This is a genomic window from Streptomyces sp. NPDC102514, from assembly GCF_055584525.1.
Window position 1 is genome coordinate 459,562 of sequence record NZ_JBVJLW010000004.1, and the last position, 228,470, is coordinate 688,031.

Annotated in this window: 205 protein-coding genes, 2 tRNA genes and 3 pseudogenes (1 of these 210 running past the window's edge); 105 read left to right on the forward strand and 105 right to left on the reverse strand. The window is 70.1% G+C overall.

Going from position 1 to position 228,470, the window contains the following annotated elements; genetic code table 11:
• On the forward strand, positions 1-1,622 hold the 3' portion of the coding sequence (locus ACZ60E_RS13385) for a hypothetical protein (protein ID WP_469440146.1). Its footprint begins 1,129 nt before the window's first position; only the last 1,622 of its 2,751 coding nucleotides appear in the window; the start codon falls outside the window, past its left edge; the stop codon is at positions 1,620-1,622.
• A gap of 73 nt (positions 1,623-1,695) precedes the next feature.
• On the opposite strand, the gene ACZ60E_RS13390 is transcribed toward ACZ60E_RS13385, so the two are convergent.
• Positions 1,696-2,457 (reverse strand): polysaccharide deacetylase family protein, encoded by a 762-nt coding sequence (locus tag ACZ60E_RS13390; protein WP_469440149.1) that lies wholly within the window; start codon positions 2,455-2,457, stop codon positions 1,696-1,698.
• A 411-nt stretch (positions 2,458-2,868) separates the two neighbouring features.
• On the opposite strand from ACZ60E_RS13390, the gene ACZ60E_RS13395 reads away from it, so the two are divergent.
• The gene (locus ACZ60E_RS13395; RefSeq protein ID WP_469440150.1) at positions 2,869-3,285 is read left to right on the forward strand and encodes a hypothetical protein; all 417 of its coding nucleotides are present in this window, start codon (positions 2,869-2,871) and stop codon (positions 3,283-3,285) included.
• A gap of 84 nt (positions 3,286-3,369) precedes the next feature.
• Here the strand turns inward: ACZ60E_RS13395 and ACZ60E_RS13400 are convergent, their stop codons facing one another.
• Entirely contained in the window at positions 3,370-4,461 is a 1,092-nt protein-coding gene (locus ACZ60E_RS13400; protein ID WP_469440152.1) for a DUF6215 domain-containing protein, read from the reverse strand.
• Between the two features lie 212 nt (positions 4,462-4,673).
• On the opposite strand from ACZ60E_RS13400, the gene ACZ60E_RS13405 reads away from it, so the two are divergent.
• The 3 genes from ACZ60E_RS13405 (at position 4,674) to ACZ60E_RS13415 (ending at position 7,789) form a co-directional block, all read left to right on the forward strand.
• Positions 4,674-6,728 carry a fibronectin type III domain-containing protein gene (locus ACZ60E_RS13405; RefSeq protein ID WP_469440154.1) on the forward strand — a complete coding sequence of 685 codons (2,055 nt, stop codon included), beginning with the start codon at positions 4,674-4,676 and terminating at the stop codon, positions 6,726-6,728.
• A 50-nt stretch (positions 6,729-6,778) separates the two neighbouring features.
• On the forward strand, positions 6,779-7,306 hold the full coding sequence (locus tag ACZ60E_RS13410) for a hypothetical protein (protein WP_469440156.1): 528 nt from the start codon (positions 6,779-6,781) through the stop codon (positions 7,304-7,306).
• A gap of 90 nt (positions 7,307-7,396) precedes the next feature.
• Complete coding sequence (locus ACZ60E_RS13415; protein ID WP_469440158.1) at positions 7,397-7,789, forward strand: hypothetical protein; 393 nt, start codon at positions 7,397-7,399, stop codon at positions 7,787-7,789.
• A gap of 180 nt (positions 7,790-7,969) precedes the next feature.
• On the opposite strand, the gene ACZ60E_RS13420 is transcribed toward ACZ60E_RS13415, so the two are convergent.
• Positions 7,970-8,043: transfer RNA gene (locus ACZ60E_RS13420), tRNA-Gly, on the reverse strand.
• A gap of 602 nt (positions 8,044-8,645) precedes the next feature.
• On the opposite strand from ACZ60E_RS13420, the gene dcd reads away from it, so the two are divergent.
• Together dcd and ACZ60E_RS13430 are read left to right on the forward strand one after the other, a co-directional pair.
• Positions 8,646-9,221: a dCTP deaminase gene (gene dcd / locus ACZ60E_RS13425; protein WP_328495443.1), complete on the forward strand. Its 576-nt coding sequence runs from the start codon at positions 8,646-8,648 to the stop codon at positions 9,219-9,221.
• Between the two features lie 32 nt (positions 9,222-9,253).
• Positions 9,254-9,751, forward strand: a complete 498-nt coding sequence (locus ACZ60E_RS13430) for a phosphoribosyltransferase (protein ID WP_469440160.1) — start codon at positions 9,254-9,256, stop codon at positions 9,749-9,751.
• Positions 9,752-9,833: 82 nt separating this feature from the next.
• On the opposite strand, the gene ACZ60E_RS13435 is transcribed toward ACZ60E_RS13430, so the two are convergent.
• Positions 9,834-10,706 carry an AraC family transcriptional regulator gene (locus ACZ60E_RS13435; protein WP_469440162.1) on the reverse strand — a complete coding sequence of 291 codons (873 nt, stop codon included), beginning with the start codon at positions 10,704-10,706 and terminating at the stop codon, positions 9,834-9,836.
• A 199-nt stretch (positions 10,707-10,905) separates the two neighbouring features.
• On the opposite strand from ACZ60E_RS13435, the gene ACZ60E_RS13440 reads away from it, so the two are divergent.
• Positions 10,906-11,850 carry a DMT family protein gene (locus tag ACZ60E_RS13440; protein WP_469440165.1) on the forward strand — a complete coding sequence of 315 codons (945 nt, stop codon included), beginning with the start codon at positions 10,906-10,908 and terminating at the stop codon, positions 11,848-11,850.
• A 25-nt stretch (positions 11,851-11,875) separates the two neighbouring features.
• Positions 11,876-12,514, forward strand: coding sequence for a hypothetical protein (locus ACZ60E_RS13445; RefSeq protein WP_384805986.1), 639 nt, complete (start codon positions 11,876-11,878; stop codon positions 12,512-12,514).
• Positions 12,515-12,547: 33 nt separating this feature from the next.
• Here the strand turns inward: ACZ60E_RS13445 and ACZ60E_RS13450 are convergent, their stop codons facing one another.
• The 4 genes from ACZ60E_RS13450 to ACZ60E_RS13465 all read right to left on the reverse strand — a co-directional run bounded on the left by ACZ60E_RS13450 (position 12,548) and on the right by ACZ60E_RS13465 (position 17,027).
• A complete protein-coding gene (locus tag ACZ60E_RS13450; protein ID WP_469440473.1) occupies positions 12,548-13,699 on the reverse strand; it encodes a sulfite oxidase in 1,152 nt (383 codons plus the stop codon).
• Between the two features lie 159 nt (positions 13,700-13,858).
• Positions 13,859-14,914: a Yip1 family protein gene (locus ACZ60E_RS13455; RefSeq protein WP_469440167.1), complete on the reverse strand. Its 1,056-nt coding sequence runs from the start codon at positions 14,912-14,914 to the stop codon at positions 13,859-13,861.
• Between the two features lie 38 nt (positions 14,915-14,952).
• A complete protein-coding gene (locus tag ACZ60E_RS13460) occupies positions 14,953-16,419 on the reverse strand; it encodes an FG-GAP-like repeat-containing protein (protein WP_469440169.1) in 1,467 nt (488 codons plus the stop codon).
• Between the two features lie 209 nt (positions 16,420-16,628).
• A complete protein-coding gene (locus tag ACZ60E_RS13465) occupies positions 16,629-17,027 on the reverse strand; it encodes an ATP-binding protein (protein WP_469440171.1) in 399 nt (132 codons plus the stop codon).
• Positions 17,028-17,219: 192 nt separating this feature from the next.
• Between ACZ60E_RS13465 and ACZ60E_RS13470 the strand changes: the two genes are divergently transcribed.
• Entirely contained in the window at positions 17,220-18,065 is an 846-nt protein-coding gene (locus tag ACZ60E_RS13470) for a helix-turn-helix domain-containing protein (protein ID WP_469440173.1), read from the forward strand.
• A gap of 11 nt (positions 18,066-18,076) precedes the next feature.
• Positions 18,077-18,271 carry a DUF397 domain-containing protein gene (locus tag ACZ60E_RS13475; protein ID WP_469440174.1) on the forward strand — a complete coding sequence of 65 codons (195 nt, stop codon included), beginning with the start codon at positions 18,077-18,079 and terminating at the stop codon, positions 18,269-18,271.
• Here the strand turns inward: ACZ60E_RS13475 and ACZ60E_RS13480 are convergent.
• From ACZ60E_RS13480 to ACZ60E_RS13535, 12 genes are all read right to left on the reverse strand, one after another.
• On the reverse strand, positions 18,261-18,470 hold the full coding sequence (locus ACZ60E_RS13480) for a hypothetical protein (RefSeq protein ID WP_453792954.1): 210 nt from the start codon (positions 18,468-18,470) through the stop codon (positions 18,261-18,263). The genes ACZ60E_RS13475 and ACZ60E_RS13480 overlap by 11 nt on opposite strands.
• Positions 18,471-18,566: 96 nt before the next feature.
• Complete coding sequence (locus ACZ60E_RS13485; protein ID WP_469440176.1) at positions 18,567-19,073, reverse strand: hypothetical protein; 507 nt, start codon at positions 19,071-19,073, stop codon at positions 18,567-18,569.
• Positions 19,074-19,204: 131 nt separating this feature from the next.
• Positions 19,205-20,662 carry an FG-GAP and VCBS repeat-containing protein gene (locus ACZ60E_RS13490; RefSeq protein WP_469440177.1) on the reverse strand — a complete coding sequence of 486 codons (1,458 nt, stop codon included), beginning with the start codon at positions 20,660-20,662 and terminating at the stop codon, positions 19,205-19,207.
• Entirely contained in the window at positions 20,662-21,966 is a 1,305-nt protein-coding gene (locus tag ACZ60E_RS13495; protein ID WP_469440179.1) for an FG-GAP repeat domain-containing protein, read from the reverse strand. The genes ACZ60E_RS13490 and ACZ60E_RS13495 overlap by 1 nt, the downstream gene beginning before the upstream one ends.
• Positions 21,967-22,082: 116 nt before the next feature.
• Positions 22,083-23,633 (reverse strand): NADase-type glycan-binding domain-containing protein, encoded by a 1,551-nt coding sequence (locus ACZ60E_RS13500; protein WP_469440181.1) that lies wholly within the window; start codon positions 23,631-23,633, stop codon positions 22,083-22,085.
• Positions 23,630-24,187 carry a phage tail protein gene (locus ACZ60E_RS13505; protein WP_384805966.1) on the reverse strand — a complete coding sequence of 186 codons (558 nt, stop codon included), beginning with the start codon at positions 24,185-24,187 and terminating at the stop codon, positions 23,630-23,632. The genes ACZ60E_RS13500 and ACZ60E_RS13505 overlap by 4 nt, the downstream gene beginning before the upstream one ends.
• A 67-nt stretch (positions 24,188-24,254) precedes the next feature.
• On the reverse strand, positions 24,255-26,213 hold the full coding sequence (locus tag ACZ60E_RS13510; RefSeq protein WP_384805964.1) for a putative baseplate assembly protein: 1,959 nt from the start codon (positions 26,211-26,213) through the stop codon (positions 24,255-24,257).
• Positions 26,213-26,659, reverse strand: coding sequence for a GPW/gp25 family protein (locus ACZ60E_RS13515; protein ID WP_384805962.1), 447 nt, complete (start codon positions 26,657-26,659; stop codon positions 26,213-26,215). The genes ACZ60E_RS13510 and ACZ60E_RS13515 overlap by 1 nt, the downstream gene beginning before the upstream one ends.
• Positions 26,660-26,750: 91 nt before the next feature.
• Positions 26,751-28,652: a VgrG-related protein gene (locus tag ACZ60E_RS13520; RefSeq protein ID WP_384805960.1), complete on the reverse strand. Its 1,902-nt coding sequence runs from the start codon at positions 28,650-28,652 to the stop codon at positions 26,751-26,753.
• Positions 28,652-29,374 (reverse strand): CIS tube protein, encoded by a 723-nt coding sequence (locus ACZ60E_RS13525; protein WP_384805958.1) that lies wholly within the window; start codon positions 29,372-29,374, stop codon positions 28,652-28,654. Before ACZ60E_RS13525 ends, ACZ60E_RS13520 begins: the two co-directional genes overlap by 1 nt.
• A 16-nt stretch (positions 29,375-29,390) precedes the next feature.
• Positions 29,391-29,813, reverse strand: a complete 423-nt coding sequence (locus ACZ60E_RS13530; RefSeq protein ID WP_107018038.1) for a phage tail protein — start codon at positions 29,811-29,813, stop codon at positions 29,391-29,393.
• An 86-nt stretch (positions 29,814-29,899) separates the two neighbouring features.
• Positions 29,900-30,592, reverse strand: coding sequence for an extensin (locus ACZ60E_RS13535; protein WP_469440186.1), 693 nt, complete (start codon positions 30,590-30,592; stop codon positions 29,900-29,902).
• A gap of 541 nt (positions 30,593-31,133) precedes the next feature.
• Here ACZ60E_RS13535 and ACZ60E_RS13540 point away from each other — a divergent pair.
• Complete coding sequence (locus ACZ60E_RS13540) at positions 31,134-33,149, forward strand: hypothetical protein (RefSeq protein WP_469440187.1); 2,016 nt, start codon at positions 31,134-31,136, stop codon at positions 33,147-33,149.
• A gap of 545 nt (positions 33,150-33,694) precedes the next feature.
• Here the strand turns inward: ACZ60E_RS13540 and ACZ60E_RS13545 are convergent.
• From ACZ60E_RS13545 to ACZ60E_RS13560, 4 genes are all read right to left on the reverse strand, one after another.
• Positions 33,695-33,853 carry a DUF6760 family protein gene (locus ACZ60E_RS13545; RefSeq protein ID WP_384805951.1) on the reverse strand — a complete coding sequence of 53 codons (159 nt, stop codon included), beginning with the start codon at positions 33,851-33,853 and terminating at the stop codon, positions 33,695-33,697.
• Entirely contained in the window at positions 33,850-34,359 is a 510-nt protein-coding gene (locus tag ACZ60E_RS13550; RefSeq protein ID WP_469440188.1) for a hypothetical protein, read from the reverse strand. The genes ACZ60E_RS13545 and ACZ60E_RS13550 overlap by 4 nt, the downstream gene beginning before the upstream one ends.
• Positions 34,359-34,802 (reverse strand): phage tail protein, encoded by a 444-nt coding sequence (locus ACZ60E_RS13555; protein ID WP_143640089.1) that lies wholly within the window; start codon positions 34,800-34,802, stop codon positions 34,359-34,361. Before ACZ60E_RS13555 ends, ACZ60E_RS13550 begins: the two co-directional genes overlap by 1 nt.
• Positions 34,803-34,916: 114 nt before the next feature.
• Positions 34,917-36,515 (reverse strand): phage tail sheath subtilisin-like domain-containing protein, encoded by a 1,599-nt coding sequence (locus ACZ60E_RS13560; protein WP_384805946.1) that lies wholly within the window; start codon positions 36,513-36,515, stop codon positions 34,917-34,919.
• Positions 36,516-36,735: 220 nt separating this feature from the next.
• Here ACZ60E_RS13560 and ACZ60E_RS13565 point away from each other — a divergent pair, with 220 nt between their 5' ends.
• The 3 genes from ACZ60E_RS13565 (at position 36,736) to ACZ60E_RS13575 (ending at position 41,418) form a co-directional block, all read left to right on the forward strand.
• The gene (locus ACZ60E_RS13565; RefSeq protein ID WP_469440190.1) at positions 36,736-38,373 is read left to right on the forward strand and encodes an eCIS core domain-containing protein; all 1,638 of its coding nucleotides are present in this window, start codon (positions 36,736-36,738) and stop codon (positions 38,371-38,373) included.
• Positions 38,374-38,457: 84 nt separating this feature from the next.
• Positions 38,458-39,888 carry an RICIN domain-containing protein gene (locus ACZ60E_RS13570; protein ID WP_469440192.1) on the forward strand — a complete coding sequence of 477 codons (1,431 nt, stop codon included), beginning with the start codon at positions 38,458-38,460 and terminating at the stop codon, positions 39,886-39,888.
• A 90-nt stretch (positions 39,889-39,978) separates the two neighbouring features.
• A complete protein-coding gene (locus ACZ60E_RS13575; protein ID WP_469440193.1) occupies positions 39,979-41,418 on the forward strand; it encodes a hydrolase in 1,440 nt (479 codons plus the stop codon).
• 147 nt (positions 41,419-41,565) lie between these two features.
• Here ACZ60E_RS13575 and ACZ60E_RS13580 read toward each other — a convergent pair whose 3' ends face one another.
• From ACZ60E_RS13580 to ACZ60E_RS13595, 4 genes are all read right to left on the reverse strand, one after another.
• Positions 41,566-46,977, reverse strand: a complete 5,412-nt coding sequence (locus ACZ60E_RS13580) for a hypothetical protein (RefSeq protein ID WP_469440194.1) — start codon at positions 46,975-46,977, stop codon at positions 41,566-41,568.
• Between the two features lie 185 nt (positions 46,978-47,162).
• The gene (locus ACZ60E_RS13585) at positions 47,163-49,187 is read right to left on the reverse strand and encodes an ATP-binding protein (protein WP_469440196.1); all 2,025 of its coding nucleotides are present in this window, start codon (positions 49,185-49,187) and stop codon (positions 47,163-47,165) included.
• Entirely contained in the window at positions 49,184-49,897 is a 714-nt protein-coding gene (locus ACZ60E_RS13590; protein ID WP_453792967.1) for a Pvc16 family protein, read from the reverse strand. The genes ACZ60E_RS13585 and ACZ60E_RS13590 overlap by 4 nt, the downstream gene beginning before the upstream one ends.
• A 244-nt stretch (positions 49,898-50,141) precedes the next feature.
• On the reverse strand, positions 50,142-50,810 hold the full coding sequence (locus ACZ60E_RS13595; RefSeq protein ID WP_107018048.1) for a helix-turn-helix transcriptional regulator: 669 nt from the start codon (positions 50,808-50,810) through the stop codon (positions 50,142-50,144).
• A gap of 242 nt (positions 50,811-51,052) precedes the next feature.
• Here ACZ60E_RS13595 and ACZ60E_RS13600 point away from each other — a divergent pair, with 242 nt between their 5' ends.
• Both ACZ60E_RS13600 and ACZ60E_RS13605 read left to right on the forward strand, forming a co-directional pair.
• Positions 51,053-54,208 (forward strand): helix-turn-helix transcriptional regulator, encoded by a 3,156-nt coding sequence (locus tag ACZ60E_RS13600; protein WP_469440198.1) that lies wholly within the window; start codon positions 51,053-51,055, stop codon positions 54,206-54,208.
• A 68-nt stretch (positions 54,209-54,276) separates the two neighbouring features.
• Positions 54,277-54,801 carry a GNAT family N-acetyltransferase gene (locus tag ACZ60E_RS13605; protein WP_453792969.1) on the forward strand — a complete coding sequence of 175 codons (525 nt, stop codon included), beginning with the start codon at positions 54,277-54,279 and terminating at the stop codon, positions 54,799-54,801.
• Between the two features lie 291 nt (positions 54,802-55,092).
• Here ACZ60E_RS13605 and ACZ60E_RS13610 read toward each other — a convergent pair whose 3' ends face one another.
• The gene (locus ACZ60E_RS13610; protein WP_469440199.1) at positions 55,093-57,381 is read right to left on the reverse strand and encodes a (Fe-S)-binding protein; all 2,289 of its coding nucleotides are present in this window, start codon (positions 57,379-57,381) and stop codon (positions 55,093-55,095) included.
• A 561-nt stretch (positions 57,382-57,942) separates the two neighbouring features.
• Between ACZ60E_RS13610 and dnaK the strand changes: the two genes are divergently transcribed.
• The 5 genes from dnaK (at position 57,943) to ACZ60E_RS13635 (ending at position 63,025) form a co-directional block, all read left to right on the forward strand.
• Entirely contained in the window at positions 57,943-59,808 is a 1,866-nt protein-coding gene (dnaK, locus tag ACZ60E_RS13615) for a molecular chaperone DnaK (protein WP_384805924.1), read from the forward strand.
• A complete protein-coding gene (gene grpE / locus ACZ60E_RS13620) occupies positions 59,805-60,488 on the forward strand; it encodes a nucleotide exchange factor GrpE (protein ID WP_384805922.1) in 684 nt (227 codons plus the stop codon). The genes dnaK and grpE overlap by 4 nt, the downstream gene beginning before the upstream one ends.
• Positions 60,489-60,575: 87 nt before the next feature.
• Positions 60,576-61,778: a molecular chaperone DnaJ gene (gene dnaJ, locus ACZ60E_RS13625; protein ID WP_107018053.1), complete on the forward strand. Its 1,203-nt coding sequence runs from the start codon at positions 60,576-60,578 to the stop codon at positions 61,776-61,778.
• 7 nt (positions 61,779-61,785) lie between these two features.
• The gene (locus ACZ60E_RS13630) at positions 61,786-62,259 is read left to right on the forward strand and encodes a heat shock protein transcriptional repressor HspR (protein ID WP_107018054.1); all 474 of its coding nucleotides are present in this window, start codon (positions 61,786-61,788) and stop codon (positions 62,257-62,259) included.
• A 178-nt stretch (positions 62,260-62,437) separates the two neighbouring features.
• Positions 62,438-63,025, forward strand: a complete 588-nt coding sequence (locus ACZ60E_RS13635; RefSeq protein WP_469440202.1) for a hypothetical protein — start codon at positions 62,438-62,440, stop codon at positions 63,023-63,025.
• Positions 63,026-63,055: 30 nt separating this feature from the next.
• On the opposite strand, the gene ACZ60E_RS13640 is transcribed toward ACZ60E_RS13635, so the two are convergent.
• Positions 63,056-63,829, reverse strand: a complete 774-nt coding sequence (locus ACZ60E_RS13640; protein ID WP_469440204.1) for a class I SAM-dependent methyltransferase — start codon at positions 63,827-63,829, stop codon at positions 63,056-63,058.
• A 267-nt stretch (positions 63,830-64,096) separates the two neighbouring features.
• Between ACZ60E_RS13640 and ACZ60E_RS13645 the strand changes: the two genes are divergently transcribed.
• Complete coding sequence (locus ACZ60E_RS13645) at positions 64,097-64,312, forward strand: DUF6243 family protein (RefSeq protein WP_384805915.1); 216 nt, start codon at positions 64,097-64,099, stop codon at positions 64,310-64,312.
• Positions 64,313-64,494: 182 nt separating this feature from the next.
• Positions 64,495-65,127 carry a Uma2 family endonuclease gene (locus tag ACZ60E_RS13650; protein ID WP_469440207.1) on the forward strand — a complete coding sequence of 211 codons (633 nt, stop codon included), beginning with the start codon at positions 64,495-64,497 and terminating at the stop codon, positions 65,125-65,127.
• Positions 65,128-65,223: 96 nt separating this feature from the next.
• Here ACZ60E_RS13650 and ACZ60E_RS13655 read toward each other — a convergent pair.
• Positions 65,224-65,715, reverse strand: a pseudogene (locus ACZ60E_RS13655) (bestrophin-like domain); the annotation flags it as partial.
• Positions 65,716-65,782: 67 nt separating this feature from the next.
• Positions 65,783-66,469 carry a DUF2848 domain-containing protein gene (locus ACZ60E_RS13660; RefSeq protein WP_469440209.1) on the reverse strand — a complete coding sequence of 229 codons (687 nt, stop codon included), beginning with the start codon at positions 66,467-66,469 and terminating at the stop codon, positions 65,783-65,785.
• A gap of 122 nt (positions 66,470-66,591) precedes the next feature.
• Between ACZ60E_RS13660 and ACZ60E_RS13665 the strand changes: the two genes are divergently transcribed.
• Genes ACZ60E_RS13665 through ACZ60E_RS13675 form a run of 3 tightly spaced genes read left to right on the forward strand, consistent with a single transcriptional unit; the run spans position 66,592 to position 69,143 of the window.
• Positions 66,592-67,950 (forward strand): MFS transporter, encoded by a 1,359-nt coding sequence (locus ACZ60E_RS13665; protein WP_469440211.1) that lies wholly within the window; start codon positions 66,592-66,594, stop codon positions 67,948-67,950.
• A gap of 27 nt (positions 67,951-67,977) precedes the next feature.
• Positions 67,978-68,781: a carbon-nitrogen hydrolase family protein gene (locus tag ACZ60E_RS13670; RefSeq protein WP_469440213.1), complete on the forward strand. Its 804-nt coding sequence runs from the start codon at positions 67,978-67,980 to the stop codon at positions 68,779-68,781.
• A complete protein-coding gene (locus tag ACZ60E_RS13675) occupies positions 68,778-69,143 on the forward strand; it encodes a cupin domain-containing protein (RefSeq protein ID WP_469440216.1) in 366 nt (121 codons plus the stop codon). The genes ACZ60E_RS13670 and ACZ60E_RS13675 overlap by 4 nt, the downstream gene beginning before the upstream one ends.
• Here the strand turns inward: ACZ60E_RS13675 and ACZ60E_RS13680 are convergent.
• The 9 genes from ACZ60E_RS13680 to ACZ60E_RS13720 form a co-directional block, all read right to left on the reverse strand.
• Entirely contained in the window at positions 69,140-69,766 is a 627-nt protein-coding gene (locus ACZ60E_RS13680) for a GntR family transcriptional regulator (RefSeq protein WP_469440475.1), read from the reverse strand. The genes ACZ60E_RS13675 and ACZ60E_RS13680 overlap by 4 nt on opposite strands.
• A 58-nt stretch (positions 69,767-69,824) precedes the next feature.
• Complete coding sequence (locus tag ACZ60E_RS13685) at positions 69,825-70,079, reverse strand: hypothetical protein (protein WP_469440218.1); 255 nt, start codon at positions 70,077-70,079, stop codon at positions 69,825-69,827.
• 70 nt (positions 70,080-70,149) lie between these two features.
• The gene (locus tag ACZ60E_RS13690; RefSeq protein WP_469440219.1) at positions 70,150-71,001 is read right to left on the reverse strand and encodes a peptidoglycan-binding protein; all 852 of its coding nucleotides are present in this window, start codon (positions 70,999-71,001) and stop codon (positions 70,150-70,152) included.
• Between the two features lie 8 nt (positions 71,002-71,009).
• On the reverse strand, positions 71,010-71,651 hold the full coding sequence (locus tag ACZ60E_RS13695) for a hypothetical protein (protein WP_469440222.1): 642 nt from the start codon (positions 71,649-71,651) through the stop codon (positions 71,010-71,012).
• 41 nt (positions 71,652-71,692) lie between these two features.
• Complete coding sequence (locus ACZ60E_RS13700) at positions 71,693-71,848, reverse strand: hypothetical protein (RefSeq protein WP_469440224.1); 156 nt, start codon at positions 71,846-71,848, stop codon at positions 71,693-71,695.
• The gene (locus tag ACZ60E_RS13705) at positions 71,845-74,226 is read right to left on the reverse strand and encodes a hypothetical protein (RefSeq protein ID WP_469440226.1); all 2,382 of its coding nucleotides are present in this window, start codon (positions 74,224-74,226) and stop codon (positions 71,845-71,847) included. The genes ACZ60E_RS13700 and ACZ60E_RS13705 overlap by 4 nt, the downstream gene beginning before the upstream one ends.
• Before the next feature lie 3 nt (positions 74,227-74,229).
• A complete protein-coding gene (locus ACZ60E_RS13710) occupies positions 74,230-75,060 on the reverse strand; it encodes a hypothetical protein (RefSeq protein WP_469440228.1) in 831 nt (276 codons plus the stop codon).
• A gap of 9 nt (positions 75,061-75,069) precedes the next feature.
• Positions 75,070-76,128 carry a hypothetical protein gene (locus ACZ60E_RS13715; RefSeq protein ID WP_469440230.1) on the reverse strand — a complete coding sequence of 353 codons (1,059 nt, stop codon included), beginning with the start codon at positions 76,126-76,128 and terminating at the stop codon, positions 75,070-75,072.
• 14 nt (positions 76,129-76,142) lie between these two features.
• Positions 76,143-76,622, reverse strand: coding sequence for a hypothetical protein (locus tag ACZ60E_RS13720; protein WP_469440232.1), 480 nt, complete (start codon positions 76,620-76,622; stop codon positions 76,143-76,145).
• 204 nt (positions 76,623-76,826) lie between these two features.
• Between ACZ60E_RS13720 and ACZ60E_RS13725 the strand changes: the two genes are divergently transcribed.
• Entirely contained in the window at positions 76,827-77,117 is a 291-nt protein-coding gene (locus tag ACZ60E_RS13725) for a hypothetical protein (protein ID WP_469440236.1), read from the forward strand.
• A gap of 24 nt (positions 77,118-77,141) precedes the next feature.
• On the opposite strand, the gene ACZ60E_RS13730 is transcribed toward ACZ60E_RS13725, so the two are convergent.
• The 7 genes from ACZ60E_RS13730 to ACZ60E_RS13760 all read right to left on the reverse strand — a co-directional run bounded on the left by ACZ60E_RS13730 (position 77,142) and on the right by ACZ60E_RS13760 (position 80,283).
• Positions 77,142-77,483, reverse strand: coding sequence for a hypothetical protein (locus ACZ60E_RS13730; protein ID WP_469440477.1), 342 nt, complete (start codon positions 77,481-77,483; stop codon positions 77,142-77,144).
• Positions 77,484-77,530: 47 nt separating this feature from the next.
• On the reverse strand, positions 77,531-77,821 hold the full coding sequence (locus ACZ60E_RS13735; RefSeq protein WP_469440238.1) for a hypothetical protein: 291 nt from the start codon (positions 77,819-77,821) through the stop codon (positions 77,531-77,533).
• A gap of 170 nt (positions 77,822-77,991) precedes the next feature.
• Positions 77,992-78,588, reverse strand: coding sequence for a phage tail tube protein (locus ACZ60E_RS13740; protein ID WP_469440241.1), 597 nt, complete (start codon positions 78,586-78,588; stop codon positions 77,992-77,994).
• Between the two features lie 63 nt (positions 78,589-78,651).
• Positions 78,652-79,053, reverse strand: coding sequence for a hypothetical protein (locus tag ACZ60E_RS13745; protein ID WP_469440243.1), 402 nt, complete (start codon positions 79,051-79,053; stop codon positions 78,652-78,654).
• Positions 79,054-79,283: 230 nt separating this feature from the next.
• Positions 79,284-79,523 carry a MerR family DNA-binding transcriptional regulator gene (locus ACZ60E_RS13750; RefSeq protein ID WP_469440246.1) on the reverse strand — a complete coding sequence of 80 codons (240 nt, stop codon included), beginning with the start codon at positions 79,521-79,523 and terminating at the stop codon, positions 79,284-79,286.
• The gene (locus ACZ60E_RS13755; protein ID WP_469440248.1) at positions 79,520-80,032 is read right to left on the reverse strand and encodes a hypothetical protein; all 513 of its coding nucleotides are present in this window, start codon (positions 80,030-80,032) and stop codon (positions 79,520-79,522) included. The genes ACZ60E_RS13750 and ACZ60E_RS13755 overlap by 4 nt, the downstream gene beginning before the upstream one ends.
• Complete coding sequence (locus tag ACZ60E_RS13760; protein ID WP_469440250.1) at positions 80,029-80,283, reverse strand: WhiB family transcriptional regulator; 255 nt, start codon at positions 80,281-80,283, stop codon at positions 80,029-80,031. Before ACZ60E_RS13760 ends, ACZ60E_RS13755 begins: the two co-directional genes overlap by 4 nt.
• A gap of 251 nt (positions 80,284-80,534) precedes the next feature.
• Between ACZ60E_RS13760 and ACZ60E_RS13765 the strand changes: the two genes are divergently transcribed.
• The gene (locus ACZ60E_RS13765; protein ID WP_469440252.1) at positions 80,535-80,984 is read left to right on the forward strand and encodes a helix-turn-helix domain-containing protein; all 450 of its coding nucleotides are present in this window, start codon (positions 80,535-80,537) and stop codon (positions 80,982-80,984) included.
• A gap of 23 nt (positions 80,985-81,007) precedes the next feature.
• The gene (locus ACZ60E_RS13770) at positions 81,008-81,352 is read left to right on the forward strand and encodes a hypothetical protein (RefSeq protein WP_469440254.1); all 345 of its coding nucleotides are present in this window, start codon (positions 81,008-81,010) and stop codon (positions 81,350-81,352) included.
• A gap of 47 nt (positions 81,353-81,399) precedes the next feature.
• Here ACZ60E_RS13770 and ACZ60E_RS13775 read toward each other — a convergent pair whose 3' ends face one another.
• From ACZ60E_RS13775 to ACZ60E_RS13785, 3 genes are all read right to left on the reverse strand, one after another.
• Positions 81,400-81,984, reverse strand: coding sequence for a dihydrofolate reductase family protein (locus tag ACZ60E_RS13775; RefSeq protein WP_469440255.1), 585 nt, complete (start codon positions 81,982-81,984; stop codon positions 81,400-81,402).
• A gap of 122 nt (positions 81,985-82,106) precedes the next feature.
• A complete protein-coding gene (locus ACZ60E_RS13780; RefSeq protein ID WP_469440257.1) occupies positions 82,107-83,657 on the reverse strand; it encodes an MFS transporter in 1,551 nt (516 codons plus the stop codon).
• Between the two features lie 370 nt (positions 83,658-84,027).
• The gene (locus ACZ60E_RS13785) at positions 84,028-84,459 is read right to left on the reverse strand and encodes a hypothetical protein (RefSeq protein ID WP_469440259.1); all 432 of its coding nucleotides are present in this window, start codon (positions 84,457-84,459) and stop codon (positions 84,028-84,030) included.
• A 386-nt stretch (positions 84,460-84,845) separates the two neighbouring features.
• Between ACZ60E_RS13785 and ACZ60E_RS13790 the strand changes: the two genes are divergently transcribed.
• Positions 84,846-85,943: a substrate-binding domain-containing protein gene (locus ACZ60E_RS13790; protein WP_469440261.1), complete on the forward strand. Its 1,098-nt coding sequence runs from the start codon at positions 84,846-84,848 to the stop codon at positions 85,941-85,943.
• A 460-nt stretch (positions 85,944-86,403) separates the two neighbouring features.
• On the forward strand, positions 86,404-87,441 hold the full coding sequence (locus tag ACZ60E_RS13795) for a helix-turn-helix transcriptional regulator (RefSeq protein WP_384805895.1): 1,038 nt from the start codon (positions 86,404-86,406) through the stop codon (positions 87,439-87,441).
• Here ACZ60E_RS13795 and ACZ60E_RS13800 read toward each other — a convergent pair.
• Both ACZ60E_RS13800 and ACZ60E_RS13805 read right to left on the reverse strand, forming a co-directional pair.
• A complete protein-coding gene (locus tag ACZ60E_RS13800) occupies positions 87,401-88,387 on the reverse strand; it encodes a helix-turn-helix transcriptional regulator (protein ID WP_469440263.1) in 987 nt (328 codons plus the stop codon). The two genes, ACZ60E_RS13795 and ACZ60E_RS13800, sit on opposite strands and share 41 nt — an antisense overlap.
• Complete coding sequence (locus tag ACZ60E_RS13805) at positions 88,384-89,370, reverse strand: helix-turn-helix transcriptional regulator (protein WP_469440266.1); 987 nt, start codon at positions 89,368-89,370, stop codon at positions 88,384-88,386. Before ACZ60E_RS13805 ends, ACZ60E_RS13800 begins: the two co-directional genes overlap by 4 nt.
• A 337-nt stretch (positions 89,371-89,707) precedes the next feature.
• Between ACZ60E_RS13805 and ACZ60E_RS13810 the strand changes: the two genes are divergently transcribed.
• Positions 89,708-90,043: a Rieske (2Fe-2S) protein gene (locus tag ACZ60E_RS13810; RefSeq protein ID WP_189773067.1), complete on the forward strand. Its 336-nt coding sequence runs from the start codon at positions 89,708-89,710 to the stop codon at positions 90,041-90,043.
• Positions 90,044-90,261: 218 nt separating this feature from the next.
• On the opposite strand, the gene ACZ60E_RS13815 is transcribed toward ACZ60E_RS13810, so the two are convergent.
• Positions 90,262-90,675, reverse strand: a complete 414-nt coding sequence (locus ACZ60E_RS13815; protein WP_469440268.1) for a pyridoxamine 5'-phosphate oxidase family protein — start codon at positions 90,673-90,675, stop codon at positions 90,262-90,264.
• 156 nt (positions 90,676-90,831) lie between these two features.
• Here ACZ60E_RS13815 and clpB point away from each other — a divergent pair.
• A pseudogene (clpB, locus tag ACZ60E_RS13820) lies at positions 90,832-93,417 on the forward strand (ATP-dependent chaperone ClpB); the annotation flags it as partial.
• A 174-nt stretch (positions 93,418-93,591) separates the two neighbouring features.
• Entirely contained in the window at positions 93,592-94,119 is a 528-nt protein-coding gene (locus ACZ60E_RS13825; protein WP_328495500.1) for a YbjN domain-containing protein, read from the forward strand.
• A gap of 23 nt (positions 94,120-94,142) precedes the next feature.
• Here ACZ60E_RS13825 and ACZ60E_RS13830 read toward each other — a convergent pair whose 3' ends face one another.
• Positions 94,143-95,339 (reverse strand): hypothetical protein, encoded by a 1,197-nt coding sequence (locus ACZ60E_RS13830; RefSeq protein WP_469440269.1) that lies wholly within the window; start codon positions 95,337-95,339, stop codon positions 94,143-94,145.
• A gap of 478 nt (positions 95,340-95,817) precedes the next feature.
• Between ACZ60E_RS13830 and ACZ60E_RS13835 the strand changes: the two genes are divergently transcribed.
• On the forward strand, positions 95,818-96,711 hold the full coding sequence (locus ACZ60E_RS13835) for a hypothetical protein (RefSeq protein ID WP_469440270.1): 894 nt from the start codon (positions 95,818-95,820) through the stop codon (positions 96,709-96,711).
• A gap of 23 nt (positions 96,712-96,734) precedes the next feature.
• Here the strand turns inward: ACZ60E_RS13835 and ACZ60E_RS13840 are convergent, their stop codons facing one another.
• A complete protein-coding gene (locus ACZ60E_RS13840) occupies positions 96,735-97,955 on the reverse strand; it encodes a pyridoxal phosphate-dependent aminotransferase (RefSeq protein ID WP_469440273.1) in 1,221 nt (406 codons plus the stop codon).
• 392 nt (positions 97,956-98,347) lie between these two features.
• Between ACZ60E_RS13840 and ACZ60E_RS13845 the strand changes: the two genes are divergently transcribed.
• Positions 98,348-99,205: an SMODS domain-containing nucleotidyltransferase gene (locus ACZ60E_RS13845; protein ID WP_469440274.1), complete on the forward strand. Its 858-nt coding sequence runs from the start codon at positions 98,348-98,350 to the stop codon at positions 99,203-99,205.
• A 12-nt stretch (positions 99,206-99,217) separates the two neighbouring features.
• Entirely contained in the window at positions 99,218-100,132 is a 915-nt protein-coding gene (locus ACZ60E_RS13850; protein ID WP_469440277.1) for an S-4TM family putative pore-forming effector, read from the forward strand.
• A gap of 247 nt (positions 100,133-100,379) precedes the next feature.
• On the opposite strand, the gene ACZ60E_RS13855 is transcribed toward ACZ60E_RS13850, so the two are convergent.
• Positions 100,380-101,072 carry a P-loop nucleotide/nucleoside kinase family protein gene (locus tag ACZ60E_RS13855; RefSeq protein WP_469440280.1) on the reverse strand — a complete coding sequence of 231 codons (693 nt, stop codon included), beginning with the start codon at positions 101,070-101,072 and terminating at the stop codon, positions 100,380-100,382.
• Positions 101,069-101,827, reverse strand: a complete 759-nt coding sequence (locus tag ACZ60E_RS13860) for a GntR family transcriptional regulator (RefSeq protein ID WP_469440283.1) — start codon at positions 101,825-101,827, stop codon at positions 101,069-101,071. Before ACZ60E_RS13860 ends, ACZ60E_RS13855 begins: the two co-directional genes overlap by 4 nt.
• A 398-nt stretch (positions 101,828-102,225) precedes the next feature.
• Between ACZ60E_RS13860 and ACZ60E_RS13865 the strand changes: the two genes are divergently transcribed.
• The 8 genes from ACZ60E_RS13865 (at position 102,226) to ACZ60E_RS13900 (ending at position 107,642) form a co-directional block, all read left to right on the forward strand.
• Positions 102,226-102,492, forward strand: coding sequence for a DUF6284 family protein (locus ACZ60E_RS13865; RefSeq protein WP_469440286.1), 267 nt, complete (start codon positions 102,226-102,228; stop codon positions 102,490-102,492).
• Positions 102,489-102,932 carry a Pycsar system effector family protein gene (locus ACZ60E_RS13870; RefSeq protein WP_469440288.1) on the forward strand — a complete coding sequence of 148 codons (444 nt, stop codon included), beginning with the start codon at positions 102,489-102,491 and terminating at the stop codon, positions 102,930-102,932. Before ACZ60E_RS13865 ends, ACZ60E_RS13870 begins: the two co-directional genes overlap by 4 nt.
• Positions 102,929-103,825: a DUF2637 domain-containing protein gene (locus tag ACZ60E_RS13875; RefSeq protein WP_469440289.1), complete on the forward strand. Its 897-nt coding sequence runs from the start codon at positions 102,929-102,931 to the stop codon at positions 103,823-103,825. Before ACZ60E_RS13870 ends, ACZ60E_RS13875 begins: the two co-directional genes overlap by 4 nt.
• A complete protein-coding gene (locus tag ACZ60E_RS13880) occupies positions 103,822-104,205 on the forward strand; it encodes an RRQRL motif-containing zinc-binding protein (RefSeq protein ID WP_469440291.1) in 384 nt (127 codons plus the stop codon). Before ACZ60E_RS13875 ends, ACZ60E_RS13880 begins: the two co-directional genes overlap by 4 nt.
• A 10-nt stretch (positions 104,206-104,215) precedes the next feature.
• Positions 104,216-104,536 (forward strand): hypothetical protein, encoded by a 321-nt coding sequence (locus ACZ60E_RS13885; protein WP_469440293.1) that lies wholly within the window; start codon positions 104,216-104,218, stop codon positions 104,534-104,536.
• 2 nt (positions 104,537-104,538) lie between these two features.
• The gene (locus tag ACZ60E_RS13890) at positions 104,539-104,706 is read left to right on the forward strand and encodes a pRL2-8 (protein ID WP_469440479.1); all 168 of its coding nucleotides are present in this window, start codon (positions 104,539-104,541) and stop codon (positions 104,704-104,706) included.
• Positions 104,707-104,855: 149 nt separating this feature from the next.
• Complete coding sequence (locus ACZ60E_RS13895) at positions 104,856-106,973, forward strand: P-loop NTPase family protein (RefSeq protein ID WP_469440296.1); 2,118 nt, start codon at positions 104,856-104,858, stop codon at positions 106,971-106,973.
• Positions 106,974-107,177: 204 nt separating this feature from the next.
• Positions 107,178-107,642, forward strand: a complete 465-nt coding sequence (locus ACZ60E_RS13900; protein ID WP_469440298.1) for a hypothetical protein — start codon at positions 107,178-107,180, stop codon at positions 107,640-107,642.
• A 3-nt stretch (positions 107,643-107,645) separates the two neighbouring features.
• Here the strand turns inward: ACZ60E_RS13900 and ACZ60E_RS13905 are convergent, their stop codons facing one another.
• Positions 107,646-107,894: a hypothetical protein gene (locus ACZ60E_RS13905; protein ID WP_469440299.1), complete on the reverse strand. Its 249-nt coding sequence runs from the start codon at positions 107,892-107,894 to the stop codon at positions 107,646-107,648.
• A gap of 32 nt (positions 107,895-107,926) precedes the next feature.
• Between ACZ60E_RS13905 and ACZ60E_RS13910 the strand changes: the two genes are divergently transcribed.
• The 16 genes from ACZ60E_RS13910 (at position 107,927) to kynU (ending at position 124,175) form a co-directional block, all read left to right on the forward strand.
• Positions 107,927-108,289: a hypothetical protein gene (locus ACZ60E_RS13910; protein WP_469440301.1), complete on the forward strand. Its 363-nt coding sequence runs from the start codon at positions 107,927-107,929 to the stop codon at positions 108,287-108,289.
• Positions 108,290-108,378: 89 nt separating this feature from the next.
• A complete protein-coding gene (locus ACZ60E_RS13915) occupies positions 108,379-109,233 on the forward strand; it encodes a bifunctional DNA primase/polymerase (RefSeq protein WP_469440303.1) in 855 nt (284 codons plus the stop codon).
• 2 nt (positions 109,234-109,235) lie between these two features.
• Positions 109,236-110,708 carry an ATP-binding protein gene (locus ACZ60E_RS13920; protein WP_469440305.1) on the forward strand — a complete coding sequence of 491 codons (1,473 nt, stop codon included), beginning with the start codon at positions 109,236-109,238 and terminating at the stop codon, positions 110,706-110,708.
• Between the two features lie 447 nt (positions 110,709-111,155).
• Positions 111,156-111,398 carry a helix-turn-helix domain-containing protein gene (locus ACZ60E_RS13925; RefSeq protein ID WP_469440307.1) on the forward strand — a complete coding sequence of 81 codons (243 nt, stop codon included), beginning with the start codon at positions 111,156-111,158 and terminating at the stop codon, positions 111,396-111,398.
• Between the two features lie 79 nt (positions 111,399-111,477).
• Positions 111,478-112,740, forward strand: a complete 1,263-nt coding sequence (locus tag ACZ60E_RS13930) for a tyrosine-type recombinase/integrase (RefSeq protein ID WP_469440309.1) — start codon at positions 111,478-111,480, stop codon at positions 112,738-112,740.
• Between the two features lie 282 nt (positions 112,741-113,022).
• Positions 113,023-113,310: a hypothetical protein gene (locus ACZ60E_RS13935; protein WP_384805854.1), complete on the forward strand. Its 288-nt coding sequence runs from the start codon at positions 113,023-113,025 to the stop codon at positions 113,308-113,310.
• A 382-nt stretch (positions 113,311-113,692) separates the two neighbouring features.
• Positions 113,693-114,211: a DUF2617 family protein gene (locus ACZ60E_RS13940; protein ID WP_384805852.1), complete on the forward strand. Its 519-nt coding sequence runs from the start codon at positions 113,693-113,695 to the stop codon at positions 114,209-114,211.
• Positions 114,212-114,353: 142 nt separating this feature from the next.
• A complete protein-coding gene (locus tag ACZ60E_RS13945; protein ID WP_469440311.1) occupies positions 114,354-115,967 on the forward strand; it encodes a polyamine aminopropyltransferase in 1,614 nt (537 codons plus the stop codon).
• An 89-nt stretch (positions 115,968-116,056) separates the two neighbouring features.
• Entirely contained in the window at positions 116,057-116,824 is a 768-nt protein-coding gene (locus tag ACZ60E_RS13950; RefSeq protein WP_469440313.1) for an SRPBCC domain-containing protein, read from the forward strand.
• A gap of 180 nt (positions 116,825-117,004) precedes the next feature.
• The gene (locus ACZ60E_RS13955) at positions 117,005-117,796 is read left to right on the forward strand and encodes an aldose epimerase family protein (protein ID WP_384805846.1); all 792 of its coding nucleotides are present in this window, start codon (positions 117,005-117,007) and stop codon (positions 117,794-117,796) included.
• Positions 117,797-117,806: 10 nt separating this feature from the next.
• Positions 117,807-118,358: an orotate phosphoribosyltransferase gene (pyrE, locus tag ACZ60E_RS13960; RefSeq protein WP_385835345.1), complete on the forward strand. Its 552-nt coding sequence runs from the start codon at positions 117,807-117,809 to the stop codon at positions 118,356-118,358.
• A gap of 143 nt (positions 118,359-118,501) precedes the next feature.
• Entirely contained in the window at positions 118,502-119,524 is a 1,023-nt protein-coding gene (gene fbaA / locus ACZ60E_RS13965; RefSeq protein WP_384805842.1) for a class II fructose-bisphosphate aldolase, read from the forward strand.
• A gap of 160 nt (positions 119,525-119,684) precedes the next feature.
• Positions 119,685-121,142 (forward strand): MFS transporter, encoded by a 1,458-nt coding sequence (locus tag ACZ60E_RS13970; protein WP_469440481.1) that lies wholly within the window; start codon positions 119,685-119,687, stop codon positions 121,140-121,142.
• Between the two features lie 354 nt (positions 121,143-121,496).
• The gene (locus tag ACZ60E_RS13975; protein WP_107018089.1) at positions 121,497-121,910 is read left to right on the forward strand and encodes a DUF3151 domain-containing protein; all 414 of its coding nucleotides are present in this window, start codon (positions 121,497-121,499) and stop codon (positions 121,908-121,910) included.
• Between the two features lie 167 nt (positions 121,911-122,077).
• Positions 122,078-122,926: a tryptophan 2,3-dioxygenase family protein gene (locus tag ACZ60E_RS13980; RefSeq protein ID WP_384805839.1), complete on the forward strand. Its 849-nt coding sequence runs from the start codon at positions 122,078-122,080 to the stop codon at positions 122,924-122,926.
• Positions 122,919-124,175 (forward strand): kynureninase, encoded by a 1,257-nt coding sequence (kynU, locus tag ACZ60E_RS13985; RefSeq protein ID WP_469440316.1) that lies wholly within the window; start codon positions 122,919-122,921, stop codon positions 124,173-124,175. The genes ACZ60E_RS13980 and kynU overlap by 8 nt, the downstream gene beginning before the upstream one ends.
• A 186-nt stretch (positions 124,176-124,361) precedes the next feature.
• On the opposite strand, the gene ACZ60E_RS13990 is transcribed toward kynU, so the two are convergent.
• Complete coding sequence (locus tag ACZ60E_RS13990; RefSeq protein WP_469440317.1) at positions 124,362-125,015, reverse strand: TetR/AcrR family transcriptional regulator; 654 nt, start codon at positions 125,013-125,015, stop codon at positions 124,362-124,364.
• A 226-nt stretch (positions 125,016-125,241) separates the two neighbouring features.
• On the opposite strand from ACZ60E_RS13990, the gene ACZ60E_RS13995 reads away from it, so the two are divergent.
• From ACZ60E_RS13995 to ACZ60E_RS14010, 4 genes are all read left to right on the forward strand, one after another.
• A complete protein-coding gene (locus ACZ60E_RS13995; RefSeq protein WP_384805833.1) occupies positions 125,242-126,108 on the forward strand; it encodes an alpha/beta hydrolase in 867 nt (288 codons plus the stop codon).
• 136 nt (positions 126,109-126,244) lie between these two features.
• Positions 126,245-127,594 (forward strand): sensor histidine kinase, encoded by a 1,350-nt coding sequence (locus ACZ60E_RS14000; protein ID WP_469440321.1) that lies wholly within the window; start codon positions 126,245-126,247, stop codon positions 127,592-127,594.
• Positions 127,591-128,256, forward strand: a complete 666-nt coding sequence (locus tag ACZ60E_RS14005) for a response regulator (RefSeq protein WP_384805829.1) — start codon at positions 127,591-127,593, stop codon at positions 128,254-128,256. The genes ACZ60E_RS14000 and ACZ60E_RS14005 overlap by 4 nt, the downstream gene beginning before the upstream one ends.
• A gap of 184 nt (positions 128,257-128,440) precedes the next feature.
• Positions 128,441-129,661, forward strand: coding sequence for a cytochrome P450 (locus tag ACZ60E_RS14010; protein WP_469440323.1), 1,221 nt, complete (start codon positions 128,441-128,443; stop codon positions 129,659-129,661).
• 236 nt (positions 129,662-129,897) lie between these two features.
• Here ACZ60E_RS14010 and ACZ60E_RS14015 read toward each other — a convergent pair whose 3' ends face one another.
• Positions 129,898-131,520, reverse strand: coding sequence for an ABC transporter permease (locus ACZ60E_RS14015; RefSeq protein ID WP_469440324.1), 1,623 nt, complete (start codon positions 131,518-131,520; stop codon positions 129,898-129,900).
• Complete coding sequence (locus ACZ60E_RS14020) at positions 131,517-132,425, reverse strand: ABC transporter ATP-binding protein (protein WP_453795808.1); 909 nt, start codon at positions 132,423-132,425, stop codon at positions 131,517-131,519. Before ACZ60E_RS14020 ends, ACZ60E_RS14015 begins: the two co-directional genes overlap by 4 nt.
• A gap of 118 nt (positions 132,426-132,543) precedes the next feature.
• Here ACZ60E_RS14020 and ACZ60E_RS14025 point away from each other — a divergent pair, with 118 nt between their 5' ends.
• Positions 132,544-133,041: a GbsR/MarR family transcriptional regulator gene (locus ACZ60E_RS14025; protein WP_469440325.1), complete on the forward strand. Its 498-nt coding sequence runs from the start codon at positions 132,544-132,546 to the stop codon at positions 133,039-133,041.
• A 174-nt stretch (positions 133,042-133,215) separates the two neighbouring features.
• Here the strand turns inward: ACZ60E_RS14025 and ACZ60E_RS14030 are convergent, their stop codons facing one another.
• The gene (locus tag ACZ60E_RS14030) at positions 133,216-134,073 is read right to left on the reverse strand and encodes a diacylglycerol kinase family protein (protein WP_469440327.1); all 858 of its coding nucleotides are present in this window, start codon (positions 134,071-134,073) and stop codon (positions 133,216-133,218) included.
• 190 nt (positions 134,074-134,263) lie between these two features.
• Here ACZ60E_RS14030 and ACZ60E_RS14035 point away from each other — a divergent pair, with 190 nt between their 5' ends.
• Positions 134,264-135,550 (forward strand): adenylosuccinate synthase, encoded by a 1,287-nt coding sequence (locus ACZ60E_RS14035; protein WP_328495527.1) that lies wholly within the window; start codon positions 134,264-134,266, stop codon positions 135,548-135,550.
• A gap of 195 nt (positions 135,551-135,745) precedes the next feature.
• Complete coding sequence (locus tag ACZ60E_RS14040) at positions 135,746-136,036, forward strand: hypothetical protein (protein ID WP_384805817.1); 291 nt, start codon at positions 135,746-135,748, stop codon at positions 136,034-136,036.
• Positions 136,037-136,088: 52 nt separating this feature from the next.
• On the opposite strand, the gene ACZ60E_RS14045 is transcribed toward ACZ60E_RS14040, so the two are convergent.
• The 3 genes from ACZ60E_RS14045 to ACZ60E_RS14055 form a co-directional block, all read right to left on the reverse strand.
• Positions 136,089-136,739: a hypothetical protein gene (locus ACZ60E_RS14045; protein ID WP_384805815.1), complete on the reverse strand. Its 651-nt coding sequence runs from the start codon at positions 136,737-136,739 to the stop codon at positions 136,089-136,091.
• Between the two features lie 118 nt (positions 136,740-136,857).
• Complete coding sequence (locus ACZ60E_RS14050) at positions 136,858-137,595, reverse strand: GntR family transcriptional regulator (RefSeq protein WP_384805813.1); 738 nt, start codon at positions 137,593-137,595, stop codon at positions 136,858-136,860.
• A gap of 157 nt (positions 137,596-137,752) precedes the next feature.
• On the reverse strand, positions 137,753-139,111 hold the full coding sequence (locus tag ACZ60E_RS14055) for an aspartate aminotransferase family protein (RefSeq protein ID WP_384805811.1): 1,359 nt from the start codon (positions 139,109-139,111) through the stop codon (positions 137,753-137,755).
• A gap of 193 nt (positions 139,112-139,304) precedes the next feature.
• Between ACZ60E_RS14055 and ACZ60E_RS14060 the strand changes: the two genes are divergently transcribed.
• From ACZ60E_RS14060 to ACZ60E_RS14080, 5 genes are all read left to right on the forward strand, one after another.
• Positions 139,305-139,931 (forward strand): type 1 glutamine amidotransferase family protein, encoded by a 627-nt coding sequence (locus ACZ60E_RS14060; RefSeq protein ID WP_469440330.1) that lies wholly within the window; start codon positions 139,305-139,307, stop codon positions 139,929-139,931.
• Positions 139,928-140,482: a MarR family winged helix-turn-helix transcriptional regulator gene (locus ACZ60E_RS14065; protein ID WP_469440332.1), complete on the forward strand. Its 555-nt coding sequence runs from the start codon at positions 139,928-139,930 to the stop codon at positions 140,480-140,482. Before ACZ60E_RS14060 ends, ACZ60E_RS14065 begins: the two co-directional genes overlap by 4 nt.
• 78 nt (positions 140,483-140,560) lie before the next feature.
• Complete coding sequence (locus tag ACZ60E_RS14070) at positions 140,561-142,618, forward strand: serine/threonine-protein kinase (protein WP_469440334.1); 2,058 nt, start codon at positions 140,561-140,563, stop codon at positions 142,616-142,618.
• Between the two features lie 108 nt (positions 142,619-142,726).
• Positions 142,727-144,259 (forward strand): substrate-binding domain-containing protein, encoded by a 1,533-nt coding sequence (locus ACZ60E_RS14075; RefSeq protein WP_469440336.1) that lies wholly within the window; start codon positions 142,727-142,729, stop codon positions 144,257-144,259.
• Positions 144,260-144,326: 67 nt separating this feature from the next.
• A complete protein-coding gene (locus tag ACZ60E_RS14080) occupies positions 144,327-145,757 on the forward strand; it encodes a M20/M25/M40 family metallo-hydrolase (RefSeq protein ID WP_469440338.1) in 1,431 nt (476 codons plus the stop codon).
• A 171-nt stretch (positions 145,758-145,928) separates the two neighbouring features.
• Here the strand turns inward: ACZ60E_RS14080 and ACZ60E_RS14085 are convergent, their stop codons facing one another.
• Positions 145,929-146,660 carry an SLATT domain-containing protein gene (locus ACZ60E_RS14085; protein WP_384815309.1) on the reverse strand — a complete coding sequence of 244 codons (732 nt, stop codon included), beginning with the start codon at positions 146,658-146,660 and terminating at the stop codon, positions 145,929-145,931.
• A 316-nt stretch (positions 146,661-146,976) separates the two neighbouring features.
• Here ACZ60E_RS14085 and ACZ60E_RS14090 point away from each other — a divergent pair, with 316 nt between their 5' ends.
• The 7 genes from ACZ60E_RS14090 to ACZ60E_RS14120 all read left to right on the forward strand — a co-directional run bounded on the left by ACZ60E_RS14090 (position 146,977) and on the right by ACZ60E_RS14120 (position 153,979).
• Complete coding sequence (locus ACZ60E_RS14090) at positions 146,977-147,321, forward strand: YbaB/EbfC family nucleoid-associated protein (RefSeq protein ID WP_107018119.1); 345 nt, start codon at positions 146,977-146,979, stop codon at positions 147,319-147,321.
• 110 nt (positions 147,322-147,431) lie between these two features.
• Positions 147,432-148,031 (forward strand): recombination mediator RecR, encoded by a 600-nt coding sequence (gene recR, locus ACZ60E_RS14095; protein WP_107018120.1) that lies wholly within the window; start codon positions 147,432-147,434, stop codon positions 148,029-148,031.
• Positions 148,032-148,078: 47 nt separating this feature from the next.
• Positions 148,079-148,738 carry a DUF5063 domain-containing protein gene (locus ACZ60E_RS14100; RefSeq protein WP_384815305.1) on the forward strand — a complete coding sequence of 220 codons (660 nt, stop codon included), beginning with the start codon at positions 148,079-148,081 and terminating at the stop codon, positions 148,736-148,738.
• A 355-nt stretch (positions 148,739-149,093) separates the two neighbouring features.
• Positions 149,094-150,368, forward strand: a complete 1,275-nt coding sequence (locus tag ACZ60E_RS14105; protein ID WP_384815302.1) for an aspartate kinase — start codon at positions 149,094-149,096, stop codon at positions 150,366-150,368.
• A 28-nt stretch (positions 150,369-150,396) separates the two neighbouring features.
• Positions 150,397-151,446 carry an aspartate-semialdehyde dehydrogenase gene (locus ACZ60E_RS14110; protein ID WP_384815298.1) on the forward strand — a complete coding sequence of 350 codons (1,050 nt, stop codon included), beginning with the start codon at positions 150,397-150,399 and terminating at the stop codon, positions 151,444-151,446.
• 359 nt (positions 151,447-151,805) lie between these two features.
• Positions 151,806-152,474: a SigE family RNA polymerase sigma factor gene (locus ACZ60E_RS14115; RefSeq protein WP_469440343.1), complete on the forward strand. Its 669-nt coding sequence runs from the start codon at positions 151,806-151,808 to the stop codon at positions 152,472-152,474.
• Positions 152,471-153,979, forward strand: coding sequence for a hypothetical protein (locus tag ACZ60E_RS14120; protein ID WP_469440345.1), 1,509 nt, complete (start codon positions 152,471-152,473; stop codon positions 153,977-153,979). Before ACZ60E_RS14115 ends, ACZ60E_RS14120 begins: the two co-directional genes overlap by 4 nt.
• A 73-nt stretch (positions 153,980-154,052) precedes the next feature.
• Here the strand turns inward: ACZ60E_RS14120 and ACZ60E_RS14125 are convergent, their stop codons facing one another.
• The 3 genes from ACZ60E_RS14125 to ACZ60E_RS14135 form a co-directional block, all read right to left on the reverse strand.
• Positions 154,053-154,877, reverse strand: coding sequence for an SURF1 family protein (locus ACZ60E_RS14125; protein ID WP_469440347.1), 825 nt, complete (start codon positions 154,875-154,877; stop codon positions 154,053-154,055).
• Positions 154,878-154,963: 86 nt separating this feature from the next.
• Positions 154,964-156,862, reverse strand: a complete 1,899-nt coding sequence (locus ACZ60E_RS14130) for a S9 family peptidase (protein WP_469440349.1) — start codon at positions 156,860-156,862, stop codon at positions 154,964-154,966.
• A 381-nt stretch (positions 156,863-157,243) separates the two neighbouring features.
• On the reverse strand, positions 157,244-159,295 hold the full coding sequence (locus tag ACZ60E_RS14135) for a potassium channel family protein (RefSeq protein ID WP_469440352.1): 2,052 nt from the start codon (positions 159,293-159,295) through the stop codon (positions 157,244-157,246).
• Positions 159,296-159,714: 419 nt separating this feature from the next.
• On the opposite strand from ACZ60E_RS14135, the gene ACZ60E_RS14140 reads away from it, so the two are divergent.
• From ACZ60E_RS14140 to ACZ60E_RS14155, 4 genes are all read left to right on the forward strand, one after another.
• Complete coding sequence (locus tag ACZ60E_RS14140; RefSeq protein WP_384815312.1) at positions 159,715-160,713, forward strand: permease; 999 nt, start codon at positions 159,715-159,717, stop codon at positions 160,711-160,713.
• Positions 160,710-161,492 (forward strand): TIGR03943 family putative permease subunit, encoded by a 783-nt coding sequence (locus ACZ60E_RS14145; protein WP_469440354.1) that lies wholly within the window; start codon positions 160,710-160,712, stop codon positions 161,490-161,492. Before ACZ60E_RS14140 ends, ACZ60E_RS14145 begins: the two co-directional genes overlap by 4 nt.
• A gap of 184 nt (positions 161,493-161,676) precedes the next feature.
• The gene (locus ACZ60E_RS14150) at positions 161,677-162,666 is read left to right on the forward strand and encodes an SMP-30/gluconolactonase/LRE family protein (RefSeq protein WP_469440357.1); all 990 of its coding nucleotides are present in this window, start codon (positions 161,677-161,679) and stop codon (positions 162,664-162,666) included.
• Positions 162,667-162,918: 252 nt separating this feature from the next.
• Positions 162,919-164,133 (forward strand): serine hydrolase domain-containing protein, encoded by a 1,215-nt coding sequence (locus tag ACZ60E_RS14155; RefSeq protein ID WP_469440358.1) that lies wholly within the window; start codon positions 162,919-162,921, stop codon positions 164,131-164,133.
• Between the two features lie 308 nt (positions 164,134-164,441).
• On the opposite strand, the gene ACZ60E_RS14160 is transcribed toward ACZ60E_RS14155, so the two are convergent.
• On the reverse strand, positions 164,442-166,370 hold the full coding sequence (locus tag ACZ60E_RS14160) for an ATP-dependent nuclease (RefSeq protein WP_469440360.1): 1,929 nt from the start codon (positions 166,368-166,370) through the stop codon (positions 164,442-164,444).
• Between the two features lie 244 nt (positions 166,371-166,614).
• Positions 166,615-169,818, reverse strand: a complete 3,204-nt coding sequence (locus ACZ60E_RS14165) for a type ISP restriction/modification enzyme (RefSeq protein ID WP_469440363.1) — start codon at positions 169,816-169,818, stop codon at positions 166,615-166,617.
• A 497-nt stretch (positions 169,819-170,315) separates the two neighbouring features.
• Between ACZ60E_RS14165 and ACZ60E_RS14170 the strand changes: the two genes are divergently transcribed.
• The gene (locus ACZ60E_RS14170; RefSeq protein WP_469440483.1) at positions 170,316-170,957 is read left to right on the forward strand and encodes a restriction endonuclease; all 642 of its coding nucleotides are present in this window, start codon (positions 170,316-170,318) and stop codon (positions 170,955-170,957) included.
• 208 nt (positions 170,958-171,165) lie between these two features.
• Here the strand turns inward: ACZ60E_RS14170 and ACZ60E_RS14175 are convergent, their stop codons facing one another.
• The 10 genes from ACZ60E_RS14175 to ACZ60E_RS14220 all read right to left on the reverse strand — a co-directional run bounded on the left by ACZ60E_RS14175 (position 171,166) and on the right by ACZ60E_RS14220 (position 180,333).
• A complete protein-coding gene (locus tag ACZ60E_RS14175; protein WP_469440364.1) occupies positions 171,166-171,939 on the reverse strand; it encodes a hypothetical protein in 774 nt (257 codons plus the stop codon).
• Positions 171,940-172,085: 146 nt separating this feature from the next.
• A complete protein-coding gene (locus ACZ60E_RS14180) occupies positions 172,086-172,787 on the reverse strand; it encodes a radical SAM protein (RefSeq protein ID WP_469440485.1) in 702 nt (233 codons plus the stop codon).
• Positions 172,682-172,942, reverse strand: a complete 261-nt coding sequence (locus ACZ60E_RS14185; RefSeq protein WP_469440365.1) for a hypothetical protein — start codon at positions 172,940-172,942, stop codon at positions 172,682-172,684. Before ACZ60E_RS14185 ends, ACZ60E_RS14180 begins: the two co-directional genes overlap by 106 nt.
• A 60-nt stretch (positions 172,943-173,002) precedes the next feature.
• A complete protein-coding gene (locus ACZ60E_RS14190) occupies positions 173,003-174,067 on the reverse strand; it encodes a hypothetical protein (protein WP_469440367.1) in 1,065 nt (354 codons plus the stop codon).
• Entirely contained in the window at positions 174,060-175,442 is a 1,383-nt protein-coding gene (locus ACZ60E_RS14195; RefSeq protein ID WP_469440369.1) for a glutamine synthetase family protein, read from the reverse strand. The genes ACZ60E_RS14190 and ACZ60E_RS14195 overlap by 8 nt, the downstream gene beginning before the upstream one ends.
• Positions 175,442-176,956, reverse strand: a complete 1,515-nt coding sequence (locus ACZ60E_RS14200; protein WP_469440371.1) for an amino acid permease — start codon at positions 176,954-176,956, stop codon at positions 175,442-175,444. Before ACZ60E_RS14200 ends, ACZ60E_RS14195 begins: the two co-directional genes overlap by 1 nt.
• Positions 176,957-177,097: 141 nt before the next feature.
• Positions 177,098-178,078 (reverse strand): hypothetical protein, encoded by a 981-nt coding sequence (locus ACZ60E_RS14205; protein ID WP_469440375.1) that lies wholly within the window; start codon positions 178,076-178,078, stop codon positions 177,098-177,100.
• A 427-nt stretch (positions 178,079-178,505) separates the two neighbouring features.
• Positions 178,506-179,342, reverse strand: a complete 837-nt coding sequence (locus tag ACZ60E_RS14210) for a protein kinase domain-containing protein (protein WP_469440377.1) — start codon at positions 179,340-179,342, stop codon at positions 178,506-178,508.
• 69 nt (positions 179,343-179,411) lie between these two features.
• Entirely contained in the window at positions 179,412-179,855 is a 444-nt protein-coding gene (locus tag ACZ60E_RS14215) for a glycine-rich domain-containing protein (protein WP_469440378.1), read from the reverse strand.
• Positions 179,856-180,102: 247 nt separating this feature from the next.
• Complete coding sequence (locus ACZ60E_RS14220; protein ID WP_469440380.1) at positions 180,103-180,333, reverse strand: hypothetical protein; 231 nt, start codon at positions 180,331-180,333, stop codon at positions 180,103-180,105.
• Positions 180,334-180,452: 119 nt separating this feature from the next.
• Between ACZ60E_RS14220 and ACZ60E_RS14225 the strand changes: the two genes are divergently transcribed.
• From ACZ60E_RS14225 to ACZ60E_RS14250, 6 genes are all read left to right on the forward strand, one after another.
• Positions 180,453-181,196 (forward strand): helix-turn-helix domain-containing protein, encoded by a 744-nt coding sequence (locus tag ACZ60E_RS14225; RefSeq protein ID WP_469440382.1) that lies wholly within the window; start codon positions 180,453-180,455, stop codon positions 181,194-181,196.
• Positions 181,197-181,198: 2 nt separating this feature from the next.
• Complete coding sequence (locus ACZ60E_RS14230) at positions 181,199-181,669, forward strand: NUDIX domain-containing protein (RefSeq protein ID WP_469440384.1); 471 nt, start codon at positions 181,199-181,201, stop codon at positions 181,667-181,669.
• Between the two features lie 237 nt (positions 181,670-181,906).
• Positions 181,907-185,470 (forward strand): DEAD/DEAH box helicase family protein, encoded by a 3,564-nt coding sequence (locus tag ACZ60E_RS14235; RefSeq protein ID WP_469440385.1) that lies wholly within the window; start codon positions 181,907-181,909, stop codon positions 185,468-185,470.
• A 269-nt stretch (positions 185,471-185,739) separates the two neighbouring features.
• Positions 185,740-186,885: a restriction endonuclease subunit S gene (locus ACZ60E_RS14240; protein ID WP_469440386.1), complete on the forward strand. Its 1,146-nt coding sequence runs from the start codon at positions 185,740-185,742 to the stop codon at positions 186,883-186,885.
• Positions 186,882-188,441: a type I restriction-modification system subunit M gene (locus ACZ60E_RS14245; protein ID WP_469440387.1), complete on the forward strand. Its 1,560-nt coding sequence runs from the start codon at positions 186,882-186,884 to the stop codon at positions 188,439-188,441. Before ACZ60E_RS14240 ends, ACZ60E_RS14245 begins: the two co-directional genes overlap by 4 nt.
• Before the next feature lie 73 nt (positions 188,442-188,514).
• Positions 188,515-189,165 carry a hypothetical protein gene (locus ACZ60E_RS14250; RefSeq protein WP_469440388.1) on the forward strand — a complete coding sequence of 217 codons (651 nt, stop codon included), beginning with the start codon at positions 188,515-188,517 and terminating at the stop codon, positions 189,163-189,165.
• A 356-nt stretch (positions 189,166-189,521) separates the two neighbouring features.
• Here the strand turns inward: ACZ60E_RS14250 and ACZ60E_RS14255 are convergent, their stop codons facing one another.
• From ACZ60E_RS14255 to ACZ60E_RS14275, 5 genes are all read right to left on the reverse strand, one after another.
• A complete protein-coding gene (locus ACZ60E_RS14255; protein ID WP_469440389.1) occupies positions 189,522-191,240 on the reverse strand; it encodes a relaxase/mobilization nuclease domain-containing protein in 1,719 nt (572 codons plus the stop codon).
• Positions 191,237-191,548 carry a mobilization protein gene (locus tag ACZ60E_RS14260; protein WP_469440390.1) on the reverse strand — a complete coding sequence of 104 codons (312 nt, stop codon included), beginning with the start codon at positions 191,546-191,548 and terminating at the stop codon, positions 191,237-191,239. The genes ACZ60E_RS14255 and ACZ60E_RS14260 overlap by 4 nt, the downstream gene beginning before the upstream one ends.
• Before the next feature lie 437 nt (positions 191,549-191,985).
• Positions 191,986-192,939: a DUF2637 domain-containing protein gene (locus ACZ60E_RS14265; protein WP_469440391.1), complete on the reverse strand. Its 954-nt coding sequence runs from the start codon at positions 192,937-192,939 to the stop codon at positions 191,986-191,988.
• Positions 192,936-193,070: a hypothetical protein gene (locus ACZ60E_RS14270; protein ID WP_469440392.1), complete on the reverse strand. Its 135-nt coding sequence runs from the start codon at positions 193,068-193,070 to the stop codon at positions 192,936-192,938. Before ACZ60E_RS14270 ends, ACZ60E_RS14265 begins: the two co-directional genes overlap by 4 nt.
• 250 nt (positions 193,071-193,320) lie before the next feature.
• Positions 193,321-194,844 (reverse strand): DnaB-like helicase N-terminal domain-containing protein, encoded by a 1,524-nt coding sequence (locus ACZ60E_RS14275; RefSeq protein WP_469440393.1) that lies wholly within the window; start codon positions 194,842-194,844, stop codon positions 193,321-193,323.
• Positions 194,845-195,107: 263 nt separating this feature from the next.
• Between ACZ60E_RS14275 and ACZ60E_RS14280 the strand changes: the two genes are divergently transcribed.
• The 3 genes from ACZ60E_RS14280 to ACZ60E_RS14290 all read left to right on the forward strand — a co-directional run bounded on the left by ACZ60E_RS14280 (position 195,108) and on the right by ACZ60E_RS14290 (position 197,719).
• Positions 195,108-195,662, forward strand: a complete 555-nt coding sequence (locus tag ACZ60E_RS14280; RefSeq protein WP_398567855.1) for a helix-turn-helix domain-containing protein — start codon at positions 195,108-195,110, stop codon at positions 195,660-195,662.
• 127 nt (positions 195,663-195,789) lie between these two features.
• Positions 195,790-196,161 (forward strand): helix-turn-helix domain-containing protein, encoded by a 372-nt coding sequence (locus ACZ60E_RS14285; RefSeq protein ID WP_469440394.1) that lies wholly within the window; start codon positions 195,790-195,792, stop codon positions 196,159-196,161.
• A gap of 25 nt (positions 196,162-196,186) precedes the next feature.
• Positions 196,187-197,719: a LacI family DNA-binding transcriptional regulator gene (locus tag ACZ60E_RS14290; RefSeq protein ID WP_469440395.1), complete on the forward strand. Its 1,533-nt coding sequence runs from the start codon at positions 196,187-196,189 to the stop codon at positions 197,717-197,719.
• Positions 197,720-197,801: 82 nt separating this feature from the next.
• Here ACZ60E_RS14290 and ACZ60E_RS14295 read toward each other — a convergent pair whose 3' ends face one another.
• The 3 genes from ACZ60E_RS14295 to ACZ60E_RS14305 form a co-directional block, all read right to left on the reverse strand.
• Complete coding sequence (locus ACZ60E_RS14295; protein ID WP_469440396.1) at positions 197,802-198,266, reverse strand: hypothetical protein; 465 nt, start codon at positions 198,264-198,266, stop codon at positions 197,802-197,804.
• Between the two features lies 1 nt (position 198,267).
• Positions 198,268-199,176: a TIR domain-containing protein gene (locus tag ACZ60E_RS14300; RefSeq protein ID WP_469440397.1), complete on the reverse strand. Its 909-nt coding sequence runs from the start codon at positions 199,174-199,176 to the stop codon at positions 198,268-198,270.
• Between the two features lie 111 nt (positions 199,177-199,287).
• Complete coding sequence (locus ACZ60E_RS14305; protein WP_469440398.1) at positions 199,288-199,773, reverse strand: hypothetical protein; 486 nt, start codon at positions 199,771-199,773, stop codon at positions 199,288-199,290.
• 131 nt (positions 199,774-199,904) lie between these two features.
• Here ACZ60E_RS14305 and ACZ60E_RS14310 point away from each other — a divergent pair, with 131 nt between their 5' ends.
• Positions 199,905-200,747, forward strand: coding sequence for a PE-PGRS family protein (locus tag ACZ60E_RS14310; protein WP_469440399.1), 843 nt, complete (start codon positions 199,905-199,907; stop codon positions 200,745-200,747).
• On the opposite strand, the gene ACZ60E_RS14315 is transcribed toward ACZ60E_RS14310, so the two are convergent.
• The 4 genes from ACZ60E_RS14315 to ACZ60E_RS14330 all read right to left on the reverse strand — a co-directional run bounded on the left by ACZ60E_RS14315 (position 200,677) and on the right by ACZ60E_RS14330 (position 204,627).
• Positions 200,677-201,972 carry a hypothetical protein gene (locus tag ACZ60E_RS14315; RefSeq protein ID WP_469440400.1) on the reverse strand — a complete coding sequence of 432 codons (1,296 nt, stop codon included), beginning with the start codon at positions 201,970-201,972 and terminating at the stop codon, positions 200,677-200,679. The genes ACZ60E_RS14310 and ACZ60E_RS14315 overlap by 71 nt on opposite strands.
• Positions 201,973-202,553: 581 nt before the next feature.
• Positions 202,554-202,627 (reverse strand) — tRNA-Pro (locus tag ACZ60E_RS14320).
• 50 nt (positions 202,628-202,677) lie between these two features.
• The gene (locus ACZ60E_RS14325) at positions 202,678-203,484 is read right to left on the reverse strand and encodes a Pr6Pr family membrane protein (protein ID WP_453792462.1); all 807 of its coding nucleotides are present in this window, start codon (positions 203,482-203,484) and stop codon (positions 202,678-202,680) included.
• A gap of 204 nt (positions 203,485-203,688) precedes the next feature.
• Complete coding sequence (locus ACZ60E_RS14330; RefSeq protein ID WP_384801459.1) at positions 203,689-204,627, reverse strand: metallophosphoesterase; 939 nt, start codon at positions 204,625-204,627, stop codon at positions 203,689-203,691.
• 187 nt (positions 204,628-204,814) lie between these two features.
• Here ACZ60E_RS14330 and ACZ60E_RS14335 point away from each other — a divergent pair, with 187 nt between their 5' ends.
• Complete coding sequence (locus ACZ60E_RS14335) at positions 204,815-205,279, forward strand: GatB/YqeY domain-containing protein (protein ID WP_384801462.1); 465 nt, start codon at positions 204,815-204,817, stop codon at positions 205,277-205,279.
• 206 nt (positions 205,280-205,485) lie between these two features.
• Here the strand turns inward: ACZ60E_RS14335 and ACZ60E_RS14340 are convergent, their stop codons facing one another.
• A complete protein-coding gene (locus tag ACZ60E_RS14340; RefSeq protein ID WP_469440402.1) occupies positions 205,486-207,792 on the reverse strand; it encodes a transglycosylase domain-containing protein in 2,307 nt (768 codons plus the stop codon).
• Between the two features lie 408 nt (positions 207,793-208,200).
• Between ACZ60E_RS14340 and wblA the strand changes: the two genes are divergently transcribed.
• A complete protein-coding gene (gene wblA / locus ACZ60E_RS14345; protein ID WP_055515737.1) occupies positions 208,201-208,539 on the forward strand; it encodes a transcriptional regulator WblA in 339 nt (112 codons plus the stop codon).
• A gap of 297 nt (positions 208,540-208,836) precedes the next feature.
• Here wblA and bagB read toward each other — a convergent pair whose 3' ends face one another.
• Together bagB and bagA are read right to left on the reverse strand one after the other, a co-directional pair.
• On the reverse strand, positions 208,837-210,342 hold the full coding sequence (gene bagB, locus ACZ60E_RS14350; protein WP_469440403.1) for an ATPase BagB: 1,506 nt from the start codon (positions 210,340-210,342) through the stop codon (positions 208,837-208,839).
• Positions 210,339-211,316 carry an ATPase BagA gene (bagA, locus tag ACZ60E_RS14355; protein WP_384801471.1) on the reverse strand — a complete coding sequence of 326 codons (978 nt, stop codon included), beginning with the start codon at positions 211,314-211,316 and terminating at the stop codon, positions 210,339-210,341. The genes bagB and bagA overlap by 4 nt, the downstream gene beginning before the upstream one ends.
• 197 nt (positions 211,317-211,513) lie before the next feature.
• On the opposite strand from bagA, the gene ACZ60E_RS14360 reads away from it, so the two are divergent.
• The 4 genes from ACZ60E_RS14360 (at position 211,514) to ACZ60E_RS14375 (ending at position 214,011) form a co-directional block, all read left to right on the forward strand.
• A complete protein-coding gene (locus ACZ60E_RS14360) occupies positions 211,514-211,675 on the forward strand; it encodes a DUF4177 domain-containing protein (protein WP_107018142.1) in 162 nt (53 codons plus the stop codon).
• Positions 211,672-212,139 (forward strand): RidA family protein, encoded by a 468-nt coding sequence (locus tag ACZ60E_RS14365; protein WP_384801474.1) that lies wholly within the window; start codon positions 211,672-211,674, stop codon positions 212,137-212,139. Before ACZ60E_RS14360 ends, ACZ60E_RS14365 begins: the two co-directional genes overlap by 4 nt.
• Positions 212,140-212,203: 64 nt before the next feature.
• Positions 212,204-213,175 (forward strand): NUDIX hydrolase, encoded by a 972-nt coding sequence (locus tag ACZ60E_RS14370; protein ID WP_469440406.1) that lies wholly within the window; start codon positions 212,204-212,206, stop codon positions 213,173-213,175.
• Positions 213,172-214,011 (forward strand): MBL fold metallo-hydrolase, encoded by an 840-nt coding sequence (locus ACZ60E_RS14375; protein ID WP_469440408.1) that lies wholly within the window; start codon positions 213,172-213,174, stop codon positions 214,009-214,011. Before ACZ60E_RS14370 ends, ACZ60E_RS14375 begins: the two co-directional genes overlap by 4 nt.
• Before the next feature lie 78 nt (positions 214,012-214,089).
• On the opposite strand, the gene ACZ60E_RS14380 is transcribed toward ACZ60E_RS14375, so the two are convergent.
• Positions 214,090-214,935, reverse strand: a complete 846-nt coding sequence (locus ACZ60E_RS14380) for a nucleotidyltransferase domain-containing protein (RefSeq protein ID WP_469440410.1) — start codon at positions 214,933-214,935, stop codon at positions 214,090-214,092.
• Positions 214,936-215,220: 285 nt separating this feature from the next.
• Positions 215,221-215,895, reverse strand: a complete 675-nt coding sequence (locus tag ACZ60E_RS14385; RefSeq protein WP_016642758.1) for a Crp/Fnr family transcriptional regulator — start codon at positions 215,893-215,895, stop codon at positions 215,221-215,223.
• Between the two features lie 781 nt (positions 215,896-216,676).
• On the opposite strand from ACZ60E_RS14385, the gene nth reads away from it, so the two are divergent.
• The 3 genes from nth to ACZ60E_RS14400 all read left to right on the forward strand — a co-directional run bounded on the left by nth (position 216,677) and on the right by ACZ60E_RS14400 (position 219,950).
• Entirely contained in the window at positions 216,677-217,834 is a 1,158-nt protein-coding gene (gene nth / locus ACZ60E_RS14390) for an endonuclease III (protein ID WP_469440488.1), read from the forward strand.
• A gap of 52 nt (positions 217,835-217,886) precedes the next feature.
• Complete coding sequence (locus tag ACZ60E_RS14395; protein WP_469440412.1) at positions 217,887-218,624, forward strand: NUDIX hydrolase; 738 nt, start codon at positions 217,887-217,889, stop codon at positions 218,622-218,624.
• A 126-nt stretch (positions 218,625-218,750) separates the two neighbouring features.
• On the forward strand, positions 218,751-219,950 hold the full coding sequence (locus ACZ60E_RS14400) for a MarP family serine protease (RefSeq protein ID WP_469440490.1): 1,200 nt from the start codon (positions 218,751-218,753) through the stop codon (positions 219,948-219,950).
• Between the two features lie 80 nt (positions 219,951-220,030).
• Here ACZ60E_RS14400 and ACZ60E_RS14405 read toward each other — a convergent pair whose 3' ends face one another.
• From ACZ60E_RS14405 to ACZ60E_RS14430, 6 genes and pseudogenes are all read right to left on the reverse strand, one after another.
• Positions 220,031-220,210 (reverse strand): hypothetical protein, encoded by a 180-nt coding sequence (locus ACZ60E_RS14405; protein WP_107018148.1) that lies wholly within the window; start codon positions 220,208-220,210, stop codon positions 220,031-220,033.
• Between the two features lie 155 nt (positions 220,211-220,365).
• Positions 220,366-221,331 (reverse strand): alpha/beta fold hydrolase, encoded by a 966-nt coding sequence (locus tag ACZ60E_RS14410; protein WP_384801489.1) that lies wholly within the window; start codon positions 221,329-221,331, stop codon positions 220,366-220,368.
• Complete coding sequence (locus tag ACZ60E_RS14415; protein ID WP_210881761.1) at positions 221,328-221,816, reverse strand: phage holin family protein; 489 nt, start codon at positions 221,814-221,816, stop codon at positions 221,328-221,330. The genes ACZ60E_RS14410 and ACZ60E_RS14415 overlap by 4 nt, the downstream gene beginning before the upstream one ends.
• Before the next feature lie 118 nt (positions 221,817-221,934).
• Complete coding sequence (gene nhaA / locus ACZ60E_RS14420) at positions 221,935-223,365, reverse strand: Na+/H+ antiporter NhaA (protein ID WP_384801493.1); 1,431 nt, start codon at positions 223,363-223,365, stop codon at positions 221,935-221,937.
• A 230-nt stretch (positions 223,366-223,595) separates the two neighbouring features.
• A pseudogene (gene acs / locus ACZ60E_RS14425) lies at positions 223,596-225,643 on the reverse strand (acetate--CoA ligase).
• A gap of 184 nt (positions 225,644-225,827) precedes the next feature.
• Positions 225,828-228,224, reverse strand: coding sequence for a bifunctional SulP family inorganic anion transporter/carbonic anhydrase (locus tag ACZ60E_RS14430; RefSeq protein WP_469440416.1), 2,397 nt, complete (start codon positions 228,222-228,224; stop codon positions 225,828-225,830).
• Positions 228,225-228,470: the final 246 nt, after the last annotated feature.

Here is a 228,470-nt window from a genome sequence, read left to right on the forward strand (position 1 = left end):
TGGCGAAGACCGTCACGAAGGTGGCCGCCCCGGGCACGCGGACGACCGCCTCCCTGCAGAGCGTGCCGTCCTTCGGTGAGTGGACGGGCGTCTACATCGGCTCCGCGGTGCCCGTCGCCGGTTCCGTCACCGAGTACGCCACCGCCGGAATCACCTACGGCCGCCTGCTGTCGTACGGCACGGGCGAGTCGACCCTGAGCCTCCCGGACCGCAGGCTGTCCGCGGGAACCGCCGCGGGCGAGACCCTGGGCGCGACGCCCGCCCAGCCGCTCCGCCGTGAAGGAGGCGGCTCGCAGCGCAACTTCGACAAGATCTGGCTGTACGAGCCGAACACCTTCAGCGACGCGGCCGGCCACCCGGGAACCGACGGCCGCGCGACGTACTCGTACAAACTCAGGTCCTCGGACGGTGTCGTCCACGCCCAGGCCGACGGCCTCGACGCCTACGACACGCTCTCGACCCGGAATCTGGAGTCGCTGCAGGGGACGTACACCCTCGACCAGCGCGTCCACCGCCGTGTCCCGTACGCCCGGCTGTCCACGGACGTGCGCAACGAGTGGACGTTCCGCTCGCAGTACGCGGAGGGCCGCGAACTCCCGCTCATCGACACCCGGTTGACCGTCCCGGCGCTGAACGGCTACGGCCGCGCGACCGCCGCCGGTCCCGTACGGGTCGAGGCGAGCGCGACGACCCGCGGCACGGACGCCTCGCAGGCGAACACCCGCGTCACCGGGCTCGCCTTCTCCACGGACGACGGCGCGACCTGGACGGACGCGGCGCTCGCGGCGGACGGCTCGGCGACGGTCGACGTCCCCGCGACGGCCTCCTTCGTCTCGCTGCGCGTCACCGCCGCCGACGACCAGGGCGGCGTCCTGCGGCGCACCCTCACCCGGGCGTTCGCGGGCCCGGCCCCGCAGGGCGACGAGACGGTGGGCGCGACCCGCATCTCGAACGTCGTGGTGAACGGGGGCAAGGCGGTCGAACTGACCGACCAGCCGCTGCAGGAGTTCACGGCGAAGTTCACCGCCACCGACCCGTCGGGGATCGCCGGCGGAGACATGTACCTGTACAAGGGCTCGTACGACACCCCCGACGCCGTCCTCCACGGCTCCTGGGCCGCGACCTGCACGAAGGTCGGCACGACCACTTCCACCTGCGAGGCGCAGTTCGCCTACATCCAGCCGCGCCGGACACTCGGGCGCAACGCACTCGCCGGTACGTGGAAGCTGGCGGCGTGGGCGGAGTCGGCGGACGGCAAGGGCCACGCCGACGCACACGCGGCGAAGACGGTCGCCCTGCTGCGTGACGCGAAGCTGACGGCCAACGCGGCTCCCGAGCCGGTGGCCAAGGGCAAGACTCTGACCGTCACGGGCAAGCTGTCCCGGGTGGACTGGGAGACGAGCGGCGGCTACCACGGCTACTCGGCCCAGAAGGTGACACTGCAGTTCCGCAAGAAGGGGACGTCCGCGTACACGACCGTGAAGACGGTCACCACGGACAGCTCCGGAAACCTGAGGACCACGGTGAAGGCGGCCACGGACGGCTACTGGCGCTACGGCTTCACCGCCACGTCGACGACGGCCGCGGCCAACGCGACGGGCGACTACGTGGACGTGCGCTGACGCCACTCCCCTTGACGGGCCACGGCCCGTCAAGGGGAGATCGGTCAGCGCACGGGTGCTCAGTGCACGGTGCTCAGTGCACAGGGAACCCGAAGGTGTGACCCTCCGCCTTGAGCTGGGGGAGGATCTGGCGCAGGGCCTCGACGGTCTGGGAGCGGTCGCCGCCCGCGTCGTGGAAGAGGATCGTCGGCCCGTCGGGGAGTTCCTGCTCGACGGTGGCGACCATGGTGGCCGCGCTCGGACCCTCGAAGTCCTTGGTGTCCACGTTCCAGCCCAGCGGACGCATCCCGTGGGAGGCGGCGAGCTTGCGGCTGTACGGGGTGAACGCACCGCCCGGCGCCCGGTAGTACATCGGCCGTACACCCCCGGACGCCTTGGTGATCATTCGCTCGGCGTCGAGGATCTGCTGCTTCTGGTAGGCCGGGGACTGCTTGTCCATGGTGGTGTCGTGCGACACCGAGTGGTCGCAGAGCCGGTGACCGGCCGCGACGACCTTCTTCACGAGATCGGGGTGCGCCTCGGCCTGCGTACCCACCATGCAGAACGTGGCCTTCACGCCGTTCTCCCGCAGCACGTCGAGCATCTGCGGGGTCCAGACGGGGTCGGGGCCGTCGTCGATGGTGATGTTGACTCCGCGCGCGCCCTTGTCGGAGGCGTGCACGATGGTCTCCGCGACCGGCTTGACGGCGGTCTCCGAAGCGGCCGGCTTCGACGAACCGCCCACGACCCCGGCCTGCGCGGTCCAGATCGAGGCACCGGTGGCGGCGATCGCCACCCCGAGCGCCGCGCCGAGCACCTTGCTGTACCAGCCGCGTCCGCCACTGTGCCGCGCCATATCCGCCCCGCTCCCCCGAAGTTACCCACCAACTCCCCGGTCACCCGGCGACATTCAGAACAGTACGAGGAACAAAGCCGTCCGGACGCCCCCGTTACGGATCAAGGACAATCCCGAAGAGGTACGCGGACAACTGGCCGTCCGACAGCCGGAATTACTTCATCGGGGGCCCCATCCGTCCCGGTGGTGACACGCGTACTGTGCTTGTTGATCCCGCGACGCGGCGGTTCCGCGATGCGGCGGTGCGGGACGCGGCGGTGCGGGACGCGGCGGTGCGGGATGCCGCGGTGCGGGATGCCGCGGTGCTGGATGGTGCGGGAGAGATCGAGGGGCCCGAGCGTGAGTACAGAGGGCGGCGGTTCAGGGCCTGGGAGTCGGACGCCGGGCCGGGCGGCAGCACAACTTGCGGCGATGCATCTGAGCGGGGCGCTGCTGCTGCTCACCTTCGTCGTGCCACCGGCCTGGGCGCTGGACGCGTACGGCGCCGCCCCGGCTAGCGATCCCTCGGCGGACGTGCCGCCGTTCATGATCCACCTGGCGGTCCTGCTCAGCTGTGTGGGCTTCCATGTGACGGTGCAGATCCCCGCGGGCCTGCTGGGCACATGGCTCGGCCGACACCGCACGGCGGCCGTGGGCTACGCACTCGTCCTGGCGACGACGGCCGCCCTCACGACCGCCCTCCTGTGGGCAGCCTGGGGAACGTCCCCCACCACCCAACTCCTCTGGCTGTGGGCAGACTTCATGGCGCGAGCCTCGTTGGCCATGGGGGCATACGTGTGGCTGGGCCGCCGCGGCTTCGGCAGCCGCCGCGTGGGGGCCGTGACGTAGCCGATGAGCTGGCGGACAGCGGCCACGGTGGCCGTATCGGTGCCGGTGCCAGTGCCAGCGCCGGTGCCGTTGCCAGGGCCGTCGTCAGGACCGTTCGGGGATCTTCGGAAGGACCCTTTCGGCGATGCCGAGGAGGACGCTGTCGGTCGGGAGGGTTCCGGACGTGCTCCATATCGTGATGTCGCAGTAGCCGCCCCGGTCGTCGTGGTCCAGCGCCACGGTCACCGACCTGGCCAGGGGGCCTTCCTCGACCGGCCCGCCGGACGCGCTGCCTCCGAGATCGATCTCGAACTTCATGGTGTGCGCCGAGGAGAGGACCGCGGGCCGACCGAGCACCGTGAGCGCCCTGACGTCCGTCTCGTCCCCGAACTTCATCAGCTTCACGTACTGGTCGATCGACAGCTTGTTGTAGGTCGCCGAGAAATTCACGGTGTACGTGTCGAACGTGACCGCCGCCTCCGGCGCGGCGACCTTCTCGTCCGTCAGGGGAGCGGTGTTGTCGGTGCTGGAGACGGAGGTCACGGTCTCTCCCGGCGTGCCGAGGAGTTCGGCCAGGTCGGGCCGGTTGAGCGCCTCGCACAGCTCTGCACTGGTCACCGGCCGGGGTGTTCCCTTGTAGGCCTTGGGAAGCTCCTCGTGGGACGACCCGTCCGAACAGGAAGGCGGCGGCGGGGTGTTGTCGGTGGACGGTATGTAGCGCGGCAGCGCCCACAGCCCGACCGCGATCGCCCCGAACACGGCCACGGCCGCGGCGGCCTGCCCCCAGGCGTTGGGCTCCTTCTCGGGAGTGGCCGGCCCTGGATGCGACCCGGTTGCGGCGTGGAGTTGAGCCTGGGACTGGGCCGGGGCCGGGGCCGCGGGCTGGACCTGGACCTGGGCTTGCGGCTGGGCCTGGGCCTGCGGCTGGACCGCAGCACCGACCGCCGCCCCGTCCGTGTCGGGGGTCCCGCCCGCGGAGGCTGCCGCACTCGGATTCCGGCGCGCCCGCAGAGCCCGGACCACCCTGTGGACACTGACCGCTGTGATCACGAGAAACGCCGTGCCGATACCCGCCGCGGCCCAGTCGTGGTCGTGGACGGCGAGATACATGATCCGTACGCCGAACACGGAACCGAGCACGATGAGCAGGGGCTCACGGACCCAGAACGGCAGGAGACGGATGAGGAAACCGAGCATCCGGTGATCTCACCAGGACAAGATCCCATCCGCTGTGACGGAAGCCACAATTCCGGGCATGCGCAGGGCATGTACAGGGCAAGTGCTGGGCAAGTCGAGGCGGGGGCCGCGAAAGGGCAGCAGGTGAGGGCAACCTTGCCCCCACCTCGAAGGTCACACAGGCGTCACTCACCACTGTGCTTTCCCAAGGTCCGGAAAGGGCCCCACTCTCCGTGCTGACTCGTACCCGGCCGACCGCGGTGGCCGCGACGGCCGCCCTCGTCGCCGTCGGCGGCCTGCTCACCGCCACCCCCGCCTCCGCAGCCGTCACCTGCGCCTCTCCCCTCTGGAAGGCGCAGTACTTCGGCAACTCCGCCTTCAGCGGCACCCCGAAGCTGACCGCCTGCGACTCCGTCATCGCCGAGAACTACGGACACGGCGACCCGCCCGGCGTCACGCTGCCCAAGGACAACTTCTCCGTCCGCTGGTCCCTCACCCGGGACTTCGGCTCCGGCGGTCCCTTCCGGCTCTCCGCCGCCACACAGGACGGCATGCGCGTCTACGTCGACGGCGTACGGAAGATCAACCTGTGGAAGAACGTCTCCACCACCGCCCGCAAGACCGTCGACCTGACCATCCCGGCCGGCAAGCACACGCTCCGCGTGGACTACGTCGCCTGGACCGGCGCCGCCCAGGCCGCGTTCACGTACGCCCCGCGCACGCAGGCCGCCGTCGACACGGTCAAACCGCTCGCCCCGGCCGGATTCAAGGGCACGTACGACCAAGACACCACCAAGACGACCCTGCGCTGGACCGCGAACAAGGAGATGGACCTCGCCGGTTACCGCGTGTACCGGCGGCTGGGCACCGCCCCGTGGGCGAAGGTCAGCGGCACGGCGCCGGTCACCTCCCTGTCCTTCGTGGACGCGACACCGGCCACGGGCCAGACCTTCCTGTACGAGGTCCGCGCCGTCGACAAGGCGGGCCGCGAGTCGGCCGGCAGCTCCGACGCCACCGTGACGACCGTGGACCGTACGGGCCCCGCGGCGCCGACCGCTCTCACGGTCACCGGTGACGCGTGGTGGTCGAACCTGGCCTGGCAGGGATCGGCCGACGCCGCGACGTACGAGATACACGCGGCCTCCACGGCCACCGGCCCGTTCGAGCTGCTGGGCACGACGACCACGACGACGTACCGCGCCAACGCGCCCGTGAACACCACCCGTTACTACCGGGTCCGCGCCCTCGACGCGCTCGGCAACCCGTCGCCGTACGCCACCGTCACCGGTGACGGCGTCGACCGCACCCCGCCGAAGTCCCCGGTCTCCCTCGACTCCATCGCGCGCGTCGGCCACACCGAGGTGTACTGGAAGCAGCCCGACGGCTTCGATGAGGACTTCTCCAACGGCGGGACGTACCGCGTCTACCGCTCGCCCGGCAGGACCCTCGACCCGGCCGCGCTCACCCGCGTGACCTGCGCCGAGGAGAGCGACGAGACCAGCACCGGCGGCGTCTGCGAGGACGTGGACATGCCCGCGGGCACGTACGTGACGTACGCGGTCGCGGCGGTCGACCCGGCCGGCAACGAGTCGGCCCTGTCCGCCCCGCTCGTCGTCCGCACCGGCGACCGCGTCGCGCCCGGCCCGGTCACCGGCGTGCGAACCACCCCGCGCGCCGACGGCATCCTGCTGAACTGGACGGCCTCACCCGAGGACGACGTCGAACGCTACGTGGGCTGGACAGGCACCCGGCAGGCCGACGGCACGATCAAGTGGCTCGGTACCGCCGACTGCCGGGAGGGCACGAGCGACCCGCTCGCGGTCCTCTGCGGCGACCTGCCGGACGGCGAGACGTACGTGTACGCGATCGTCGCCAGGGACCGCTGGGGCAACGCCCTGCACCCGAGCGACCCGAAGGTCACCCCCGTCGAGGCCACCGAACTGGACGTCAGGCCGTCCGTGACGGTCACCCGTAACTGGGAACTCGGCCCCACAGCCAACGGAACCGTGATCGGCGGCCCCACCGAGGACGGCCCGTCCGTCGGCTGGAACTGCACCAGGGCAACCGAATGCGACACGGTGGCGGGCTACCGCATCACCCGCTGGAACCCCACGACGAAGACGTACGAGCCCCTGCACAAGGGCCTCCTGCCACCGGACACCCGCAGATACACGGACACCAGCGCCGAGCGGGGCACCACGCACTTCTACACCCTGCAGGCGATACGCCCCGACGGCACGGTCGCGGGCACCCACGTATGGAACTGCGTCTTCCAGGACCGGGTGTAGCGGCACGTATATCTCGGCAGGCAGTGTGATCGTTCTGACAGGATGCCGTCGTGGGGAACACTTGTGCGTGGCCCGTGCTGCGGACCACAGATCTGGCCGAGGCATTGGCGCTCGCGCAGAAGCTGCTCGCGACGGCGTTCTGGTACAGGCCCGACGGCTGCTATCTGGACGCCTGGGCACGCGACGACGACGTGCTCCGGCGTCTGACAGAGGCTCGCCCTGGGGCGCAGGTCAGCTTTTACGGGGACGGTCACACCGCACCGACCGCGAACGTCATGCTTGGTGTGTCGGACTTTGTGCAGGCGAGCGAGGCTCTGAGCACCTGGGCACACATCACCAGGTGCTACGTCCTGTGGCACGACCTGAAGTGGCCGGCTGTCCCGGAGCTTGGGCTGAGCGAGGAGTACAAGTACGCCGAGCTGCAGGTCGCGTGCAACAGCCACTCGATCGACTGTGACGAGTGGGCAGCGGAGCACACCGTCTTCATTCACGCACGACCCGGCCACGACGCACGAGCGGCGTGGCTGGCGGCGCAGGTCGGAACCCGAGTCGTCGGGCCGCCCGCGGAAGGGTGGTGACCGACTGGACGATCTTCGGGATCATGCGGCGTGAGGCAAGAACCGTTGGATCAAGAGGATTTATTGCTTGAGGGGGGCGGAATGACTTGGATGGCCCAGGATTCCGACGCTGTGCTGGCGCCGCTCAGGCACCACGTGAGCGACCCGTCGTACCAGTTCGACGTAGGAACCGGCTGGCGGCAGTTGGTCCTTGAGTGCCACCAAGCGGTTGTCGCGGAATTCCCGGAGTACGAGATCCTGGCCGTGAAGCAGAAATGGGCGGTCTTGTCCTTCCAGGCCCGCCCACGAACGCGGCGACGCGGCGGCAACTGGACGGATGCCGAGGACGAGCGCCTCCAGACTCTCATCGATGCCTTCGCCGACCGCAGCAAGGCCATCTGCGAACGGTGCGGTGCGCATGGCTCGCTGCGTGAGAGCCGACGCATCGACCTGGTGCTGTGCGATCAGTGCGAGCAGCTCGTCCCGGAACACGGCCGTCTCTGACGGGTACTGGTTCGCTGCCCACCGAGCGAACCAAAGGAAGAGTTCTACGAGACGGAGCCCGGCAAGATGAACCGTGCCGGCCTTCTCGCACTTGGCACAGCGAATGGAGACGCCCCGCCCCTTCCGGGGGTTCTGCCCGGACAACAAGAAACCCCCGGGCTGCTGGCCTGGGGGTTTGCGTGGAGCGGGTGACGAGAATCGAACTCGCACTCTCAGCTTGGGAAGCTGATGTTCTACCACTAAACTACACCCGCGTAAGACGCCGGATTTGTGTCGTTCTTGCCGGTGTCGGAAACGCGGATTCACCATACCTCATGCCAGGCCCCCGGCGCTGAAGCCGTGGGGCCCAGCGGTGTTTCGGGGGGTGGACGGGGCTGCGAGGCGCGGGAGTTGAGGCGTACGGTGGAGGAGCTGGAGAGGGGTCAGGCGGGATCGGAGTGCCGCCTGGAAGGCCGTCCCTTTCATCCCGTAATGTGGCTTCCTCTTCAGTCAGACGCGGCTCTTGGGGAAGGGACTCTGAGGACTTGATGGAACGCAGCACCGTCGTCCGTTGTGCCGAGGGGCACGTATTCAGCACCGCATCACTTCCGATGCAGCAGGCCGATCGGCTCGGTCCTGGCCGGCTGATCCGTTGTCCCCGTTGCACCCGGCTCCGCAACGTCGTACCCGTGGAGTTCGAGAAGCGCTGACCGCAACGACGCGGTCAGGCAGCCAGTGGGTCAGTAGGTCCAGTAGGTCCGATAAGCCAGTAGGTCAGTAAGTCAGCAGGTCGAGTTACGCAGTGGTTCAGGAGCCCGTGGGGCCGCCACGATCACCGGATTGTGGTGGGCCCGCGGGCTCTGCGTATCCTCGGGGCGTGCTTCTCTCTGACAAGGACATCCGGGCCGAGATCGACGCCGGGCGAGTGCGGATCGACCCCTACGACGAATCCATGGTGCAGCCCTCAAGCATCGATGTGCGGCTCGACCGCTACTTCCGGGTGTTCGAGAACCACCGCTACCCCCATATCGATCCCTCCGTCGAGCAGGCGGACCTGACGCGGCTCGTCGAGCCCGAGGGGGACGAGCCGTTCATCCTGCACCCCGGGGAGTTCGTGCTGGCGAGTACGTACGAGGTCATCAGCCTGCCCGACGACCTCGCCTCGCGGCTTGAGGGCAAGAGCTCGCTCGGGCGCCTCGGGCTCGTCACGCACTCCACCGCCGGGTTCATCGACCCCGGGTTCTCCGGGCACGTGACCCTTGAGCTGTCCAACCTCGCGACCCTGCCCATCAAGCTCTGGCCGGGGATGAAGATCGGGCAGCTGTGCATGTTCCAGCTCAGCTCGCCGGCCGAGTTCCCGTACGGCAGCGACCGCTACGGGTCCCGCTACCAGGGGCAGCGCGGCCCGACCGCCTCCCGCTCCTTCCTCAACTTCCATCGGACCCAGGTGTGAGCGGGAGCGAGGGGAACGGGAGCGAGGGGAACGTGAGCGGCGTGCGGGAGAACCTGACGTACGAGCGCTTCGGGGTCGCCGTTCGTGAGCTTGCCCAGACCATCGCCGACGACGGGTACGAGCCCGACATCGTGCTCAGCATCGCCCGCGGCGGCGTCTTCGTGGCCGGCGGGCTCGCCTACGCCCTCGACTGCAAGAACATCCACCTCGTGAATGTGGAGTTCTATACGGGGGTCGGGACCACTCTCGACATGCCGGTCATGCTCGCCCCCGTCCCCAACGCCATCGACTTCTCCGACAAGAAGGTGCTGATCACGGACGACGTGGCCGACACCGGCAAGACGTTGAAGCTCGTGCACGACTTCTGCGTCGACGCCGTCGCCGAGGTGCGCTCCGCGGTCATCTACGAGAAGTCGCAGTCCCTGGTGAAGTGCGAGTACGTGTGGAAGCGCACCGATGAGTGGATCAACTTCCCGTGGAGCGTCGAAGAACCCGTCGTGAAGCGGGCGGGACAGGTGCTCGACGCCTGACGTCCAGGGGTCGAGCACCTGCCCCGTCAGGCCGTCAGGCCGTGACGCAGTCAGGCCGTAATGCCGTCGAGCCGTCGAGCCGTCAGGCCGTCGTTCGCTCCACCGGGATCCACAGTTCCGCTTCCGCCTCCGTGCCGTCCGCGGACAGGTGGGTGCGGAGGATCTCCGGGCCCGGCCTGCTCCGGTACGGGTTGGACGGGAACCACTGGGTGAACACGTCCCGCCACATGTGCTGGAGTGCCAGCGGGAACGGGCCCGTGCTCTCGAAGACCGCCCACGTGCCCGGCGGGACCGTGAGGGAGTCCAGGTCCTCCGGGACGGTCGTCCCGGTGCCGGTCACCACCGCGTGGTAGTAGTCCAGTTCCGTTCCCTCCGCCCTGCTCGGGTCCAGGTTGTCGCTCACCCCCACGATCCCCCGCGGCTCCTCACCGGACAGCGCGGTGATCCGTTGCAGCGTCTCCGGGGCGAGGCCCCGGATGAACCCCGCGATCTCCGGGTTCATCCCCTCGTGGACGAGCGGCACCCTGATCCTCTTCCCCATCACCTGGAACGCCTCTCTCCGTACGACCCTGTAGCGCATGCTGCTGCTCCCCTCGACGACCAGACGGAAGGACAGCCGGGGCTGGGAGGTCAGGGTGGCGCCGGTGTTCCGGGCCTCGCCCGGGCCCACGCCGTGCACCGCGCGGAACGCCCGCGCGAACGCCTCGCCCGAGCCGTAGCCGTACCGCACCGCGATCTCCAGCAGCGTCCGCTCCCCGGCCAGCACCTCGGCGCCCGCCACGGTGAGCCGCCTGCGCCGGATGTACTCGGACAGCGGGAGCCCCGCCAGCGCGGAGAACAGCCGTCGGAAGTGGTACTCCGACGTCATCGCGATCCGTGCCAGTTCGGTCACCTCGACCTGCTGGTCGAGACGCGACTCGATGTGCTCCAGAGCCTCGTTCAGTCGCTCCAGCAACTCGGCCTCCTTCCTTTGCGTCCTCCACGTTAGGAACGTCGTACCTTGCCGGACCCGACAGTCCGTGCCCGCTTCGGTCGGGTGGCACACCCTCTAAAGAAACGCTTGCGTTTCGCTTCCGGCTTCCGTAGTTTGTGTGTACGAAACCGTTTCGTATCGATCGACTCGGGAATTGACCTGGAGACGAAGGAGGGGCACCGTGGCAGTACTGCTGGCCGTCGGCCTCTCCCTCGTCTCCGCCGTCTGTTACGCCACCGCCGCCGTGGTCCAGGAACGGACCGCCGCCGGAACCGCGAGTCTGCGGTCCACGCTGACCCGCCCGGCCTGGTGGGGATCCGTCGCCCTGAACGGCGGCGGGGCGCTGCTGCACGTGGTGGCCCTGCGGTACGGGCCGCTGACCCTCGTACAGCCGCTCGGCGCGCTGAGCCTGGTGGTGGCGGTGCCCCTCGGGTCGCTGGTCACCCGCCGTCGGACCTCCGGCAGGCAGTGGCGCGGGATGGTCTTCACCCTTGTCGGGCTCGTCGCGCTGCTCGCCGCCACCGCGTCCGGCGGCGCGCCCGTCGACACGCTGGGGACGGGGGAAGTGCTCCTTGTCTCGCTCGCCGCCGCCGGTGCGGTCGTGGCGCTCGTCCGTCTCGGCGGCTCGGGTCGCGGCGCAGGCCGGGCCGCCACCCCGGGCGGCGGTCTCGCCTTCGCGGCGGCCTCGGGTATCGCCTCCGGGGTGGGCTCGACGCTCGCGCAGAAGCTCGCCGTCGGGTCCGCGCCGGGCTGGAGCCTCGCGGCGGTGGCCGTCCTGACCGTGGGGTTCGCCATTGCCGGGGTGCTGCTCTCGCAGAGGGCGTACCGCAGCGGTCTCGGCGGGCCGCTCGCCGTGCTCACCCTGGTCAACCCCGTCGCCGCGTCCGCGATCGGCGTCACCCTGCTCGGCGAGGGCGTGCAGTACGGAGGATTCGGCGGGTTCGGAGGGCTGCTGGCCCTGGTCGGGGCCGCAGCCGCCGCCCGCGGAGTCGTCCTGCTCAGCCTGCCGCGGACCGGAGTGGAGCAGAAGGCCCACATCCAGGATGTCCAGGCGGCAGGGGCCGAAGGTGTCGGCAAACTGACCGGCATTGTCAATCTCACCGGCATGAGCCGGGCCGCTCTCTGAAAGGTAGTGAACGTAGAAAATGACCATGACCACTCTTGAGATCCCCGTACGGGCCGCCGTGCGCGCCGCCGGACTCGTCGACGTACCCGCCGTGGCGCGGTTGATCACGCAGAGCTCCGCCGGGTACTCGGAGCAGGCTCAGCGCGCCATGCGGCTCGTGCTGGCCCATCACGCCCTGGAGAAGGGGCAGGTGTGGGTGGCCGAGCGGGACGACGACGGCACGCTGCTGGCCGCCGCGATCTGGCTGCCGCCCGGAACCGGCACCGATCCTCCCGGCCCGCACCTCAGGAGCGTGCTCTCCCGTGAACTCCCCACCGGCCGTTCCGCCGCCGAGCCCGCCTTCTGCCTGCCGCAGCACCCGTTCCTGTCGACCGTGCTGACGGCGGCCGGGCCCGACCGGTCCACGCCGTACTGGACGCTGATCGCCGTCTGCGCTCCGGACGAGACGGAGGCCTGGGACCGTACGGTGGTCGACGGGCTGCTGGCTCCGGGGCTGCGGGCCGTCGACGCGCAGGACGCCACCGCCGTCGCGGTCACCATGTCCGCCCGGCACGGGGACCAGCTGCGGCACCTCGGGTTCCGCGGGCCGCGGCAGGCGCGCGTCGCGTCGGACGCGAGCGTGTGGCTCACCACCCGGCACGCCCTGGTGGAAGCCGCCGCCTGAGCCGCGGTGACGGCTGCGCCTCCGGCTGTCCGGCTACTGGCAGACCACCGGGATCCGCTGGACCTCGTTGTTGGCGAAGCCGCCCCGGTTCCACGGCGGGGTGAGCGGCTGGGCCGTGCCCTCGGCGTCCGTGGCGCGGGCCGTCAGGACGTGGCGGCCGGGGGTCGCCGTCCAGGGCGTGTGCCAGTGCCGCCAGGACCATGGACCACCGTCCGCCGCGGCGAGTTCGGCGGCCTGCCAGGACGCGCCGTCGTCCGCGCTGACCTCGACCTTCGTGACCGGTGCGCGGCCCGACCAGGCCCGCCCCTCCAACCGCACGGGACCGGGGCGTACGACCCGGGTGCGGGACATGAAGTCGGGGAAGCCGGGCGGGATCATCAGCGCGCGCGGGGCGATACGGGTCACCGGGTCGCCGGGCTCGCCGGCGGACTGGCGGAAGCGGTACGCCACCGCCTGCTGGAAGCCCGTGAAGGGGACGTCGGTCAGCTCGATGTCGGTCAGCCACTTCACATGCGCCATGCCGTACCAGCCGGGGACGATCAGCCGCACCGGGTAGCCGTGCTGCGGTGGCAGCGGGGCGCCGTTCATCTCGTACGCCACCAGCACCTCGGGGTCGGCGGCGGTGGCGTCCTGGACCGTCAGACTGCGGCCGTAGTCCTGCTCGACGCCGCGTTCCACGCCGTGGTCGGCGCCCGTGAAGACCGCCTCGACGGCGTCCGGCCGCACGCCCACCTCGGCGAGCAGCGTCCGCAGGGGTACGCCCGTCCAGTCCGCCGTGCCGACCGCCTCGACCAGCCAGGGCTGGCTCACGGGGCGGGGGGCGAGCCGGGCCCTGCCGTTGCCCGCGCACTCCATCGTCACGCGGTGGGTGACCGGCGGGAGGGCGCGCAGGGCGGCCAGGTCCAGGGTCAGGGGCGTACGGACGCGGCCGTGGATCCTGAGGGTCCAGGTGTCGGCGTCGGCGGCCGGTATGTCGTAGTGGACGAGGATGTAGTGCAGTCCGGGCGGGGTCACGTCGTAGCGCAGGGCCTCCAGGGGGAGGCCGTGGTTGCGGGCCGCGAGGGCGAGTTCCTCGTGGCTGATGCCCTCGTCGGGGGCGGCCACGCGGCCGGGTGCGCTGACCTCCTGAGCGGCTTCGCGCGCGGCCGTGGTGTCCGCGGTGTCCGCGGTGTCCGTGGCGGGCATGGCGTGCATGGCTTTCGTAGCGTCCATGGCTTCCATGGTGCTCCCGCCGGACGGGCCGGGCACCCGTTCGTGCCGTTCGGGGCCGGACATGCCGGGAGGCCGGACCGCGAGCGGCCGGCCTCCCTCACGCAGGGCGTGCGCAGAGCGTGTGCGGGGCTGCTAGAACGTGCCCAGCTTGATGATCGACAGCAGGGCGATCAGCTGGATCGCCGACGCTCCCAGGGCCTTCGGCCACGGCAGGTCGTGCGACTTGCCGACCATCAGCGTGAACAGCGCGCCCGCCGCCACCCAGGTCGCCCAGCCCAGGATGCGCACGAAGGGCGCGTCGCCGCTCGCGAACATCGCGACGACCAGCCGCGGCGCGTCCGTGAGCGACATGATCAGCATCGAGAGGCCGACCGTGGGCTGCCAGGCGCCGTCGCCGCCGAGCTGGCGGGCCAGGGTGTGGGTGACCACGCCCAGGATGAACGCGCTGAGCACGATCGCGACCGCCGTCACCAGGACGATGGGGACCGCGTTCGACAGGGTGGCGTTTATGGCGTCCGCGCGGGCGCCGTCGAAGCCGAAGACGGCCAGCAGGCCGTAGAGGAACGTGACGATGAGGGCGGGGCCCCACATCGTGTAGTCGCGCATGTGCAGGAAGGTCTGGTTCGGGCGCATGACGACGCCGCTCAGCAGTTCCTTCCAGTGCAGGGGCGGGCCGACGGGCGGCGCGGACGTGCTGCCCGCACGGTAGGTGTCGCCCTGGTTGTACGGGTCCTCGCCGACGGAGAACGCCGTCGTGTGCCCCGGCTGGTTGGCCGCGTACGGGTCGTGGCCCTGCGGCTGGTGACCGCGGGGCTGGTGGCCCTGGGGGTGACGGCCCTGCGGGGGGTGGCCCGGGTCGCCGAAGTACTCCGGCTCACCGTGTCCGTTCCCCTGGGGGTGTCCGCCGCCCTGCGGCCACTGCTGCGGGCCGTTGCCGCCGCCACCGCCGTACTGGGGCTGCTGAGGGTTGGTCCCGGGCGCGGGGGGATAGCCGTACGACGGGCCGCCCTGGGGGGCCTGCTGTCCGTACGGCTGCTGCCGCTGTTGTTGCGGAGGCGCCTGCTGCGTGCGGTTGTCCCGGCCGCGTCCGATCCTGAATCCAGCCACGTAATCGAACGTACCTGGTCCCGCAGAGTCACGTGCCGGGCCCGGGGCATCGGACCCGGCTTTGCGGCCGACCTGTGACATCCCCTAGGGGTGCCCTAGGGGATGTGCCAGATGTTTTGTCAGAGGCTGCTCAGGGTTTTGCCGTAGGTGAGCGCGCTCGTCGGGGCGGGCAGGCCCAGCCGGGCGGGGGTCAGGGCGTAGGAGCCGTCGGCACTCGCGTGCGGGAACGCCCACAGGCCACCGGAGTTGACGTTCTCGCCCGGGGAACCGACAGCCAGGTCCTTCCTGCCGTCGTGATCGTAGTCGCCGGTCGCGACGGCCGCGCCGAAGGCGTCCCCGGCCTCCGCCGCGCCCGGCACACGCGGGGTGCCCTGGTTGTACGCGACCGCGGTCCCCTCACCGAACTCGTCGACCAGACCGTTCTTCATGCCGAACAGCACGGTGACGGCGCCCGCGTCCGCCCGGGTGCCGATCGCCTCGCCGGGAGCGCCCGCGACGAGGTCGTCGCGGCCGTCGCCGTTCAGGTCGGCGACGGCGAGAGCCGCGCCGAAGCGGTCGCCGGACTCGGCGCGGCCCCGTACGCCGACCGTGTCCTGGTTCAGGGTCTGCCTGCGGGAGCCGAACGAGCCGGCGGAGGCGGCGCCGTAGTGGATGTGGACGCCGCCGCCCAGCGCGTACTCCTCGGGGCCGCACGGGTCGTCGATGTTCTCGTCGGCGATCTCGCGGCACTCGCCGAGGACCAGGTCGTCGTGGCCGTCGCCGTCGAAGTCGCCGGAGGCCAGGGCGGAGACGCCGGCGTTGTCGGTGTTCCACACGTTGGCCAGGGCCTCCTCGGCCCTCTCCCAGGCCCAGATCCGTACGTGGGACTGGGTGAACGGGTCGTTCGTCCAGTAGCCCACCGCCAGGTCCGCGGCGCCGTCACCGGTGAAGTCGCCGGTGGTCAGGACCGGGGCACGGCCGCCCATGGGGGCGCTGACCACGGTCGCGGCGAGGCCGTCGGCGGTGCGCAGGACCACCTTGTCCCTGCCGCCGACCACGATGTCCCTGCTGCCGTCGCCGGTCAGGTCGGCCGCGGCGACCGACTGTCCGTACGCGGCGGAGGCGGCGGGGCCGGTGGTGACGTTGGCGCCGGGGCCGGGGCCGCCCTTCGCGCCGCCCACCACGACGACCACGCCGGCGTCCGTGCCGCGCCCGGTGATGTCCTCGCCGGGGGCGCCGGCGAGGAGTTCCGCGATGCCGTCGCCGTTGAGGTCCTCCAGGAGCACGGAGGCGCCGAAGCGGTCGCCGGCCTCGGGGGTGCCGGGTACTTCGGGGGTGGCCTGGGTGATGCGGATGCCGCCGTGGGCGCCGATGCCCTTCCTGCCGCCCCACAGGATGTTGACGTACCCGGCTCTCGCCTTGCCGGCGACGGCACCGTCCGGCACGCCGACGGCCAGGTCGGCGTAGCCGTCGCCGTTGAAGTCGCTGGTGGAGGGGGAGGGTTGGGGCACGGCAGCGGTTGCCGCTGCCGCGGGGGTGAGGGTGAGGGCCGAGGTGGCCGCTGCGGCGACGGTGACGGCGAGGGTGGCGTACGTCCGTATGCGCACGGGGGCCTCCAGGGGGTGGGGTGGCTGGCCGTAAAGGGGTGGCCGGGTGGCCGAATCAGGTGGATCCGATGAGTTCACCTGTGTGACACCTGGAGTAGGGGTGGGGTTGTGCGGGCGTGACGGTGATCTGCGGGCCGGTGGGGGCGGGCCGCGCAGTTCCCCGCGCCCCTAAGGGCAAAGGCGAAAGGCTGAGCCGTTCCCCGCGCCCCTCAATGGGCGCCCAGTTCGCACCAGACGTATTTGCCCGCCGTGCCGTTGACCTGGAACCAGCCCCAGTCGTCGGCGTACGCGTCCACGAGGTGCAGGCCCCTGCCCTCGCCCGACTCGTCGTCCTGCGGCTTGGTGCCGGGCGGGGTCGGGTCCGTGTCCCAGGCGCCGAGACGGAGGGTGGGCCCCGACCGTCTGAGCTTGAGGGCGGCGGGGCCCTTGGTGTGCCGGATGGCGTTCCCGAGCAGCTCGGAGGCGAGCAGCTCCGCGGGCTCGACGAGGGCGGGGAGGTGATGGCTGGTCAGGATGTCACGCAGGGCCCGACGGCAGATGCCCACGGCTCGGGGGTCGTGGGGGATGTAGAGGGTGTACTCCCAGGGCGCGGGCACGGGTGTGGGCATGGGGGCTCCCGGTACGGGGTGGGGGTGGGGGCGGAGTGGTGGCCGGCAGTGCGTCCGCCGCTGGCACGACGATGCGCCGCACTTCCACTCCAGTGAGTGTTCGTGTCGTCACTGAAGGTAGGGGAGTAGCTTGACCCGGGTCAAGCTACTCCCGCACTATCGTGACCTCAACTCATGGGGAAAGAGGGGCGCATGGTCGCCAGGACCGTCATTACGGTGAGGCAGGAGCGCTTGGGCGCGGAGTTGCGCAAGCTTCGGGAGCGGTCAGGGCTGGGACTTCGGGAAGCCGCCCGTGCGACGGGGATCAACGAGGGCAAGCTCTCGAACGTGGAGTCCGCGCGCGTCGGCGTGAGCGCGGAGCGCGTTCGGTTTCTGGCCAGCCACTACGGAGTTGGGGACAGCCCACTCGTCGACGCGCTGGCGGTCATGGCGACCGAGCGGGTGCGGGGGTGGTGGGAGGAGTATCGCGGTCGTCTCCCGCGGGCCTTTGTCGATCTGGCTGAACTGGAGTACCACGCGAGCTACTTGAGATCGTTCGAGATGGTCAGCATCCCCGGCTTGTTGCAGACCGAAGAGCACGTACAGGCGCTCTACGGCGAGACGTTCTGGGGGATGGCGGAAGAGCAGCGCGCGGCCAGGACGCTGTTCCGGTTGCGGCGCCAGGAGGTCCTTGACCAGGACGACTTCGTTTACGAGGTGGTGATTCACGAAGCCGCTCTTCGCATCAGGAGGGCCGGCCGTGGTGTGGCCCGACGGCAGTTGCGTCACATCCTGGAGCAGGCCGAGCGCCCTCAAATCGACCTGCGCGTCGTGCCGTTCGATGTGGACGGCTTCAAGGTCCTCTACGCCACGCTGCTTCTGGGCGGTCCTGTTCCAGCGCTGGACACGGTCCTTTTGGACGCCGCGCACGCAGGCACCTTCTTGGACGCGGAGGCCCAGCTCGACCGGTATCGGCGGTCCTTCGTGGAGGTGCAGAAGTCGGCATTGGGCGTCGTAGAGTCGAGGGACTTCATCCACCGACTGACCAAGGACCAATGAGAAAACCTGACATGGCACAGGCCGGCGACTGGCAGAAGTCCTCGTTCTCCGGCGATCAGGAGGGCCCCAACTGCCTGGAGATAGGCGCCGGTCGGAGCACCCTCCTCCTCCGCGAGAGCGAAGACCCCGGCACCGTACTGGAAACCACCGGTGCCGGGCTCGCCGGGCTCATACGTCATCTCCGGCGGACGGCGCTCAGCCGGTGAGGCCCGCGCCGAACGCGCCGTACGTGTACGGCAGGTCGAAGGCGCCCGGACCGAAACCGCGGTCGCCGGTCGGGGAGACGTCCGTGCCGTCGGACAGCATCGCCGTGACCGCGCCGACCCCCTCACCCTCGAAGATCGCTGAGACCGTGTAGTCGGCGTTGACGTCCGTGAGGAGGACGTCGGAGCCGAAGTAGTCCATCGGCTCGGCGGTGCCGGGGACACCGGAGGAGGCCTGCGAGAGGGTGCGCCCGCCGGGTCATGGCACCCCCCGCGCAACCGCGGTCAGCAACCCTGTTCATGCCCATGGCGGCGGGAGAAGTTCTTCCGGGTGTGCGCATTGGGTCCATGCCCGGTCGGTGAAGACGGGGCGGCTGAGATTGTGGTCGCCGTTCGATGTGGACCGCAGCACCAGTCCGAGAGAGGGGAAGTAGGGCTCCCCGTGGATACTCGTGCGGCACTCTCGCACCTCTGAGATCTGCTCGATCCACAGGTTCAGCTCGGACGGGGCCCGCCCGGTGAAAGCGGTGCCGTCGTAGTGGACCTGGGGCCCGCGGAGGCTGTCGATGACGATTGCCATCAGACCTCTGTCTTCGTGCCGGTCGTAGTAGGTCCGGACGCCCAAGCCGTAGAAGTGCGCCCAGCGGTGCTCTTGATCCTCATCGGTTGAGACGCGGGCGGTGCCGAGAGCAGTGATCACGTCCTCGTGGCTCGCCCCGAACCGAAGTGGCCCCACACCCTCCAGCGGCGTCCACGTCCACTGCAGCCGGTCGGTGTCCGCAAGGACCTCTTGTTCCCACCACATGAAGCACCCATTCGTGCGCCGACGCCTGTGCAATCAACATGATCACGGACCGGATCGGCGCCGGGCGCAGAGAACGGCGCTGCGTGGAATCGGCGGCTCATCTGGACAACCGCCCTGCTGGGTAGGGCCGGTCACTTCAATCGCAGCGGTACGCCCACCTCGTCCGGTGTGAAGAGCTGGACCTTCTTCGGGTCGAAGCCGGCGTCCGTGCCCCGTAGGACCAGGAACGCGCCCCCGCGTTTCTCGTAGAGCGGGCCGAAGACCACCGCGTCGGCGTGGGCGTCGCCGTTCACGTCGAGCAGTGGGGGCTGGTGGTCGAAGGCGTTCCAGTAGTGGGGGTTCGGGGTGCCGGGGAGGCCGTCCGTCCCGGCGTCGACGGTCTGTTCGCCGGCCGCCGACGGGACGCCCCCGGGGCCGCCGGGCAGCAGCGTGACCTTGCCGTCGTGGCGCCGGAAGTCCGGGGTGTTGACCACGATGTCCGGCCTGCCGTCACCGTTCACGTCCCCGGCGGCCGGTGAACTGCCGTAGTCGATACGCCGTTTCGCGCCGCCCTCGCCCTCGATCACCGACTTCTCGCGTCCGCCGCCCAGGCCCGACCTGGCCCCGTACAGGATGGTGAGCGCGCCGCCCTCGGCCGGCATGTCCGCCGGGGCCACTTTCAGTTGGGTGGGCAGCAGCAGGTCGTCGATGCCGTCGCCGTCCGCGTCGCCGGTGGCCGGGGTGCGGGGGCCGTCGAAGGTCTCCACGGCTTCGGTGATGGCCGACTCGCGCGCCGGGTCGCGGACCAGGCCGGCTTCGTCGCCCTCGTAGTAGCCCACCGTGTGCAGATCGTCGGGCGCGCTCTCGTCCTCCTCCGCGTCGAAGGCGTACGTGAACACCGCCTCCGCCTTCCCGTCGGCGTCGAAGTCGCCGGTGGTGGCCGTGGCGGGGGTCGCGTACCCGTGCTGGCCGAGGTCGAGCGCGGCTCGGCGCTTCGGGGTGCCCTTGCGGTCGAAGGGGCCGTGCAGGAGCAGCCCGTCGGAGCCCGGCCCGGTCGCGGAGGGGTCGCCCGTGCCGCGCTGGCCGCCGTCGAGCAGGTCGGTCGAGCCGTCGCCGTCGAAGTCGGCCGCGGCGAGCGGCCGGAAGTCCTCCGGCAGGGCGGTGAGTTCGGTGGCGGGGCCCAGGCCGCGGGCGCCGCCGAAGAGGGCGAGGGTCGTCAGGCGGGAGTCGGCCCGGCCGCGGCCGACGACCAGGTCGGTGTAGCCGTCGCCGTCGAGGTCGGTGCGCAGGAGGGGGGTGAAGTACACGAACTTTTTGCCGGGTGAGGTGCGGCTCGCGGTGGCCGGGGCCAGGCCGTCGCGGGAGCCGTAGACCACCACCAGGTTCTCCTCGGACCGGGACTTGTCCTTCGACCGGGAGGTGAGGACCGTCGCGAAGTCGTCGTAACCGTCGCCGTTGAAGTCGCTGGGGCGGGGGTCGTTGGAGGGTTTTCCGGCGGCCGGCTTCGTGGGGGTGGGGGTGGCGGGGGAGCCCTCACCGCAGCCCGTGAGCAGGCCGCAGCCGAAGGCCAGCAGTGCGACGGCGGCCGGCAGAGGGCCTGTGCGGCGCATCAGCCCTCCGCGCCGAGGAACTCCGATGTGGAGAAGGTGAGCGCGGGCTTGCGTGCGAGCAGGGTCTTCTTCGCGCCCGGGTACACGGCGATCGTGTCCTCGGTGTCGCCGCGGTAGGTGCGTACCACCAGGTCCGCGCGCTTGTCGCCGTCGAAGTCGGCCACCGTCAGGACCCGCGTGGTGCCCCCGGCGGGCGGCTGCACGGTCACCATGCCGGACGTGGACAGGCCGCCGGAGCGGCCCTTGAGGATTCTCAGCTGCGAGCCGCTGGAGACCAGTTCGCTCACCCCGTCGCCGTCGAAGTCCCCGGCGTCCAGGACCGTACCGGCGACGGCGAGTTCGGCGCGCAGGGTGCCCGGGACCTCGTACCGCAGGGCCGTGGCGCGCAGCGTGCCGATCGCCGCGTCGAGTCCCTTGCCCCTGCCGAACTGGCCGAAGGCGACGTCGACGCCCTTCGGGAGGGCGACCGCGGTGCCGGCGGGGCCCGTCGGTCCGCCCATGACGAGCGAGGAGGCGGAGGTGCCGGACCCCTCGGCCGTACGCACCAGCAGGTCGTCGTAGCCGTCGCCGTCGACGTCCACGGCGGGCGGCGCCGGGGCGTTGCCGGGCGAGTCGAGCGGCGCGCCGGCCGCCTTCGGGGCGCCCTTGCGGGTGAAGGGGCCGCGCAGATAGCTGAGGCGGCCGTCGGAGGCGTGCACGACGAGGTCGGCCGCCCCGTCGCCGTTGAAGTCGCCGCACACCGGCTGGTCGGGCCAGTCGTTGCCGAACCGTGCCTGCGCCGGGATCGCCAGTTTCACCGCCTTGCCGGACAGGCCCCGGGCCGAGCCGAAGACGATCTGCAGCGGCACCGGCGGCTGTCCCTGACCGTCGTACGGCGGGTCGGTCGACACGACGAGGTCGGTGAAGCCGTCCTTGTCCAGGTCGCAGCTCGCCTCCGCGTCGAAGACGGCGGGCAACTGCCCCTTGGTGGTGGCCGCGTGCTGCGTGGGACTCAGCAACTGCCGCGCCCCGGGGGCGAGTCCGTCGGCCGAGCCGTACACGATCCCGATGCCGGCGTCGTCCCCGTGGGTGTCGCGCTTCACGAGATCGTTGAGTACGAGGTCGCGGTGGCCGTCGCCGTTGAAGTCGCTGTCGACCTTGCTGCCCCGGCCCAGCGGTACGGGGATCCGGGCGGGGGCCTTGGCGACCGTCAGGGGCTCGCGGTCGGCGGCGCCGGCTCTGCCGCCGTCCGGACCGCCGCAGCCCGCGAGCAGCAGGGCGCAGCCCGCCACGGCGCCCGCCGCCCGTATTCCGTTCTTCCCCATGGCCACGTCAACCCCGACCGCATCGTGAGACAACAACTTGCACATGATGCGGTCGGGGCGGGTCATAAGTCATCAGGGATGGCCGTTTTCAGCCCTTGTCGGCACCGTGGCGCTCGTCACGACCTGCTGGTGGTCGAGCGGCCGAAGAACTCGATCTCGGCGATGGACACCTGCTTCTTCGCGTCGGCTGCGTACGCCGAGCGCAGGATGAACCGCACCACGCGGACCTCGCCCACCCGGAACTTGCGGGCCTGGCCGCCCGCGATCCGGTCGAGGGTGATGAACCGGCTGGTCTTCTTCCCGTCGGCGGTCGTGATCTGCGCCTCGATGCGCTTCGGGAGGGCCGACTCCTGGAGGTGCTCCTGCTTGGCCGAGACGCCCGAGGTGATCACCACGTCCAGCAGCCGGGTCGGGGTGTCGAAGCGGGCCTCGATCCACTCGCCCTCACCGGCCTGCGAGACCCCCGGGCCCCACCAGGTGTTGCTGAGGCCGTCGAAGGCGAGCTTCTGGCTGTGTCCGGGGTACGAGCGGGACGCCCTGAAGCTGTCCGGGCCGACCGGGGCGCGCTTGGCGAAGTGGTCGCGGGTCGCGTCGATGCCGTCGCCGATGTTGACGATCAGCGCGATGACCAGGCCGATCACGGCGGCGCCGACGACCCAGTTCATGATGCGGCCGAAGCCGCGGCGCAGACGGGGGCGTTCGCCCGCCCACGGGATGTCCCCGTTGCCGAAGTTCAGCAGGCGGCGCCACCAGGTCTGCCGCTCCGGCGGACGCGGGCCGCCCTCCATGGGCATGGCGCAGCGGGCGCAGAAGTGCCGGTCGGGCCGGTTGGGGGTGGAGCACCACGGGCACGGCGGGCCGTCCTGCGGGCCGGACTCGGGGCCCGGGGTGCGGACCTGGGGTCGGCCCGCCAGCGGGACGCCCGGCAGCACGGGGGCGACGGCGGGGGTGACGGGAGCCCGGGGTTCGGGGTCGTTCACGGGGATGAGGAGGGACCTGGCCCGCTCGCCCGCGGTGTCGGCGGCGGAGGGAGCGGGGGCCGCGGGCGGGGCGCCGTGACCGAGGCCCACGCGCGGCTCGGTGTCCGTGTCGTCCGCGCGGCCGCCGGTGGCCGCGCCGGGGGTGAGGGCGGAGAAGATGTCGGGGGCGGCCGGGTCGGTCGGCGCGGCCGGGGACGCGGGGGCCGGCGCCGCGGTCCGCTGCTCGGGGATGGCGGTGCCCGCACCGGCCGGAGCCGAGGTGTTCGGCGGGGTGGCCGCGGGCGGGGCGGACCCGGCACCGGAGCCGGTGGCGCGCTGGTGGGTCTCGTCACCGGCGGTGCGGCCCGCGGCCGGGGTGTCGTGGGCCGTGCGGGCCGCCCCCGCACCGGCACCGGACACGGCGAACGCGTCCCGTCCCGGCTCGCTGCCCTGTGCGCCGCCCGAAGCACTGCCCGGACCGGTGCCCGGCGTGCCGCCCGGATCGCCGTCGGACCCGCGGCCGGTCGCGGAGTCCCGCGCGGGGGCGGCGGCCGTCGCGGGCACCGGGGCCGCGGCGTTGCGGCCGGTGCCCCAGCCGAGCACCGCGCCGCAGGAATCGCAGAAGGACTGGCCGGGCTCCGCGCGGGTGCCGCACTCGGCACAGCTGCGCGCCGGCTCCTGTCCCGTGCCGGAGTTCTGGCTGGTCATCTCTCGGGAGTCCTTTCGGCGGCGGTCACCTGGACCGTGTAGGGCATGTGGGCGGGACGGGCGGCTGCCACCAGGCTGTCGAGGCGGTGTTCGTCCGCGCGGGTCGGGTCGGGCAGCCGTAGAGCGACGTGCAGGCGCGGGCGGCGGTCGCCGGGGACCGGGCCGAGCGGCCGGGCGTCCCAGGAGGCGCCGCCGCTCTCGGTGATCTCCGGGGCCACGCCGAACACCAGGCGCACCGCCTCGGACAGGCCGCGGCTGGTGCCCCGTACCCGGTGCAGGAACGCGGCGGCGGCGACGGCGGCGCGCAGCCGGTCCTCGGGCTCGCTGCCGTCGGTCTCGGCGCCGACCCAGCCGGCCAGCCAGCGGGTGAAGTCCACCGGCGCCAGGGCCGGCGTGAAGTAGGAGTCCAGGTTGTCGAGGACGGCGTGGATCGGCGCGAGCACGTCGTCGAGCCCGCCGACGAACCGCTGTGCCAGATCGTCGTCGGCGAACACGGCGGGCAGTGTCATGCCGATGGGCGCGGAGGAACCCAGCCCGTCGATGGAACCCCTCACGGCCGGACTCCCTTCGCGCGCGCGCAGGCGGGCGGGAGCGGGCCCCGGGTCCTCGGGCGGTGGAGGGTCATACGCGGTCTCCGATCACTCGGACGCGGTGGTCGAAGGAGAAGACCAGGGACGGGGCGTCGAGGTCGATGCGGTCCGTCGGGTCGCCGCGCTTGCCGGTCAGCGGGTCGGCCGGGTGGAGCTGGACCTCGTCGACCAGTTCGACACCGGGGACCCGCTGGAGGACGGCGAAGACCTCCCCGGACTGCACGGGACGGCCGAAGCGCCAGCCCCGCCCGTCGGCGCCGCCGGTCAGCGGGTCGAGGTGCCGGTACAGGGCGTCGTGCGCCTGACGGCGTACCCGGTCCGTGTCGGTGCCGCGGAAGGCGTGCACCGTGGCGACCACCGTGATGCCCTGGTAGAAGGGCGGGCCCACCGCCAGGCGCGTGCCGATCAGGCGCCGTTCGTCGAGGTGCCGGGTGATGCGGTGCAACAGCGCGTCACCGGGGACCAGTTGCTCGAAACGCAGCCGGCCACCGGGGTCCGGTACGGCCTGGGGGACCACCAGCACCCGTACCGCGTACGCCCCGTGCTCGCCCTCGTCGCCCTCCAGGCAGGTGATGCGGGCCGTCTCGGGCGCGGCCCGGCGGGCCAGCTCCTCGTAGTCGCGCAGGGTCACCGCCCGCTCCTGGGCGCGCAGGGTGATGGGGGCGCGGGTCTTCGCCTCCTCCACCGTCTCGCCGTCGACGCCGCCGCGCGCCGCCTCCCGGTTGACGACCTCGGAGACGTACGGGACGGAGGTGCGCAGCACCTGGACGGCGCCGCGCGCCACGTTCCCGGCCCGGCCGCCGCCCGTGCGGTAGCGCCGGGCGCGGATGACAGAGCCCTTGGGGGCCACCGCCCCGTACTGGCGCAGGGAGCCGTCGGGTTCCCGTACCGCCGGGCCGAAGGCGATGTCGCCGGTCGCCGCGTCCAGGGTGATGTGCCGGTCCTGCGGGGTGGACGCCGAGAACGACGGGACGACCTCCCAGTCGGTCCAGCCCTCGTGCTCGGCGGTCTGCAGCAGCACCGGGGGCGTGTCGCCCACCACGGGGAAGTGGGCCAGCCGCAGCCGCTGACCGGGCAGGCCGGTGGACTCGCCGAGCGCCTCGTCGGTCACGGTCTCGGCGTGCACGGTCGTGGTGGTGCCGCCCAGCGTGAACGCGTCCACGGAACGCACCGTCGGCGAGGTCGTGTAGAAGGGCTGGTCGGGCAGCGGCTCGGTGACGCGGCAGCGCAGCCAGCCGGCCTCCTGGCCGCCGGTGCGCGACAGGGTGTGCGCGCCCGGGATGTGCAGGACGACCTCGCCGGGCCGGTTGAGACCACCGGTGCCGTCCCGGTCGATCTCACAGACGACCCAGCCGTCCTCGGTCCACGCCTCCCACACCAGCGGGGGCTGCCGCGGGTCCACGCCGACACCGTCGACGCGGCTGTCCAGCTCCATCGCGACCGCGCAGTGCGGGACGGCGGTGTCGAGCCCGATCAGCATGCAGTCACCGGGCCGCGGGGACTCGGTGAAGCACATCAGGTCCTTGCCCTCGGCGAGGTCGGCGGTCCTGTCGGTGACGGGCTCGCCGTCGCGCTGGACCACGAGGTACCGCAACGTGCAGGGCACGATGGTCAGTTCGTCCTCGGTGGCGAAGACCGCGGCCTCCTGGCTCTCGGTGCGCGTGGTGGCGACCTCGGTGCCCACCGGCAGGAGTACCGGCTCGTCCTGCGGCGCGGACAGCCAGAACGTGACGTCCGTGCGCGCGGCGGAGGGCGGGAAGAGGGTGATGCCCACCAGGTCCAGGAACGCCAGGTGGTTCTTCTCCGGCACCCGGTTGAGCCGGTAGACGATCTGGTCGGCCATGTGGGCGACCGTTTCCACGAGGGTGACGCCCGGGTCGGAGACGTTGTGATCGGTCCACTCCGGGGCGCGCTGCTGGATGTAGCGCTTGGCGTCGTCGACGAACTGCTGGAAGCGGCGGTCGTCGAGGTTCGGGGAGGGCAGTGCCATCAGCGTTCGCTTTCAGGGGAGTCGCCCGGGCCGGGGAGGTCGGGTTCCTCGTGGTAGGGGATGACGTAGAACGGGAAGACGAGGCTGCGCGGGTTGTTGGTGCCGCGGATCGAGTAGCGGACGTCGATGAAGAGCACGCCCTGCTCGGTGTCGGAGCCGGCCGTCACGTCGACGTCGCTCACCTCGATGCGCGGCTCCCAGCGGTCGAGGCTCGTGTACACCTCGTGCTGGATCCGGCCGGCGGTCGCCTCGTTGACCGGGGCGAACACCAGGTCGTGGATGGCGCAGCCGAACTCGGGGCGCATCGGCCGCTCGCCCGGCGCGGTCGACAGGACGAGCCGGATGGACTCCTCGATCTCGCGCTCCCCGCTCACCATGGCGATGCCCCCGGTGGGGCCGATGCGCAGCGGGAACGCCCAGCCGGATCCGACGAACTGCTCGGCCATCAGTGACCCACCCGCCTTCTCGTCCTCTTCGTCATGGTTCTCAGGTCTGTCAGGTCGGTCAGGGGCGTCGGGGTCGTCACGGTCCCGGCCGTCACCCGAACGGGTACTTGATCTTATTGACCGTCAGCAGGCCCATGAGGTCCAGGTTGATGGCCCGGATGCCGACCTGGCCGACGCTGTTGATCTGCACCGTGCCGGCCGCGTTGAGCGTCGCCGCGCCGGCTGCCTTGAGGCTGAGCGCGCCCACCGCGTCCACGGTCACCGCGCCGCCGAGGGACTTGAGGTTGACGATCCCGCGGCCCTGGAGGGTGAGCGGCCCGCCGCTCTTGATGCTGATGCTGCGCCGGGCGCTCAGTGACAGGTCGGTGCCCGCGTCGATGGACACCGAGGTGCCGCCCGTGATGCTGACGGCGCCCTTGCTGTCCACGGTGATCTCGGTCTTGGTGCGGTCCAGGTTGATGATCAGCTTGTCGTTGCCGCTGGCCAGCCGGACGCCCTGCTTGCGCAGGCCCGTCTGCTGGCTGAGCAGGTCCATCCGGTTGCCGTCCCGGTCGGACACGGTGTGCCGGATCGCCTTCTTCTTGACCGGGTCGTGCAGCCACACGTCCTTCACGACGGTCGGCTTGTCGACGCCGTTGTAGAGGCCGCCGATGACGAAGGGGTGGTCGAGCGCGCCCCGGTCGAAGCCGACCAGCACCTCGTCCCCGACGTCCATCGGGAAGATCCCGCCGCCCGCCTTGCCGCCCAGCTGCACGGTCCGCGTCCAGTCGCTGACGTACGCGTCGTCCAGCCACGGGAACTGCAGCTTCACCCGGCCCTGCTTCAGCGGATCCTGTACGTCCGTGACGAGCGCGTTGGCCACACTCGGCAGCCGGGGCGCCGACGCGCCGCCGCCGGACGTCAGCCCGAACAGGGAGCGCCACTGCCGGCCGCTCACGGTCACCAGCGTCTCGTAGTGACTGCCCGCGCCGAAGGTGTGCCGCACCGAGGTGACCGTGTACTTGCCCTCGAAGGGGACGCCCACGTCGGTGAGCGCGATGGCCACCCCGGGGCGCAGCACGGGGTTGCCGTGCACCGTGACCTCCAGCTCGGCGAACGACGAGGTGAGGTCGTCCGCGAGGGAGGCGGCGGCGAACTTGACCTCCGGCCGACGGTCGTACGGGGTGTCGGTCTCGACCAGCTTGGCGGCCTTGAAGGCGTTGGCCGCCTTCTGCGGGGTCGTCCCGATGGCGAAACCGGAGTAGGTGCCCGCCTTGGTGAGTTCGACGATCTTCTTCTTGGTCGGGATGTCCCAGCCGCGCGCCTCGACCTTGTCGACCTGGTCGGCGGCGGTGACGGCGGCCCGGCAGCGCAGTACGTCGACGCGGCCCCGCAGCACCCGGGGGTTCGGGTCCTCGGGGGAGGTCGACAGGGGCGCCTTGGAGGCCGGGTCCGGTTCGGCGAACTCGAACTTCCCCTTGGCGTCCAGGGACATCACCATCTCGTTCTCGTCGGCGAGCCGCGCGAGAAAGTCCCAGTCCGTCACATTGGACTGGGAGATGAACTCGTAGACCGTCTTGGTCGTCTGGATCTTCCCGATCGCGACGCCGTTCATCGCGGCCAGCTTGCGCGCGATGTCGGAGGCGGTCTGGTTGCGGTACGCGGCCACCCGGCGCACCCGCATCAGCCGGTGGCCCGGGTCGTAGCCGCGGACGACGCTGAACGTGCCGGTGCCGTCGTAGTCGGTCTCCATACCGGTGACCTCACCGGTGATCAGCGGGTTTCCCGCGCCCTGGCCGTCGGCGACGGGCGCGAGGACCACCTTGGAGCCGAACCTGATGTTCAGCTTGCCGAGCACTTCCCGGTCCGGGTCGCGGAAGGTGAGCCGGAACTCGCCGGGCACGCCCGCGCCGAGGTCGGCCCAGCCGGCGACGAGCAGGTTGATGTAGTCGGGCGGGATCTTCCTGCCGTCGATGGTGACGTGGATGATGTTGGAGAAGGACGTTTTCGCCATCAGTGACGCACCTCCTCGGCGGCGGGCAGGACCAGCTCGACACCGGTGGGCAGGTGCGCGGGGTTGTCGATCCCGTTGGCCTCGGCGATCGCGCGCCAGGCGGACGCGTTGCCGTACTCGCGCCAGGCCAGCGACTGCAGGGAGTCGCCCGCGACGACCCGGTGCACCCGCTGTGCGGTGAGCGCGCCCGAGGTCGGGTTCTGGCCCTTGATCGTGCTGGGGATCTCGTGCAGCGCCACCTGGCAGGTGGCCCGGATCGGCACCCCGGTCGTGCTGAACAGCGAGTAGGTGACGTCCACGGAATTCACGTACGAGGTGAAGCGCGCGGTGGAGAACGAGCCCCACTGGAAGACCACCCAGGGCGGCGACGGCTGCTTCGCGGCGATGCTCTTGGCCGTCACCTCGCAGCAGTCCAGCAGCGACTCCACGTTCTTCAGCACGACGTTGCTGGTCGGCTTCGTGGACGAGTCCAGGAAGATCTCGACCGTCATCTCGCGCGGCTCGGGACCCATGAACTCCGGGACCGTGCCGTCGCGCACGGCGGCGGCCGGTGTGGACTTCCACTGGGAGCGCCGGCTCAGCTGCAGCTGCGAGGGGTTGAAGTCGAAGTTGAACGTCTTGATCAGACCGCCCGGAGTGGTGCTCGATCCGACGGGCGGCTCGTGGATGGCGATCGTGGCGCGTACGAGGCTCTTGCCCGCGCCCTTGCTTCCCTTGGCCATGGTGGTGTCCCGCCCCTCAGTCCGTGAACCCGTGGTGAGTGATCTCCAGGACCTCGGTGGCCACACTCGGGTTGGCCGGGTCCAGGGAGGGGCCCTGCCAGCTCACCGGCAGCACGTCGATCAGCCCCCAGTGCGCGACCTCGGAACCGTCCGCGCGCAGCGCGGCGATCTGCGCGGTCGGCCGCTTGATGCCCGTGGCCACGGACGAGATCCAGGCCGCGACCTTGGTGGTGTCGGGGGTCAGCGGCCGGGTCAGCCGGATGTTGGAGAAGGTGACCCGGGACGGGAGCTGCCAGACGAACCCGTTGTTGCCGCCCTCCTGGCGTTGCTCGATCTCCACCGAGGACGAGAGTCCCTCGCACCCGTTGAAGTAACCGAGGCTCTCGCCGTCGATGGTCAGGGTGAAGAAGATGGTGGAGCCCGGGTCTTCGCGGGGCATCGGGGGCGGCCTTTCTGCGGACGTCGGTCATGCGGGGTGGTGCCGGGTGGCGCGGGGTGCTGCGGGGCTCGGCCGGTCGGGGCCGCTCAGCGACGTGGGTCGCGGAGCTTGCCGATCCGCTCCCGGTCGAGCCGCAGTTCGGTGCGGATCAGCCGGGTGATCCGGCTGATCAGACGGTGCGTGAGCTCGTCGAGCTGGAAGTCGGTCAGGGAGCGGGGGTCGAACTGCCCCTTGGCGACCGCGGTGTACGCGGGCGGGGGGCCGCTCTGCTCGTACGGTGGTGGATCGTCGTCGGAGCCCGAACCGGACGAGCCGCGCGACGAAATCCCACGCGCCGTCACCGCGGACACGGCGGTGGTGGTCCTCGCGGACGTCGGCAGCAGGGCCCGCTGAATGGAGGCGGGCACGGGAGTGGGGGGCGGCGGAGCGGGAGCCGCCGGAGCGGGTGCCGCGGCCGTGCGGGGGGCGGCCACCGCCTGCCGCTGGACGGCCGTCGGTGCCGGGTACGCCTTCGGCACCGTCAGCGGCTGCGCAGGCGGAGCCGTCCTGACGGGCGACCCGGCGGGAGCGGACTTCGTGGCCGCGAGGAGCGGCACGGCACGGCCCGCGGGAGCACCGGGCGCGACGGCCCGCTGCACGACCGCCGGTCCGGACGGGCCGGGCGCGGACGCCGGGCGGCGCAGTGGCACGGGGGCCGGGGGCACGGGGCGCTGGTGTGCGGTGGGTGCCGCGGGCGTGAGGGCCGGCGCGAGGGCACGGGCGGGGGTGAGGGCACGCATGGGAGCGGGCGTCGGTGCCGCTACCGGTGCCGGTGCCGGTGCCGGTGCGGGTGTCGGTGCTTGTCCGCTGCGCACGGCTTTGGTGACCACGGTGGAAGGCACCACCGCGGAGGGGGCGGCCGTGGCGCGCTGTACGGAGAGGCCGTTGGCGCGCGGGGCGGACAGGGGTACGGCCGGGCGGCGGAGGGGTTGGGTCGACGGGGCGGGCGCGGGTGCAGGTGCGGGTGCCGGGGCGGGTGCCTGTGCGGGGGCACGCTGCACGGGAGGAGGTCCGGCCGGGGCCGAACTGGCCGCGGACGCGGGCCCCGTGAGCGGCTTCACCTCCGCGGGAGGGGCGGAGAGGGGAGCACCGAGCAGGGGCCGCTGCCGGGCGGCGGGCGCGGTGGCCGCTGTGGGCGCGGCGGCGCGCTGGACCGGGGCGGGCGCGGGAGTGACTGGGGCCGAGGTTGGGGCCGGTGCCGGGGTCGGGGTCGGGAGTGCCGGGGGTACGGCCGCCGTGTGCTGCCGGTCGGCGGGGCCGGTCGGCAGGGTCGTGGGCGGGGTGGCCGAGGCGACGGGGAGCGGGGCGGCCGGGCCGGGGCGCGTGTCCGGGGTGCGGGTGACGGACGGGTTCCCCGTCATCGGCGCACCGAGACCCATGCGCCGTACGCCGGTGGAAGCACTCCGCTGCACCGGGTACGGGCCCGATCCGGCCGGGGCGGTCCGACTCTGCCCGGAGACGGGCGGGTTCGCGGCGGTGGGTCCGGATGCCGACGGGGTCCTGTGCTCGGTGGGCCCGGCCGCCGCCCGCTGGACGACGGGCGCCGTGCCCGAAGGGGCATGGGCCGCCGCGCTGTTGGCGGGGGCCGTCGTACCGCTCGGCCCGACCGGCGCCCCGGCGGACGCACTCGCGGTACGGCTGGGGGTTGCTGCCGCCCTCTGGACGCGGACGGGTGAGTCGCCGGTACCGGCGGGGGCGGAAGCGGGACCCTGGGAAGCGGTCGGCGACTGTCGGGTCCCTACCGCCTGGGTGGGTCCGGCCGTTGCCCTCTGGACCGCAGCGGGGGTGACCGCCGTTGCGGGGCCGACGGCGGCGGAGGGCGTGTTCGCGGCGGGTGCGGGTGCCGATGCGGGTGCCGGTGCGGGCGCCGCGCTGCTCGAATCTGCCTTCGCCCGCTGGACGTTGAGCGCGGGTCCGCTGGTACGGGTCACCGCGCTGCCGGGGCCGGCCGGAGCCGGATTGCCGGGAGCGGCCGGAGCCGGGCTGTCCGCGCGGGCCGGAGTTCCGGGCGAACCGGCCCTCGCCCGCTGGACGTTGAGCGCGGGCCCATGGGTACGGGTGACCGGGACGGCGGGACCGGCCTGCGTACCGGGACCGGTCGTGGACGCGGATGCGGATGCGGAGGCAACTGCGGATGTGGGCCGTACGGGTCCGGTCGGGGCCGGGCTTGTCCCGGGGGCGCGCTGGACGTTGACGGCCGGTCCGCCGGAACGGGTCACCGGATTACCGGGACTGCCCTGCGTGCCACCGGCCGTAGCGCTGTCCGACGTGGGCGCGGAAGCGGACGCGGGCTGTACGGGTCCGGCCGGAGCCGGGTTGCCCGTGCGGGCCGGTGTGTCGGTCGGGCCGGTCGCGGAGGCGCGCTGGACGTCGACCGCCGGTCCGTCGCTACGGGTCACCGGGTTACCGGGATTGGCCCCGGTGTCACCGGTCCCGGCGGCCCGGCTGCCGGAGCCGGTGGCCGTGGCGTCACCGGATGCCGGTGCGGACGCGGGCCGCACGGGTGCGGTCGGGGTCGAGCCGGTCGCGGGGGCGCGCTGGACGGTGGCCGCGGGTCCGCTGGTACGGGTCACCGGGATACCGGGACCGCCCTGCGTGCCGCCGGTTGCCCCGGCGGCCTGGCTGCTGGAGCCGGTAGCCGCAGCGCTGCCCGACACGGGCGCGGGCTGTACGGGTCCGGCCGGAGCCGAGTTGCTGGAACGGGGCGGGGTCGGGCTGCCCGTACGGGCCGGTGTTCCGACCGGGCCGGCCGCGGGGGCCCGCTGGACATCGACCGCCGCACTGGTGGAGGGCGTCCCCGGGCCGGCGGCGCCCGACGCCGTGGAGCCCGACCTCGGAGCCCCCGCCGTCGGAGCACCCGACGACACGGGACCCGACGAGACGGGACCCCGCGAAGCGGGCGTCGACGGGACGGGACCCGGCGAGGCGGGCGTCGACGGGACGGGACCCGGCGAGGCGGGCCCGGACGAGGCACGAGCCGACGAAGCGGGCCGCGACGGAGCGGGACCCGACCGGACGGGACCGGCCGAAGCGGGACCCGACGGGACGGAATCCTGCGGGGCGGGGCCGGATGAAACGGGTCCGGCCGAACTGGGCCCGGACGAAGCGGGCCCGGACGAAGCGGCGCCCGGCCCCCCGGTCGTGGCCGGAGCCGGAGCCGGAGCCGGAGTTGGCGCCGGGGCCGGAACCGGAGCGGGCGTCGGCGTCGGCGTCGAAACCGCGCGCCGGGCCACCGGCAGAGCCCGCCGCTGTACTGCGGGCGTGGCGGGCGCCCTGGTCAGCTGGCTCTGCCGGTAGGGCCTGGGAGGTACCGCGGTCACCCGGGGGCCCGTCGGGCGGGACGCCGTGACGGGCAGGGACGCGCGCTGTACCGGTGGTGCGTCGCCGACCGCAGGGGCCGGAGCGGCCTCGGGCACGTCGGGCCCCGCCACCGGCAGGACGCGCGACGGCGGTTCGAGTCCGGAGACGGGCCCGGCCGACGTGGTGAGCGCGTTCCTGATCAGCCCGCCCGGCGCCCCGTCGAGGACGGCGTGGGACAGGGTCCCGGTGAGGGAGGGGTTCTGCCAGGTGCTCAGCCGGCCGCCGAACCCGGAGTCGGCGACCCCGGTACGGCCCAGGGCGGCCCGCTGGATCGGCGGCAGTGCGGACCAGCCGACCACCGCGACCGGCCCGGCCCCCGCGGACGTGCCCGCGGCAGCCGTGCCCGGGTCGGACGTGCCCGTAACGGCCGCAGCGGGTACGGCACCAGCACCCGTACCCGTATCCGCATGCGCTCCCGTGGGAGCGGAACGTGCGGCGGATGCCGCCGCGCCGCCCCTCAGTCGGTCGAGGAACCCCACCGATCAGCCCTCCGCCCCGCCCCGGGTCACCAGGGACGCGATCTGTTCCGTGTAGCGGCGACGATCCTGGTGTTCGAGATCCAGGATCGTCTCCTGGCTCCAGTGGAAGTGGTAGGCGACGTACGCGATCTCCTCGTGCAGCCGGTCGGTCGCGTACGTCACGATTCCCCCAGGCGGCTCCCGCCGAGTTCGACCTCGAAGGGCTCCGAGCAGTGGGGGCACTCCACGGAGGCGCGGGTGTGGCCCTCGGCGTTGACCTGCCGGTAGAAGTCCTGCAGGAACGCGAGGTCCGAGGCGAACATGTTCTCCACGATGCCGTCGTGGACCATCGCCAGTGTGCCGAGGCGGGTGATGACCCGGCCCAGCAGGACCACCGACAGATAGGCGGGGTTCTCCTGGACACGGACGTCCCGCAGCGGGATCAACTCGTCCCGGGCGGTGGCCAGACGCATCACGCCGTCCCGGTGCACCGTGCCCGCGTCGTCGACGTAGCCGCGCGGAAGCTCGAAGGGGAACTCCGTGCGCAGCGGTTGTGCCACCGGCGCGGGCGCCGGAGCCGGAGCGGCGGCGGGCGCCGGAGCAAGGGTCTGCTCCGGCGCCGCCACCGGCTCCGGCACCGGTGCGTCCACGACCGGGCCCGCGCCCGCCCTGGCAGCAGTACGGCGCATTACTCGATGACCAGTTCTTCGAAGACGATGGTCACGGTCTCGGTGAGCGCGGAGGCCTCGCCGGCCTTGAGCGCACTGGCGTCGATCTTGGAACACCAGGCGTTGCGCATGTTGTACCGCTTCACCGGGTTGTTCTGGTAATCCATCATGATGATGGAGGCGTTCTTGCGGGCCGTGCTCATCTGACCGGCGATCGAGTCGTTGATCCACGTCGTGAACGCCGGGGACTGGGTCATACCGCGCACGACCGTGCACTGCCCGTCCTTCTGCACGCCGGGCATGAGGCTGACCTCGGGCCTGCCCTGCGCCGAGTTCGACAGGTGCTTGATGACGTCCTGTTCGATGCTGAGGCCGTTGACCTCGGCGAGGTACTCGACCATGACGCCGTCGATCTGGAGACCGAAATTATGTGAAGTGAGAGCGTCACCCGGGCTGAGACTCATCTGTTCTCTGTCCTTCTGAGGGTTCTTGTCGTTGTCGTACGGGTCGGTGCCGTACGAGGAGGAGCAGGGGGCCGCGTGCCGGGAGGCACGCGGCCGCTAAGGAGTGGGCGGTGCCTACTCCTCCAGCTCACCGCTGCCGCTGGAGAACTGGGCCAGGCGGAAGATCACGAACTCGGCGGGCTTGACGGGCGCGATGCCGATCTCGCAGATCACGCGGCCCAGGTCGACCGACTCCGGGGTGTTGGTCTCCTCGTCGCACTTGACGTAGAACGCCTCTTCCGGCCGCTGGCCGAAGAGGGCGCCGCTGCGCCACTCGTTGACGAGGAACGCCGAGACGTTGCGCCGGATCCGGGCCCACAGGTTGTGGTCGTTCGGCTCGAACACCACCCACTGGGTGCCGAGCAGGATCGACTCCTCCAGGTAGTTGAAGTACCGGCGGACGTTCAGGTAGCGCCAGGCCGGGTCCGAGGACATGGTGCGGGCGCCCCAGACGCGGATGCCGCGGCCCGGGAAGGCGCGGATGCAGTTGACGCCGATGGGGTTGAGCAGGTCCTGCTCGCCGCGGGTGATCTGCAGCTCCAGGTCCACCGCGCCGCGGACGACCTCGTTGGCGGGCGCCTTGTGCACACCGCGCTCGAAGTCGTTGCGGGCCCAGATGCCGGCGACGTGACCGCTCGGCGGGGTCAGCCGGGACTGGCCGCTCGCTGGGTCGAAGACCTTCACCCAGGGGTAGTACAGGGCCGCGTACTTGGAGTCGTAACCGGCGGTCTCCTGACGCCAGACACGGATCTCACGGGCGTTCAGGCTGGGCGGCGGGTCGATGACCGCGACGCGGTCGCCCATCAGCTCGCAGTGCGCGATGAGACCGAGCTGGACGGCCTTCACGGCCTCCAGGTCGATCGCGCCGCGCTGGTAGGCGGCCATCAGGTCGGGGACGGCGACCATGGAGATCTCGTCCACGGCCTCCAGGCCGCCGAAGCCGGTGCGGTCGGCGGAGTCGCCGAGGTACTGGGCCGGGCCCGGGTGCGAGTCCTCCGACCCGGCCGGAACGGCGGGGGAGGTGGACGCGGCCGACGGGGCGGCCAGGGCCACGGTCTGGTTGTCGGGGCGCGCCAGCTGCGCGGTGGGCGCCGCCTCCTGCACGGTGATGAGCTTGGAGCGCTCCTTCACCTGCGTGACGACGTAGTTGCGGCCGCCCTTCTTGGCGGTCACGTCGAAGGACTCGACGGGCTTGTCGCCGTCCTTGACGATCAGCTTGAAGCGCTCGGCGGGGCCTTCGCCCTCGGGGTCCGCGACCTCGACGCTGAGCGAGCCGCCCGCGACCGCGGTCACGCTGAAGGTGCCCAGCTGCTTCGGCTCGCCGGCGGTGAGCGCGGCGGGGGCGGCGGAGCCGGAGACGGCCGCCGGGGCGCCGTTCGCGGACGCGCCGTTCGCGGCGGTGCCGTCGGCCGCGCCACCGACGCGTACGACGTACGCGGCGCTGCCGCCGTTGTTGAAGAACCCGTACACGGAGTGCGCGAGGTAGTAGCCGTCGGTGAAGGCACCGAAGGCCGCGACGTACTGCGACCAGTTGGTCACCAGCGTCGGCTCGTTCAACGGGCCGTGCGGGGCGAGCCCCACGAAGGCCGCCACCGACGTGCCCACTCCCTCGATGGGACGCGAGCCGCTGGCCACCTCCTCGACGTAAACGCCGGGCGACAGGTAGGACGGCATGCTCTGCTCTCCTCGGGGTACGAGACAGGTCTACCCCCGACTCTCACGCGCGCGGGCGTTCGTTGAAACGTCCTGCAGTACCTGATCGGGGGCAAACTCCCTGCCCGCAAGGGCACCATGAGGCCTCCGGGTGCCCTCCGATCCTGCCGCCCTGCCCCCACGGGTGCCCGTACCGCTCTCCCCGCGCGGGGCCCGTTCGGGTACTGCTGGAGGAGCAGCCGTGGAGGGGAACGTCATGCGCGCGCAGGAAGCCGGGGCCGAGAAGGCCGGTGGTGATCAGGCCAAGGTCCGCCCGACGACGGAGCGGGGCACCACCGCGGACCGGATCCAGGCGCTGCAGAGCGCGGCGGGCAACGCGGCGGTGACCCGGGCCGTGCAGCGCAGGCAGCACCAGCACAGCGCGGGCTGCGGGCACACCCCGGACGAACAGCGCGAGCTGGTGGACCAGGTCGTGAAGTCCCCGGGCAGCCGGATGAACGGCTCGCTGCTCAAGGAGACGGCGAGCTGGTTCCAGGGCGAGGACTTCAGCTCCGTGAAGCTCCACACGGACACGGTCGCCCTGCAGTCCGCCAAGGCGATCGGTGCCCGCGCGTACACCGCCGGCGAGAACGTCGTCTGGGACGGCAAGGACAAGCCGACCCTCATCCACGAGCTTCAGCACGTCAAGGACCAGCGCCGGGGCGCGGTCCCGGGCGCCGACAACGGCTCGGGCCTGAAGGTCTCCAGCCAGGGCGACTGGGGCGAGAAGCGCGCGGAGGCGATCGAGGCACAGGCGAGAAGCGGCCCGCCGCCGGTGCAGCGCGCGGCCTCTGCCGAGAACGCCACCGAGGAGTCCGGCGCGAGGCACGCCTCCGGCGGGCACGCGGTCCAGCGCGCGATCTGGACGTTCAACGGCAGCACCCGGACGCACCACGCCCTGGGGCAGGACTCGGGCACGTGGTTCGACAGCAACGGCCAGACCAGGACCACCGCCGACCTGCAGGTCGACTCCACCTCCCTGCGGCACGGCGACAAGTACGACGACGTCACCCGGCAACTCCACAGCAGCGGGGCCGTCGGCATCACCAAGCGCGGGACCATCGCCGACCACAAGTACCCGCAGCGCGAGAACAGGACCCGCAAGGCGGTGGTCGAGGCGCAGGAGAAGATGGCCGCCGCCCAGGCCCTGCTCAGCTCGGCGGGCGGCGCGCCGAGCGGCCTGCTGCTGCAGGCGCTGAAGTCCGCGTTCCCTCTCTTCCAGACGGCGACCCCGCAGCAGATCGGCGAGCTCGTGCCGCGTATCTCCGAGGTGCTGCGACGCGTGCAGGTGGGCCTGAACTCCCAGGGTGCGCAGATCGCGCTGGTCGGGCAGCCGTCGATGTTCGACACGACTGCCAAGGGGGCCGCCGCGTCCGGCGCGGCCGGGTGGGTCGCCCCGAGCACCAAGGACTACATGTCCCGGATGAATCCGGACCACATGAAGAGCGAAGAACTGCCGTCCATGGACGCGGGGCGCACCGGCCCGATCAACCTCCGCGAGGAGGGCGAGGTGGCCTGGTACGTCATCCACGAGGCCACGCACCGCTTCGCCGGAACCCTGGACTACCAGTACAGCTCGTACGACCACGAGTTGTCGGAGGACGCCGCGCAGGCGGGCCTGGCGACGGTCCTCGACCCGGCCACCGCCGCCACGCACGACGCCGCGATGCTCGGCAAGCGGGTCGCCCGCGACCCGGCCACCTACACGGGTGACAACGAGACACAGCGTCCGCAGAGGCAGCAGAACTGGTACGCCATGGGCCGGCGCGCACTGATGAACGCCGATTCCTACGCGCACTTCGTGATGACGGCGACCGGTTCGCCGATCCCCAGGAGCTGACGGCCCCGGCTGTGGGCCTTTCGGGCAACAGGGCGTGCACCTGGGTCCGCTGCCCGCGGCCCGTCCGATGGCTAGCGTCCTTGTGTGAGCCTTTGGACTTCTCTGGAACCCGCCTCCGCGACCGTGGACCCGGGTGGCAGTACGACGGTGCGGCTGCGTCTGCGTAACACCGGTGACGTGGTGGACGAGTACCGCTTCGAGGCGGTCGGTCCGCTGGCGCCGTGGGCGAGGGTGGAGCCGCAGGTGCTGCGGCTCTATCCGGGGACGACGGGTTCGGTGGACATCGCGTTCGCGCCGCCGCGGACGCCCGATGCGACGGCAGGACCTAATCCGTACGCGGTCCGGATCACGCCGACGGAGCATCCGGAGGCGACGACGGTTCCCGAGGGGAATCTGACGATCACTCCGTTCACGGAGGTGCGGGCGGAGTTGGTGCCGCCGACCGTGAAGGGCCGTTTCCGGGGGCGTCCGAAGCTGGCCGTGGACAACCTGGGCAACACGAAGCTCACCGCGTCCGTCAGCGGCACCGACAACGGCGATCACCTGTCGTACGACATCTACCCCTCGAACGTGCAGATCGAGCCGGGCCGTGCGGCGTTCGTGAAGACGACCCTGAAGCCGAGGCAGATCATCTGGTTCGGGTCGAAGGAGTCCCGGCCCTACACGTTGGCCGTGCAACGGTCCGGGGTGGACCCGCTGGACGTCGAAGGCACGTACGTCCAGAAAGGCTTCCTGCCGCGCTGGCTCGCGACCTTCCTCGGCATCTTCATGGCGCTCGCCATCACCTTCGTGATGCTGTGGATCGCCTACAAGCCCAGCGTCCGCAGCTCCGCCACGGAGAAGCTGCAGGAAGCCGGCATCAGCACGCTGGCACCCTCCCCCTCGCTGACCCCCGAGGCGCCCAAGGCCCCGTCGGTCGAACCGGTGGCCTCCGAGCCCGCCGCTCCGACGGCGTCAGGTGACAGCGGTGGCGGCGGTGGCGGCGGTGGCGGGGGAAACCCGTCCCCGAAGCCGAAGCCGAAGAGCGTCGTCCCCGCGACCGAGATCCTCCTGCGGAACCCGACCACCAAGATGTGCGCCGACCTCCCGGGCCGCGAGAAGGGCAAGGCGACCGGCCGCGTGCAGCAGGCCCCCTGCACCGAGAACACGGACGAGGACAACCAGCTCTGGAACCTGGAGGTGCGCCAGCCGAAGGGGGGACCCGGCGGTTCCGCCCTCTTCGTGATCCGCAACGTCAAGGACCAGCTCTGCATGGACCTGCCGAACGCCGGGGCCCAGCCCGTGCAGGTGGGGATATACGAGTCCCCGTGCGACGGCACGACGGCCGACAACGACCTGTGGTGGATCGACAAGCAGGAGAGCGGCGCCTACTGGATCCGCAACTTCGCCAGCAACAACAAGTGCCTGGACGTGGCCGGGTTCAGCACCGGCACCGTCGACACGAACCTGACGCTGTATCACTGCTCCAACGCCGATGACCAGGAGTGGCTGGTCATTCATCCCAACAGAGGCTGAGAACCGGGGCAGTTGGTGCAGCCTGTTCGGGCACGCATCCTGCCCCGCTGCTTCCTGACTCGGCACGGGATCGGCGTTTAAGTTCCCAGAGTGAGCCTTTGGACTTCCTTGGAGCCCGCCTCCGCGACCGTGGACCCGGGTGGCAGTACGACGGTGCGGCTGCGTCTGCGTAACACCGGTGACGTGGTGGACGAGTACCGCTTCGAGGCGGTCGGTCCGCTGGCGCCGTGGGCGAGGGTGGAGCCGCAGGTATTGCGGCTCTATCCGGGGACGACGGGTTCGGTGGACATCGCGTTCGCGCCGCCGCGGACGCCGGACGCGACGGCGGGACCCAATGCGTACGCGGTCCGGATCACGCCGACGGAGCATCCGGAGGCGACGACGGTTCCCGAGGGGAATCTGACGATCACTCCGTTCACGGAGGTGCGGGCGGAGTTGGTGCCGCCGACCGTGAAGGGCCGCTTCCGCGGGCGTCCGAAGCTGGCCGTGGACAACCTGGGCAACACGAAGCTCACCGCGTCGGTGAGCGGCACCGACAACGGCGATCACCTGTCGTACGACATCCATCCGTCGAACGTGCAGATCGAGCCGGGGCGTGCGGCGTTCGTGAAGACGACGCTCAAGCCCCGCCAGATCATCTGGTTCGGATCCAAGGAGGACCGGCCCTACACCCTCGCCGTCCAACGGTCCGGGGTGGACCCGCTGGACGTGCAGGGCACGTACGTCCAGAAAGGCTTCCTGCCGCGCTGGCTCGCCACCTTCCTCGGTGTCTTCATGGCGCTCGCGATCACCTTCGTGATGCTGTGGATCGCCTACAAGCCGCAGGTGCGCAGTACGGCCACGGAGAAGCTGCAGGAAGCCGGCATCAGCACACTGCCGCCCAGCAGCCCCACCGCGTCTCCGCCCATCCCGACCACACCCACCGTCGCCCCCACGACGCCGCCGGCCGCCGCGCCGACACAGGCCGCGGGCGGGGCGGCGGCCGGAGCCGGAGGCGGTGGTTCCGACGAGGACAAGGAGACCAAGGCCCCGGAGCGGACCGCGGCGACCGCCGTCCAGGAACTGGCCGCGGAGGAACCCGACAAGAAGCACATCTGCTACCGGGCCTTCGTGAAGGACGAAGGCTGGACGGAAGCGGTCTGCGACGGCGAGACGGCGGGCACCGTCGGGGAGAACACGCCGCTGAAGAGCCTCAACATCGCCGTGTCGGGGATCAAGGGGACGGCCAGCGCGGCATTCGTCAACGACCCCGCGACGACGAACGGGCAGGGGCACTACATCGCGCCCTGGTCGGGTGCGGCCGACGGGATCGACAACTACATCGGCAGTACGAAGAAGGACGCGCCGAATCTGCTGGGGTTCACCATCAACGTCGACAACGGGGGTGGGGCCGTGTGCCAGAACGCGCACGTGCATGACGGGGGTTGGCTGGGGCTCGGCTGCGACAAGCCGGGCGAGGGTGAAGGGTTCATCTTCGGCGGCTCCCTGGAGAACGACCGCTGGCTGGAAGCGGTCAAGTTCACGGTGTAGTCGGCTGCCTGCGCCCCGGTGGGGGGCTGGCCTCAAGGATTGCGCAGTTCCCCGCGCCCCTGAAGGGGCGCGGGGAACTGCCCAATCTTTTGTCTTTGAGGGGCGCGGGGAACTGCGCGAACGGCCCCCACCGGGGCGCGGATCCGATCAAGCCGTTGCTGCCGTGTTCGCCTTTTTTTCTGTCAAGTGGGACTGTGGATCCGCCAGTTTGGACGCGTTGGCCGGGTCCCGGAGCATGCGGCGGACCGCCGGCGCCGGCATCCGGACCACCACCGGCCGCGGGAGCGTGAACTCCCGTACGCCGACCGACCGCCGCCCACCCGGCCCGCGTTCCGAGACCCGCGCCACCACCCGCACGTCGAGCGTGAACTGCACCAGCACCGACTCGAACTTCGGCTTGTGCAACGGCATCGACCCGGCCGCGTTCGCATGCGCGTCGGCCGCGCTGCCGGCCCCGTCGACGTTGCCGAGCAGCTGGTTCATCCGGAACTCCGTGGCGTTCAGCACCCCCGCCCCGACGATCCCCCGCGCAGACTTCGCATGCTCGGCCGACTGCTGGCTGTCCACCCCGGTGGGCCGCGGCGCGTCCAGTCCGCTCTGCGCCACCGTCTCGAACGTCATCTTGTCGCCGACCCCCAGCACCCGCCCGCCGCGCAGCCGCGCGTGCAGCGAGGTACGCAGGTCCTGGCCCCGCAGACCGCTCGCGTGCACGGGCGGCAGGTCCACCCCCGCGGAGGTCAGCAGCGGCAGCGCCGAGATGAGCCATTCCGTGGACACCGCCTCGCGCTGGACGTGGGCGGCGGCGTCGCCCTGCTTGCCGTACCGCTTGCTGCCGCCCGCCTCCCGTACCGTGTCGTCGATCAGTTTCCGGATGTCCGGCGCGCCCTGGAAGCCGTTGACCTGCGCCTCCATCGGCAGGGCCACCCCGCCGTCGTGCCAGGGCCCCGTCCGGTCGGCACGGGCGTCCTCACGGCCGGGCGGAACCGGCCGCCCCGCACCCTGCTGCCCTTGCTGCTGATCCTGCTGATCCTGCTGATCCTGCCGGACCGGCTGCAGCCGGTTCAGGGCCGTGAGGTCGTTCTGCAGGATGCGGTGGGTCAGCTGCTGGCCGCTCAGCTGCGCCAGCCCCAGTCGGCCCTTGGACGAGTGCAGTTCGAGCGACGCCGTGATCGGGACGTTCATGCGCACCGAGCGCGCCGAGGCCTCGGCGACGGTCTTGATCCCCAGCTGGGCACGGCCGACGGACGCGGTCTTCTTCGCGTCGCTGTAGCCGAGGCCGAGCCCGGCCGCGCCGCCGACGTTCTTCAGCTGGCCGCCGCCGTTCTCGGGCTTCGCGGCCCCGGCGAAGACGGCCTCGACCCCGCGCGCGTCCGCCTTCTCCCGGCCGTTCGCCCGCTGCGCCGAGGCCGAGGTGATGTACTCCATGTCCCCGGGGCCCTGGTCCAGCGTCTCGGCCTGGGTGCCAGGCCCGTTGCGGCTGACCTTGAACACCGCCCGGTACGGCGTCCTGCGCCCGTCCAGCAGTTCCACGGTGACGCCGCCGTCCATGGCGCCGGAGAGCAGCCCGGCGGCCCCGTCCTTGTCGAGGATCCGCAGCAACCGCTGCACGTTGTCGTTGCGGTCCTTGAGCTGCTGCCTGGGCAGCAGGCTCTCGGCCAGGCTCTTGTCCCGGCGGCCGAGGCTGCCGCGGAGCTGTTCCAGGAGGGGGACGAAGTCGGGCAGGTTCTCGATCGCGCCGAAGCCGAGGGGGAGGTCCCGGGACAGCTGGGGCTGCGGGGCCGGGGCGCCGCTCTCCCGGCCGCCCTGCTCGTCCCGCCCGTCGCCGGCAGCCACCTTCCCCGCGGCCTTCCCGGCGGCCTTGTCCGCCCCCTTCTCCTGCGCCTTACCCTGAGTCTTCGGCTTCGCCTTCGCCGCCGATTTCTCCGGTGCCTCCTCCGCAGTCCTCTCGCCCGGTACGCGCAGCTTCGACGCCCTCAGCTGGTCCGCGGTGAGCCACACGGCCGCCGCTCCCGGCAGACTCCGCTCGGACTTCGACACGTACGGGCCGCCGCCGGTGACCCCGACCTCGGCGACCATCCGGACCACCAGATCGCAGTGGACCAGATAGAGGGGCTGGGTGCGTGAGGTGTGGGCGTTGCGCTCGACCGTGCCGGCCAGCGTCGACGCCGTGGACGAGCCCTCACTGAGGGTGCGGCCCGCCGAGACGCCCTCACCGGCCCGCCATTCGGCGCCGTTCTGCATGCCCACGGCTCCGGCCTGCACCGATGTGCTCGTACTCTCGGACTCCTGCCCGGTGGCCTGGTGGCCGCCGAGGACGAAGCTCTCCGTGCCGGGCCCCGTGGCCCGGTGCACGACCTTCGGGTTGGCCAGCGCGAACCGCGTACCCACCGCGCCGGTGAGCCCGGCGGTCCGGCGCGGGTAACGCAGGTTCTTCACGACCCAGCCGGAGGACACGGCCTGCCGCAGTGCCGCGGTGACGGCCTGCGGACTGAACCGCTCCTCGATGGCGAGCCGCGGCGCCAGGCCCTCGGTGGCCAGGGCCTTGTCCTCGCGCAGTGTCCTGTTGCGGGCGGCGGCCCCGGCCAGCAGCTCGAACGCGAGGTCCCGGATGGGCTGCCCGTCGCCGAGGGTCTCCACCAGCGTCCAGTCCCGTACCCGCCGCGAGGCCATCGCCCGCGGTTCCATGCCCGCGAGGTCGCCGATGCCCTCGGCGGCGAAGGTCCGCCGCGGCGGCCCGTGCCCGGCCGTCCGGGCCGCGACGGAGGCGTCCAGCTTCTGCTTCTCGTCGGTGTCCATGGTGAACCCGGCCGGGGTGAGCAGGCGTACGTCCTGGTCCTCCAGCTCCACCGAGCCGATGTGCTTCGCCTCGGGCACGTCCCGGCCCGGCAGGCCCGGTGTCAGGGTGCGCTTGGCCTTGCGTTCGCGGGTCGTCATGGTGACGTCCACGTCGAGGTGCAGGGAGCCGTCGAAGGCGGCGGCGTCCTCGGAGCCGTTGGTCAGGATGTCCGAGCGGGTCGTCGGGCCGCCCTGGCCGCGCCGCGCGCCGGTCTTCGTCCGGTCGGCCCGCACGGAGGCGTTCAGCGCGGAGGGGATGATCCGGAACTGGCCGAGCACCATGCCGCCCACCGACCGCGAACTGGCGCGCCCGCTCTGGACGTTGCTGGTGACACCGGCGTGGCTGCGGACGAGCCAGTCCTTGACGTCACCGGCGTACGTGGTGTTGTCGAGCCTGCCGGTGACCTTGATCTGCACGTCGTGCGCGTGCATCCGGGACTTGCGCCGCATCCGTACGCGGATACCGCTGGAGAGCAACTGGTCCTTGTTGACGGCCAGGTTGGTGTCCGACAGGACGGTCAGCAGCTCGCGGTAGTTGCCCCGCTGCGCCTCGGCCTCCTCCGGGCTCGTCTTCCCGGGCTCCCGTCCGGCGCCGAAGGCCGGGAGATACCCGGCCAGTTGCGGGTCGGTGGCGAACAGCCGCCGGACGCCCGAGAGCAGCGGGCCGGTGTCCAGCCGGCTGATCGCGACGCTCGATCCCATGGCCCCGAAGGGCAGATGGCGCTCGATGTCCGGTGCGGCCTCCTCGGACTCGGAGGTCACGTCGGAGGCCCGCGCCTTGCCCTTGCCCTGGCCGGGGTCGGACTCGGAGCCCGTCCCCTGGGCGGGGGTGGCCTTCGGTTTCCTGACCATCTCGTCCGCGACGACGCCCGAGGGCAGCGGCAGACCGAGCTCCTGGGCCTCGTCGGCCCGCAGGCTCAGCCACACGTTCATCGAGTGGGTCGCCGTCCGGTCGCCCATCCGGGCCTTCATGGCGGGCGAGAGCGGTCCGGTGCCCTCGACGGTGAGCACCACCGTGCCCTGGTAGAGCACCTTGTCGCCGCGGACCTCGGCGCCCTGGCGGCTGGAGACCGTCTGCTCGGACACGGTGAAGCGGGCGCTCTTCGCCCCGAAGGTCGGCATGGCCGTGGCGCGGACCGCCGCGGCGTTCGCCAGCACCCCGACCCCGATGGCGGGGCCCACACCGAACGTACCGCCGCGTCCCTTGCCGGCGGTGTCCGTCACCGAGTGCTGCGCCTGCTGATGCGTACGCAGCTGGGTCTTGCCGATCTTCCAGGCGGGCGTCATCGAACCGATCGCGGCCCGCATCCGGTACGTACCCACCGCGCTGCCGTCCTTGGCGGTCAGATCCTCGCCGACGACCTCCTGGCGCAGCAGCCGGGGCATGTCCTCCAGGACGGTGGTGGGGGAGGTGGCGTCGTACAGCCGGGCGCGGCCGGGGGCGCCCGGCGAGGTCAGCGAGGGGTGCAGCACGGAACGGACCTTGTCGAACAGGCCGTTGCCGCCCTCGTGCGGGGCCGCGGTGTCGGTGACCGCGACCGGGGCCAGGCTGTCGGCCCGCGCGACCTTCCGTGCGGTGCGCGCGGACAGCCGCGCCGCCCGCGGTGGCGTACCGCCGGACGCGCCCGCGGCCGTGGAGGCGGGGACCAGGTGCTCGGTGGGGACGCGCAGGGTGAGCGTGCCCGTGCCGCTGAACGACTTCACCTCGGCGGCGTCCTGCTTCTTGATCCGTACGCCGTACCGGACCTGGCGGAGCAGTTCGACGGAGCCCTTGTCGCTGCGCAGGACGCGCGGTTCGGCCACGCTCTTCTGGGTGCGGGACTCCCGCGCGGACTGGAACGGCTGGGCGTTCGCCATGACCGCGCCGCCGAGCCAGACGCCGGGCACGACCGGCGCGAGGCCGAAGGCCGTCAGACCGGCGCCGCGGCTCGCGGAGTTGCCCGCGGTGTGGCCCACCGTGGCCTGGGTGTTGTGCTGGACGTCCACCTTGGTGGCCGCGCCCTCGGCCTCCCGGGCCATCGCGGCCCGCGCCGCCGCCCGGTCACCGGCCCGGCCGGCCGTCTTCGCGCGCGCCTTGAGGACCTCCGCGGAGACGAAGGTCTCGGGCCGGTCCTCGGGGGCGGGGGAGATGGTGACGGTGACGTCGTACCAGTCCTTGCCGTTCGGGCCCGCCACGGAGAAGGCGCGGCCCTGCCCGTAGAAGGTCTCCGGGCGGCCGGCCAGTTCCTCCTTGATCTCGGCGACGGTCCCGTCGGAGTGCCCGAGGGCGGTGGCCAGCGCGGTGCCCACGATCTCGTGGCCGGTCGGCTGCCGGGCGGTGGACAGCCCGGCCGCGGTCAGGTCCCGCAGATACGGCGGCAGGCCGAGCGGCTCCGGTTCGGGGGCGCTCTCCTCGCCTTCCGCGATGCTGGGCAGCACGGACCGCAGCCGGGTGGCGGGGGCGTGTTCGGGCAGTTCCTCGATGGACGACAGCCCGGCGGATCCGGGTGCCTGCGCGGTGCGTGAGGGGCCCGCGACCGTCCGCCCGGCCTCACCGGGCGGGGTGCCGAGCAGCCGGGCCCGGTGCGGGTTCCTGCCGTGCAGTGCCCTGGACGCCGCCGCGTTCCCCGCGCTCTGCTGCAGCGCGAGCAGCGCGCGCGGTTCCGGGCCGCCGGGTACGGAGGACTTCGGCACCGTCCCGGGCGCCTTGTCCTGGTCGTTCGACGCCTGCCGCTGTCGGCGCACAGTGAGCCGTCCCCACCACGGGGACACCCCCGCACGTCTGCCGTTCCGGATCCGTCCGAGAGGCAGCGTAACCACTGTGATGGGTGAGAAAGGGCAGGTCACATGGGGTGTCAGCTGATCGAGGTCCGCGGCTCACCGAGGGGTCGGCCGTAGTTCACCCGGGCGTCACACGAGCCCCTGTGCGACTACCAGTTGCCCTCTCCGGGGACCAGCCGGCCCGCCTTGCGGTACTCGCGCTCGGCGCCCTCGCGCAGGTCCGCCGTCGTGACCGGGGCGCCGCGTCCGGCGGCGGCGTAGGCGGCGGTGACGACCGCGCTGCGGATCGAGCCGCCCGCCAGCTCGAAGGCCTCAGCGACCGCGGAGGGGTCGGTGCCCTCCTCGCACGGCACCGCGGCGAGGCTGTGCCGCCACAGGGCGAGGCGCTGCCCGGGGTCGGGGAACGGGAAGTCGATCACCAGGTCGAGGCGGCGGGTGAACGCCTCGTCGATGTTGGCACGCAGGTTGGTGGTGAGCAGGGCGATGCCGTCGAAGGACTCCAGGCGCTGGAGCAGGTAGGCGCTCTCCATGTTGGCGTACTTGTCGTGGGAGTCCTTGACCTCGGAGCGCTTGCCGAAGACCGCGTCCGCCTCGTCGAAGAGCAGCACCGCGTCCGTGCGGTCGGCCTCGGTGAAGATCCGCTCCAGGTTCTTCTCGGTCTCGCCGACGAACTTGTCGACGATCGAGGAGAGCTGCACCACGTACAGGTCCAGGCCCAGTTCGGCGGCGACGACCTCGGCCGACAGGGTCTTGCCGGTGCCGGAGTCGCCCGCGAAGAGGCCGAGGACACCGCGGCCCCGGCCGCCGCCGGCGCTGAGCCGCCAGTCGCCGAGGACCTGGTCGCGGTGGCGGGCGCGCAGGGCCAGTTCGTGCAGCTGCACGAGGGGCTTGTCGGGCAGTACGAGGTCCTCCCAGCCCACGTCGGGCCTGATCCGCCGGGCATGCTGCTCGAGCCCGGAGGCGGACTGCTGCCGTGCGGCGAGCCGCAGATGCGCGGCGGTGACCGGGGTGCCGTCGAAGACGGCGAGGGTCTGGGCGGCCTGCGCGGCCCGCAGGATGCGGTCGCCGCCGAGCCGGTAGGGGGCCACTGTGGCGGCGAGGTCGAAGCCGGGCTCGTGCCGCAGGGCGGCCGACCAGACATCCACCGCGCCGGCCCGCTGCCGGGGCGCGTCGAGGACCAGCGGGTCGTGCTCGCTCCACTGCGGGTCGTACGGCCGCGACCCGGTGAGCAGCACGGGCACCCCGGAGTGCGCCAGCGCCCGCACCAGCGAGCCGGGTTTCTCCGGCAGGGCGGACGCGACGACGGCGGCGTCGCGCAGCCGCGCCTCACGCAGGAGTTCGGGTACGCGGTCCTCGGGGCCCGTGAAGTGCAGGGCCTCGTACCCGGCGGTCCGCAGGGCCGCGGCGGCGCCGGCGAGCCCGTCGCCCTCGCGGTGTTCGCGCAGATAGACGGTCAGGGGCGCGGTGCTCAGCCGGGCGGCCAGTTTGGCGGTGAACCCGTCGTCCTGCGAGGGCGCCGCGGTCGCCAGCGGGTGGACGTGGCCGACGAGCGCCGGGTCGAGGGTGTCGTCGCCGAGCAGATGCGCGATGAGCCGGTCGGGTACGCGCAACGCCCGGCTGAGGAAGGGGCGTTCGGGGTCCTCGACGCTCAGCAGGCCGAGCGCGGTCAGGGGCGCCGAGGGATGGAAACGCGCTCGTGCCCAGGCGAAGTACACGGGCAGCCCGCACAGGTCGAGGGCGAGCCCGGTGGTGGCCCGGCGCCTGCTGACGTCGTCGTTGAGGTACCCGTACAGCGACTCGAAGGAGCGCTCCAGGTCGGGGGCGAGGGCGATCAGCAGGATCCGCAGGTCCAGCTCGGTGAGCCCGAGCCGCACCGCGAGCTGTTCCAGCCGGTCGGCCCCGCCGCCCTCGTACGCCGGCCCGTCCCCGTCCCCGTCCCCGTCTGCGTCCGCGTCCCGGTCGCCCGGCTCGTCCTCGAAGGCGGAGGGGTACGAGGGCGTCGTGGGCCCCAGCAGGTGCCGTACGGCCTCGTCGGAGAGGTACAGGCCGCGCAGCGGATCGCCCGCCGTGGGGTCCTGGGCGGTGCGCTCGTCGACCAACTCGCCGACGCGGTCGCGCAGTCGGGCCAGCCGGAACAGGAGCGTGTCGGACGTGAGCGGGGCGTGTGCGGTCACTTCTTCGGTTCTCCGGTGGTGTCGTGCCGGCCGGAGCCGTCGTGCTGCCCTGTGTCCGCGCGTGTCCCGGTGCCCAGGGGCGAGGACTTGAGGTGCCGTGGCCGGTGCCGGCGCTCCTCCGAACCCTCCAGCGAGCCGTCGATGCCGCGTATGCGCACGCCCGCGCCCTCCGTGACCGGGGGACCGGCGTCGTACTCGGGGTAGGCCGGGAAGGGCGCGGTGACGACGAGGTCCAGGGACGGCTTCAGCTCGCCGCCCATCGCGGACCAGATCTCGGCCAGCGACCGGGACTCGGTGTGCAGCCCGGCCACCGTGAGCGGGATCGACATGCCCAGCGCGCCGAGCGGGCCCGGCAGTTCGCTCGCGGGCATCAGCTCGTGCGGCAGCAGGGTCGCCAACGCCGCCGAGAGCAGCCGGTGTTCGTCCAGCGGCTGCTTCGTCCACGCGGTGACCAGGTACGACAGCCGGAACCAGCGGGGCGGCTGACGGCGGCGGACGACGATGTCGCGGTCGTCGCGCACGGCGGTGTGGCCGCGCTGGCGCCGGGAGACGTCCTCGCGGATGTCGTACAAGTACGTGTTGATGGTCGGCGCGTTGCGCCGGGCCGCCCAGTCGCGGGTCGGGGCCTCGAAGGAGACGTCGATGCCGGACCCGGCCAGCGCACCGCCCCCGAGCAGCCGCTTGAGGACCTCGTCCACCTCGTGGATCACCGTCGCGCTCCCGCCCTGCCGTGCCGTGCCCTGCCGTACCGCCACCGATGCCGGCGCGGCTGTTCCGCGGCGACACCGCAACCGCTGTCGTGGACCGCTGTTGTCACCGATTGACCGCTGTCGTGACCGACGACCGCTGTCGTAACCGATCGTGCCTCCGAAGGCCCCGTCTCCGCAGGCACGCCGGGGACGACAGGCGGGCACAGAGTGCTGCCCCCGCGTCCGTCCACGACTGCCCGTTCGATCAGATGTAGCCTTCGCGGAGGGCATGTGCCACCGCATGCGCCCGGTTGCGCAGATGCAGCCGGGTGGTGAGCCCGTGCATCACGTTCTTGACGGTCCGTTCGGAGTAGGACAGCTTGCTGGCGATCTCCCCGGTGTCCAGCCCCTCGGCGACGAGCCTCAGCACGTCCACCTCACGCGGTGCGAGTCCCGAGGAAGGGGCCCCGGGATGGCTGCTCGCCGTGCGGTGCAGCGAGCCCACCTGGCTGATCAGCCGGCCGAGCAGATCGGCGGGCAGATCGCCGTCGCCCCGGGAGGCCGCGACGACCGCCTGCACCAGCCGGTGCGCGGTGGCCTCGTGGCGCCACACGATGGCGCCGACCCCGCACTCGATGACATCGAGCAGCTCGGTCTCGCGGATCATGCTCACCACGAGGACGGCACGGGCACCCTCGCTGCGCACCAGTCTGCGCAGCCGGGACAGCGCGGCCTCGTCCAGCGTCTCGCTGATCAACAGGGCGACGGTGTCGGGGCCGGTCTCGGTCTCCTCGCGGAGGTCGATCACCGGGTGCTGCCGCAGTTGGCTGAGCGCTCCCTCCCGGGTGATCGGGTCCGAGGCGTGTACCGCCACCGGTATTCGGGACTCGGGCTCTGCCGTGCCCGGAGCCGCGGTCCCAAATGAGCTGCGCAACGGACTCCCCTATGTTCACGAGCCCGTCACCTCTGTGGCGTCCGTGACGGGCGTGCGGTCATCACACTTCTGGGGGCCGTGTGTCCTGCGCAATCGTGGAGCACCACGAGACACACCACGAGATCGGAAACCGGATCGGAAACGACGTTGCACAAATGACAGTGGGTCATCTCACGCAACGGGAACCGCCCGTTCCGCCGTCCCACTCAGTGGGCCGCACCACGGCCGCGAGGGAGGCAGGGATGTACGTACCACTGCTTGAGCGTCGTCAAACCCTGGAACTGGTGGCCGCCGAGGCCGCGCGCGCCCGCGCCGGGACCGGCCGTCTGGTGCTGCTGCGGGGTGCCACCGGTACGGGCCGTTCCGCGCTCCTCGAAGCCGCCGCCGAGCAGGCGGAGTCGGCCGGGATGCGGGTGCTGCGGGCCCGCTGCTCACCCGACGACACGGCTCTGCCCTTCTCGGCGGTACGTCAACTGCTGGGCCCGGATGCGGAGTTCGCCGAGTCCCGTGAGGTGCCGGACGAACGGGCCCGGGGGGCCTGGCTGTGGCGGCTGCTGCGGTCGTTCACGACCGGGCCGCCGCTCCTGGTGGCCGTGGACGACGTCCACCTCGCGGACGACGCCTCGCGGCGCTGGCTCGTCGACGCGGCCCGACGGGTCGACCGTTTACCGGTGTTGCTCGTGGCGACCGAGCGCAGCCAGTACGACATCGACGCACCGTCGGCGGGCCTCGCCCACACGCTCTCCCCCGCCCTGGTGCGCACGCTCACTCTGTCTCCGCTCGGGGTCGACTCCACGACACAGCTGGTCCGTTCGGACTTCGGCACGGTCCCGCGGTCGTGGGTGGAGGACTGCGTACGGGCGGGCGCGGGCAGCCCGCTGCTGCTGCGCGCCCTGCTGGACGACCTGCGCGGCACTCTTCCGGCCACGGTGCCGAAGGCGAGCGCCGCGCTGTACCCGGGCGCGTACCAGGCCGCGGTCTCCTGGTGGCTGGACAGCGCGGGCCCCGCCACGACGGAGGTGGCCCGAACCCTGGCCACACTGGACACCGCGTTGCCGGGCCGCCCCCCTCGGACACGGTTCGACACACCGAACGGCGGGACGGCCGACGCCGGTTCCCCGGACGGGGCACGGGGGCACGGGGCCGATGCCCCGGCTGGTGTTTCTGTTCCCGCCGACGCGGATTCCGGTGCCGGAGGCGCAGGGGCAGGCACGCCCGCCGCGAGCCGGCCCGGCGGCGGTACGGGCTTCCCGGAGGCGGGCGACTCCGCCCACGGAGACCCGCCGGAGGATGGCAGGGCCCGGCCTTCGGAGGCGGCCCGCCCCTCCGTCAACGGCTCCGTCATCAACGGCTCTTCCCACGAGGGGCCTCCCGCTGACGGCTCGTCAAGCGCCGTCCCCTCGGAGAGCGGCGAAGCCCCGGACGCCACGGCTCCCGGCGACCCGCCCCCGGACGACGCCGCCACGCACGAGCTCGCCGAGCTGCTCGGGGAAGTCACCGATGCCGACCCCGCCCGGGTCGTGGGGTGGCTGACCGCCATGACGCGACTGGGGGTGCTGCGGGTCGGGGACGACGGGCGGCCCCGCTATGCCCATCCCCTGTTGCGGGACGCGGTGTTGAGCGGCTGGCCCGTGGCCCGGCGCCGCGCCGCGCACCGCAGGGCCGCCGAGGTCATGCTGCGGCGCGGCGAGCGCGCCGAGATCGTGGCGGGCCAGTTGCTGCGGGCCGACGCCGTCGGCGAGCCCTGGGTCACCGGCGTCCTGCTGGACGCCTCCGCCGTCGCCGTCCACGACGGCCGCACCGCCGACGCCCTCCCCTACCTGCGCCGCGCCCTGGACGAACCCCTCCCCGACGACCACCGGCAGCGGCTCCTCACCGAACTCGGCTCCCTGGAGTACGCCACCGTCCGCTCCTCGGCCGGCATACCCCGCCTCGCCGAAGCGGTACGCCTGCCCGGCGTCCCGCAGGACCGGGTGCGCGCGGCCGTCGCCCTGGGCACGGCACTGGCCGGCCGGGGCGAGGCCCGCGCCGCCGTCGACGTCCTGCGGTCACTGGACTCCCAGCTCACGGGCCACCCCGACCTGGCCCGCACCGTGCAGATCGCCTCCGCGCTGCTCTCCGACCAGGACCACGAGATCAGGCAGGAGGTCTACCGCTGGCTGCGGGAGAGCGCGGGCCGCTCACCGCGCCTGGTCGGCACCGCGGGCCAGGCCCTGCTCGTCCGGTACGAGGCCACGGCGGGCCTGCTCCCGGCGGACGCCGCCATGAAACGCGTACGAGCCCTCCTCGCGGAGCCCGTCGAACCGCTCGCGGAGCCCTTCCTGCTGGGTACGGCCGCCGCCGTCGCCCAGTGGGCCGACGAACTCGAAGAGGCCGAGCGGCTCGTCGGACGCGGCCTCGCCCGGCAGCGCCCGTCCCTGCTGCACCCGATGCACCGCGCCCTGCTGAACGTCCGCGCCGACATCGCCGCCGCCCGCGGCGACTACGCGCGCCTGCTCTCCGGCCCCGAGGCCCGCCCGTCGCCCGGCTCCCGGCTGGGCCCCGGCAACGGCCAGGCCCACGCCGTGGTCGCGCTCGTCGAGACCGGCCGAGTGGTGGAGGCCCGCCGCCTCGCGGGCGGCTTCGACCTGCGGGAGGCGAAGGACTCCTGGGAGGTGAACCGGTTCCTGTACGCCCGGGGAGTGCTGCGGGCCGCCGGCGGAGACCCGGCGGGCGCCCTCGACGACTTCCTCGAATGCGGACGCCGCCAGTCGGCGCGTGACGTGGTGAGCCCGGTCGTCACCCCCTGGCGGACCGCCTCGGCGGAGTGCCGGCTGGAGCTCGGCCGCCCCCGGGAGGCGCTGGAACTGGCCGAGGAGGAACTGCGCCTGGCCCAGGTGTGGAACACCCCGCGACCGGTGGGCCGCGCCCTGCGGGTCCTCGGCATGGCCACCGGCGGCCGGCGCGGCCTGGAACTCGCCGACCAGTCCGTACGCGTACTGCGGGACGCCTCCGCGGACGTCCCGCTCGACACGGAACTGATCCCCGCACTGATCGCGCAGGGCCGCCAACTCACCGCCGCCGGGGACCGGGCCCGCGCCCGCGACTGCCTGCGGGAGGCGGCCGAACGCGCCGAACGGCTGGGCGCCGTACGGCTGCGGGCCACGGCCGAGCAGGCCCTGCGCGAGGGCGGCGCCCGCCGCACCGCGACGGCGCTCACCGGCTCGGGCGCCCTCACCGGCAGCGAACGCCGGATAGCCGAGCTGGCCGCCGACGGCCGGACGAACACGGAGATCGCGGAACTGCTGCACCTCGCGCGCCGCACCGTGGAGACCCATCTGACCAGCACCTACCGCAAGCTGGGCATCCGCCGCCGGGGCGAACTGACGACCGCGCTCGGCGGCCGGCGTGGCGGCTGACGGCACGGGCGCCCGCGCGGCCGGATATCTCTTTGCGGTGCCCCGCCCCCGCCTCCCACACTGACCCGGTGCTGACACGACGTGAGACCCCCGCCGACGTATCCGCCGCACGTGCCGTGATCGCGGCGGCCTTCGCCGGGCCGGACACCCCGGACCCGGTGGAGGCGACCCTGCTCGACGCACTGCGCACCTGCGAGGGCTGGCTGCCCGAGCTGTCGTACGTGGCGATCGACAACGGGGGCGAGCGGGACGAGGTCGTCGGACACGTCGTCTGCACGCGCGGACACATCGACGGCGTACCCGCCCTCGGACTCGGCCCGATCGGCGTGCGCCCCGACGCGCAGGGCCTCGGCACCGGCCTCGCCCTGATGCACGCGGTGCTCGGCGCGGCGGACGCCCTCGGCGAACCGCTCGTCGCCCTGCTCGGCAGCCCCGCCTACTACGGCCGCTTCGGCTTCCGCCCCGGCACCGACCTCGGCATCCTGCCGCCCGACCCGGCCTGGGGCACGTACTTCCAGATCCGCACCCTGACGACGTACGCCCCGAACCTGCGAGGCACCTTCAAATACGCGAAGCCGTTCGACAACGTCTGACCGACGGCCCACCGCTCTGACCGGCAGGCAACACGCTTTCAGGCCCACGAAACCGTCCGACGACGTCTGACCGGCAGCGCGCCGCTTTCAGACCCGCGAAACCGTCCGACGACATCTGACCGGCGGCGCGCCGCTTTCAGGGGCGCGAAACCGTCCGACGACATCTGACCGGCGGCGCGCCGCTTTTAGGGGCGCGGGGAACTGCGCGAACGGCCCCCACCGGCGGTCGGCCGAAAACGAAACGAGCGGCCCCCCGCCGCTTCCCGGCAGGGCACCGCTCGCTTCGAACCGCTACTTGACCGGTTCCGGCTGCGGCTCGCTCTCCGCCTCGGCCGCACCCGCCGGAGGCTCCTCCGGCAGGGTCCTGACCGAGTCGAGCAGCAGCTGAGCCACGTCCACGACCTGCACGGACTCCTTGGCCTTGCCGTCGTTCTTCTTGCCGTTGACCGAGTCGGTCAGCATGACGAGGCAGAACGGGCAGGCGGTCGAGACGATGTCCGGGTCGAGGGACAGCGCCTCATCCACACGCTCGTTGTTGATGCGCTTGCCGATCCGCTCCTCCATCCACATCCGCGCACCACCCGCACCGCAGCAGAAGCCGCGCTCCTTGTGGCGGTGCATCTCCTGCTGGCGCAGGCCGGGGACGGCGGACATGATCTCGCGCGGGGGCGTGTAGATCTTGTTGTGCCGGCCCAGGTAGCAGGGGTCGTGGTAGGTGATGAGGCCGTCGACCGGGGTCACCGGGACCAGCTTGCCCTCGTCGATGAGGTGCTGGAGCAGCTGGGTGTGGTGGATGACCTCGTAGTCGCCGCCGAGCTGCGGGTACTCGTTGCCGAGGGTGTTGAGGCAGTGCGGGCAGGTCGCGACGATCTTCTTCGCGGACTTCGGCTTCTTCGACTCCGCGGTGACCTTGCCGTCGTCGTCCATCTCCTCGCCGAAGGCGGCGTTGAGGGACATGACGTTCTCCATGCCGAGTTCCTGGAACAGGGGCTCGTTGCCGAGGCGGCGGGCGGAGTCACCGGTGCACTTCTCGTCGCCGCCCATGATGGCGAACGTGACGCCCGCCATGTGCAGCAGCTCGGCGAAGGCCTTGGTGGTCTTCTTGGCCCGGTCCTCCAGGGCGCCGGCGCAGCCGACCCAGTACAGGTACTCGACCTCGGCCAGATCCTCGATGTCCCGTCCGACGACCGGGATCTCGAAGTCGACCTCCTTGGTCCACTCCAGGCGCTGCTTCTTGGCGAGCCCCCAGGGGTTGCCCTTCTTCTCCAGGTTCTTGAGCATCGTCCCGGCCTCGGACGGGAACGCGCTCTCGATCATCACCTGGTAGCGGCGCATGTCGACGATGTGGTCGATGTGCTCGATGTCGACGGGGCACTGCTCGACGCAGGCGCCGCAGGTGGTGCAGGACCACAGGACGTCGGGGTCGATGACCCCGTTCTCCTCAAGGGTCCCGATGAGGGGCCGCTCGGCCTCCGCGAGGGCGGCGGCGGGCACGTCCTTCAACTGCTCGGCGGAGGCCTTCTCGTTGCCCTCCATGTCCTTGCCGCCGCCCGCGAGGAGGTACGGGGCCTTGGCGTGCGCGTGGTCGCGCAGCGACATGATGAGCAGCTTCGGGGAGAGCGGCTTGCCGGTGTTCCAGGCGGGGCACTGCGACTGGCAGCGCCCGCACTCGGTGCACGTGGAGAAGTCGAGCAGGCCCTTCCAGGAGAACTGCTCCACCTGGCTGACACCGAAGACGTCGTCGTCACCGGGGTCGGTGAAGTCGATCGGCTTGCCGCCGGAGGTCATGGGCAGCAGCCCGCCCAGCGCGGTGCCACCCTCCGCGTTCCGCTTGAACCAGATGTTCGGGAAGGCGAGGAAGCGGTGCCAGGCGACACCCATGTTGGTGTTGAGCGAGACGACGATCATCCACACGAAGGACGTGCCGATCTTGATCGTCGCGACGAGGTAGACCAGGTTCTGCAGGGTGCTCAGGCCGAGGCCCTTGAAGGCCAGGACCAGGGGGTACGAGGCGAAGTACGCGGCCTCGTAGCCCTCGACGTGGTGGATCGCGCCCTCCAGGCCGCGCAGCACGTAGATGGCGAGGCCGATGGTGAGGATGACGTACTCGACGAAGTAGGCCTGGCCCGACTTGGAGCCCGCGAACCGGGACTTGCGGCCGGCCCGGGAGGGCAGGCTCAGCAGCCGGATGGCCATGAGCACGGCGATGCCCAGGATCGTCATCACGCCGATGAACTCGATGTAGAGCTCGAACGGCAGGAACCCGCCGATGACCGGCAGCACCCAGTCGGCCTGGAAGAGCTGGCCGAAGGCCTGGACGAGGGTGGGCGGCAGGGTCAGGAAGCCGATGGCCACGAACCAGTGGGCGAAGCCGACGATGCCCCATCGGTTCATCCGGGTATGACCGAGGAATTCCTTCACCAGCGTGACACTGCGCTGGTACGGGTTGTCGGTGCGGGTTCCGGCGGGGACCGGCTGGCCGAGCTTGAAGTACCGGACGAACTGGCCGATGGCGCGTGCGATGAGCGCGACGCCGACCACGGTCAGGACCAGCGACACGATGATCGCGGCGAGTTGCATTTCGGGGCTCCTCGGGCCTGCGAGGGTCATTACTGAGCGGTAGCTTACGCAGTCCTACGAGACTACCCATTCCTATGCCCGCACTGTAGTCAGCAGCACGGTGATCTGCGTCGCTGAGGCATACCTGGGTACGCGTGGCGGGGCTCGCGTGTCGGGTGCGGCTCCGGTGGGGCTTGCCCGCGCAGTTCCCCGCGCCCCTCAAGATCAAAAGCCGGGGCGCAGCCCCGCTTTTAAGGGGCGCGGGGAACGGCGCGCTCAACCCCCACACACCCGCACCCAACAACGGCGGGACGCGTTTTTCAGGGGCGCGGGGAACGGCGCGAACGGCCCCCACCGGACCCGCACCTGGCGATGGCGAGACCGCGGTATTTAGGGGCGCGGGGAACGGCGCGGCCAGCCCCCGCCGGGCCCGAAGGGGGAAGCGGACCGCAGGTCAGGGGGCAGTGTGCGCGTAAGCAAGAGATAAGAGTTGAGCCCCCACGACTCACCTCTGTTGACCACGCGGCAAGCGTCATGCACACTTGAGTCCGTTCCACTCAAGTCATTGCTGGAGGAATTGAAATGGCACGTGCGGTCGGCATCGACCTGGGCACGACTAACTCCGTCGTCAGCGTTCTGGAGGGCGGTGAGCCCACCGTCATCACCAACGCCGAGGGCGCCAGGACCACGCCGTCCGTCGTCGCCTTCGCCAAGAACGGCGAGGTGCTCGTCGGCGAGGTCGCGAAGCGCCAGGCGGTCACGAACGTGGACCGGACCATCAGGTCGGTCAAGCGTCACATGGGCACGGACTGGAAGATCGAGCTCGACGGCAAGCACTTCAACCCGCAGCAGATGAGCGCCTTCATCCTGCAGAAGCTGAAGCGCGACGCCGAGGCGTACCTGGGCGAGAAGGTGGCCGACGCGGTCATCACCGTCCCGGCGTACTTCAACGACTCCGAGCGTCAGGCGACGAAGGAGGCCGGCGAGATCGCGGGCCTGAACGTCCTGCGCATCGTGAACGAGCCGACCGCCGCCGCCCTGGCGTACGGCCTCGACAAGGACGACCAGACGATCCTCGTCTTCGACCTCGGTGGCGGCACGTTCGACGTGTCCCTCCTGGAGATCGGCGACGGCGTCGTCGAGGTGAAGGCCACCAACGGTGACAACCACCTCGGTGGTGACGACTGGGACCAGCGGGTCGTCGACTACCTGGTGAAGCAGTTCGCGTCCGGCCACGGTGTGGACCTGGGCAAGGACAAGATGGCCCTCCAGCGTCTCCGTGAGGCCGCCGAGAAGGCCAAGATCGAGCTGTCCTCCTCCACGGAGACCTCGATCAACCTGCCGTACATCACGGCCTCCGCCGAGGGCCCGCTGCACCTGGACGAGAAGCTCACGCGCGCCCAGTTCCAGCAGCTCACGGCCGACCTGTTGGAGCGCTGCAAGACGCCGTTCCACAACGTCATCAAGGACGCCGGCATCCAGCTGAGCGAGATCGACCACGTCGTTCTCGTCGGTGGCTCCACCCGTATGCCCGCCGTGGCCGAGCTCGTCAAGGAGCTGACCGGCGGCCAGGACGCCAACAAGGGCGTCAACCCGGACGAGGTCGTCGCCATCGGCGCCGCCCTGCAGGCCGGTGTCCTCAAGGGTGAGGTCAAGGACGTCCTGCTCCTCGACGTGACCCCGCTGTCCCTCGGTATCGAGACCAAGGGAGGGATCATGACGAAGCTCATCGAGCGCAACACCACGATCCCGACCAAGCGGTCCGAGATCTTCACGACGGCCGAGGACAACCAGCCGTCCGTCCAGATCCAGGTCTACCAGGGCGAGCGCGAGATCGCGGCGTACAACAAGAAGCTCGGGATGTTCGAGCTGACCGGTCTGCCGCCGGCCCCGCGCGGAGTCCCGCAGATCGAGGTCGCGTTCGACATCGACGCCAACGGCATCATGCACGTGACCGCGAAGGACCTCGGCACGGGCAAGGAGCAGAAGATGACCGTCACCGGCGGCTCCTCGCTGCCGAAGGACGAGGTCGACCGCATGCGCCAGGAGGCCGAGCAGTACGCGGACGAGGACCACCGCCGCCGCGAGGCCGCCGAGGCCCGCAACCAGGGCGAGCAGCTCGTCTACCAGACGGAGAAGTTCCTCAAGGACAACGAGGACAAGGTCCCCGGCGACGTCAAGACCGAGGTCGAGACGAGTGTCGAGGAGCTGAAGGCCGCGCTCAAGGGCGAGGACACCGCCGAGATCCGTACGGCCACCGAGAAGGTCGCCGCCGTCTCCCAGAAGCTGGGCCAGGCGATGTACGCCGACGCGCAGGCTTCCCAGGGTGCCGCGGGCGCCGAGGCCCCGGGCGCCGGCCCGGACGCCGGTGCCAAGGCCGCCGACGACGACGTGGTCGACGCGGAGATCGTCGACGAGGACCGTGACCGCAAGGACGGTGCCGCGTGACGGAGGAGACCCCGGGCTTCGACGAGCAGCCCGACGTCCCCTCCGGCGCCACCCCTGAAGACGCCGAGCCGAAGGCCGCCCCCTCCTCCGCGGAGGACGGGGCGGCCCCGGCCGGGGACACGGCAGCAGCTCAGTCAGCAGCCCAGATCGCAGGCCTGACGGCCCAGCTGGACCAGGTTCGTACGGCGCTCAATGAACGTACGGCGGACGTTCAGCGGCTCCAGGCCGAGTACCAGAACTACCGCCGCCGGGTCGAGCGCGACCGGATCGCGGTCAAGGAACTCGCCATCGCGAGCCTCCTGACCGAGCTCCTGCCCGTGCTCGACGACATCGGCCGCGCGCGGGAACACGGCGAACTGCTCGGCGGTTTCAAGTCGGTGGCGGAGTCGCTGGAGACCGTCGCGGCCAAGATGGGCCTGCAGCAGTTCGGCAAGGAGGGCGAGCCCTTCGACCCGATGATCCACGAGGCCCTGATGCACTCGTACGCGCCGGACGTCACGGAGACGACGTGCGTGGCGATTCTGCAGCCGGGGTATCGCTTCGGCGAGCGCACCATCCGCCCCGCGCGGGTGGCGGTCGCCGAGCCGCAGCCGGGAGCGCAGCCCGCCAAGGGCGACGAGACGGATGCGGGGACCGCGGCGGCCGACGACAAGGAGAGCGGTGGCCCGGACGAGGGCTGACGTGAAACAGGGCGTACGCGCGCCCCTTTGCACGGAGAACGTCGAGCGCGTACGTGACGGTGGCGTACGGAAGGAGGGGCGTCGAGGATGAGCACCAAGGACTTCATCGAGAAGGACTACTACAAGGTCCTCGGCGTCCCCAAGGACGCCACCGAGGCCGAGATCAAGAAGGCGTACCGCAAGCTCGCCCGCGAGTTCCACCCGGACGCCAACAAGGGGAACGCGCGCGCCGAGGAGCGCTTCAAGGAGATCTCCGAGGCGAACGACATCCTCGGGGACCCCAAGAAGCGCAAGGAGTACGACGAGGCCCGCACCCTCTTCGGCAACGGCGGCTTCCGTCCCGGCCCGGCCGGTTCGGGCGGCTCCTTCAACTTCGACCTGGGGGACCTCTTCGGAGGCGGCCCCCAGGGCGGAGCGGGCGGCGGCGGTCCGCAGGGCGGGGCCGGTGGCTTCGGCGGCGGCATAGGGGACGTCTTCGGCGGACTCTTCAACCGCGGCGGTGCGGGCCCCGGTGCCCGGACGCAGCCGCGGCGCGGCCAGGACATCGACACCGAGGTCACGCTCAGCTTCACGGAGGCGGTGGACGGCGCGACCGTCCCGCTCCGGATGACCTCGCAGTCGCCCTGCAAGGCCTGTTCGGGCACCGGCGACAAGAACGGCACACCGCGCGTGTGCCCGACCTGCGTCGGCACCGGCCAGGTGGCGCGCGGTTCGGGCGGCGGGTTCTCGCTGACCGACCCGTGCCCCGACTGCAAGGGCCGCGGCCTGATCGCGGAGCACGCGTGCGCGGTCTGCAGCGGCTCGGGACGCGCCAAGTCGTCCCGGACCATGCAGGTCCGTATCCCCGCCGGGGTGTCGGACAGCCAGCGCATCCGGCTCCGCGGCAAGGGCGCGCCGGGCGAACGGGGCGGCCCGTCGGGCGACCTGTACGTCACGGTGCACGTGGACACGCACCCGGTCTTCGGCCGCAAGGGCGACAACCTCACCGTCACCGTGCCCGTCACCTTCACGGAGGCGGCACTGGGCGGCGAGGTCCGCGTGCCCACGCTCGGGGGGCCTCCGGTCACCCTGAAACTGCCGCCGGGCACGCCCAACGGCCGTACGATGCGGGCCCGCGGCAAGGGCGCGGTCCGCAAGGACGGCTCGCGCGGCGACCTGTTGGTCACCGTCGAGGTGAGTGTTCCGGCGGACCTGACGGGGAAGGCTCGTGACGCGCTGGAGGCGTATCGCGAGGCGACCGCGGAGGAGGATCCGCGGGCCGAGCTGTTCCAGGCCGCGAAGGGAGCATGAGGACATCATGGACGCACCCGGACGCCGTCGGCAGAACTCCTTCACCGGCAGGGCCTACGAGCTGACGGAAGAAACACCGGTGTACGTCATCTCGGTGGCCGCTCAGCTCTCCGGTCTGCACCCGCAGACGCTGCGTCAGTACGACCGCCTCGGCCTGGTCTCCCCGGACCGCACGGCCGGGCGCGGCCGGCGCTACTCGGCCCGCGACATCGAACTGCTGCGCACCGTCCAGCAGTTGTCGCAGGACGAGGGCATCAACCTCGCCGGCATCAAACGCATCATCGAGCTGGAGAACCAGGTCGCCGCACTCCAGTCCCGGGTCGCGGAACTGTCGTCGGCCCTGGAGGGCGCGGCGGCGACCATGCAGCAGCGCGAGGCCGCGGTGCACGCCTCGTACCGCCGCGACCTGGTCCCGTACCAGGAGGTCCAGCAGACGAGCGCGCTGGTGGTGTGGCGCCCCAAGCGCCCGCCGACGGACTGAGCCGGTCACGCAGGTCACGCCGTCCGAGGGGCCCGGAGGTTCGACACGAACCTCCGGGCCCCTCGCGTTTCCTGTGCGGGTCCGCCAACCGGGCCGGTTCCCGGTTCGCCCCGGGATGGCTGCGGGCCGGCGGCGCCGGATGCCTGGACGCTGGTGGTCGCCCCAGCGAGGAGACCCCGTGGACGATCCCGGCCGCCGCTACCGTCGCCGTCGCCGCGAAGCGGCCCAGGACGCGACCGGCCGGGCGGGAACGGCCGGCATCGGCCTCTCCGCGGTCCTGGCCTTCGCGCTGGCGCAGGGCTCCTGGCAGTGGTTCGCCACGTACATCGGGGTGACGCTCCTCGCGGTGATCGTCTCCTCCTGCCGCCCGCCGGCGCGGACACCCGGCCCCCGATCTGCGTACCTGCGCGACCTGACGGCGTACTCGCTGGTCATCGGCCTGTGCGCGGCGATCGCACTGGCCCCGATGCTGCAACGCTGGAAGTGGCTGCTCCCGATGCCGGGCACCCGGGCCGACTGTCCGGCGCTGGGCACGTACGAGAGCATCCGCACGGAAGCGGCCCTGGCCGACCTGGCGAACCGGGACACCGCGTCCCTGTCCCAGGCCCAGCACGCCCAGAGCCACGAGGCCGTGGCGGACTGCCTGTCCGCGACGACGACCCTGTGGCTTCCGGTGTACGCGGTGGGGGTGGCGGTGTCGGTGGGGCTGGGCGTGTGGGCCGCAGGCCGCATCCGGTCGCGGAGGCGGACGGTGACGGCGACCTGATGGCCCGCGCCCGGCCGTGGACCCGGCCGGTCAGGAGTCCGCTTCCGGCCGCTGCGCGACGAAGACGAACTCGCGGCCGGGACGGTCGGGGGCGTCGCGGACGTCCCGCACCACATAACCCTGGGCCCGCAGATCCGACTCGATCTCCCGCCGCTCACGAAAACGCAGCGTCGAATCCGACGTCAGCTCCTGCCCGTCCGCGGCGAACACATAGGTGTGGCGGAAGGACACCAACTGGCCGTCGATCCCGGTCGGATCGGTCCAGGACTCGACGGCACCCACCCCCGGGATCTCCGTCACGCCGTACGAGGCCTCGCGGTTCCACTCCTCCCAGGCGCGCCGCGCCGGATCACGCGTCTCGAAGACGAGATGCCCGCCGGGCCGCAGGGCCTCGTAGGCGCCCCGCAGGGTGCCGTGCCACGCCCGGTCGTCGACGATCTGCTGGGCCACGTTCGCCGTCATCGTCGCGAGGTCGACGCGCAGGGGCGGGAGCGCGGTGGCGTCCCCGTGGAGCCAACGCACCTGCTCACCACCGGGTTTGGCGCGGGCCACGTCGAGGGACGCCCGCGCCGGATCGACCCCGACGACCTCGATCCCGCGCGCGGCGAGCAGCAGCGCGAACACCCCGGTCCCGCACCCGATGTCGAGCACGCGACGCGCCCCGAACTCCGCGACGACACGGACGTATGCGTCGAGGTCGCCGCGATCGGGATCGAGCGGGTCGTAGACGGCGGCGAGGCGGGGGTGCGCGAAGGCCTCGTCGGCACCGCCGAGGGACGACTTCCGCCGGTCCGGCTCAGGCACGCGGGCCTCCCTGGAGGGTGTGGAGGAGACGCTGGACGAGGGGGCAACGATACGTCGACGGGGTGTGAGGCTCTCGTCACGCCCGTAGGGGCGGTGAAAATCGTGGTGTGCGGGGCGGGCGGAACCGGGTAACGTCCTTGGCATGTTCTTCCAGACGCCGATTTACGAGTGAGAGCGTGACGGGCCCCCGCTGACGTCCTTCGATGTCGCCGCCCGTCCCCCACCGACGAATCCGTAGATCACTTCACATCAGCACCGGGAGAACCCGTGACCGTCAGCAAGAACATCAACAACCCCGTGGGCCAGGGCGGCGGCCAGCGCAAGAAGCAGTCCCGCGCCGAACGGGCGAACAACGGCCCGTACCGCAACCTCGACCGCCAGGGCGCGGCCGACCAGAAGGCCGAGCTGGTGCGCAAGATGCGCGAGAAGGCAGCCGCGGCCGAGGCCGCCCGCACGTCGGACGACGACAGCGCGCAGAGCTGACGCGTCCCGGACCGGCGGACGAACAGACAGACAGGCAGACGGCAGGGCCCGGACCGCGACGCGCGGTCCGGGCCCTGCTGCCGTGTACGGGCTCGGCCCGGTGAGTCGTTTCTGCTTCGCCGGTTCGGGTGAATCGACGGCGTTTTCGCAGGTGAGCCCGCATTTACGAGACACTTGTGATCATGACCGAGACCAGGACCGAGCCCCCCTGCCCGCCCGAGATCGGGCCCGGCCTCGACGAGGTCCGGTGGCAGGCATGGGAGGCCATGGAACTCCCCGAGGGCTACCGGGCCGAGATCGTCGAAGGAGCCATCGAAGTGTCACCCACGGGCCGCTACGCGCACAGCCAGACCGTCTTCCTCCTCCAGGAGGCGCTGGGAGGCTTTCTGAAGGGCGGGGACTTCGCCGCCCGGAACGACACGAACGTCGTCCACGCGGGCTGTGTATGGGTGCCGGACCTGTTCATCGTCCCCAGGGACACGGAGCGGTACGTCACCGCCGACGGCGTGGGGATCACCGCGGCCGCCGTCCGGCTGGTCGCGGGGGTCGTCTCCCCGGACGTCCGCCGCCAGGAGCGCGACCGTGTCAGGAAGCGCCGCGAGTACGCCCGCGCCGCCATCCCCGTGTACGTCGTCATCGACGCCCACGACGACCGGGGCACCGTGACCGTCCTCACCGAGCCCCGCCCCGACCGGGCCGACTGGGTGGGCGTCCACCGCGTGCCCTTCGGCACCGAGGTCACCATCCCCGAGGGCCCCGCCAAGGGCCTGATCATCACGGAGGCGATCACGGGGCCTGCGCGGGCCGCTGATTGACCCCCTGAATGACGGTGAACCGCTGCAGCGCGAGCCGCAGTGGTTCCGGCCCCACGTGGATGCCCCCGTCGAAGGGTGGTTCATGGCCGACAGCACGGCCAGCACGGCGGACACCAGCAGGCCGATCCAGAGGTAGGGCGGGATCCCGTGGGCCACGGCGAGAATCCGTGCGCGCCGCGCGTCCCCCACCTCCCTGAGTGCGACGAGCGAGTCGCGTGCGAAGACCTGCTCCTGCTTGCTCCCGCCCACGGTGTCCTGCAGCGCCCGGTGCAGCTCGTCGTACTGGCGCTGGGCCCGTGCGCTGGACGTTCCCCGCTCCATGGCCGGCCACTCCTCGTCGATCACCGTGACCGTGTACTCGCGAGTGAGATCACGGATCCGTTCGCGTGACGCGTCGGGCAGTGGCCGGGTGGCCCACTGGAGGTTGATGAGGCTCGCCCCCTCGTTGCTGACGTCCTCGGCGGCCTTGGTCAAGGTCATGTGGGCGGAGACGATGGAGAGGGCGCGGGGACGCTGCGGGCGACGAGGGCGATTGCTGACAAGTCCGTCCAGCCAACCAAGCCGACCAGGGCATTCGCACTGCGCCATCGGTCGAAGTTCACCGGACCGAGTGGGCCGGTGCGGTGGACGCGGGTCGGTGCCGAGGCGGGCCGCTTCAGCCGATCGGTGCCGGCATCGGGAGGACCTCGTACGCCAGGTGGATCGTGTCACCGGTGGCCGGATCGCCCAGTTCCACGCGCCAGGCCTCGGCGAACTGGTCCACGTCCTCGGTCATCGGGATCGTCCCGGAGATGAGGACGGTTCCGGGCACCAGGTCGCCGCGGGAGCGCAGGACCTCGGCCCAGTAGCCCGGAGTGAGCAGCTCGGCGAGCGTGCCGTGCTGGATCTCGGTCTCCCGGCCGCGGTGGGTGACCCAGGCCCGCAGTGTCAGGTCGTCGATACGTGTCTGGACGTCGGCCAGGCGCCAGGCACGGCGGGCGAGCACGTCCGGGCTTGCGTTCTTGCTCCAGGCCACCCCGTGCACCTCAAGGTCACGGTCGGTGTGGTCGCAGGCCGCCGTGAGCAGCAGTTCGCCGTCCGCAGCGACGACCAGCGCCCACTCGGCCTCGCCGGAGGTGCGCGCGTGCTGGACGGCGACCCGGTCGGTCTGCTGGGCCAGATAGGGCGAGACGGGGTAGAGCGCCGGGGTCACGGACGGCGCGGGGACACCGAGCTGGGCCAGTTCCGCGACGTGCGCGGCCACCTCGTCCTGGCCGCGTCCGGCATATCCGGCGTTGAGCACCTGCCGTACGTCGACGTCACGGGTGGAACCGTCGGGCAGCTCGAAGGTCAGCACAGCCACAAGAACTCCTGAATGGGTCGGTTTCGAAGCGGTTAACTTCCGGCGCGGGGGTTGCGCATACGACCTGTATACAAGAAGTATGCCGAAAGGTCGATGTCCCCACGACGCAAGGAACAGGCAGCATGCAATCCACCCAGCAGGCCGCAGGGGCGCCGCACCCCGGCCGCTCAGGTATCCGCCGCGCCTTCTTCGCCAGCCTCACCGGGACCGCCCTGGAGTGGTACGACTTCGCGGTCTACTCGGCCGCCGCGGCCCTGGTCTTCGGTGACCTCTTCTTCCCCTCGGAGGATCCCCTCACCGGCACGATCCTGGCGTTCTCCACCTACGCCGTCGGCTACATCTCCCGCCCGCTGGGTGGCTTCGTCTTCGGCCGGCTCGGCGATGTCATCGGCCGCAAGAAGGTGCTCATCGCCACCCTGGTCCTGATCGGCGTGGCCACCTTCCTGATCGGACTGCTGCCCGCCTACGGCACGGTCGGCGTGGCCGCGCCGATCGCCCTGGTCGTGCTGCGCTTCGCGCAGGGAGTCGGCGTGGGCGGCGAGTGGGGCGGCGCCGTCCTGCTCTCCAGCGAGTTCGGCGACCCGCGCCGCCGCGGCTTCTACGCCTCGGCCGCCCAGATCGGACCGCCCGCGGGCAACCTCCTCGCCAACGGCGTGCTGGCCGCGCTCGGGGTCCTGCTGACGGAGGACCAGTTCCTGTCCTGGGGCTGGCGCGTGGCGTTCCTGCTCTCCGGTGTGCTGGTCGGCTTCGGCCTGTGGATCCGGGCGAAGCTGGAGGAGACCCCGGTGTTCAAGGCGATGGAGGCCGAGGGCACCCGGCCCGAGGCGCCGATCCGCGAGGTGTTCACCACCCAGCCCCGCGCGCTGTGCGCGGCCATCCTGAGCCGGGTGGCCCCCGACGTGCTGTACGCGATGTTCACCGTCTTCGTCCTGGCCTACGCGACCGACGAGCTGGGCATGTCGCGCGGCTCCGCACTGACCGCCGTACTCATCGGCTCGTCCCTGCAGATCTTCCTCATCCCGCTCGCCGGCGCCCTGTCCGACCGGGTCAACCGGCGTCTGCTGTACGGCTGTTCCGCCCTGGCCGCGGGCGTATGGCCGTTCGTGTTCTTCCTCATGGCCGACGGCGGCAGCTGGATCCTGCTGGTGTGCGGTGTCGTCGGAGGCCTGGTCATCCATTCCTTCATGTACGGACCGCAGGCGGCCTTCGTCGCGGAACAGTTCTCGCCGCGCCTGCGCTACACGGGCTCCTCGTTGGCCTACACGCTCGCCGGTCTCATCGGCGGTGCGATCGCTCCGCTGCTGTTCACCGTCCTGCTCAGCTCCTACGACAGCTGGGTGCCGCTCGCCCTGTACATCGCGGTCGCCGCGGCCGTCACCGTCACGGGACTGGTCCTGGGCCGCGACGCCGACCAGGCGGGTGAGGAAGAGGAGCGGCTCGTCACCCGCGCCCCGACCGAGCCCGCCGTCAAGCTCACCTGATCCTCGCCCTCAAGAAAGGACAGCCCTGTGCGTCTCGCCCTGAGTCAGTTCACCAGCGGACCCGAGCCGGAGAAGAATCTCGAACTCATCGAGGACGGCGTCCGACGCGCCGCCGACGCCGGGGCACGCGTCGTCGTGTTCCCCGAAGCGTCGATGGCCTGCTTCGGCACCCCCTTGCCGCCCATCGCACAGCCACTGGACGGCCCTTGGGCCGACGCGGTACGAGCCATGGCTGCCGCGGCGGGCATCGTCGTGGTGGCGGGCATGTTCACCCCGGTCCCGCGAGGCCGGGTGGCCAACACCCTGCTGGTCACCGGGCCGGGCGTCGAGGCCTCGTACGACAAGATCCATCTGTACGACGCCTTCGGCTACGCCGAGTCGGACACCGTCGCGGCGGGCTCGCGCGTCGTGACCGTCGACATCGACGGCGTCCGCGTCGGGCTGGCCACGTGCTACGACGTCCGCTTCCCCGAACTCTTCAGGGCGCACGCCGACGCGGGGGCCGTGGCGACGCTCCTGCCCGCTTCCTGGGGCGCCGGGCCGGGCAAGCGTGAGCAGTGGGAGCTGCTCGTCCGGGCCCGCGCGCTGGACGCCACCGTGTGGGTCGCGGCCGTGGGCCAGGCCGATCCGGCGGCCGCGGGAGTGGTTCCGCACGCGTCGGCGCCCACGGGCATCGGGCACAGCATGATCGTCGGGCCCGACGGGACCGTACGCCGTAGCCTGGGCGCGGAGCCGGGTCTGCTGCCGGCCGACCTGGATGTCGACGAGGTGGCGGCAGTCCGCGAGAAGACGTCCGTGCTGGCCAACCGTCGCCTGGGGCGTACCGCATGAGCAAACCGGAGCTTGAGTTCCATCTGCCCACCGGGCCCTGGGCAGCGCCCGCGGGTGCGGTCCAGGGAGTCGTGGAGCGTGAGCTGGCCGCGGACGGGTCCGGCACCCGCCGCACCGCGCTCGTCCGCTGGGAGCCTGGTACCGACTCGTCCGCACAGGGGGTGACCCGGCACGACTTCTGGGAGGAGGTCTACCTCCTCGAAGGGGACATGCACGACCTGACCCTCGGCGAGACCTTCACTCGGGGCTCGTACGCCTGCCGTCCGCCGGGGATGCCGCACGGCCCGTGGACGACGTCCGCCGGCGTCACGATGCTCGTCGTCATCTATCCGGCGGATTCGCAGCCACAGGTTGCCGGCTAACCGGCGAGCAGCACCTTCAGGGTCGACTCCAGGTGGCGGTCGATCGCGGCACAGGCGCTCTGCGCGTCGCCGGCCGCGAGCGCGACGAGGATCTCCCGGTGCTCGTCCAGCACCGCCTCCTGGCGGCCGTGCTGGTTGAAGAGGGCCACCACCCCGGCGCGGATCTGGCGGCTGCGCAGCCCGTCGTAGTGCCGGTCGAGCAGGGCGTTGCCCACCGCCGAGACGAGGGTGGCGTGGAAGAGGTGGTCCACGGCGATGAACTGCTTGGCCTGGTCGGGGCCGTTCAGCCCGCTCTGCCGGTCGAGCAGTTCAGCGAGTTCCTTCACCGGGGCGCGGCCCGCTTCGACGACGTGACCGGCCGCGTACCGTTCGACTATCCCGCGCAGCTGCATCAGTTCGGAGATCTCCCGGCCCGACAGCGGCGCCACCCGCGCACCGCGCTTGGGCACCAGTTGGACGAGATCCTCGGCGGCGAGCAACAGCAGCGCCTCGCGGATCGGTGTGCGTGACACCCCGATCCGGTCGGCGATCTCCTGCTCGGAGAGGAACTCCCCCTGCATCGCCGGGTCGGTCAGCACCGTGTCCTTGAGGTACGCATAGGCCTTCTCCCGACCGGACGCCACCACTACCCCCAGGGATCGCATACACCTCGTATACAGAAGCTACCACCTGCGGACGCCACTAGCGCCCCATGGTCTGCCACACCGTGAGGGCCAGGGCGAGGCAGGACGTGGCCGCCGCCAGTGAAGGCAGGGGCCAGCGTGTGCGCTCCAGGGCCTCGATACGGGTCTCGTGCTCGGCGAGGGTCTTGTCGGTCTGGTCGACGCGCTGGAGGAGGAGCGCGAGGTCGCCCCGCGTGGTGGCGAAGCCGACGTCGACCGAACGGCGCAGGCGCTCCAGCTCCAGTACGACCTCCTCGGTCTCGGTCGCTGTCATCGGGTACCTCCCGTGATCGTCGGCTCGGCATCGGTCATCGTGATGCTCCTCGTGCTCCTTTCGCTGCTCGTCAGGTGTTCGGCACCCGCAGCCTGTCCCAGCTCACCCGGCCCGGGATGCCGTCGGCCGCCAGGCCCACGTAACCGAGGCTGCGCTGCCAGGCCGCGTACGAGAGGACGTCGGCCGGTGTCCAGACGGGGCCGGGGCCGGTCGAGTACCGGCCGCAGCCCTCGGCCACCAGCCGCTTGCCGACCGCGGTGATCAGCGCGCTGCGGCGGCCCGGTACGAAGAACGCGGCGCCCGGGAAGGGTGCGTGAACCTCGGGAGCGGGGACCGGCTTGCCGTTCAGCAACGCCCCGACCCGGGCGCGCAGCACCGCCATCGGGAACGACGGGTCGATCTTCCGCCGGGTCCACTCCTTGTGGGCGACCACGCTCTCCGCCGACCAGCCGTGGGCCCGGCAGATGGCAGCCGACAGCCGTTCCATCGAACGGAGTTGGGCCGCCGGGTACGGGTCACGGCCGTTGCCGAGGTTCTCGATCTCGAAGCCGTAGAAGCGGGCGTTGCCGTCCACGGCGTCCGGTCCGGGGGCGGGGAGCGGGGACTTCTCGGCTCGAACGGCGTCCAGGACCGCCGTCGAACCGGCGCCGGCGTGGTTCGTTCGGCCGTAGCCCAGGAGATGCAGTGTGCCGTCCTTGGCGATCAGGCCGATGCACAGCGGGCCCGGCAGCGCCGCGGTGCCGTCGCGGCACAGGCGGAGACTGTCGGTGCCCGCGGTGTGGTGCACCATCACGCCGTGCACCGGGCCCCAGGCGCCCTTGTGGTTCCTGTTCTGCGTACGCCAGCCGGTGTGTTCCGAAAGGGCGAGGCCCTCGCCGCGCAGCGCGCGGACGAGGGCCTCGGCGGTGAGAGGTGTGGCCATGGCTGTCCTCAGTTGACGGGGGTGACGGTGATGAAGCGGTACATGAAGGTGGCCGTTCCGGCGGTGCACTTGTAGGCGGCGGTCGCCGTGTACGCGCTGTTCGGGGTGAGCCCGGTGACCAGGTACTGGGTGCTCGCCGAGACCTGGTTCGTGCCGGTGGAGATCGCCGCGCGGCTGTCGGCGGCGGCCAGCACGACCGTCGAACCCGAACTGGCCCGCACGTTCGCCGACATGGAGCAGATGCCGGTGGTGCTGTTGCTGATGCGCGAACCCAGCGACACGAGCACGGAGCCGGACGCCGGCGCGGTGAAGGTCGCGACCGTCGGATCGCCGGTGGAACCGGTGAGTGTCTCCACGAACGCCGTCGAGGCGGTCGTACCGCCCGTCGCGTTCGCCTTGTGGACCGGGGCGGGGGCGAGCTGGGCCCAGATGCTGCCGGTGTAGTACCAGTACTGCTTCGGTGTGCTGAGCCAGCAGAGCATGCCCGCCACCGGGGCGGTCACCTTGGTGTCCCGGGCGGCGCTGTCGGCGAACCGCAGCACGGTGCGGCCGTCCACGGCCTCGGCGAGCGACTGGATGTGCACGGGAATGTTCGCCGCGTCGGCCGGCTGCGGATACGGGAGACTGCCGAGCGGAGTGAGCAGGGCCATGACGGCCTCCTCCTGATACGGGTGCGGATGGCTGCGGATGGTCAGGTGCCGAGGGGCGGCGGCAGGGAGTCGGCGGGGGTGCCGCCGTCGCCGTCGCGCGCCGTCGGGCTGTCGATCGGGACGGGATGTGCCACGCTGCCGTCGGGATCCGACGGCGCCTCCTCCAACAACCCTGACTCCACGCGCAGTTCACTCATGCCGCGCCTCCCGTCCCTCTGAGCAGCTCCCGATAGGTGACCCCGCTGTCGGTCAGGACGGCCAGCGTCGCGTTCTGCGCCTCGATCAGGGAGTACGTACGGGTCGTGCCGTACTCCGGATCGACCGGCGGGTCCGGGGCGAGGCCGTCGTCGGTCGGCACACCGTTGTAGGAGGTGCCGCGCAGGGTCAGGGTCTGTTGCGGGGCCGCGCCGGACGCGCAGGTGGTGCGGATGCCGACGACCCAGGCGAGCGTGTCGAGCGCGGCGCCGCTGGTGTCCACCACCCGTACGACATCGCCGAGTTGGATGCGCGGATCGTGCAGCACCTCCACGTCGCTGAGCACCGGGACCGGGTAGCGGCCGGCGTTGAGCATGGCGTACGACAGGTCCGAGGCGACCTGTCGTTGCTGCACCCAGTCGGTGGTGGGCGCCTGGTAGACCTGTTTGCCGTAGTAGGCCTGGCTCGTGGTGTTGTACCAGGCGTAGGTGCGCTGCTTGGGATCGCCGGTCCGCTTCTGCGGCACGATCTGCACGGACGGCTTGCCGTCCTTGGTGACCGTCCAGACGCTCGCCGTCCCGTGGTTGGTGAAGCGCACGATGTAGTTCGGGCCGTCGCGCCGCGAACCGACCGTCACGCTGCCCTTGACCGAGGTGCCGCCGGTCACCGCGCTGCCGAAACGGACCCGGTGGCCGGACATCGGCGCGATGTCGTCCTCGATCTGGGGCGGCCCGACGTCGAGTTCGTCCTCCGCGATGGCGTAGGCGACCTCGACCGAGGTGCCCGGCCTGATCTCCCGGACGACGGTGTCGGTGACCGTGTCGCTGAAGGTGTGGCTGATGCCCGTCCAGTCCTGGTAGGTCTGCTCGCAGTAGTTGCGGCAGGCGTCGATCTCCTCGGAGACGGTGAGTGCGGCGATGTCACGGCGGGTCGTCACCGTGAGGTCGGGGCGCTCCGGCACCGACTGGAACCGGGCAGGGCCGCGCCAGCGGAAGACACCCTGTTCGTCGAACTCGGCGGTGGACAGCGTGGCGCGGGCGATCTCGGTGATGGCGTCCCACTGGGAACCGGCGACCTTGGGCAGGTCGAACAGCGGTACCGCCGGGTCGTCGAGCACCGCGCCCTTGGCCCAACGGCCCTTCTGATCCCACTCGTCGGCGGTGTACGAGTCGAGGTCCGGCCAGGAACGGTCGGTGATCTGGAGGCACTCGACGGCCACGTCCGTCTTCAGATTGATCTGGGAGAGCTCGGAGGGAGGCTGGACCGATGACGCGTCGGCGAACGTGTAGGGCGCGGTCGGCGGGACGACGTACTCCCCGTCGGGTGCGGTGAGCCGCGGATACACCGTCGCCGGGGTGCTCGCGCCGACCGATCCGGCCCGGGTGTCCACGGTGAAACCGAGGTGCCACACCCCCTTGAGGGAGGCGAGTTTGGGGATCGTCCAGCTCGCGACCAGGCCTCCGCCGCCCACCGTGCCCGAGGTGATCTTCACGACGCCGGTCGCGAAGTAGACGTTCAGCGCGTAGTTCCCGAACGCTCCCGCGCTGCGGTCGAATATCAGCTTGAGCTCCAGCTCGCTGCCCACCGACAGGGCGGTGTTCACATGCAGCTCGGCCTGGAACACCTTCCCGGCCACGACGAAGCGCGACCGCGGCATCCAGGACACCTCAAGCCCGGCCGCCTTCGGCATCAGCGCCGTCTCGAACGGGGCCCCGTCCCGGATCCAGGAGTACGCCGTCGGGGCCGGCAGGGTCTCGGGCTGTCCGTACGAGGTGTTGAAGCCGCCGTGCAGTGAGGCGTAGAGCACGGTGAACGGTTTCGAGGGGTCCTCGGCCACGGTCGGCGCGCGGGGCGGCGGGCAGCTGTGGATACCGCCCTGGCGCAGGAGCTCGTCCACGCACCAGGTCGAGGTCGCCACCGGACGCCCGTACCGCAGCCCGTGGTACGGCCGAGGCAGTTGTGCCGGTCCGCGCAGCCGCTCCGCGCCGTCCAGCGCCTGCACGGTGACGGTGTCACTGCCGGACGCGGCGGTCCGGGACCGTACGGTGCCCCGGAAGGCAGGCACCGTACGGCCGTTCGCGCCCGCCCGGTGGACCACGGACTGACCGGGGCGTACGACGTCGCCGGTGCCGCGGCCCGCCCAGGCCGAGTACAGCAGGGGCGCGGGAGCGTCGGCGCCGCCGAGGAGCAGCTCCAGCTGGGCCGACGCGCTTCCGGAGAAGGCGCGCAGGGCCTCGGGCAGATCGGTGCTGTAGGCCCGCTCCACCTTCCAGGACTGGATCTGCCCGCCCAGCTCACGCCCGCCGAGGCGGGTGGCGTGGGCCGGGGAACGGGCCGGCGCGGCGAGGGCGGCGCCGAGCAGGTCGTCGGAGTTCTGCATCTTCTACACCTCCACCAGGTCGACGCTGATGTTCCGGTACGGCAGCCGGGCCGCCGGGACGTCCGTGTACGCGGTCACGGTCATCGCCGGGCAGCCGTCGCCGAGCGCGTACGCGACGGGCTCCGCGTCGACGGTCAGGCAGGCGCCCGCCAGTCCGGCGAGCACGGCCTCACCGGGGCCGCCGACCGGAGTGACGAACGCCGCCTCGGCGGGAGCGGTGCCGGTGACGACGGCCGCGCCGGTCACGGCCGTGGTGCTCAGATACGTTCCGTCGGCGCGTTTCCAGTCCAGCTGGGCCGTCGCCGGCACCGGATTCCAGTCGGGCGGCACCCGCCAGGACACCCGCATCCCGGGAGCCACCGGCCAGCCGGTCCACGTGCCGTGCTTCCACCCGATCCGGGTGGTCTCCCCGAAGTCACCGATGACCGTGTCACCGGTGTACGGGAGCACGCCCAGGGAGCCCGTCACGGTGAACCAGTGGTCGGTGCCGCCGGGTTCGGAACTCTGGGCGGCGGCCTGGTACGGCCCGAGCAGATTGACGGCGGCCGGGTCGACGACCGCGAGCGGTCCGTACGAGGGCTTCGGGCTGCCCAGCAGGCCGGGCCCTTCGACCCGGCGGGCGAGCCGGACGAGGTGCTGGGCGTCACCCGGTTCGAGCCACTCCCAGGAGAACTTGAGCCTGCGGACGGTCCGGGGCGGGGCGACGGTGGTGACGCGTCCTTCCAGTGACTTGAACTCGGTGACGTTCAACTCGGCGGTACGGTCCCAGCTCTTGGCGGCCTGGTCGATCTCCCGCAGCAGACCGGGCTTGCCGATCCACAGGTTCCTGGGCATGTCCTTGCCTCACCTCCGGGCGAGCTTGCGCTGTCCCAGCTGGACGGCGCGCGCGATGGTCTGGGAGTCCACGTCGATCTGCACGGGCCGCTCGGCGAGCGCCTCCACGGCCGCCGCGAGCCGGCGCATGCCACCGCCGGAACCGAGCATCCGCTCCAGCTTGGACAGCGGGATGACGGCCTCGTGCTCGCCGCCCTCACCGACGAGGGCGAGCGTGCCGCCGGCACGGGCCCGTACGACACCGCCCTTCGCGAGCTGCGGCACCGGGATGGGCGGCAGGTTGAAGGCGAAGCCGCGGCCGCCGATGCCGGGCACCCAGTCCGGGACCTTGAACTTGACGCGGTTGAGGGCGCCGATCAGGACGTTGAGCCCGCGGATGAGCATGCGGCTGGGCGTCAGGAACCCGTTCACGACCCCCTTGAAGAGCGGCCCGAGCATCTTCGCGGCCGACTGCGAGGCGCTCTTGATATGACTCCACGCGGCGGTGAGTCCCTTACGGACCAGGGCGGCAACCTTGTCCATGTTGACGAACTGGGCGATGAGCGGGGCGACCAGGGTCATCACCAGCCCGAACGGGTTGGACGCCATGGCGAGGTTGAGGCCCTTCTGCGCGGTGGACGCCCCCTTGAGTCCCTTCCCCAGACTCCCCATGGACTTCCCGCCCTTGTCGGCGTTCTTGCCGGCCTTCCCGACGGACTTCTCCACGGCGTCGGACTGCTGCTTGACGTCCCTGAGGGCGTTCTTCGTCTTGTCGGCGGAGGACTTGAGCTTGTCGAGGGACCTCCTGAACTTGTCAGTGGCGCCCTTGGATCTGGTGAGGGAACCGTCGGCGCCCTTGGCCGCGGAACCGGCTTTCGCAAGGCCGCTGCCGCTCTGAGAGGCGGCAGTCCGCAGCCGGCCCAGCGAGGTGTTGAGCTTGTCGGAACCACCCCGGATCTTGTCCAGCGAGGGATTGGCACCGCTGGTCGCAGTCCGCAACTGCTGGACGGAGGCGGAAGCCTGGGAGGCCGCACCGCGAAAACGTGCGAGCGCCCCGGCGGCGGTCGTGGAGCTACGCGCGAGTGACATGGGAACTCCCTTGGTCAGGCGATCTCACGCGACGCGTTGTGTACGTCCTTGGTGAGATCGTTCAGTGCACGGGAGAGGGCGATGGAGGAACTGCGCATCGCTTTCAGCCGGTTGATGTCGATGCTGGTGACGGGGACCTCGGGAACGACTTCTCCGCCCTTTCTAGGCCGCGGGATCGCCTTGTCGGGATGGCGTTCGAGTCCGATCACGCCGAGTGCCTTTGTCGCCGCCAAATCTTTGTCGATGAAGTTACTGATGATGAATCCGGTCACGACCGCGCCGAGGGCGGACCACGCTGCCACGGAGTCGACCTTGAAATCTTTTACCGTCTTGAGCAGTTCATCCAGGCCGAAGCCTATCGATTTGGCCCAGTTCTCGACCTGGGACGGTTCTTCTTTCGGTTCCTCCTTGGGCTTCTCCTTCGAGGTCGCTTCGAGTTTCTTCTTTATTTCGGTGACCTGGGCGTAGACGTCGTCGATTGAATGCTGGGTCATGCGGAACCTCCTTCAACTTCCGGCCCCGGATGCGGATTGCTCCTTGACGCAGGCATGCCGAAGACTCAACAATGGGCCGGTTCACGTCCGAGTGGGGGGCTCTTTATGTACGGTCCTGCGATACCTGTCGTCATGTTGACGGCTCTGGTCTTCTGGTTCTCCGCCGCGGCCTTCCGGCGAGGCAGAGCATTAAGAAAGCGCGGCGTGCGCATCGCCGCGAAATGTGTGAACAGGGAAAGGGACGCCAAAGGCATCAGCACTCTCACGATGCAGTTCACGGCGGAGGACGGCAGGAAGCTGCAGGTGCGGGTGGGGCCTTTCAGGAGTCCGCCCGCCCTCGTGGGGGGAATCATCGATGTGGTCTACGACCCCGAGGACCTGTCCAATGCCGAGACCCCGGACAATGTGATGACCGGGAGGATTTCCCTGCCGGCGGCCGTCCTTTCCGGTCTGGTGCTCGCTCTTGCGGTCTTCGTGCTCTTCTTCGGCGACTGAGAGCACGAAGAGGTCTCGGGGCGATCAGAGGAAGAAGCGGGTGAGTTCCTCCGCCGTCGGCGCCCCGGCCCGGTGCGTCGGCTCGGCCTCCGGCTGGGCGCCCGGCCGGGGCAGGGCCTCGGGGAACTCCAGCGGTTCGCTGTCCTCGTCCCGGTTGACCGTCGCGAACATCCAGTTCGCCTCGGCGAGTTGGTCCACGACGGAGGCGAGCAGGTAGTCGGTGACCGACCAGTCCGCCGCCTCGCCGTGCAGTTCACGGGCCGTCGCGCTGTCCCGCGGAAGGTGCTGGACCAGCACCGAGAGCCGCCGCGACGACAGCCGCCCGCGGTGCCAGTCCAGCAGGTCGACCCCGTAGTGGCGGAGCAGGTCCGCCTCCAGGGCCTCGGCGTGCTCTTCGACGAGCTCGCCGAGGCTCAGCCTTCCCCCAGGCCCAGCCCCGTCTCCTTGCCGTAGGTCTCCAGGATGGCGGCGATGTCCTGCATGGTGACGTCGTGCCGCTCGAACCGGGTGAACTGCTCGTCGCCCAGCAGGAGTCGGAGCAGGCCGTCCACGTCGTTGTCGTCGAGGTCGCGGAGCGTGCGGGCGGTTGTGCGGGTCAGTTCGGTCGGCAGCTCGAAGCGGTCGTCGTCGAGCTCGAAGGTCCAGGCTCGGCCCAGCGCCTCCAGGCGTTGGGCGCGGGCCGCGTTGACGTTGAATCCGGCCATGGGTACGTACTCCCTTGTGGGTGGCGGGGGATGGGTGCCGTGGTGTGTGGGTGTGTTGTGGCTGGCCGCGCAGTTCCCCGCGCCCCTCAAAAGCGGGGCTGTGCCCCTGCCTCTGCCCTTCGGGGGCGCGGGGAACTGCGCAATCTCTCAGGCGCGTGGCGGACCGTGGGTCAGAGTGCCGCGTACGCCTTGTCCTTCATGATCCACTTGGCCAGTTCACGGTTCGCGCTCTCCGCCTCAAGGGCCGTGAAGGTGACCCCCAGCTTCACGGAACCGGTCCGCGTGAAGCCCATCTCCTCGCTCTCGGTGACCTGCCCGCGCGGCAGGATGAACCGGTACACGGCGTCCGTACCGTCAGTGAACTCGATGCCGAGCGCCCGCTCGTCCTTGGCCGGCGTGCTCGGGATCAGGAACTCGTACGTGTCCGCCACCGCCGTGCCGCCCACCGAGGTCTGCGTGATGCCCGTGGCCGGGATGCCCATGAAGAAGGAGAGCGTGCTCTTGTTCATCTGGAGCAGCTGGAACTTCACGGTCAGGTCGCGGTCGGAGTAGATGAACCGCCCCGGGCTCGCCGACTGCCAGGTGTCGACCGGGTCGATCTTGTCCTTCTTGTTGAGCTTGATGCCGTCGGCGGAGGTGTACCCCAGCTCCACCCAGCCGGTCGGCCACACGTCGTCGGACTTGACCGGCGCGGTGGTACCGGCGGGGGCCACCAGGACCCGGCCGGTACCGGCGACACGGATTTCCTTGCCGTTGTTCGTTGCCATGCGAACGCCTCTCTCAAGTACACAGGTAAGGGACTTGCGTGCTCGTACGGTGGGGCGCGCGGCTCAGCCGAGCCGCAGCAGCAGCCGGATCGTCGAGCGGTAGCGGTTCGCCGCGGACCGGGTGTAGTCGGGCAGCCAGCGCGGTCCGTCGGCCTCGGTGACATCGACGACGGCCGCGGAGCCGTACACCGTGTCGGCCAGCTCCAGGACACAGGCACGGGCGGACAGCGCCACGGTGTGTGCCGTGGGCTTGTCCGGGCCGTACGCCTCCAGGTCGAGCAGTGGCTGGTCGAGATGCTGGTCGTCGACCCAGGCGCCCCCCATGTGGGAGACGAGGACGACCCTCTGGGTGCCGTCGAACCCGGCCGGCGGGCGGCTGTCGACGGTGACGCCGGTCAGCTCGGCGCGGTTCTTGAGGAAGTCGACGACCAGTTGTTCGGCGTCGGGGAAGGTCAGGATGGCCACATGGACGCTCCCTTCGGGAGACGGGGGCTTTGTCCGGGGATGCCCTGAGTTTTCGGGCAACACAAAGCGGCAGGTCCGCCGCCCGTCCTCCGGGCGCAGCTCTGCCGCTGCATCCAATGTGACACCGGTCGGGGAAACGTGCAACCGGCTTATGCCGCAGGGGTATTCAGGCGTACGCAGGAGGGGCCCCACCGCATGGCGCGGCGAGGCCCCTCCTGCGTACGGCGGGATCAGTGGTCGTGGCGGCGGGCGCGGTACGTCGTCCGCTCGGCCGCGAAGACGTCCTCCAGGCGGTAGAGGCGGCGCCGGCCCTGGGTGCCCGCGGACCGCAGATGGCCGCGCTGCACCCACTTGCGGATGGTCGCGGTCGTGACACCGGCCTCGTCGGCGGCCAACTCGGTAGTGATCAAAGGAGTGTTCCGGATGCTGTCCCGGGTGCCGTGCCGGGTGCTGTGCAGCGTTCTGTTCATGAGTGCCCGGCCTCCAGCACCCGCCCGCAGGCGGGATTGACGCACCTGATCTCGGCCCGTTCCGGGAGCGCCCGCAGGGAGACGCAGTCGCACGCCGGGCAGCGGCCGGGCAGCCGTACGAGCTGCTCCGGGTCGCCGAGCGCGCGGGCGCAGCGTGCGGCCATCCGCCGGGTCTCGTCCTCGACGTGCGGTGCGAGCAGCGGGTCGGCGGCGATGCGGTCCAGCAGCCCGGCGATCCGCCGCAGCCGCACCGGTACGGGCGCCGGGGGCACCGGCCGCAGACCGAGCCGTTCGCGCACGGCCTCCTCCAGCTCGACGACTCCGTCGGTGATGTCCCGTACGGCGTCCGAGACATAGAGGCGGACCGGAGCGGTCGTGCCGCCGACGGGTCCGCCGCCGCGCCGTTCCCGCAGTTCCCCGCGGCCCGAGGGGGACAACTCGTCGACGAGGTCCGGCCACCGGCGGACGAGTGATGCGATCCACACGGCTCCGCCCTGGTTCTCGCTCATCGGGTGACCTCGCGTCCGTTGCGCCACAGACGGCCACCGCTGACCCCGTCGAACCAGGTGTGCGAGGGGTCGACGACGGCCTCGCACTGCTTGCGGATCGGGCACCGGTCGCAGGCGCGTAAGACGGGTTCGGCGTCGGCCGGGAGCCGTGCGAACACCGAACTCTCGGACAGGTGGGCGCAGGCGGCTCTTCTGCGCCAGTCCAGTTCTTTGGCGGATGTCACGGCGGCTACGGACGGCTGGTCGGTCACGTGCAACCCCTCCCTATGTATGGGAACATATGTTCGACAGTTGCGAGCGAGCGGTCAGAGTCGCATGTTGCGAGCGCGTACGCAAGTGATTACGTTCCGTGAAGGGCGGTGCGGTGACGGCCTGTCATTCCCGTTTTGGCTGCGCAGAGTTACCGAAGTCGCAGAATCTCCACGGTTACGTGCGAGCGCGCACACAAACTGGTGCGTGTGCGATCGGTACGCTGCTCCGGCGACGAGGGGAGAGCGGACACATGGCTGCGAGCGCACGGGCCGGGGCCCGTACGGATCAGACGTACCGGGCCGCGGGGCTGCGGGAGTTCGCCGGCTGGATCGAGGAACTGCTGCGCGCCCGGGGCTACGACATCGACAGCCCGCGCGGCGGCGGCCGTTCGAAACTGGCCGACGACGCCGGGGTGCACCGGGCCGCCGTGAGCAGGCTGCTCCAGGGGCAGTCCATGCCCGACCTGGAGACGATGCGGCGCATCGCGGCCGTACTCGGTGTGCCCCTGCGGGAGATGCTCATCCGCTCGGGCCGGCTGACCGAGGACGATCTGCCGCTCACCGGCACCGGCCGCCCCGCGGACGGCGGGGAGCACCTGCGGCTCAGCCCGGAGGAGGCCGCCTGCCGGATGGGTGTCCCGCCCGAACTGCGGGAGCTGTTCGCCAAGGTGGCACGGCAGTTCCTGCCGGAGGGCGGTTGACGGCGAAGGGGACGGAGCGCGGGATGGGTGATCCAGGAGGTGGCCGTGGGGCCGATGCGGAGCGCGTTGCCGAAGGTGTGGGCGAACTCCTCGGCGTACTGGCTGAAAAGGTCCGTGTCGCGGGCCCGGACGCCGTCCGCGTGCTCACCGAGGAAGAGCTGCAGCAGCATCAGCTGAGCTGGTTCCGGGCGGGTTGGGAGGAACACGCCCGTGCGACCGGCCAGGAGCCTCCGGTGGGCCCGGACCGGTCACAGCGCCGGTCGCCGGACCAGCCGCCGCATCAGCCACCGGACCAGCCGTCGGCCCGTCTCCTGCCGTTCCCCGAACGTCCCCGGGGCCACGACCACCCGTCGGACGACGGCGGCTGAGGGGAGAGGGAAGGGGCGGGGAGGGGAGGCGCGGGTCGCCCCAGCCATTACGCCCCTGTCTCTGTCTCCGCCCCCGTGCGTGTGTAGTGCAGCAGCACCACCCCGTTGCCGAACCCGCGGGACTCGACCAGGCGCAGGTGGGCGAGCGCGTCGGTGTCGCGGAAGAGGGGGCGGCCGTGCCCCAGGAGCACCGGGTGTACGTAGATCAGGTACTCGTCGATCAGGTCGTGGCGCCGGAACTCCGCCGCCAGTTCCGCCCCGCCGACCGCGAGGTCCCCGCCCGGCTGCTCCTTGAGCGCCCTGATGACGTCGGGAGCGACCTCCCGTACGACGGTCGCGTTCCAGTCGGCCTTGTCCAGTGTCCGTGAGTAGACGACCTTCGGCATGTTCCGCCAGATCGCGGCGAACGCGCGGACGGGCTCCGGGGCGTCGGGGTCCTGGTCGGCGGTGGGCCAGTACTCCGCCATCAGTTCGTGGGAGACACGGCCGGTCAGGAAGCCGCCCAGGGCGCCGATGCGTTCGTTGAGGTGCCGGTGCAGTTCGTCGTCGACCAGGTGCCAGTCGATCTCGCGGTTCGGCCCCTCGAAGAAACCGTCGAGGGAGACGGACATGCTCAGGACGATCTTTCGCATCGCGGGCCTCACCTGGTGGGGGATCGGAAGCGGGAGCCGAGAACGGGAGCGGGGAACGGGAGCGGGCTGGGACCGACCGTAGCCCAAGCCCGCTCCCTCCCGTGGCGGCCCGTGGCGGTCCGTCAGCCCATGTGGGCCGCCGCCGCGCCCTCGGTGTGCTCCTGCCTGCCCGCGTCGACGGCGAACGCCGTGACGACGAGACCGGCGAGGAACATCACCGCGGCGGCGGCGAACGCCGTCGTGTAGCCGTCGGTCAGCGCCTCGCCCGCCTTGGACACGAGGCCGGCGTCCTGGGTGGCCAGACCCCGGTAGAGGCTGCTCGCGGCGTCGGGCAGTGTGTCGTCGGCGGCCGTGGTGGAGAGCGTGGACAGGAAGGCGAGGCCCAGCGCCCCGCCGATCTGCTGCGCGGTGTTGAGCAGGGCGGAGGCGATACCCGTGTCCAGGTGGTCGACGCCGCTTACCGCGCCCAGCGTCATCGGCACGAAGCTCATGCCGAGCCCGAGCGCGGTCACGAACATCGCGGGCAGCACGTGGGCCGTGTACGAGGAGCCGGGTTCCAGGGTCGCGAACCAGAACATGCCCGCCGCGGCGACCAGCAGCCCGGGACCCGCGATCAGCCGCGGGGCGCAACGGGCGACCAGCTTCGAGCTGATGCCCGCCGCCGCGGCCATGCCGAAGCTGAACGGCAGGAAGGCGAACCCGGTCCTCACGGGGCTGAACCCCTGGATGAGCTGCATGTAGAGGGTCAGGAAGTAGAACGTGGCGAACATGCCCGCACCGATGAACAGCATCGTGGCGTACGAGCCCGTGCGGTTGCGGTCGCGGAACAGGCGCAGCGGCATCATCGGATGCGCGGTCCGCGCCTGCAGGACCAGGAACGCGGCGAGCAGGACGAGTGCCGCGGCGAAGGAGCCGAGCGTCCATCCGCCCGTCCAGCCGTGTTCGCCGCCGCGGGTGATGCCGTAGACCAGCGCCATCAGGCCACCGGTGCCGGTGACGGCGCCCGGCACGTCGAGGCGGCCCTGGTGGCGTTCGCCCTCGACGAGGGTGCGGGTGCCGGCGAGGACGGCCAGGCCGATGGGGATGTTGACGAAGAACACCCAGCGCCAGTCGAGCAGATCGGTGAGTGTGCCGCCGAGCAGCAGGCCGACCGTGGCGCCGACGCCGCCCATGGCCGCGTACACGCCCATCGCCGTGTTGCGCGACCTGCCCGCGGGGAAGGTCGTGGTGATCAGGGCCAGCGCGTTCGGTGCGGCGAGGGCGGCGCCGACGCCCTGGAGGACGCGGGCGCCGATCAGCAGGCTCTCGTTCGGGGCGAGGCCGCCCAGCAGGGAGGCCAGGGTGAAGACGCCGATGCCCACCTGGAACAGCAGCCTGCGGCCGAAGAGGTCGCCCGCCTTGCCGCCGAGCAGCAGCAGCCCGCCGAAGGCCAGCGCGTACGAGTTGACGATCCAGGCCAGCCCGGAGTCGGTGACGCCCAGGGAGGTCTGGATCGCGGGCAGGGCGATATTGGTGATCGTGGCGTCCAGGACGACCATCAGCTGGGCGGCGGCGATGACCACCAGGGCCAGGCCGAGACACCGGCCGCCGGGCGGGCCGCCGGTGCCGTCGGCGGCGGTGCCGGCGCCGTTCGGGCGTGCGGGATCGATGACAGCGGTGCTGTCCGCAGACATGGCGGAACTCCAAACAGGGATGCAGAAAAGATGAACGAGAGCTGCGGTGGAATGGGCGCGCGGGGCGTTGTCGGTCGTCCTCGGTCCTCGTCGAACGAATACGCCCGCCGTGCAATCCGAGGCGGGGCTGCCGATACGGCACGCCTGCCTGCCTCGGGACGAAGCCCAAACGTAGCAGCGCTTTTCCCTGGGGGGAGTTGAGAATCCGCATTCTCGGAATGTGGTGATTCTCGCGCTTGACGAACGGGCCGGAGAGTGAGCACTCGCGGATTCCGCATTCATCCGCGAGTGCTCAGATTCCGGCCCGTTCTGTCACATGCGAGAAGGCCCTGATGCGGGAAGGTTCTATCGCCGCGTCACGGGGTCCGAATCACGGCGTCCGAATCATGGAGTCCGACGGCCGGCATGCCGTGGTTTCCTGGAAGAGCTCGGCCAGGTCGCAGGACAGGTTGGTCGCCCAGTTCCCGGCGTCGGCCCCGGTCCAGTCCTCCTGCCCCTTCTGCTCCTTCTGCTCCTTCTCTTCCTGCTCCGCGGGCTGTTCCTGCTGCTCTGCGGGTGGTTTCGGCGGGGTCTGGAGCCAGCTGTCGAGGTCGCGTTTCGTGTAGGCCTCGACGCAGGCGACGATCGCCTCCTGCAGGGTGCCGGTGCCCGTGATCCCGGCCAGCTCGGTCCAGTCGACGGCACAGGCACCGGGGACGGGATCGGGTGCGGACCGGGGGGCGGCCGCCGCGGACGTGCCTGCCGTCAGGGCGAGGCAGCCCGCGGCCAGCGCAGTTATGAGGGACCGGGAGAAAGCGCGCATGGGAACTCCGTGGTGAAGGAGGACACGGTCGGAACGGGTTGTCTGGTCCCAGCAAGATCCGGGAGCGGTCCCACCGCAATCCGTGCGCCGCCGATCAGGTACTCATGCTGACCCGGACGTGGTGTTCTGCCACCTTTGACGCCCTTTCACAGCCTTCCGCCGTGTCTGTCGTGCGAGGGGGCGAACGAAGTGCGAAGGGCTGAGTGAGGGGAGTGCGTGGGTGGTGTGGATTCTCACTCCACGCATCCGCCCGACTTCGGCCCCGTCTCTTCACAGGCTTCTGTTGCGAGGTCGTTAGCAGTTACTCCTTGACGCCCCGAGAACCCCCGCGTTGGCTTTTTGTCACCTGGGCCCGCACTGTCGCCCTCGTACGGAAGGCACCTGAAGTGAACCGCGCCACACGTCGTACCGCCCTGGCCGTGACCGTCTGCTCCCTGACCCTCGCCGCGTGCGGGAGCGGTGACGGCGGAACCGAAGCGAGCCCCACCAAGGGCGACGACATCACGGTGGGCCTGCTGCTGCCGGAGAAGGCGAACTCCCGTTACGAGAAGTTCGACTACCCCATCATCAAGAAGAAGGTCGGCACGCTCACGGACGGCAAGGGGAAGGTCGTCTACGCGAATGCGGAACAGGACGCCGACGTGCAGAGCCGGCAGCTGCAGAAAATGGTGGACGACAAGGTCGACGTGCTGATGGTGGACGCCGTGGACTCCAATGCGATCGCCGCCGGTGTGAAGAAGGCCAAGAAAGCCGGAATTCCCGTCATCGCGTACGACCGGCTGGCCGAGGGGCCGATCGACGCGTACATCTCGTTCGACAACGAGGAGGTCGGGCAGGTGCAGGGCCGGGCCCTCGCCGACCGGCTGGACGGCGACAAGAGCCAGAAGATCGTCATGATGAACGGCGCGGTGACGGACCCGAACGCCGGCCAGTTCAAGTCGGCCGCCCTCAGCGAGCTGAAGAACAAGGTCACCATCGCCAAGGAGTACGACACCAAGGACTGGAAGCCCGCCAACGCCCGCGCCAACATGATGGCGGCCATCTCGTCCATCGGCGTGAACAACATCGCCGGGGTGTACTCCGCCAACGACGGCATGGCGGGCGGCATCATCTCCGCGCTCAAGGCCGCGGGCGCCACCAAGCTGCCGCCCATCACCGGCCAGGACGCCGAACTGGACGCCGTGCAGCGCGTTCTCGCCGGCGAGCAGTTCATGAGCGTCTACAAGCCGTACCCCGAGGAGGCGGAGACCGCCGCCGAGGTGGCCGTGGCCCGCGTCCGCGGCTACGGCATCGAGTTCGACTCGCTCACCCCCGACCGGGTCTCCAGCCCCACCGACAAGAGCATCCCCGCCAGCCTCGTCCAGGTCTTCTCCCTGACCCGCAACACCATCGCGTCGACGGTCGTCGAGGACGGCATCTACTCGGCGGAGGAGATCTGCACGGCGAAGTACCGCTCGGCGTGCGAGGAACTCGGCATCAAGTAGCCCGCGTTCCCGCCTCCGGCAGCCCCCTCACGGGGACCGGCGGTCCCCACCGCGCGGACCGGCCGAATTTCGGCCGGTTCCGTCGGTTGCGGCACGGCGGACGCCTGCCCGCGGGCCGCCCCTGCCCCACCGGACGCCGTGGCAGCCCGCCCCGCGCACCGGGCGACGCGTACGAGCCACACCGGTTCTCCGCGCCCCGACGCGCACCCTGACGTCGGACGCTGCCCGCGACCCGGCGGCCTCCCGACGGTTTCCGCCAGCTCATGCGGGCAACGTCCCTTGTGGAGGGGGCGCGCGCCGTCGCCTTCCTCAGCTTGTCGCAACGAGTCATACGGACGTGTGCGCAAACGCGGATCAAGTGGTGCGATGGGGGGCATGGAAGCGGGGGAGCCGTGTTGCGGAGGCGGGGGACGCCGCGCATAGTTGCGCTCCGAAGAGGCTGGAACCGGGGGTTGGGGAGATGGCCGGGCACACGACGGAAGCGCATCCACACGGTGCTGACCGCCTGTGCGATGCCGGGGACCGGGTCTACTCCCGTGCGGTGCGGCGCGGCCGGGTGTCCCGCCAGGACGCCGAGTCGGTGCCCTGCCTGGTCGAACTGGCGCTCCTGCACCCCGACCCCGACGACATGGGCTGGCTGGTTCCGACCTCGCCGCAGGAGGTCATGACACGGCTGCTGCGGGAGATGCACGAGCACGTCGTCGCGACCCAGTCACGCATGGGCGAGGCGGTGTCCGCCTTCGAGTGGTACGCGGCCCTCGGCGGCGACGCGCGCGCGTCCGCCGGAGGAGTGGCGATCCGGGTGCTCGACGGACTGCCCCGCATCCGGGCCGCCATGGACGAGGCGACCGAGGCGTGCACCTCCGAGGTGCTGGCCGTCCAGCCGGGCGGCATCCGCCGAGAGGACGAACTCACCGAAGGCCTGCACCGGGCGCTCGCGCTGCGCCGCCGCGGGGTCCGCATGCGCGACCTGTACACGCACGTGGCCCGGCACGGCCAGGGCCTGCGCAACTACATGGAGCTGATGGAGGAGGCGGCGGAGGCCCGCACGCTCGACGAGGTCACCGAGCGGCTCATCGTCTTCGACCGCACGGTCGCGTTCATCCCCGCGAGCCCCGACCGCACCATGGCCCTGGAACTGCGCCACCCGGCACTGGTGAGCTACCTCGTCACCGTCTTCGAACGGCTCTGGCGGCTGGCGGTCCCCCTCACCGCGCCCCTCCCGGACACCGGCATCGAGGGCATCACCCACCGCGAACGCTCCATCGCGGCGCTGCTCGCCGAAGGACACCAGGACGCGGTGGTCGCGGAGCGGCTCGGCATCAGCGTCCGTACGTGCCGGGCGCACATTGCCCGGCTCTCGGAGACGCTGGGGGCCGCCAGCCGTACGCAGCTGGGGGTGCGGATCGCCCAGGCGGGCCTGGACGGACCGCCGCGCGCCGCGGAACTCCAGCCGCTCACCGTTCCCGATCGTCCAGGATCCCCGAGCGACCGATGAGATAACCGAGCTGGGCGCGGCTCTCGCTGCCGAGGGTCGCCGCGAGTTTGGCGATGTGGACGCGGGCGGTGCGCACGTTCAGCCCGAGGCGCTCGGCGATGACCGCGTCGGTGTGCCCCTCGACGAGGAGGCCCGCGATGGCCTGCTGGCGCGGGGTGACGCCGTTGAGGGAGGGACGCCGGACCGCTTCGGGATACATGGGCGTGGCCAGGCGCCAGAGCCGGTCGAAGGTGGTGACGAGGTAGCCGACGAGGGCCGGGTGGCGGACTTCCAGGGCGAGGCTGCCGTCCTTGTCGGCGGGGATGAAGGCGACGGTGCGGTCGGTGACGATGAGCCGGTCCGTGACCTCGTCGAGGGAGCGGGCCTCGACGTCGCCCCTCAACTGCTCGTACCGGCCCAGAACGGTGGGCGAGTGGCGCACGGTGTGCTGGTAGAGCGTGCGGATGCGGGCGCCGCGATCCAGCAGGGCCTGGTCGCGGTCCATGGCGATGGCCTCGGCCTTGTAGCGGCGCTCGCCGGTGTGGGTGTGCGGCTGGACGGTGAGGAGTTCACCGGACGCGTGGGCCATGGCCTCGGAGATGGCCTCGTTGATCTGCTGCGAACCGCTGAGGACGCTGATCATCGGAGTGTCCGTGATCGCCGTCCGGTGGCCGTCGACCCGCATCAGCGGCTCGAACACATCGGCCAGCAGGGCCTCGCGCCGTCGTTCGTCGGCTATGCGTTCCCCCGATCCGCGCAGCAGCCGGTGGAGGGCGACGACCGGGGCGACGGGTTCCAGCCGGACCGGATCCTCGACAGCCGGCCGCAGCAGCCCGAAGTCGACGAGGCAGGGAACACCTTCGGCGTCCCCGCTGTGCACACGCCCCTCACGCAGGGCCCGTTCGTACAACTGCGAACCGGCCGCGCACAGTTCCTCCACACTGTGTGCGGGATGCGGGGCCGTCACTCCGCGGCGTCCTGCTTCAGGATTCCCGATTCGGCTATGAGGTAGCCCAGTTGTGCCCGGCTGCCGCTGCCCAGGGCCGTGGCCAGCTTCGCTATGTGCGCACGGCACGTCCGTACGTTCATGCCGAGCCGGCGGGCTATGGCCTCGTCGACATGGCCCTCCACGAGGAGCTTGGCGATCGAGTGCTGGATGTTCGTGATGCCGTCCGGGGCGGTCTCGTACGGGGCGCCGGCGCTCAGCGGGACGGCCCGGCCCCAGACGAACTCGAAGACCTTGATCAGGTAGCGGACGAGGCCCGGGTGGCGCAGTTCCAGGGCGACCTGCTGGTCGTCGCGGGTGGGGATGAACGCGACCGTCTCGTCGCAGATGATGAGACGTTCCACCAGCTCGTCGATGGTGCGGTACTCGACCTTGCCGTTGGAGAGCTGGTCCACGTAGGCCAGCTTCTCCTGGCTGTAGCGGGCCGTGTGCTGGTACAGGGTCCTGATCCGCACACCGCGTTCGGTCAGTGGTCTGTCGCGTTCCAGCCCGTGCATGAGGTTGCGCTCGGATATGCGGTTGCTCGGCTGGATGGTGAGGACTTCGGTCTGGCACTGGGCCGTGGCCAGGTTGAGCGCCGCGTTGATCCGGTCGCTGCCCTCCAGCACCGTGATGGAGTGCGTGGGCGCCGTCGCCTGGGCGCTGAGCGTCATGAACGGCTCGAAAGCATCGGTCAGTTCGATCGACATCCGCCGGTGCGCCGTGATTTCGCGCTCTATGGGATTGATCCGCTGAGCCAGGGCGACGGTCGGAGGTACCGGGCGCAACCAGCTCGCGTCGTCCGGATCGGGGTGAAGAAGGGCGAACTCCATCAAGCAGGGAGCGGACTCGACTTCGTCACGGGCGATACGTCCCGTGCGGAGCGCATTCGCATAGAGACGGCTGCCTTCCTCGCACAGCTCGGTCACCGCATGAGGATGTGTCGGTTTATGCCTGTTCGCCATCAAATCTCCACCCCCCAGGGTCCTGAACGTGCAGGAACATGATGCATCGATTATGTGGCCATGATGTGCCCGAATGAGCCATCGTCGTATCCGACGGGGGAGAGGGACCTTCAAGTGAGGACGAAGCCGACTATGGGTAAGAAAATGCTTCGCTCGGTGCTTGTCGCCGTCTTCTCCGCCGTTGTGGCCTTCGGAGCACTGGATGGCCTCTCCGACGCGAAGGGTGACGTTCGAGCGGACACGAGCTGGCCGTCGGCCGGCCAGAGCGGTGAGGCTGCTGTCCCCCCTGACACCAGCTGGCCCGTGGCGCCGATAGACGGCAGCATCGGAGGCTGACATGAGCACTCCTCCCGATGACCGGTCCTTCCGCAGAGAAATGGCCACGGCCTACCGCTCCGGCTGGCACTTCATCGACCTGGCCACCGCCATCCCCCACAGCGGTGACTCGTTGATGGTGACCGTCTTCGGAGAGCCGGTCGTGGTGACGCGGGACGACGAGGACGACGTACGGGCGTACCGGTGTCTGCGGCGGCCTCGGGGGGCGCCGCAGCCGGTACGGTGCGCCATTCGGTACGGAATGATCTTTGTGAACCTCGATCAGCGCGACCATCGGCTGGACGAGCCGGAGGCCCCGGACGTACGAACCATCGCAGCCACCCCCCGCAGTGCCTGAAGCGATTCCCCCGTCGTTTCAAATCGCTCAGGCGCTTCCCCCCGCAGCGGCGTCACCGTGACCTGAACACGGTGACGCCGCTGCAGTTTTCAGGCAAGTTCCGGCAGACACGTTTCAGCAGGCATGCTTCATGCCTTCCCCGGGGCTCCACAAGGGTGAAAACCGGCCTAGTGCCGCGACCGTGCCCCCACGTGCCCCCCCGCACGCCCTCCATACCGTCAGCAGTTGCCCATCCCGGCCGTCAGGGCGATCTCGATGACCACCCGGGCCGGATTGGGCGACGGCGTCCTGGTGTAGCGCTCGGCGTAGCGGCGCTCCGCCTCCGCGACCCGCTCCGGGTCGCCGGACACCGTCGCGCGCCCCTCCAGCGTCGCCCACCGCCGTCCCTCCAGCTGGCAGACGGCGACCCGCATCCCGTCGGGCCCCGCGGCCAGCACGTTGCGTACTTTCTTGCTGGACTTGGAGGCGATGACCCGAGCCAGACCGGCCTCGGGATCGTATGTAACGCCGACGGGCACCACGTGCGGGGTGCCGTCGGGACGGAAGGTGCTCAGGGTGCAGATGTGGCGTTCCCGCCAGAAGGCGAGATACGAGTCGCCGGGATCGCGCGGGTTCACGGGGTACGAGGCCATGGACCGGAACCTAGCCCGTTGAGGGCCCTGAGTCCCCCCGAGCCCCCTTGAGTGGAATAGACTCAACTTTGTGTACGTTGTTTGGGTCAGCCAACACCGCACGAGTACGAGCACGAGCGTGAGTACGAGCACGAGCACGAGGAGGAGAACGCGAACGTGGACGCCGAGCTGACCAACAGGAGCCGGGACGCCATCAACGCGGCCAGCAGCAGGGCCGTGTCCGAAGGTCACCCCGACCTCACCCCCGCGCACCTGCTGCTCGCGCTGCTGGCCGGGCAGGAGAACGAGAACATCATCGACCTGCTGGCCGCGGTCGAGGCCGACCAGGCCGCCGTACGGGCCGGCGCCGAGCGCGTCCTCGCCGCGCTGCCCAGCGTGACCGGCTCCACCGTCGCCCCGCCGCAGCCCAACCGCGAACTGCTGGCGGTCATCGCCGACGCGAGCGAGCGGGCCAAGGAGCTGGGGGACGAGTACCTCTCCACCGAGCACATGCTGATCGCGATCGCCGCCAAGGGCGGCCAGGTCGGCGACATACTCTCCCAGCAGGGGGCCAGCGCCAAGAAGCTGCTGGACGCGTTCGAGAAGAGCAGGGGAGGGCGCCGGGTGACCACCCCGGATCCCGAGGGCCAGTACAAGGCACTCGAAAAGTTCGGTACCGACTTCACCGCCGCGGCCCGGGACGGCAAGCTCGACCCGGTCATCGGCCGCGACCAGGAGATCCGCCGCGTCGTACAGGTCCTGTCGCGGCGCACCAAGAACAACCCCGTCCTCATCGGGGAGCCCGGCGTCGGCAAGACCGCCGTGGTGGAGGGCCTCGCCCAGCGGATCGTCAAGGGCGATGTGCCGGAGTCCCTCAAGAACAAGCGGCTGGTCTCGCTCGACCTGGGCGCGATGGTCGCGGGCGCCAAGTACCGCGGCGAGTTCGAGGAGCGGCTCAAGACCGTCCTCGCGGAGATCAAGGACTCCGACGGCCAGATCATCACCTTCATCGACGAGCTGCACACCGTCGTCGGCGCGGGCGCGGGCGGCGATTCCGCCATGGACGCCGGCAACATGCTGAAGCCCATGCTGGCGCGCGGCGAGCTGCGCATGGTCGGCGCCACCACCCTGGACGAGTACCGCGAGCGGATCGAGAAGGACCCGGCGCTGGAGCGGCGCTTCCAGCAGGTGCTGGTCGCCGAGCCGAGCGTCGAGGACACCATCGCCATCCTGCGCGGCCTCAAGGGCCGGTACGAGGCCCATCACAAGGTGGTCATCGCGGACAGCGCGCTCGTCGCCGCCGCGACTCTCTCCGACCGGTACATCACCTCCCGCTTCCTGCCCGACAAGGCCATCGACCTCGTCGACGAGTCCGCTTCCCGGCTGCGCATGGAGATCGACTCGTCGCCCGTCGAGATCGACGAGCTGCAGCGGGTCGTCGACCGGCTGCGCATGGAGGAGCTGGCGCTCGACAAGGAGACCGACGCGGCCTCCAAGCAGCGGCTGGACAAGCTGCGCCGCGACCTCGCCGACAAGGAGGAGGAGCTGCGCGGCCTCACCGCCCGCTGGGAGAAGGAGAAGCAGTCCCTCAACCGCGTCGGTGAGCTGAAGGAGCGGCTCGACGGGCTGCGCGGCCAGGCCGAGCGGGCCCAGCGCGACGGCGACTTCGACACCGCCTCCAAGCTGCTCTACGGCGAGATCCCCACCCTGGAGAGGGACCTGGAGGAGGCCTCCGAGGCCGAGGTGGAGGCCGCCAAGGGCACGATGGTGAAGGAGGAGGTCGGCCCCGACGACATCGCGGACGTGGTCGGCGCCTGGACCGGCATCCCCGCCGGCCGCCTCCTGGAGGGCGAGACGCAGAAACTGCTGCGCATGGAGGAGGAGCTGGGCCGCCGCCTGATCGGCCAGAGCGAGGCCGTGCAGGCCGTCTCCGACGCCGTACGCCGTACGCGCGCCGGGATCGCCGACCCGGACCGGCCCACCGGTTCGTTCCTCTTCCTCGGCCCCACCGGTGTCGGCAAGACCGAGCTGGCCAAGGCCCTCGCGGACTTCCTCTTCGACGACGAGCGGGCCATGATCCGCATCGACATGTCGGAGTACGGCGAGAAGCACAGCGTGGCCCGCCTCGTCGGCGCGCCTCCCGGCTACGTCGGCTACGAGGAGGGCGGCCAGCTCACCGAGGCGGTGCGCAGGCGCCCCTACAGCGTCGTGCTCCTGGACGAGGTGGAGAAGGCGCACCCGGAGGTCTTCGACGTCCTGCTCCAGGTCCTGGACGACGGCCGTCTCACCGACGGGCAGGGCCGGACGGTCGACTTCCGCAACACCATCCTGGTCCTCACCTCGAACCTGGGCAGCCATTTCCTGGTCGACCCCGTCACGAGCGAGCAGCAGAAGAAGGAACAGGTCATGGAGGTGGTGAGGGCTTCTTTCAAGCCGGAGTTCCTCAACCGGCTCGACGACCTGGTGGTCTTCTCGGCGCTGAACAAGGCGGAACTGGAACGCATCGCCAAGCTCCAGGTCGGCCGGCTCGCGAAGCGGCTCGCCGAGCGCCGGCTCACCCTGGAGATCACCGACGAGGCGCTGGCCTGGCTCGCGGACGAGGGCAACGACCCGGCGTACGGGGCCCGGCCGCTGCGCCGACTCGTCCAGACCGCCATCGGTGACCGGCTGGCCAAGGAGATCCTCTCCGGCGAGGTCAAGGACGGCGACACGGTCCGCGTGGACGCCTTCGGCGACGGCCTGATCGTGGGACCCGCGACGGGACCCGTGACGGTCGCCACGGAGGGTCCTGCGAGCGGTCCCGCAGACGGGTCCGCGAGCGGCCCGGCTCTGGGCAAAACGCTCTGAGCGGAATTCCGTCACCGGCGGTGGCGGGGGTTGCGGGCCCCCGCCCCGCATGGGGGAGGATGGCGGAATCCGTACGAAGGGAAAATCACGGTGAGCATCGACCCGTCCTCGATTCCGAACTTCGGGGGCCAGCCAGAGCCGAACCCCGGCGGACCGGCGGGCCCCGTCGTCCCGGATCAGGACCTTGTGAAGCAGCTCCTGGACCAGATGGAGCTGAAGTATGTCGTCGACGACGAGGGAGACCTCGCGGCGCCGTGGGAGCAGTTCCGTACGTACTTCATGTTCCGCGGTGAGGACGACCAGCAGGTCTTCTCGGTGCGGACGTTCTACGACCGGCCGCACCAGATCGACGAGAAGCACCAGCTCCTCGAATCGATCGACGACTGGAACCGGCGCACGCTGTGGCCCAAGGTCTACAGCCACACGCACGACGACGGCACCGTCCGCCTCATCGGCGAGGCGCAGATGCTGATCGGCACGGGCGTCAGCCTGGAGCACTTCGTGTCGTCGACGGTCAGCTGGGTGCGGGCCGCCATCGAGTTCGACAAGTGGCTCGTCGAGCAGCTCGGCCTGGAGCAGGAGATCGACGAGGCCGAGAAGCCCGAAGAGGACGAGTAGTCCGCACGGAGGCCGTCCTCACCTCAGAGCGGCTTGTGGGCCAGTACGACCAGATACGCCCCGTACGCGAACGAGAGCCCGGCCAGGGCACCGACCACCAGGGTCGCGTGCCACGGCCGGGCTCTCGCCGTCCGCACCAGCGCGCACGCGAGGGGCAGCAGCAGCGGGAACGCCGGCAGCAGGAACCGCGGCTTGCACTCGAAGAACCCGGCGCCCCCCGCCGCCACGAACATCAGTACGCCCGCGTAGACCAGCAGCGGCAGGGGAGCGCGGTCCGCGAGCAGCAGCCCGTACATCAGCAGGGCCGCCGCGACGATCACCATCGACATCGGGAAGACGAGCAGGTCGCCCTCCAGCAGCAGATGCCGTACGAAGCGCAGCGCGTCCAGGCCGAAGTCGAAGCGTGAGCCCCACAGCCGCTGCACCTCGAAGTACCCGCCGAGCGGATCGCCCTGCCGCCGCCCCACCCACAGCACGTACGCCAGCCAGCCGAGCGGGGCGAGCGCCGCGCCCGTCCACAGCCTGTGGGTAACTTTTCCGCGCCGCCGGTACAGCTCGTACGCCGCCGCCGCGAGGACCGCCGCGGCGACCGCGAACCCGTTCGGCCGGGCCAGCCCCGCGCCCACCGCGAGGGCGCCCGCCCAGACCCACCGGCCGGTGAGGACGGCGTACAGCGACCAGGCCGCGAAGGCGGTCAGGACCGGCTCCGTGTACGCCATCGACAGCACGACCGAGTGCGGCAGCAGGGCCCACAGGAGGACGAGGGCGGTGGCGACGGCCCGGTCGTGCAGCCGGGCCCCGATCGCGTAGATCCCGCAGGCGGCGACCCCGGCGGCCGTCCAGGACACCAGCAGCCCGGCGGCGGGCCCGCTGAGCGGGGTGATCTCCATGACGGCCCTCAGCAGCCCCGGATAGAGCGGGAAGAACGCCAGGTCGCTGTGGACGACGTCGGGGTGGAACCGCAGGCTGCGCCCGTAGCCGTCCCCGGCGATCCGCAGATACCAGATGGAGTCCCAGGACCGCCCGAGCAGCAGTACGGGATGCTCGCCGACCGCCCACGCGGTCAGGGCCACGGCCGCGGCACCCAGCAGCCGGGCCGCCACGAACAGCCCGAGAGCGGTGCCCATCGTGGCGGCGAGAACGGGCCGGGACCGCGCCGGACGCGGGGTCCCGGCGGGTGGCGTGACGGTGGGGGGCGCGAGGGTACGGGCGAGGGTCACATCCGAAACATTGAAGGCAATCCACACCATTTGCGAGCAACGCGCGGCCGGGCGGGTCCGGTTCACCCCGTTTCTCCCCAGGTGCGGCGCGCCTGCGTGACAACCCCCCATGCGCCGGACGGCGAGGCGGCGGACCGGCTGCGCACCTCGCGGTGAGCACGCGCGTCACACGGATCGCGCGGGTGTCCGGGGCGCGGGCGGCCGGGCCCCGGTCGCCGCCCGTTTCGCGGGTGCACCGTGCCCTTGTCCGTGAGGGGCCGGTGGGCCACTGACCTCCCCAAAGAACCGGGGGAAAGAACTACCCGCCCACCCGCCCTCCCTGCGCGGGAAGCCCGCGTCACCCGTCCGAGTGACCGGCTTGCAGCAGCGAGATCCGGGCGGCTACGTTCGCCGCGACAACCGCAAACAGATACGGCCCCCGGCCGGGACTGGCATCCCGAACGAGGGCCTGACCAACCAGGAAGAAAGCACCTTCCCGATGGCTGAATCGCAGTCTAACGCGCGCCTGCGCGCCGACGCCGGAACTCCGACTTCCGGCGTGATCCGTGTACGCACCCGCCTCACCGCCGACTTCACCGTCCTCGCCAACGCCCTCGCACAGCGGCGCGGCAGCGCGGTCACGATCGGCGTCGCGGCGTACATCTCCTCCCTGCCCGACGGTTCCCCCGTGACGATCACCGCCCTGTGCGAGCACTTCAGCGAGGGCGAGATCCTGATCTCGCGAGCGCTCAGGGAACTCGAATCGGCCGGATACCTGGAGCGCCGCCGCGAGCGGACGCCCACCGGACAGGTCCGTACCCGCACGTACTTCTACGACGTCCCCGGCGGCGGCGTACCGAATCCGGACGGGCCTACCGAGCCGCCCAGGCCACCCCGGCCGCGGAAGCGAGGCCCTGTCGCGGAGGCGGTTCCGCCCGCGCGAGAAGCGGTGCAGGAGACAGCACGGCCGCAGGTGTACGCCGAGCCCGAGCCACCGGCCCCGCTCGCCGACACCGACCCCCGAGCTGTCGCCGTACTTGCCGCTCTGCGCGGGATCGACCCCCGCCTCGTGCTGTCCGAGCAGGAGGCAGCGCGTCTCGGCCCGGCCGTCACCGAGTGGCTCGCGGCGGGCCTTCTGCCCACGCACATCACGGACCACCTCACCGCACGGCTCCCCGACACCTTCCTGACCCGCCCGGCCGGCCTCCTCGCCCACCGGCTCAAGGAGACCCCGCTCGCCCCGCCCGTACGGGTCGGAAGCCCGGAGTCCCCCGTACGTCCGACGGTCGTACCTCTCCGGAACTGCGACGGCTGCGACCGGGGCTTCCGCGCGCCGCAACCGGGCCGCTGCCGGGACTGCCGCTCCCAGGACCCATTTCGTGCGGCCGGCTGAGCCGATGGCCTGGTGCGTGACCCTCAGCCGACGAGCGTCTTGAGGCGGCTCACCGCTTCCTCCAGGACCGATGTCTGCTTGCAGAACGCGAAGCGGACGAAGGGTGCCCCGGCGTCCCGGTGGTCGTAGAAGACCGCGTTCGGGATGGCGACGACACCCGCCCGCTCGGGGAGAGCGCGGCAGAAGGCGAAGCCGTCGGTCTCGCCCAGCGGCCGGATGTCGGTGGTGACGAAGTACGTCCCGGCGGGCGTGAAGACCCCGAAGCCCGCCTCCGCGAGCCCCGCGCTCAGCAGGTCCCGCTTGGCCAGCATGTCCGCGCGGAACGCGTCGAAGTACGTGTCGGGCAGCGCCAGCGCCTCGGCGACCGCGTACTGGAAGGGCCCCGAGGCCACGTACGTGAGGAACTGCTTCGCCGAGCGGACCGCCGTCACCAGTTCGGGTGAGGCGGTCACCCAGCCGACCTTCCAGCCGGTGAACGAGAACGTCTTGCCCGCCGAGCCGATGCTGACCGTGCGCCCGCGCATCCCGGGCAGGGTTGCGAGCGGTACGTGCTCGGCCTCGTCGAAGACCAGATGCTCGTACACCTCGTCGGTGACGACCAGCAGATCCCGCTCGACGGCCAGCTCGGCGATCGCGGTCAGCTCCTCGCGGGTGAGGACCGTGCCCGTCGGGTTGTGCGGGGTGTTGATCAGCAGCAGCCGGGTGTTGTCCGTGACCGCGTCGCGCAGCTCGTCGAGGTCCAGCCGGAACCGTCGCCGCACGGCCCCGTCGTCCCCGGTCTCCTCGTGCGGCCGCAGGGTGACCGGCACGCGCGTACCGCCCGCCATCGCGATACAGGCCGCGTACGAGTCGTAGTACGGCTCCAGGGCGATCACCTCGTCGCCGGGCTCCAGCAGGGCGAGCAGGGTGGCCGCGATGGCCTCGGTCGCGCCGGCCGTGACGAGGACCTCGGTGGCGGGGTCGTACGTCAGCCCGTACCGGCGCTCCTGGTGCGCGGCGATCGCCGCACGCAGCTCGGGGACGCCCGGCCCCGGCGGGTACTGGTTCCCGCGCCCGTCGCGCAGCGCCCGCACGGCCGCCTCCCGGATCTCCTCGGGGCCGTCCGTGTCGGGAAAGCCCTGCCCGAGATTGATCGAGCCGGTACTCAGGGCGAGGGCCGACATCTCGGCGAAGATCGTGGTGCCGAACTCGGCGAGACGGCGGTTGAGGAGGGGGCGGCGTGCACTGGAGGTCATGACGGCCATCCTGCGCTCAACCTCTGGAGTTGCTCAACTCTGGTTCAGGAGTTGGGACCTGCGGGGGTGTCTCGGGAACCCTGTCTGAGCAGGGGAAGAGTTGTTGTCGACGGTCGTTGTCTGTCGTCGTTGGTTGCTGCCGGACGGCCCAGGGACGGCCCGGCGATGGCGGCCCTTCCACGGCCTCAGGAGGGCTCGGGTAGGTGCTCTCTCGTGTTCACGGAAGTGGCGAGAAGCGAGGACACACAGGTGTGTCAGGGGCTGCCTGCCAAAGCTTGTTTGCCATTCCGGCAACCGTGACACTTGAAGTCCAGCAGATTCGGTACCCCTTGAGCAGCACATGACGTAGAAATCATACGATCTCGCAACAGATTGTCAGAGTGGTCGACTAATCTGCACGTATGGCATGGACTGTTGATTCAGCGTTCTCCGAATTTCATCAAGATATTAATCTCCCGGGTGACCATCGATCTACCGCCAATATTCGCAAAGATTGGGTGCTGAGGCAGCTGGGCACGTCATTTACCGTCCTCGATGCATTTGCTATGGGTTCGATTCCTAGATTTACTGCATTGAAGGGATATGCCGACCTTGACATTATGGCCGTACTCCACTATGAAAAGCACATCAAAGGTCGTCTACCGTCGACGGTTTTGTCCAACGTTAAGCGCGCCCTTGGCCCAGGGGCTGGAAACGTTCGACGCAACGGTCAGGCGGTGACGATTAAGTTTCAGTCCTGGCCAGATATTGATGTGGTTCCTGCTGTCAGGAATGTCAACGATGCAGGAGCAGTAACGCACTATGAGATCCCCGATATGAACAGGGAAGTATGGCTTCAAACAAAACCTGGTAATCACGCCAGCAAGATTACTCAAAAAGCATCCGACCATGGACCCAAAATTCGCCAGGTGATTAAGTTCATCAAAGACTGGAATCGTCGGCAGAGTGTGAAACTGCAAAGCTATCACATAGAAGTGATCGCACTGCAGACTTCCGTGGATTGGAAAGAATACGACTGGTCAGTGATGCAGTGGTTCAGTCAGGCGAAAAGCTCGATCTATAACTGCTGGAATGACGGAAACGACGTAAGTCAGTATCTGACGCCAGATCGCGCCTACAAAATCCAGCAGGCGGTAAATCAAGCGCACTCGGATGCTCAGAATGCTTGGTTTGCCTCTGCAGGTCCTGCCAAAAACCAGGCGGCCGCGATTCGGGGATGGAAGTCTATTTTTGGCCAGAATTTCCCAAACTACGGGTAGCTAGGACGTTTCATGACATCGTCGATGTCGCCTAGAAAAATAATGCTGCGCCAAAATGAGGGTAGGCCGTTGCGGTTGCTCGCCGCACAGAGGCAACTCTACGAAGACGCCAAGCAGCTGCATAATGTGCGCACCTCTCTCATTATCGTTGGCGGCCTTACAGGTGCGGTTCTATCCTTGGCGCTTCCATCTGCCAGGCAGGCGCTTGGCGTCTGTGTCGCTGTTATCCTGCTCTTCGTCAGTATTCTGGGGGCTTCGCGAGAAAAGCGAAAAAATAAGCAAGCGGCGTCTGTTCAAGAGGAATTTGACACCTATGTATTCGATCTTCCCTGGAATGTGACGCTAATTGATCGGCCGTCAAACACTACTATCGCCGAGGCTGCCGCGAGGCACAAACCTAAAAAGCTTAATAATTGGTATAGTGATACTGAAGATCTTCCGTACCCGCTCGATGTCCTTGTGAGTCAACGCAGTAACCTTGCGTGGGGGGCTTCAGATCATCGGCGGTGGAGTGCGACACTGGCTGGTATTGGAATCCTGCTATTTGGTTTGGCTTGCTTGGCTTCAATTCTTTTTAAGCTCTCTTTTGCTGACTCGGCTACAGCAATCTTCGCGCCTCTCATCCCGGCAATGAAGGAAATTTTCGAAATGGCGCTTGCGAACCGTGAATATGCTAAAGAGAAGGAAGCATCCGAGGGGCGTGCGGCGAAAATGTGGGAAGACTCAATGAGTCGGCGTAAACCGCCAAAGTTGTCTTCCTGTCGAGAACTTCAAGACCAGATTTGCACAACGCGTCAGAGTAATCCCGTGATCCCCTCTTGGTTTTACTGGTTCAAGCGGGACGAGAATGAGAACGTAATGCAGATCAGTACGGCCGATTACGTAGCAGAAGCGCGTGGGCGAGGTCTTCCGAGTAATTCTCAGTAGGAGACTCGAAGGATCGGTAAATTCGACAGCCCGAGCCGCAGAGGGCGCGCCCCCCCCGCCTCATGCCCGCAGCCGCCGGGCGCGGCCAGCCGAGGCGCAGACAGGAGGTGGTCCGTGCCTCAGAGACGGCCCGCGCCCATATCGTGCGCGGGCACTTGATGGAATAGGAAAGGTCTCACCGCGCTTGGGCGTGAGGGTTCGGGGGAGGAAATCCGAGACGGAGCATGCCCGGCAATTGGCCTGCGTTTTAACCCTCGGGGGGTCGAGGAGAGGCAGTGCTTAGAGCCGCAAACAGGGCGGACGTATCGCCGCCGTAGACGAGGTGCGGTTCGTCTGCCTTGGGGGGGACAAACCGCGTGCGGTACCGCTGTAGGTCGCTCTCAGCGAAGTAGATCGAATTTGGATCGTTCTCGTGGAGTTCGTTGCGCTTATTGATCCTCGCCCAAAGCTCATCGTGGCTAGCCGCGAGGTAGACAAGCACGGGTGTCGCACCGGCGTCAGTGGCGATGGCTCGCCATTTGTCCCGATCCTCAGGAGTCCAAAAACCGTGGTCAACAACCACGTCGTGCCCCGCCTTGAGCTGTTCGCTCAGTTCGTCAGCCACGTCTTCGAGGACCGGCCGCTCAAGGGTGGGGAAGGTGCCCCGTGGGAAGTCCACCCCGTATACGCCGTGCCGGCGGTACATCTCCTCGTCCGGGCACAGGCGAACGAACCCACGGGCTGTGAGGACGCGGGAAAGGGTGGTCTTGCCGGAACCGGGAAGTCCGGCCATTAGGACACAGAAGGGCGGGTGCGGTGGCATCGGTCTCGTCAAGGTTTGGGCGATGGTTTCTATCTCTGCTTCAGCTTCAGGCGTGATTGTGCCAGCCCTGCGAGCCGCGAGCAGCGTTCCTAGGCGGTCTTCCAACACGCTCATGAGCGTGTCGTCCATGACCGTCACGAGGAGACCTCCGATTCCGTGCGCCACGTACGGCCCGGGCCTCCGAGGTCCACGCCGTACTCAACGATGTTGCCTTCGGTGTCAACGAACTTCGCAGTCATCACGACTACTGGTTCGGCCGGCGGGCTGCCGGGGTCAAGCTCCAAGAGCCGTGCGTACTCCGGCGTAAGGAGATGCGCGGAAGCAGTGTCGATCCGGTGGCTGATCGGGTGGCCAGTTGCCTGGGTGATGAGCTGGAGCGACGTCCCGCCGGTCAGTCGCTCACTCGCTGCTAGTTGAGGGATTAGCTTCCCGTATCGAGCGGGGATCCATGACGTGCTGTGAGCAACGATGCCGTGCCGATCCCGGTAGACCCGGCTACGGCGGACCACCTCGACCCCTGGCTCGATGTCTAGAGCTTGAGCTACGTCAGCGGGGGCAGAAACCACGGCTGCCTCATGGGAATCGGACCGCTCGCCCTGGCCCCAACTGGATCCGGTACGGCGTCCTCGGTCCTGGCGCTGAGACCCCGATGACATAGAGGCAGGCCGGTCCAACACCTCAGTGCCGATGCCGTGGATGCCGCGAATGAGGCCGTCGTTGCGCAGCTTGCGCAGCGCTTTCTCGGCCGTTGCGGTGCTCACCTTCCACTCCTCCGAGAGGTTCTTGATGCTCGGCAAGAGGGACCCCGGCTGTAGCTGACCAGACGTGATCAGCTCTGTGTAGTGGGCGGCAATCTTCGCGTACGGGGCCCGATTGTCGGCCTGGCCTGCCATGTCGCTCGCTCCTTGTCGTCACTTCCCTGAGGTTCCCTACCTTACCGCTTGACACCGCAGGGAACCCTAGGGAACCCTAGGGATGTGCCCGGAGGAAAGCCCGCAGGGGTGAGTACGAAGTGAGCGCGCATTGATTGAAAACTCAACAGCGTGCCTGAGGTTGCCCGTCCCACCTCTGCAAGCAAGAGGGCGGCGTGCGCGGGTTCTGTCCCCGTGTGCGGTACAGCGCGATTGACCTTTCCGCAGCTCATCGGCTGTGGGCCGGTTGCCTCCGCTGCTCGTCTCGTACGAGCAGCGCTGAGGGGAGCCGGACATTCGACTTCAACGGCGAGAGGCCCCCGGGGTGCGACCCGGGGGCCTCGTTCGGGCCGTTCCACCTGTGAAGGGAACTACGACCCATGGTGTACATCGGTGCTGATCAGAAGGTTGTTACCGCCGACGAGTTCGACCGTGAGCCGACGGCTGCGGAGCTGGACGCGATCGACCGGGAGATGCCCGTCATCACGGCGGACATCGACCTGTTGGACGCGCAGATCATCGCGTTGGACAGGACGCCGAACGAGGTGGACGCGCGGCGTATCCGCCGGGCTCGCCGCCGGGTGCTGGCGGCCCGCCGCACGCTGGCCAACACGGCCACGGAGCACGCTGCCGGGGTGGGCGCGTGAGTACCCCGCAGACGCTCACCGCCGCGCATGCGGAGGTGAAGGCGGAGATCGCGCGGACCGATACGAAGACCGGTCTGCTGTTGGCGTTCGTCGGCGCGGTCCTGGCCGGTTCGTGGACGGTCGCCAAAGACGTCCCCCTTCCCTTGCACGCCTACATCGCGGGCGGACTCGGGACGGGACTGCTGATCGCGGCGGCGGCTCTGCTGCTGCGGTCGGTCCGCCCGAACCTGAGTGGCCGGCACGGCTTCCCGCTGTGGGCCACCCTCACCGCCGAACAGATCACCGCGACCCTGTCCCAGGACCTGAGCGCGGACATCGCCAACCTGTCCCGCATCGCCCTGGCCAAGTTCACGGGTCTGCGCCGCGCGGTCGACCTGACCTGCGTGGGCGGGGCGCTGCTTATCCTCGCCGCGCTGCTCGCCCTCGGGGGTGCGGCATGAACCTCAACCGCAAAGGCAGGGCCGCCCTCGTGCTGGCCCTGGTCGCCGTGGTCGGCATGGCCTTCCGGGTCTCGTGGAACGCGCTGCGGGACATCGCCGGGGCGGTCGGCGCGGATGAGACGGCGGCGACGCTGTACCCGTTCGTTGTCGACGGTCTGATGGCGCTCGCCCTGATCGCGACTCTCGTGCTCACCGACGACGCGCGGAAGTTCGCGCTGCGGGTGCTGGGCACCTACACGCTGGCCTCGCTGGTCCTCAACTACGTGCACGGGCTCGTGCCGGGGCTGCACGCGGACGGTGGCACGGTCGACTGGTCTCGTCTGGCCGACTGGGACCCGGCGAACTGGGCTCTTGTGCTGCTCGCGACGTCGCTTCCGGTCGGGTCGATCTACTTCGGTTCGGACCTGGTCGCCAAGGTCCTGCACCACCGCCCCGCCCCGATTTCGGCCCCGGCCGCGAATGCGGAGGAATCTACCGAGACCGAGAGGATTCGGTCTACGGCTGACCTCGGAGAATCGACCCCGCCGCCGATCACCGCAGCGCCGTTGCGGATGCCCGACCCGGTCACGGTCGAGTTCCTGAAGTCGAGTGTCCCGCTCAAGCCGGTCCCGGCTGTGGCTCCGGCTCCGGTCGCCTCGATCGCACCGCGTCCGGTACCGGCCGAGTCGACCCGCCCGCGTCGGGCAACCGGTCGACTCCCCGCAGCCGCGCGGACCGCCCGACCGAAGCGCACGGCGGCTCAACTGCTCGATGAGGCACGGAAGGTGACCGCCGGTTGGCCGGACGTGAAGGTGACGGCTGAGGGCATTCGCCGGGAGGTTCACACCTCTCCGGCCAACGCCCGGATGCTGCGGGACACCCTGCTCGCCGAACGCGCCGCCACCACCCCGTGAGCGGCTACTCGTTCGGCAAGTGCTTCGACCCGAACGGCGCCCGCTACGGCGTCCCGACCTTCCCGTGGCGCTATGCCCCCGACGGCTACGCGACCCGCCGACAGCTCCGGGCGCGCGGTCTGCGTCCCGGGGGTCAGCCGATCGCGGCGCAGGTGCTCAGGCCCCGTTACCGGCGGGGTCCGCTGGTCGCCTACCTCTACCGCGAGGACCTGGCCAAGCCGGTCCGCCCGATGACGCCGGCCAAACGTGCCGCGCTCGCCAAGGCGATGTGCGCGCGCCGTACCTGCCCGCAGTGCCGGCGCGACGCGGGATACGTCATCCCGCTCTCGCTCGGCATCTGCGTGCCCTGCGCCTACCCCGAACCTTCCACGACGCTGTGAGGAGTACCTGATGGGCAAGCCTGATACCCGCCGCCTGGACCGTGAGATCCACAAGACGAACCGCAAGCTCGAAGCGGCCCGTAATGAGGAGATGTGGCCGCTCACCAGTGCCGAGCGCCGCGCTGTGCTCGCCGCACTGGCGGGCAGTACCTACCGGTTCGCCCGGGGCAAGAGCACCGACCGTGCGGACCGCAAGCTCGAATCGGTTCAGCAGTCCGTGCTCACCCGTCTGATCGCCGAACTCACCGCGTTGCAGAGCGAGCGGCAGCGCATCGTGACCGAGGCCGCCAAGGCGAAAGCGGCCAAGAAGTCCTCCGGCTGGCTGTGGTGACCATGCCCGGCAAGGACACACCGCCGGGTGAGTGCCCGCAGTGCTGGCAGCACGCCCACGACCGGCGCGCACACCGCCACCTCCGTCCCCGGCAGGACTGCCCGCAGTGCGTCGACCACATGGTCAACGGCCACCCCTACATCGTGCCCAAGCAGAAGACGCGGCGCTGACCGCACCCGCGCCGTGCGCTGTTCCCGCCGCCTGACGCGCGGCTTGTACGCCTCGAATGCCGGGGTGTCCGGGACTTTCCACGGACACGGACACCCCGGTTCTCTCCTTCACGTCCGCCCCCGCGGGGGCAGTCAGGAGCAGTTCCAGCATGTCTGAGAACGTCGTTCACCTCCACAAGCACACCGACCCGCCCACCGACGGCACGGCACCGACCGTGTTGACCGTGGTGCCGGATGCCCCGGCGGCGCCGCTCGTGCCGCTGTGGGTGCGCTCCGGCCGCGCGGTGAAGACCGCCGCCACGCACGAGAAGACGAAGTCCGCTGCCCGCGCGGTGGCCCGGCACAGCCTCTACACGTTCAACGGAGGCCGGATCGTGGCCCGCCGCACGTGGGACGGGAAGACCGGGGCCCGGTATGAGCGGATGATCCGGGCGGCGGAGGCTGCCGGGAACCTGGAAGTGGCGGAGGAGTGGGAGGAGCGTTTGCAGCGCTTCCGCGCCGCCCGTCACCACCGCCGCATGGATCTCCTGCACTCACCCGTAGACCTGGCCAAGGGCGTCGCGGTCGGCACCGGAATGGGGATCGGGGCGCTGGTCGCCCTCGGGGTCGTGATGGCCATCAACAACGGCGACATCGCCGACGTCATCACCCCCCTCGCCGCCACCATCAACTTCCTTGCCGCCGTGATCCGGATCGTGCAGATCGTGTGGGGACCGGCGCTCACGATCGGCCCGTTCCTCGCCCTGCTCGCCCTGTGGGCCGTCGGCAGCAAGCAGCAGGCGGCCCCGGCATGGTCGATGCCTGACCAGGTCCGATCGAGCGACGGCGAGCCCATCACTCCCTCGATCGTCGTCAAGGCCCTGCGCGACCTCGGCGTACCCGCACTGCGCAACGCCATCAAGGAAATGGGCGACGCCGGCGCCTCGATGCTCGGTCCGATCCGGATCGCCGGATGCGGGGTGGAAGTCGACGTGACGCTTCCCTCCGGGGTGTCGACGAACGAGGTACAGCAGCGGCGCCGCAAGCTCGCAGAGAACCTGACCCGGCACGAGCACGAGGTGTTCATCAACATCCCGCAGGCGGCCCGCACGGTCCGGCTGTGGGTGGCCGACTCGGGCGCTTTGGATGAGCCGATCGGTCCGTCTCCGCTGGTCACCGACGAGACGATGACCGCCGACTACGGCAAGGGCCGCGCCCCCTGGGGGCAGGACCTGCGCGGGGACGCCGCCGCGCTGAGCCTGTATCAGCGGCATCTGCTCATCACGGGCCTGTCGAACCAGGGCAAGACCGTCGCCCTGCGCTCGCTCGCTCTGTGGCTCGCACTGGATCGCTCGGTGGAGTTCTTGATGGGCGACCTCAAGGGCGTCGGTGACTGGGCGATGTTCGTCGGTCGTGCCCGCGTGCTGATCCAGGGTCCGACGGATGAGCACGTGATCCAGGTGACCGAGATGGTGGAGGGCGCGGTGGAGGAGATGAACCGGAGGATCCAGGCACCGCCCGGCACCGTCTTCCCCGCGCTGATCGTGCTGGTCGACGAAGCACAGATGGCGTTCATGTGCCCGGCCAAGGACGAGGACAAGCGCCCGTACGGCGGGTCCAAGGCCAACTCCCGGTACTTCATGGCGGTCCGCAAGATTCACAACCAGGGCCGTGCGGTCAACGTCCTGATGTGGCAGGGCACCCAGGACCCCACCGACCAGAACCTCCCCAAGCTGGTCCGCGAGGGCGCCCACACCCGCGCCTCACTCGCCCTGGGCACCGAGTCGCAGGCGCGCATGGCGCTGGGGGACAAGGCAGTCGACGGGGGCGCCGCGCCCAACATGCTGCGTCCCGGCCTGGATCAGGGAACGTTGGTCGTCGCCTCTTCCGGCATGGACATTCCTGCCGGGCAGGCGGCCATCACGGTGCGCACCCACTACATCGACGACGACGCGGCCAAGGCCATCATCGAGCGGGCCAAGGCACTGCGCGATGGCGTCACCACCCTGCACGCCATCGACCGCAGCGACGACCGTGACCCGCTCACGGACATCGCATCTGTGGTCGGCACGGCGGAGCGGGTGCGCACGAAGGACGTCCTGTCCCGGCTCGGAACCCTCAACGCCGACGCCTACGGCGGCTGGTCGTTCATCGACCTCAAGCGCGTCCTGGACGGCACCGGAGCCGAGCCGTACAAGTCCGACGGGGTCATGGTCGTTGGCCGTGACCGGCTCGCCCGCGCCCTCGCCAACCGCGACGACCAGGGTTCCGCTTCCGCAGCTGAGTGACAGGGAGTTGACCGGTGGCGGGTCAGGGAGACAGGGAGAACTCCCTGAACCCCTCCCTGACCCGCCTCCCTCCCCCTGACCTGCACAAACGATCTGTCAGGGAGGTAGGGAGGCACCCCAGGTCAGACCCCTGAAACCCCCTCCACAGCGCACCCCCAAGGGGGTGCCCGAGCCTCCCTGACCCACTGCCGGAAGGGATTCCGCATGTACCCCGAACACCCCGGACCGCTGCCCACTGAGCGGGCCGTGACCGTCCACCAGCCCACCCCCATGCCGCCCGTCGTCCACGCGCCGGCGCCGCTCGTTCCCCTCCAGCCGGGCGCGGTTCCGTCGGTGGCGAGCATCGTCCTGCCGGACGGGCGGGTCGTCACCGGCTACGCCATCAGCCCCGCGCAGCCCGAACCCCTCGCGGCCAAGCCGGCCGTCTCCCGGACGGCGGTGAACGTCGCTCTCGGGGGCGTCGGTTTCCTCGCCGTGTGCGGCGGTCTGCTGCTGCTCACGTCGTTCATCGCGGCCCTGACCGCGTTCATCACCCAACTGATCACCCTCGCCGCCGTCATCTTCGGCGGATGGATCGCCGTACAGATCCTCGGGGCGAGCAGTCACCGAGGCGGCACGACCGTGAACATCCGCAAGGCCGTCATCAAGCGCAACCAATTCCACGGCTGACCTTCAGCGGCTGTCCCTGGCAACCCGCCTGCGTTCAAAAGCCGCCTTGAGGGAGTGCAGGGTCAGATAAGTCACTGCACACACGGCACCCAGCAGCAGTGCATCCCCCCAGGACTTGCCCGTCACAAAGTGCATGCCGACGGCAATCACCCCGTAGGCGATCACCGCTATGCAGACCAGCACCGCACGCGACAGCCAAAGCTGCCGCGTCTGCTCTCTGGATCTGCCACCCACACCCGGTTGCCTCGTCATAGCAGCCCAAGCTATCCGCGAGAGGACACTTCGTGTTCGAGATCCGCGTCATCTGCGACCCGACCGACACCGAGCACCGCCCCGAGACGGGGCCCTGGCCGTCTCCGGAGCAGGCGTACGCAGACGCCCCCAGCATCCTCGACGAGATCGGATGGACGGCCCGCACCCTCGCCGCCCTCAAGTGCTTCACCGCCCTGGACCGGGAGTTCTACCTGCGCAAAGCCGCGCTGCTCGACCGCATCGCGCTCCTGGACGAGCCCGACGCCCCCGGTGACGTCACGGCCACCGCTCAAACGGCGGCCGTGTTCCTCATGGGCCTCGACCAGCCGGGCATGACCTGCGACCCGCGCCCCTACGTCCGCCGGCAGTACGCCTACTGGGCCAGGAACAACTAGCTACACCAAGGGCGGCCCCCCACTCACGCCAATGAAGCGGGGCCGCCCTTGTCCACCCGATCCCTTCAGACCTGTGGAGGTCTCCCAGCATGACGCAACCGACCGACATTCGGCGAGTGCCCGCCGCGCTCGCCCTCGCCGCGCGCAGCGTGCCCGTGCTGCCCCTGCGAGCGGGGAAAGGCCCGTTCGGGAACTGCCGTGCCTGCGCCCGCAACGCGTGCGGTGGCCGGCCGAACATGAAGGCCCCCGGGCCCTGCGCCTGTCCGTACCCCTGCCACGCGTGGGCCGCCGCCACCACCGACCCCCACACCCTCACCTCCCCGCAGTGGGCGCCCGCGTGGCGCAGGGCCGCTGCGGTCGCCTACCACCCCGGCGGGGCAGGGCTGACCGTGGTCGACCTGGACAACGCGGCGGCCATCGCATGGGCCCGCGCCACACTGCCCGCGACGCGGACCGTGGCGACGACGCGGGGCGAGCACTGGATCTACCAGGGCGTCATGCAGTCCGTGAACGCGGTCCGACCCGGCGTAGACATCAAGTCCCTTATGGCGTACGCCCGTTGGCTCGGACCCGGCATCGGCGCCACGGCGCCTCTCCCTGCCGTGGTCCGCGCGCTGGCAGTAAAGGCCCCGCCGACCGCCCACAGGGCGCCACAAGCCCTCACGGCATCCCTTAAGGGGCAAAGCGGGGCATGCCCGCACCGCACACCCGCCTATCTGGATCGTGGCATCGCCATGGCTGTGCAGCGCATCACCGGGGCGTCCAGCGCGGTGCACGCGACCGTGTACCGGACGTTCCTCGCGGTGCTGTCCACGCACGGCCGGTGCGGCTGTCTCACCGACACCCACATCACCCGGTTGTTCACCGCCGCGCAGGCCAAGGGCGAAAGCGTCCGGCACTGCACCGACGCGTGGACCAACGCCCGTACCGCATTGGGGCTGTGAGCATGAGCGAGGATGAGAAGGACCCGGCCCGCAAGGTCATCACCGATTACGCGCAGGCGCATTTCCGGTACTTCCGCACCGGCGACGGAACCGTGTACGCGCAAAAGAACGCCCACCCCGTGGCCCGTCCGATCCGCTCGCAGGGCACCACGGGAAGCCACCGGCAGGAACTCATGGTCGGCCTGTTCAAAGACGGGATCGGCGTGTTCAACGGGACCGCGTTGAAGGAGGCGTTGGATTTGATCGAAGCACTCGCCCTGACCGAGGACGTTCAGCCCGTCCACATCCGCGTGGCCCCGGGGTTCGACGGGGCGACGTGGCTGGACCTGGGACGCGACGACGGACAGTCCGTCCGCATCCACCCCACCGGCTGGGACATCATCGTCCCTGACCCGCGTGAGGTGTGCTGGCGGCGCACGCAGCTCACCGGGGAGTTGCCCCTGCCGGCCAAGGACACCGACGGCAAGGGCATCGACCTGCTGATGCGGCTGTGCAACTTCGCCACCGCGGAAACCGAATGCCTGGCCATCGCGTGGCTGATCGGCTGCCTCGGGCCGTCCGTGCCCGTCCCGGCCCCGTTCCTCACCGGTCCGCAGGGGGCGGGCAAGTCCACGGGCGGGCGAATGCTCGTGCGGATCATCGAGGGCATGACCGGCGACCTGCGCCGCGCCCCGAAAGATGAGGAGAACCTGATTGCGGCGGTGGCGGCGGGATGGGTGACCGCGCTGGACAACCTGTCCCACATGACGCCGGACCTGTCCGACGCCATGTGCTGCATCGTCACCGGAGCCGAGAGCGTCAAGCGGGCCCTGTTCACCGACGGAGACGTGTTCCGTGTCGGCTACCGCCGCCCCCTCCTGCTGACCGGCATCGACGTGGGACTCATCCGGCCCGACCTCGCCGATCGGCTGCTTCCCCTGCGTCTCGAACGCCCCCGGGTGAGGCGTACCGAGGATGAGCTGTGGACGGAGTACGCGCAGGTACTGCCCGTCATCCTCGGCTCACTGCTCGACCTCACGGTCAAGGTCCGCGCCGTTGCAGCAGAGACCCCCACAGACCTGCGGATGGCGGACTTCGCCCACCTGTGCGCGCAACTCGACGCCGCCACCGGCCTCGGAGCGCTCACCGCCTACCGGGCCTGCCTCGACGACCTCAACGACGACGTCATTGAGGGCGACCTGTTGGCGCAGACCGTCATCGAGCACGCGGCCGGCATGGCAGCGGGCACGGAGGAGCGGATGACGTCCACGCAGTGGCTGCACTGCCTCAGCCGCCTCTACGCGGGCGAGGAACTGCGCGCACTGCCCAAAGGGTGGCCGACCACGGGCAAAGTCCTGTCCGACCGTCTCAAGCGCCTCCAGCCCACCCTCGCCGCCCGGGGCGTGATCATCGACTCCGGCCGCACCAAAGAAGGCCGCTACATCGAGATCACCCGGCTCGCCCCGCCCGCACACGAGCAGGAAACGGCGTTCTGACCGGAGCCGATCACGGCACAAGCAAGAGGAGCACGCGCCCGCGCGGGGTGCTCCTCTTGCTGTTCGCCGCTTGCGGCGCCCCAAGGACGTGCCGCGCAGCGGCCCCTCATTCGCGCTCTGAGCGGCACTGCACCACCACAGACACCCCTCCCTTTTTTCCTAAGTAGGAGAGCGCTGCGTCACCTGCGTCACCCGACCCCACAAAACGGCGGGTGACCTGCACAGACACGGGTGACGCAGACGGCATATCTCTGCGTCATCGTGCGTCATCTGCGTCACCGATGACGGAAGCCTGCGTCACCGGTGACGCACACCCAACCCTCTGCGTCACCCCAAACCCGCAGGTCAGACGTCCGCGTGACGCAGATGACGCGGGTGACGCAGAAATCCCCACCTCGGACACACACGACGTCCCCCAGCACGCCCGGCCCGCACGGAGGACCCGCCATGAGCCCCGCAAGCGAACAGCCGGACCCGCGCGCCACCCTCCGCGCCGGGCTGCCGGACCGGTACCTCACCCCCGACGACATCGCCGAAATCTTCGAGGTGCCCAAAGAGACCGTCTACCAGTGGCGCAGGAAGAACGTCGGCCCGCCCGGATTCCGCATCGGCAAGCACCTCCGATACGACCCCGCCGACGTCCGCGCCTACGTCACCCAGCGCAAGACCGCAGACCTCGACGCCGCCTGACCCCACACCCACCGCAGACAGCAGGGAGAGCCGCCACCCGGCGGCTCTCCCTGCTGCGTGTTGAGAGGACCCCCACCACATGGCAGGCCACATCCAAGACCGCTGGTACAAGACCGACACCAACACCGACGGCAAGACCGCCCGCGTCAAAAGCGACCGCCACGGCAGCGGCCTGCGCTACCGCGCCCGCTACATCGGCCCCGACGGCACCGAGAAGAGCAAGTCTTTCCGCGACCGGGAGAAGCGACTCGCAGAGAAGTGGCTGAGCGCCATCGAGACGGACATGACGCGCGGCCAGTACACCGACCCCAAGTCGGTGCGGATCACGTTCCGGCAGTACGCCGAGAAGTGGTTGGACAGCAAGACTTCCAGCCCGATGACCCGTAAGGAACTCGGCCGGCGGCTACGGCTGCACGTCTATCCGGTGCTCGGTTCTCGTCCGGTCGGGACTTTCCGACCCGAGCACATCAGGGAACTCCTAGCCGCGCTGGAAGCGAAGCGCGGCGTGAGCCCCGCCTACGCGCGGAACATCTTCGCCGACGTTCAGTCGGTCCTGTCCGCCGCCGTGGATGACTCGCTGCTCTCCCGCAATCCGTGCGGTGCGCGAACGGTGCGCCGTCCCAAGCCGGACTCGCACCAGGTGGTCCCATGGGAGCCCGCGCAGATGTTCGCCGTTCGAATGGCGCTCCTGGAGCGGTACCGGGCGATGGTCGACATCGGCGCCGGGTGCGGTCTGCGCCAGGGCGAGGTGTTCGGGTTGGCGGAGGACGCGATCGACGCCGACGGCCGCACGCTCCACGTCGTGCGACAGATCAAGCACGTGGAGGGACACCCGGTGTTCGACCTGCCCAAGGGCGGCAAGAAGCGGGACGTGCCCTTGCCCGACTCTGTGGCGGTTGCCCTCCGGGCTCACATGGACGCCTGGAAGCCGGTTGAGATCACGCTGCCGTGGCGGGTGCCGGAAGGACCGAAGGTGTCAGCACGGGTGATCTTCACGGCCGAGCAGGGCGGCATCGTGTGGCGGAGCAACTTCAACAGCAAGGAGTGGAAGCCTGCTCTGTCCGCTGCGGGGCTCATCGGGGGCGCGAGGGCGGACGGCCGGTACGAATCGGCGCGCGAGCACGGCATGCACGCCCTCCGGCACTTCTACGCTTCCGCGTTGCTGGACGCCGGCGAGAACATCAAGGCCGTGAGCGAGTACATGGGACACGCCGACCCGGGGCTGACCCTGCGGGTGTACGCCCACCTGATGCCGGACAGCCGCGACCGGGCGCGCGGCGCGATCGACTCCGTGTTCCGGCATCTCTCCGGGGAAGATCACGGCCCACAGACGGCCCAATGAGCCATGGACGGCCCCTGACCTGCCGTTCTGTGCAGGTCAGGGGCCGTTGCCCCGAGAGAAGGCTCTGAAGTTGCTCAACTCTGCTTTGGTCCGTGAGACGAGAGGGCATCCCCCTCCCACGCGAGACGCGCACCCGGGTGTGCGGTCGGAATCGCAGCAGCAGTCACAGCAGTCGTCACAGCAGCAGTCACAGCAAGGATCACGGCAGGAAACAGGCAGCAGGCAGACGAGAAGCAGAGCCCACGGGGGGCCGCTTCGGGGGAACGGAAGGAGGGTGGCGCCATGGTCTTCGGCATCATCCTGGCGTTGTTCGTCGTGGGGTTCGTGGTGGTGATGGTCGTGCGGAGCGCATCCGGCGGCCGGGGTCGCGGTCGTGGCCGGGGGCGTTCGCGCCGCGGCAGCGGCAGCTGGTGGGCCGGCGGCGGAGCGGCGGGCGGGGGCGACGGCGGCTCCTACTCCTGTTCGTCGGGCTCTTCGGGTCATCACTCCTCGTGCGGCGGGGGTTCGTCCTGCGGCGGCGGCTCGTCCTGCGGGGGTGGCGGCGGAGGCGGATGCGGCGGAGGCAGCTGACACGGGGCAGCTGAGCTCCGGGCGGAAGCCGGGTTCCGGGCGGCAGCCCTGATCCGGGTGGCCGCGTCCGGTCGTATGAGCGCCCTTCGGGAGACATCTCCCGGAGGGCGCTTCGTCGTTGTGGGGGCGTGAAGCATTTTGCGAGCCCCCCAGGGGCGCACTTTCTTGTTGAACAGTTGAGCTGTGGAGCCCTCGGGGGGATGGAAACCCTACGAAGTTGGGTAAAAACGCTGTGGCGGACGCGCCGTTCATGATTCCCTCGTATCGCCGACGCAGACCCCGGAACAACCTTCTGACCTGGCCGACCGGGCCCGGATCACCGCCCGGCGCCGACCGGGGTGCGACGGACCGACCCCACCCTTGCGTGCAGCGGAGCCGACCCATGCTCACGACCCTCAACACCGCCTACACCGACACGCGCGCGGCCGACCTCGCCTGGGCACTCGGACGCGAGCCGCTGCCCGCGCTCGCCACCCTCGACATCGAACTCGCGGACGCGAAACTGCAGTTGAGACTGCTGGGCGCGTCCCACCAGGTGCTCCTCGAACAGGAGCGGGGCACGTGTTCGGAGACCGTGGCCTGTATCGCGGGCAGCAGTTCACCGCTGCCGCTCGGCGTCGCCAAGCGGGCGGGCGACTGGGAGTACGAGTTCGCCGCGCGCGTGGAGACGCTGTCGCGCGGCTCCTTCGCGGGCCGGGCCCAGGAGTTGCTCGCCCTCGTCGCCGACCATCCGAACGGACTGGCAGGGGTCTTCCCCGGCAGCCCGCACGCCTTCACCGCGATGCTCGCGCAGCGCCACGAGGGCCAAGTGCACTGGCGCACCTGGCACGCGTACCCCCAGGAGGGCCAACTGGTCGCCACCCGCACGAAGGTGGGGGTACGCGTGCCCGCACCCCTCTAGGGCAGGTCCGGGGCGGGTCCTGGGCGGGCTCCGGGTGCGTCCCGGGAGGGGGTACCGAAACGGTCAAAGTATGCGCGGGCGACGGTATTTACACACGTGTGGGTGACAGGGCGCAGTGAAGCCGTGACGTAGCGTTCCCTGAATGATCGAGCCGCACGCGCCCGCCCCGCCCGGTACGGCCCCGCCGCCCCGCCGCGGCGCGGGCCAGGCGCGTCTGCCGGTCAGGCCCGCCACGGGCCGGTTCCTCGTCCTCGCCGGCGTGTTCGTCTGCGCGGCCTGTGGACTGGTGTACGAACTGGAACTGGTCGCCCTCGCCTCGTACTTGATCGGCGACTCCATCACCCAGGCCTCCGTCGTCCTGTCCGTGATGGTCTTCGCGATGGGCATCGGCTCGCTCCTCGCCAAACGGCTGCGCTGCCGCGCCGCGGCCGGATTCGGCGCCGTGGAGGCCCTGCTCGCCCTCGTCGGCGGCTGCAGCGCGATGGCCCTGTACGCCGTCTTCGCCTGGACCGGCGACTGGGGCGGCGCCTGGGCGAACGGCTCCAGCTACCTCCTCGTCGGCTTCTCCCTCGCCATCGGGCTGCTCATCGGCGCCGAGGTGCCCCTGCTGATGGAACTGATCCAGCGCGTGCGCAGACAGGACGCGGGCGGCGCCGTCGCCGATCTGTTCGCCGCGGACTACGTGGGCGCGCTGGCCGGCGGACTCGCGTTCCCGTTCCTGCTGCTGCCCCTGCTCGGCCAGTTGACCGCGACGCTGATCACCGGGACGGTCAACGCGATCGCTGGCGCCGCGCTCGTACTGGGCCTGTTCCGGCAGGACCTCACCCGGCGCGTCCGCTGGCTGCTCGTCGTCGCCAACCTCCTCGTCCTCGCGCTGCTCGCCTCGGCCGCCGTCCTCGTCGACGACTTCGAGCGGTCCGCGCGGCACGCGATGTACGGCCGGGACGTCCGGGTGGCGATGCACACCGACGTCCAGGACGTCGTCCTCACCGGCGGCGCCGACGGCAGCCGGCTCGACCTCTACCTCGACGGCCGGCTGCGGGTCAGCGGCAGCGACGAGCGCCGCTACCACGAGGCCCTCGTGCACCCCGCCATGAACGGCCCGCACGCGCGCGTGCTCGTCCTCGGCGGCGGCGACGGGCTCGCCGTGCGCGAGGTGCTGCGACACCGGGGCGTACGGCGGGTCGACGTCGTCGAACTCGACACGCAGTTCGTGGAGTTGGCCCGCACCGATCCGGCACTGTCCGCGCTGAACGACCACGCGTACGGGGATCCGCGGGTGCGGGTCGTCGCCGCGGACGCGTTCGGGTGGCTGCGGCAGGCCCCGCGGGACGCGTACGACGTGGTCGTCTCCGATCTGCCCGACCCCGAGAACACGTCCAGTACGAAGCTGTACTCGCAGGAGTTCTACGGGCTGGCCCGCGAGGTGCTCAGCGCCGGCGGACGGCTCGTCGTGCACGCGGGGCCCGTGGCGGCACGGCCGCGCGCGTTCTGGACGGTCGACGCGACGGTACGGGCGGCGGGGCTGCGGACGGTGCCGTACTCGGTGGGCGGCCGTGACTCCGAGGTGACGGACGGGTCGCGGGTTCCGCACGACTGGGGGTTCGTGCTCGCGTCGCGCGCCCGCCCGCAGCTGCGGACGGCGGCGGGGGCGCCGGGCGTGCGATCCCTCCAGGCGGGCGTCCGGGCGGCGGCGCGCACCCGGCTGGGAGGCCTGCCGCCCTCGACGCTGGTGCACCCGAGATACGCCGACTGAGGTGGCGTACGCGTCCGTCTGCGGCGGATCCGGGGGAATCCCCGCATGTACGGGTGCGGTGCCGGTGGTGCTGGGTAGGCTCGGCCGACATGGAGCATGAGGTGTTCGTTCCGGTTCCCGTCGAGCGTCTGCGCGAGGCTCTCGCCGATCCCGCGCGGGTGGCGCGGGCGCTGCCCGGTCTCCAGCAGGACGCGGGGACGGCGCCCGTCTCCGGCCGCCTGAAGGTACGGATCGGCGGGCACTCCATCACGTACCGGGGGACCCTCGGTGTGTCCCCGCGGGACGACGGCTCGTACGCCGTCGAGGCCGATGCGACGGAGGCGCGGGGGACGGGGACGGTGAAGCTCGCGCTCACGCTGGCCGTGCTGCCGGCCGAGGGGGGCTCGACGCTCACCTTCACCGGGACGGCCTCGGCGGACGGGCGTATCGCCGATCTGCCGGCGGACGAGGTGGCGTCGGCGACGACGCGCCTGCTGAACCGGTTCGCGGAACACCTGGCGCCTGAGCCGGAGCCTGAGCCGGATCCTGAGGAGGCGTCCGTCGAGCCCGGGCCCGAGCTGATCGAGGAGCCCCACTCCTCGCACGTGCCGTTCGCCGAGGGCGACTTCGTCGGAGGCTTCGAGGACGACGGGACCCTGCCGCCGGGGGCGCCGGCCGAGGCGGCGCATGCGCGGCGCACGATGATCGGCCGTAGCGCGGAAGAGGTCGACCACGCGCCGCCGCGGGGGCGGTACGCGCCCGTGCCGGCGCCCGAGTCCGCGGGCGGCAGCGCGGTCCTCCGCTGGGCCGCGCCCGCGGCGGCGCTGGCGCTGGCCTCGGCGATCGTGGTGGGCCGGGCACTCCGCAAACGCCACTGACCGCTGGGCCGCGGGGCTGAACGGTTCTGCCTGCGGCCGGCCCCGTACGGCCTGCGGCCGGCTCACCGCGCGCGGTGCGTTCTTCGCCTGCGGGCGGGTGGGGGTCGCCCGCGCAGTTCCCCGCGCCCCTGACGGGGCCCTGGGGCCCGTATCCCGGGGTGCACCCCGTAGGGTCGTCGCGTGAGTAACGAAGACATCACGCTGACCGCCGGCGACGCGCAAGCGACCGTGCAGCCGGGCAACGGCGGACGGATCGGCGGACTGAAGGTCGACGGCGTCGAACTGCTGCGCCAGGGCGACAAGTTCGGCTGCTTCCCCATGGTCCCGTGGTGCGGCCGCACCAGGGACGGCCGCTTCCTGAACGGCGCCATCCCCCACCAACTGCCCCTCAACTCCCCACCCCACGCCATCCACGGCACCGCCCGCGACGCCGCCTGGCGCATCGCCCGCAAGAGCGCCGACGAAGCCGTCATCACGTACGACCTCGTCGACCCGTGGCCGTACGCCGGCCGTGTCACCCAGGTCGTCAAGCTGACCGGGGACTCCCTGACGCTCACCATGTCGGTGGAGACGTACGGGGATTCGTTCCCGGCGCAGATCGGCTGGCACCCCTGGTTCAACCGCACCCTCGGCGGCGGCGAGGGCGTGCGCGTCGACTTCGACGCCGACTGGCAGGAGGAGCGCGGCGACGACCATCTGCCGACCGGCCGCCGGATCGACCCGCGGCCCAGCCCCTGGGACGACTGCTTCGGGATGCCCGACGGCGTCGACGTCACCCTCACCTGGCCGGGACAGCTGGAGCTGAACGTGGCCGGCCGCGAGCAGTGGGTCGTCGTGTACGACGAGCAGGAGGCCGCGGTGTGCGTGGAGCCGCAGACCGGGCCGCCCAACGGCCTGAACACCCTGCCCCGCCTGGTCACCCCCATCGACCCCCTGGAAGCCGCCACCACCTGGACCTGGCGCCGCCTCTAAGCTGACCCGCATGAGCGACGACGTACGCGGCGAGCTGCTGCAGCAGATCAAGGACAAGGCCGTGGTGCACGGCAAGGTGACCCTCTCCTCCGGGATCGAGGCCGACTACTACGTCGACCTGCGCCGGGTCACCCTGGACGGCGAGGCCGCCCCGCTGGTCGGTCAGGTGCTCCTCGACCTGACGGCGGACCTGGACTTCGACGCGGTCGGCGGCCTCACCATGGGCGCCGACCCGGTGGCCACGGCCCTGCTGCACGCCGCCGCCGCGCGCGGCCGGCGCGTCGACGCCTTCGTCGTCCGCAAGGAGGCGAAGGCGCACGGCCTGCAGCGCAGGGTCGAGGGCCCGGACATCGCGGGCCGCCGCGTGCTCGTCGTGGAGGACACCTCGACGACCGGCGGCTCCCCGCTCGCCGCCGTCGAGGCGGTGCGCGAGGCCGGCGCGGAGGTCGTCGGCGTGGCGACCATCGTCGACCGCGCCACCGGCGCCGCGGAGAAGATCCGGGAAGCCGCCGGAGTCCCGTACCTCTTCGCGTACTCCAAGGATGAGCTCGGTCTCGCCTGAGCCAGCACCGAGCGAGTACTGAGCGAACACCGAGCGAGGCCGGAGCATCCGGTCATGTCTGGAAAGATGGGGCCGACGATGACGTCGCCCCCTAGGTCAGGGTTCTCAGCAGAACGCCACCCGCACATACAAGGAGCGGACAGATGCCCATCGCAACCCCCGAGGTCTACAACGAGATGCTCGACCGGGCGAAGGCAGGCAAGTTCGCCTACCCGGCCATCAATGTGACCTCGACGCAGACCCTGCACGCTGCGCTCCGCGGCTTCGCGGAGGCCGAGAGCGACGGCATCATCCAGATCTCCACGGGCGGTGCGGAGTTCCTGGGCGGCCAGCACAAGAAGGACATGGTCACCGGCGCGGTGGCGCTGGCCGAGTTCGCGCACATCGTCGCCGCGAAGTACGACGTCACGGTCGCCCTGCACACGGACCACTGCCCGAAGGACAAGCTCGACGGGTACGTACGTCCGCTGATCGCGGTCTCCGAGGAGCGCGTCAAGGCCGGCCGCAACCCGCTGTTCCAGTCCCACATGTGGGACGGCTCCGCGGAGACCCTCGACGACAACCTGGCCATCGCGCAGGAGCTGCTGGCCCGCGCCGCCGCCGCGAAGATCATCCTTGAGGTGGAGATCACCCCGACCGGTGGTGAGGAGGACGGCGTCACGCACGAGATCAACGACTCCCTCTACACCACGGTCGACGACGCGTTCCGTACGGTCGAGGCCCTGGGCCTGGGCGAGAAGGGCCGCTACCTGCTGGCCGCGTCCTTCGGCAACGTGCACGGCGTCTACAAGCCGGGCAACGTCGTCCTGCGTCCCGAGCTCCTCAAGGAGCTGAACGAGGGCGTGGCGGCGAAGTACAACAAGCCGTCCCCGTTCGACTTCGTCTTCCACGGCGGCTCCGGCTCCTCGGAGGAGGAGATCCGCACGGCCCTGGAGAACGGCGTCGTGAAGATGAACATCGACACGGACACCCAGTACGCGTTCACGCGCCCGGTCGCGGACCACATGTTCCGCAACTACGACGGCGTCCTGAAGGTCGACGGCGAGGTCGGCAACAAGAAGACGTACGACCCCCGCACCTGGGGCAAGCTCGCCGAGGGCTCGATGGCCGCGCGCGTCACCCAGGCCTGCGGCAACCTGCGCTCCACCGGCACGAAGATCAAGTAGCCGAGCGGGGAAGTACGCGCACTCCGTACAGCGGGGCCCGGTTGTCCACAGGGACGGCCGGGCCCCGCCGTCTGTCCGTATGATCCGGAACATGGCTGACCCGACGCCCCCGTCCCAGGAGTCCCCTTCCCCGGTCCCGTCTCCGTCCCCGGCCGTCCGGATGTCCTCCTCCACGGGCAAGTGGATCCTGTTGACCACGGTCCTCGGTTCCAGCATGGCGATGCTCGACTCGACCGTGGTGAACGTGGCGCTGCCGACCATCGGCCGCGACCTCGACGCCGACCTGGCCGGTCTCCAGTGGACCGTCAACGCCTACATGCTGACCCTCGCGGGACTCATCCTCCTGGGCGGCGCCCTGGGCGACCGCTTCGGACGGCGGAAGGTGTTCGTCGTCGGCGTGGTGTGGTTCGCGGCGGCCTCCCTGCTGTGCGGGCTCGCACCGAACGCGAGCGTGCTCGTCGCCGCCCGCGCGCTCCAGGGCGTCGGCGGGGCACTGCTCACCCCCGGCTCGCTGGCCCTCATCCAGGCGTCGTTCCACCCGGAGGACCGGGCGCGGGCCGTCGGTCTGTGGTCCGGTTTCGGCGGCATCGGCGCGGCGGTCGGCCCCTTCCTGGGCGGCTGGCTGGTGGACGGCCCCGGCTGGCGCTGGGTGTTCCTGTTGAACGTCCCGCTCGCCCTGCTGTGCGCCCCGATCGCCCTGAGACACGTACCGGAGTCGAAGGACGACCGGGTCCACGGGCGTGGTTTCGACGTGCTCGGCGCCGCCCTCGGCGCACTGTCGCTGGCCCTGGTGACGTACGCCCTCATCGAGGCGCCCGGCGGTTCGGTGCCCGTCGTGGCGTTGACGGCGGCGGCCGGTGTCGCGGCGGGCGTCGCCTTCGTGGCCGTGGAGAAGCGGCGGCCCGACCCGATGATGCCGCTCGACATCTTCGCGTCCCGCCAGTTCACGGCGGTCAACCTCGTCACCCTGTGCGTGTACGCGGCCTTCGGCGGGTTCTTCTTCCTCTCCGCGGTCCAGCTCCAGGTCGTGGCCGGTTACTCGGCCCTGGGCGCCGGTACGGCGCTGCTGCCGACCACGGTCCTCATGCTGCTGCTGTCGGCCCGCTCGGGCGAACTCGCCCAGCGCATCGGCCCGCGCATCCCGCTCACCGTCGGCCCGCTGCTGTGCGCGACCGGGATGCTGCTGATGCTGAGAGTGGGCGAGGACGCCTCGTACGCGGCCGACGTGCTGCCCGCCGTCCTGGTGCTCGGCACCGGCATGGTGACGCTGGTGGCGCCCCTCACCGCGACCGTGCTGGCCTCCGTGGACACCGGCCGGGCGGGGCTCGCCAGCGGCATCAACAACGCGGCGGCCCGCGCCGCGGGTCTCGTCGCGGTGGCCGCGCTGCCGCTGCTGGCCGGGATGGGCGAGGAGGCGTACCGGTCGGCGGACGCCTTCGACGACGCGTTCCGGCGGGCCATGCCCCTGTGCGCGGGCATCCTGGTGGTGGGCGCGGTGATCGCCTTCGCGACCGTGCGCAAGCCCCCGCCGGGCTGCCTGCGGCCGGAATGCCTCACGCACGGCAGCGTGACGGCTCCGCCGCTGGAGCCGAACCGCTCACGGGGACGGCTGAAGTAGCCCGCCCGCCCTCTCTCCATCCCCGCACCGGTCGACGGGTCGGATGACCGGCACCCGTCGACGGGACCAGGGAGCGGGCCGTGCCGGTACGTCGAAAGTCCGCCGCGTAGGGCTCCCGCAAAAAAGCCCGACCCTCCAACTGAGAGCCGTATGCACGGGGGCGGCGGACTCGACGTACCGGCACGGCCCGCTCCCACCCCGACGCACCTGTGGTCCATCCCTGGCCCATCCCCAGCCCGTCCCGGGCTCACCCCCGGGCCCGGCGGACCCGAGTGCCTGCTCGTGCACGTTTTCGGTCGGGGCAGCTCCACCCGGGGACCCCGCGGTGGCCGCGGATAGCGCAAACTGGAACCCATGGCCATTCACGAGAACCTCCTCGGGGGACCGCCCCCGACCCACCTGCCCGACGACCCGGAGCCGCGCGAGCTCCTCGCGAACGGCACGGCGCCCGCTGATGTCGCCGCGAAGTACCCGACCTCCTCGCTCGCCTGGGCGCAGCTGGCCGACGAGGCCTTCGAGCGCGGCAGTGTCGTCGAGTCGTACGCGTACGCCCGTACCGGCTACCACCGCGGGCTCGACTCCCTGCGCCGCGGCGGCTGGAAGGGCCACGGCCCGGTGCCGTGGGAGCACGAGCCGAACCGCGGCTTCCTGCGCGCCCTGCACGGTCTCGCCCGCGCCGCCCAGGCGATCGGCGAGCAGGCGGAGTACGAGCGCTGCGCGCAGTTCCTGAAGGACTCCTCCCCGGCGGCGGCCCAGACCCTGGGCTAGTCCCACGAGCCCTCCACGGGCCGCGTACGCGCAGGTCCGCCTGGTGTGACCAGGCGGACCTTGCGGTTTCGGGGCACGATTGTGGAGGATGCCCGTTGGGGACCGGGGCCCCCGTGTCGGAATTCGGCAGGGGCGGACCGCTACCCGGAGTACAGCAGGAGACAGCGATGTCCCAACAGGCTCAGCCCCACGCAGTGGCTTCGGAGCCCGAGACCCCGCATCTCGACTTCCAGGGAACGACCCCGTACGAGGACTACGTGCAGGCGGACGTTCTCACCCACCTCCAGCACACCCTCTCCGACGATCCCGGAGAGATGGTCTTCCTGGTGACGACCCAGGTCATGGAGCTGTGGTTCACCGTCATCGTGCACGAGTGGGAGACCGCGGCGAAGGCGCTGCGCGAGGACCGCGTGCCGGTCGCGGTGGCCGCCCTGAAGCGTTCGGTACGGGAGCTGGAGGCGCTGAACGCCTCCTGGAAGCCGCTCGGCCAGCTCACTCCGGCCCAGTTCAACTCGTACCGCAGCGCCCTCGGTGAGGGGTCCGGGTTCCAGTCGGCGATGTACCGGCGGATGGAGTTCCTGCTCGGCGACAAGTCCGCGTCCATGCTCGTGCCGCACCGGGGCGCGCCGCGCGTGCACGCCGAGCTGGAGAAGGCCCTGCACGAGCCGAGCCTGTACGACGAGGTCCTGCGGCTCCTCTCCCGGCGCGGCCACGCGATACCGTCCTCGGTCGTCCAGCGGGACGTCTCCGGCCGCTACGAGCCCTCCCCCGAGGTCGAAGCCGTCTGGACCGACCTCTACGCGGGCGACGAGAGCTCCGAACTCGCCCGGCTCGGCGAGGCGTTGACCGATGTCGCCGAACTGGTCTGGCGCTGGCGCAACGACCACCTGGTCGCCACCCGCCGCGCGATGGGCTCCAAGACGGGCACCGGCGGCTCGGCGGGCGTGGCCTGGCTGGAGAAGCGGGCCCGCAAGAACGTGTTCCCCGAGCTGTGGACGGCACGGTCCCATGTCTGAGCCGTACGCGGACTTCGACGGCAAGCCGCTCGCGGACAGGGCGGCGGCGCTGGACGCGGCCGACGAACTGGCCGAGGTGCGCGCGCGGTTCGTCCTGGACGACACGGTGTACCTGGACGGGAACTCCCTCGGCGCGCTGCCGCGCTCGGTGCCCGGCCGGGTCGAGGACGTCGTGCGCAGACAGTGGGGTTCGCTGCGGATCAGGTCCTGGGACGAGAGCGGCTGGTGGACCGCGCCGGAACGGATCGGCGACCGGATCGCTCCGCTGGTGGGCGCGGCGCCGGGCCAGATCGTCGTGGGCGACTCGACGAGCGTGAACGTGTTCAAGGCGGTCGTGGGCGCGGTGCGCCTCGCCGGCGGGGGCACGGAAGGGCTGGAGGAGGGGGCCGGCGTCCGGGAGGCGGCAGGCGTCCGGGACGAGATCCTCGTCGACGCGAGGACGTTCCCCACGGACGGGTACATCGCCGCGTCGGCGGCCCGGCTCACGGGCTGCACGCTGCGCCCCGTGGTACCCGAGGAGGTCCCGGACGCCCTGAGCGGCCGGACGGCCGCGGTGCTCCTGAACCACGTCGACTACCGCACGGGCCGCCTGCACGACCTGCCCGCGCTGACGGCCGCGATCCGTGAGGCGGGTGCCGTCTCGATCTGGGACCTCTGCCACAGCGCGGGCGCCCTGCCGGTCGGCCTGGACGAACACGGTGTGGACCTGGCGGTCGGCTGCACCTACAAGTACCTGAACGGGGGCCCGGGTTCACCGGCATACCTCTACGTCCGCCGGGAGCACCAGGCCCGCTTCGACTCCCCGCTGCCGGGCTGGAACTCGCACGCCGACCCCTTCGGCATGACGCCGGACCACGTCCCGGCCTCCGGCGCGCTGCGCGGGCGGGTCGGCACGCCGGACATCCTCTCCATGCTCGCCCTGGAGGCGGCCCTTGAGATCTGGGACGACGTCTCGGTCGAGGCGGTCCGGGCCAAGTCCCTCGCCCTGACGGACTTCTTCCTGGAGTGCGTGGCCGCGTACGTGCCCGGGGGTGCGGTGGAGTCGGTGACTCCGGCCGGCCACGGGGAGCGGGGGAGTCAGGTCGCTCTGCGGTGCGCTGATGCGGGTGGGGTGATGCGGCGGCTGATCGAGCGGGGTGTGATCGGCGACTTCCGTGAACCCGACATCCTGCGCTTCGGCTTCACGCCGTTGTACGTGGGGTTCGGGGATGTGGAGAGGGCGGCGGGGGTGCTGGGCGGGCTGTTCTGACGGCCGCCGGAGGGTGGGCAGGCGTTTTTCGCCCCCGCCGCCCCTACCCGTTCCCGTCAACGAGCTCGGGGGCGCTGCCCCCGAACCCCCGGTCCTCAAACGCCGGACGGGCTGGAGAACCAGCCCGTCCGGCGTTCGAGGACACAGTGACGGGACGGGTAGGGGCGGCGGGGGCGAGAAAACCCCCTACGCCACGAACACCCCACCCCGAGCGGCGGCAACCGCCGCCGCCGCGGCCCGCTCCCCGGCGCTCTCGTCCGGCACCACCCCCGACGTGAGCAACGCGTAGTACAGCGGCGCCGAAACAGCCCGTACGACCTCCCCCGCATCGGTCCCCACCGGCAACTCCCCCCGAGCGACGCCCTGTTCGACGCAGGGTGCCCACTCGGCGACCCGCACCTCGTAGAACCGCCGCAACGCCTCCCCCGTACGCGCGTCGCACGCCGCCGCGGCGATCACCGCCCGGAACAACGCCCCCTGCCGGGGGTCGGCGAGCGTCCGGCACACCAGCGCGGCGTTGGCCCGCAGATCCCCGAGCACGGAACCCGTCTCGGTACGGGGGAGGGACTGTTCGGCCATGTCACCGAGCAGGTCGGCGACGAGCCCGGTGACCGAGCCCCAGCGCCGGTACACGGTCGTCTTCCCGACCCCCGCGCGCCGGGCCACGTCCGCGAGATCGAGCCGGGCGAACCCCTCTTCGGCCAGCACGTCCCCGGCGACCTGCAACACGGCCGTACGAACCCGAGCGGTACGCCCCCCGGGCCGGACGGTCCCGGGCTCGGGACCGGGTCCTGAGCCGGGTCCCGGCCCGCTCTCGGTTTCGTCGGGCGCGGCGGTCATGAGGGGGACTCCTTCGCGATCAGGCGCGGTGGTGGGCGGGCACTCCACCAGCGTAACGAAACACCAGCACCGTTTACCCCTCACCGAGCGTCACGGCGGTGTTTAGACGCACGTCACCGGCCTGATAGCGTCCCGCCAACGACCCGCGACCCGGAGCACGTTGACCGCAAGCTCCGAGAGCTCACGGGCCGGGGAACGCACACCGCACCGCTGAGAGGCTTGGAGCATGCCGGACGACGCCCGCGACGCCGCGGAGGAGGAGTCGGCCTTCTCGCATCCGCCCGTCGACCCCGACGCCACCGCCGCGTACGGCGACCACCCAGACCAGGTCGTCGACTTCTACGCACCGCGCGGCGGCGAGGAGTCGGCCCCGCTCGTCGTCGTCCTGCACGGCGGCGCCTGGCGCGCCCCGTACGACCGGCGGCACATCACCCCGTTCGCGGACTTCCTGGCCCGCCGCGGCTTCGCCGTGGCCAACGTCGAGTACCGGCGCGGCGGCACGATCCCGGCGCAGGGCGGTACGGGACCGGTCGCGGGGCGCTGGCCCGACACCTTCGACGACGTGGCGGCGGCGCTGGACGCGATGCCGGCCCTCGTACGGAAGGCCCTGCCGGGAGCCGATGTGCGCCGCACGGTGGTCACCGGCCACTCGGCCGGCGGTCAGCTGGCGCTCTGGGCGGCCGCCCGGCACCTGCTGCCGGCCGACGCGCCCTGGTACCTGGAGAGGCCGGCGCAGCTGCGCGGTGTCGTCGCCCTGGCCCCGATCGCCGACTTCACGGTCGCGGAGAAGCTGGACGTCTGCTCCGGAGCCACGCTCCAACTCCTCGGCGGCGAAACCGCGTTCGAGGAACGGCAGCCGTACGCCGACCCGGCCCTGCTCCTCCCGACGGGCATCGCCACGACGCTGGTCCAGGGCCGGACGGACACCGTCGTGCCACAGGCGGTGGCCGAGGCGTACGCGGACGCGGCGGCGAAGGCCGGCGAGGTGGTGGGCCTGACCCTCCTGGAGGACGTGGGCCACTTCCCCCTGATCGACCCGGCGGCGGACGCGTGCGCGGTGGTGGCGGAGGAGATCGCCCAACTGGCCTGGTAGGGCGGGCGGTTCCCACAAGGCTCTGGTGGGCGGGCCGCCTCGGGACACCTCGGGACCCGTAGTACCTGAGAGGGAGGTCGCAGAACCCGTCTCACTGGTGACGACCACCACCCCCGCCGCGGCCTACGTTCTGTACATGACCGAGACGATCCAGACGCAGATGACACAGCCACGCGCCGGCCGGCCGCGCAGTCCCGAGTTCCAGCTCGCGATGGACGTGTCGCGGGGCCTGTGGCAGGACCTGTTCCACGACGCCTTCGCCGTCCGTCCGCTTCCCAGGATGCGGACCGACGGACCCGTCCTCCGGAGCCTGCCGTCGCGCCTCAGGGAGGGAGCCGCCCTGCTCCCGCACGCCCTGGTGGTGCTGGCCGCCCTGATCACGCTGCTCATCTCCCTCGCGGCCAACGGCGGCGGCGATCTCGTGCAGTTCCTGACCGGCGTCATGGGGATGGGCGCGGTCCTGCTGACCCTGCTCAGGCCGGTCGTCGCCTTCTGGTCCTCCATGGTGGTGCCACCGGTCACGGCCCAGTACATGAGCTGGTGGGACAGCGACTGGCCCTGGGCACCCGGCGCCTTCGCGACCCAGCTGGCCGTTCTCACGGTCGTGGCGATGCGGACCAGGCCCCGCACGGCGGCCTGGATGTGGACGCTGACCGCGGTCTACGGCTTCGTCATGCAGGGCTTCTTCCTCAGCGGCCACTACTACACGAACACGATGCCCTTCCTGTTCGTGAGCGCGCTGACCCTCCTGGTCGTCACGGTGTGGCACGTGCGCCGCGAAGCCGTGCAGAAGGTGACCGCCCAGCAGACGGTGACCGCGCACGAGCGCTCCAAGCGGACCCTGCTCGAAGAGCGCACGACGATCGCCCGCGAGCTGCACGACGTGGTCGCCCACCACATGTCGGTGGTCGCCATCCAGGCGGAGGCCGCGCCCTACCGCGTGGAGAACCCGCCGCCGGAGCTGGAGTACGCCTTCAAGGTGATCAGGGAGAACGCCGTCATCGCGCTCTCCGAGCTGCGCCGGGTCCTGGGTGTCGTACGGGCCGAGGACTACGAGGCCCCGGACGCCCCGCTGCCCAAGCTCGCCGACCTCGACCGCCTCCTGGAGAACGTGCGCGACGCCGGCCTGAGAGTGGACAGCACGGTCACGGGAGCCGTGCGGGAGCTTCCGCAGGGCGTCGAGCTGTCCGCGTACCGCATAGTCCAGGAGGCGCTGAGCAACAGCCTGCGGCACGCGCCTGGCGCGCCGGCCAAGGTGGAGGTCAGCTATGTGCTCGGCGGGCTCGGGCTGCGGATGGTGAACGGTCCGGCGACCGGGCTGGTCAAGCCGTCACCGGGCGCCGGGCACGGCATCACCGGTATGCGGGAGAGGGTGTCGATGCTGGACGGGGAGATGACGGCGGAGGCGACGGACGACGGGGGCTACGAGGTCGCGGTCTTCCTGCCGGTCCCGTCGGCGGCGGCGTCGACGGAGGACACGGCATGACCATTCGGGTACTGATCGCCGACGACCAGATGATGGTCCGCGAAGGCTTCTCGGTGCTGCTCGGCGCGATGCCGGACATCGAGGTGGTGGGCGAGGCGGTCAACGGCCGGGAGGCGGTCGACCGGGTCAGGGAGCTCGCCCCGGACGTTGTCCTGATGGACATCCGGATGCCCGAGATGAACGGCATCGAGGCGACGCGCGAGATCGTCGCGGCGGACGGCGCGGCGAAGGTGCTCGTACTGACGACGTTCGACCTCGACGAGTACGTGTACCAGGCGCTGCGCGCCGGGGCGTCGGGCTTCCTCCTGAAGGACGCCTCGGCCCGGCAGCTCGCGGACGGGGTACGGGTGGTGGCGGCCGGCGAGGCACTGCTGGCGCCCTCGGTGACGAAGCGGCTGATCACGGAGTTCTCGAAGCTGTCCGAGGAGCCCCGCTACTCGGCCACCGCGCACGCGGCGTACGGCGATCTGACCGACCGCGAGACCGAGGTGCTGGTCCTCATCGCCCAGGGCCTGTCCAACGTCGAGATAGCCGGCCGCCTGGTCGTGGCCGAGTCCACCATCAAGACCCACGTGAGCCGCATCCTGGTCAAACTCGGCCTCAGAGACCGAACACAGGCAGCGGTCTTCGCCTACGAGGCCCGCTTGGTGACACCGGGCTGACACCGCCAGGGGCAGCCCCTCGGGGGCGCGGGGTACGGCGCAGTCTTTTGTCTTTCAGGGGCGCGGGGAACTGCGCGACCAGCCCCGACCGGCCCGCAGCCGAAACCGACGCCCGGAGAGCGAACCCCCAGTTCAAGAGGGCAGGCCCTGTCCAGACAGGGACACAACCGGCTAGCGTCCGGACATGGCAGCCATCAACCCCCCGAAGTCCTTCGACCCCTGGGACCAGACCTTCCTGGCGGACCCCTACCCCGCGTACGCGGACCTCCGCGCCCACGGCAGGGTCCACTACTACGAGCCCACCAACCAGTGGCTGGTACCCCACCACGCGGACGTGTCGACGCTGCTCAGGGACCGCAGGCTGGGCCGCACCTACCAGCACCGGTTCACGCACGAGGACTTCGGACGGACCCCGCCCCCGCCCGAGCACGAACCGTTCCACGTGCTGAACGACCACGGCATGCTCGACCTGGAACCGCCGGACCACACCAGGATCAGGCGGCTCGTGTCGAAGGCGTTCACCCCGCGCACGGTCGAACGGCTGCGGCCGTACGTGGACCGGCTGGCGTCCGACCTCGTGGGCGAGCTGGTCGCCGCGGGCGGCGGAGACCTGCTGACGGTCGTCGCCGAGCCCCTCCCCGTGGCGGTGATCGCGGAGATGCTGGGCATCCCGGAGTCCGAACGGGCGCAACTGCGGCCCTGGTCGGCGGACATCTGCGGGATGTACGAGCTGAGCCCGTCGAAGGAGACGGCGGAGAAGGCGGTACGGGCGTCGGTCGAGTTCACCGAGTTCCTGCGGGAGCTGATCGCGGTACGGCGCAAGGAGCCCGGGGACGACCTGATCTCGGGGCTGATCGCGGCGTACGACGAGGGGGACCGGCTCAGTGAGCAGGAGATGATCTCGACGTGCGTCCTCCTCCTCAACGCGGGCCACGAGGCGACGGTGAACGCCACGGTGAACGGCTGGTGGGCGCTGTTCCGGCACCCGGAGCAGCTGGCCGCGCTGCGTGCGGACCGGGGGCTGGTGGGTACGGCGGTGGAGGAGCTGATGCGGTACGACACGCCGTTGCAGCTGTTCGAGCGGTGGGTGCTGGACGAGATCGAGGTCGACGGGACGGTGATTCCGCGGGGGAGTGAGGTGGCGCTGCTCTTCGGGGCGGCGAACCGTGACCCGGCGGTGTTCGCCGCGCCGGAGGCGCTGGATCTGTCGCGGGTGGAGAATCCGCACATCTCCTTCAGTGCGGGAATCCATTACTGCATCGGGGCGCCGCTCGCCCGGATCGAACTCGCCGCGTCCATGGGGGCGTTGTTGGAGCAGGCTCCCTCGCTTCGGCTCGCGGCCGAGCCTTCGCGGAAGCCGAACTTCGTCATCCGGGGGTTGGACGGGCTACTGGTCGAGGTCTGACGGACCGGTCGTGACGGACCGGCTGTGACGTGCGGGTGCGTCGTGGCTGGTCGCGCAGTTCCCCGCGCCCCTGAGGTGGCGGGGTCTCGCCGTTGTGAGTCGTCCGCGGGTCCGGTGGGGGCGGGTCGCGCAGTTCCCCGCGCCCCTGAAAGGCAACCGATTGCGCCGTTCCCCGCGCCCCCGAAAGGCAAAAGCCTGCGCCGTTCCCTGCGCCCCTTGAGGGCGCCTTCGGCGTCTCAGCCCGTTGTCAGGTCGCGGCGGGTGAAGGCCGCCAGGCCTGTCGTGGTCAATGCCGTGGCGATCGCCGTGAGTGTCAGTACCGGGGGCCAGGTCATTTCCGTGCCGGGGAGATGTGGCAGGTGGGCGAAGGGGGAGAGGTTCAGCAGGGGGGCGGGGAGGTTCAGGGCCGGGCCGATCCAGCCCAGGAGCAGGGCGGTGCCGGCCACCGCCCACGCGGCCGGAGCGAGCTGTGGAGACACCCCGTACAGGAGGACCGCGAGGGCGCCGATGGTCCAGATCGCGGGGAGTTGGACCAGGCAGGCGCCCAGGACGGGGCCCGGCGACCGCCCGTAGCCGGCTGTCAGGCCGAGGCCGCCCAGGAGCATGATGAGCACGGCCCCGCCGAAGGCGATCAGCAGGTGGCCGCCGGCCCAGCGCAGGCGGCCCACCGCGCCCGCGAGGACCGGTTCGGCGCGCTGGGAGGTCTCCTCGCCGTGCAGCCGCAGCACGGACTGGACGACGTACAGCGCGGCGACCATGCCGAGCATGCCGACCATCGTGGCGAGGAACGCGTCGGTGATGCCGGACTGTCCGCCCATGCGCTCGATGATCTCGCGGGTGCGCTCGTTGTCGCCGACCAGATCCGTCGCACCCTGCGTCACCCCGCCGAAGGCGGCCCCGGCGGCGAGGAAACCGAGACTCCAGCCGAGTACGCTGCCGCGCTGCAGTCGCCAGGCCAGCGCGCCCGCCGTACCGAGGCGGCCGGCGGCGGGGCCGGGCCTGGTCGCGAGGAAGCTCATGCCGACGTCGCGGCGCCCGGCCAGTTCGTACGCGGTCGCGCCCTGGAGCGTGACGGCGGCGGCGAAGAGCAGCAGGACCCACCAGCGTTCGTGCGCGAAGGGACGCAGGTTCTCCAGCCAGCCGACGGGGGACAGCCAGGTCAGCACGGACGAGCCGTCGCTCACCGAGGAGTCACCGGCGGCCCGCAGCGCGAACGCCGTGCCCAGCAGGCCTCCCGTCAGCCCCTTCGCGAGCCGCGCGCTCTCCGTGAGCTGGGCGGCGACCGCCGCAGCCGTCGCGAAGACCATGCCGACCCCGGCCGTGCCGAGCCCCAGCGCCGGGGCGCCCGACGAGCCCTGCCCGGCGAGGCCGGCGGTGATGAGCAGGGCGAGGGCCGCGTTCGCGACGAGGGCGGCGAGGAGCGCGGCGGTCAGCGGGGCGCGGCGGCCCACCATGCCCGCCGAGACCATCTCCTGACGGCCGCTCTCCTCCTCGTCCCGGGTGTGCCGCACGACGACGACCAGGCTCATGATCCCGGCGAACACCCCCGCGTACGCGCCGATGCGCCACGCCACGAGTGCGCCGAGCGAGTCGCCGAACACCGGCCCGTACAGGGCGCGCAGGGAGCTGTTGGTGAGCATCTGGTGGGCGAGGTCGGTGCGTTCGGCGGCCGTGGAGTACACGCTCTTCAGGGAGCCCGGCATGGCGACCACCATCAGGGCGACGACGCCGACCCAGAGCGGGATCACCACCCGGTCGCGGCGCAGTGCGAGCCGCAACAGGGGCCAGGTGCCCGCCAGTTGGCGCGTACCCCTGCCCCGTACGGCGGTGGGCCCGGCGGTCGGGGTCACGGCGGTCATCGGGACACCGCCTCCGCCTGCACGTCCTCCTGGTAGTGGCGCAGGAAGAGTTCTTCCAGGGTGGGCGGCGTGGAGGTCAGGGACCGTACGCCGGACGCGGTGAGTGCGCGCAGTACGGCGTTGAGCCTGTCGCTGTCCACCTGGAGCCTGACCCGGGCGCCCTGGACGTCGAGGTGGTGGACGCCGGGCAGGGCGGCCAGTCCGTCGGGGGGTCCGGCGAGTTCGGCGGTGACGCTGGTGCGGGTGAGGTGCCGCAGCTCGGCGAGCGAACCGGTCTCGACCGTGACGCCCTTGCGGATGATGCTGACCCGGTCGCACAGCTCCTCGACCTCGCTGAGGATGTGGGAGGACAGCAGGATGGTGCGGCCCCGGTCGCGTTCCTCCTCGACGCACCGCTGGAAGACTTCCTCCATCAGCGGGTCCAGGCCCGACGTGGGCTCGTCGAGGATCAGCAGGTCCACGTCGGAGGCGAAGGCGGCGACGAGGGCGACCTTCTGCCGGTTGCCCTTGGAGTAGGTGCGGCCCTTCTTCGTGGGGTCCAGTTCGAAGCGCCGGATCAGGTCGGCGCGGCGCGTCTGGTCGAGGCCGCCGCGCAGACGCCCGTACAGGTCGATGACCTCGCCGCCGGACAGGTTGCGCCAGAGGGTCACGTCACCGGGGACGTACGCGATCCGGCGGTGCAGTTCCACCGCGTCGGCCCACGGGTCCCCGCCCAGCAGCCGCGCGGTGCCCGAGTCGGCGCGCAGCAGGCCCAGCAGGACGCGGAGGGTGGTGGACTTGCCGGCGCCGTTGGGGCCGAGGAAGCCGTGGACCTCGCCGGTCTCGACGTCGAGGTCGAGTCCGTCCAGAGCGTGCGTGCCGCCGAACGACTTGTGCAGTCCGGAGACGGTGATGGCCTTCGTCATGCTTCAGAACGTACGCTTACTTCACAAACTTGTGAAGTTAAGGAAGCGTATGAACGACGGATAGAATTGCCACCCGGTGAACGCGCAGGTGGGGGTACGGGAGAGGACGGATCACGGGATGGCGGAACCGAGTGAGGGCGCGCGTGACGCCGAGGCGGTCTCGAAGTTCGTCGAGAGCTTCGCCGCACAGCTCGTCGAGGCCGGGATGCAGCGGATGCCGGCCCGGGTGTTCGCCGCACTGCTCTCCTCCGACTCCGGGACGCTGACCTCGGTCGAACTGGGCGAACAGCTGCGGATCAGTCCGGCCGCCGTGTCCGGGGCGGTGCGCTATCTCGCGCAGCAGCACATGGTCGCGCGCGAGCGTGAGCCCGGGTCGCGGCGCGAGCGGTACCGGGTGCACAGCAACCAGTGGTACGAGGCGCTCACCAATCGTGAGGCGGTCATCAAGGGGTGGGAGCGGGCTCTGCGCGAGGGCGTGGACAGTCTGGGCGGGGGGAGTCCGGCGGGGCGGCGGTTGGCCGAGACGCTGGCGTTCTTCGAGTTCGTCGACGGGGAGGTGGCGCTGATGATGGACCGCTGGCGGATCCACCGGGAACGCCACTTCGGCGACGGCTGAGGGATTTTTTTCGCCCCCGCCGCCCCTACCCTTCCCGTCACTGCATGGGGGCTGCGCCCCCTCGCCCCCTTTGTCCTCAAACGCCGGACGGGCTGAAGGATATCCGCCGGTCCGGCAACCCTTCAGCCCCTCCGGCGTTTGAGGAGCCTGGGTTCGGGGGCCGGCCCCCGAGGGTCACCCCGGCAGCGTCAACCCCCATGCCCCCTCCCGGACGGTCCACGTCCGCGTCCGCACCGGTCCACCCACCACCGCATCCGCCCGATACCGGAAATCCGCCCCCGACACGGTGATCGTCCGCGCCACGGCCTCCAGCGGCGCCGCCTCCGCGCCGACGGAGACGGGCCGGATCTCGATCCGCGCGCCACCCCCGGCGCCTCCCGGGGTGATCGACACCGCCTCCACGGGCTGGTCCAGGTCGACGAGGGTCCGCCCGTCGACCTCGACCCGCAGCCGCGCGGGCCCGGGGGAGGCGGACGCGGGTGCGCGGGCGGGCCGCGCGGCGAGCGTGCGGACGAGGGACTGGCAGGTCCGCAGCCAGTGCGGGGGATGGGGCGGACCGTCCCCCGCAGGGGAGTCGGCGGACCCGCCCAGCGGCGGAATCCGCAGCGCCCCCAGCACCACCCCGTCACTGTCGTCCACCAGCAGGTCGAGCCGCCGCTCGGACCCGTCGAGCACGGCCCGTGCCGCCGCCACGGCTCCCATGGGCACGCCGAGGGCCCGCGAGAGCGTCAGGGCTCCGTCACCCACCCCCACCGGCACCAGGGACAGTGCGCATCCGGCCAGCTCGCGCCGCCGGTGCAAAAGGGACACGGCACGCAGCAGCGCCCGGTCGTCCCCGATCACGACGGGTCGCCGCGACCCTCTCCGGGCCAGTGCCCGATCGAATTCCTCGGGCCCGTCAGGGAGGCACACTTTTGCCGCCGCACCCGCGCTGAGCACGTCTTTTGCGATCCGTACCGCCTCACCGTCACCGTGACGGGCGACCGGGTCGATGACCACCAGGAGCTGGTCGGAAGTCGCCACCTCGGTCATGCCTCGCTTCCTCGGGTAGCATCTTTGTGCAAGAGCCCCTTGCGCTATTGCGCCAGGGGCTTCGTCTATTCCGGGGCATCCGGTCCGACGGTCGCGGCCAAAGGTGGTCGCCGGCGTACGCAGCCGTACCAGATACAGCCGCGTACGTCCCCGACCTTGGACATGCCCCGCCCGGAAGGGGTGTACGCGCGTGCCCGCACTTGTGCTGCTCGGTGCTCAGTGGGGTGACGAAGGCAAGGGAAAGGCCACCGACCTGCTCGGTGGTTCCGTGGACTATGTGGTGCGCTACCAAGGCGGCAACAACGCCGGCCATACGGTAGTCGTGGGCGATCAGAAGTACGCCCTCCACCTCCTCCCTTCCGGAATCCTCTCGCCGGGGTGCACCCCGGTCATCGGTAACGGAGTCGTTGTCGACCCGTCGGTCCTGTTCTCCGAGCTGAACGGACTGAACGAGCGAGGCGTCGACACGTCCAAGCTCCTCATCAGCGGAAACGCGCACATCATCACGCCGTACAACGTGACGGTGGACAAGGTGACGGAACGCTTCCTCGGCAAGCGGAAGATCGGCACCACCGGTCGGGGCATCGGCCCGACCTACGCCGACAAGATCAACCGCGTCGGCATCCGCGTCCAGGACCTGTACGACGAGTCGATCCTGACGCAGAAGGTCGAGGCGGCCCTCGACGGCAAGAACCAGCTCCTCACCAAGGTCTTCAACCGCCGCGCGATCGAGACCGAGCAGATCGTCGAGGAGCTGCTGACCTACGCGGAGCGGCTGCGCCCGTACGTCGCCGACACCGTCCTGCTGCTCAACAAGGCGCTCGACGACGACAAGGTGGTCCTCTTCGAGGGCGGCCAGGGCACGCTGCTCGACATCGACCACGGCACGTATCCCTTCGTGACGTCGTCGAACCCGACCGCGGGCGGCGCCTGCACGGGTTCGGGTGTCGGCCCGACGAAGATCAGCCGGGTCATCGGCATCCTGAAGGCGTACACGACCCGGGTCGGCGCGGGTCCGTTCCCGACCGAGCTGCTCGACGAGGACGGTGAGGCGCTGCGCCGCATCGGCCACGAGCGCGGGGTCACCACCGGCCGCGACCGGCGCTGCGGCTGGTTCGACGCGCCGATCGCCCGTTACGCGACGCGCGTCAACGGCCTGACGGACTTCTTCCTCACCAAGCTCGACGTCCTCACCGGCTGGGACGAGATCCCGGTCTGTGTCGCGTACGAGATCGACGGCAAGCGCGTCGAGGAGCTGCCCTACTCGCAGACCGACTTCCACCACGCGAAGCCGATCTACGAGAACCTGCCCGGCTGGTCGGAGGACATCACGAAGGCCAAGACCTTCGCCGACCTCCCGAAGAACGCCCAGGCGTACGTGAAGGCGCTGGAGGACATGTCCGGCGCCCCGATCTCCGCCATCGGCGTGGGCCCGGGCCGCGACGAGACGATCGAGATCAACTCGTTCCTCCGGTAGCACCGCTCATCGGCAGGACTGCCCGCGGCAGCACCGCCCGGCGCGCGAGCGACACGCGCGTGACCGCCGCCTCGTACGAACCCATCGTGCGAGGCGGCGGTTTTGCGTGCCCGACCTGTCAATAGCGACATAACGGGCATAATCTGAACGTGTGCGCATGCGCGTGGATCCGCGAGACCGGAGAAGGTGAGTGCGATGCGCGTTCTGCTCAAGGCGACCATGGACACGGAGAGGGCCAACGAGGCGATCCGCAGCGGCAAGATGCCGGAGCTGATGAAGGAGGCGCTGGACCATCTCAAGCCCGAGGCGGCGTACTTCGGCGCCCTGGGCGGCCGGCGCACCGCCCTGCTGTTCCTCGACATGCGGGACAGTTCGGAGCTGCCCGCCATGGGTGAGCCGTTCTTCACCCAGTTCGACGCGGAGGTCGAGGTGTCCCCGATCATGAACGGCGAGGACCTCCAGAAGGGCCTGTCCCAACTCCGCTGAGAGGCCCCGCCGTTCCCCCGGCGGGGCGCTGCCTCCGCTCCCGGAACAGGTCCTAGCTGAAGATGATCATTGAGCCCTGGGCCAGGCTCCGGGTCGCCGCGGCGTGCAGGCCCAGCCACACGTGGCGTTCGCGGGCGAACGGGCTCGCGTCGAAGGGGGCCGGGGCGGCCGGCTCCTCCAACTCCGTGGGTGCCATCGGAGGTTGCGGCGGCACCGGCGGGTTGGCGGGGTCGATGCCGATCGACGGCGCGACCAGTTCCAGCTCGCGCAGCAGCACCTGGGAGGAGCCCAGCGGACCGCCTCCCGCGAGGAGTTCGTCGCTCGACAGCGGGTGCGGGAAGTCGACGGGGACGTACGCGCCCGCGTGGTCGTAGTGCCAGACCAGGTGGGACTGCTGGGCCGTCGTGTCGAACATCTCCAGCAGCTGCTCGTAGTCGCCGCCCAGTTCGCCGACCGGCGTCACCGGCAGCTGGCACACCTGCAGGAGGTACGCGCGGCGCAGGAAGTGCAGCGCGTCGTAGTCGAAGCCCGCGACCGGCGCCACGTCGCCGGAGAGGCCCGGCATGTACGCGTACACCGGCACCGGCGGTAGTCCGGCCTCGCCCAGCGCCTTGTCGTACAGGGCGAGTTCCTCGGCGAAGGGGTTGTCGGGGGTGTGGCACAACACGTCGACGAGCGGGACCAGCCACAGGTCACAGGCCAATTGACAGCTCCTCGTTCAGCACGGTGGTCAAGGCAGCGTAATGGGTGAAGGCACGGTAGGTCCCCCTCGTGCGGGTCGGATACCCCACACCGGCCGGCCCGCCGCAGGCCCGCGGCTCTCAGCCCTGCGCCAGCAGCTCGATCAGCGCCAGCGAGTGGGTGTTGTACGCCGCGACGATCTCGTGCGCCGCCGGGGCGTCCCGCCGGGTGAGGGCGTCCACGAGGTCGGTGTGCTCGGCCCACAGATGGCCGCGCAGATCCTCGATCCGGCGCAGGTGCTGGACCGCGCACACCCAGGACTGGACGCGCAGCCGGTGCAGGAAGTCGGCGAGGTACGGGTTGCCGAACAGGCTGCTCAGCTCGCGCCAGAAGCGCAGGTCGTAGCCGATGAGGACGTTCAGGTCGCCCGCGGCGGCGGCCCGCTGCGCCTCCTCGCCGCGGCGGCGCACCGCGGCGAGCGCGGCGGCGGTGCGCGGGTCGTCGGAGCGGGTGGCGAGCGCCGCGAGGGCGCCCCGGGTGGTGGTGGCCGACGCGTCCAGCAGCCCGTGGAAGATGCTCTCCGTGACGAGGCTGCGGGCCTCGATCATGCCCCGGTAGTCGTTCAGGGAGTACTCGTGGACGCGGAACCCGCGGTGCTGGTCCGCGTCCAGGAGGCCCTGGGCCGACAGATCGACCAGGGCCTCACGGACGGGGGTCGCGGAGACGCCGTACTGCTCGGCGATCTCCTTGACCGTGAACTCCTTGCCCGGCTGGAGGCGCCCGGCGAGCACCTCGTCGCGCAGCGCGTCCGCGATCTGCTGCCGCAGGGTGCTGCGGGTGACGGCCCCATTGCCGCCGCCACTGCCGGTGCCGCGCATCGTCCGGGTCCTTCCCCCATCGAATAAGTACTCGCTCATGTCTACGAGCCAGTCACCTTACGCGTTCGATGTCGGGCCACCCGGATTGCGGGAGTCCTGCGTCACACCCCTCCGCCACGCCCTGTGCCGGGCCTCTCGGCCCGGTCCACGGGAGGCGTCACCCGGCCGTGTGCTCGTCCGCCGCGGAGAGTGCTTCGTCGAGCGCGGCCAGGCCCTCCTTGGCCTCCGCCTCCGTGATGTTGCACGGCGGGACGACATGGGTGCGGTTCATGTTGATGAAGGGCCACAGTCCGTGCGCCTTCGCCGCCGCGCCGAAGGCCGCCATGGGGGCGTTGGCCTCGCCCTGCGGGTTGTAGGGGACGAGGGGTTCGCGGGTCTCCCTGTCCCGTACGAGTTCCAGGGCCCAGAAGACGCCGGTGCCGCGCACCTCGCCGACGCTCGGGTGGCGTTCGGCCAGCTCGCGCAGCCCGGGGCCGAGGACCCTCTCGCCGATCCGGGCGGCCTGCTCGACGACGCCCTCCTCCTCCATCACGTTCAGGGTCGCGACGGCGGCGGCGCAGGCGAGCGGATGCCCGGAGTAGGTGAGCCCGCCGGGGTACGGGCGCCGGGCGAACGTGTCGGCGATCGCCCCGGAGATGGCGACACCGCCGAGCGGCACGTACCCCGAGTTCACGCCCTTCGCGAAGGTCAGCAGGTCCGGTACGACACCGGTGTGGTCGGCGGCGAACCACTCGCCGGTGCGTCCGAAGCCGGCCATGACCTCGTCCAGGACGAAGACGATGCCGTGTTCGTCGCAGAGCGCGCGGACGCCCTCCAGGTAGCCGGGCGGCGGGATCATGATCCCCGCGGTGCCCGGGATCGTCTCCAGGATGATGGCGGCGATGGTGGCCGGACCCTCGAACGCGATGGTGTCGGCGAGGTGCTGGAGCGCGCGCTCGCACTCCTGCCGCTCGGTCTCGGCGTGGAAGGGGGAGCGGTAGAGGAAGGGCGCCCAGAAGCGCACGACCCCGGCTGTCCCGCTGTCGTTCGGCCAGCGGCGCGGGTCGCCGGTGAGGTTGATCGCGGCGGCGGTGCCCCCGTGGTACGAGCGGTAGGCGCTCAGCACCTTCGGGCGGCCGGTGTGCAGTTTGGCCATGCGGGTGGCGTTCTCGACGGCCTCGGCGCCGCCGTTGGTGAAGAAGATCTTGTCCAGGTCGCCCGGCGTCCGCTGCGCGATCAGCCGTGCCGCCTCCGACCGGGCCTCGACGGCGAACGCGGGCGCGAAGGTGGTCATCCTCCCGGCCTGCTCCTGGATCGCGGCGACGACCTTCGGGTGCTGGTAGCCGATGTTCGTGAAGACGAGGCCGCTGGTGAAGTCGAGATACCGCTTGCCGTCGTAGTCCCAGAAGTAGGACCCCTCCGCACCGGCGACGGCGAGCGGGTCGATGAGCTCCTGCGCTGACCAGGAGTGGAACACGTGCGCACGGTCCGCGGCCTTCACGGCGGCGCCGGCCTGGGGATTGGGCTGAGGGGTCATGCGCCCGAGCGTAGGTGGCCGGGGCGCGGGCGCGACATCGGCGTCCTGTCTGCGGTGCGGCCGTGAACGCGACAGGTTGTCGTGTGTGGGGAGGCCCCGGCCGGGCGCCGGGGATGTATTGTCAGCATGCTGTCGTGATGACAGCATGCTGACATACTGAGCGAGCCGGTGACCGCGCGACCGAGGAGAAGCCATGACCCGCGACAGCGTCCGCAATCCCGTCCGAAAGCCCGTGTACCTCGCCGTCTACGACACGCTCGCCGACTGGGAGACCGGTCACACGACCGCGTATCTCGCCCGCGCCGGCCACGAGATCCGGACGGTCGGCCTGTCCGGCGACCCCGTGCGGTCCGTCGGCGGGCTGCGGATCCGGCCCGACGTGACGCTCGACGACGTACGCCCCGAGGACGCCGCGCTGCTGATCCTGCCGGGCGCCGACCTGTGGGACACGGGCGACGCACTCGCCCCCTTCGCCCGCGCGGCGCGGGAGTTCCTGGCGGCCGGCGTGCCCGTCGCCGCGATCTGCGGGGCCACCGCGGGACTCGCCCGCGAGGGACTGCTCGACGACCGCGCGCACACCGGAGCCGTCTCCTTCTATCTGGCCGCCACCGGTTACCAGGGCGGTGACCGGTACGTGGAGGCCGACGCCGTGACGGACCGCGGGCTCGTCACCGCGGGACCCACCGAGCCCGTCGCGTTCGCGCGGGAGGTGTTCGCCCTGCTCGGCGTGTACGAGGGAGAGGTGCTCGACGCCTGGTACCGGCTGTTCCACGACTCGGACGCGCAGGCGTACGCGGTCCTTGAGGCGGCCGGACAGTGAGCGGAACGGGTGACGGGTCGGGCGGGGAGGGCGAGGCGGGCCGGGAACGCCAGGACCTGTTCAGCCGGAGCGCGCTCGCGGTCTTCCGGCTGAACGGCCAGTACCTGGGCGTCGCCGAGGAGTTGGCCGGGCCGGCCGGGCTCACCGCCGCCCGGTGGCAGGTGCTCGGCGCCGTCCTGCGGGAACCCCTGCCCGTCTCGGGGATCGCCCGCGCCATGGGCATCACCCGGCAGAGCGTGCAGCGGATCGCCGACCTGCTGGTGGAGCGGGGGCTCGCCGAGTACGTGCCCAACCCCGCCCATCGCCGCGCCAAACTGCTCCGGCCGACCGGGGAGGGCTTCGAGGCCGTCCGGAAGATCGGCCCGGGTCACGCGGCCTTCGCGGACCGGCTCGCCGAAACCCTCGGCGGGAAGACCGGCGAGAGGATCGGGCAGGAGATCGGCGAGAGGTTCGGGGAGGAAGGACTGGCCGAGACCGTGCGGGTGCTGGAACGGCTGATCGGGGCGATGGAGGCGGTCACGGAACCCGCACCCCCTGTTACGGAACCGTAGACACCGCCCCTGCCGTGTCCTCGTTCCGCCGCACTATCCTCGGGCTGTCGCACATGTACGGGGGAGGGCGGCGTTTCGATGGAGAAGCTCGGACCTGCGGATCCGCACCGCATCGGCGCGTACCGACTGCTGGCGCGACTGGGCGCGGGCGGTATGGGCCAGGTGTATCTGGCGCGTTCCGACCGCGGCAGGACCGTCGCGGTCAAACTGGTCCGCCAGGAACTCGCCGAACAGGAGGAGTTCCGCGCCCGCTTCCGTCAGGAGGTGCGGGCGGCCCGGCGCGTGGGCGGCTACTGGACGGCGCCGGTGCTCGACGCGGACACCGAGGCGGCCATCCCGTGGGTGGCCACCGGCTATGTGGCGGGGCCCTCGCTCCAGGAGGTCGTCGGCCATGACCACGGCGCGCTCCCGGAACGTTCCGTACGGATCCTCGCGGCCGGTCTCGCGCACGCGCTCAAGGACATCCACGCGGCCGGACTGATCCACCGCGACCTCAAGCCGTCGAACGTCCTCGTCACGATCGACGGCCCGCGCGTCATCGACTTCGGTATCGCCCGCGCGCTGGAGACGGTCACCGACGGCGGCCTCACCCGCACCGGCGCACTCGTCGGCTCGCCCGGCTTCATGGCCCCCGAGCAGGTCCGCGGCGACCGCGTCACGCCCGCGTGCGACGTCTTCTGCCTGGGCTCGGTCCTGTCGTACGCGGCCACGGGCGTCCTGCCCTTCGGCGCGGCCAACAGCGGGGTGCACGCCCTGATGTTCCGTATCGCGCAGGAGGAACCGGACCTGGAAGGGGTGCCGGAGGGCATCGCCGACCTCGTCCGCCAGTGCCTGCGCAAGGACCCCGCCTCCCGCCCGACGCTCGACGACATCCTGGAGCGCACGGGAGCGGAGGACACCGTCGCGGACGGCCGCAGCCGCGACCCCTGGCTGCCGGGGATGCTGGTGGCCCAACTGGGCCGTCACGCGGTGCAGTTGCTGGACTCGGAGGATCCGGACGTCTCGGCCCGTCCGGGGGCTCCCGGGGACGAGGAGGCTCCGGACCGCACACCCGCCCCGGGCCCCACACCGGCCCCGGCGCCCGAAGCCGCCCCGCCCGCTGCCCCCGTACCTCCTTCCGCACCACCTTCCGTGCCCCCGCCCACGGCTTCCCCGGAACACGCCCCCACCCCCGACGCCTCCTCCCTGCCCGCCCCGGAACCGCCCCCGGGCACCCCCGCCGATCACCTCCCGACGATGACCGCGGGCGGGTCCCCGACTCCGCCTCCGGCCGCCCCGCCCGCGCACACCCCGGCCCCGGGCCCCGTGCACCCGGCCTACGGCTATCCCCAGCAGCACCCCCAGCCCGCCGCCGGCTACGGCTACCCGCACCAGCAGCACCAGCAGCAGCCCGGCGGCTGGTCGGTGCCCCCGGGCGGCTACGGAAACCCCAACGGCCATGCGGCGAACCCGGGTTCGACCCCTCCTTACGGCCCGACACCCCCGTACGGCCCGACACCCCCGTACGGCCCGACGCCCGCGTACGGACCGGGCTTCGTGCCGGAACCGGAGCAGCCGCGCAGGAACGCCCGTTCCACCGCCCTGCTGATCGTGGTCGCGCTGGTCGTCGCGCTCGGCGCGGGTGCGTCCGTGTACGCGCTCATGAACGGCGGCGGGGACGGCGGCCGGGCGGGCGGCGACCCCGGCGCGTCCCGGACGAAGGCCGCGCCCACCACCCCCGGCCAGTCCAGCCGGAAGCCCTCGACGCAGCCGCCCGGCACGGGGGAGGAGACACCGGCGGACGGCGCGATCCCCACCGGGTACCTCGGCACCTGGACCGCGTCCATCGACAACGCGACGGGCCGCAACACCCGTCGACTCACCATCGAGCAGGGCGAGGTGGGTGCCACGGTCCTCTCGCTCACGGCGGACGGACCGGCGGACGGCGGCACGTACCACTGTGTGTTCCGGGCGACGCTCAGCGAGGCCCCGAGCGACGGCGGTCCGCTGCGGATCGGCCCGTCCGAGGTCACCGTCGGCGAACCGGCCACGTCCTGCTCACCGGGCGCGGCAACGGAGTTGACCCTCCTGCCGGACGGCCGGCTGCGCCGGGTGAACGCGAGCAACGGCGACGCGCTGACGTACACGAAGCAGTAGCGGGGCCCTTGAACAGCTGCTGAACTTCAGTGGTCGTCACCGGGTTCCCCCGCGTCCCGCTCGTACAGTGTCCGCACCGTCGAACTCCGGGAGTGGTGGGGGCACCCAGTGGAGTGGCTCAGCGCAGAGAACGTGGTGGCCGTGGGCACGGCGGCCGTCGGCATCGTCGCCTCGGGCGTCATGGTCTGGTACGAGCGCCGGGTGCCGCGGCGGAAACGTATCGGCTACCGCGTGCAGATGGACAACCCGATCGGGGACGACGTCCGCCTCGGCCGGGCCAGCGTCCGGCTCGGCCTCTTCGACGAGGCGCCCGGCATGGCCGACGCGACGCTCGTCCTGCTGCGCATCGAGAACGACGGCTCGCAGAGCATCGCCGACATGGACTACACGGGACGCGAACTCCACGGCCTGACCGCGGTGTTCACGGACCGGACGATCCGCGGGGTGTCGGTCACCCAGCCGCCCGAGACCGACCACCTCATGGACCACTTCACCCCGTCGAACGGCCTCGGCTACCAGGGCAGCACCCTGCGCATCCCGCGCGTCCCGCTCAACCGGGGCGAGCACTTCAAACTGCTCGTCCTGCTGTCGGGCGGCGACGTGGGCAGCGGGATACGGCTCATCGGCGGCATCCGCGACGGCGAGGTGCACCCCAACCGCGCCGCGCCGGTGGACGGTACGCCGGCGCTGTTCAGCCGGGCGTCACGGCTGATCACCGGGCTGCTCACGCTGTGCGTGCTCGCACTCGCCGGCATCGTGGTGACCCGCGACGGCACCCCGCCGCCGATCGGCTGCGAGCAGGGCGGGCTGACGGTGACCGGCTCGACGGCGTTCGGGCCCGTGATGCGGGAACTGGCCGCCAAGTACGAGGACGACTGCGAGGGCGTGTCGATCGACGTGGACCCGCACGGCTCGACCGCCGGGGTCCAGGAACTCGCCGCGCTGGGCGCCCGGTCGAAGCACGGCTCCCCGCCGGTGATCGCCCTGTCCGACGGCCCCAAGCCGAGCGGTCTGCGGGAGCTGCGCGAGACCCGGGTCGCGGTCTCGGTCTTCGTGCTCGTGGCCCACGACGACCTGCCGGTGAAGAACCTGTCGACCGAGGACGTACGCCGTCTCTACAGCGACCGGATCAGCAACTGGAAGCAGCTCGGCGGCCCCGACCTGCCCGTCCACCTGATCAGCCGCGACGCCAACTCCGGTACGCGCAAGGTCTTCCAGCGCCGGGTCCTGAACCGCAACGAGGGCGCGAACTACTCCTCGGACTGCGAGCACAAGGACTACGCGGCGGCCCCGGTGATCCGCTGCGAACTGTTCTCCACCGACCAGGTGCTGAGCACGGTCGCCCGCGTCCCCGGCGCCATCGGCTACAGCGAACTCAACCTCGCCACCGGCCACGAGGGCGTGCACCGGGTCACCCTCGACGGCCACGACCCGTCGGTCGAGGAGATCGAGCACGGCACCAGCGCGTACCCGTACCGGGAGATCGAGTACGCGTACACCTACGGCTCGCCGCCCGCCGACTCGCTCGTCTCCAGCTTTCTCACGTACATCAGCCGGGGCAGCGGCCAGGACGTGATCCGCACCCACGGCCATCTGCCGTGCGCGACGCCGGTGGGGCAGCGGATCTGCGGCGAGGGCTGACACGGGCCGCTTGCCCGGCCGTACCGGCCCCTTGCCTGCTATTGACGCGTACACAACCATTCTCTGCATGCGACCTGTGAGCCCGAGCAGAAGAACCGTCCTGGCCGCGACAGCCGCCGCCGGAGCCGCTACGGCGGGTACGACGGCGTCGGCGACTGCGGCGACTGCGGCGTCGGCGGCCGGGGAGTCGGACGCGGGCGCGCGCCCGCCGGCCACCGCCCAGCCCCCCACCCGCGAACTCCGCGCCCTCCTACGGGAGATCGACCCCGACCGCATCGAGGCGACCGTCCGCACCCTCGTCTCCTTCGGAACCAGGCACACGCTCTCCACCCAGGACGACCCGGTGCGCGGGATCGGCGCCGCCCGCGACTGGATCCTGGCGCAGCTGCTGTCGTACGCCGCCACGTCCGGCGGCCGCATGACGGCCGAACTCCAGTCGTACGTCCAGGAACCCGCGCCCCGCATCCCCACGGCCACCCGCATCACCAACGTCCTGGCGACCCTGCGCGGCTCGGTCACCCCGGAGCGCGTGTACGTCGTCTCGGGGCACTACGACTCCCGCGTCACCGACGTCATGGACGCCACCTCGGACGCCCCGGGCGCGGACGACGACGCCTCGGGCGTGGCCGTGGCGATGGAACTGGCCCGGGTCATGGCGAGGCGCCGCCCGGCCTCCACGATCGTCTTCGCGGCGGTGGCGGGCGAGGAACAGGGCCTGTACGGGGCCGCGCACCTGGCGTCGGGCCTCAAGGCGGCGGGCACGGACGTGCAGGCCATGTTCACGAACGACATCGTGGGGGCGTCCAGGGCGGACGACGGCACGAGCGACCCGTACACCGTCCGGCTCTTCGCGGAGGGCGTGCCCACGGCGGAGACGCCGGAGCAGGCGGCCGTACGCCGTTCGGTGGGCGGCGAGAACGACTCCCCGTCACGGCAGCTGGCCCGGTTCGTGCGGGACACGGCGGACAACCCGGCGACGGGTATGCGGGTACGGGTCGTCCACCGGCGTGACCGCTACCGCCGGGGCGGCGACCACATCCCCTTCCTGGAGCAGGGGTACGCGGCGGCCCGTTTCACCGAGCCCGCCGAGGACTTCGCGCATCAGCACCAGGACGTGCGGGTCGAGGACGGCAAGCAGTACGGGGATCTGCCGGAGTTCTGCGACTTTCCGTTCGTCGCTCGGGTGGCGCGGGTCAACGCGGCGGCGCTGTGGACGCTGGCGCAGGCGCCGGGTGCGCCGCGGGAAGCGCGGATCCTGACCGCCGCGCTCACGAACTCCACGCAGTTGGTGTGGGCGCGGGGGTCCGAGCCGGACCTCGCGGGGTACGAAGTCGTGTGGCGGGAGACCACGGCGGCCGAGTGGACGCACGTGATCCCGGTCGGAGACGTGACGTCCCACGAGGTGGACCTGTCCAAGGACAATGTGTTCTTCGGCGTGAGAGCGGTGAACAGAACGGGCCTGAGAAGCCCGGTGACGTTCCCGTCCCCGCAGGCATAGGACGCGTCCTCGCCCCCGCCGCCCCTACCCGTCCCGTCACTGACTCGGGGGCGCTGCCCCCGAAACCCCGGTCCTCAAACGCCGGACGGGCTGAAACGCTTTCAGCCCGTCCGGCGTTTGAGGACACAGTGACGGGACGGGTAGGGGCGGCGGGGGCGAGGGAGAACGCCCCTACCGGGGCTCCGGGGGCCGCTGGCGGGGCATGTTCGGCCGCGCGCCCGGCGGCAGGGGCGCCCGAGCGACCGGCGCGGCATCCCGCGCAGACCCACCCCCACCCCCCTGAAGCGCCAACGGAGCCACCCCCGTCCGGAACTCCACCATCCAGTCCGCGGTCTCCACCCGCACCAGCTCCGCCACGTCCTCGGAGAACCGCCGCAGCACGGCAAGGCACCGCTCGGCGGCCTCCCCGGCCGTCCCCTCGGCGGGCCCGAGGACCTCCCGTACGCACTCGGACGCCCAGTCGAACTGGAGCACCTGCAGCCGCCGCTGCACGGCCTGCGCGGTCGCCACGTCCCGCATCCACCCGGACGTCACCCCGAAGAACCGGTCCCCCGCGACACAGGCGACCGCCACCAGCAGGGCCAGATATCCCCAGGCGGCGCCCCCGCCGAGCACTCCGGCGAGGTCCAGCAGGGGCAGTCCGGCCCCGGCGAGGGCCCCCGTGGCGGCTCCGGCCCGCAGGGCCCGCGCTCCTCGCCGCTTCCACACCCGGTCGGCGAGGTACCAGTGCGTGGTGGTGAGCGCTCCCGCCTCCACCCACCGGTAGAGCTCGTCCAGCCGCTCGGCCGGTTCGCCCCAGTCGCCGAGCGGGAAGGTCCGCCCCATCAGATCGCCGGGTTCCACGGGACCGTCGCGCCGACCGCCCTGGGCCGGCCCCTCGGGCTGCATGTCCGGCTGGCTCACCCGACGCTCCCTCGCTGTGACGTTGTGTGACGGTGATGATGACGGTGGCGATGGCGGTGACGTGGCGCGTGGTGCAGATGCGCCGCACCCTTACTACCGCCCCATGGGTGGTGACAGTCCTGCTTTCGGGGCTTTTCCGCTCGGATGTGGGTCCTGATCAGGTATAGACCAAGTCGCCCTCTCACTCGAAAGAGTGCCGAAGCGACGGCCCGGTAGACCACGTAGGCTCGTGCCAAGGCGGAATTCACGCCGGAAAGCCGTATCCGAAGGCAGTACTCACCGCAGTACTCACAGCCGTACGAACCAGGAGCTGATCGTGATTCCCGGTGGTGGCCAGCCCAATATGCAGCAGCTGCTCCAGCAGGCCCAGAAGATGCAGCAGGACCTCGCGAACGCCCAGGAGGAGCTGGCGCGCACCGAGGTCGACGGTCAGGCGGGCGGCGGCCTGGTGAAGGCGACGGTGACGGGCTCGGGCGAACTGCGCGGCCTGGTCATCGACCCGAAGGCCGTCGACCCCGAGGACACCGAGACCCTCGCCGATCTGATCGTCGCGGCGGTCCAGGCGGCCAACGAGAACGCCCAGGCGCTCCAGCAGCAGAAGCTCGGCCCGCTGGCCCAGGGGCTCGGCGGCGGCAGCGGCATCCCCGGCCTGCCGTTCTAAGTCAACCCGGCGGTCCCTTCTAAGAAGGCCGACCGCCAACTACCGTACGTACGAAGAGAGCAAGCGCGACTACGGTACGTACCGAGTCCGTGGGAACAGGAAGGCAATCCGTGTACGAAGGCGTGGTCCAGGACCTCATCGACGAGCTGGGGCGGCTGCCCGGCGTCGGTCCCAAGAGCGCGCAGCGGATCGCCTTCCACATCCTCCAGGCGGAGCCGACGGACGTACGCCGTCTCGCGCAGTGCCTCATGGAGGTCAAGGCGAAGGTCCGCTTCTGCGCCACCTGCGGGAACGTGGCGCAGGAGGAGCTGTGCAACATCTGCCGTGACCCGCGCCGCGACCTCTCGGTCATCTGCGTGGTCGAGGAGCCGAAGGACGTGGTCGCCGTCGAGCGGACCCGCGAGTTCCGGGGCAAGTACCACGTGCTCGGCGGCGCGATCAGTCCCATCGAGGGTGTGGGCCCGGACGACCTGCGCATCAGGGAGCTGCTGGCGCGGCTCGCCGACGGCGCGGTCACGGAACTGATCCTGGCCACCGACCCGAACCTGGAGGGCGAGGCCACGGCCACCTATCTCGCCCGCATGATCAAGCCCATGGGCCTCAAGGTCACCCGGCTCGCCAGCGGGCTGCCGGTGGGCGGCGACCTGGAGTACGCCGACGAGGTCACCCTGGGACGCGCCTTCGAGGGAAGGCGGCTGCTGGATGTCTGAACGACTGGTTGATGTACGGGAAGTTCTTGAGGAAGGCCGGCTTCTAGATGTCTGACGCCACGCTGCACGCGACCGATCCCGACCCCGACGACTTCTCGGTCCAGATCGCGGATCAGATCGAGAGTTTCCTCGTCGCGGTGACAGAGGTCGCGAGAGGCGACGAGCCGGACTCGGCCGTCCCCTTCCTCCTCCTGGAGGTCTCCCAGCTCCTGCTGGCCGGCGGCCGTCTCGGCGCGCACGAGGACATCCTTCCCGACGAGCGGTACGAGCCCGATCTGGGCCCCGAGCCGGACGTCGACGAGCTGCGCGAACGCCTCGCCGAGATGCTCGACCCGGTCGACGTCTACTCCGAGGTCTTCGACCCGTACGAGCCCCGTAAGCCCCCGGTGCCGGCCCGTATCTCGGACGATCTGGCCGATGTCATGGCCGATCTGCGGCACGGCATGGCCCACTACCGGGCCGGCCGCACCACCGAGGCGATGTGGTGGTGGCAGTTCTCGTACTTCTCGAACTGGGGCTCCACGGCCTCGGCCACCCTGCGCGCCCTGCAGTCCCTGGTGGCGCACGTCCGGCTGAACCAGCCCCTGCAGGAGCTGGACGGCCTGGACACCGACCAGGAGCTCAGCGAGGACGCCCTCGCGGAGGAGGCCGGCCGGGTGATGGCGGAGGAGATCGCGGGCCCGCTGGGCCTGCGCGAGGTCAAGTGACGCGCGGTTGAGCGTGTGTGTGCGGGGCGGGCCCGGAGTCGTCGACTCCGGGCCCGCCCCGATCTCGCGCCGTGCCCCTTTTCCGCCCGGACATATCGCGCCGACCGTGTGACTAGGGGCACTTTGCGAGTGAGGTGCGTCCGGGACGGGCAGATGCGGTCCTGGAGCGGCCGGAGGGCCGGACCGCGGGAGCCGACCGACCGGCCGACCGCGGGACAGGACCCGACCGGACCGGGTGATCAACACGTGAGCGGGACATCTCACGATGCGATATCACTCGGGTGGAATTCGGCCGCTCGTTAGACTGAGCCGACCGCAGTCGTGCGGTACGAGACGGACTGAGCGAGGAGCGCACGTGGGCCTTGTCGTGCAGAAGTACGGAGGTTCCTCCGTAGCCGATGCCGAGGGCATCAAGCGTGTCGCCAAGCGAATCGTCGACGCCAAGAAGAACGGCCATCAGGTCGTTGTCGTGGTGTCGGCGATGGGTGACACGACGGACGAGCTGATCGATCTCGCCGAGCAGGTATCGCCGATCCCTGCCGGGCGTGAGTTCGACATGCTGCTGACAGCGGGAGAGCGGATCTCGATGGCCCTGCTGGCCATGGCGATCAAGAACCTGGGCCACGAGGCCCAGAGCTTCACCGGCAGCCAGGCAGGCGTGATCACCGACTCCGTCCACAACAAAGCGCGCATCATCGATGTCACGCCGGGCCGCATCAGGACGGCGCTCGACGAGGGCAACATCGCGATCGTCGCCGGGTTCCAGGGCGTCAGCCAGGACAAGAAGGACATCACCACGCTCGGGCGCGGCGGTTCCGACACCACGGCCGTCGCCCTCGCCGCCGCCCTCGACGCCGAGGTCTGCGAGATCTACACGGACGTCGACGGTGTGTTCACCGCCGACCCCCGCGTGGTGAAGAAGGCCCGGAAGATGGACTGGATCTCTTCCGAGGACATGCTGGAGCTCGCCGCCTCGGGCTCCAAGGTGCTGCTGCACCGCTGCGTCGAGTACGCACGCCGATACAACATCCCGATCCACGTCCGCTCGTCCTTCTCGGGACTGCGCGGCACCTGGGTCAGCAACGAGAATCCGCAAGGGGACGCGCAGGTGGAGCACGCCATCATCTCCGGAGTCGCGCACGACATCTCCGAAGCCAAGATCACGGTCGTCGGCGTCCCGGACAAGCCGGGCGAGGCCGCGGTGATCTTCCGGACGATCGCGGACGCCGAGATCAACATCGACATGATCGTGCAGAACGTGTCCGCGGCCTCCACGGGCCTCACGGACATCTCCTTCACCCTCCCCAAGGCCGAGGGCCACAAGGCCATCGAGGCCCTGGAGAAGGCGAAGAGCGCGATCGGCTTCGAGTCGCTGCGCTACGACGACCAGATCGGCAAGATCTCCCTGGTCGGCGCGGGCATGAAGACCAACCCGGGCGTCACCGCCTCGTTCTTCCAGGCACTGTCCGACGCGGGCGTCAACATCGAGCTGATCTCGACCTCCGAGATCCGCATCTCGGTCGTGACCCGCCAGGACGACGTCAACGAAGCCGTGCGTGCCGTGCACAGCGCCTTCGGGCTCGACTCCGACAGCGACGAGGCCGTCGTCTACGGAGGCACCGGACGATGACCGTCCCCCCGTACGGAGGCGTACGACGATGACCGGGCGGCCGACGCTCGCGGTCGTGGGCGCGACCGGAGCCGTCGGCACGGTCATGCTCCAGATCCTGTCCCAGCACGCGGACATCTGGGGCGAGATCCGTCTGATCGCCTCACCGCGCTCGGCCGGCCGCAAGCTGGCCGTGCGCGGCGAGCAGGTCGAGGTGGTGGCCCTGACGGAGGAGGCCTTCGACGGGGTCGACGTCGCCATGTTCGACGTACCCGACGAGGTGGCCGGGCGCTGGGCGCCGGTGGCAGCCGCCAAGGGCGCCGTCGTGGTCGACAACTCGGGCGCGTTCCGGATGGACCCCGAGGTGCCGCTCGTGGTGCCCGAGGTCAATCCGCACGCCGCCCGCGTCCGGCCGCGCGGCATCATCGCCAACCCCAACTGCACGACCCTGTCGATGATCGTGGCGCTGGGCGCGCTGCACGCCGAGTTCGGGCTGCGCGAGCTGGTGGTCTCCTCGTACCAGGCGGTGAGCGGGGCCGGGCAGCGCGGGGTCGACACCCTGCGGCAGCAGCTGAAGCTCGTCGCCGGTACGGAACTGGGGACGACCCCCGGTGACGTACGGCGGGCCGTGGGGGACAACACCGGGCCGTTCCCGGAGCCGGTGGCGCTCAACGTGGTGCCGTGGGCCGGGACCGTGCGCGAGGACGGCTGGTCCTCGGAGGAGATGAAGGTGCGGGACGAGTCCCGCAAGATCCTCGGACTGCCGAACCTGCCCGTCGCCGTCACCTGCGTCCGTGTGCCGGTCGTCACCGTGCACTCCCTGACCGTCCACGCCCGTTTCCAGGGCGAGGTGACGGTGGGCAGGGCGCGGGAGATCATCGCCACGGCGCCCGGGGTGGTCCTCTTCGACAATCCCGAGGCGGGGGAGTTCCCGACGCCGGCCGACGTGGTCGGTACGGACCCCACCTGGGTCGGGCGGGTACGCCGGGCCCTCGACGACCCGACGGCGCTGGAGCTCTTCGTCTGCGGCGACAACCTGCGCAAGGGCGCGGCCCTGAACACCGCTCAGATCGCGGAACTGGTGGCGGCGGAGCTCTGACCTGCGCCGGGAGCCTCCGCCTCCGGCCCGGGACAGGAAATCCGCCGGTCGTTAGTTGAATCTTTTGTAGGATCTGTGCGACTTCTGTGGTTCGATCGGGTTCGAAGCTGTGGTCCGGACCACTGAAGCCAAGCCTCTGGCGTTCGAAGATTTTTCTCCCCGTTCTCCGCAACCGCGCGGAGGGCGGGGAGCGTCTTTGCGGTCGCCCTTCAGGGGTGACCGGACGCCACGTTCATATGGGGCATAGGGGATGGGCTTTTACGTATGAGGACACTTAGCGCACGGTCCGGCATGAGGTCCTGCACAAACGTGATGCCTGTCGCGTACAACCCCGATGGGGGTACGCGTGTCCAACTGGCGTGGCTGAGGTTCTCGAATTCACTGTGGCGACGCGGGGCACTGCTCTCCGTCCGCCCCGCCGACCCCGCACGTCCGGCGCGTCCGGCGGCGGCATGCCGGTGATCGCCCCCATGCCCGCAGCGCGGTCGGCCCGCATCCCGAATCAGCGTGAAGGCGCTGACGAGGCACTGGCGGCCGGCACGACCGTCGACCATCTCACCGAGACCTACCGCGCCCACTACAGGTCGCTCCTCGGCCTCGCGGCGCTCCTCCTCGACGACACCGCCTCGTGCGAGGACGTCGTCCAGGAGGCCTTCATCCGGGTGCACTCGGCGCGCAAGCGCGTGCGCGACCCGGAGAAGACGCTCGCCTATCTGCGCCAGACCGTCGTCAACCTCTCGCGCTCCGCGCTGCGTCGGCGCATCCTCGGCCTGAAGCTCCTCTCCAAGCCGATGCCCGACATGGCGAGCGCGGAGGAAGGCGCGTACGACCAGCTGGAGCGCGACGCCCTGATCAAGGCGATGAAGGGGCTCCAGAGACGCCAGCGCGAGGTCCTCGTCCTGCGGTACTTCGCGGACATGACCGAGGCGCAGGTCGCCGAGACCCTCGGTGTCTCCCTGGGCTCCGTGAAGGCGTACGGGTCGCGCGGCATCGCCGCGCTGCGCGTCGCCATGGAGGCGCCGGCATGAGCGGGCACGACGAGCGAGCACGCCACGACGAGCACGGTCGCCTCGGCGACGACGAGCAAGAGCAGCACGCTGGGAACGGAACTGTGAATCACGGCCCCTCGGAGAACTCGGGCCCGGAAGAGTCGGGCCACACGGACATGGAAGGCCGCCCGTCGGACCGCTCGCCGGATGGTCCCTCGGACGCCTCGGCCGAGCCGGTCGAGTCGGCCGAGCAGGTCGAACCTGTAGACCCCGGTGACTCGGACGAAGCGCCGGGCATCTCCCCGGCCGAGGTCGAGGCCGCGGGCAGCACACCGGAGAAGGCTTCCGGCGACGCACCGACCAAGATCTCGCCCCTGCTCTCGAAGGACTCCCCGAAGGACTCCTCGGGGGACGCGGGGGACTTGGGTGACGCGGGCGGCTCGGGCGGTTTGAGCGGCTCGGGCGGTTCCGGAGCTGACGGTTCCGGCACCGCTGGTGCCCAGGACATCCCCGATGTCCCGGGTATCGGTCTCGCCGCCGACGGGGCAGGACCGGACGTGTTCGGCTCCGACGAACTGGCCCTGCGGCGGCTGCTGCACCAGGCCGTCGAGGAGATCGAGCCGACCGACGGCACGCTGGACCATCTGCGGCGCGCGGTACCGGCACGGCGGGCCCGCAAGCGCCAGGCCCTCGTCGGCATGGCCGCCGCCGCGCTCTTCATCGGCACGGCGGTCCCGGCCCTCCTGCACGTCTCGAACTCCACGGGCTCCAACGCCGACCCGTCCATGGCGGGCGCCACCTCGGCGACCCAGGGCGGCGCGAACGAGGGCAAGGAATCCTCCTCGGGAAGCGGCTCCGGCGATTCCTCGGGCTCGTCCAAGGGCTCCGGCAAGGGCGACAAGAAGGACGAGACCGGCAAGGGCAAGGGGGGCAACGGCGGTACCGCCGGCACCCAGCCCACGGCCTCCACCGCGAGCGCGCCGACCTGCACACCGGCGCAGCTCATCGCCGGCGCCGGAGGCGGCGCACCCGACGCCACCGGCGCGGTCTACGGCACCTTCACCGTCACCAACGTCTCCACCGCCAGCTGTACGGTCGTCGGCGACGGCTCGGTGTCGCCGGCCGGACTGGGCGCCGCGGACCAGTCCCAGATCTTCTCGGCTCTGCACGTGGCGGGCGACGCCGCCTCCGGACTGCCCGACCCGTCCACCTACGCCTCCTCCCTGGTACTGCCGCCGGGCGGGACGTACAACGTGAAGTTCGCCTGGGTGCCCTCGTCGACCTGCCCGACCAGTGGCGGCAGCGGCGGCGGAGAACCCTCGCCCGACCCGACCCCCACCGAGGACCCCACCGGGGCCAGCGGCGGTACGGCCTCGGAGGGCACGAGCGGCACGGAGACACAGCTCATGAGGGCCGACGGGACCGTCGACGGAAGCGTCAGCGTGACCTACGTCGCCGCGGGCGGCGCACCGGCGACCTCGACGACCGTGTCCAACGCGTGTGCCGGCACGGTCTTCCGGACCGGCGTGCTGGCCGGCTCCTGACCGCTACGGTTCATGACCACGACGGTTCATGACCACGACGGGCCCGGGCGTCAGGTAGCGGCGCCGGGCCGCGTCAGGCAGTGGTGGACGAGGTGGGCGAAGAGGACGTCACCTTCGTGGCGCCGGTCTCCGCCGGAGTCTCCTCCACGAGACCCAGCTCAGCGTCCTGCGCGAACTCCGCCTCGCGCCGCATCAGCCGGAACCACATGAAGACCACGAAGCCCGCGAAGACGAACCACTCCCCGGTGTACCCCAGGTTCTGGAAGGCCTTCAGGTCCAGGCCCGTGTCCGAAGGCGTCGCGGCGGGGACGGCCTTCATCCCCGAGTCGGCCTCGGCGAGCGTGATCCACGCGTCGTACATCGTGTACGGCACGAGGTTCACCAGGGACGCCGAGCTGATCGCACCGGTCTGCCCGGCGGGGAGCCCGCCGGCCGCGGGCACGCCGTTCGACCCGGGTGTCTCCGACGCCTGGAGCGCGCCAGTCACGGTGACCTCGCCGGCCGGAGCCGCCGGGGCCTTCGCGGTGTCGGCGTCGCCCGCGAGCCAGCCCCGGACCACCGGCAGGGCCCTGCCGTCGTCGGTGCGCAGCATCGTCAGGACGTAGAAGCCCCGCTTGTCGTCCAGCTCCCGGCCGGGCACCAGCAACTGCTTCCCGTACCGGCCCGTCGCCGTGGCCTGCTTGCCCGACGTCTTCTTGTCCACGGGCAGCAGCCGGGCGAGCGGCCGGGGCGCCTGTGTCCTGGCCGCCGAGGCCTGTTCGCCTGCGTCGCGATGGTCCTGGACGCGGTCCTCGAAACGCCCCAACTGCCATGACCCCATGAACACGCAGAAGGGGATGGCCAACAGCACGAAGACGTTGATCCCCCACCAGCGGGGCGTCAGCAGGAACCGGTACACAACCCCAAAGGTACGGGGCCCCCGCGGAGAGCACGGCCGAGGGGGGTGCCTCGGCCCCGGCCCTCCCCGCGAGGGTCCCGGCGCGGTCAGCCGCCCAGGTGCCGCTCCGCGAAGTCCAGCTCCAGCCGGACCTGCTTGATCCGCTCGTCCACGACCAGCGAACCGTGCCCCGCGTCATAGCGGTACACCTCGTGGTCCGCGTCCCGCGAGGCCAGGCGGGCCACGTAGTTCTCGACCTGACGGATCGGGCAGCGCGGGTCGTTGACCCCGGCGGAGATGTAGACCGGTGCCTTCACCGCGTCGACGTACGTCAGCGGGGACGACGCCTCGAAGCGCTCCGGAACCTCCTCCGGAGTGCCGCCGAGCAGCGTGCGGTCCATCGCCTTCAGGGCCTCCATCTCGTCGTGGTAGGCCGTCACATAGTCCGCGACCGGCACCGCGGCGATACCCAGCGCCCACGCCTCGGGCTGCGTACCCAGACCGAGAAGGGTGAGGTAGCCGCCCCACGAACCGCCGGTCAGGATCAGCCGGTCCGGGTCGGCGGACCCGGACGAGACCGCCCACTCCCGTACGGCCTCGATGTCCTCCAGCTCGATCAGGCCGACCCGGTGCTTGAGGGCGTCCGTCCACTCCCGCCCGTATCCCGTGGAACCCCGGTAGTTGACCCGGATCACCATGTACCCGTGGTCCACCCAGGCCGCCGGGCCCGCCGCGAACGAGTCGCTGTCGTGCCAGGTCGGGCCGCCGTGGATGTCGAAGACGGTCGGGAGAGGACCGCTCGCTCCGGCCGGCCGCTGGACCAGGGCGTGGATACGGCCGCCGGGCCCCGTCACCCACACGTCCTCGACGGGCACCGAACGCGGCGCCTTCATACCGGGCGGATCGAGGACGACCTCGCCGGACGTCGAGCGGACCACCGGCGCCTCGGCGGAGGACGACCACAGGTACTCCACGCTGCCGTCGGGGCGGGCGGTCGCGCCCGACACCGAACCCTTGGGCGTCGGCACCCGCTCCAGCCCGCGGGTCGCCAGGTCGAACCGCCACAGCTCGCTGCGCGCCTCGAAGCTGTTGACGACGAGCAGGGCGGAGCCGTCCGGATACCACTCGGCGCTCAGGTCGCCGTCGAGCTGCGAGGTCAGCTCCAGATCCGTCTCCTCGCCGGAGACCACGTCCCACACCATCGGCTCCCAGCGCCCGCGCCGCTGGTGTCCGACGAGCAGCCGTGTGTCCCCGGCCACCGGGGCGAAGCCCAGTACCTCAAGGCCCAGCTCGGCCGTGCCGTCCTTGGTGTCGTCCAGCTCGGAGACCGTCGAACCGTCCATCCTCAGCACCCGCAGCGCGGAGTGCATCGCGTCACCGTGCTCGGTGTGCTCGACCGCGATCAGCGTGCCGTCGTGCGAGAGGTCGCCCACGCCCGCCGACTCGCGGTGCCGGTAGACCTCGACGGGGTCCTCGCCGGTGCGGCTCACGTAGATCGTCGAGCCGTCCTCGTCGGTCGACCTGCCGACGATCGCCGTCCGCCCGTCCCGCCCGAGCGCGAGTCCGGCGGGGTAGGAGGGGTCGAGGCCGGGAGCGGCGGGTGCGTCGGGACCGGCCGGCCCGCCCTGGCCGCCGGACCCGCCCTGGTTTCCGGAACCGTCCTGGTTTCCGGACCCGCCTTCACCGTCCGCCCCGGCGGTGAAGGGCTGCCGGCGCCAGATGCCGAACTCGTCGCCGTCCTTGTCGTCGAACCACCAGATCCACTCGCCGTCGGGCGACAGCACGCCGTCCGTCGTCCCGTTGGGCCGGTCCGTGACCTGGCGCTGGGCGCCCGACTCACGGTCCCACGCGTACAACTCGTACGTCCCTGTCGCGTTGGACACGAACAGGGACCGGTGCGGGGCGTCCTCCGCCCAGTCCGGCAAGGACACCCGCGGCGCCCGGAAGCGCTTCTCCCATTCGGGCATGGTTCCCTCTTGCGGGGTGGCCCCGTTGCTCTCAGTCATGGCCCCATATTGCACGCACAGGACGACATCGTGCTGACGGGCCCCTCAGCCTGTGGATAACTCTCCGCCGGGAGTGGGCCGTGATGCGGCCGATCCCCCAATCACCGCAGTTCAGAGCGGTTCTGAGCGGTGCGGAGGGGTTCGGAGCGGTTCGGAGCGGTTCAGGTGTGATTGCCGGCGGGTGGGTGCGGTTGGTGGGTGCGGTTGGTGGAGCGCTGCGGGGCGCTCCACGGGAAGCGCGGTGGTGGCCTGCGGATCGGTGGTGACCTGCGGGCCGGTGGTTCCCTGCGGGCTGGTGGTGACCTGCGGGCCGGTGGGGGCTGGTCGCGCAGTTCCCCGCGCCCCTTACGGGGCACAGCTCCGGCGTCCGGCCACGGGGAGCTAAGGGGCACCGCCGACCGTACGTTCCCGGGTGCCGCGTCCCAGCAGTTCCGCGAGGCCGCGGCGGGTGGCGGCGATGACCACGCGGTCGCCGGAGCCGAGCACGTAGTTCGGGGGCAGGTCCCAGACCAGGCCCGAGGGGCGGTCCGGAGCCGACGAGGCCGGAGCCGGGGCCGGGGCCGCGGGGCCGTTCGGCGCGGCTGGTGCAGGGTCGGCCGACGGACGGGGGCGGCGACCGCCCGGACCTGCGGTGTCCAGGACCGCCGTGTCCAGGGCCAGGACCCGCCACGCCCCCGCACGGAACGCCTCGGCGACGGTACGGCCCTCCAGATGCGGATGCCCCGCGACGTCCAGGGCCGCGAAGAGCAGCACCCGGCGTTCCACGGGGATCGCCCCCAGGATCTGGCGGCCCATCATCGCTCCGGCGAAGGCGGGCGCGGCCAGATGGGAGACGCTGCGGCTGCGGGTGAGCGCGTTGGGGTGGGTGGCGCGCAGGGTGCGGTAGACGGCCGTGGCGAAGTCGTCGTCGTACAGGCGCAGGACGACGCGCAGATCGGGCCGTACCGACCGTGCGTACAGGGCGGCTTCGAGGTTCGTGGTGTCGGCGCTGGTCAGGGCGAGCAGGGCGTGCGCCCGGTGGATCTTGGCGGCTTCCAGGACGCCTTCCTGGGTGACGTCACCGAGGACGACGGGCACGCGCAGCCGGCGCGCCAGCGCGAGCCCGCGCGCCTCGGGGTCGGCCTCGACGCACACCACGGGGATCTGGAGTTCGCGAAGGCGCGCGAGGACCCGCGTACCGATCTTGCCGACTCCGAGGAGGACGACGTGACCGGAGAGCCCCCGGGGCGGCTTGCGTAGCGCCGTCCCGCTGCGGAACGTACCGAGGCCCTCCAGGACGGCGGCGAGGAGTACGGGAAGCAGCAGCAACCCGACGAGTCCGGAGAGGAGTTGGAGGATCTGGCGGCCGAGGGGGTCGTCGAGCGCGGGATCGTTGATCGCGAAGAGGTCGAGGAGGGTGAGGTAGGTGGCGTGCAGCGGGTGGGCGCCCGTGACGAGCATGGACGCGACCGCGAGCGCGACCACACAGGCCACCAGACCGGCGAAGGACCAGCGCAGCCGCCGGGAGAACAGCCTGCCGAGGGGCAGCCCGATGGACATCCCGCCCGGCAGGACACCGCGTCGGGCGGGCAGCGGGGGAGCGGAGTACGACACGGTCTCCAGGACGATCGTGCCGCGGCCGGTCGCGGCGGCCACGGACGCCTCGTCGGGCAGCAGCCGCGGCCCGTGCTCGCCGCTGCTCTCCGAACCGTCCGCGCCGGCCGGGTCGTTGGTGGTGGCCGAGAGCAGGGCCAGCGTGCACAGCCCGGGGTCGGCGACCTCCCCCGGCCCCGGCGGCTGCCGTTCCACGGCCCGCAGCATCAGCCCGTCCGTCTGTACGACCTTGCTGGTCCCGGCCACGGCGGTGGCGGCCAGCGCGGGCGCGGCGGTGTCCGCGTCGGAGAGTACGGTCGTGGAGGCGTCGAGGAGACCGGGCGCGGGCGAGCCCGTGGCCTCCCCGATTCCCGCCATGGCCAGGGCGGACGCCTGGTCGAGCAGGGCCTCGATGTGCTGGCCGAGACGGCGGTTGTAGAGCCGTATGACCAGGCGGAGGCGCGGGTTGAGCCGGCGGGCCATGAGGGCCGCGCGGATGTTGGTCTCGTCGTCGTCATGGACGAGGGCCAGCGCGTGGGCGTGCTCGACCCCGGCTTCGGCGAGCACGGCCTCGGTCAGGACGGCGGCCTCCACCACCTGTTCGGCGCGCGGCCCTTCGGAGGTGCCAGCGGCACCACCGCTGCTGCTTCCGCCTGCGGCGGTGACGCCGTTGCCCGCCGCCGCCCGGGTCATGGCGGCCGACACGCGGTCGAGCAGCGTCGAGGCGCGGGCCCGTCCCACGACCGGGGGCCGCACGGTCCGCTCGGCGGAGGGCACGACCAGGGTCACCCGCTCCTTGTAGACGCCCCGCAACTCGGCCGCGAGCCGGTGCGCGAGGGCGTCGTCCCCGCACACCACCATGTGCGCGGCGCGGTTGTCCGCACCGCGATCGTCCGGCCTGCGATCGTTCGTTCCGCGATCGTTCGTTCCGCTCTGATTCGGAAGGCTCCCCACAAGAGCACAGAGTGCCTCACGAGTACGGGCGGTTGCACGATGGCCTGCCGCGAGGGGACCGGCTTCAGAGACCGCCTTCAGGAACCGCCTTCAGGAACCGGCCGCGTACCGGGATGAGAAGCTGTGCCGGAACGGGCGTACTGAAGGTGGAGGGCGATCCACCGACGAAGCCCTTCCCTACCGGAGGTACCTCTCCCGTGACCACAACCAACGCAGCGGTGCCCGGGGTTGAGGACCGCGAGACGGGCGACACGACGGCCGGCGCGAAGTCGGATGCGAAGTCGGATGCGAAGGCGGACGCGACGGCGGATGTGACGGCCGAAGCGATGACGGATGTGACGGCCGAAGCGACGGCCGACGCCGGTGGGTCGAAGGGCTGGCAGTTCAACTCGCCCCTCGTCCTCACCATGTTGCTGCTCGCGGGCGTGGTGCTCCAGGACCCCATCCGCGGTGCGCTGTCCGCGCCGGTGATGCAGAGCTGGATGACCGTGTTCGTCGCGGTGATCGTGCAGGCGCTGCCCTTCCTGGTGCTCGGCGTGATGCTGTCGGCGGTCATCGCGGTGTTCGTGCCGCCGTCGTTCTTCGCCCGCGCGCTGCCGAAGCGGCCGGCCCTCGCGGTACCGGTCGCGGGCATGGCCGGAGCGGTGCTGCCGGGCTGCGAGTGCGCGTCCGTACCGGTGGCCGGGGCGCTGGTGCGCAGAGGTGTCACGCCCGCGGCGGCGCTGGCGTTCCTGCTGTCGGCGCCCGCGATCAACCCGATCGTGCTGACGGCGACCGCGGTCGCGTTCCCGGGCGAGCCGGAGATGGTCCTGGCGCGTTTCGTGGCGAGCCTGCTGGTGGCCTGCGCGATGGGCTGGCTCTGGCACCGGCTGGGCCGCGCGGACTGGCTGCGCCCGCCCGAGCGCCCCTCCTGGGAGGGCCAGGGCAAGGGGGCGGCGTTCTGGGGGTCGGTACGGCACGACGTGATGCACGCGGGAGGGTTCCTGGTGGTCGGCGCGATGGCCGCGGCGACGCTCAAGGCGGTGGTCCCGGCGGACTGGCTCGGGTACGCCGCCGACAACATGCTGGTGTCGATCCTCGCCCTGGCGGTCCTGGCCGTACTCCTGTCCATCTGCTCCGAGGCGGACGCCTTCGTGGCCGCGTCCCTCACCCAGTTCTCCCTGACGGCCCGGCTGGCCTTCCTGGTCGTCGGCCCGATGATCGACCTGAAACTCTTCGCGATGCAGACGGCGACGTTCGGCCGAGGTTTCGCCCTGCGCTTCGCGCCCGCCACCTTCGTGCTGGCCGTCCTGGTGTCGTCCCTGGTCGGGGCGGTGCTCCTGTGAACCGCCAGGCACAGGCAGCGGTGCTCTTCCTCACCGGCGGAGCGATCCTGCACGCGGGCCTCACCGACCTCTACCTGCGGTACGTCAAGGCGGGGTTGAGGCCGTTGCTGCTGGCGGCGGGGGTGGTCCTGATAGCGACGGCGATCGCGACGATCTGGTACGACCGCCGCGAACGCCGACCCCGGACGGACGCCCACCCCGACCCCGACTCCGACCCCGACCTCGAATCAGATCCCCGCCCCCGCCCCCACCCCCACCCTCACGCTCACCGGGAACCCGGCATCGCGTGGCTGATGACCCTCCCCCTCCTGGCGCTCGTCCTGGTGGCCCCGCCGGCGCTCGGTTCGTACAGCGCGATGCGCACGGGGACGGCACTGCAGAAGCAGCCGTGGGGGTTCGCCGACCTGCCGAAGGGGGACACCGTCCGCCTGAGCCTCGTCGACTACGCGGGCCGGGCCGCGTACGACCACGGCCGTTCGCTCGACAACCGCCGGATCAAGACGGCGGGCTTCCTGGCGATGGGCAGCGACGGCACGCCCTACCTGGTGCGGATGGCGCTCAGTTGCTGCGCGGCGGACGCCCAGCCGGTGAAGATAGGCCTGACAGGCCACACGCCCACGGTCCTGCGCCCGGACACCTGGCTGGAGGTCACGGGCACGTACACCGGGAAGCGGACGAAGGACCCGGTGAACGAAGGGGTCGTCCCGTTCCTGGACGTCACGGAGACCAAGCCGATCAAGGCCCCCCGGGACCCGTACGACGAGAGCTGGAACGGCTGAGCCGCCGCGTACTCGATCCACTTGCGCGGGCCAAGCTGTCGATCCCCTGTCGATACCAGGTACGCGAGGGGGAGGAGCGCCGGTGTTGGGCCAGGATGAACGAGCGGCGCGGCCGACCTCGCAAGGAACGGCCGCGTACATACCCGGAGTTGCAGTTCTCAGCCCTCCAAGGAGGCCCGGAACGATGCCACACGAGACGCGCACGACCCGCAAGGCGACTGAGCCCCGCGACGGAACGACCCCCTCCAGGCGAACGCTCCTGGGCGGCGCGGCGCTCACGGCGTTAGCGGCGGCGACCGGCACAGGCACGGCGACCGCAGCCGACGCGAGGAGGTCCTCGCCGAGGTGGCCGACGGAGTTCCCCCTCCCCAACGGCTTCCTCCCCGAAGGGATAGCCATCGGCAGAGAGCCGTACGCGTACATGGGCTCACGCGCGAACGGCGCGATCCACCGCACCGACCTGCGTACGGGCGTGGGTGAAACCCTTTTCGCGGGCGGCACGGGCCTGGTGGCGGTGGGCCTGAAACTCGACCACGACGGCCTGTTGTACGTGGCGGGCAACACGGGAGTTGCCCGTACACACGACTCCCGCACGGGCAGTGTGGTGGCAACACACCAACTGAGCGAGGCGACGGGCCACTTCATCAATGACGTGACGTTGCTGGGCGACAGGGCGTGGTTCACGGACTCCCGCGCGGCGGCGCTGTACGGGGTCCCGAGGGGCGGCTCCGGAGCCGTACGCACCCTGCCCCTCGTCGGCGACTGGGTCCAACTCCCGGACGTCAACAACGCCAACGGTGTCGTAGGGACCGCCGAAGGCCGAGCCCTGATCGTGGTCAAGAGCACCCCGGGCGAGCTGTACAAGGTGAATGTCGCTACAGGCCATGCCACACGCATCACCCTGATCGGCGCGCCGGACGTCGTGAACGGCGACGGCCTCTACCGCATCGGCCGCACGCTGTACGTGGTCCAGAACCGCCTGAACGTGATCAGCGTGTTCCACCTGAACCGCTCCTCGACCCGGGCCACCCTGACCGGCACGATCACGGACCCCCGCTTCGACGTCCCCACCACAGCGGCCCGCTTCGCCAACCGCCTGTACCTGGTAAACGCCCGCTTCACGACCCCCCAGACCCCGGAGACGACGTTCACGGGGGTGGCGGTCCCGATCTAGACGAGCCGCGGGGACGACCGGTCGCGTCAGCGGAGGGTGTGGCCCCGAGCCGGCTCGGCCGGTTCCGGGAACTTCCAGTACCACTCGTAACGCTCGATACCGCTCGTAACTCTTGATTTTGATGGTGCGTGGCATGCGGTGGCGCCGAACGAGTGGACTCCCCGACATGGGGGCGAGCGGTCGGACCTGCGGCGCGGGCCGAGGTGGTGATGTTCGTGACGTCCACCCCCCGTCTGGAAGAGGCGCCCTCGAATGAGACGTTCCACCGCCCGCAGTACCCTCTGCGCAGCCCTGCTCGCCGCCTCCTTGTGGGCGCCGACGGCGGATCATCCCGCCGTGGCGGAGCAGCGGCCGACCGCCGTTCACCCCGACAAGGGCGACTGCCCGAACAGCCTGGGGCGCAAGCTCACGTCCCGGCTCGACAAGGCCATGGACGAGGTCGGGAGGAAGGCGGACATCCCCGGGGCCGTCGTCGGTCTGTGGATGCCGGGCAAGGGGTGTTACGTCCGTTCCATGGGCGTTGCCGACACCAGGACCGGCGAGCCGATGGCCGCCGACTCCTTCGTCCGGATCGGCAGCGAGACCAAGACGTTCACCGTCACCGCGCTGCTGGAGCTCGTGGACGAGGGCCGGGCCGGGCTGGACGACCCGATCTCCGCCTACGTCAAGGGCGTGCCCAACGGCCACCGCATCACGCTGCGCCACCTCGCGGAGATGCGCAGCGGCCTGTTCCCCTACACCGAGGACCCCGGCTTCGTACAGGACCTCCTGAGCGACCCGCAGCGCACGTTCACCCCGCGCCAGTCCCTCGCGTACGGCTTCAAGCACCGCAACACCTTCGCCCCGGGCGCGAAGTTCCAGTACTCCAACTCCAACCTCGTCCTGCTGGGCATGGTGATCGAAAAGGTGAGCGGTCGCCCCCTCGCCGACTTCATCCACCACCGCGTGCTGCGCCCGGCACACCTGCGCCACACGCTGTTCCCGCAGGGCAACGAGTTCCCGCAGCCGCACCCGCGCGGCTACACCGACCAGACACTGAGCGGTGAGGTCGCGGACGCGACGGACTGGAACCCCAGCTGGGCCTGGGCGGCGGGGGCGATGATCTCGAACCTGCACGACCTGCGGATCTGGGCCAGGTCCGTCGCCACCGGTCAGCTGCTCAGCCCCGAGACGCAGAAGCAGCGGCTCAACACGCTGCCCACCGGCATCCCCGGCACCACCTACGGTCTCGGCATCCTCAACACCCACGGCTGGATCGGCCACAACGGCTCCATCCCGGGCTACGAGACCGTGACGGTCTACCTGCCCTCGGAGAAGGCCACCCTGGTCGTCATGATGAACACCGACATCCTGAGCGCGGGCCAGGAGCCGTCCACCCTGCTCGCCCGCGCGATCACCACGGTCGCCACCCCGAAGAACATCTATGACGGCTCGGCCACCGCGCCCCAGTCCGCGTCCGCCGGCTAGACACACAACTGGACGCACACGCAGAAACAGGTGAGGCACCTACGGAGATCCGTAGGTGCCTCACCTGCTGTTGTGGCTGTCGGGGTGGCGGGATTTGAACCCACGACCTCTTCGTCCCGAATGAGGCTCGGTTACTGATCTTGCCAGCGCCGATGGCGTTTGCCCTGTTCACAGCGTCGGGCTGCCGTGGTCTCGGGTGGGCTCGAAGGGGGTTGGGGAGCGGGTTGGCTCCCAGATGGCTCCCAAGGGTGGCCACTCAGCCCTGACGTCGGCACGGCGGAGACGTGGTGTGTCCTACGCCGAAACCGTCAGCGATGCCCGGCCAAGGCCCGCACGTTCTCGAGCAAGGCGTGAAGGAGGAACGGCGGATCCGTTGTGGCGGTGCGGGTCGCCTCCAGATACGTCGCCGCATTCTTGTCCCCGACGCCCTCGCCTGCGTCGATCAGTTCCTGCCTGCGTGCGTGCCAGGCTGGCCAGTACTCCGCGAGGTAGATCTCCAGGTTGTTCTCGAAGACCGTGTACCGGGAAGCGGACTCGTCCGCGGGCTGTGGTGCGGGTGAAGCGCCCAGGTATCGGAGGAGATCCGCGTTCTTATTACGGGTCTGTTGCGCCTCACGTTCGATGTTCAGTTCCTCCTTCTTGCGCTGCTCGGGGAGGAGCTTCTGTGTCTGCTCCCGCTTGGTCTCCTCATTGCGGGCATCACCGTCGAAGAGCACGTGGCATTGCACGCCCACGGCGCTGAAGATTGCGTGGGAGATCAACAGGTTGTCCTTGCCGTTCACCGCGACAATGCTGATCCCCTCGGCGCCGAGACTGACGCCCATCCGCTCCGCGCACCCGGTGAGCACGGCCTCGTCCCCGGTCCCCTCTACCAACACCACTGCGTGGGCGAAGAATCCCTCCGAGAACGAGCCGGTCAGCCTGCCGACGGTACGGCGTCTGATCGTGCTGGCGTCGACCAGGCCGTCGAGTGCCCGGCACAGGTCGTCCTCGGACGCTTGCCAGACCTCGGTGACGGGATGCTCCTCATCGACGGCGCGGCACAGCCGGCGGATCTGGTGGTAACCGCTCGGATCGATGAACACGGGACTGTGTGTGGCGAACATGACCTGGGTGCGCCCTTCCGGAGAAGTGGCCACCAGTTCGCGCAGCACCTTCGCAAACGTCCGCGCTTGCGGCGGATGCTGGAAGAGCTCGGGCTCCTCGATCGCCAAGCATAGGGTTCGCGTGCCGTCTTCCGGTCGCCTGCAATCGGACAGGTACTTCAACGCGGCGATGATGAGCGCCCGCTGGAAACCGTGCCCCTGCCGATAGACCGAGGTCTCGGCGGCACCGTCCCGAATACTCACCTGGAACGCGGTACGAGCCGGCCTCGGCGCCTGCACGGTCGGGGTCACCACCACCTCGCGTCCCGTGGTGAACTTGGCGACTTCCGAAGAGAGAGCAACGGAGATGTCGCTGAGTAGGGGTCCGTAGACCTTGCCATGGACCTCCTGGCGCGCCTGGTGTGCGCTTTCCTCGATCTCGTTCAGCTGCTCGTTGGCCTCGGCGCGGTCTACCACGTGGTCGAGGATGCGGCCGAGTGCCGTCGCCTTCTGGTCGTCCGCCTCCTCGTACGCACGGAGGTCGGCCGAGACGAACACGAAGTCGATCAGCTGGGCGAGAACGCTTTGGCCCGCGAAGCCGAAGAAGTGTGTGTCCTCGATCTCGGACTCAGTGAGTCGATCGCGGTTGGCCAGCTCCCAGTTTCGCATCGCCTCCTCCGCCGCAGTTGCGCTCCCGGCGTTCGGTAGTCCCAGGCCCGGGTCGTTTTCCATAAGCTCTTTGTACGCGGCCCGTAGTGGTGTCGCTTTCTTGTGTGTGCGCACCTCCTCGAAGGGTGCATACGCGAGCGCTTTGCCCGTGATCTTGTCCTCGCCGTCCTGCCAGGTGCGCCAGATGCTCACGCTCTCGGAGCCGTCGGGCGCGTAGCGTCCGAGAGTCTCGCGGTCGTGGTCGGTGAGCCTGTCGAACTCGACCTCCACGGAGATGCGGTCGCCCTCGGCCGCGGAGTGGACGTCGTCGGAGCTGAGTGCAAGAGACTTTTCGCCGTTGAAGAACCAGTCGAGCGCGCGCAGCACCGTGGACTTGCCGACACCGGTCGGGCCGATGAAGGACGTTATCTCCTCGAAGGAGACGTCCACTTTGTGTAGACAGCAGAAGTTCTCGATGCGTACTCGCCTGATCTTCACGGTCATCCTGAATGTGTGGTGCGGAAGGGGTAACTGATCCCTTATGTGATGACCGCGACGTTAGCGGTTTGGTCGATCAAATTTCAGGAATTTTTCCTGATAGGTGAATTTCAGGCACGCGGATTGATCGCACGTCAATTTGACGAACTGATATCGGATTTCAGGTGTGGTCTGGGGGTGTTGAGGCGGGTGGAAATAGCCCTCGGTGGAGAGTTGGATGCCGAGGACTACGCCTGCGCTTGAACCCGGCTCAGCTTGGGAAATCGAAGGTGCCCTGGTTGGTACCCGGGGTGCGACGCGATACTCGCGGTGCTTTCGGTTCCTTGGCTGCGTAGGACGGGACTGGTAGGACGCCCTGCTCCTGGAGATCGTGAGTGGTGATGAGCGGGCCCGCGCTCACGACGTCCAGGAGCCTGGCCTGTTCGGGTTCGAGCGCTATCAGAAGGGCAAGCGCGTTGATGAGATCCAATAGATCAACGGTCCATCGTGCTGGCCATGTTGGGGGCAGAATGTCGTTCAACGGGCTCTGCCACTCGACGTCGGGTTTGTGCTTGCGGAAGCCGAACCATTTACGGATCACCTGTACGCCGCCGATTCGGTAGTCCCAGACCTCTGGCGCCACAGGTCCGATGGAGCCGGCTCCGACCGTGAGGGTGCGCGTCTTCGCGTCGTAGGAGATACTGTCGGGCACCCCGCTGCCGTCCTCGCCGATGGGGACGGTGCAGATGGGTTGTTCCGCTACAGGAAGTCTCGGGGTCTGTCCTGACGGGCGGCCGTGCTGTGGCGACGCGAAACGCTGGCCGTAAGTGTGTATCCACACCGTACGGCGGCCGGCCTCAGCTACCTCCGTCCACAGGCCGGGGTCCCGAGTCAGCGGGATGTGCGCGCCACGGGTGGTCAGGTGCTCCGCGAAACGGCGGGTGTAGCCGCTGTGGCCGGCTATGCCTGCGATGTATGCGAATAGGTCCTCTGCCGTAACCGTTGCACCATGGGTTTGCGACAGTGCCTTCAGCAGCCCGGGCGTCACATTCGCCTCTGCCAGTTCCGCGTGACGATAGAGCGGCGCGACTCGGCCGCCTTCTGTGCCTTTGAAGTGGTGCATGTCGGGTATGAGGGCTGTGAATCCCACAGCCGGCCCTGTCCGCCCCGACTCCGAGTGCAGTTCGGACAGATAGATCTGACGGTCACTGTGGGCGAACCATAAGGCAGGTCGCGGAAAGTCGATCACGCGCCGGTCCGCAATGATCCACTGTCGATCGAATGTCATCCTGCCGTACGGAGCGAGGACCGGTGTCCGCTCAGTCTCTTCGGCAAGAGTGCCCCGCCATTCGTGTCCCGGCAGTGGCTGTTCTGGCTTATCCGGACGGCGGTCACGAGTACTCTTCAGTAAGTTCTCTTTGGCTGATTTCGGAGCTTGAACGAGTGTCCGCCAGCGTTCTTGCAGAATGGTCTTACTTGGCGAGACCGGCCAACTTCGATTGTTCTTGTTGCCGGAACACGTCCAGGGCAACAGGGCATCCACAGTGGGCATCGCTGTCCACTCAGAGGCGGCTACAGCCTGAAAGGGGGTGGTCCACCCCGAGGAACAGAGTCGCCATGGTGTTCCGTCACCGGCCTGGTGTCCGTCGATGCTGAGTCCGTCGAGCCAGCCGAACTTTGCTTCTCTGGTTCCGGCGGGTACGTCGAGTCGCCACACGCGCGCAGGATGCTCCGGGTCGGGGGATCCTCGACGGACGAAGACCGCGATGCAGACCTCGCGTTTCACGTCCTGGAAGACACGCGTGCGGGGGTCGGAGTAGGGGCCTTCGGGAGAGAGCCCGATGATCCAGCCTTCGTCGGCCGCCTCGCGCAGGTAGCGCCGCATACCGGCGGCGCCCGCACTGTCCAGGAACCCGGAGTTGGTGATGAGGGCGACGATCCCATTGGGCGCTTCCGGCGCACCCGAGACCGTCACCTGGTCGAAGACTTTCCAGGTCGACCATGCCCAGAAGTACACGTAGAGATTGTCCAGGGCGTATCCGATACGCCCGTTGTCCTCGGGGTGGAAGCGCGCCAGGATCGCCCCCCGGTCGTTCGGATTCCCCTCGGTGACCCAGCGTCCGACCCCCGACTGCTTGGCACCGCGCAGGTACGGCGGGTTGCCGATGACCACCATGACTTTCTCCTCCGCCTTGACCTTGTTGGCCAGTCGGCGGTGTCGGGCGATCGCCTCGTACATCAGACCCAGGTGGTGTTCGACGGCCGGGTCGTCCAACGTGTCGGCCACCAGCAGTCTTGGCGCGTAACCGGTGATGTCGGTCTGATGGGCCTTGAAGGCGTGATGTACGCGAAGTTCGGCCACCGCGTACGGTCCGGTCTGCTTCTCCAGACCGATGAGACGGCCCGCGAGTTCGCGGAGGAGTCCGCTCTTAAGGGTGTCGCGGTGCTTCAGTGCCAGGTCCTTGGCGACGTGGTCGACGATGTTGATGAGAAAGGTTCCGGTGCCCATGGCGGGATCGACCACGGTGACGTCCTCACTGCCGAACCCGTCCTCCTGGCCGAGCCGGTCACGGAGCACCTCGTCGGTGAACTGGACCATGAAACGGACAGCCTCGCTGGGCGTGTAGTACGTCCCCGTACGTCGTCGCAACTCCGGGTCGTAGGCGCTCAGGAACCCCTCGTAGAAGTGGAGGTAAGCGTCCCCGCTGCCGTCCTTGAACATCTCCGGGTCGACTGCGGAGATGACGTCGATCAGCGTGTCGATGACTCCGCGGAGATCGTCGAGGGCTTCGTCGGTCAGCACCGAGAGAGCTTTGCCCATCAGGGAATGACGTTTTCCCAACTTGCCTGCGACGTCGGGTAAGGAGAGCTTCTCCATGTCGATACCCTCAAGGCGGGCCAGCAAGATCGCGAAGGTGAGCGTCTGGCTGTAATGGTCGGCGAACTCAGCCGGCAGGGCGTCCGGGAAGAGCAGATCTTTCCAGTTGCCCGCGAGAATGGAGAACGCGGCGTCGGCCTCTCCGTGTTCCTCACGGGTGAGACGTTCAGTGACCTCGTCCCGCAGGACGGCGCAGATTCTGGCGATGCGCTTGACCAGTTCACCGATGCTGCCGACGGTCAGGGGCTCCGGAGCAAGGAAGAGGGCGATGGCCCGCTCGAATCCGTCGTCCGCTGGGGCGAGTTGCCGACTGCCGCTTAGCAGGTCTCCCACCAGGTGCCCGGTCGGGCCGATTTGCACGCCGAAACGGTACACAATCCATTCGTAGCCATTTGAATACAGGACATTGGGAAGGGCCTTAAGTTTCTCCCACTGCTCCCGGTTGTGACTCTTCGCGGACCACTTCTGCGGGTCGATACCCCTGTCAGGTCGCTTCAACTCGACGTGCCCGATGGTCCTTCCGCCGGTGCTGATGGCGAAGTCTGGCCGCACGCCGAGTCGTTTGACGCTGCTCTGGCCATGGGCGATCAGTCTCATGTGCTGCCGACTGGCCATACCACGCAGTAGTTGCTCCACGGGTGCGGTGAGGCTCTCCTCCTTCCCGCTATCCGCCCCAGCGGGTCCCTGAAGCTTGGCCCTGACCTCTTGCCCGAACCGGGCGACGAGATCGGCAACCGACCCGGTGGCTCTATTCCCTGCTCCGATGTCCCTTCGCGGCAACGCCCACCCCCATGGCAGTGCACACGCACGGTGATCGCGCTAATACACACTGCCCATCAGGCTGCAACTGGCAAACACCCGGGCATGGTTGGGTACCGGGGATACAGGCAGAAGCTGAACCCAGGCCGCTCACGAGTCGCCGTCACGTCACTTCTCGCGGCAGTCCGACCCAGCCATGGCCGACTTGCGCCCTTCTCGCGCTGCCTCGGGCTGCCCAGACTGCCGTACACGGACCTATGGGAGGGCTTCGATTCGTGGCTGGGCGTAGACGGGGGACAGTTGCTCGCAGGAGGCGGGCTGAGCGGTTGAAGGTCGTGGCGGCCAGCGGTGGTCTGGTATTGGTCCTGCTGGTGCTGTTCTGGTCGGCCGTGTGGCCGTACGCCACGGGCGTACTGGTCCTCAGCGGCGTCTGCGTGGCGGGATGGTGGCTGTGGCGTACGGACCGGCTCGTGCGTGGGCGGGACCGTATCTGGCGGCAGGAGGAGGCGGTGAAGGCTGGCCACCGGACGCTCGCCGAGGTGGACGTGATGACTGGCACCGAGTTCGAGGACCTTGTCGCGAGCCTGTGCCGACGGGACGGGTGCACGGAGGTCCGACGGGTTGGCGGTGCGAACGACAACGGCGCCGACGTCGTCGGTCGGCTTCCGGACGGGCGGACGCTGGTGATCCAGTGCAAGCGCTACGCGCCGACCAGCACGATTGCGAGCCGCGAACTGCGCGATCTGCTGGGTGCCAAGGTGCACTTCGGGGCCGACCTAGCGGTGTTCGTAACGAGCACGCGGTTCAGCCGCCTCTCCGAGAAGTTCGCGCTGCAGAACGGAATCCTTGCTGTGCATCGGGATCACCTCGGGTTGTGGAACAACGGTGTCTCACTGCTGTCCCTGAGCGAAGTGAACGGCCGTGGGCAAGGCGACTCTCGTCATTACGCACGTTGGAAGCGGGCGTACGGGAAGTGACCGGCCCCAGGGAACGGAGAGACGCCTCACCCAGGTCAGATCATTGAGCCTCTTCAGCCGCCAGTCTCCGGGGTGAACAGCATCCTGCTGTTGACCGGTTCCTTCGCCAGCGGCGGAGTCTGTGTCTGCCGACAGTGGGCGTCACTCGATCGGTGGTCGGTCTGAAGAAGCTCAATGATGTTCTGTGGAACGCACCCACTCACGTAATTCATCGGGAGCCGATACGAGGCCGCAGCTGGAACGGGACACGGGTCACTCCGTCCTGCTCGCTCCACAGCCGCATACCTGACCGCATGAGGGCCCAGCCGATCTTCTCGTAGGGCATGAGCTCACCGACGCCGAGTTGCCCTATGAGGTGGTTCAGTTCGTCGGCCATGCGCAGATCATGCTCCCGCTGGCGCTCGTCCGCGTTGACGAAACCATCGGCGCGGGCGGTGAACTCCTCGTAGGTCGATTCTCCGAGGGCGCGCCGGTGGGCCAGCAGTGCTTCACCGTCGACGTAGGCATCGGAGTACTCCTTGCCGAATCGTCGTCCATACTCACGAACCCTCACACGCTCCTGCTCAAGCGCTTCGGGACCAATCCTCTTCTGGCGGGCGGAGGCCACCTCATCAGCGCGGGACAGAAGCCAGGACAGGGGCGATGGGCACAAGAAGATCCCGAGTCTTCCGTATCCCTGCCAGTCACAATGGGCGTAACCAACGGCCTGGGTGACCCAGCCGTAGCGGTGTCCGGTGCTGGTGTTCGGGGCGGGATTCTTGAACTCAACACCGAACGCCGGGGCGTCATCGTGCCACCCTTTCGGTTCTCTGGGCTTGAGCACTGCGTCTATGCGCGTTTCTTCACCGGTCCAGTAGCGCCCTGGTATCTGCTCCTCGATGTGGAACCACCGGTCGAGCTTGCCTAGAACGACAGCAGAGAGAGCCTTCTCATCAGGGAACGCTCCAGGTTGCGGTATCAATGGCTTCTGCTCGTAGCGCACTTGGGGACTGTACGTTGCCGCCGCGCCAGACGAAAAGTGGCGGCGGTCCTCTTCAGTCGTACGCTGAGTCGCAGCTATCCGAGCGGGTGCTCGGGTGACGACCCCGACTCCGGCTCAGCCAACCTCCCTCTCCCGGGGGTAAGCAGTCATCCGGCGGGCAGGGCGTTCAGGGGCTCCGGCATGCGTGCTCCTGTGTCCGCCCAGGCCCGTCCACCGAACACGGCGGCGAGCCCGTCGGTCTTTGCGTTCCCCGTAGGCAGGAAACGGCCGAGGGTGCACGGGGTGACGGTGCCGTCGGTCATCACGGCCGCCTGGCCCATGGCGCAGCGGCCGCGTAAGTCGCTGGGGCTGGGATGTGGACCTTGCCCGGTCGACGTTGCGGCCCCTGTCGGCGCCGAGGGCGAGCAGCTCCTCGCGGGCCTGCGCGGTGCGCTGCCCTTCGAAGACCTCGACGTGCCGGTCTGCAGACGGATGCCGCGGCGTAGGGCCTCGACGATGTTCGCGCGGGTCGCCGCGTGCGAGCCCCTGCGGTTGGTGACGCGCTCATGCTCTGCAGGATCGTCGCTGTAGTACGACGTCGCCACAGTCACCCGTGGGCGCATGAACAGATCCGAGTGCTCAAGCTTCACGCGGTACAGGGTGCTGTAGATCTGGATGGCGAGGCCCAGTACCAGGGCGCGGTTCACCAGGGCCTTGAAGTCGGGGTGGAGAGTGGGTTCCCCGCCGGTGAACTGGACCTTCTTTAGCCGACCTCGGCGGCGTCGTTGATGAGCCGCTTCCAGTCGTTGGTGGACATCTTGCCGTGCCTGTTGGTGGGGCCCGATTTCGCGTAGCAGAGCTTCGGGCAGGTGAGCTCACACCGTCCGATGATCTTGAGTTCCAGGAACTCCGTGATGGCGGGCGGGGCTTGGGGTCGTGCGGAGGTGATCGTCGTGGACGGCTTCCTGTCGGGCGTGCTGAGCAGTGTGGTGCCGGGGTGGCGGGCGCCGTGTGGCCCTGCCACCCCGGGTGTCTCGGAGACGGTGGACTCACGCGTCGGGGTCAGCGAGTTCGTCCGTCGTGCTCACGGGCGCGTCTCCTGCATACGGTCGCGGTCATGGGGAGGGGTGGCGGGCTGTGAGGAGGCTGGTGCTTCCGGGGGTGGCTGACCGGCGGTCTTCTTCAGCCGGCGGTCGATCTCGGTGAACAGGACGGCGAGGAGGACGCCCGCCATCAGCCGGTAGGGCAAGGACAGCCGCCCGAGTTCGGGGAAGAGGTCCCACAGGGTGTGTGCGGCCATCAGGGGCAGGAGGCTGCGGTAGCGCAGGTACAGCCAGACGCGGCCTGCGGCCATGGCGGCGGCGCCGATGGCGGGAAGCCCGAGGTAGGCGTGCAGTCCTATCTCGATGAGGCAGACCAGGGTGTAGATCTCCCATGTGGGCCTGCGTACGGCCTTCATCAGCGTGATCGTGGCCGCGACGATGGCGACGTCCTCGATCGCGACGGAATGCACGATGGTCAGGGCGAGTTCTACCGGACTGCTGATACCGAGCGTGGCCATCTGGCTGTCCCGCATGACCGGCACGATGTCCAGGTCGAGCCAGGTCAGCAGCTTTGCCAGCAGGCCGAAGAGGAGACCGGACGCGCCACAAACGATGAACCCCCACTGTGCGACTTTCCAGCGCTGCAGTTGCTGGACAGGCGTACAGGGGGCCCCGTTGTCCGGCCAGACGCCGTGAGAACGGCAGATTTCCACGGCCAGCCATGCCGCCGCGCAGCCGAACAGCGCCGGCCCCAGATCACGGCCCAGCGTGCCGGCCGCCGGCATGGCCAACGCGGAGATCACCACTCCCAGCGTCCCTGCCGCGTGCCCTCGCAGCGGACGCCACCAGCGCGGAGCGGTTTTCGGGGCGGGTCGGCGAAGCACCAGCCAGGTGAGCCAGCCGCCCACCAGGTAACTGCAGGCGAGCTGGGTACCTTTGATCAGTTCGGTGACCTCCCACCGCACGCCGTACAGGGACGCAGCGAACATCGTTCCGCCGGCCAGGCTCGCGAGGGTGGCCAGCGACAGCAGCCCTGCGAGTTGCCACAGCACCCGGCGCGCCGGCGTAGCGGTGACGGGGAACGTCACGGTGGGAACTTCAGCCACGGTCGAACCCCCTCGCCAGTTCCACGTCCGTCACCTCGAACGCGAGGGCGGCGTGTTCGAGCTCGGCGGCATGGACGTAGTGGTCCACGGGGTCGGGCCCGAACGCGAGTGACGCGATACGGCTGCTGGCGAAGTCGGTGGTTGCCTCCTCCAGGCTGTACGGCATCTCGCGCGCATCGGTGTCCTGGTAGCTGTCGCCCGTGCAGGGCGCGGGGAGCTTCGGCTGGTCGCGGAGGCCGTGGATGATCCCGGCGAGCGTCGCGGCCAGGGCCAGATAGGGGTTCGCGTCGGCGCCCGGCGCGCGGTTCTCCAAGTGCGGGTTCGACTCCTCGCCGGTGATACGGATGGCGCACGTGCGGTTGCCGTGTCCCCAGGTGGAGCGGGTGGGGGCGAACGAGTGCGGGCGGTAGCGCTTGTAGGAGTTGGCGGTGGGTGCGTACAGCGGTGCCAGGTGCGGCAGGGCGTCGAGAAGTCCGGCGACGGAGTGCTGCAGCGGTTCGGGCAGCTCACTGCCCTGCGGCATCCAGAACGCCGAGTCCTCCTCATCGCGCCACAGGGAGACGTGCAGGTGCAGGCCGCTGCTGACCCCGGTCTGCGGGGCGGCCATGAACGTGGGCGCCATCTTGTGCTGTGCGGCGAGGTGGCGCACGGCGTGCTGGTGGACGGTGTAGAGGTCGCAGGCCGTCATCGGGTCCCCGTAGGGCCAGGTCACCTCGATCTGTCCGGGAGCTCCTTCCGTCTTGATCTCGACCGGGCAGCCAGCCGCGTGCAGCGCTTCCCTCAGGTCGTCGAAGAACGCGGCCAGCGCCGGCGGGTGGTCGAGCGCGTAGTCGAGGTTGTAGGGCGAGATCGGGGCGAGCCCTCGGTACCCGCGGCGGCGGGCCTGCGCTGGAGTGCCCTTGTAGAGCATGAACTCGCTCTCGATGCCGACCTTGGCCCGATACCCCAAGGAGGCCAGTTCGGCGATCTGCTGACGGAGCATCTGCCGCGGGGCGACGTCGATGGGCCATCCCTGGTGGACGGCGTCGCCGTGGACCAGGACGGTGCCGGGCAGGTAGGACAGCCGGCGGATCGACTTCGGGTCGGGGACGACGCGCAGGTCCTGGAACCCGTCGTCCCAGCCGGTCAGGGCGTATCCCGGCTGTGCGTTCATGTCCCAGTTGGTGGCCAGCACGTAGGCGCACATGTGCGACTCGAAGCGGTCCAGGAACGTGCGGGCGTCGTGGAGCTTGCCCTTGAGGCGGCCCTGCATGTCGGGGACGGCGAGCATCACCGTGGTGATCTCGCGGTCCCGCACCAGCCGGACCAGGTCCTGCGGCTGCTGGCCGCCGCGCCCCAGGACGAGTAGGCCACTCGGTTCGGTCTCGTGGGTCATCACAGCACGCCTTCGGACAGGGCCACGGTTTCGGCTTCGGTGCCGAGCGGCGGGATCTTGTAGGAACGTCGGCCTTTGGTGATCCAGGTGAGCCACGCGATGAGCAGGACCACCGCGAGGGCGATGCCCGCGTAGTTGAAGGACTGCACGGTGATCGGGGAAGCCTGCGGCAGGCAGAACACGACGGTCAGCACGCTCACGTAGCCCACCGAGATCCAGCCGAGCGGCTTGCTCCAGGCGCCCAGGTGCCAGGGGCCCGGCGTGAACTTCTTCGGGTGGCGCCGCCGCAGGTAGACCGGGATCACGTAGGCGGGGGTGATGCCGATGACGTTGATCGCGGTGACGGCGGCGTAGGCGGTCGGTGAGTACAGGCTGGGCAGCGCCAGGAGCAGCGCGACGCCGACGGACAGCCACACGGCGGGGACGGGGGTCTTGGTGCGGCTGCTGACGCGGCGCCAGGTCGCGGAGCCGTAGAGGGCGCCGTCCCGCGAGAACGCGTACACCATGCGGGAGGCGGCGGCCGTCTCCGCGTTCCCGCAGAACAGCTGAGCGACGATCACCACGAGGAGCAGCCCCTTGGCCACGCCCGTGCCCAGGACGTCGATGAAGATCTGCGCCGGCGGCACGCCCGTGCTGGTGCCCAGGGTGCCCGCGTAGTCCTCGATCGCGAACAGCAGCCCGGCCAGCAGCACGAACCCGGCCGCCCACGACCAGGCGATGGCGCGCACGATGCCCTTGGGCGCTGCGATCTGTGCGCCCTTGGTCTCCTCCGACAGGTGGGAGGAGGCGTCGTAGCCGCAGAACGTGTACGCGGCCAGCAGACAGCCGAGCGCGGCCACATAGACGGGGTTGTCGAAGCCGGTGCCGTTGTTGACGTGCGTGAAGACGAAGTCCGCGCTTTGGCGCTGGCCCGGCGCGAAGGTGAGCATCCCGACGATCAGCGTGACACCGAAGAGCTGCCACCACACCGAGATCGAGTTGAGGACGGTGACCAGGCGCACCCCGAGCGTGTTGAGGGTGCCGTGCAGCAGCAGGATGCCGGCGAATATCAGCATCGTCGTCTCGGGCGTGGGCTCAAGTCCCCACTGCAGGTTGGCGAACGCGCCGACGAACAGCGCGCATCCGTAGTCGATGCCGGCGATCGCGCCGAGCAGGCCCAGGAGGTTGAGCCAGCCGGTGACCCATGCCCAGCGCGGGCCGCCGAGGCGGTGGGCCATGTAGTACAGGCCGCCCGAGGTGGGATAGGCGGAGGTGACCTCGGCCAGACACGCGCCGAGGATGAGGGTCATGGCGCCGATGCCGACCCAGCCCCACAGCATGACGGCAGGGCCGCCGGTGTTGAGGCCGTAGCCGAACAGGGTCATGCCGCCGGCCAGGATGCAGATCACCGAGAAGCTGATCGCGAAGTTCCCGAAGCTGCCCATGCCGCGCTTGAGCTCGGGCGTGTAGCCGTGCCCGCGCAGCGCCGCGTCGTCGTCCAGCGGACGGCGGCTAGTTGATCGTCTGTGCGGCATCAGGCACCTCGGGGGAGAAGGAGGGAGGGGTGAGATGGCGTGGTGCGGGTGGTAAGTGCAATGGAAAAGTCCTTTGAAGGAGTCGGAGGAGAGAAGGGCGAGCACAAGGGTCCGCGGCTGCGGAGGGTGGGCCTCGGATGGTCATCGGTGGCCCCTGGATTTCACGGCGGGGCGGCGGGCCTTGAGGAATTCCTCCTGCCACTCCTGCGGCTCGTGGGCGACCTGGGCCCATGGCGCGGTGGTCACGTGCGGGCCGATCGCCTCGAACACCGGGCCGGCATGGCCTACGCCGGTGGCCGTCAGGGCGTGCGCCAGGTGGTTGAGATCCAGCAGGGAGCGGGTGTCGGGCTGCCCCGGTGCGGGCTGCGTCGGCTCGAACCACTCATACAGTGCCTGGTGGGCGTAGTGGGCTTTGTCCTCGGTGACCCAGTACGCGAGCACACTGGCGGTCTGCCGCGTCGCCCACTGCTTGCGGTACTGATCAACGAAGGCGTACAGCGGCAGAACCTTCAGCGGGGACCCCATCGGGGCTCTGGATGCCACCCACTGCGCGAAGGTGATCAGCTCGTCGCCGCGGGCGCGGAAGACGGCGAGCATCCGGTGGAACGCTTCACGGTTGTGCGCATCGCGCTGGTGCACCGCGTCCAGCAGCCGCCAGGGCCCCGGCGGCAGAAGGTCCTCACGCGCGATCCAGTTGAGCGGACTGTGCGGCCGCCCGGGGTCGTCGTCGGCCTGCGCGAGCGTCATGAAACACAGCGGCGGCACCGGATCGGCCTTCCACTCCGCGGCCGCACTGCACGCGTAACGGGCCTTGAGGATGGCCTGCATCAGCTGTGGCCGGGAGACCCCGTTGCGGTGGGCGAGGACCACGCGTTCGCTCAGCACACGGGCCCGCATCATCCAGGCGTTCCAGTCCTCAGGCTCCTCCGCGGCCCACATCTCGATCGCCTCGGTGTCCACCGCCGCGCGGCCCAGGACCTGACTGCGGCTGCACCGCACTGCCCAGGAATCCGTCCTGGCGAGCAACTCCTTTGTGGACAGCCACCGATTCAGCCGTAGATCCTCCAGGGCGACACGTAGGTCGGCATCTCGGCCGGCGGGGTGCGGAGTCGTCAAGTTCATGCCATGAGAGCGCATCGGCGAGCCCTCCAGTGTGAGAGAGCGGGGAGGGCAACGGTGGCGCACTGGTCTGGTGCGCGTAAGAAGGGCATGGGAGGGCGATTCCTCGATGCAAGCGGTGGGGCCGTCGGGCCGCAGCCCACGTGATTCGCCGGCCATAGGGGAGGCCGGGACTGATGGCTGCGGCCCGACGGGGCTTGTTGGGTCAGCCGGAGGCGGCTGTGCGCTCAAGCAGGGGCCGGGCCTCGAACCGGTTCGCCCACTCGGCATGCGGTTCGAGCTCAGGGCGTAGCACCATTTATGAGCCGTTCCGGCTCTACGACGCGGTAGAGCTGAAAGGAGCTGGCGTGCATGGTGGCTTAGAGAATGTCGAAGACCGGACCACCCGGAATGCTGTCCAGGCTAAGGGCGATCCGGTCTGATGTGCAGATCAGTTCAGGGCTTTGCCCACCTCGTAAATGGTGGGCCGGTCCTCCGGGGCGTGGCTGAGCATGGCGTCGATCAGGGCGCCCAGTTCACCGGGCACCTTCACGGAGCGACGTCGGCCGTTCGCCACCGCCTCTCTCTGTACGGAGCGGGAAGCGTCGTCCGGATACTCGACTGCCCGCCAGCCGGTGGCGGAGATGAGCAGGGACGCACCGAGCGCGTAGATGTCGGCCGCCTGCGTCGGCTCCGCCTCTCCCGTGGCGAGCACGCTGCGCGAGATCTCCGGGGCCTCGTAGTGGACCAGGCAGCCTCGGAACGGAAAGTCGTATCCCTGGGGCACCTGTCCACCCCGAGCCAGGGCGAGGTCGATGAGATGGGTGCGTTCGGGCCCGATGATGAAGTGGGCGGGCTGAATGTCCCCGTGGGCCCATCCCTTCGCGTGCAGTTCGGCGAGCGCTTCGACGCATCCCAGCGCCACGCTGGCGTGCGGTGCGATGGACGAGTCCCGCTTACGGCAGGGCTCCCACAGCCGGTACAGGTCCGGCCCCTCCCGCCACGGCTGGAAGTTCCACGTTCCTTGCTCCCACTCGCCGTACGCGACGTCCTCGAAGCCGAGGCGGTGCAGCACGGCGCCCTCACGCGCGGGTGCGAGGGCGGTCCAGGGCTGCGCAGTCCAGTCGGCCGTGGCCTCGATCGGGTAGCCGACTTTCACGGCGTAGTGGCCCCGGGGGTTTTCGACTTCCCAGACCACGGAGCCTCGACGGTTGATGATCAGGTGGTGAGCTGTGGGCGTGAGCGCATCACGCAGCACGGCCGGCAGCTCAGGGATCGAGCGGGACAAGGTCTTTCTCCTTCCTGGCGAGCACGGCCGACCACAAGCAGAGGCCAGCCGTGCCGCTGTCGTCGTGAGCTACGCCTGGCCGTACGGCCGACCGCAGTCCGCGTCGCACTGCGCGAGGTTCTCGCCGTTCACGATCCACAGGTCATCGAAGACCACGAACCCGGCAGCCTTCATGGCATGCGCCGACGCAGCGACCGCCTTCGGATCACGTCCCCCTCCACCCGGCTTCGGGTTGTGGTGCAGGAAACGCCCCGCGTACTGCTCGCACAGCCCGGCGTACTCCTTCGTGTGCAGGATGAGCGCGTGCAGGCCCAGGTCCACGTCGTCCGACGGCACCATGGCGACGGTGGCGGTGGCCGCGGTGACGAGGAACGCGACCGCCTGGTCCGCGATGCGCTCAGCACGCTCGGGCGACTGTCCGTCGTGGACGACCACGAAGCGGGCGAGGCTCTCGAACAGGTCCTCGCCAGCCACCATGCGGCCGGTCCTCTGGTCGTTCGCTGTTGCCGTCATGCGTATCTCCTGGTGTGTGAGGTAGTGCGTGGTGAGCAGCCCCACCCCGGCCGCCGAGCTCGGCTCATAGACGACCGGGAAGAAGGCTTTGAGGCCGGCCTCGAACGGGGACGGGGGCCGGGATGTGGCACCCGTTCGGGGCGGCCGTTCTACTGGCCGACGTTGAGGGTCATGCCGATCACCAAGGTGCGCGAACCGCTGATGCAGATGATGAACAGGAACCCAGTACACCGGCCGATGGCGCGCATCACAGTCCGACCCGACTGTTGTCGTTCTTCACGGCCAGGCGCGCGCTCAGTTCCTCTCGCGCGCTGAGTGCCGCCACCTTGTCCGGCATGGCGTCCCACTCCCTGCCGCCTCCGATCGGGCGTATCTGCACACGGCCACCTACCTCGCCCATGACGACGCCGATACGTCCACGGGCACTGTCCTTCGCCAGTTCGCCGATGTCTGGTCTGGTCTGCTGATTGCTCGCCATGCCAAGGAGCTTCCTGCTGACCACCAGGACGCCGGAACCACGGACAAACACCACTTCGGGACGTCCCGCGTCGGGTAGAACGTCCCTAGTGCCGTCCCCGGTTGTTAGGAGAGATTGAAATGGCAAACGAGAGATTACGTGCGGCCATGGCGGCCAGCGGCTGGACGTACAACGCCTTCGCGGGCAAGGTCGAAGTCGATCCCAAGTCCGTCGAACGATGGGTCAACCTGGGGCGTACGCCACGTCGTGCCACGGCCATGCTGGCAGCAGAGACGCTAGGAGAAGACGTGCACGCTTTATGGCCATCGCTCAGGCAGGCACGCCCCGCCCGCGCCGTCAGTCCGGAACTTGTAGCCCTCTACGACCAGCGGGCCGACATCCCTGTCTCCACCTTCGTGGATATGTTGGCCCAAGCACGTGTGCAGATCGACGTGTTGGTGTACGCCGCCGTGTTCCTACACGAGGCGTACCCGCGGCTCAACGAGCTCTTGAAGGAGCGGGTGGCCGAAGGCTGCGCAGTCCGCATCGCAGTCGGCGACGCGGACAGCCCCAACGTCCAACAGCGTGGCGAAGAGGAGAAGTTCGGCCACGGAATCCAGTCCCGGTGCCGTCTCGCGCTGATGCACTACCGCCCCCTCATCGGGGTACCGGGCATTGAGGTACGGACTCACGCTACGACGCTCTACAACTCGATCTACCGGGCTGATGATCAGACACTGGTCAACGCCCATGTCTGGGGCGTGAACGCCTACAGCGCCCCTGTCTGGCATGTGCGCCGAAACGGGAAGGGTGGCATGTTCGACACCTACGCAGACAGCTTCGACGCGGTGTGGGCAACTGCGACGCCAGCACGAGAGAAGTGATCATGGCGCGCACCGAGTACTACGACGACCCAGACGCCCCCAAGCCCAACAGTCTGGTCGTCGCCGCGTCCGCGGTGGTCACTGACGATGAGGGCCGCATCCTGCTACAGCGCCGGCGGGACAACGATCTCTGGGCGCTGCCCGGCGGCGGCATGGAGATGACCGACTCCCTGCCAGGAACCGCCGTCCGCGAGGTAAAGGAGGAAACGGGTCTGGACGTCGAGATCACTGGACTCGTGGGCACTTATACCGACCCTCGCCACGTCATTGCTTACTCGGACGGCGAGGTGCGTCGACAGTTCAACGCCTGCTTCACAGCGAGGGTCGTCGGTGGCCGACTGGCCATTTCAGACGAGTCAACGGAGCTGCGGTTCGTCCAGACGGAGGAGATTGATCAGTTGCCAATGCACCACACACAGCGGCTCCGGGTCCGTCACTTCTTGGAGCACCGTCAGCGTCCCTATCTCGGCTGACCTCGAAGGTGCACGTCTAACGCCCGCCGTGTATGCCACTCCAGGACAGGGGGGCCGGGTTGCCATCGGTCGTGCCTCAGTCGTACGTCATCCGCCTGTGCGGGGAGTGACCGCAAAGCTTCCCATCTGTTCCGGTAGGAGGTAGTGGCTGAACCGACGATGCCCAGGCATTCCTATGCTGCGCTGCGTAAGCTGGATCACCAACTAGTGAGGCGCGCGAGCGGGGGATAGGGCAGCATGGACGATCGGCTTCGCGACTTCGCGAAGGGCTCACCCAACTTCGGGCTGCTGTATCAGCACCAGCCGTTGCTCTCCCTGTATGGGGCTTCCGCCGAAGCGACCGTGTTTACCAACCCCAATTCCTCGTTGGTCCAGGCGGGCCAGTTCGGCGAGGTCCTCGCTGAGGAACTGGTCGCCCGTATCGGCATGCGGATCGAGGGCGACCGGCAGATCGATCGGCTGACTGCTCTGACCAGGTCCGGAGTACTCGTTCCGGAGATCCGCGATGACTTCGACCGGCTGCGACGCGACCGGAACAAGGCCGCCCACAGCCACCTCTTCGACACCGCGCGGGCCCTGGCTGCTGTACGGATCTGCTACCGGCTCGGCCTCTGGTTCCACGATGCCATCGACGGACGACGAACCGTCGCCGAGTTCGTGCCACCCACGGATCCTGGTGACAACGCTCAGATCACGGACCCGGCCGAGCTGGCCGAGCTACGCGAGGCTCTCGACGGCCACCGCCAGGCGCTCACGCAGGCCCGCACGCGGCTCGCCGAGGCCGGCGATGCGCTGGAAGCCGAGCGCAGGGCGCGCGCCGAGGCCGAGAACCTGATTGCCAACGCCGACGCCAACAAGACCGAACTTCTTGCACGGGTCGAGCAGCTGAGCACCCAGATCGAAGACCTGCGCGCCGCCCAGCAGGCGAAGTACGAGGCCGCTCGCAAGCAGCCGCGCTCGGTCGACGCCAAGCGGCGCGAGGCGATCATCCATCGTGCGCAGCGGCCCGCCGCACTCAACGAGGTGCAGGCCCGCGAGGCCATCGACGAGATGCTGCACGTGGCGGGATGGGTCGTCCAGGACCGCGATCAGGTCAACCCGGGAGAAAACCAAGGCGTGGCTGCACGTGAGTTCACGCTGGCCACCGGCCGCGCGGACTACGTTCTGTATGTCGACGGCAGGATCGTCGGTGTGATCGAAGCCAAACGGGAGGGTGACCATCTCTCCAGCGCCGTGGAGCAGAACGACCGGTACGCGGCTGGTGTCCTCAAGGAGCACCGGCTTGCCGTCTGGCGGGAGGCGGAGCCGTTTGCGTTCCGCTATGCGACGACCGGCACCGAGACCTATTTCATCAACCGCCTCGACCCCGACGCCCGATCCCGCGAGGTGTTCTCCTTCCACCGTCCCGAGACTGTGGCCGCCTGGATGCATCGCGCCGACGAGACACCGGCAACCCCAACGTTCCGGGCTGCTCTGCGCCGACTGCCCGTGTTGGAGCCGAACGGGTTGCGTCTCGCCCAGATCGACGCCATCAGCGGTCTGGAGAAGTCCTTGGGAGAGGACCGGTCGCGGGCACTGATCCAGATGGCGACGGGCGCGGGCAAGACCTTCACCGCTGTGGCGCAGACCTACCGGCTGCTCAAGCACGCCAAAGCGCGCCGGGTCCTGTTCCTCGTCGATCGCAACAACCTGGGCAGGCAGGCGTACGACGAGTTCCGCAAGTTCACGACGCCAGACGACGGCCGCAAACTGTCCGACATCTACAACGTCGACCGGCTCGGGGCAGCGAGCCTCCAGGACACCTCATCGGTGGTCATCTGCACTATCCAGAAGATGTACTCGCTGCTGCGCGGGGAGAACCTCGTCGATGACGAGCAGGCGGACGAGGCTTCGGACAGCACGGTGTACGAGGACACGTACGCGACGGACCTGCCAATCGAGGTCTCCTACAATCCGAAGGTGCCGATCGAGTCCTTCGACCTGATCATCGTGGACGAGTGTCACCGCTCGATCTACGGACTGTGGCGGGGTGTACTGGAGTACTTCGACGCACACCTGGTCGGTCTGACCGCCACCCCCACACTTCAGACCCTCGGCTTCTTCGGCCGCAACCTGGTCTCCGAGTACACCTATCCGCAGGCCGTCGCGGACGGGGTGAACGTCGACTTCGACGTTGTACGGATGCGCACAGATCTGCGCGAGAAGGGCGCAGCGACCATTGAGTCGGGCACGACGGTGCGAGTCAAAGACCGCAAGACGCGGCGGCAGCGTTACCAGGAGCTGGACGACGACTTCACCTACACGACGGGGCAGATCGGCCGCTCGGTGGTGACGGTGGACGAGATCCGGGCGGTGCTCACCGCGTACCGGGACAACTGGCGGCGCTGGTTCCCCGGCAGAACCGAGCTCCCGAAGACCCTGATCTTCGCGGTCGGCGAGGACCATGCGGAAGATGTCCTTGCCCAGGTCAAGGAGGTCTTCGGGCGTGGCGACGACTTCGCGAAGAAGATTACGTACAAGAGCCGCCAGGCTGGAGAGGATCCAGACGAGCTGATCCGTGCGCTGCGAACCTCGCCTCGGATGAGGGTCGCCGTCACCGTCGACATGATTGCCACCGGTACAGACGTGAAGGCCCTGGAATGTGTGATTTTCCTGCGTGAGGTGCGCAGCGCCGTCCTCTTCGAGCAGATGAAGGGCCGTGGCGCCCGCACCATCGACGCGACTGAACTCCAGGAAGTCACTCCGGACGCGGACGCCTCCGTCCGCAAGGACCGGTTCGTACTCGTTGACGCGGTCGGCGTTACGGACTCCCCGCTGGTGGACGCCAAGCCGCTGGTACCCGCGGGCGAGCGGCAGGTCTCACTGGCGAAGCTGCTGGACAAGGCCGGTACGAAGTCGATCAGCACGAGTGAGGCCGAGATTCTGGCGGGGCGGCTGGCGCGGCTCAATCAGCAGTTGACGGAGGAGGAGCGCGAGCAGCTGACGCGCGCTTCGGGCGGCCGCACCCTGTCGGAGATCGCGGGCGCCATCGTGAAGGCGGTGGACCCGGACCGGCAGGAGCGGGCGCTGGAGCAGGGCGGCCAGACGGCCGCCAGGCGGCTTGTGGAGGACGCGATCGCTCCACTGACGGAGTATCCCGATCTTCGGCGGCACATCATCGAGATCCGGCGAGACAAGGACTACCTCTTCGACGAGTTCACGGCCGTCGAGGTGATGGACCTCGACGAGATCCCGCGGGAGGAACGGGCCCGGGAACAGGTCGGCCGCTGGAGCCGGCTACTGAAAGACGAGCGAGACCGCATCGCGGCGGTCAGCATCGCCCTGACAAGCCCGCGGTCCGTTTCCCCTGCGGAGACGTACGCCGCGCTGAAGGAACTGGCACTGGAGATCCGTCGCCCGCAATATGCGTGGACGCCGCAGGCCCTGTGGACGTACTACGAGGACCTGGGAGTGGCGGTCCATTCCGACGGCGGCCGGGAAGCGGGCGTCCCTGATCTGATCTCGCTCATACGGTACGAGCTAGGGGTGGACGAGGAGCTGCGGCTTTACCGTGAGACGGTGGAGGAGCGCTTCGAGGGGTGGCTGTTCAAGCAGCAGCAGGCGGGTGCAGACTTTTCGGAAGAGCAGCTGTGGTGGCTGCGGTCCGTAAGGGATGTGGTAGCCAGCGACGTCGGCATCAGTCCGACAGAGTTCAATGCCGAGCCATTCAGAGGGAAAGGTGGCGGGCGTGGGTTCCAGCAAGCGTTCCCGGGGCGGAATGTTCGGTCGTTGTTGAGTGAGCTGAATCGAGAGTTGGCTTGAGCGGGTTGAATGAAATGGAGCTTCCGTCCGGGTGGACTAGCACGCCTCTCGGGAACATCTGCATCCCTGTCGATAAAGTTGGACGTGAGGGATTTAATAGCGCCCGCTTTCAATACATCGATATCGGCTCAGTTAGCAGTTCGGAACGTCGAATTACCTCCGCAAGCTGGACGGAATCTTCCGACGCTCCTGGAAGGGCTCGGCAAATTGTAAAGGAGGGAGACATTGTCTATTCCACGGTTCGCCCGTACCTCCGAAAGATCGCCCAAGTGCCCGGTGGGCTTGATGGCCATATTGCTTCCACTGGATTCAGTGTAATTCGTCCGCACGGCGAGATTGATGCCCGGTATATCTTCTATGTTGTGCAGAGTGCACTGTTCGAGCAGCAGCTTTTCCCCAAGCAGCGAGGCGTGAGTTATCCGGCGGTGCGCGATGCAGATGTATTCGAGACGCAAATCCCGATTCCGCCAGCACGTGAGCAACGCCGAATCGTCGAGACCCTTGAATACCACCTCTCTCGCCTAGACGCAGCAAGCGCCAATCTTGGCACAGCCTCGGACCGCACTCGCGCATTCAAGAAATCAGTCCTCTTTTCAGTCATCCCAGAGAACCCGCCGGCTTCTTGGGAAGTGACTACCGTGGAAGGTGCCGGAACTGTCGATCTCGGACGCCAACGACATCCCGATTGGCACACCGGGCCGCTAATGACGCCGTACCTGCGCGTGGCTAATGTATTCGAAGATCGAATCGATGTTAGCGATGTCAAGGAAATGGACTTCTCTGGCGTGTTCGAACGCTATCGACTTGAACCCGGCGACGTACTTCTCAATGAAGGTCAGACGCCAGACCTTGTTGGTCGTCCCGCGATCTATCGCGGTATTCCTGAAAACGCGGCCTTTCAAAAGAGCCTATTGCGCTTCCGTCCACGTCCAGGCGTTCTGTCAGAGTGGGCGCTTCTCGTATTTCGACGCCATTTGCACGCCAAGAGATTTAAGCGTGAGGTGAGAATCACGACTAACATCACCCACCTTCCTGCCGTCCGGTTCAAGCCTATCGAATTCCCAATTCCTCCTCTGCCCGAGCAAGAACGGTTGATTCAGTTGGCCAGAGCGCAACTCGATGGCGCGGACCGACTGGCTGCATCTGTGTCGCGTGCTCTGGGCAGAGCGGCGCACCTAAGGGCCGCACTCCTCAGTCGCGCCTTCAGCGGGGGGCTTCTACCCCAAGACCCCGCCGACGAGTCCGCTTCTGAGGTTCTCGACCGCATCCGTGCCGAGCGTGAGGCGCACGGCGTCAAGCAAAAGCGAGGCGCCCGCCGCTCCCGCAACACGGCTACCGGAGACGTGCCCCGCCCGCCTCTTGCATCCTCGACACCGCCTCCCATCAACGCCGTTCAGCAGGAGTTTCCGCTGTGACCCCCGTATCTCCCGCCCTGGCGCATGCCCAGACGAACAGCCTTGTTGCCAAGCTCTGGAACTACTGCAATGTCCTCAGGGACAACGGCCTCTCCACCATCGAGTACGTCGAGCAGCTTTCGTACCTGCTTTTCCTTAAGATGGCCGACGAGATCGCCTCCGACCCTTTCACTGAGGAAGAGGCCAAGACCGTCGTACCCACCAAGTACGACTGGAAGTCCCTCGCTCGCCTCAAGGGAATCGACCTTGAAGTTCATTACCGCAAGATTCTTGCGGAACTCGCCAAGAATCCGGGCACCACCCTCGGGACGATCTTCGCCAAGTCTCAGAACCGGATCACCGAGCCTGCTCTCCTTGAAAAGCTAGTCGTCGAGCTGATCGGCAAGGAGGACTGGTCGATCCAGGGCGCGGACCTTAAGGGCGATGCGTACGAGGGTTTGCTCGCCAAGGGAGCGGAAGACACCAAGACCGGTGCTGGCCAGTACTTCACGCCCCGCGCGCTCATTGATGCCATGGTCGATGTGATGCAGCCAGGCCCTGACGACACGATCACCGATCCGGCTTGTGGTACCGGCGGCTTCCTGATCGCTGCGCATAGCTACATCCGTAAGCACCACATGTGGCATTTGTCGCGGGAGCAGCGTCTTGCGCTCGGGTCCGGCAAGATCTGGGGCAACGAACTGGTCACTGGCACTGCCCGTCTGGCCGCGATGAACATGCTGCTGCACGGCATCGGTGACGCCGATGGCGAGTCGCTTATCACCGTGGGTGACGCGCTTGCCGAAAAGCCCGAGCGCCATGCGTCGCTAATCCTCGCCAACCCGCCTTTTGGGAAAAAGTCCGCGATCAGGATCGGCGGCACGGATGGCAAGGCCGAGAGGGAAGACATCTCGTACGAGCGGGACGACTTCCGCGCCACCACCACGAACAAGCAGCTCAATTTCCTCCAGCACATCATGTCGCAGTTGGAGATGAACGGCCGTGCGGCCGTGGTCCTGCCGGACAACGTGCTCTTCGAAGGCGGCGCGGGCGAGAAGGTACGACGCCGTCTGCTGGAAGAGTTCGACCTGCATACGATCCTGCGCCTGCCCACCGGAATCTTCTACGCGGGCGGCGTCAAGGCCAATGTCCTGTTCTTTGAGAAGAAGCCCCCCCGCAGCGCGGACGCCCACAACACCTCAAAACTCTGGGTCTACGATTTCCGAACCGCTAAGCACTTCACTCTGAAGCAACACCCACTGACCCGTGTGGTGTTGGACGAGTTCGTCGAGGCGTACCTCCCCGGCAAGCCGCGTGGCGAGCGGGTGGAGTCCGAGCGTTTCAAGTGCTTCGACTACGACGAGCTCATCGCCCGCGACAAGGTGAATCTCGACATCACCTGGATGAAGGACCCGGCTCTCGACGACGCCGACAGCCTTCTGCCGCCCGAGGTGATCGCTCAGGAGATCGTCGAGGACTTGCAGGCCGCGCTGAGCGAGTTCGCGGTCATCGCGGAGGCTCTTGGTGGTGAGGTCTCGGCCGATACCGACGCTATTGAGCCAACTGGGCGCGGTTGATCCGCAAGTGGGTTGCCCCTGCCCCGCCCCGCCGGAATCCTGAGTTCCCAGACGAGCGAGACGGGGGAGTTTCATGTCGGCCGCACAGCCGCAGACACGTGAGTTCCGGGCGTTCCTCACGAACATCGAGTATGCCCGGAAGATGATCGTGGCGGGTCAGAGCCTGGCTGCCTTCCAGTCTCCGGTCATCGACATTGGTGACTTCTACCGCGCTGCCTGGGTACAGGCCGTCAGCGCCATCGACCACTGGTTCCACGAGGAGCTGTACCGGCGCGTCGCCGAGCTGGCCGCTGCGGACAGTCCCGGAATGCCCTACCAGCTGACCAAGTTCGAGCTGCCCTTGGTCAAGGTGGAGGAAGTTCGGCGCGGTACGACGACGCTTGCCGAGGCCGTCTCCGAGCATGTCAAGGCGAAGTGGGGCAACGCGGCACTGCAGAATCCTCGCAAGATCAGCGAGGCGCTGAAGCTGGTGACGGAAGAGGACATCTGGGCCAAGGCCGCCGTCCAGCTCAACGAGTGGAACCACGGCCGTACGTCCATGAATGCGCAGACACTCAAGCAGAAGTACAACTCGATCACCGATCGCCGCAACAGGATCGCCCACGACGCTGACCTGTTGGATGGAGACCTCAAGCGTCGCCGCCCCCTCTCCGACGCTGACGTGACCGACGCGATCGACTGGATCGAGCGAATCGCCCTCGCCATCGCCACCGTGATGGGATGAGCCGACTCCTCAGACACCGTCATCGCGGCTACGCCACCGTTCGAAGTTGACGGCAGCCCTGACGGCAACGACGGCACACAGACGCGCACGATCGCCATCCTGAGCGATTGCAGCAGGAGGCCGTGGGCACCTCTCGTCACGTGTTGCCCGATCCTACGGATCAGAAGGTTGCAGGTTCGAATCCTGCCGAGTGCACAGCAGACCAAAGGCCCTGTGAAGGAACCTGCGGGGCCTCTGGCTTTTGCGTTGACGGCAACCCGGTTCGGGCGTGGACCAGGTGCGTCCGTGCGTCCGGTGGATCTTGTTGCGACGGCCGATACAGTGGCGTAGGCGCCTTGGTCAGGCGGCAGCGTAGGTCATGGTTGATGTCCCAACCTTCGAGGAGCTCGTCGGTCCGGCCAGGCTAGCGGTGCCGGTGTGATGGGGACGTCAGGGGCGACGACGCTTGTGCTGGCGGGCAGCTCCGCGACCCGGCGTAGTCGCCATACGAGTACGTCGCTGATGGAGTCCGCCGTGCCGAGTTCTCGTCGTGCCGTGGCGTCGATCAGGAGGGCTGCCGGGTTGTAGCCGACGGCTTCAGCATCGGCGAGAGTGGCGGCCAGGGCGTACCAGCCTGGCTCGGCAAGAATTCGCTCCGCCAGTTCCGGCACCGCCTCGTGTACCACCATGCTCTGTTGGCGCAGCCGGGCGCGGCCCAGAAGCCGGCCGTGTCGGTACAGGGCGTCGAGAGGTTGGGCGGCAGCCCTCTGGTAGGCGGCGCGCAGGTGCTTTGCAGTTTGGTGTGCTGCGGCTGCTTGCTGGTGGTGGCCCTTCTTGGCGTGCCAGTGGCCGGCCGCGGTGATGAGGAAAAACAGCATGTCGATCACCATCGCTGTCGTCGCGCCGTCTTCACCGCGGCCGAGGGCGGGTCCGCCGTGGACGAGGTCGCGGGCGGCCTGGTGCAGGGCGCGGTCGTGTCCGCGCTCGGCGCGGATGTGAGAGCGCGAGGCCCGCTCGAACGCGCGGGCTGCGTCGCGCAGTGCGTGGCGGGTGTGGGCGGCGGATGTCTGCGCCAGTGCGTCCAGGACTTCACCGGCTGCGGTGATGTGTCCGGCGACCACCGTGTCCTTGCCGTGCTCGATGACCAGGACTGCCTGCCAGACGGTGGAGGCGGTGTATCGGCGGGCGGCAGCTGCGGTGAGCGGTGTCGCGCGGTCAGCCGGCTCGGTCGGGACGCTGGCAGTGTCCTGGACGACGGCGCCGGTGGTCCAGCGTTCTCGGATGCGGGGGAGGGACAGGTCCGGCGCGAGACGTGCGCCGGGGTAGAAGACAGGCTGGCTGTCCTTGTTGCGGTCGTCGGGCAGGGCGACCTTGTAGCCGAGCAGGTCTCCGGAGGGCGCGGCCCGTTTGCGGATGAGCAGGCCGGCGGCGGCCAGCCGGTCGAAGAACTCCTCTTCGCTCTTCGTGCCGGCCGCAGCCCGGCGTACCGTCTCGCGCAGTTCCTCCCGCGCGGTGCGTTCTCGGCCCATGCGTTCGGCTTTGTGGCGCTCGGCGCTGGTGGGCCGCTGGGCGGCGGTACCGTCGCCGGGCGTGACCTGGTGCAGGCCGTACTCCTTCTCGATCAGGCGGCATTCGGCCTGGGCGCGTTTGCCGGAGCGGTAGTCGTCGGGTCGGCTGCCGTCCTCGCAGACCAGGGTGGCGATGATGTGGATGTGGTCATCCGCGTGGCGCACGGCGGCCCAGCGGCACCCGGGCCGACCGTCGCCGGGGTCGATGCCGGTGGCGGCCACGACGCGCCGAGCGATCTGCTCCCATTCCTCGTCGCTGAGTGTCCGGTCGTCCGCGGTCGCGCGCACGGAGGTGTGCCAGACGTGCTTGGCGGGGCGGGCGTGCCCGGGCAGTGCCTGGACGGGCTGGTCGAGGAGGGTCTGCAGGTCCTTGAGCGTGGCGTTGGGGTCGCGGCCCGGGTCGGGGGACATGCCGTCGAAAGAGGCGACGAGGTGAGGGTCGGTGTGCTCCTCGCGCTTGCCGGGACCGTAGAGATAGGTGAGCAGGCCGATCGTCCGGGAGCCAGGTGCGTGAACACGGGGAATCACGAAGCGTGCCGCTCGATCAGTCGGGTGCAGGCTTCGTTGACGGTGTCGGCGGCGCGCAGCACGGCACTGATGGCCGTCCATAACTGCGGGGTGTCCTCGGCACCGGCGTTGAGGGCCTTGACGGCCTGGTTGAGGTTGCTGCCGGCCCAGCCGAGCTTGCGACGGCTGTCGAACAGGACGGTGATCACTTCCCGCTCGTCGGCTATCTCCGCGCTGGTGCGATCGAGATCACGGGCAGCAGCGAGGGCGGAGCGGGCGAGGAAGCCGGCGACGGACAGGTTGCAGCGGGCGGCGGCGGACCTGATCACGGCGAACTCGTCGTCGTTGAAGCGCGCATTTGGCTGGTGCAGGCGCTTCTTCTCACGTGGCTGACGCGGACGCTGACGGGCACGGTCGGCGCGCTCGCGGCGACTGCGGCGCTCGGTCGGCTTCTCCTCCTGCCCCGGCTTCGATCCGCCCTCGGTCGACGCCGAGACTTGCGCCTCCCGGTGCAGGTCACCCCTCGCCCCTCTGGGGGCGGGGTCGGTGGAAGCTACGCTTCCGCCCCAACTTGCTGTGCTGTCTGGGGTCAGGGTGGTGGTTATCCCCTGCGGGGAGGAGGGGGTTTCGTGGTGAGGATCGTGCATGGATCGGTTCTCCGTTGGGGTGCTGGTGTCGGATGCTTCGCTGTGCCGGTCCCTGTGCGCTGTTCTGCGTGGGGCACGGGGGATCCGGAGGGATGAGGCGATCGGTGTGTTCGTGAGGGTCACGCGGTGCCGACGGGGGTTGTGTCGAGCTCCGTCTGTCGCTGGGAGGTGGCTTCGGCGAGTCCGTCGAGAGGTGCGGCTTGGGCAGTGCGTTCGGCCTGCAGTTGGTCGCGCAGGGCGCGAGCGCGCTTCTGGCCGATTCGTAGTGCGACGCGTAGGCGCTCGGCGCTCAGTCGGTCGTCGCTCCAGTCGGCGGTCAGGCGCCGGGCTTCGTCGAGGACTTCGGCGTCGGTGCGGGTGTGGTCTGCCATCGACTTGGCAGTAGGGGGGACCCGACCGGTTGCCCGACGCGGAGCGGCTCCGGTCGGCTTTGCCGCGGTGGCCGACCGGAGCGGTCGGGGAAGGGCAACCGACTCGTCGGCCTCAGTTGGCCACAGCACGGATGCCCCGGCGACCTTCATGGAGGGCGACTCGGTCAGCTGCTCGGGGACCGATGCAGCCTGGTCAGACCTCGACCGTGTGGCTGGTTCGTCAGCTTGCTGACTCTCCGACTGGGCACAGGCTGCTTCGGCAGAGTCGGCCGACTCGCGGTTGTGGTGCAGCACCTTCGCCACAAGGTCCGACCCGAAGTAGATCGACCCGACCGGGAGCGAGGTCGCCAGCAGTACAAGAGCCCAGTTCGCTGGGTTCCAGGCGGCCAGTCGACCCCGCTGGATCGGCGTGGTGTGCAGGGCCGGAAGGAGGCCGTGCACGTAGTTCAACAGGAGGCTGGCGATCGTGTAGGCCGCCAGGATCCGCAGCGCGAACTTGCGGTCGGTACCGGTCAGCACGAGCGTGGCGACCAGCGCGAGGGCCATCAGCCCGTCGACAACGATCGGGTAGAGCAGGGCGGCGGTGGAGTCGGCGCCGATGGCGCGGGCCACGTCGGACAGAGCGTTCCACGAGACCCGGAAGGCCATGAGGACGACGGCCACCAGGCCGATGACGAGGGTGATGCGTCCCTTTCGGTTCACGCGGCGACCTCCAGCGGGTGCGAGTGCTCGGCCGCCGGAGCGAGCGGGAGCAGGACGATGCCAGCGCGGATGCTGCGGCTGCCGCGCACGGCAGCCGGGGCTATCGGGGCAGGGAAGGGCAAAGCAGGCACTCCAGGGATGGTGCGGGGGCTTGTAGTGAGGCAGTGAGGGCGTTCACGGCGGGGGCGTACACGCGGGCCCCCTTCTAGAGGGGGCCCCGCGCGTGATCGCTTGGGCGCGTGTACGGCGTGGACGCTCGCGTGATCGTTTGACCTGTGGTTTTGCGTGGAGCGTGTGCGCTGTGAGCGGTTCACGGCGGCGTCTGGGCGTGAGGTCCGCGTGTACGGTCGCGTGATCGCTTCACGCGGGCCGGGAGAGGGTTCAGCCGACGACGGTGAGGTGGCGTACGGAGGCGTAGTAGCGGGTCTGCTGTCCGCCTCCGGCTCCTCCGGCGATCCCGTCGGCCTTGTTGGCCAGGCCGCTGTCGACGAGGCGGGTCAGGTGGCGTCGTGCCTTTTCCACGTCGGCGCGGTCGGGGTCGCCCCCGCCGATCAGGGTGGCTGCGAGCTCGCGGGCGGTCAGCCCGTTCGGGGCGTTGCGGAGCAGGACGGCGGGGTCCTTGCTGGGGTCGACCGTGGTGGTGCCGCGCACGTGGTCGTGGGTGACGTCCAGCGGACCGATCTCCCCGGTGGGGGTCTTGAGGTGGTGCAGGGTGACGGCGGGGTCGCCGGCCTTGCCGGTGACGAACAGGACGCTGCCCGCGCCGGAGACGTACCAGGTGGAGCCGTAGACCTGGTCCAGGCTGGGGCGCTGGCCGCGCGGGGCGTCGGCTGTGGCCTTGCGCTGGTGGTGCAGCTCCAGGATCTCCACACCGCCTCGCAGGGCGCGATTGCGGGCGTTGTGGAAGGCGACCGCGAGGCTGTCGTCGACCATCGTGCTTACGGCGTCCTTGAGGCTGTCAATCACGATGGTGTCGGCCCGGTGGGCGGCGGCGAGATCGGCGAGAAGGTCGGGCTCCTTGTCCAGGCTGGCGGGCAGCGGGCCCTGCCAGACGACGAGTCCGTCGCGCAGGATCCTCTCGTCGGTGTCGAAGACCCGCCGGGCCATGGCTTTGGCGATCTGCTTCGGGCGGTCCATGGCCAGGTAGAGCACCCGCCTGCTGGGGGCGACCGGCATCTCCAGGACCGTTTCCTGCAGGCCGAGGCGGGCGAAGACCACCTGGTGGGCCAGGGTGGTCTTGCCGACCCCGGGAGCGCCGACGATCATCAGGCTCTCGCCCGGTGCCCAGACCGTCTTGTCGCGCGTTCCCCACAGAGGTTCGGCGCTGGCGCCGGTCTCTTTGACGAAGGCCCACCCGTCGACGGCGAAGCGGGACAGGCGGCCCTGTCCCGAAGCGAGAGCACGCTCGCGCTCGGTGCGCACCTCCGCTTCGATCTCGCTGCGTATCTCGTCAGGGTCGGCGCCCGGCTCCTGGGCACGCTGGACGGTCCGCACGGCGGAGGCGAGCAGGCGGCGCAGGTCGGCCTTCTGCCGGATGATTTCCGCATGGTGCTCCGCGCTGCCGGTGCCGTAGAGCGCGCCGGCTAGTTGGTGCAGGTAGCTGTGGCCACCGACACGCTGCAGGTCCCCCTGCTGCTGGAGCAGCTCGGTCAGGGCGATTGGATCGGTCGGTCTGCCCTCGCGGTGCAGGGCGAGCAGCGCACGCCAGACCGTCTCGTGCGCGGGCCTGTAGAAGGCGTCCTCGCCCAGGATCGGCCGTACCGCGTCGATGACGTCGCCGTTGTGCATGCACGCGCCGAGCACCGCGCGTTCGGCCTCCACGTTGAAAGGCTGCGAGAGCTCGTCCGGTGCTGACGTGTGCCAGTCCATGGAGCGGGATGGCGTATTCGGCTGGACATCGGTCATACTGGGTATCAGCTCCTCTGCTCGCGGGCCATACGGGACGGCAATCCCGGCCACGCGGGTCGATCGCTAGGGATGGCGGTTGAGAGGTTTGCGCTTGGCCCCCGGTGACAACCGGGGGCTTTTTGCGTGCGGCGCTACGTGGAGTGGGTCGCGGGCTCCTTGGGCTGATGGGGGTGGGACTATCAGCATGCCACACGAATTGCGGATCGCAGAAGTTTTCTGCGTCTCGCAGAATGGATGCTACTCTTTAGGGGTCGCTGTAAATGGCAGTGGCCTGCTCCGAACGGAAGGAGGTAGTCGTGGCAGACGACGACGCCCCGCAGGGCGTGCTGCTCAGTGGCGAGGCGAACGTCGCTGTGCGCATCAAGCTGGAGCGCGAGGCGCGCGGCTGGAGCACCAATGCCCTGTCCGATCGCCTGAACGAGGCCGGCTTCGAGATGAATCCGTCGGCGGTCTGGCGTATCGAGAACGGCAAGCGGCGCATCAACCTCGACGAGGCCATCGGCTTTGCCGAGGTCTTCGGCATGGACCTGCGCAACCTCGTCGGTCCACCACAACTCGCCGCCCAGGCCCGTGCCATGGAACTCATCGACGCCGTCGTGGACGCGTTTCGCGAGACCCAGCGCGCCAACGCCGCCTACACCCAGGCGCGTGACGCCCTGGACGCCTACCTCGCCGAACATCCCGGCATCCGCGAGGAAGCGGACGTGATGGTTTCCAACGCCATGGCCGAGGCTTCCGCCAAGCATCTGCTGGAGGCTTACGGACCGCCGTCCGCCAAGCGCCAAGACGAGGCCGAAGCCTCCGGCGAGGCATAGCCTCCACCCCTTTCTCCACTCCGTCCTGGGCCCGCAAACCCCCAGGGCGGGCACCTCACCCATCCCCAGTGATCAACCGGCGGTCCGGTGTTGCCGCACCCACGCCCGCCAGGAGAGGACCCACCCCTTGCGCCGATCCGCAATACCCCCTGCCTCCACGTCAGTTCCGTACTCGGAGGCCGCCTTCCTACGCCTCTACGTCCCGGAGGAGGTCGCCGCCGTCCTCGGCTGCTCCGCCTGGTGGGTCAAGGACCGTGCCCGCCGACGGCTCATCCCCTTCACGCGCGTAGGCCGCGCCTACCGCTTCACCGGTGAGCACCTCGCGGAGATCATCCGCATGAACGAGACCCGCCCCGCCTCGCCGCAACAGCACCCGGCGGCTCGCGCTCCCAAGCAGCCAACTCCCCGGCTCTCCCCGCCGGCTGCCGTACCCACGGCTCGCCTGCGCGCACGGTCCCCACGTCGCGCACGCGAGAACCAGTTCGGGACCGCTGCTTAGGGCGACGAGGGGAGGGGAAGCACACGTGGGTTTCGCGGAGAAGCGCGGAAACTACTGGCGCGGCCGGTACAAGACCGCGCCCGGCAAGCACCTCACGGTGGTCGACGACAACGGCAAGGCGATCCGGTTCGCCACCAAGGGCGAGGCCCAGCGCGCCGCGAGCGAGGCCGAGAACAAGTATCGGCGCGGTGACTGGCGCGACCCGGCACTCGGCCAGGAGACCTTCGGCGAGTACGCCAACCGCTGGTACGAGGCCCAGGACCTGGCTGCTTCGACCATGCAGAACTACAAGCGCCACATCGAGGAGCACCTGCTTCCCGACTTCGAGGACAAGGCGCTCGCCGGCATCCTGCGCACGGACGTCGACCTGTGGGAGAAGAAGGAGAAGGCCGCCTACGCGGCGTCCAGCGTCAAGACCTGGCGCTCGACGCTCCACCTGATCTTCGAGGACGCGATCGACGAGGGCCTGTTGACCTCGAACCCAGCCGCCCGACGGCGAGGACGCGGCAAGCGCGCCGGCCGTTCCCGTGACCGTGGTCCGGAGAAGGTCGTCACCGACCCGCTCGGCATCCTGCTGACCGCAGAGCGCGCCGCCCTGCTCTCCGGCCGTGACGACGAGTTCGTTGCCGTCGTCCTCAAGGGCTACACCGGCATGCGCTGGGGCGAAATCGTCGGCCTGGAGACGGAGTTCGCCCGCCGCGGCTCCGTCCGCGTCGAGTGGCAGCTGTACGAACTCGACACCGGCGAGCTGGTGCGCTGTCCGCCCAAGGACGACAGCTACCGCACCATCGACGTGATGGGCTGGCTGTCGGCCCTGGTCGCCAACCACGTCGCCCGCACGAAGCCGAAACCCTGTCCGTGTCACGGCAAGACCTACGTCTTCCGGGGCCAGGGCGCGGCCCGTACCGGCGGCCATCAGGGCGCCAAGCTCGTCGACGTCGCACGCCGTGCTGAAGTCTCCACGGGCACGGTCTCCAACGTCCTCAACCACCCCGACCGCGTCACCGACGCCAAGCGGGCGAGGGTGGAGCAGGCCATCGCGGACCTGGGGTTCGTGCGGGGCGGTGTGGTGCCGAAGCACGCAGCCCACTGGCGTCGAAACGGCTTCGCGACGTGGCTGTTCACCCCGGCGGTCTCCGGCTGGTACCCGAAGAAGGCACCGCAGGAAGCTCGCCCCGTACCGCTGCTCGGCGAGCCGTGGCCAGGCGTCCCGGCCCGAGGGCGCGGCGCCAGTGACCGGGCCGACGCCTGCTGGCTTCCCATCGCCAAGGGCCTCACACCCCACGGCCTTCGCCACACCCACCGGACCGTGATGGAGGACCTCGGCACCGAGAAGGTCCTCATGGACGAACGCATGGGCCACATCGATGGCTCCGTCTCGGCGCGCTATGCCCATGTCACCCCCGGCATGCGCGAGCGCCTCATGCGCGGACTGAACAAGCAGTGGGAGACGGCGCTCGACACTCGCCTGGCGATGAGCCCCACGTCACCAGTGCGCGTACTCAGTGAACTCCTGCGTGCACGCAGGGAGGCCCGCAGCCTGGCGACGCCTGGATGAACGGTGCGACACCTGTGCCTCGCGATCACCGTGCGGGGCACAGGTACTTCCTCCGTGCGACAGCCATTTCGACGGCCGGGGATCAGACGGCGAAGGCTTGACCGCAAACGAGGCAGTGATACGGGCCCGACCCTTCTTCAGGGACCTTTATCGGCTCGTACGAGTGGCAGGGGGACGTCACGATGACCATGTCATCAGGCTCGGTGAGTGGAGTCGGTACGTCCGGTGCGTCGATGCCGCCTTTGAAGTCGAACCTCACGTGCTTGCTGCTGGCGCCCTTGAACGCGTCCCGTAGCCCCTGCTCGAACTCTTGCGTGGCTGCGGGAAGAGCCATGCCTTGGGCGTATTCGAGTTGCTCCTGTGTCCACCAGGAGTCCATTCCAGCGGGCTGCCCGCACAGGGGGCAGTAGTAGGCCGCCGGGGCGGACTGCTCCTCGGCCTCCTCGTTCGCTGGACCGTGATGCCACTTGAACTGTCGTACGCAGTGGGGGCATTCCCGTCGGAGGAACCCGTCGTGATCCAGGGGAAAGGTCAACTGGATGTCCATGTCACGCTCCGCTCACGAACTCTTCGATCTCGATTGGTGTCCCATCGACGGTTTTGGCAGTGATGGTGATGGTGAAGTACGAGTTTGAGCGTGACGCGAGAGAGTCCGACGACATGCGCCCCACGCGCACGGACTTGCCTTCGGGCAGCTTCGGGACAGGAAATTCATCGGCATTTCGCGTGATGAGCCCAACCTTGGCATCAGCGTCGACGTCTAGCTCGTACACGTCGCCGGGACCGTGGTTGATGATCTCGACAGCATCGATCTTGTTGCGCCCATTGTCGATGTACCGGGCCTTCAGCTGGGGCGTGCCTGCCGCCTGCGATGACGGCAGTTTCCGGCCCATCGGAAGCCCCCCGCCCGGGGGAACCGGTGGAGTCAGGTCGCCGGCCTCGTGCCAGTCCGTCCCTGTCAGACGGACAGCACACCCTGCGGTTTCCAGGCGGGTCGCGAGGTCCTGCCGCTTCTTGACGCTGTTGTCGAGGCGGACGACATGCCGACCGTGGATGTCGCTGAAGACCTTCACCTGTCCGAGTTCCACGATCACAGTGCGGTCCGCGTCGCGGCCCATGGCCATGCCGGCTTCGAAGAGCACGTTCGGGCGCGGCTGCATCTGCGGGTTGCACTCTGGATCGCCGGGGTGAGTCAGGCTCTCGTGCAGGTAGGTGACATCGTCCGGGGTCTGCAGGACGACGACTGCTTGGGCGCTGCCGAATGCCGCATCGAGGATCTCGCCGATGTACGGGGAGCCCTTTCCCGTCATGCGGCCTGCTTCCGACCACTCGATCGGGTCGAGCCCGATGGCCCGTAGGAACTCGAACAGTCCCCGGCGCGCCCGATCGTTGCGTCCGTGGATCACGAACACTCTTCGGCGATCTACCCCACGCCCGTCTTCTGTTGTGGTTGGCATGCCTTGCTCCCTGCTGATGTACGAGAGACCTGTGCCACTCGACGTTAGCGGCAGGGTCTGACAACGGACTCAGCTGACGAGCTCTCCACGGCCACGGTGCTCAAGGTTCTCTTACCCATCCGCCGCTGGCGCCCGACTGACGATGTCGGACAGAGGCCCCCGATAGGTGGTGCCGAGCTTGCTCACAACGCCCAGGGTGGGGCCGGGTCCGTTCTTCATGCGACTCACGTAGTTTTCCGGCAGCAGCACCCGGTCGCCGACCTCAAGTGTGCTCCCGCGCCAGCGGTAGGCGTATCCGCCGACGTCCACGACCTGGTGGCCACCGATCTCGTAAACGCGCTTCACGTCGTCCAGCTGCTCCTCAAGCTCTTTGACGCGCTGTTCCAACCGCTCGATCCGGGATCTGGAGTAGCTTGCGCTGCTCTCGCTGCCGGACTTGTAGCCTTCGCTCCACCCGCGTCGGTGAGCCTCGGCCACGGCTTTGTCCTGCTCCGTCGCATGCGTGCCGCACGCCACGTCCGAGCCCGATATCCGGACCTTGCATGGGTTCCCGGAGCGGGTCGGGCGCCCGCAGGTGCGGTTGTGCTGATCCGTCATGTGAGATCCCCCTGGGAGAAGCTGACCGTGATCCTCTCTCAGGTTTGCTGTCGGTGGACGGCGGAAATCAGACATACCTCGGATCTGTTGATTGGTGCGTGGCGGTGCCGTCGACCTGGCTCAATGGACGTATGGAGACCGGGGAGCGTTGGGCGTATCGGGCCACGCCGAAGGGACTGGGTGGCGCGGTGCGCCAGGTCGAGATTGTCCGGGTCCGCGGTTCTGGAAGATCAGGGAACATTCATGTGCGGTTCCTGGATGGTGATGAAGCTGGCCTGCAGGAGTGGGTGAGTCCCAGCTGCCTGATGGCCTCCTGGAATGACGTTGACGCCTTCAGAGCGGATGACACGGCGGAGCTGGCGCTGGCCGAGGCGTCGAGGGAGGTCCGGGGCAGTACGGATTTCGAGGCCGCCCGCATGATCCTCGGCTTCGTCCGCCCGAAGAACAGGCTCCGCCTGCGCCGAACGGTGGCCGATGCCGGGGTCCTGGAGCTGAGCCGCCTCGACGAGACGGCACCGCTCATCGGCATGGACGCAGCCGAACTCCGCGGCGACGCCATGGTCTACGAGAACCGCCACGGCATGTGCTTGGCCGGATGGCCGGTCACCGAGCGCGTCGCCCGCCAGGTCGCCGGCCGCCTCGCCGACGAGATCCTTCCGGAGGTGGACCGCAAGCAGCAGGGCATCGAGCAGGAGCGCGCCCAGTCCTCCTGGTACTCCTACAGCCGCCGGGACGACCGGAAGCTGGACGCGGAGTCGGCTGTCCTGCGAACCGTCCGGGCCTGGTGCGGCGAGGACAAGGCCGACCGCTACGACGAGTTGGTCGCCCTGCGCGCCGAGGTCATCCGGCTCGGAGAACTCGTTGAGAAGGCGGTCAAGGCTCTACGCGACCGAGGGCACGGCGTCATCGCCTCCACCATTGAGCGCGACCTAGGCGTCCATATCGCCACCCTTGATCCTGACGTGCGTCGATGACGCCGCGCCACGAGTCCGGCTCCGGCTTGGGAGGCGTTGGCTGAGGCGGAGGCTCCTTCTCCGGCCGGTCCGGCCGCCAGCCGTCGAGGAACGGTCGCAGCTGCTTCTTCGTCGGCTCCACGTTGAAGTCACGGGCGGCCAGACCCTTGCCATTCGTCGTGGGGTCGAGCTGATCGGCCTCTGTGTTCCCCCAAGCCGACCACTCGCGCAGCCTCTCAGCTTCGAGGGCGTCCTCCGATGCGGCGGCGACGTCATCCAGCGCGGCACAGAAGGCCCGGATCTCACCGGCGGCCCGCCACTGCTCCAGGGCCGTGCCGAAATGCTCGGCCCGTACCGCGTGAACCGCCTGCACCGAAGCCGCACTTACCGCGGCCTCCCACTCCCGCCGCTCGCGCTCCTCCCGTTCCTCCGCCAGTCGTCGGCGCTCGGCCTCCTGGCGCTCCCGCTCCTCGCGGAGACGCCGTTGCTCCGCCTCTCGTTCTAGCCGGGCCTGCTCCTGCTCCTCCGCGCGTGCCTTCAACGCCCGGAAGATTGAGGCGATCTGCTCCTCCAACGGCTTCTTGGCCGTGTCGGTCCATTCCTTCTTCCAGCCGTAGTTGTAGCTGTAGCCCGAGTTCTCGCTGACCAGCAGCTCCAGTTCGCCGGACGGCTCGGACTTGTGGGCCGGCGTGACCCGCTGCCAGTCGTACGTACGTCGGCCCGGCTGCTTGGGGACGTACCGGACCTGCTTCTGCCGCTCACGGAAGCCGACCTCGTACGTCCTACCGTGGACAGTGAGCAGCGGCCTCGGCTGCCTGCGCTTCTTGGACACTGCGATCTCGCCGTACCGCGCGAGCGCCTGATCGGCGAGGAGCCGGATCAGCGCGAGCACCCTCGGCAGGACCTCCTCGGAGATCTCGAAGGCGCTGTGGTCCTTGGTGACCGCGGCGAGCACGTCCTCGACGTCGGTGATCACACGGCTGCGCGCCAAGCGGATCCGGTTCCACTCGGTGTCGTCCTCACCGGTCACCCGGAGCAGGCCGAGGAAGAAGTCGCCCTTCGCCCGCCCGCTGTACTTCAGGTGGTACCCCTCCGGAGCGCACTGCCGCGCCGCGTCGAACGCCCTGCGATACCGAGCCCGTTCCGCCTCGCTGGGGTTCGGGATCCGAAGGAATCGTCCGGCCTCCTGCACCTGCGCGATGAGCGTCGGCCCGACGGCCGCCGGCGACGGGCGCGGGGGTTTCACAGCCCGTTTCGGAGCGGGCTTCGCCTCGGTCGGAGGATCGACATCCTGTGACGGACCCGAAGCAACCGTCTCCCCGGCTTCAGACGCCGCCACGCGAGGCTCGCGTGGAGCCAACTCCGGACGGTCGGGATGATGCCCGTGCTCCAGATAGAAGTGCCCGGCGTCAGTGATCTCCGCCTGGCACCTCCCCTTCTTCCGGGGCATGGTCACCAAGCCCCGGTCCCTGAGCGCGCGAGCCGTGACGGCGAGCTCGGGGCTGTCCGACGTGACGGGGTCGGTTCCGGCCCCGATGCGGGTGAGGAGTGCGAGCTGCCGGTCATTTAACGGAGACCAAGGGTGCATGGCGATCGTCGTACCGTCTCAGGTCTGCTCGGCACAAGCCGTGCAGTGAATCATTCGGGGCGCTATGCGTACGCCCGCGCCGAGAGGGGGCAGAAGGCCGCTCCTCGGGGAGCCGCCGGGAGCCGGATCTCGAAGATCACACCGAGTTGGCTCCCAGATGGCTCCCAAAACAGGGCCACAAAGCAAATCAGGCCCGGTTCTGATCTCTCAGAACCGGGCCTGACCTGCTGTTTTGGCTGTCGGGGTGGCGGGATTTGAACCCACGACCTCTTCGTCCCGAACGAAGCGCGCTGCCAAGCTGCGCTACACCCCGATGTCGCTGGCGGCGAGCCACTTGCGTGGTGTGTGCCGTGGCGACGTCGTTTACTTTAGCCCACCGGTGGGCTGAGACGAAATCCGGTTTTCGGGGGCGCGGTGGCGGCGTGGGCCGGGCCTGATGTGGTCCAGGGCGACGAGGAGGACGGCCAGGGCGTAGCAGGCGAGGCCCAGGATCGTGACGTTGCCCAGGACCTCGACGTAGCCGTGCTCGGACACGTCGAGGAAGGGGTACCGGTAGCGGGCCGGCGTGCCCTGGGGGAGGAGCAGGCCCCGGGTGACGGTGTACGCCAGGTACGCGACCGGGAGGATCAGCCAGGTGGCCGCGCTGTGCAGACGCAGTGCCCCCGGGCGGGTCAGCAGGAGCCAGTCCAGCGCGACCGCCACCGGGACCACCGTGTGCAGCAGCTGGTTCGTGACCGCGTGCCAGCCCGTGAGCGCCGAGCCGTCGCTCGTCATGGAGAAGGCGGTCGCGTCGTCGGCCAGGATCAGGTGGTAGACCAGGCCCGTCCCGACCGCGTACAGCAAGGTGCTGGCGGTGACGGACGGCCGCAGCGGGTGGCGGGCCTTCCATGCCCGCCAGGCCGAGACGGTGAACACCGCGGTCACCAGGATGCTGCTCAGGATCGTGGCGTAGCTCAGGACGCGCAGCGGGGAGCCCAGGAGCAGATCGAGCGCCACGCCCGCGGCCGCCGCCAGGGCGACGAGCAGGCGGAAGGCGGCGACCAGGGGACGGCGTACGCGCGGGACCACCGCGTACGCGGGCACGATGGGGACGGCGGAGGCGGCGGCGCTGGCGGCTATGCCGGGGATCCTGGGTATGTCCGGGATGTCCGCAGGTATGGGGGTGGTCATCCCCTCACGCTAGGAGGGGTGGGTAAAAGGGGCGCGGTGGATTGAACCGGATGGGTGGGGGAGGGTCCGGGGCTCTCCCGGCCTCTCCCGGCCGGCCATCCGAAACCCGTTCAGGGACGCCGCCCAGCCGGACCCCGGCCCAGCCACACGGCCCCGCCCAGCGACGCCACCCAGCCGAACCCCGCCCAGCTGAACCCCAGCCCCCTACGCGCCCCCCACCCCCGTAAGCGTCAGCAGCGTCGCCTCCGGGGGACAGGCGAAGCGCACCGGGGTGTACCTGCTCGTCCCGCAGCCCGCCGACACGTGCATGTACGACGTCCGGCCCGACTCCGCCTCCGTGTACGTGGACAGGCCCTTCACCCGGTCGGTGTCCAGGTCGCAGTTGGTGACCAGGGCGCCGTAGAAGGGGATGCACAGCTGCCCGCCGTGCGTGTGGCCCGCCAGGATCAGCGGGTAGCCGTCCGCGGTGAAGGCGTCCAGCGCGCGCAGGTACGGCGCGTGCACGATGCCCAGGGAGAGGTCGGCCGCGTCGGACGGGCCGCCGGCCACGCGCGCGTACCGGTCGCGCTTGACGTGCGGGTCGTCGAGCCCGGTCAGCTCGATCTCGAAGCCGTCGATCTTCAGCGAGCCCCGGACGTTCGTCAGGTTCAGCCAGCCCGCCGCGTCGAAGCCGTCGCGCAGCTCCTCCCACGGGTTGTGGACGACGTTGACGGCGGGCGCGTTGCCGTTCAGCCCGTGCCGGCCCTGCGTCTTCTCGAACAGATAGCGGGCGGGGTTGCGCAGCGTGGGCCCGAAGTAGTCGTTCGAGCCGAAGACGTACGCGCCGGGGAACTCCATCAGGGGGCCGAGGGCGTCCATGACCTCGGGTACGCCCTCGGGGTCCGAGAGGTTGTCCCCGGTGTTGATGACGAAGTCGGGGCGCAGCCCGGCCAGCGAGCGCAGCCAGCGCTGCTTCTTCCGCTGCCCGCTCACCATGTGGATGTCGGAGACCTGGAGCACGCGCAGCGGTCGCATCCCGGGGGGCAGCACCGGGACCGTCACCCGCCGCAGTCTGAACGAGCGGGCTTCGAACCCCGCCGAGTAGAGCAGACCGGCGGCACCAGCCGCCGCGATTCCCAGTGGTACTCCGTATCGCGCGCGCATACGTCCATCGTGTCAGACCCTGGACGCCCCGAACCCCACGGACGGCCCAGGGGCGGACCAGGGACGGTCCACGGACGGTCCATGGGTGGCCCGGGGACGGCCCCTGGGCGGTCCACCGACGGCCTGCGGGAGCCGCCCGCCGAAATCCATGGGCGTCCGCCGCACCACACCTGCGACAATCGGCCCCATGACCACGCTCAAGTCGAAGCTGCAGGCAGACCTCAACGCCGCGATCAAGGGGCGCGACGAGCTCCGTTCCTCGACGCTCCGGCTGACCCTCGCCGCCGTCCAGAAGGAGGAGGTCGCGGGTACGCAGAAGCGCGAACTCTCCGACGACGAGGTGCAGAAGGTGATCGCCAAGGAGGCGAAGAAGCGCCGCGAGGCGGCCGACGCCTTCGCGCAGGGCGGCCGTGCCGAGTCGGCCGAGCGCGAGAAGGCGGAGGGCGAGGTCCTCGCCGAGTACCTGCCCAAGCAGCTCTCCGACGACGAGCTGCAGCAGATCGTCGCGCAGGCGGTCGAGGAGGCGAAGGCGGCCGGCGCGGAGGGCCCGCGGGCCATGGGTCAGGTCATGAAGATCGTGAACCCGAAGGTGGCCGGCCTGGCGGAGGGCGGCCGGGTCGCCGCGGAGGTCAAGAAGCGCCTCGCGGGCTGAGCCCCGGACCCCGCGACCGGCCCCCGGGCACTCCAATCGGCCGCAGCCGCAGCCGCAGCCGCACGGCAGCCGCATCCGCGCCGCAGTCGCAGCAAAAGGCCCACCCGCAGCCGTACGCCGATGGGGGCGCCCCTTGCAACAAGGGGCGCCCCCATCGGCGTACCAGCAGACAGGCGTACAAGCAGCCGGTCGGAAGTCAGGCCGGGCTACGGCCAGTTGCCGCCGCCACCGTTCCCGTTCCCGCGGTCGTTGCCGCCGTCGTTCCCGCCGATCGTCCAGTCGTCGGGGATGGAGAAGGTCGGCGTGGGGATCTGGGGCTGGCCACCGTCGGTGCCGCCCCCGTTGTCATTTCCCCGGTTCTCCCCGTTGCCGTTCCCGTTGTGGTCGCCGTTGTTGTCGTCGCCGCGGTCCCGGTCGCGGTCCTTGTCCCGGTCCTTCTCGGGGTCGGGGATGTCGACGAGGTTGAAGCCGGGGGAGTCCTTGCCGGACAGGGCGCCGGTCATGGCGTCCTTCCAGATGGGCCCTGGTACCGCGCCGCCGAAGACCTTCTCGTGCCACGTCCCGCCGATGGTGATGTTGACCATCTTGACCTTCTGGGTGGCGCTGCCGACCCAGACCGCGCCGGACAGGTTCGGCGTGTAGCCGACGAACCAGGCGTTCTTGCGGAAGTCCGTCGTACCGGTCTTGCCGGCGTTGGCGCGGTCGGTGAGACCGGCCTGCTGGCCCGTACCGGAGTCGACCACTCCGCTGAGCAGTGTGTTGATCGTGTCCGCGGTGGTCTCCGACATCGCGCGCGAGCACGAGGACTTCGGAACCGACAGGGACTTCTTCTCACCGCCGAGCTTCTGGCTGATCGACGCGATCGCGATCGGCGTGCAGTACTCGCCCCGGTTGGCGAAGGCGGCGTACGCGCTCGCCATCGTCAGCGGCGAGATACCGGTGGAACCGAGGGTCATCGACGAGGGCTGCTCGGGCAGCTTGGTGCCGTTGCCCTGCACCACGCCCAGCTTGTCGGTCATCTCCACCACCGGGCACATCCCGATGTCTTCGAGCATCTGCACGAAGTAGGTGTTGACCGAGAGCGCCATGGCTTTCTTCAGCGGGTACGGGCCGACCTCGGCCTCGTCCTCGTTCTCGACCTTCGCGTTCTCGCTGTTGCGCCAGGTCTTCCCGCCGCACGCCTGGACGCTGTCGGGATACGGCATCTCGTACGGCGCCGGATAGGACTGCGTGGCCGGCTTGCCGCCCTCCAGGGCCGCCGCGGCCAGGAACGGCTTGAACGTCGAACCGGTCGGGAAGCCGAAGTTCGAGCCGCCCATCTTCTGGTCGACCGAGTAGTTGATCTCGGTCTCGTTCTTGCCGTAGCCGTACGGCTTCGACTGGCCCATTGCCAGGATCTTGCCGGAGCCGGGCTCGACCAGTGTCGATGCCGCCGCGACCTTGTCCGACTTGTTGACGTGGTCCTTGAGCGAGGTCTGGACCGATTTCTGAGCCTGCGGGTCGAGCGTCGTGCGGATCGTCAGACCGCCCTGGTTCCAGACCTTGGCCCGGGCCTTCTGGGTCTTGCCGAAGACCGGGTCGGTCAGGAACACCTCACGCACGTAGTCGCAGAAGAAGCTGGAGTCCTTGACGGCCGTGATGCAGCCGTTGTTCGGCTTGCTGACCTTCAGGCCGAGCGGCTTCTTCTTGGCGGCGGTGGCCTCCGCCTGCGAGATGTCGTGCACCTCGGCCATGCGCTGCAGCACCACGTTGCGCCGCTTGGTGGCCTCGGCCTCGTCGTTGACCGGGTCGTACCGGGTCGGCGACTGGACGATGCCCGCCAGCAGCGCGGCCTCCTGGACCTCCAGGTCCTTGGCGGACTTGGAGAAGTAACGCTGGGCCGCCGCCTCCACGCCGTAGGCCTGCTGCCCGAAGAACGTGATGTTCAGGTAGTTCTCAAGGATCTTCTTCTTGCCCAGCTCCTCCTCGACCTGGATCGCGAACTTCAGCTCGCGGACCTTGCGGCCGAGGGTCTGCTGGGTGGCCTGCGCGACCTTCGTCGGGTCGTCGCCGGCCTCCTCCACGAAGACGTTCTTCACGTACTGCTGGGTGAGCGTCGAGGCGCCCTCCGAGACGTTGCCGCTCTGCGCGTTCTTGTTGAGCGCGCGCAGGACACCCTTGAGGTCGACCGCGCCGTGCTCGTAGAACCGCGCGTCCTCGATCGCGACGATCGCCTTCTGCATGTACGGCGAGATGTCCTTGAGGTCGACCACCGTGCGGTCACGCGAGTAGACCGTGGCGATCTGGCCGCCCTGGTTGTCCAGGATCGTGGTGCGCTGGCTCAGCGGTGGCCGCTTCAGGTTGGCCGGGATCTCGTCGAACCCCTCGACCGAACCCTTGGCCGCGAGGCCGAGCGCACCGAACGCCGGCACCGCGATCCCGGCCATGACGGCCCCCGCGAGCACACTGACACCGAGGAACTTGGCGGCCTGCTGCGTGGGAGACAGACCACCGCCCGAGCGCTTCTTTGGCATGAGGGCAGCCTACGTTCTCAATCGCCGGACACGCGTATAGGCATTGGCCTAAGCTGCTCTCAACTGTCACAGCAGTAGGACCACGTATCAATACGTCCGGCGACCCCTGTTCGGTTCGGTCGACACTCGACTTTTTTGTTGAGGACGTGCCCGAATCCGCCTCATGTGTCACCTGGTGCCCGTTGTGACACACCTCAACTGCCCCGCTTCGCCGGGAAAGTCACGTATGTCGTCGGGTCACTCCGTTGGGTGATCTGTCGCGTACCCATAGTCCATTCGGGCCATTCAAGATTGGGCCCGAAGGGGCTGGTTGACTGTGCCCACCTTCCGTAACGTCCTGAACTGGTGGCGGTGAATATGCCGCTGCCGCCGTGGGGGAGCCTCGATTCGGGAGAGGACGGCGCCGGTATGGGCTGGGTAACCGACTGGAGTGCGCAGGCGGCCTGCCGCACTACCGATCCGGATGAACTGTTCGTTCAAGGAGCAGCGCAGAACCGGGCGAAGGCAGTGTGCACCGGATGCCCGGTGCGCACGGAGTGCCTGGCCGACGCGTTGGACAACCGCGTCGAGTTCGGCGTGTGGGGAGGGATGACGGAGCGGGAGCGCCGCGCACTGCTGCGCAGGCGACCGACCGTCACCTCTTGGCGCAGGCTGCTCGAAACCGCGCGTACCGAGTACGAGCGGGGGGCGGGAATCCTGCCTCTCGACGAGGAAGAGGTGTACGAGAACTACGCAGCGGTGGGCTGACCGGGTTCCGCGCACGCAGCGGACTCGCAGCGGTTCCGTATGCGCCAGAGGTGCGAGTGGCGTCCTCGGAGGTACGAGTGACGTCCGCATGACCCCCTTACGACGGCGTACGTGACATACGTGATCCGACATACGTGACCTGACATACGTGACCTACGGCGACCTGTACGACGGCGGCGTAGGTCCCACCGGGTCGCCCCGTGACCCCGAAAGGCTCAGGAAGCGGGCCTCGGGCTCAGGGGCCGAGCAACCATTCCCAGGGGCAGGCGTTCCCCGGGTTCACGAAGCTCTTCGGGTTCACGAAGCTTCGGCCGGCGGCGTGTCGGCCGCGAGCCGGTCCCCGATGTGCCGCAGCCCCGCGAGGTCGTGCACATCACCGGGCAACGCGGCCACTTCGGCCACCGCCACCTCGGGGTGGAGCGCGGCGAAGCGATCGCGTGTGCGCTGCTCGCGGGAGAGCAGTTGCATACGTTCGGCGTGCAGCCTCAGCAGGCCTGCGGTGAGTTGTTCGACTGTGCGGCCTTCCGTGCTGCGGTCGTCGCTGTCCTCGGCGCTGTGGTCCTCCGTGCCGGGGGCGGCCTTGCTGGAGTCCTCGTCCGTTCCGGCTCCGTCGGCACTGGTCCGGTCCGCGGCGGGGGAGCCTGCGTCGGAGGAGGGAGCCTCGGGAACGGCGGTTTCGGTAGCGGGTGGTTCTGAACTGCCGTACGTGTCGGGAGAGTTACGAAGTCCAGCTTTCCCGCCCACCTGATCCACAATGCGGGCCTCGACAAGATTTTCCGCGGCGGCGAGTGCGCGCTCCGCCGACAGCTGGGTGGCACCGCTGCCGTGGACCCTGTTCAGCACCAGACCGGCGAGCGGCATCTCCTCCGCGGCCAGCCGTTCCACGAAGTACGCCGCCTCGCGCAGCGCGTCCCGCTCCGGGGCCGCGACGACCAGGAACGCCGTACCGGGCGCCTGGAGCAGCTTGTACGTGGCGTCCGCGCGCGTACGGAAGCCGCCGAAGGTGGTGTCCATGGCGGCCACGAACGTCTGTACGTCCTTGAGGAGCTGCCCGCCCAGCAGCTTGCCCAGAGTGCCGGTCATCATCGACATCCCGACGTTCAGGAACTTCATCCCGGCCCGGCCGCCCAGCTTCGCCGGCGCGGTCAGCAGCCGGATCAGCTTTCCGTCCAGGAACGAGCCGAGCCGCTTCGGGGCGTCCAAGAAGTCGAGGGCCGAGCGCGAGGGCGGCGTGTCGACGACGATGAGGTCCCACTCCTCGCGCGCCCTCAGCTGCCCCAGCTTCTCCATCGCCATGTACTCCTGCGTGCCCGCGAAGCCGGCGGAGAGCGACTGGTAGAAGGGGTTGTTCAGGATCGTGGCGGCCCGCTCGCGGTCCGCGTGCGCCTCGACGATCTCGTCGAAGGTGCGCTTCATGTCGAGCATCATCGCGTGCAGCTCGCCGTTCGCGGAGTCGTCGATGCCCTTCACCCGGCGCGGGGTGTTGTCGAGCGCGTCGATGCCCATCGACTGGGCGAGCCTGCGGGCCGGGTCGATGGTCAGGACGACCACCTTGCGACCGCGCTCGGCGGCCCGCAGCCCCAGCGCCGCCGCGGTGGTGGTCTTGCCGACGCCGCCCGAACCGCAGCAGACCACGATGCGGGTCCCGGGGTCGTCGATCAGCGCGTCGACCCCCAGGACGGCCGAGGACGCGGCCGCGGTGTCGATCGCACGGGAGGGGCCGGACGCCCGCCGGGCGGCGGGCTCGCCTTCGCGTGCACGTTCGCGGGAAGAATCGTTTGCGCGGGCCGGGTCCTGACTCATGAGATCCCTTGCTGACGCAGTTCCTTGGCGAGTTCGTACAGGCCCGCGAGGTCCATTCCCTCGGCGAGCAACGGGAGTTCGTGCAGCGGCAACTCCAGGCCCTGGAGCACCGCACGCTGCTCGCGCTCCAGCGCGTACCGCTCGGCGTACTCGTCCGCCTGGGTCAGCAGCGGCTCCACCAGGCGCTCGGCGACCCCGCCGCGCCGCGCACCGCCGAGTCCGGCGGCCGACAGCGACTTCGCGACGGCCGTGCGCGGCGCCCTGCGCGCCAGCTCCAGGTCGGCCTCGTCCAGGATCGCGGGCCGCACCATGTTCACGATGGTCCGCCCCACCGGCAGCCGCGCGGCCCGCAGCTCCGCGATGCCGTCGGCGGTCTCCTGGACGGGCATCTCCTCCAGGAGCGTCACCAGGTGCACGGCGGTCTCGGGCGACTTGAGCACCCTCATCACGGCCTGCGCCTGATTGTGTATCGGGCCGATCTTGGCGAGCCCGGCCACCTCGTCGTTCACGTTCAGGAAGCGGGTGATCCGCCCGGTCGGCGGCGCGTCCATCACCACGTAGTCGTACGCGAACCGCCCGCGCTTGTCCTTGCGGCGTACGGCCTCACAGGCCTTGCCCGTCAGGAGCACGTCCCGCAGGCCCGGCGCGATGGTGGTCGCGAAGTCGATGGCGCCCAGTTTCTTCAGGGCGCGTCCCGCGCCGCCGAGCTTGTAGAACATCTGGAGGTAGTCCAGAAGGGCCAGCTCGGGGTCGATGGCGAGTGCGTACACCTCCCCGCCACCGGGAGCGACGGCGATCTTCCGCTCCTCGTAGGGCAGCGCCTGCGTCTCGAAGAGCTGCGCGATGCCCTGTCTGCCCTCGACCTCGACCAGAAGGGCACGCTTGCCCTCGGTCGCGAGGGCGAGCGCGAGTGCTGCGGCGACCGTGGTCTTTCCGGTACCGCCCTTGCCGCTGACGACCTGAAGCCTGCTCACGTCTTCGAGCCTAATTCCTCACTGGATGGTGCGGTGGCCGTGGGGGCCCTGCTTCGCATACGGGTGCCCAGGGAGCGCCCTGCCCAGTCATCGGCCCGCCCGACACCCCCGCATCGGCCCCGCAGCGCCCCTGCACCGGCCGGCGGCGGACGGAGGTCCAGGAAGGGCGGCCCGCGCCAGCGGATACAGTCGCCCCCATGACCAAGTGGGAATACGCAACCGTGCCTCTGCTCGTCCACGCCACGAAGCAGATTCTGGACACCTGGGGCGAGGACGGCTGGGAGCTCGTCCAGGTCGTGCCCGGGCCGAACAACCCCGAGCAGCTCGTCGCCTACCTGAAGCGGGAGCGGGCCGCGTGAGCGCTGTCGAGGCGAAACTGGCCGAACTGGGACTGACCCTGCCGGGCGTCGTGCCGCCCCTGGCCGCGTACCAGCCCGCCGTGCAGTCGGGCGTGTACGTGTACACGGCCGGCCAGCTCCCGATGGTGGACGGCAAGCTTCCGCTCACCGGCAAGGTGGGCGCGGAGGTCACCCCGGAGGAGGCCAAGGAACTGGCCCGCACCTGCGCGCTGAACGCCCTCGCGGCGGTCAAGTCGGTCGCGGGTGACCTCGACCGCATCGCGCGCGTGGTGAAGGTCGTCGGCTTCGTCGCCTCGGCGGCCGACTTCACCGGCCAGCCCGCCGTCCTGAACGGCGCGAGCGAGCTGCTGGGCGAGGTTCTCGGCGACAAGGGCGTGCACGCGCGCAGCGCCGTCGGCGTGGCGGTGCTGCCGCTCGACGCGCCCGTGGAGGTCGAGATCCAGGTGGAGCTGACGGAGGCGTAGGCCTCTCCGTAAGGAGCGATCGTTGTCTCTCGAACATCAGCTCACTCCGGGATAGCCTCCGCCCATGGCGAATGGGCAGTGGTACCCCCCGGAGTGGCCCGAGAGGATCCGCGCACTCGCGGAGGGCACGCTCACACCGGTCGTCCCCAGGCGGGCGGCCACCGTCATGCTGCTCAAGGACACCGGCCCGGGGGCCGACTCCGGGGAGACCGGGTCCGACGCCGGATCCGATGCCGGGGAGACCGGCTCCGGCTCCGGGACCATCGGCTCCGGCTCCGGTGACACCGACTCCCGTCCCGCCGTCCACATGCTGCGCCGACGCGCCTCCATGGCTTTCGCCGGGGGCGCGTACGCGTATCCGGGCGGCGGGGTGGACCCCAGGGACGACGACCATCACGTCCGCTGGGCGGGCCCCACGCGCGCGTGGTGGGCGTCCCGGCTCGGTGTCGACGAGGCCGTCGCCCAGGCGATCGTCTGCGCGGCGGTCCGTGAGACGTACGAGGAGGCGGGCGTCCTGCTCGCGGGCCCGACCGCGGACACCGTGGTCGGCGACACCACCGGGGACGACTGGGAGACCGACCGGGCGGCACTGGTCGCCCGCGACCTGTCCTTCGCCGAGTTCCTCGACCGCAGGGGGCTCGTGCTGCGCTCCGACCTCCTGGGTGCCTGGACACGCTGGATCACCCCGGAGTTCGAGCCCCGCCGCTACGACACCTTCTTCTTCGTGGCCGTCCTTCCGGAGGGCCAGCGCACCCGGAACGCCTCCACGGAGGCCGACCGCACCGTCTGGATCCGCCCTTCGGAGGCGATGGACGGCTACGACAGGGGCGAGCTCCTGATGATGCCGCCCACCATCGCGACCCTGCGCCAGCTCGGCGCGTACGGGACCGCAGCCGAGGCCCTCGCGGCGGCACCCGGCCGGGACATGACACCCGTCCTGGCCCAGGCGAAGCTGGTGGACGGCGAGCTGGTCCTCAGCTGGCCGGGCCACGACGAGTTCACCAAGCACATCCCGACCGGTGGAGCCTCCGCATGACCGACGCCGCAGCACTGCCCGGCCAGCCGCGCGGCGGGGTGCTCTCCGGCCCCGCCACCGCGCGTGCCGTCAACGTCCTCGCCCCGAACGCGTCCGCGATGACCCTGGACGGCACGAACACCTGGATCGTGGCCGAGCCGGACTCCGAACTGGCGGTGGTGATCGATCCCGGGCCCCTGGACGACGTACACCTGCGTGCCGTCGTCGACGCCGCCGAGAAGGCCGGCAGGCGGGTCGCCCTGACCCTGCTGACGCACGGGCACCCTGACCATGCCGAGGGCGCGGCGCGGTTCGCCGAGCTGACGGGCACGAAGGTGCGGGCGCTCGATCCGGCGCTGCGGCTCGGCGACGAGGGCCTGGCCGCCGGGAACGTGATCACGACGGGCGGCCTGGAGCTGCGGGTCGTACCGACGCCCGGCCACACCGCCGACTCGCTCTGCTTCCATCTGCCCGCCGACCGGGCCGTACTGACCGGCGACACGATCCTGGGCCGGGGCACCACGGTCGTGGCCCACCCCGACGGGCGCCTGGGCGACTACCTGGACTCCCTGAGGCGGCTGAGGTCCCTGGCGGTCGACGACGGCGTGCACACGGTCCTGCCGGGCCACGGGCCGGTCCTGGAGGACGCCCAGGGAGTCGTGGAGTTCTACCTGGCCCACCGGGCCCACCGGCTCGCCCAGGTCGAGACGGCCGTCGAGGACGGCTACACGGACCCGTCCCAGGTCGTCGCGCACGTCTACGGGGACGTCGACCGCTCCCTGTGGCCGGCGGCGGAACTGTCGGTACGGGCGCAGCTGGACTACCTCAAGGAACACGGGCTCATCGGCCGGGAGTGAGCCGCACCGGAACCGAGGCCGGGACCGAGGCCGGGGCTGGGACCGGGGCTGGGATCCGGGAGTGGACCCGCCGGTCCGCTACGGGCGCGGTGCTTTGACGCCGTGCACGCGCGCGTACTCCTCGGCGAGCCACGGCCCGAGATCGTCGACGTACGACCGCAGGACGGCACGGTCGCCGACCGGCTCGCGGCCGAGTGCGGCGGCCTCGCGCAGCTGGGCGGCCCGCCGCGGATGGTCCCGCTCCGGGTAGTACGCGGCGAACACCTCGGCCATCTCCGCCAGATTGCTCGTCCAGCCGTTCCAGCGGGGCATGACCAGGGTGAAGCCCGTCCGGACGAGGTGACGGGACATGTGGCGCACCAGAGGCCGCAGGGCCGCCTCCTGCGGGCCGTCCGCCCCGGCCGCCGCTGTGACCTCGGCGATCCGCTCGCGCCAGCGGGGGAGGAGCAGCGCGAGTTCGCCGTTCGTCTCGCGGGCGAGGAGGGTGTCGGGCCGGTAGCGGGGCAGTTCCTCGGCGAGGTCCTCGCCCAGCAGCGGCGTACAGAGGCACGCGACGAACCAGCCGAGGTCGTGCCGCTCCAGGTCGCTCAGCACCTGCGTCCGGCCGGCCACCAGCGTCCCGGCCCCGTCGATCTGGGCGAACTCCTTGTCGAGGGCCTCGTCGAGCGTGCGCGCGTCCGCCCGGTCCGCCTCCGTGGGCTCCTCGCGCAGGACGAGCAGCAGGTCGAGATCGGAACGGCCCACGCGCGCGGTCCCGCGCGGAATCGACCCGTAGAGGTACGCGCTGTCCAGCCGCCCTCCGAAGACGTCCAGCACCCGGTCACGAGCCGCGGCGACGACGGGCCGGAACACCGCCGGTACCCGCCCCAGGGAGCCTTCGCGCTCGATGTAGCCCAGGGCATCGAGCCCTCTGTCCGCCGCCATGGCACCACTGTGCCCGGAGGCGGCGGCGGGGGCATGCCATTTCCGGCACAACCCGTTTCGCGCGCAACCCGTTCCGGCACAACCCGTTCCCGGCACGACACCGAAGGGCCCCGCCGTCCGGCGGGGCCCTTCGGTAAGAAGTCGTGCGACAGCGGTTCGGCAGCGCCTCGAAGGGGCGCGGGGCCGCCGTATCGCCATGCGGCTCCGACGCGCGGGCGCGACCAGCCGCAGCGGACCCGGCCACAGCGCACCCGCGGACCACTCACCGGACTTCCGGCGGAGCGCTCAGCGCGAGCGCTTCGCGAGACGCTCCACGTCCAGGAGGATCACCGCGCGGGCCTCCAGGCGGAGCCAGCCGCGGCCCGCGAAGTCGGCGAGCGCCTTGTTGACCGTCTCGCGGGAGGCGCCGACCAGCTGGGCCAGCTCCTCCTGGGTCAGGTCGTGCACGACGTGGATGCCCTCCTCGGACTGCACGCCGAAGCGGCGCGAGAGGTCCAGGAGCGCACGGGCCACCCGGCCCGGCACGTCGGAGAAGACCAGGTCGGACATCTGGTCGTTGGTCTTGCGCAGGCGCCGGGCGACGGCGCGCAGCAGGGCGGCGGCCACCTCGGGGCGTGCGTTCAGCCAGGGCTGGAGGTCGCCGTGGCCGAGGCCCAGCAGTTTCACCTCGGTCAGCGCGGAGGCGGTCGCCGTCCGCGGGCCCGGGTCGAACAGCGACAGCTCACCGATGAGCTCGCCGGGGCCGAGGACCGCCAGCATGTTCTCGCGGCCGTCGGGTGAGGTGCGGTGAAGCTTCACCTTGCCCTCGGTGACCACGTACAGGCGGTCTCCGGGGTCGCCCTCGTGAAAGAGCGCGTCACCGCGTGCGAGGGTCACCTCACTCATGGAGGCGCGGAGCTCCGCGGCCTGCTCGTCATCGAGCGCCGCGAAGAGCGGGGCGCGCCGCAGAACGTCGTCCACGAGTTCTCTCCTTGTCGACCTGCTCAGGGGATCTTGGTCCCGGTGTACCAGGGGTCCGTGTTCCCCGTTTTGCTGGACGGTCCAAACAGTGTGATCAGTCACAAGTCTGCCGCACCGGCGTGTCCGACAGTGCGGCAGGGGGCCAATTGGGGGCTGATGGATGGTGGCCGGGGCAGATGTCGGTGGTGGGCTCTAGGCTGGTCGGGTGTCCAAATCGCCGGTGAGAGCACAGGCCAAGGGGGCTGGGCGCGTGGGTGTACGTCGTGATTCCGCTGTGGGCGAACAGGGCTCCGGTGGAGCGAAGAAAACGACAAAAGCGGCAGGGTCGAGACCGGCGACGACCGCGGCGGGGGCCGCGGGTAAGGCCGCGGGGGTCGCGGCCTCGGAGATGGCCGCGGCCGCGAAGAAGGCTGCGGTTGCCAAGAAGGCCGCCGCGGCGAAGAGGACCGCCAAGGAGACCGCGAGGAAGTCCGCGCCGGTGAAGTCCCCCGGTGGGAAAGCGCCCGCCAAGAAGGTGCCCGTCAAGAAGACCCGTGCGTCCGCGGTGGGCAAGGCCCGCGCGTCCGTGGCGAGCGCTACGAAGAGGGCGACCGCGACGAAGAGGTCGGCCGCGACGAAGCGGGCGACGAAGAGCGCGTCCGTGAAGGCGACCGCCGTGACGGCCGCGGTCACCGAGGAGACGCCCCCCAAAGCCTCCACTCCGGCCCCCGAGGCTTTCGCTCCGGCCCCCGCCGGGGGAGCGGCGTCCGCCGGGAGCGCCGCCGTGCCTGCTGGGAAAGCCGTGCCCGCCGAGAAGACGGCGTCTGTCAAGAAGGCCGCCCGCGTGAGGAAGACCGTGCCAGCGAAGAAGTCCGCGCCAGCGAAGAAGTCCGTGGCCGCCAAGAAGGCCGTGCCTGCCGCTAAGTCCGCGGCGGTCAAGAAGGCCGTAGCCGCCAAGGAGGCTGCGCCTGCCAAGAAGACCGCGCCGGCGAAGAAAGCCGTGGCCGGTAAGACGGCTGCGCCTGCCAAGAAAGCCGCGGCCGGCAAGAAGGCCGCGCCCGCAGAGAAAGTCGTCGCCCCCGCCAAGCCTCCCCGGAACGAGTCGCACACGGCTCTCGTCCGGCGGGCCCGGCGTATCGACCGCGAGCTCGCCGAGGTGTACCCGTACGCCCACCCGGAGCTGGACTTCGAGAACCCCTTTCAGCTGGTGGTCGCCACCGTCCTGTCGGCGCAGACGACCGACCTGCGGGTGAACCAGACGACACCGGCGCTCTTCGCGAAGTACCCCACGCCCGAGGACCTGGCCGCGGCGAACCCTGAGGAGGTCGAGGAGATCCTGCGGCCCACCGGGTTCTTCCGGTCCAAGACCAAGTCGGTGATGGGTCTCTCCAAGGCCCTGCGGGACGACTTCGACGGCGAGGTCCCCGGCCGTCTCGAAGACCTCGTCAAACTGCCCGGCGTCGGCCGCAAGACCGCCTTCGTCGTCCTCGGGAACGCCTTCGGCCGGCCCGGCATCACCGTGGACACCCACTTCCAGCGGCTCGTACACCGCTGGGAGTGGACCGCCGAGAAGGAGCCCGACAAGATCGAGCGGGCGATCGGCGAGCTCTTCCCGAAGACCGACTGGACGATGCTGTCGCACCACGTGATCTTCCACGGCCGCCGTATCTGCCATGCCCGCAAACCCGCCTGCGGCGCCTGCCCCATCGCCCCGCTCTGCCCGGCGTACGGGGAGGGCGAGACGGACCCGGAGAAGGCGAAGAAGCTCCTGAAGTACGAGAAGGGCGGCTTCCCGGGCCAGCGCCTCAACCCTCCGCAGTCCTACCTGGACGCGGGCGGCATCCCGGCCCCGCCGCTCGGAGCACCCGCCTCCGCCGCAGCCGCGCCCGCCGCCTCCGCCCCGGCCGGGACCGGCTCGGCCGCGCCCGAGCCGGGTTCACCCTCGCGGGGCACCGGATGACGGAACGATCTGCGGCCTCGCGGGCGTTGAGAGCAGCAGAACGGGGGTGGCGATGACGCGCGCGAGCCATACGCACGACATTCAGGACGGCATTCAGGACGGCACACACGGCACGCGGTACGGAGATCCGGCCGTGAGCAGCGCCGGGCTGCCCGGCTGGCTCGACCCGGTGGTGCGCGCCGTCGAGACGGTCCAGCCCCGCCAGTTGAGCCGCTTCCTGCCGCCGGAGGACGGCGCGGGACGCCAGTCGGCCGTACTGATCCTGTTCGGCGAGGGCGAGCGCGGTCCCGAACTGCTGCTCATGGAGCGCGCCACCTCGCTCAGATCGCACGCGGGACAGCCGTCCTTCCCCGGGGGCGCCCTCGATCCCGAGGACGGCGACCCGCAGGCCGACGGGCCGCTGCGGGCCGCCCTGCGCGAGGCCGAGGAGGAGACCGGGCTCGACCCCCGGGGCGTCCAGCTCTTCGGTGTGCTCCCGAAGCTCTACATCCCGGTGAGCGGCTTCGTGGTGACCCCCGTCCTCGGCTGGTGGCGCGTGCCGACACCGGTCGACGCGGTCGACCTGAACGAGACCGCGCGGGTCTTCACCGTCCCCGTGGCGGATCTCACGGACCCGGCCAACCGTGCGACGGCGGTCCACCCCAGCGGCCACCGAGGTCCGGCATTCCTGGTCGAATCGGCCCTGGTGTGGGGCTTCACAGCCGGAATCATCGACCGTCTGTTGCACTACGCCGACTGGGAGCGTCCCTGGGACCAGGACAAGCAGGTCCCGCTCGACTGGCGCGCATGACAGGGTGGCCCCTGTGCTGTGTCTTCCCGGGAGGCTCCGTGTCCCCCTGCCGCTGCGCGGCGGGCCGGCCCCCCGGCCAGGACGTGGCTACCGCAAAGTGATGAGGCGAGGCTTGAAGCAGTGGCAGTGAACGTGCTGGACATCCTGTTGCTGGTCGCCGCCGTGTGGTTCGCGATCGTGGGCTATCGCCAGGGGTTCGTCGTCGGCATCCTGTCGGTGATCGGTTTCCTGGGCGGTGGCCTCGTCGCCGTCTACCTCCTGCCCGTCGTCTGGGGCGCGGCGACGGACGACGCCAAGGTCGGTACGACCGCCGCCGTCGTCGCCGTGGTCGTGGTGATCGTCTGCGCCTCCGTCGGGCAGGCCCTCACCACCCATCTCGGCAACAAGCTGCGCCGGTACATCACCTGGTCCCCGGCCCGCGCCCTGGACGCCACGGGCGGTGCCCTCGTCAACGTCGTGGCGATGCTCCTCGTGGCCTGGCTGATCGGCTCGGCCCTGGCCGGTACGACGCTGCCGACGCTCGGCAAGGAGGTCCGCGGCTCCAAGGTCCTCCTCGGAGTGGCGCGGGCCCTGCCCGCCCAGGCCGACACCTGGTTCGACGGCTTCTCCTCGGTCCTCGCACGGAACGGCTTCCCGCAGGTCTTCAGCCCCTTCTCGGACGAGCAGATCGACGAGGTGCCCGCTCCCGACCCGGCCCTCGCGACGAGCCCGGTCGCCACCCGCGCCCAGCGCTCCATCGTCAAGGTCACCGGCACCGCCCAGAGCTGCGGCAAGGTCCTCGAAGGCACCGGCTTCGTCTTCGGACAGCGCCGTGTGATGACCAACGCGCACGTGGTCGGCGGCGTGGACGAGCCGTACGTCCAGATAGGCGGCGAGGGCACGCGGCTCGCCGCGAAGGTCGTGCTCTACGACTGGGAGCGCGACATCGCCGTACTCGACGTGCCCGAACTGCAGGCGCCCGTCCTGCAGTTCTCGTCCCGGGCGGCGGCCCGGTCGGACGGTGCGATCGTCGCGGGCTTCCCGGAGAACGGCTCGTACACGATCAAGGCGGCGCGGGTGCGCGGCCCCATCACGGCCAACGGCCCCGACATCTACCACCGGGGCACGGTGAAGCGCGAGGTGTACTCGCTCTTCGCGACCGTCCGCCAGGGCAACTCCGGCGGCCCCCTGCTCACCCCGGACGGCAAGGTGTACGGCGTGGTGTTCGCGAAGTCCCTCGACGACCCCGAGACGGGTTACGCGCTGACCGTGGACGAGATCCAGGAGGACATCATCGCGGGCCGCACCGCCAACCAGCAGGTGGACAGCGACAGCTGCGCGCTCTGAGGCCCGTCACTCGGGTCGCGCGGGTCACCGGTCCGCAAGGGCCGGGCGGGTGAAGGTCCGAGTGGAGGTCCCCGGGCGGTTCAGCCGCGGGGATGACGCAAACGCGCCGAGACCCATCGGGCCCGGCGCCTCAGAATGTGCGGGATTCCCAGCCGGGGGTCCGTGCCCTGCAACTGCGGGGCGCCCCTCCGGTGGGAGCTCAGCCCGCCGATCGAGCGGCGGTTGCGTGCTGCGTCACTGTAGTCGTGCGTCCAGCCCATACACCGACGTCTGCCCCAGCCCCAAGGTCGATAACCGCCCCCACGCCCCCCAATTGGCCTATGCGCGAGGCAATTGGCGTTCGTAGAACAGACGTTCCTGGGACCCGTGTGACGCATGGGGCGACAGCCCGCTCGACCGGCCTTCCGGGGCCGTCTCAGCGGTCCGGTTCGGGGTCCTTCAGCCAGTTGATCAGTTCGGTGGAGAACGCCACGGGGTCCTCCTCGTGAGGGAAGTGCCCGAGCCCGTCGAACAGCCGCCACCGGTAGGGCGCTTCGACGTACTCCCCGGACCCCGCCGCACTGCGCGTGCGCATCACCGGATCGAGCGATCCGTGCAGATGCAGCGTCGGCACCCGCACCGGCCGCTTCATGCGCCGGTTGAACTGGATGCCGTCGGGACGGGCCATCGAACGGACCATCCACCGGTAGGGCTCGACCGAGCAGTGCGCGGTCGAGGGGATGAGCATCGCCCGCCGGTACGTCTCCACGACGTCGTCCTCCGGCAGTCGCGGCCCGGACCAGTCCCGGATGAGGCGGCCTACCAGGGCGCCCTCGTCGGCGATCAGTTGGCGTTCGGGGATCCAGGGCCGCTGAAAGCCCCAGACGTACGAACCGGCCGCGGTCTGCTTCATGTCCGAGAGCATCGCCGAACGCCAGCGCCGGGGATGCGGCATCGAGGAGACCACGAGCCTGCGCACCAGCTTGGGGCGCATCACGGCCGCCGTCCACGCAAGATAGCCGCCGAGGTCGTGGCCGACCAGCGCGGCGTCGGGCTCACCGAGGGACCGTACGACCCCTGTGATGTCGAGCGCGAGGTTCGCGGGGTCGTAGCCGCGTGGCGTGCGGTCGCTGCCGCCGACGCCCCGCAGGTCCATGGCGACCGCGCGGAAGCCCGCGTCGGCGAGCGCCACCAGCTGATGCCGCCAGGCCCACCAGAACTGCGGGAAGCCGTGCAGCAGCAGGACCAGCGGCCCGTCACCCATCTCGGCGATGTGGAAGCGCGCCCCGTTCGCGGCGACATCCCGGTGGATCACCTCTTTGGCGCCGGGCACGTCGAGCCGTACGACAGAGGTGGGTTGCGCCGAGGATGGTTGCCCCGCAGGGATGGAGGAGCCCGTCATGAGGACGAGCGTGTCACAGCCTCGACCCCGTCACCCACCCGGTACACCGTGGTCATCTCACGGGGGTGCGGCTTCACGTTCTGCAGTACGGCCGCCGATTCCTTGACCGAGGCCGCCGTCTTCTGCGGGCCCTTGCCCTTCTTGGCCTTCTTCGCGAAGACCACGCCGATCAGCGCGAGGACCGCGGCCACCAGCACGTTCGCGGCGAACGACAGCAGGAAGCAGACGGCCATGTTCCAGCCGCTCCAGGTGCGGATGCCGTACGCCAGGGCGAAGCTCAGCATCGGCAGGGAGAAGATCAGTACCGCGCCGGCCGCGCTGAACGCGCCGCCGCCGACCGCGCCGCGCTTGACGTCCCGCTTGAGCTGCGCCTTCGCCAGTGCGATCTCGTCGTGCACCAGCGCGGACATCTCGGTCGTCGCCGAGGCGAACAGCTGGCCGATGCTGCGTTCGGCGCCGACCGGGCTGCCGTCGGGTGCGCTCATCGCGTTCTCCCTGTTGTCTTGGTTGTCGTGTCGCCGTTGTCTTGACTGTCCGGATGTTCCGGCCGGTGGTTTCGGACCGTCAGGTCCGGGCCGTACGTTTCGGACCGTGTGTGTCAGATCATGCCGGACCGTCGTGCTCCACGCCTGCCCCGCCCGTCACTTCGGCAAGCCTTCGGTGTTCGGCGGCCTTGCGCTCGTAGATCTCGGCCATGCGCAGGTGGTAGGCCGGATCGTCCTGCTCGTACACGTCGGGGACGCCCGAGTGGTCCTCGTCGCGCTCCTCGTGCTCCCACAGCGCGCGGTACCTGGCGTTGCGCATCTTCAGCAGCACGCCCGACAGGACGGTCGCGATCAGGGAGCCCGTCAGGACGGCGGCCTTCACGCCGTCGCTGAGCGCCGGGTCGTCCGCGAAGGCGAGTTCGCCGATGAGCAGCGACACGGTGAAGCCGATGCCCGCGAGGGAGGCCACGGCGAAGACGTCCGGCCAGGCGAGGTCCTCGGAGAGCGACGCACTGGTGAAACGGGCCGTCAGCCACGTACCGCCGAAGATCCCGACCGCCTTGCCGACGACGAGGCCGAGGACGACCCCGAGGGTCTCCGGCTGGGTGAACACCTCGCCGAGCGCGCCGCCCGACACCGCGACCCCCGCGCTGAACAGCGCGAACAGCGGTACGGCGAGGCCCGCCGACAGAGGGCGTACGAGATGTTCGACCTGCTCGCCCGGCGAGTGCTCCTCGCCCTCGTCGGCGCGGGTGGTGCAGCGCAACATCAGGCCCATCGCGACGCCGGCGACGGTGGCGTGGATGCCGCTGTTGTACATCAGGCCCCAGACGACCAGCGCGAGCGGCACGTACACGTACCAGCCGTGTACTCCCTTCCTGAGCAGCAGCCAGAAGACGGCGAGGCCGACGACGGCGCCGCCGAGCGCCGCGAAGTCCAGGTCGTCGGTGAAGAAGACCGCGATGATCAGGATCGCGAAGAGGTCGTCGACGACGGCGAGGGTCAGCAGGAAGGCGCGCAGGGCGCTCGGCAGCGACGTCCCGAGGACGGCGAGGACGGCGAGCGCGAAGGCGATGTCCGTCGCGGTGGGTACGGCCCAGCCGGCGAGCGAGCCGCCGCCGGTGACGCCGACCAGGGTGTAGACCAGCGCGGGCATCGCCATGCCGCAGAGCGCGGCGACGACGGGGAGCGCGGCGGCCCGTGGGTCCTTGAGCTCGCCGGCGACCAGTTCGCGCTTGAGCTCGATGCCGGCGACGAAGAAGAAGACCGCGAGGAGTCCGTCGGCGGCCCAGTGCTCGACGGAGAGGTGCAGGCCGAGTGCGGCGGGCCCGACGTGGAAGTCACGGACGGCCTCGTAACTCTCCCGCAGGGGGGTGTTCGCCCAGATCAGCGCCGCGACGGCGGCGACGAGCAGGAGGACGCCGCCGACCGTCTCGGTGCGCAGCGCGTCCGCGACGAAGGTCCGCTCGGGCAGCGGGAGCCGTGCGAGGACCTTGCGGTTCCTGGTGACCTGACGGTCTTGGTCGGGCGTGGGGGTGGGCGCGGACACGGGGTCGACCTCCGGTCGGTGGGCAGGGCAGAGCACATGCCGACCAGACTTCCCGGCGCACCTATGGAAACTCCGGGCTCGTTCGGAGCGCGGACGTTGTGTTGTCGCGTATTTACGTGTTTCGCAGCCTACCCGCGATGGAGAAGGGGCACCCGGCGGGTCCGCCACCGGGTGCCCCTTTGAGGTCTTTGCCCGTACGAGACCTGGGTCGTGTCCGTACGGAGCCTGCCTCAGTCCTCGCTGGACGCCGCGGGGAGCTTCGTCTGGATGAGGTCCATGACGGTGGAGTCGGTCAGCGTGGTGACGTCACCCAGCTGGCGGTTCTCCGCGACGTCGCGCAGCAGCCGGCGCATGATCTTTCCGGAGCGGGTCTTGGGCAGCTCGGCCACCGGCAGGATCCGCTTGGGCTTGGCGATCGGGCCGAGGGTCTTGCCGACGTGGTTGCGCAGCTCGCCCACGAGGGTCTCGGTCTCCGACGCGGAACCGCGCAGGATCACGAACGCCACGATCGCCTGGCCGGTCGTCTCGTCGGCCGCGCCCACGACCGCCGCCTCGGCGACCGACGGGTGCGAGACGAGCGCCGACTCGACCTCGGTGGTCGAGATGTTGTGCCCGGAGACGAGCATCACGTCGTCGACCCGGCCGAGCAGCCAGATGTCGCCGTCGTCGTCCTTCTTGGCACCGTCGCCCGCGAAGTACTTGCCCTCGAAACGCGACCAGTAGGTGTCGATGTACCGCTGGTCGTCGCCCCAGATGGTGCGCAGCATCGACGGCCACGGCTCGGTCAGGACGAGATAACCGCCGCCGCCGTCGGGAACCTCGCGCGCCTCGTCGTCGACGACCGTCGCCGAGATGCCCGGCAGCGCCCGCTGTGCGGAACCCGGCTTGGTCTCGGTCACGCCCGGCAGCGGCGAGATCATCATCGCGCCGGTCTCGGTCTGCCACCAGGTGTCCACGATGGGGGTGCGGTCGCCGCCGATGTGCTTGCGGTACCAGATCCACGCCTCGGGGTTGATCGGCTCACCGACCGAACCGAGGACGCGCAGGCTCGACAGGTCGAACTTCGCGGGGATGTCGTCGCCCCACTTCATGAACGTCCTGATGGCCGTCGGGGCCGTGTAGAGGATCGTCACGCCGTACTTCTGGACGATCTCCCAGAAGCGCCCCTGGTGGGGGGTGTCGGGCGTGCCCTCGTACATGACCTGGGTCGCGCCGTTCGCCAGCGGCCCGTACGTGATGTACGAGTGCCCGGTGACCCAGCCGATGTCGGCCGTGCACCAGTAGACGTCGGTCTCCGGCTTGAGGTCGAAGACGGAGTGGTGCGTGTACGCGGCCTGGGTGAGGTAGCCGCCGGAGGTGTGCAGGATGCCCTTGGGCTTACCCGTCGTCCCCGAGGTGTAGAGGATGAACAGCGGGTGCTCGGCGTCGAACGCCTCGGGCGTGTGCTCGGCGGACTGCTTCTGCGTGATCTCGTGCCACCAGACGTCGCGGCCCTCGGTCCACGCGACGTCCTGGCCCGTACGCCGTACGACGAGGACCTTGGCCACGCCGTCGACCCGGGAGACCGCCTCGTCCACGGCGGGCTTGAGCGCGGCCGGCTTGCCGCGGCGGTAGCCGCCGTCCGAGGTGATGACCAGCTTGGCGTCGGCGTCCTGGATACGGGTGGCGATGGCGTCCGCGGAGAAGCCGCCGAAGACGACCGAGTGCGCGGCGCCGATGCGGGCGCAGGCCAGCATCGAGATGACGGCCTCGGGGATCATCGGCAGGTAGACGGCGACCCGGTCGCCCTTCTCGACCCCGAGCTCGGTGAGGGCGTTGGCCGCCCTGGAGACCTCGTCCTTCAGCTCGGCGTAGGTGATGGCGCGGCTGTCACCGGGCTCGCCCTCGAAGTGGATGGCGACCCGGTCGCCGTGTCCGGCCTCGACATGACGGTCCACGCAGTTGTACGCGACGTTGAGCTTGCCGTCCTGGAACCACTTCGCGAACGGAGGGTTCGACCAGTCCAGGGTCTCGGTCGGCTCGGTGGCCCAGGTCAGTCGGCGGGCCTGCTCGGCCCAGAAGCCGAGCCTGTCAGCCTTGGCCTGCTCGTACGCCTCCGCGGTGACGTTGGCATTCGCGGCCAGGTCGGCGGGCGGCGCGAACCTGCGTTCTTCCTTGAGCAGGTTGGAGAGGGAGGACGGCTCGCTCATGCTTCCCCCTCCTTGCTCAGCAGGTTGGCCAGGCTTTCGTTGCTCACGACATCTCCCTTTCCCAGGGTGTCCGTTGTGTCCCAGGCCACAGCTCATCAGACGTGGGCCCCTGGTGACAAGGGCCGTCCGAGAATTGGTTTAGACCTGTGTGCCGGATCGGGTGCGCGGGATCCTGTGTGCGTGTGGCCTGCCCGCGGAAACGGGCGGCCACACGTTCTCACGGACGGGGGAAGGGAGCGGTTCAGGGCCGGGGTGTCGCCCGGGGCCCGCGCTTCAGCCCTGGGTGTCGTACAGGGCCGTCGCCGCGACCCGGTCGAAGAGCTCACCCTCCTCTTCGTCGCGGGGGGTGGCCTCCGTGAGGAGGTAGGCCTGGGCCTCGCCCACGTGGAAGTACATCCCGTGCAGTTCGAGCGCGCCCTCCTCCAGTGCCCGGGCCACCGCCTCGTGCGCCCGCAGGTGCTCCAGCTGCTGCACGACGTTGGTGAGGCAGAGCTGCTCGGTGGCGTCGGCGGGCGCGCGTCCGGCGATCCGGGTCCAGGGCCGGTCCTCGGCGGTCATGCGCTCCACGCTCGGCAGTCCGTGCCGCAGCCACCGCTTCAGGGGCGTCTGGGCACCTCCCGGATCGGTGTTCATCAGCGCCTGCATCGCCCCGCATCCGGAGTGCCCGCACACGGTGATGGACCGCACCCGCAGCACCTCCACCGCGTACTCGATCGCGGCGGCCACCGAGTCGTCGCCGCTCTCCTCGCCGGGCGGCGGCACGAGATTGCCGACATTGCGTACGACGAAGAGGTCACCGGGGCCGCTGGAGGTGATCATCGACGTGACCAGCCGGGAGTCGGCACACGTCAGGAAGAGCTGTGAGGGCTGCTGCCCCTCCCGCGCGAGCCGGGCCAGCTCGCCGCGCACCAGGGGCGCGGTGTTGCGCTGGAACGTGCTGATGCCGCTGGCCAGTTGATGCCCGCTGCGGTGCCCGCCGGGCGGCGGTGTCTCGGGGCTCTCGCAGTGGTGGTTGCGCCAGGGCGTCCAGGGACGGCAGTGGCAGTGCGCCGTCTGCCCGTCCTCGTCCTTGATGTGCGGTTCCGTGAGCCGCGCTCCGGTGCGCCCGGTCAGCTCGACGGAGCCGCCGCGGTTGGTGTGCGCGCTCTGCCAGTCGTGCAGCGACTCGTACGCCGCGTGGTCCATGAAGGAGCCGTCCAGCTCGATCACGGCACCGGCCCCCGGCGGCACCAGATGCAGTGTCCGGGTGAGGCGGGGCACGGCGAGGAACGTCAGCTGTCCGCGCACGCGCACGTGATGGACGCCGTCCGGGCCCACCGAGCGGGTGATCCGCGTCCGGGTGAGGCGGTGCAGGGCGACGCCGACGGCCATGGCGATCCCGAGCGTGACGCCTTCGAGGACTCCGAGGACGACGACACCGAGGGTGGTGACGGCGTACACCAGCACCTCTCGGTGGCGGGTGACCGTGCGGATGTGGTGCAGGGACACCATCTGGATGCCGACGGCCATCACCAGGGCGGCCAGTGCCGCGAGGGGGATCAGCTCCAGGAGGGGCACCATCAGCAGTGCGGCCACCGTGATCCAGACGCCGTGCAGCATCGTCGAGTTCCGGCTGAGGGCGCCGGCGTGGACGTTCGCCGAGCTCCGTACGGCCACGCCCGCGACGGGGAGCCCGCCGAGCGTGCCGGAGACGATGTTGGCGGCGCCCTGTCCGAGCAGCTCGCGGTCGAGGTCGGAGCGCCCCTGCTGGGCCGGCCGTCTGGCCGTGAGCTTGTCCACGGCGACGGCGCCCAGGAGCGACTGGACGCTGCACACCAGCGTGGTGGTGAGCACGGCGGCGACGATCCCGAGCACCGGACCCTCGGGCAGCCCGGCCAGCGCGTGACTCCGCCAGGACGGCAGATCCACCTTGGGGAGGGTGAGCGAGGCGAGGGCGGCCGTGGTGGTGGCCGCGGCGACGGCGACGAGCGCGGCCGGAACGGTGCGCAGGATCTGCCCCGCGCGCCCGGGGATGCGGGGCCAGGCCAGCAGCACGGACAGCGTCAGGGCGCTCATCGCCAGCGCTGCCACCTGGGGGTGCGCCAACTGGGCGGGCAGCGCCCGGATGTTGTCGACGACCGAGCTGCTCGGGGAGCCGCCGAGCACGATGTGCAGCTGGGCGACGGCGATGGTGATGCCGATGCCGGCCAGCATGCCGTGCACGATCGCGGGGCTGACGGCCAGCGCGGAACGGGCCACCCGCAGGAAGCCCAGGCCGACTTGGACGAGTCCGGCGAGGACGGTGATGGCGCAGGTCGTACGCCATCCGTACTTGTGGATGAGATCGGCGGTGACCACGGTGAGTCCCGCGGCGGGGCCGCTCACCTGGAGGGGTGAGCCACCGAGCCGGCCGGCCACGAGCCCGCCGACGGCGGCGGCCACGAGCCCCGCCTGAAGGGGGGCTCCGGTGGCGAGGGCGATGCCCAGGGACAGGGGCAGGGCGATCAGGAAGACGGCGACCGAGGCCGACAGGTCGGCGGCCGTGATCCGGGGGAGCCGAGGAGGCCTGGGGAGTCCGGTCATCCGTGGGATCAGGGAACTCCGGCGGCCGGGCGGGGAGGGGCTGTGCGGCCGCCCCTCGTCCGGGGTGTGCGAAGAGTCGTCGGTGCGAGTGGGGACGAAGGCAGTCATGGTTCCCGTCTTTCCGGGGCTACGCGGTCGCTTGGGGGCGCGGCCGTGGGTCACGGCGTACAGCGGCGGGATTATCAACGCTCGGTAAATGAATCGTAATGGAGAGTAAAGGACGTGTCAGGAAAAATCGCGCAAATAGTCCAACGATTCATTCCGGAGAGTGATTAGTCATTTTGATCGGCTTGTCGTACCGCCTCCTTCAGGGACCCCTGCGATCTTGACTTCGCCGTCTGTTTTGTCCCGATT

Excerpts from the sequence above, each read along its gene's own strand:
- ACZ60E_RS14135 (WP_469440352.1), bottom strand. The coding sequence starts at position 159,295 with ATGGTGGTGTGCGGGGACGACGCCCTCGCGCACCGGCTCGCGGCCGAG.
- ACZ60E_RS14055 (WP_384805811.1), bottom strand. The coding sequence starts at position 139,111 with ATGACCCCTCAGCCCAATCCCCAGGCCGGCGCCGCCGTGAAGGCCGCG.
- ACZ60E_RS13400 (WP_469440152.1), bottom strand. The coding sequence starts at position 4,461 with ATGCTCGGTTTCCTCATCCGTCTCCTGCCGTTCTGGGTCCGTGAGCCC.
- ACZ60E_RS13995 (WP_384805833.1), top strand. The coding sequence starts at position 125,242 with ATGCCGGACGACGCCCGCGACGCCGCGGAGGAGGAGTCGGCCTTCTCG.
- ACZ60E_RS13865 (WP_469440286.1), top strand. The coding sequence starts at position 102,226 with ATGGTGTACATCGGTGCTGATCAGAAGGTTGTTACCGCCGACGAGTTC.
- ACZ60E_RS13975 (WP_107018089.1), top strand. The coding sequence starts at position 121,497 with ATGGCCATTCACGAGAACCTCCTCGGGGGACCGCCCCCGACCCACCTG.
- ACZ60E_RS13630 (WP_107018054.1), top strand. The coding sequence starts at position 61,786 with ATGGACGCACCCGGACGCCGTCGGCAGAACTCCTTCACCGGCAGGGCC.
- ACZ60E_RS14080 (WP_469440338.1), top strand. The coding sequence starts at position 144,327 with ATGCGACCTGTGAGCCCGAGCAGAAGAACCGTCCTGGCCGCGACAGCC.
- ACZ60E_RS13755 (WP_469440248.1), bottom strand. The coding sequence starts at position 80,032 with ATGAGCGAGAACCAGGGCGGAGCCGTGTGGATCGCATCACTCGTCCGC.
- ACZ60E_RS14370 (WP_469440406.1), top strand. The coding sequence starts at position 212,204 with ATGGCGAATGGGCAGTGGTACCCCCCGGAGTGGCCCGAGAGGATCCGC.
- ACZ60E_RS14050 (WP_384805813.1), bottom strand. The coding sequence starts at position 137,595 with ATGCGCGGCACCGGCAGTGGCGGCGGCAATGGGGCCGTCACCCGCAGC.
- ACZ60E_RS14225 (WP_469440382.1), top strand. The coding sequence starts at position 180,453 with ATGGCAAACGAGAGATTACGTGCGGCCATGGCGGCCAGCGGCTGGACG.
- ACZ60E_RS13415 (WP_469440158.1), top strand. The coding sequence starts at position 7,397 with ATGGCCCAGGATTCCGACGCTGTGCTGGCGCCGCTCAGGCACCACGTG.
- ACZ60E_RS14415 (WP_210881761.1), bottom strand. The coding sequence starts at position 221,816 with ATGAGCGCACCCGACGGCAGCCCGGTCGGCGCCGAACGCAGCATCGGC.
- ACZ60E_RS13450 (WP_469440473.1), bottom strand. The coding sequence starts at position 13,699 with ATGCCCGCCACGGACACCGCGGACACCGCGGACACCACGGCCGCGCGC.
- ACZ60E_RS13810 (WP_189773067.1), top strand. The coding sequence starts at position 89,708 with ATGAGCACTCCTCCCGATGACCGGTCCTTCCGCAGAGAAATGGCCACG.
- ACZ60E_RS13900 (WP_469440298.1), top strand. The coding sequence starts at position 107,178 with ATGTACCCCGAACACCCCGGACCGCTGCCCACTGAGCGGGCCGTGACC.
- dnaK (WP_384805924.1), top strand. The coding sequence starts at position 57,943 with ATGGCACGTGCGGTCGGCATCGACCTGGGCACGACTAACTCCGTCGTC.
- ACZ60E_RS13840 (WP_469440273.1), bottom strand. The coding sequence starts at position 97,955 with ATGGCCGTCATGACCTCCAGTGCACGCCGCCCCCTCCTCAACCGCCGT.
- ACZ60E_RS13560 (WP_384805946.1), bottom strand. The coding sequence starts at position 36,515 with ATGCCGTCCTACCTGTCGCCCGGCGTTTACGTCGAGGAGGTGGCCAGC.
- ACZ60E_RS13690 (WP_469440219.1), bottom strand. The coding sequence starts at position 71,001 with ATGGCCACACCTCTCACCGCCGAGGCCCTCGTCCGCGCGCTGCGCGGC.
- ACZ60E_RS13850 (WP_469440277.1), top strand. The coding sequence starts at position 99,218 with ATGACATCGTCGATGTCGCCTAGAAAAATAATGCTGCGCCAAAATGAG.
- ACZ60E_RS13845 (WP_469440274.1), top strand. The coding sequence starts at position 98,348 with ATGGCATGGACTGTTGATTCAGCGTTCTCCGAATTTCATCAAGATATT.
- ACZ60E_RS13490 (WP_469440177.1), bottom strand. The coding sequence starts at position 20,662 with ATGCGCCGCACAGGCCCTCTGCCGGCCGCCGTCGCACTGCTGGCCTTC.
- ACZ60E_RS14300 (WP_469440397.1), bottom strand. The coding sequence starts at position 199,176 with ATGCCAACCACAACAGAAGACGGGCGTGGGGTAGATCGCCGAAGAGTG.
- ACZ60E_RS13470 (WP_469440173.1), top strand. The coding sequence starts at position 17,220 with ATGGTCGCCAGGACCGTCATTACGGTGAGGCAGGAGCGCTTGGGCGCG.
- ACZ60E_RS13835 (WP_469440270.1), top strand. The coding sequence starts at position 95,818 with ATGGCTGAATCGCAGTCTAACGCGCGCCTGCGCGCCGACGCCGGAACT.
- ACZ60E_RS13500 (WP_469440181.1), bottom strand. The coding sequence starts at position 23,633 with ATGACCAGCCAGAACTCCGGCACGGGACAGGAGCCGGCGCGCAGCTGT.
- ACZ60E_RS13485 (WP_469440176.1), bottom strand. The coding sequence starts at position 19,073 with ATGTGGTGGGAACAAGAGGTCCTTGCGGACACCGACCGGCTGCAGTGG.
- ACZ60E_RS14100 (WP_384815305.1), top strand. The coding sequence starts at position 148,079 with ATGTCTGACGCCACGCTGCACGCGACCGATCCCGACCCCGACGACTTC.
- dnaJ (WP_107018053.1), top strand. The coding sequence starts at position 60,576 with ATGAGCACCAAGGACTTCATCGAGAAGGACTACTACAAGGTCCTCGGC.
- ACZ60E_RS14060 (WP_469440330.1), top strand. The coding sequence starts at position 139,305 with ATGACCCGCGACAGCGTCCGCAATCCCGTCCGAAAGCCCGTGTACCTC.
- ACZ60E_RS13705 (WP_469440226.1), bottom strand. The coding sequence starts at position 74,226 with ATGCAGAACTCCGACGACCTGCTCGGCGCCGCCCTCGCCGCGCCGGCC.
- bagB (WP_469440403.1), bottom strand. The coding sequence starts at position 210,342 with ATGAGTCAGGACCCGGCCCGCGCAAACGATTCTTCCCGCGAACGTGCA.
- ACZ60E_RS13935 (WP_384805854.1), top strand. The coding sequence starts at position 113,023 with ATGGTCTTCGGCATCATCCTGGCGTTGTTCGTCGTGGGGTTCGTGGTG.
- ACZ60E_RS14015 (WP_469440324.1), bottom strand. The coding sequence starts at position 131,520 with ATGACCGCCGTGACCCCGACCGCCGGGCCCACCGCCGTACGGGGCAGG.
- ACZ60E_RS13550 (WP_469440188.1), bottom strand. The coding sequence starts at position 34,359 with ATGCGCCGTACTGCTGCCAGGGCGGGCGCGGGCCCGGTCGTGGACGCA.
- ACZ60E_RS13700 (WP_469440224.1), bottom strand. The coding sequence starts at position 71,848 with ATGAGTGAACTGCGCGTGGAGTCAGGGTTGTTGGAGGAGGCGCCGTCG.
- ACZ60E_RS13770 (WP_469440254.1), top strand. The coding sequence starts at position 81,008 with ATGGGTGATCCAGGAGGTGGCCGTGGGGCCGATGCGGAGCGCGTTGCC.
- ACZ60E_RS13390 (WP_469440149.1), bottom strand. The coding sequence starts at position 2,457 with ATGGCGCGGCACAGTGGCGGACGCGGCTGGTACAGCAAGGTGCTCGGC.
- ACZ60E_RS13765 (WP_469440252.1), top strand. The coding sequence starts at position 80,535 with ATGGCTGCGAGCGCACGGGCCGGGGCCCGTACGGATCAGACGTACCGG.
- ACZ60E_RS14025 (WP_469440325.1), top strand. The coding sequence starts at position 132,544 with ATGGCGGAACCGAGTGAGGGCGCGCGTGACGCCGAGGCGGTCTCGAAG.
- ACZ60E_RS13805 (WP_469440266.1), bottom strand. The coding sequence starts at position 89,370 with ATGGCGAACAGGCATAAACCGACACATCCTCATGCGGTGACCGAGCTG.
- ACZ60E_RS13815 (WP_469440268.1), bottom strand. The coding sequence starts at position 90,675 with ATGGCCTCGTACCCCGTGAACCCGCGCGATCCCGGCGACTCGTATCTC.
- ACZ60E_RS14310 (WP_469440399.1), top strand. The coding sequence starts at position 199,905 with ATGGAGACCGGGGAGCGTTGGGCGTATCGGGCCACGCCGAAGGGACTG.
- ACZ60E_RS14130 (WP_469440349.1), bottom strand. The coding sequence starts at position 156,862 with ATGACTGAGAGCAACGGGGCCACCCCGCAAGAGGGAACCATGCCCGAA.
- ACZ60E_RS13740 (WP_469440241.1), bottom strand. The coding sequence starts at position 78,588 with ATGGCAACGAACAACGGCAAGGAAATCCGTGTCGCCGGTACCGGCCGG.
- ACZ60E_RS14235 (WP_469440385.1), top strand. The coding sequence starts at position 181,907 with ATGGACGATCGGCTTCGCGACTTCGCGAAGGGCTCACCCAACTTCGGG.
- ACZ60E_RS13860 (WP_469440283.1), bottom strand. The coding sequence starts at position 101,827 with ATGGCAGGCCAGGCCGACAATCGGGCCCCGTACGCGAAGATTGCCGCC.
- ACZ60E_RS14140 (WP_384815312.1), top strand. The coding sequence starts at position 159,715 with ATGACGGATGTGACGGCCGAAGCGACGGCCGACGCCGGTGGGTCGAAG.
- ACZ60E_RS13715 (WP_469440230.1), bottom strand. The coding sequence starts at position 76,128 with ATGTCACTCGCGCGTAGCTCCACGACCGCCGCCGGGGCGCTCGCACGT.
- ACZ60E_RS14305 (WP_469440398.1), bottom strand. The coding sequence starts at position 199,773 with ATGACGGATCAGCACAACCGCACCTGCGGGCGCCCGACCCGCTCCGGG.
- ACZ60E_RS13480 (WP_453792954.1), bottom strand. The coding sequence starts at position 18,470 with ATGGACTACTTCGGCTCCGACGTCCTCCTCACGGACGTCAACGCCGAC.
- ACZ60E_RS14395 (WP_469440412.1), top strand. The coding sequence starts at position 217,887 with ATGACGCGCGCGAGCCATACGCACGACATTCAGGACGGCATTCAGGAC.
- ACZ60E_RS13920 (WP_469440305.1), top strand. The coding sequence starts at position 109,236 with ATGAGCGAGGATGAGAAGGACCCGGCCCGCAAGGTCATCACCGATTAC.
- ACZ60E_RS13940 (WP_384805852.1), top strand. The coding sequence starts at position 113,693 with ATGCTCACGACCCTCAACACCGCCTACACCGACACGCGCGCGGCCGAC.
- ACZ60E_RS13915 (WP_469440303.1), top strand. The coding sequence starts at position 108,379 with ATGACGCAACCGACCGACATTCGGCGAGTGCCCGCCGCGCTCGCCCTC.
- ACZ60E_RS14070 (WP_469440334.1), top strand. The coding sequence starts at position 140,561 with ATGGAGAAGCTCGGACCTGCGGATCCGCACCGCATCGGCGCGTACCGA.
- ACZ60E_RS14220 (WP_469440380.1), bottom strand. The coding sequence starts at position 180,333 with ATGGCGAGCAATCAGCAGACCAGACCAGACATCGGCGAACTGGCGAAG.
- ACZ60E_RS14165 (WP_469440363.1), bottom strand. The coding sequence starts at position 169,818 with ATGAGACTGATCGCCCATGGCCAGAGCAGCGTCAAACGACTCGGCGTG.
- ACZ60E_RS13395 (WP_469440150.1), top strand. The coding sequence starts at position 2,869 with ATGCATCTGAGCGGGGCGCTGCTGCTGCTCACCTTCGTCGTGCCACCG.
- ACZ60E_RS13970 (WP_469440481.1), top strand. The coding sequence starts at position 119,685 with ATGTCCTCCTCCACGGGCAAGTGGATCCTGTTGACCACGGTCCTCGGT.
- ACZ60E_RS14120 (WP_469440345.1), top strand. The coding sequence starts at position 152,471 with ATGAGCGGGCACGACGAGCGAGCACGCCACGACGAGCACGGTCGCCTC.
- ACZ60E_RS13720 (WP_469440232.1), bottom strand. The coding sequence starts at position 76,622 with ATGACCCAGCATTCAATCGACGACGTCTACGCCCAGGTCACCGAAATA.
- ACZ60E_RS13455 (WP_469440167.1), bottom strand. The coding sequence starts at position 14,914 with ATGTCACAGGTCGGCCGCAAAGCCGGGTCCGATGCCCCGGGCCCGGCA.
- ACZ60E_RS13925 (WP_469440307.1), top strand. The coding sequence starts at position 111,156 with ATGAGCCCCGCAAGCGAACAGCCGGACCCGCGCGCCACCCTCCGCGCC.
- ACZ60E_RS13530 (WP_107018038.1), bottom strand. The coding sequence starts at position 29,813 with ATGCCCCGCGAAGACCCGGGCTCCACCATCTTCTTCACCCTGACCATC.
- ACZ60E_RS13950 (WP_469440313.1), top strand. The coding sequence starts at position 116,057 with ATGGAGCATGAGGTGTTCGTTCCGGTTCCCGTCGAGCGTCTGCGCGAG.
- ACZ60E_RS14150 (WP_469440357.1), top strand. The coding sequence starts at position 161,677 with ATGCCACACGAGACGCGCACGACCCGCAAGGCGACTGAGCCCCGCGAC.
- ACZ60E_RS14325 (WP_453792462.1), bottom strand. The coding sequence starts at position 203,484 with ATGACCACCCCCATACCTGCGGACATCCCGGACATACCCAGGATCCCC.
- ACZ60E_RS14250 (WP_469440388.1), top strand. The coding sequence starts at position 188,515 with ATGTCGGCCGCACAGCCGCAGACACGTGAGTTCCGGGCGTTCCTCACG.
- ACZ60E_RS14410 (WP_384801489.1), bottom strand. The coding sequence starts at position 221,331 with ATGACGGGCTCCTCCATCCCTGCGGGGCAACCATCCTCGGCGCAACCC.
- ACZ60E_RS14405 (WP_107018148.1), bottom strand. The coding sequence starts at position 220,210 with ATGGGCTGGACGCACGACTACAGTGACGCAGCACGCAACCGCCGCTCG.
- ACZ60E_RS13795 (WP_384805895.1), top strand. The coding sequence starts at position 86,404 with ATGGCCGGGCACACGACGGAAGCGCATCCACACGGTGCTGACCGCCTG.
- ACZ60E_RS14205 (WP_469440375.1), bottom strand. The coding sequence starts at position 178,078 with ATGAACTTGACGACTCCGCACCCCGCCGGCCGAGATGCCGACCTACGT.
- ACZ60E_RS14005 (WP_384805829.1), top strand. The coding sequence starts at position 127,591 with ATGACCATTCGGGTACTGATCGCCGACGACCAGATGATGGTCCGCGAA.
- ACZ60E_RS13775 (WP_469440255.1), bottom strand. The coding sequence starts at position 81,984 with ATGCGAAAGATCGTCCTGAGCATGTCCGTCTCCCTCGACGGTTTCTTC.
- ACZ60E_RS14030 (WP_469440327.1), bottom strand. The coding sequence starts at position 134,073 with ATGACCGAGGTGGCGACTTCCGACCAGCTCCTGGTGGTCATCGACCCG.
- ACZ60E_RS14375 (WP_469440408.1), top strand. The coding sequence starts at position 213,172 with ATGACCGACGCCGCAGCACTGCCCGGCCAGCCGCGCGGCGGGGTGCTC.
- ACZ60E_RS13610 (WP_469440199.1), bottom strand. The coding sequence starts at position 57,381 with ATGCAACTCGCCGCGATCATCGTGTCGCTGGTCCTGACCGTGGTCGGC.
- ACZ60E_RS13785 (WP_469440259.1), bottom strand. The coding sequence starts at position 84,459 with ATGCGCGCTTTCTCCCGGTCCCTCATAACTGCGCTGGCCGCGGGCTGC.
- ACZ60E_RS13445 (WP_384805986.1), top strand. The coding sequence starts at position 11,876 with ATGACCACTCTTGAGATCCCCGTACGGGCCGCCGTGCGCGCCGCCGGA.
- ACZ60E_RS13525 (WP_384805958.1), bottom strand. The coding sequence starts at position 29,374 with ATGGCCAAGGGAAGCAAGGGCGCGGGCAAGAGCCTCGTACGCGCCACG.
- ACZ60E_RS14330 (WP_384801459.1), bottom strand. The coding sequence starts at position 204,627 with ATGCGCGCGCGATACGGAGTACCACTGGGAATCGCGGCGGCTGGTGCC.
- ACZ60E_RS14010 (WP_469440323.1), top strand. The coding sequence starts at position 128,441 with ATGGCAGCCATCAACCCCCCGAAGTCCTTCGACCCCTGGGACCAGACC.
- ACZ60E_RS13600 (WP_469440198.1), top strand. The coding sequence starts at position 51,053 with ATGTACGTACCACTGCTTGAGCGTCGTCAAACCCTGGAACTGGTGGCC.
- ACZ60E_RS13535 (WP_469440186.1), bottom strand. The coding sequence starts at position 30,592 with ATGCGTGCCCTCACCCCCGCCCGTGCCCTCGCGCCGGCCCTCACGCCC.
- ACZ60E_RS13695 (WP_469440222.1), bottom strand. The coding sequence starts at position 71,651 with ATGGCCCTGCTCACTCCGCTCGGCAGTCTCCCGTATCCGCAGCCGGCC.
- ACZ60E_RS13510 (WP_384805964.1), bottom strand. The coding sequence starts at position 26,213 with ATGGCACTGCCCTCCCCGAACCTCGACGACCGCCGCTTCCAGCAGTTC.
- ACZ60E_RS14155 (WP_469440358.1), top strand. The coding sequence starts at position 162,919 with ATGAGACGTTCCACCGCCCGCAGTACCCTCTGCGCAGCCCTGCTCGCC.
- ACZ60E_RS13930 (WP_469440309.1), top strand. The coding sequence starts at position 111,478 with ATGGCAGGCCACATCCAAGACCGCTGGTACAAGACCGACACCAACACC.
- ACZ60E_RS14380 (WP_469440410.1), bottom strand. The coding sequence starts at position 214,935 with ATGGCGGCGGACAGAGGGCTCGATGCCCTGGGCTACATCGAGCGCGAA.
- ACZ60E_RS13905 (WP_469440299.1), bottom strand. The coding sequence starts at position 107,894 with ATGACGAGGCAACCGGGTGTGGGTGGCAGATCCAGAGAGCAGACGCGG.
- pyrE (WP_385835345.1), top strand. The coding sequence starts at position 117,807 with ATGAGCGACGACGTACGCGGCGAGCTGCTGCAGCAGATCAAGGACAAG.
- ACZ60E_RS13685 (WP_469440218.1), bottom strand. The coding sequence starts at position 70,079 with ATGACAGCGACCGAGACCGAGGAGGTCGTACTGGAGCTGGAGCGCCTG.
- ACZ60E_RS14340 (WP_469440402.1), bottom strand. The coding sequence starts at position 207,792 with ATGCCAAAGAAGCGCTCGGGCGGTGGTCTGTCTCCCACGCAGCAGGCC.
- ACZ60E_RS13890 (WP_469440479.1), top strand. The coding sequence starts at position 104,539 with ATGCCCGGCAAGGACACACCGCCGGGTGAGTGCCCGCAGTGCTGGCAG.
- ACZ60E_RS13980 (WP_384805839.1), top strand. The coding sequence starts at position 122,078 with ATGTCCCAACAGGCTCAGCCCCACGCAGTGGCTTCGGAGCCCGAGACC.
- ACZ60E_RS14195 (WP_469440369.1), bottom strand. The coding sequence starts at position 175,442 with ATGACCCACGAGACCGAACCGAGTGGCCTACTCGTCCTGGGGCGCGGC.
- ACZ60E_RS14200 (WP_469440371.1), bottom strand. The coding sequence starts at position 176,956 with ATGCCGCACAGACGATCAACTAGCCGCCGTCCGCTGGACGACGACGCG.
- ACZ60E_RS14335 (WP_384801462.1), top strand. The coding sequence starts at position 204,815 with ATGACCACGCTCAAGTCGAAGCTGCAGGCAGACCTCAACGCCGCGATC.
- ACZ60E_RS13710 (WP_469440228.1), bottom strand. The coding sequence starts at position 75,060 with ATGCCCAGGAACCTGTGGATCGGCAAGCCCGGTCTGCTGCGGGAGATC.
- ACZ60E_RS14430 (WP_469440416.1), bottom strand. The coding sequence starts at position 228,224 with ATGACTGCCTTCGTCCCCACTCGCACCGACGACTCTTCGCACACCCCG.
- ACZ60E_RS13895 (WP_469440296.1), top strand. The coding sequence starts at position 104,856 with ATGTCTGAGAACGTCGTTCACCTCCACAAGCACACCGACCCGCCCACC.
- ACZ60E_RS13945 (WP_469440311.1), top strand. The coding sequence starts at position 114,354 with ATGATCGAGCCGCACGCGCCCGCCCCGCCCGGTACGGCCCCGCCGCCC.
- ACZ60E_RS13515 (WP_384805962.1), bottom strand. The coding sequence starts at position 26,659 with ATGGCCGAGCAGTTCGTCGGATCCGGCTGGGCGTTCCCGCTGCGCATC.
- ACZ60E_RS13875 (WP_469440289.1), top strand. The coding sequence starts at position 102,929 with ATGAACCTCAACCGCAAAGGCAGGGCCGCCCTCGTGCTGGCCCTGGTC.
- ACZ60E_RS14215 (WP_469440378.1), bottom strand. The coding sequence starts at position 179,855 with ATGACGGCAACAGCGAACGACCAGAGGACCGGCCGCATGGTGGCTGGC.
- ACZ60E_RS13665 (WP_469440211.1), top strand. The coding sequence starts at position 66,592 with ATGCAATCCACCCAGCAGGCCGCAGGGGCGCCGCACCCCGGCCGCTCA.
- ACZ60E_RS14110 (WP_384815298.1), top strand. The coding sequence starts at position 150,397 with ATGACCGGGCGGCCGACGCTCGCGGTCGTGGGCGCGACCGGAGCCGTC.
- ACZ60E_RS14280 (WP_398567855.1), top strand. The coding sequence starts at position 195,108 with ATGGCAGTGGCCTGCTCCGAACGGAAGGAGGTAGTCGTGGCAGACGAC.
- ACZ60E_RS13675 (WP_469440216.1), top strand. The coding sequence starts at position 68,778 with ATGAGCAAACCGGAGCTTGAGTTCCATCTGCCCACCGGGCCCTGGGCA.
- ACZ60E_RS14000 (WP_469440321.1), top strand. The coding sequence starts at position 126,245 with ATGACCGAGACGATCCAGACGCAGATGACACAGCCACGCGCCGGCCGG.
- ACZ60E_RS13520 (WP_384805960.1), bottom strand. The coding sequence starts at position 28,652 with ATGGCGAAAACGTCCTTCTCCAACATCATCCACGTCACCATCGACGGC.
- ACZ60E_RS13555 (WP_143640089.1), bottom strand. The coding sequence starts at position 34,802 with ATGAGTCTCAGCCCGGGTGACGCTCTCACTTCACATAATTTCGGTCTC.
- ACZ60E_RS13735 (WP_469440238.1), bottom strand. The coding sequence starts at position 77,821 with ATGGCCGGATTCAACGTCAACGCGGCCCGCGCCCAACGCCTGGAGGCG.
- ACZ60E_RS14040 (WP_384805817.1), top strand. The coding sequence starts at position 135,746 with ATGCGCGTTCTGCTCAAGGCGACCATGGACACGGAGAGGGCCAACGAG.
- ACZ60E_RS14020 (WP_453795808.1), bottom strand. The coding sequence starts at position 132,425 with ATGACGAAGGCCATCACCGTCTCCGGACTGCACAAGTCGTTCGGCGGC.
- ACZ60E_RS14230 (WP_469440384.1), top strand. The coding sequence starts at position 181,199 with ATGGCGCGCACCGAGTACTACGACGACCCAGACGCCCCCAAGCCCAAC.
- ACZ60E_RS14295 (WP_469440396.1), bottom strand. The coding sequence starts at position 198,266 with ATGGACATCCAGTTGACCTTTCCCCTGGATCACGACGGGTTCCTCCGA.
- ACZ60E_RS14360 (WP_107018142.1), top strand. The coding sequence starts at position 211,514 with ATGACCAAGTGGGAATACGCAACCGTGCCTCTGCTCGTCCACGCCACG.
- kynU (WP_469440316.1), top strand. The coding sequence starts at position 122,919 with ATGTCTGAGCCGTACGCGGACTTCGACGGCAAGCCGCTCGCGGACAGG.
- fbaA (WP_384805842.1), top strand. The coding sequence starts at position 118,502 with ATGCCCATCGCAACCCCCGAGGTCTACAACGAGATGCTCGACCGGGCG.
- ACZ60E_RS14160 (WP_469440360.1), bottom strand. The coding sequence starts at position 166,370 with ATGACCGTGAAGATCAGGCGAGTACGCATCGAGAACTTCTGCTGTCTA.
- ACZ60E_RS13750 (WP_469440246.1), bottom strand. The coding sequence starts at position 79,523 with ATGAACAGAACGCTGCACAGCACCCGGCACGGCACCCGGGACAGCATC.
- ACZ60E_RS13465 (WP_469440171.1), bottom strand. The coding sequence starts at position 17,027 with ATGCCCACACCCGTGCCCGCGCCCTGGGAGTACACCCTCTACATCCCC.
- ACZ60E_RS13780 (WP_469440257.1), bottom strand. The coding sequence starts at position 83,657 with ATGTCTGCGGACAGCACCGCTGTCATCGATCCCGCACGCCCGAACGGC.
- ACZ60E_RS13885 (WP_469440293.1), top strand. The coding sequence starts at position 104,216 with ATGGGCAAGCCTGATACCCGCCGCCTGGACCGTGAGATCCACAAGACG.
- ACZ60E_RS13495 (WP_469440179.1), bottom strand. The coding sequence starts at position 21,966 with ATGGGGAAGAACGGAATACGGGCGGCGGGCGCCGTGGCGGGCTGCGCC.
- ACZ60E_RS13650 (WP_469440207.1), top strand. The coding sequence starts at position 64,495 with ATGACCGAGACCAGGACCGAGCCCCCCTGCCCGCCCGAGATCGGGCCC.
- ACZ60E_RS14275 (WP_469440393.1), bottom strand. The coding sequence starts at position 194,844 with ATGACCGATGTCCAGCCGAATACGCCATCCCGCTCCATGGACTGGCAC.
- ACZ60E_RS13475 (WP_469440174.1), top strand. The coding sequence starts at position 18,077 with ATGGCACAGGCCGGCGACTGGCAGAAGTCCTCGTTCTCCGGCGATCAG.
- wblA (WP_055515737.1), top strand. The coding sequence starts at position 208,201 with ATGGGCTGGGTAACCGACTGGAGTGCGCAGGCGGCCTGCCGCACTACC.
- ACZ60E_RS13990 (WP_469440317.1), bottom strand. The coding sequence starts at position 125,015 with ATGACCGCCGCGCCCGACGAAACCGAGAGCGGGCCGGGACCCGGCTCA.